General features: G+C 37.9%; 208 protein-coding genes, 1 tRNA gene and 1 riboswitch (2 of these 210 cut by a window edge). Of the genes, 99 read left to right on the top strand and 110 right to left on the bottom strand.

The window, feature by feature from the left end; translation table 11 throughout:
- The 9 genes from JM79_RS09670 to JM79_RS09630 all read left to right on the top strand — a co-directional run.
- On the top strand, nucleotides 1–1,309 hold the 3' portion of the coding sequence (locus JM79_RS09670) for a GMC family oxidoreductase (RefSeq protein ID WP_141877950.1). 392 nt of this gene lie to the left of the window's left edge; only the last 1,309 of its 1,701 coding nucleotides appear in the window; its start codon lies off the left edge, out of view; its stop codon occupies nucleotides 1,307–1,309.
- An 11-nt stretch (nucleotides 1,310–1,320) separates the two neighbouring features.
- Nucleotides 1,321–1,965, top strand: coding sequence for a gluconate 2-dehydrogenase subunit 3 family protein (locus JM79_RS09665; protein WP_141877949.1), 645 nt, complete (start codon nucleotides 1,321–1,323; stop codon nucleotides 1,963–1,965).
- Nucleotides 1,966–2,249: 284 nt separating this feature from the next.
- Nucleotides 2,250–5,348 (top strand): SusC/RagA family TonB-linked outer membrane protein, encoded by a 3,099-nt coding sequence (locus JM79_RS09660; RefSeq protein ID WP_141877948.1) that lies wholly within the window; start codon nucleotides 2,250–2,252, stop codon nucleotides 5,346–5,348.
- Between the two features lie 8 nt (nucleotides 5,349–5,356).
- Complete coding sequence (locus JM79_RS09655; RefSeq protein ID WP_347707209.1) at nucleotides 5,357–6,961, top strand: RagB/SusD family nutrient uptake outer membrane protein; 1,605 nt, start codon at nucleotides 5,357–5,359, stop codon at nucleotides 6,959–6,961.
- Between the two features lie 104 nt (nucleotides 6,962–7,065).
- Entirely contained in the window at nucleotides 7,066–10,350 is a 3,285-nt protein-coding gene (locus JM79_RS09650; RefSeq protein WP_141877946.1) for a VCBS repeat-containing protein, read from the top strand.
- The gene (locus JM79_RS09645; protein ID WP_141877945.1) at nucleotides 10,343–13,714 is read left to right on the top strand and encodes a VCBS repeat-containing protein; all 3,372 of its coding nucleotides are present in this window, start codon (nucleotides 10,343–10,345) and stop codon (nucleotides 13,712–13,714) included. The genes JM79_RS09650 and JM79_RS09645 overlap by 8 nt, the downstream gene beginning before the upstream one ends.
- Nucleotides 13,695–16,976: a VCBS repeat-containing protein gene (locus tag JM79_RS09640; protein WP_260443413.1), complete on the top strand. Its 3,282-nt coding sequence runs from the start codon at nucleotides 13,695–13,697 to the stop codon at nucleotides 16,974–16,976. Before JM79_RS09645 ends, JM79_RS09640 begins: the two co-directional genes overlap by 20 nt.
- Nucleotides 16,960–18,324: a vanadium-dependent haloperoxidase gene (locus JM79_RS09635; RefSeq protein WP_141877944.1), complete on the top strand. Its 1,365-nt coding sequence runs from the start codon at nucleotides 16,960–16,962 to the stop codon at nucleotides 18,322–18,324. Before JM79_RS09640 ends, JM79_RS09635 begins: the two co-directional genes overlap by 17 nt.
- Before the next feature lies 1 nt (nucleotide 18,325).
- The gene (locus JM79_RS09630; RefSeq protein WP_141877943.1) at nucleotides 18,326–19,249 is read left to right on the top strand and encodes a hypothetical protein; all 924 of its coding nucleotides are present in this window, start codon (nucleotides 18,326–18,328) and stop codon (nucleotides 19,247–19,249) included.
- Here the strand turns inward: JM79_RS09630 and JM79_RS09625 are convergent.
- Complete coding sequence (locus tag JM79_RS09625) at nucleotides 19,224–20,126, bottom strand: YegS/Rv2252/BmrU family lipid kinase (protein ID WP_141877942.1); 903 nt, start codon at nucleotides 20,124–20,126, stop codon at nucleotides 19,224–19,226. The two genes, JM79_RS09630 and JM79_RS09625, sit on opposite strands and share 26 nt — an antisense overlap.
- A gap of 71 nt (nucleotides 20,127–20,197) precedes the next feature.
- Between JM79_RS09625 and JM79_RS09620 the strand changes: the two genes are divergently transcribed.
- Nucleotides 20,198–21,163 (top strand): App1 family protein, encoded by a 966-nt coding sequence (locus tag JM79_RS09620; protein WP_141877941.1) that lies wholly within the window; start codon nucleotides 20,198–20,200, stop codon nucleotides 21,161–21,163.
- A gap of 48 nt (nucleotides 21,164–21,211) precedes the next feature.
- Here JM79_RS09620 and JM79_RS09615 read toward each other — a convergent pair whose 3' ends face one another.
- From JM79_RS09615 to JM79_RS09590, 6 genes are all read right to left on the bottom strand, one after another.
- Complete coding sequence (locus JM79_RS09615; protein ID WP_141877940.1) at nucleotides 21,212–24,433, bottom strand: hypothetical protein; 3,222 nt, start codon at nucleotides 24,431–24,433, stop codon at nucleotides 21,212–21,214.
- Nucleotides 24,434–24,535: 102 nt separating this feature from the next.
- A complete protein-coding gene (locus tag JM79_RS09610; protein ID WP_141877939.1) occupies nucleotides 24,536–25,459 on the bottom strand; it encodes a PRC-barrel domain-containing protein in 924 nt (307 codons plus the stop codon).
- A gap of 10 nt (nucleotides 25,460–25,469) precedes the next feature.
- On the bottom strand, nucleotides 25,470–25,661 hold the full coding sequence (locus tag JM79_RS09605) for a hypothetical protein (RefSeq protein WP_141877938.1): 192 nt from the start codon (nucleotides 25,659–25,661) through the stop codon (nucleotides 25,470–25,472).
- A 132-nt stretch (nucleotides 25,662–25,793) separates the two neighbouring features.
- Entirely contained in the window at nucleotides 25,794–27,116 is a 1,323-nt protein-coding gene (locus JM79_RS09600) for a M28 family metallopeptidase (RefSeq protein WP_260443484.1), read from the bottom strand.
- Between the two features lie 139 nt (nucleotides 27,117–27,255).
- Nucleotides 27,256–27,540 carry a YtxH domain-containing protein gene (locus tag JM79_RS09595; RefSeq protein ID WP_141877937.1) on the bottom strand — a complete coding sequence of 95 codons (285 nt, stop codon included), beginning with the start codon at nucleotides 27,538–27,540 and terminating at the stop codon, nucleotides 27,256–27,258.
- Between the two features lie 137 nt (nucleotides 27,541–27,677).
- Nucleotides 27,678–29,891, bottom strand: a complete 2,214-nt coding sequence (locus JM79_RS09590) for a bifunctional alpha,alpha-trehalose-phosphate synthase (UDP-forming)/trehalose-phosphatase (protein ID WP_141877936.1) — start codon at nucleotides 29,889–29,891, stop codon at nucleotides 27,678–27,680.
- A 95-nt stretch (nucleotides 29,892–29,986) separates the two neighbouring features.
- On the opposite strand from JM79_RS09590, the gene JM79_RS09585 reads away from it, so the two are divergent.
- Nucleotides 29,987–31,783, top strand: coding sequence for a glycoside hydrolase family 15 protein (locus tag JM79_RS09585; RefSeq protein WP_141877935.1), 1,797 nt, complete (start codon nucleotides 29,987–29,989; stop codon nucleotides 31,781–31,783).
- Here the strand turns inward: JM79_RS09585 and JM79_RS09580 are convergent.
- From JM79_RS09580 to purL, 9 genes are all read right to left on the bottom strand, one after another.
- On the bottom strand, nucleotides 31,780–32,829 hold the full coding sequence (locus tag JM79_RS09580; protein WP_141877934.1) for a mechanosensitive ion channel domain-containing protein: 1,050 nt from the start codon (nucleotides 32,827–32,829) through the stop codon (nucleotides 31,780–31,782). The two genes, JM79_RS09585 and JM79_RS09580, sit on opposite strands and share 4 nt — an antisense overlap.
- Before the next feature lie 104 nt (nucleotides 32,830–32,933).
- On the bottom strand, nucleotides 32,934–34,739 hold the full coding sequence (locus tag JM79_RS09575; protein WP_260443412.1) for a mechanosensitive ion channel family protein: 1,806 nt from the start codon (nucleotides 34,737–34,739) through the stop codon (nucleotides 32,934–32,936).
- A gap of 82 nt (nucleotides 34,740–34,821) precedes the next feature.
- The gene (locus JM79_RS09570; RefSeq protein WP_141877933.1) at nucleotides 34,822–35,877 is read right to left on the bottom strand and encodes a zinc metalloprotease; all 1,056 of its coding nucleotides are present in this window, start codon (nucleotides 35,875–35,877) and stop codon (nucleotides 34,822–34,824) included.
- A gap of 155 nt (nucleotides 35,878–36,032) precedes the next feature.
- On the bottom strand, nucleotides 36,033–37,841 hold the full coding sequence (locus tag JM79_RS09565) for an acyl-CoA dehydrogenase family protein (RefSeq protein ID WP_141877932.1): 1,809 nt from the start codon (nucleotides 37,839–37,841) through the stop codon (nucleotides 36,033–36,035).
- A 44-nt stretch (nucleotides 37,842–37,885) separates the two neighbouring features.
- Entirely contained in the window at nucleotides 37,886–39,073 is a 1,188-nt protein-coding gene (locus tag JM79_RS09560; protein WP_141877931.1) for an acetyl-CoA C-acyltransferase, read from the bottom strand.
- A gap of 36 nt (nucleotides 39,074–39,109) precedes the next feature.
- Nucleotides 39,110–41,515 carry a 3-hydroxyacyl-CoA dehydrogenase/enoyl-CoA hydratase family protein gene (locus tag JM79_RS09555; RefSeq protein WP_141877930.1) on the bottom strand — a complete coding sequence of 802 codons (2,406 nt, stop codon included), beginning with the start codon at nucleotides 41,513–41,515 and terminating at the stop codon, nucleotides 39,110–39,112.
- A gap of 49 nt (nucleotides 41,516–41,564) precedes the next feature.
- Complete coding sequence (locus JM79_RS09550; RefSeq protein ID WP_141877929.1) at nucleotides 41,565–42,020, bottom strand: MarR family transcriptional regulator; 456 nt, start codon at nucleotides 42,018–42,020, stop codon at nucleotides 41,565–41,567.
- A 163-nt stretch (nucleotides 42,021–42,183) separates the two neighbouring features.
- On the bottom strand, nucleotides 42,184–43,965 hold the full coding sequence (locus JM79_RS09545; protein ID WP_141877928.1) for an AMP-dependent synthetase/ligase: 1,782 nt from the start codon (nucleotides 43,963–43,965) through the stop codon (nucleotides 42,184–42,186).
- A gap of 450 nt (nucleotides 43,966–44,415) precedes the next feature.
- On the bottom strand, nucleotides 44,416–48,075 hold the full coding sequence (gene purL / locus JM79_RS09540; protein ID WP_141877927.1) for a phosphoribosylformylglycinamidine synthase: 3,660 nt from the start codon (nucleotides 48,073–48,075) through the stop codon (nucleotides 44,416–44,418).
- A gap of 133 nt (nucleotides 48,076–48,208) precedes the next feature.
- Between purL and JM79_RS09535 the strand changes: the two genes are divergently transcribed.
- Nucleotides 48,209–48,790 (top strand): DUF4377 domain-containing protein, encoded by a 582-nt coding sequence (locus JM79_RS09535; RefSeq protein WP_141877926.1) that lies wholly within the window; start codon nucleotides 48,209–48,211, stop codon nucleotides 48,788–48,790.
- A gap of 30 nt (nucleotides 48,791–48,820) precedes the next feature.
- Here JM79_RS09535 and JM79_RS09530 read toward each other — a convergent pair whose 3' ends face one another.
- Nucleotides 48,821–50,032, bottom strand: coding sequence for an RsmB/NOP family class I SAM-dependent RNA methyltransferase (locus tag JM79_RS09530; RefSeq protein ID WP_141877925.1), 1,212 nt, complete (start codon nucleotides 50,030–50,032; stop codon nucleotides 48,821–48,823).
- 72 nt (nucleotides 50,033–50,104) lie between these two features.
- Here JM79_RS09530 and JM79_RS09525 point away from each other — a divergent pair, with 72 nt between their 5' ends.
- Nucleotides 50,105–51,172 (top strand): oxidoreductase, encoded by a 1,068-nt coding sequence (locus tag JM79_RS09525; protein WP_141877924.1) that lies wholly within the window; start codon nucleotides 50,105–50,107, stop codon nucleotides 51,170–51,172.
- Nucleotides 51,173–51,231: 59 nt separating this feature from the next.
- On the opposite strand, the gene JM79_RS09520 is transcribed toward JM79_RS09525, so the two are convergent.
- The 7 genes from JM79_RS09520 to JM79_RS09490 all read right to left on the bottom strand — a co-directional run bounded on the left by JM79_RS09520 (nucleotide 51,232) and on the right by JM79_RS09490 (nucleotide 58,224).
- Nucleotides 51,232–51,690, bottom strand: coding sequence for a hypothetical protein (locus JM79_RS09520; RefSeq protein WP_141877923.1), 459 nt, complete (start codon nucleotides 51,688–51,690; stop codon nucleotides 51,232–51,234).
- A gap of 2 nt (nucleotides 51,691–51,692) precedes the next feature.
- A complete protein-coding gene (locus JM79_RS09515; protein ID WP_141877922.1) occupies nucleotides 51,693–52,214 on the bottom strand; it encodes a hypothetical protein in 522 nt (173 codons plus the stop codon).
- Between the two features lie 31 nt (nucleotides 52,215–52,245).
- Complete coding sequence (locus JM79_RS09510; RefSeq protein WP_141877921.1) at nucleotides 52,246–52,800, bottom strand: RNA polymerase sigma factor; 555 nt, start codon at nucleotides 52,798–52,800, stop codon at nucleotides 52,246–52,248.
- Nucleotides 52,801–53,116: 316 nt separating this feature from the next.
- Nucleotides 53,117–54,940, bottom strand: a complete 1,824-nt coding sequence (locus JM79_RS09505) for an ABC transporter ATP-binding protein (protein WP_141877920.1) — start codon at nucleotides 54,938–54,940, stop codon at nucleotides 53,117–53,119.
- A 10-nt stretch (nucleotides 54,941–54,950) separates the two neighbouring features.
- Complete coding sequence (locus tag JM79_RS09500; protein WP_141877919.1) at nucleotides 54,951–56,681, bottom strand: phospho-sugar mutase; 1,731 nt, start codon at nucleotides 56,679–56,681, stop codon at nucleotides 54,951–54,953.
- A gap of 49 nt (nucleotides 56,682–56,730) precedes the next feature.
- Entirely contained in the window at nucleotides 56,731–57,690 is a 960-nt protein-coding gene (locus JM79_RS09495; protein WP_141877918.1) for a glycosyltransferase family 2 protein, read from the bottom strand.
- A 3-nt stretch (nucleotides 57,691–57,693) separates the two neighbouring features.
- A complete protein-coding gene (locus JM79_RS09490; RefSeq protein WP_141877917.1) occupies nucleotides 57,694–58,224 on the bottom strand; it encodes a DUF4199 domain-containing protein in 531 nt (176 codons plus the stop codon).
- A 149-nt stretch (nucleotides 58,225–58,373) separates the two neighbouring features.
- On the opposite strand from JM79_RS09490, the gene JM79_RS09485 reads away from it, so the two are divergent.
- The 3 genes from JM79_RS09485 (at nucleotide 58,374) to mtaB (ending at nucleotide 61,346) form a co-directional block, all read left to right on the top strand.
- Nucleotides 58,374–58,628 carry a type B 50S ribosomal protein L31 gene (locus tag JM79_RS09485; protein WP_026916023.1) on the top strand — a complete coding sequence of 85 codons (255 nt, stop codon included), beginning with the start codon at nucleotides 58,374–58,376 and terminating at the stop codon, nucleotides 58,626–58,628.
- Nucleotides 58,629–58,733: 105 nt separating this feature from the next.
- Nucleotides 58,734–59,906, top strand: coding sequence for a GlmU family protein (locus tag JM79_RS09480; protein WP_141877916.1), 1,173 nt, complete (start codon nucleotides 58,734–58,736; stop codon nucleotides 59,904–59,906).
- Nucleotides 59,907–60,017: 111 nt separating this feature from the next.
- Nucleotides 60,018–61,346: a tRNA (N(6)-L-threonylcarbamoyladenosine(37)-C(2))-methylthiotransferase MtaB gene (mtaB, locus tag JM79_RS09475; RefSeq protein WP_141877915.1), complete on the top strand. Its 1,329-nt coding sequence runs from the start codon at nucleotides 60,018–60,020 to the stop codon at nucleotides 61,344–61,346.
- On the opposite strand, the gene JM79_RS09470 is transcribed toward mtaB, so the two are convergent.
- Together JM79_RS09470 and JM79_RS09465 are read right to left on the bottom strand one after the other, a co-directional pair.
- Nucleotides 61,343–61,639, bottom strand: a complete 297-nt coding sequence (locus JM79_RS09470; RefSeq protein ID WP_141877914.1) for an N-acetyltransferase — start codon at nucleotides 61,637–61,639, stop codon at nucleotides 61,343–61,345. The genes mtaB and JM79_RS09470 overlap by 4 nt on opposite strands.
- A 10-nt stretch (nucleotides 61,640–61,649) precedes the next feature.
- Entirely contained in the window at nucleotides 61,650–62,363 is a 714-nt protein-coding gene (locus tag JM79_RS09465; RefSeq protein ID WP_141877913.1) for a pirin-like bicupin family protein, read from the bottom strand.
- Nucleotides 62,364–62,473: 110 nt separating this feature from the next.
- Between JM79_RS09465 and JM79_RS09460 the strand changes: the two genes are divergently transcribed.
- Both JM79_RS09460 and JM79_RS09455 read left to right on the top strand, forming a co-directional pair.
- Nucleotides 62,474–63,154: an alpha/beta hydrolase gene (locus JM79_RS09460; RefSeq protein ID WP_347707208.1), complete on the top strand. Its 681-nt coding sequence runs from the start codon at nucleotides 62,474–62,476 to the stop codon at nucleotides 63,152–63,154.
- Nucleotides 63,155–63,164: 10 nt separating this feature from the next.
- The gene (locus JM79_RS09455) at nucleotides 63,165–64,127 is read left to right on the top strand and encodes a lytic transglycosylase domain-containing protein (RefSeq protein ID WP_141877912.1); all 963 of its coding nucleotides are present in this window, start codon (nucleotides 63,165–63,167) and stop codon (nucleotides 64,125–64,127) included.
- On the opposite strand, the gene JM79_RS09450 is transcribed toward JM79_RS09455, so the two are convergent.
- Both JM79_RS09450 and JM79_RS09445 read right to left on the bottom strand, forming a co-directional pair.
- Nucleotides 64,124–64,831 carry a redoxin domain-containing protein gene (locus tag JM79_RS09450; protein ID WP_141877911.1) on the bottom strand — a complete coding sequence of 236 codons (708 nt, stop codon included), beginning with the start codon at nucleotides 64,829–64,831 and terminating at the stop codon, nucleotides 64,124–64,126. The two genes, JM79_RS09455 and JM79_RS09450, sit on opposite strands and share 4 nt — an antisense overlap.
- A 116-nt stretch (nucleotides 64,832–64,947) precedes the next feature.
- Nucleotides 64,948–65,463 (bottom strand): DUF2892 domain-containing protein, encoded by a 516-nt coding sequence (locus JM79_RS09445; protein ID WP_141877910.1) that lies wholly within the window; start codon nucleotides 65,461–65,463, stop codon nucleotides 64,948–64,950.
- A 145-nt stretch (nucleotides 65,464–65,608) separates the two neighbouring features.
- Here JM79_RS09445 and rpmH point away from each other — a divergent pair, with 145 nt between their 5' ends.
- From rpmH to JM79_RS09430, 3 genes are all read left to right on the top strand, one after another.
- The gene (gene rpmH / locus JM79_RS09440) at nucleotides 65,609–65,767 is read left to right on the top strand and encodes a 50S ribosomal protein L34 (protein ID WP_011708966.1); all 159 of its coding nucleotides are present in this window, start codon (nucleotides 65,609–65,611) and stop codon (nucleotides 65,765–65,767) included.
- Between the two features lie 115 nt (nucleotides 65,768–65,882).
- On the top strand, nucleotides 65,883–68,735 hold the full coding sequence (gene carB, locus JM79_RS09435) for a carbamoyl-phosphate synthase large subunit (RefSeq protein ID WP_141877909.1): 2,853 nt from the start codon (nucleotides 65,883–65,885) through the stop codon (nucleotides 68,733–68,735).
- Nucleotides 68,736–68,803: 68 nt separating this feature from the next.
- Nucleotides 68,804–69,202, top strand: coding sequence for a DUF423 domain-containing protein (locus tag JM79_RS09430; protein ID WP_141877908.1), 399 nt, complete (start codon nucleotides 68,804–68,806; stop codon nucleotides 69,200–69,202).
- Here JM79_RS09430 and JM79_RS09425 read toward each other — a convergent pair whose 3' ends face one another.
- The 9 genes from JM79_RS09425 to JM79_RS09385 are packed head-to-tail and all read right to left on the bottom strand — an operon-like array spanning nucleotide 69,203 to nucleotide 77,141.
- Entirely contained in the window at nucleotides 69,203–69,682 is a 480-nt protein-coding gene (locus JM79_RS09425; protein ID WP_141877907.1) for a hypothetical protein, read from the bottom strand.
- A gap of 23 nt (nucleotides 69,683–69,705) precedes the next feature.
- Nucleotides 69,706–70,662 carry a bile acid:sodium symporter family protein gene (locus tag JM79_RS09420; RefSeq protein ID WP_141877906.1) on the bottom strand — a complete coding sequence of 319 codons (957 nt, stop codon included), beginning with the start codon at nucleotides 70,660–70,662 and terminating at the stop codon, nucleotides 69,706–69,708.
- Nucleotides 70,659–71,210 (bottom strand): acyl-CoA thioesterase, encoded by a 552-nt coding sequence (locus tag JM79_RS09415; RefSeq protein WP_141877905.1) that lies wholly within the window; start codon nucleotides 71,208–71,210, stop codon nucleotides 70,659–70,661. Before JM79_RS09415 ends, JM79_RS09420 begins: the two co-directional genes overlap by 4 nt.
- 1 nt (nucleotide 71,211) lies before the next feature.
- On the bottom strand, nucleotides 71,212–71,577 hold the full coding sequence (locus JM79_RS09410) for a 6-phosphogluconate dehydrogenase (protein WP_141877904.1): 366 nt from the start codon (nucleotides 71,575–71,577) through the stop codon (nucleotides 71,212–71,214).
- Nucleotide 71,578: 1 nt separating this feature from the next.
- Nucleotides 71,579–72,712 carry a serine hydrolase gene (locus JM79_RS09405; RefSeq protein WP_141877903.1) on the bottom strand — a complete coding sequence of 378 codons (1,134 nt, stop codon included), beginning with the start codon at nucleotides 72,710–72,712 and terminating at the stop codon, nucleotides 71,579–71,581.
- A 13-nt stretch (nucleotides 72,713–72,725) separates the two neighbouring features.
- Nucleotides 72,726–74,123: a DNA recombination protein RmuC gene (gene rmuC, locus JM79_RS09400; RefSeq protein ID WP_141877902.1), complete on the bottom strand. Its 1,398-nt coding sequence runs from the start codon at nucleotides 74,121–74,123 to the stop codon at nucleotides 72,726–72,728.
- 59 nt (nucleotides 74,124–74,182) lie between these two features.
- Complete coding sequence (locus JM79_RS09395) at nucleotides 74,183–74,977, bottom strand: ABC transporter ATP-binding protein (RefSeq protein ID WP_141877901.1); 795 nt, start codon at nucleotides 74,975–74,977, stop codon at nucleotides 74,183–74,185.
- A complete protein-coding gene (locus JM79_RS09390) occupies nucleotides 74,977–76,008 on the bottom strand; it encodes an iron ABC transporter permease (protein WP_141877900.1) in 1,032 nt (343 codons plus the stop codon). The genes JM79_RS09395 and JM79_RS09390 overlap by 1 nt, the downstream gene beginning before the upstream one ends.
- The gene (locus tag JM79_RS09385; protein WP_141877899.1) at nucleotides 76,008–77,141 is read right to left on the bottom strand and encodes an ABC transporter substrate-binding protein; all 1,134 of its coding nucleotides are present in this window, start codon (nucleotides 77,139–77,141) and stop codon (nucleotides 76,008–76,010) included. The genes JM79_RS09390 and JM79_RS09385 overlap by 1 nt, the downstream gene beginning before the upstream one ends.
- A gap of 69 nt (nucleotides 77,142–77,210) precedes the next feature.
- A riboswitch (cobalamin riboswitch) is annotated at nucleotides 77,211–77,423 on the top strand.
- A 31-nt stretch (nucleotides 77,424–77,454) separates the two neighbouring features.
- Between JM79_RS09385 and JM79_RS09380 the strand changes: the two genes are divergently transcribed.
- Both JM79_RS09380 and JM79_RS09375 read left to right on the top strand, forming a co-directional pair.
- Nucleotides 77,455–79,284 (top strand): TonB-dependent receptor, encoded by a 1,830-nt coding sequence (locus tag JM79_RS09380; RefSeq protein ID WP_141877898.1) that lies wholly within the window; start codon nucleotides 77,455–77,457, stop codon nucleotides 79,282–79,284.
- A 2-nt stretch (nucleotides 79,285–79,286) separates the two neighbouring features.
- Nucleotides 79,287–80,363, top strand: a complete 1,077-nt coding sequence (locus JM79_RS09375; protein WP_141877897.1) for a DUF5074 domain-containing protein — start codon at nucleotides 79,287–79,289, stop codon at nucleotides 80,361–80,363.
- A gap of 70 nt (nucleotides 80,364–80,433) precedes the next feature.
- Here JM79_RS09375 and JM79_RS09370 read toward each other — a convergent pair whose 3' ends face one another.
- Nucleotides 80,434–81,942, bottom strand: coding sequence for a S41 family peptidase (locus JM79_RS09370; RefSeq protein WP_141877896.1), 1,509 nt, complete (start codon nucleotides 81,940–81,942; stop codon nucleotides 80,434–80,436).
- A 137-nt stretch (nucleotides 81,943–82,079) separates the two neighbouring features.
- On the opposite strand from JM79_RS09370, the gene JM79_RS09365 reads away from it, so the two are divergent.
- The 4 genes from JM79_RS09365 to JM79_RS09350 are packed head-to-tail and all read left to right on the top strand — an operon-like array spanning nucleotide 82,080 to nucleotide 84,165.
- Complete coding sequence (locus JM79_RS09365; protein WP_141877895.1) at nucleotides 82,080–82,589, top strand: sigma-70 family RNA polymerase sigma factor; 510 nt, start codon at nucleotides 82,080–82,082, stop codon at nucleotides 82,587–82,589.
- Nucleotides 82,576–83,028 carry a hypothetical protein gene (locus tag JM79_RS09360; protein WP_141877894.1) on the top strand — a complete coding sequence of 151 codons (453 nt, stop codon included), beginning with the start codon at nucleotides 82,576–82,578 and terminating at the stop codon, nucleotides 83,026–83,028. The genes JM79_RS09365 and JM79_RS09360 overlap by 14 nt, the downstream gene beginning before the upstream one ends.
- A gap of 11 nt (nucleotides 83,029–83,039) precedes the next feature.
- Nucleotides 83,040–83,567: a DUF4252 domain-containing protein gene (locus tag JM79_RS09355; protein WP_141877893.1), complete on the top strand. Its 528-nt coding sequence runs from the start codon at nucleotides 83,040–83,042 to the stop codon at nucleotides 83,565–83,567.
- A 4-nt stretch (nucleotides 83,568–83,571) separates the two neighbouring features.
- Nucleotides 83,572–84,165, top strand: a complete 594-nt coding sequence (locus JM79_RS09350) for a DUF4252 domain-containing protein (protein ID WP_141877892.1) — start codon at nucleotides 83,572–83,574, stop codon at nucleotides 84,163–84,165.
- 86 nt (nucleotides 84,166–84,251) lie between these two features.
- Here JM79_RS09350 and purB read toward each other — a convergent pair whose 3' ends face one another.
- From purB to JM79_RS09335, 3 genes are all read right to left on the bottom strand, one after another.
- Nucleotides 84,252–85,589 carry an adenylosuccinate lyase gene (gene purB / locus JM79_RS09345; RefSeq protein WP_185739477.1) on the bottom strand — a complete coding sequence of 446 codons (1,338 nt, stop codon included), beginning with the start codon at nucleotides 85,587–85,589 and terminating at the stop codon, nucleotides 84,252–84,254.
- Between the two features lie 62 nt (nucleotides 85,590–85,651).
- Nucleotides 85,652–86,152, bottom strand: coding sequence for a hypothetical protein (locus tag JM79_RS09340; RefSeq protein ID WP_141877890.1), 501 nt, complete (start codon nucleotides 86,150–86,152; stop codon nucleotides 85,652–85,654).
- A 35-nt stretch (nucleotides 86,153–86,187) separates the two neighbouring features.
- Nucleotides 86,188–86,865, bottom strand: coding sequence for an NAD-dependent deacylase (locus JM79_RS09335; RefSeq protein WP_141877889.1), 678 nt, complete (start codon nucleotides 86,863–86,865; stop codon nucleotides 86,188–86,190).
- Nucleotides 86,866–87,085: 220 nt separating this feature from the next.
- On the opposite strand from JM79_RS09335, the gene JM79_RS09330 reads away from it, so the two are divergent.
- On the top strand, nucleotides 87,086–87,739 hold the full coding sequence (locus JM79_RS09330; protein ID WP_141877888.1) for an RNA methyltransferase: 654 nt from the start codon (nucleotides 87,086–87,088) through the stop codon (nucleotides 87,737–87,739).
- Nucleotides 87,740–87,772: 33 nt separating this feature from the next.
- The gene (locus tag JM79_RS09325; RefSeq protein WP_141877887.1) at nucleotides 87,773–88,303 is read left to right on the top strand and encodes an SRPBCC family protein; all 531 of its coding nucleotides are present in this window, start codon (nucleotides 87,773–87,775) and stop codon (nucleotides 88,301–88,303) included.
- Here JM79_RS09325 and JM79_RS09320 read toward each other — a convergent pair.
- The 4 genes from JM79_RS09320 to rlmH form a co-directional block, all read right to left on the bottom strand.
- Entirely contained in the window at nucleotides 88,300–89,058 is a 759-nt protein-coding gene (locus JM79_RS09320) for a carboxypeptidase-like regulatory domain-containing protein (RefSeq protein ID WP_141877886.1), read from the bottom strand. The two genes, JM79_RS09325 and JM79_RS09320, sit on opposite strands and share 4 nt — an antisense overlap.
- Before the next feature lie 75 nt (nucleotides 89,059–89,133).
- Nucleotides 89,134–90,927: a DEAD/DEAH box helicase gene (locus JM79_RS09315; protein WP_141877885.1), complete on the bottom strand. Its 1,794-nt coding sequence runs from the start codon at nucleotides 90,925–90,927 to the stop codon at nucleotides 89,134–89,136.
- A gap of 173 nt (nucleotides 90,928–91,100) precedes the next feature.
- Entirely contained in the window at nucleotides 91,101–91,673 is a 573-nt protein-coding gene (locus JM79_RS09310) for a non-canonical purine NTP diphosphatase (RefSeq protein ID WP_141879218.1), read from the bottom strand.
- 8 nt (nucleotides 91,674–91,681) lie between these two features.
- Nucleotides 91,682–92,155 (bottom strand): 23S rRNA (pseudouridine(1915)-N(3))-methyltransferase RlmH, encoded by a 474-nt coding sequence (rlmH, locus tag JM79_RS09305; RefSeq protein WP_141877884.1) that lies wholly within the window; start codon nucleotides 92,153–92,155, stop codon nucleotides 91,682–91,684.
- Between the two features lie 51 nt (nucleotides 92,156–92,206).
- On the opposite strand from rlmH, the gene nadC reads away from it, so the two are divergent.
- The 5 genes from nadC (at nucleotide 92,207) to priA (ending at nucleotide 97,584) form a co-directional block, all read left to right on the top strand.
- Complete coding sequence (gene nadC, locus JM79_RS09300; protein WP_141877883.1) at nucleotides 92,207–93,064, top strand: carboxylating nicotinate-nucleotide diphosphorylase; 858 nt, start codon at nucleotides 92,207–92,209, stop codon at nucleotides 93,062–93,064.
- Between the two features lie 2 nt (nucleotides 93,065–93,066).
- The gene (locus JM79_RS09295; RefSeq protein ID WP_141877882.1) at nucleotides 93,067–93,990 is read left to right on the top strand and encodes a YihY/virulence factor BrkB family protein; all 924 of its coding nucleotides are present in this window, start codon (nucleotides 93,067–93,069) and stop codon (nucleotides 93,988–93,990) included.
- A gap of 26 nt (nucleotides 93,991–94,016) precedes the next feature.
- Nucleotides 94,017–94,577, top strand: coding sequence for a chalcone isomerase family protein (locus JM79_RS09290; RefSeq protein ID WP_141877881.1), 561 nt, complete (start codon nucleotides 94,017–94,019; stop codon nucleotides 94,575–94,577).
- Between the two features lies 1 nt (nucleotide 94,578).
- A complete protein-coding gene (locus JM79_RS09285) occupies nucleotides 94,579–95,004 on the top strand; it encodes a DUF2147 domain-containing protein (RefSeq protein ID WP_141877880.1) in 426 nt (141 codons plus the stop codon).
- 126 nt (nucleotides 95,005–95,130) lie between these two features.
- Nucleotides 95,131–97,584, top strand: a complete 2,454-nt coding sequence (gene priA, locus JM79_RS09280) for a primosomal protein N' (RefSeq protein ID WP_141877879.1) — start codon at nucleotides 95,131–95,133, stop codon at nucleotides 97,582–97,584.
- A 53-nt stretch (nucleotides 97,585–97,637) separates the two neighbouring features.
- On the opposite strand, the gene JM79_RS09275 is transcribed toward priA, so the two are convergent.
- Nucleotides 97,638–98,348 (bottom strand): LytTR family DNA-binding domain-containing protein, encoded by a 711-nt coding sequence (locus tag JM79_RS09275; RefSeq protein WP_185739476.1) that lies wholly within the window; start codon nucleotides 98,346–98,348, stop codon nucleotides 97,638–97,640.
- A gap of 163 nt (nucleotides 98,349–98,511) precedes the next feature.
- On the opposite strand from JM79_RS09275, the gene rpsF reads away from it, so the two are divergent.
- The 4 genes from rpsF (at nucleotide 98,512) to JM79_RS09255 (ending at nucleotide 100,157) form a co-directional block, all read left to right on the top strand.
- Nucleotides 98,512–98,850: a 30S ribosomal protein S6 gene (rpsF, locus tag JM79_RS09270; protein ID WP_141877878.1), complete on the top strand. Its 339-nt coding sequence runs from the start codon at nucleotides 98,512–98,514 to the stop codon at nucleotides 98,848–98,850.
- A gap of 2 nt (nucleotides 98,851–98,852) precedes the next feature.
- Complete coding sequence (gene rpsR / locus JM79_RS09265) at nucleotides 98,853–99,152, top strand: 30S ribosomal protein S18 (RefSeq protein ID WP_026916063.1); 300 nt, start codon at nucleotides 98,853–98,855, stop codon at nucleotides 99,150–99,152.
- 12 nt (nucleotides 99,153–99,164) lie between these two features.
- Nucleotides 99,165–99,614: a 50S ribosomal protein L9 gene (gene rplI, locus JM79_RS09260; RefSeq protein ID WP_141877877.1), complete on the top strand. Its 450-nt coding sequence runs from the start codon at nucleotides 99,165–99,167 to the stop codon at nucleotides 99,612–99,614.
- A 63-nt stretch (nucleotides 99,615–99,677) separates the two neighbouring features.
- Nucleotides 99,678–100,157, top strand: coding sequence for a DUF6495 family protein (locus JM79_RS09255; protein WP_141877876.1), 480 nt, complete (start codon nucleotides 99,678–99,680; stop codon nucleotides 100,155–100,157).
- A gap of 2 nt (nucleotides 100,158–100,159) precedes the next feature.
- Here JM79_RS09255 and JM79_RS09250 read toward each other — a convergent pair whose 3' ends face one another.
- A complete protein-coding gene (locus JM79_RS09250) occupies nucleotides 100,160–101,395 on the bottom strand; it encodes an ABC transporter permease (RefSeq protein WP_141877875.1) in 1,236 nt (411 codons plus the stop codon).
- Between the two features lie 135 nt (nucleotides 101,396–101,530).
- On the opposite strand from JM79_RS09250, the gene hisS reads away from it, so the two are divergent.
- The gene (gene hisS, locus JM79_RS09245; RefSeq protein ID WP_141877874.1) at nucleotides 101,531–102,901 is read left to right on the top strand and encodes a histidine--tRNA ligase; all 1,371 of its coding nucleotides are present in this window, start codon (nucleotides 101,531–101,533) and stop codon (nucleotides 102,899–102,901) included.
- A gap of 1 nt (nucleotide 102,902) precedes the next feature.
- On the opposite strand, the gene JM79_RS09240 is transcribed toward hisS, so the two are convergent.
- Nucleotides 102,903–103,856, bottom strand: a complete 954-nt coding sequence (locus tag JM79_RS09240; RefSeq protein WP_141877873.1) for an aldo/keto reductase — start codon at nucleotides 103,854–103,856, stop codon at nucleotides 102,903–102,905.
- 4 nt (nucleotides 103,857–103,860) lie between these two features.
- Nucleotides 103,861–104,853 carry a TerC family protein gene (locus JM79_RS09235; protein WP_260443411.1) on the bottom strand — a complete coding sequence of 331 codons (993 nt, stop codon included), beginning with the start codon at nucleotides 104,851–104,853 and terminating at the stop codon, nucleotides 103,861–103,863.
- Between the two features lie 290 nt (nucleotides 104,854–105,143).
- On the opposite strand from JM79_RS09235, the gene JM79_RS09230 reads away from it, so the two are divergent.
- The 3 genes from JM79_RS09230 to JM79_RS09220 are packed head-to-tail and all read left to right on the top strand — an operon-like array spanning nucleotide 105,144 to nucleotide 108,861.
- On the top strand, nucleotides 105,144–105,656 hold the full coding sequence (locus tag JM79_RS09230; RefSeq protein WP_141877872.1) for a 2Fe-2S iron-sulfur cluster-binding protein: 513 nt from the start codon (nucleotides 105,144–105,146) through the stop codon (nucleotides 105,654–105,656).
- A gap of 3 nt (nucleotides 105,657–105,659) precedes the next feature.
- Entirely contained in the window at nucleotides 105,660–106,646 is a 987-nt protein-coding gene (locus JM79_RS09225) for a xanthine dehydrogenase family protein subunit M (RefSeq protein ID WP_141877871.1), read from the top strand.
- Between the two features lies 1 nt (nucleotide 106,647).
- Nucleotides 106,648–108,861: a xanthine dehydrogenase family protein molybdopterin-binding subunit gene (locus JM79_RS09220; protein ID WP_185739475.1), complete on the top strand. Its 2,214-nt coding sequence runs from the start codon at nucleotides 106,648–106,650 to the stop codon at nucleotides 108,859–108,861.
- 65 nt (nucleotides 108,862–108,926) lie between these two features.
- Here the strand turns inward: JM79_RS09220 and JM79_RS09215 are convergent.
- Nucleotides 108,927–109,000, bottom strand: a tRNA-Met gene (locus tag JM79_RS09215).
- Between the two features lie 190 nt (nucleotides 109,001–109,190).
- Between JM79_RS09215 and JM79_RS09210 the strand changes: the two genes are divergently transcribed.
- Together JM79_RS09210 and JM79_RS09205 are read left to right on the top strand one after the other, a co-directional pair.
- Complete coding sequence (locus JM79_RS09210; RefSeq protein WP_141877870.1) at nucleotides 109,191–109,577, top strand: START-like domain-containing protein; 387 nt, start codon at nucleotides 109,191–109,193, stop codon at nucleotides 109,575–109,577.
- 51 nt (nucleotides 109,578–109,628) lie between these two features.
- Nucleotides 109,629–110,474, top strand: a complete 846-nt coding sequence (locus JM79_RS09205; RefSeq protein WP_141877869.1) for an aminotransferase class IV — start codon at nucleotides 109,629–109,631, stop codon at nucleotides 110,472–110,474.
- On the opposite strand, the gene JM79_RS09200 is transcribed toward JM79_RS09205, so the two are convergent.
- The 5 genes from JM79_RS09200 to JM79_RS09180 all read right to left on the bottom strand — a co-directional run bounded on the left by JM79_RS09200 (nucleotide 110,475) and on the right by JM79_RS09180 (nucleotide 115,000).
- Nucleotides 110,475–111,035: a YqgE/AlgH family protein gene (locus tag JM79_RS09200; RefSeq protein WP_141877868.1), complete on the bottom strand. Its 561-nt coding sequence runs from the start codon at nucleotides 111,033–111,035 to the stop codon at nucleotides 110,475–110,477.
- Nucleotides 111,036–111,155: 120 nt separating this feature from the next.
- Complete coding sequence (locus JM79_RS09195; protein ID WP_006990442.1) at nucleotides 111,156–111,428, bottom strand: HU family DNA-binding protein; 273 nt, start codon at nucleotides 111,426–111,428, stop codon at nucleotides 111,156–111,158.
- 185 nt (nucleotides 111,429–111,613) lie between these two features.
- A complete protein-coding gene (gene fmt / locus JM79_RS09190) occupies nucleotides 111,614–112,564 on the bottom strand; it encodes a methionyl-tRNA formyltransferase (protein ID WP_141877867.1) in 951 nt (316 codons plus the stop codon).
- Complete coding sequence (locus JM79_RS09185) at nucleotides 112,557–114,461, bottom strand: ATP-dependent DNA helicase RecQ (protein ID WP_141877866.1); 1,905 nt, start codon at nucleotides 114,459–114,461, stop codon at nucleotides 112,557–112,559. Before JM79_RS09185 ends, fmt begins: the two co-directional genes overlap by 8 nt.
- A gap of 5 nt (nucleotides 114,462–114,466) precedes the next feature.
- Nucleotides 114,467–115,000: an ATP-binding protein gene (locus JM79_RS09180; RefSeq protein ID WP_141877865.1), complete on the bottom strand. Its 534-nt coding sequence runs from the start codon at nucleotides 114,998–115,000 to the stop codon at nucleotides 114,467–114,469.
- A gap of 80 nt (nucleotides 115,001–115,080) precedes the next feature.
- Between JM79_RS09180 and JM79_RS09175 the strand changes: the two genes are divergently transcribed.
- The 3 genes from JM79_RS09175 to murA all read left to right on the top strand — a co-directional run bounded on the left by JM79_RS09175 (nucleotide 115,081) and on the right by murA (nucleotide 117,449).
- On the top strand, nucleotides 115,081–115,374 hold the full coding sequence (locus tag JM79_RS09175; protein ID WP_141877864.1) for a DUF493 family protein: 294 nt from the start codon (nucleotides 115,081–115,083) through the stop codon (nucleotides 115,372–115,374).
- A 101-nt stretch (nucleotides 115,375–115,475) separates the two neighbouring features.
- Nucleotides 115,476–116,123 carry a DUF4290 domain-containing protein gene (locus tag JM79_RS09170; protein WP_141877863.1) on the top strand — a complete coding sequence of 216 codons (648 nt, stop codon included), beginning with the start codon at nucleotides 115,476–115,478 and terminating at the stop codon, nucleotides 116,121–116,123.
- Between the two features lie 12 nt (nucleotides 116,124–116,135).
- Nucleotides 116,136–117,449 (top strand): UDP-N-acetylglucosamine 1-carboxyvinyltransferase, encoded by a 1,314-nt coding sequence (gene murA, locus JM79_RS09165; RefSeq protein ID WP_141877862.1) that lies wholly within the window; start codon nucleotides 116,136–116,138, stop codon nucleotides 117,447–117,449.
- 76 nt (nucleotides 117,450–117,525) lie between these two features.
- On the opposite strand, the gene JM79_RS09160 is transcribed toward murA, so the two are convergent.
- Nucleotides 117,526–118,986, bottom strand: coding sequence for a TonB-dependent receptor (locus JM79_RS09160; RefSeq protein WP_141877861.1), 1,461 nt, complete (start codon nucleotides 118,984–118,986; stop codon nucleotides 117,526–117,528).
- Between the two features lie 104 nt (nucleotides 118,987–119,090).
- On the opposite strand from JM79_RS09160, the gene JM79_RS09155 reads away from it, so the two are divergent.
- Together JM79_RS09155 and JM79_RS09150 are read left to right on the top strand one after the other, a co-directional pair.
- Nucleotides 119,091–119,852, top strand: a complete 762-nt coding sequence (locus JM79_RS09155; RefSeq protein WP_141877860.1) for an MBL fold metallo-hydrolase — start codon at nucleotides 119,091–119,093, stop codon at nucleotides 119,850–119,852.
- Nucleotide 119,853: 1 nt separating this feature from the next.
- A complete protein-coding gene (locus JM79_RS09150; RefSeq protein ID WP_141877859.1) occupies nucleotides 119,854–120,348 on the top strand; it encodes a hypothetical protein in 495 nt (164 codons plus the stop codon).
- Here the strand turns inward: JM79_RS09150 and JM79_RS09145 are convergent.
- The 9 genes from JM79_RS09145 to JM79_RS09105 form a co-directional block, all read right to left on the bottom strand.
- Nucleotides 120,345–121,001, bottom strand: coding sequence for an alpha/beta fold hydrolase (locus JM79_RS09145; RefSeq protein WP_141877858.1), 657 nt, complete (start codon nucleotides 120,999–121,001; stop codon nucleotides 120,345–120,347). The two genes, JM79_RS09150 and JM79_RS09145, sit on opposite strands and share 4 nt — an antisense overlap.
- Nucleotides 121,001–121,324 (bottom strand): hypothetical protein, encoded by a 324-nt coding sequence (locus tag JM79_RS09140; RefSeq protein WP_141877857.1) that lies wholly within the window; start codon nucleotides 121,322–121,324, stop codon nucleotides 121,001–121,003. The genes JM79_RS09145 and JM79_RS09140 overlap by 1 nt, the downstream gene beginning before the upstream one ends.
- Before the next feature lie 2 nt (nucleotides 121,325–121,326).
- A complete protein-coding gene (locus JM79_RS09135; protein ID WP_141877856.1) occupies nucleotides 121,327–122,580 on the bottom strand; it encodes a dihydroorotase in 1,254 nt (417 codons plus the stop codon).
- Nucleotides 122,577–124,472: a BatA domain-containing protein gene (locus JM79_RS09130; protein WP_141877855.1), complete on the bottom strand. Its 1,896-nt coding sequence runs from the start codon at nucleotides 124,470–124,472 to the stop codon at nucleotides 122,577–122,579. Before JM79_RS09130 ends, JM79_RS09135 begins: the two co-directional genes overlap by 4 nt.
- Before the next feature lie 44 nt (nucleotides 124,473–124,516).
- A complete protein-coding gene (locus tag JM79_RS09125; RefSeq protein ID WP_141877854.1) occupies nucleotides 124,517–125,719 on the bottom strand; it encodes a HAMP domain-containing sensor histidine kinase in 1,203 nt (400 codons plus the stop codon).
- Between the two features lie 61 nt (nucleotides 125,720–125,780).
- Entirely contained in the window at nucleotides 125,781–126,998 is a 1,218-nt protein-coding gene (locus tag JM79_RS09120; protein WP_141877853.1) for a GAF domain-containing sensor histidine kinase, read from the bottom strand.
- 56 nt (nucleotides 126,999–127,054) lie between these two features.
- Entirely contained in the window at nucleotides 127,055–127,825 is a 771-nt protein-coding gene (locus JM79_RS09115; protein WP_141877852.1) for a TIGR02757 family protein, read from the bottom strand.
- Nucleotides 127,822–128,502 (bottom strand): ABC transporter ATP-binding protein, encoded by a 681-nt coding sequence (locus tag JM79_RS09110; protein WP_141877851.1) that lies wholly within the window; start codon nucleotides 128,500–128,502, stop codon nucleotides 127,822–127,824. The genes JM79_RS09115 and JM79_RS09110 overlap by 4 nt, the downstream gene beginning before the upstream one ends.
- Nucleotides 128,503–128,553: 51 nt before the next feature.
- Nucleotides 128,554–130,989 carry a DUF5916 domain-containing protein gene (locus JM79_RS09105; protein WP_141877850.1) on the bottom strand — a complete coding sequence of 812 codons (2,436 nt, stop codon included), beginning with the start codon at nucleotides 130,987–130,989 and terminating at the stop codon, nucleotides 128,554–128,556.
- Nucleotides 130,990–131,136: 147 nt separating this feature from the next.
- On the opposite strand from JM79_RS09105, the gene msrA reads away from it, so the two are divergent.
- From msrA to JM79_RS09090, 3 genes are read left to right on the top strand one after another with little or no spacing between them, the layout of a single operon-like run.
- Complete coding sequence (gene msrA, locus JM79_RS09100) at nucleotides 131,137–131,700, top strand: peptide-methionine (S)-S-oxide reductase MsrA (protein WP_141877849.1); 564 nt, start codon at nucleotides 131,137–131,139, stop codon at nucleotides 131,698–131,700.
- Complete coding sequence (folE, locus tag JM79_RS09095) at nucleotides 131,690–132,286, top strand: GTP cyclohydrolase I FolE (protein ID WP_141877848.1); 597 nt, start codon at nucleotides 131,690–131,692, stop codon at nucleotides 132,284–132,286. The genes msrA and folE overlap by 11 nt, the downstream gene beginning before the upstream one ends.
- A 43-nt stretch (nucleotides 132,287–132,329) precedes the next feature.
- Complete coding sequence (locus JM79_RS09090) at nucleotides 132,330–132,635, top strand: hypothetical protein (RefSeq protein ID WP_141877847.1); 306 nt, start codon at nucleotides 132,330–132,332, stop codon at nucleotides 132,633–132,635.
- A gap of 53 nt (nucleotides 132,636–132,688) precedes the next feature.
- On the opposite strand, the gene JM79_RS09085 is transcribed toward JM79_RS09090, so the two are convergent.
- The 8 genes from JM79_RS09085 to JM79_RS09050 form a co-directional block, all read right to left on the bottom strand.
- A complete protein-coding gene (locus JM79_RS09085) occupies nucleotides 132,689–134,989 on the bottom strand; it encodes a TonB-dependent receptor (protein ID WP_141877846.1) in 2,301 nt (766 codons plus the stop codon).
- A gap of 28 nt (nucleotides 134,990–135,017) precedes the next feature.
- Nucleotides 135,018–135,344, bottom strand: a complete 327-nt coding sequence (locus tag JM79_RS09080; protein WP_141877845.1) for a hypothetical protein — start codon at nucleotides 135,342–135,344, stop codon at nucleotides 135,018–135,020.
- 1 nt (nucleotide 135,345) lies between these two features.
- Nucleotides 135,346–135,651 carry a DUF6787 family protein gene (locus JM79_RS09075; RefSeq protein WP_141877844.1) on the bottom strand — a complete coding sequence of 102 codons (306 nt, stop codon included), beginning with the start codon at nucleotides 135,649–135,651 and terminating at the stop codon, nucleotides 135,346–135,348.
- A 29-nt stretch (nucleotides 135,652–135,680) separates the two neighbouring features.
- Nucleotides 135,681–136,100 (bottom strand): DUF6146 family protein, encoded by a 420-nt coding sequence (locus tag JM79_RS09070; protein ID WP_141877843.1) that lies wholly within the window; start codon nucleotides 136,098–136,100, stop codon nucleotides 135,681–135,683.
- Nucleotides 136,101–136,130: 30 nt separating this feature from the next.
- On the bottom strand, nucleotides 136,131–136,679 hold the full coding sequence (locus JM79_RS09065) for a hypothetical protein (RefSeq protein WP_141877842.1): 549 nt from the start codon (nucleotides 136,677–136,679) through the stop codon (nucleotides 136,131–136,133).
- Between the two features lie 6 nt (nucleotides 136,680–136,685).
- A complete protein-coding gene (locus JM79_RS09060; RefSeq protein ID WP_141877841.1) occupies nucleotides 136,686–137,639 on the bottom strand; it encodes a D-2-hydroxyacid dehydrogenase in 954 nt (317 codons plus the stop codon).
- 17 nt (nucleotides 137,640–137,656) lie between these two features.
- Nucleotides 137,657–138,724: a 3-phosphoserine/phosphohydroxythreonine transaminase gene (gene serC / locus JM79_RS09055; protein WP_141877840.1), complete on the bottom strand. Its 1,068-nt coding sequence runs from the start codon at nucleotides 138,722–138,724 to the stop codon at nucleotides 137,657–137,659.
- A 74-nt stretch (nucleotides 138,725–138,798) separates the two neighbouring features.
- Entirely contained in the window at nucleotides 138,799–139,857 is a 1,059-nt protein-coding gene (locus tag JM79_RS09050; RefSeq protein WP_141879214.1) for an acyl-CoA reductase, read from the bottom strand.
- A 140-nt stretch (nucleotides 139,858–139,997) separates the two neighbouring features.
- Here JM79_RS09050 and JM79_RS09045 point away from each other — a divergent pair, with 140 nt between their 5' ends.
- On the top strand, nucleotides 139,998–140,348 hold the full coding sequence (locus JM79_RS09045; RefSeq protein ID WP_141877839.1) for a 4Fe-4S dicluster domain-containing protein: 351 nt from the start codon (nucleotides 139,998–140,000) through the stop codon (nucleotides 140,346–140,348).
- A 43-nt stretch (nucleotides 140,349–140,391) separates the two neighbouring features.
- Here JM79_RS09045 and JM79_RS09040 read toward each other — a convergent pair whose 3' ends face one another.
- On the bottom strand, nucleotides 140,392–141,270 hold the full coding sequence (locus tag JM79_RS09040; protein ID WP_141877838.1) for an AraC family transcriptional regulator: 879 nt from the start codon (nucleotides 141,268–141,270) through the stop codon (nucleotides 140,392–140,394).
- Nucleotides 141,271–141,482: 212 nt separating this feature from the next.
- Between JM79_RS09040 and JM79_RS09035 the strand changes: the two genes are divergently transcribed.
- Nucleotides 141,483–142,067, top strand: a complete 585-nt coding sequence (locus JM79_RS09035) for a hypothetical protein (protein ID WP_141877837.1) — start codon at nucleotides 141,483–141,485, stop codon at nucleotides 142,065–142,067.
- Nucleotides 142,068–142,132: 65 nt separating this feature from the next.
- Here the strand turns inward: JM79_RS09035 and JM79_RS09030 are convergent, their stop codons facing one another.
- Nucleotides 142,133–143,407 carry a carboxypeptidase-like regulatory domain-containing protein gene (locus JM79_RS09030; RefSeq protein WP_141877836.1) on the bottom strand — a complete coding sequence of 425 codons (1,275 nt, stop codon included), beginning with the start codon at nucleotides 143,405–143,407 and terminating at the stop codon, nucleotides 142,133–142,135.
- A 282-nt stretch (nucleotides 143,408–143,689) separates the two neighbouring features.
- On the opposite strand from JM79_RS09030, the gene JM79_RS09025 reads away from it, so the two are divergent.
- The 6 genes from JM79_RS09025 (at nucleotide 143,690) to mscL (ending at nucleotide 151,729) form a co-directional block, all read left to right on the top strand.
- On the top strand, nucleotides 143,690–144,886 hold the full coding sequence (locus JM79_RS09025; protein ID WP_141877835.1) for a hypothetical protein: 1,197 nt from the start codon (nucleotides 143,690–143,692) through the stop codon (nucleotides 144,884–144,886).
- 148 nt (nucleotides 144,887–145,034) lie between these two features.
- Nucleotides 145,035–146,129 carry a redox-regulated ATPase YchF gene (gene ychF / locus JM79_RS09020; RefSeq protein WP_141877834.1) on the top strand — a complete coding sequence of 365 codons (1,095 nt, stop codon included), beginning with the start codon at nucleotides 145,035–145,037 and terminating at the stop codon, nucleotides 146,127–146,129.
- 155 nt (nucleotides 146,130–146,284) lie between these two features.
- A complete protein-coding gene (locus JM79_RS09015) occupies nucleotides 146,285–148,147 on the top strand; it encodes a DNA topoisomerase IV subunit B (RefSeq protein WP_141877833.1) in 1,863 nt (620 codons plus the stop codon).
- Nucleotides 148,144–148,635: a hypothetical protein gene (locus JM79_RS09010; RefSeq protein WP_141877832.1), complete on the top strand. Its 492-nt coding sequence runs from the start codon at nucleotides 148,144–148,146 to the stop codon at nucleotides 148,633–148,635. Before JM79_RS09015 ends, JM79_RS09010 begins: the two co-directional genes overlap by 4 nt.
- Nucleotides 148,635–151,283, top strand: a complete 2,649-nt coding sequence (locus JM79_RS09005) for a DNA gyrase/topoisomerase IV subunit A (RefSeq protein ID WP_141877831.1) — start codon at nucleotides 148,635–148,637, stop codon at nucleotides 151,281–151,283. The genes JM79_RS09010 and JM79_RS09005 overlap by 1 nt, the downstream gene beginning before the upstream one ends.
- On the top strand, nucleotides 151,283–151,729 hold the full coding sequence (gene mscL / locus JM79_RS09000; protein ID WP_141877830.1) for a large conductance mechanosensitive channel protein MscL: 447 nt from the start codon (nucleotides 151,283–151,285) through the stop codon (nucleotides 151,727–151,729). The genes JM79_RS09005 and mscL overlap by 1 nt, the downstream gene beginning before the upstream one ends.
- 2 nt (nucleotides 151,730–151,731) lie before the next feature.
- On the opposite strand, the gene JM79_RS08995 is transcribed toward mscL, so the two are convergent.
- On the bottom strand, nucleotides 151,732–152,112 hold the full coding sequence (locus JM79_RS08995) for a DNA topoisomerase IV (protein WP_141877829.1): 381 nt from the start codon (nucleotides 152,110–152,112) through the stop codon (nucleotides 151,732–151,734).
- Between the two features lie 30 nt (nucleotides 152,113–152,142).
- Nucleotides 152,143–152,562, bottom strand: coding sequence for a helix-turn-helix transcriptional regulator (locus JM79_RS08990; RefSeq protein ID WP_141877828.1), 420 nt, complete (start codon nucleotides 152,560–152,562; stop codon nucleotides 152,143–152,145).
- Between the two features lie 280 nt (nucleotides 152,563–152,842).
- On the opposite strand from JM79_RS08990, the gene JM79_RS08985 reads away from it, so the two are divergent.
- The 6 genes from JM79_RS08985 (at nucleotide 152,843) to JM79_RS08960 (ending at nucleotide 159,376) form a co-directional block, all read left to right on the top strand.
- Nucleotides 152,843–154,000: a DUF2817 domain-containing protein gene (locus JM79_RS08985; RefSeq protein ID WP_141877827.1), complete on the top strand. Its 1,158-nt coding sequence runs from the start codon at nucleotides 152,843–152,845 to the stop codon at nucleotides 153,998–154,000.
- Between the two features lie 72 nt (nucleotides 154,001–154,072).
- A complete protein-coding gene (locus JM79_RS08980) occupies nucleotides 154,073–154,552 on the top strand; it encodes a winged helix-turn-helix transcriptional regulator (protein ID WP_026916117.1) in 480 nt (159 codons plus the stop codon).
- An 89-nt stretch (nucleotides 154,553–154,641) separates the two neighbouring features.
- Nucleotides 154,642–157,215, top strand: a complete 2,574-nt coding sequence (locus JM79_RS08975; RefSeq protein ID WP_141877826.1) for a phosphoenolpyruvate carboxylase — start codon at nucleotides 154,642–154,644, stop codon at nucleotides 157,213–157,215.
- Nucleotides 157,215–157,733, top strand: a complete 519-nt coding sequence (locus tag JM79_RS08970) for a DinB family protein (protein WP_141877825.1) — start codon at nucleotides 157,215–157,217, stop codon at nucleotides 157,731–157,733. Before JM79_RS08975 ends, JM79_RS08970 begins: the two co-directional genes overlap by 1 nt.
- Nucleotides 157,733–158,719: a YihY/virulence factor BrkB family protein gene (locus tag JM79_RS08965; RefSeq protein ID WP_141877824.1), complete on the top strand. Its 987-nt coding sequence runs from the start codon at nucleotides 157,733–157,735 to the stop codon at nucleotides 158,717–158,719. Before JM79_RS08970 ends, JM79_RS08965 begins: the two co-directional genes overlap by 1 nt.
- 108 nt (nucleotides 158,720–158,827) lie before the next feature.
- A complete protein-coding gene (locus JM79_RS08960; protein WP_141877823.1) occupies nucleotides 158,828–159,376 on the top strand; it encodes a type 1 glutamine amidotransferase domain-containing protein in 549 nt (182 codons plus the stop codon).
- 47 nt (nucleotides 159,377–159,423) lie between these two features.
- Here the strand turns inward: JM79_RS08960 and JM79_RS08955 are convergent, their stop codons facing one another.
- The gene (locus JM79_RS08955) at nucleotides 159,424–159,723 is read right to left on the bottom strand and encodes a hypothetical protein (protein WP_141877822.1); all 300 of its coding nucleotides are present in this window, start codon (nucleotides 159,721–159,723) and stop codon (nucleotides 159,424–159,426) included.
- A gap of 74 nt (nucleotides 159,724–159,797) precedes the next feature.
- Entirely contained in the window at nucleotides 159,798–160,883 is a 1,086-nt protein-coding gene (gene aroB, locus JM79_RS08950; protein ID WP_141877821.1) for a 3-dehydroquinate synthase, read from the bottom strand.
- Nucleotides 160,884–160,971: 88 nt separating this feature from the next.
- Between aroB and JM79_RS08945 the strand changes: the two genes are divergently transcribed.
- Nucleotides 160,972–162,171, top strand: a complete 1,200-nt coding sequence (locus JM79_RS08945) for a proline dehydrogenase family protein (RefSeq protein ID WP_141877820.1) — start codon at nucleotides 160,972–160,974, stop codon at nucleotides 162,169–162,171.
- A gap of 3 nt (nucleotides 162,172–162,174) precedes the next feature.
- A complete protein-coding gene (locus JM79_RS08940; protein WP_141877819.1) occupies nucleotides 162,175–162,714 on the top strand; it encodes a 1-acyl-sn-glycerol-3-phosphate acyltransferase in 540 nt (179 codons plus the stop codon).
- On the opposite strand, the gene JM79_RS08935 is transcribed toward JM79_RS08940, so the two are convergent.
- The 4 genes from JM79_RS08935 to gcvT all read right to left on the bottom strand — a co-directional run bounded on the left by JM79_RS08935 (nucleotide 162,715) and on the right by gcvT (nucleotide 165,807).
- Nucleotides 162,715–163,437, bottom strand: a complete 723-nt coding sequence (locus JM79_RS08935) for a YebC/PmpR family DNA-binding transcriptional regulator (protein WP_141877818.1) — start codon at nucleotides 163,435–163,437, stop codon at nucleotides 162,715–162,717.
- Nucleotides 163,438–163,528: 91 nt separating this feature from the next.
- Complete coding sequence (locus JM79_RS08930) at nucleotides 163,529–163,819, bottom strand: 4a-hydroxytetrahydrobiopterin dehydratase (protein ID WP_141877817.1); 291 nt, start codon at nucleotides 163,817–163,819, stop codon at nucleotides 163,529–163,531.
- Nucleotides 163,820–163,903: 84 nt separating this feature from the next.
- The gene (locus JM79_RS08925) at nucleotides 163,904–164,719 is read right to left on the bottom strand and encodes a sugar nucleotide-binding protein (protein ID WP_141877816.1); all 816 of its coding nucleotides are present in this window, start codon (nucleotides 164,717–164,719) and stop codon (nucleotides 163,904–163,906) included.
- A 5-nt stretch (nucleotides 164,720–164,724) separates the two neighbouring features.
- Complete coding sequence (gene gcvT, locus JM79_RS08920) at nucleotides 164,725–165,807, bottom strand: glycine cleavage system aminomethyltransferase GcvT (RefSeq protein ID WP_141877815.1); 1,083 nt, start codon at nucleotides 165,805–165,807, stop codon at nucleotides 164,725–164,727.
- Nucleotides 165,808–165,924: 117 nt separating this feature from the next.
- On the opposite strand from gcvT, the gene JM79_RS08915 reads away from it, so the two are divergent.
- Nucleotides 165,925–167,457 carry an NAD(P)H-hydrate dehydratase gene (locus JM79_RS08915; protein ID WP_141877814.1) on the top strand — a complete coding sequence of 511 codons (1,533 nt, stop codon included), beginning with the start codon at nucleotides 165,925–165,927 and terminating at the stop codon, nucleotides 167,455–167,457.
- 11 nt (nucleotides 167,458–167,468) lie between these two features.
- On the opposite strand, the gene JM79_RS08910 is transcribed toward JM79_RS08915, so the two are convergent.
- Both JM79_RS08910 and JM79_RS08905 read right to left on the bottom strand, forming a co-directional pair.
- On the bottom strand, nucleotides 167,469–167,939 hold the full coding sequence (locus tag JM79_RS08910) for a hypothetical protein (protein ID WP_260443410.1): 471 nt from the start codon (nucleotides 167,937–167,939) through the stop codon (nucleotides 167,469–167,471).
- A gap of 31 nt (nucleotides 167,940–167,970) precedes the next feature.
- Nucleotides 167,971–170,523, bottom strand: a complete 2,553-nt coding sequence (locus JM79_RS08905) for an ATP-dependent Clp protease ATP-binding subunit (RefSeq protein WP_141877813.1) — start codon at nucleotides 170,521–170,523, stop codon at nucleotides 167,971–167,973.
- Between the two features lie 246 nt (nucleotides 170,524–170,769).
- Between JM79_RS08905 and gyrA the strand changes: the two genes are divergently transcribed.
- Both gyrA and JM79_RS08895 read left to right on the top strand, forming a co-directional pair.
- Nucleotides 170,770–173,301: a DNA gyrase subunit A gene (gene gyrA, locus JM79_RS08900; protein ID WP_141877812.1), complete on the top strand. Its 2,532-nt coding sequence runs from the start codon at nucleotides 170,770–170,772 to the stop codon at nucleotides 173,299–173,301.
- Nucleotides 173,302–173,322: 21 nt separating this feature from the next.
- Nucleotides 173,323–174,555: a tetratricopeptide repeat protein gene (locus JM79_RS08895; protein WP_141877811.1), complete on the top strand. Its 1,233-nt coding sequence runs from the start codon at nucleotides 173,323–173,325 to the stop codon at nucleotides 174,553–174,555.
- A gap of 78 nt (nucleotides 174,556–174,633) precedes the next feature.
- Here JM79_RS08895 and JM79_RS08890 read toward each other — a convergent pair whose 3' ends face one another.
- Both JM79_RS08890 and JM79_RS08885 read right to left on the bottom strand, forming a co-directional pair.
- A complete protein-coding gene (locus JM79_RS08890) occupies nucleotides 174,634–175,386 on the bottom strand; it encodes an NlpC/P60 family protein (protein ID WP_141877810.1) in 753 nt (250 codons plus the stop codon).
- A gap of 15 nt (nucleotides 175,387–175,401) precedes the next feature.
- Nucleotides 175,402–176,583 carry an acetyl-CoA C-acyltransferase gene (locus tag JM79_RS08885; protein ID WP_141877809.1) on the bottom strand — a complete coding sequence of 394 codons (1,182 nt, stop codon included), beginning with the start codon at nucleotides 176,581–176,583 and terminating at the stop codon, nucleotides 175,402–175,404.
- A 114-nt stretch (nucleotides 176,584–176,697) separates the two neighbouring features.
- On the opposite strand from JM79_RS08885, the gene JM79_RS08880 reads away from it, so the two are divergent.
- Nucleotides 176,698–178,743 (top strand): HDIG domain-containing metalloprotein, encoded by a 2,046-nt coding sequence (locus JM79_RS08880; protein WP_141877808.1) that lies wholly within the window; start codon nucleotides 176,698–176,700, stop codon nucleotides 178,741–178,743.
- A 7-nt stretch (nucleotides 178,744–178,750) separates the two neighbouring features.
- On the opposite strand, the gene JM79_RS08875 is transcribed toward JM79_RS08880, so the two are convergent.
- Nucleotides 178,751–179,203: a transcription elongation factor gene (locus JM79_RS08875; protein ID WP_141877807.1), complete on the bottom strand. Its 453-nt coding sequence runs from the start codon at nucleotides 179,201–179,203 to the stop codon at nucleotides 178,751–178,753.
- A 154-nt stretch (nucleotides 179,204–179,357) separates the two neighbouring features.
- Here JM79_RS08875 and JM79_RS08870 point away from each other — a divergent pair, with 154 nt between their 5' ends.
- Together JM79_RS08870 and JM79_RS08865 are read left to right on the top strand one after the other, a co-directional pair.
- A complete protein-coding gene (locus JM79_RS08870; protein ID WP_141877806.1) occupies nucleotides 179,358–180,023 on the top strand; it encodes a hypothetical protein in 666 nt (221 codons plus the stop codon).
- Nucleotides 180,013–180,747, top strand: coding sequence for a DUF3307 domain-containing protein (locus tag JM79_RS08865; protein WP_141877805.1), 735 nt, complete (start codon nucleotides 180,013–180,015; stop codon nucleotides 180,745–180,747). The genes JM79_RS08870 and JM79_RS08865 overlap by 11 nt, the downstream gene beginning before the upstream one ends.
- Here JM79_RS08865 and JM79_RS08860 read toward each other — a convergent pair.
- Nucleotides 180,721–181,131, bottom strand: coding sequence for a glyoxalase (locus JM79_RS08860; RefSeq protein ID WP_141877804.1), 411 nt, complete (start codon nucleotides 181,129–181,131; stop codon nucleotides 180,721–180,723). The two genes, JM79_RS08865 and JM79_RS08860, sit on opposite strands and share 27 nt — an antisense overlap.
- A gap of 163 nt (nucleotides 181,132–181,294) precedes the next feature.
- Here JM79_RS08860 and JM79_RS08855 point away from each other — a divergent pair, with 163 nt between their 5' ends.
- The 3 genes from JM79_RS08855 to JM79_RS08845 all read left to right on the top strand — a co-directional run bounded on the left by JM79_RS08855 (nucleotide 181,295) and on the right by JM79_RS08845 (nucleotide 183,581).
- A complete protein-coding gene (locus JM79_RS08855; protein ID WP_141877803.1) occupies nucleotides 181,295–182,647 on the top strand; it encodes an NAD-dependent succinate-semialdehyde dehydrogenase in 1,353 nt (450 codons plus the stop codon).
- A gap of 5 nt (nucleotides 182,648–182,652) precedes the next feature.
- Complete coding sequence (locus JM79_RS08850; protein WP_141877802.1) at nucleotides 182,653–183,072, top strand: NUDIX hydrolase; 420 nt, start codon at nucleotides 182,653–182,655, stop codon at nucleotides 183,070–183,072.
- Between the two features lie 122 nt (nucleotides 183,073–183,194).
- Nucleotides 183,195–183,581, top strand: a complete 387-nt coding sequence (locus JM79_RS08845) for a hotdog domain-containing protein (RefSeq protein WP_141877801.1) — start codon at nucleotides 183,195–183,197, stop codon at nucleotides 183,579–183,581.
- Here the strand turns inward: JM79_RS08845 and JM79_RS08840 are convergent, their stop codons facing one another.
- From JM79_RS08840 to JM79_RS08825, 4 genes are read right to left on the bottom strand one after another with little or no spacing between them, the layout of a single operon-like run.
- A complete protein-coding gene (locus JM79_RS08840; protein WP_141877800.1) occupies nucleotides 183,582–184,493 on the bottom strand; it encodes a mechanosensitive ion channel family protein in 912 nt (303 codons plus the stop codon).
- A 57-nt stretch (nucleotides 184,494–184,550) separates the two neighbouring features.
- Nucleotides 184,551–185,654, bottom strand: coding sequence for an endonuclease/exonuclease/phosphatase family protein (locus tag JM79_RS08835; protein WP_141877799.1), 1,104 nt, complete (start codon nucleotides 185,652–185,654; stop codon nucleotides 184,551–184,553).
- 14 nt (nucleotides 185,655–185,668) lie between these two features.
- Nucleotides 185,669–186,943, bottom strand: coding sequence for a mechanosensitive ion channel domain-containing protein (locus tag JM79_RS08830; protein ID WP_141877798.1), 1,275 nt, complete (start codon nucleotides 186,941–186,943; stop codon nucleotides 185,669–185,671).
- A gap of 9 nt (nucleotides 186,944–186,952) precedes the next feature.
- Nucleotides 186,953–187,237, bottom strand: coding sequence for a DUF3817 domain-containing protein (locus JM79_RS08825; RefSeq protein WP_141877797.1), 285 nt, complete (start codon nucleotides 187,235–187,237; stop codon nucleotides 186,953–186,955).
- A gap of 139 nt (nucleotides 187,238–187,376) precedes the next feature.
- On the opposite strand from JM79_RS08825, the gene galE reads away from it, so the two are divergent.
- A complete protein-coding gene (galE, locus tag JM79_RS08820; RefSeq protein WP_141877796.1) occupies nucleotides 187,377–188,420 on the top strand; it encodes a UDP-glucose 4-epimerase GalE in 1,044 nt (347 codons plus the stop codon).
- A gap of 53 nt (nucleotides 188,421–188,473) precedes the next feature.
- On the opposite strand, the gene JM79_RS08815 is transcribed toward galE, so the two are convergent.
- The 3 genes from JM79_RS08815 to JM79_RS08805 all read right to left on the bottom strand — a co-directional run bounded on the left by JM79_RS08815 (nucleotide 188,474) and on the right by JM79_RS08805 (nucleotide 189,866).
- Complete coding sequence (locus tag JM79_RS08815; protein ID WP_141877795.1) at nucleotides 188,474–188,632, bottom strand: YqaE/Pmp3 family membrane protein; 159 nt, start codon at nucleotides 188,630–188,632, stop codon at nucleotides 188,474–188,476.
- A 124-nt stretch (nucleotides 188,633–188,756) separates the two neighbouring features.
- On the bottom strand, nucleotides 188,757–189,374 hold the full coding sequence (locus JM79_RS08810; RefSeq protein ID WP_141877794.1) for a VTT domain-containing protein: 618 nt from the start codon (nucleotides 189,372–189,374) through the stop codon (nucleotides 188,757–188,759).
- Nucleotides 189,375–189,446: 72 nt separating this feature from the next.
- Entirely contained in the window at nucleotides 189,447–189,866 is a 420-nt protein-coding gene (locus JM79_RS08805; RefSeq protein WP_141877793.1) for a hypothetical protein, read from the bottom strand.
- Nucleotides 189,867–190,083: 217 nt separating this feature from the next.
- Between JM79_RS08805 and JM79_RS08800 the strand changes: the two genes are divergently transcribed.
- Together JM79_RS08800 and JM79_RS08795 are read left to right on the top strand one after the other, a co-directional pair.
- Nucleotides 190,084–190,794 carry an SDR family oxidoreductase gene (locus JM79_RS08800; protein ID WP_141877792.1) on the top strand — a complete coding sequence of 237 codons (711 nt, stop codon included), beginning with the start codon at nucleotides 190,084–190,086 and terminating at the stop codon, nucleotides 190,792–190,794.
- A gap of 157 nt (nucleotides 190,795–190,951) precedes the next feature.
- On the top strand, nucleotides 190,952–191,701 hold the full coding sequence (locus tag JM79_RS08795; RefSeq protein WP_141877791.1) for an SDR family oxidoreductase: 750 nt from the start codon (nucleotides 190,952–190,954) through the stop codon (nucleotides 191,699–191,701).
- A 66-nt stretch (nucleotides 191,702–191,767) separates the two neighbouring features.
- Here the strand turns inward: JM79_RS08795 and JM79_RS08790 are convergent, their stop codons facing one another.
- Complete coding sequence (locus JM79_RS08790) at nucleotides 191,768–192,757, bottom strand: NADP-dependent oxidoreductase (protein WP_141877790.1); 990 nt, start codon at nucleotides 192,755–192,757, stop codon at nucleotides 191,768–191,770.
- Between the two features lie 144 nt (nucleotides 192,758–192,901).
- On the opposite strand from JM79_RS08790, the gene JM79_RS08785 reads away from it, so the two are divergent.
- From JM79_RS08785 to cysM, 4 genes are all read left to right on the top strand, one after another.
- The gene (locus tag JM79_RS08785; protein ID WP_260443409.1) at nucleotides 192,902–195,163 is read left to right on the top strand and encodes an FUSC family membrane protein; all 2,262 of its coding nucleotides are present in this window, start codon (nucleotides 192,902–192,904) and stop codon (nucleotides 195,161–195,163) included.
- Nucleotides 195,144–195,656, top strand: a complete 513-nt coding sequence (locus JM79_RS08780) for a DUF6155 family protein (RefSeq protein WP_141877789.1) — start codon at nucleotides 195,144–195,146, stop codon at nucleotides 195,654–195,656. Before JM79_RS08785 ends, JM79_RS08780 begins: the two co-directional genes overlap by 20 nt.
- Before the next feature lie 108 nt (nucleotides 195,657–195,764).
- On the top strand, nucleotides 195,765–196,556 hold the full coding sequence (epsC, locus tag JM79_RS08775; protein ID WP_141877788.1) for a serine O-acetyltransferase EpsC: 792 nt from the start codon (nucleotides 195,765–195,767) through the stop codon (nucleotides 196,554–196,556).
- Nucleotides 196,556–197,443, top strand: coding sequence for a cysteine synthase CysM (gene cysM / locus JM79_RS08770; RefSeq protein WP_141877787.1), 888 nt, complete (start codon nucleotides 196,556–196,558; stop codon nucleotides 197,441–197,443). Before epsC ends, cysM begins: the two co-directional genes overlap by 1 nt.
- 119 nt (nucleotides 197,444–197,562) lie before the next feature.
- Here the strand turns inward: cysM and JM79_RS08765 are convergent, their stop codons facing one another.
- Both JM79_RS08765 and JM79_RS08760 read right to left on the bottom strand, forming a co-directional pair.
- Nucleotides 197,563–198,120 (bottom strand): hypothetical protein, encoded by a 558-nt coding sequence (locus tag JM79_RS08765; RefSeq protein WP_141877786.1) that lies wholly within the window; start codon nucleotides 198,118–198,120, stop codon nucleotides 197,563–197,565.
- 95 nt (nucleotides 198,121–198,215) lie between these two features.
- Nucleotides 198,216–198,932 (bottom strand): Crp/Fnr family transcriptional regulator, encoded by a 717-nt coding sequence (locus tag JM79_RS08760; RefSeq protein WP_141877785.1) that lies wholly within the window; start codon nucleotides 198,930–198,932, stop codon nucleotides 198,216–198,218.
- A 210-nt stretch (nucleotides 198,933–199,142) separates the two neighbouring features.
- Here JM79_RS08760 and JM79_RS08755 point away from each other — a divergent pair, with 210 nt between their 5' ends.
- On the top strand, nucleotides 199,143–200,657 hold the full coding sequence (locus JM79_RS08755) for a DEAD/DEAH box helicase (protein WP_141877784.1): 1,515 nt from the start codon (nucleotides 199,143–199,145) through the stop codon (nucleotides 200,655–200,657).
- Here JM79_RS08755 and JM79_RS08750 read toward each other — a convergent pair.
- Nucleotides 200,654–202,966: a transglycosylase domain-containing protein gene (locus tag JM79_RS08750; RefSeq protein WP_141877783.1), complete on the bottom strand. Its 2,313-nt coding sequence runs from the start codon at nucleotides 202,964–202,966 to the stop codon at nucleotides 200,654–200,656. The genes JM79_RS08755 and JM79_RS08750 overlap by 4 nt on opposite strands.
- Before the next feature lie 157 nt (nucleotides 202,967–203,123).
- Complete coding sequence (locus tag JM79_RS16230) at nucleotides 203,124–203,255, bottom strand: hypothetical protein (protein ID WP_260443408.1); 132 nt, start codon at nucleotides 203,253–203,255, stop codon at nucleotides 203,124–203,126.
- A gap of 474 nt (nucleotides 203,256–203,729) precedes the next feature.
- On the opposite strand from JM79_RS16230, the gene JM79_RS08745 reads away from it, so the two are divergent.
- Nucleotides 203,730–204,581, top strand: a complete 852-nt coding sequence (locus tag JM79_RS08745) for an SdiA-regulated domain-containing protein (RefSeq protein ID WP_141877782.1) — start codon at nucleotides 203,730–203,732, stop codon at nucleotides 204,579–204,581.
- A 1-nt stretch (nucleotide 204,582) separates the two neighbouring features.
- Here the strand turns inward: JM79_RS08745 and JM79_RS08740 are convergent, their stop codons facing one another.
- The gene (locus tag JM79_RS08740) at nucleotides 204,583–205,866 is read right to left on the bottom strand and encodes a dipeptidase (RefSeq protein WP_141877781.1); all 1,284 of its coding nucleotides are present in this window, start codon (nucleotides 205,864–205,866) and stop codon (nucleotides 204,583–204,585) included.
- A gap of 108 nt (nucleotides 205,867–205,974) precedes the next feature.
- Here JM79_RS08740 and JM79_RS08735 point away from each other — a divergent pair, with 108 nt between their 5' ends.
- Genes JM79_RS08735 through JM79_RS08725 form a run of 3 tightly spaced genes read left to right on the top strand, consistent with a single transcriptional unit; the run spans nucleotide 205,975 to nucleotide 209,335 of the window.
- A complete protein-coding gene (locus JM79_RS08735) occupies nucleotides 205,975–207,426 on the top strand; it encodes a RimK family protein (protein WP_141877780.1) in 1,452 nt (483 codons plus the stop codon).
- Nucleotides 207,427–207,428: 2 nt separating this feature from the next.
- Nucleotides 207,429–208,649 carry a glutamate-cysteine ligase family protein gene (locus tag JM79_RS08730; RefSeq protein ID WP_141877779.1) on the top strand — a complete coding sequence of 407 codons (1,221 nt, stop codon included), beginning with the start codon at nucleotides 207,429–207,431 and terminating at the stop codon, nucleotides 208,647–208,649.
- Nucleotides 208,646–209,335 (top strand): N-formylglutamate amidohydrolase, encoded by a 690-nt coding sequence (locus JM79_RS08725; protein ID WP_141877778.1) that lies wholly within the window; start codon nucleotides 208,646–208,648, stop codon nucleotides 209,333–209,335. The genes JM79_RS08730 and JM79_RS08725 overlap by 4 nt, the downstream gene beginning before the upstream one ends.
- 32 nt (nucleotides 209,336–209,367) lie before the next feature.
- Here the strand turns inward: JM79_RS08725 and JM79_RS08720 are convergent, their stop codons facing one another.
- Nucleotides 209,368–209,778: an OsmC family protein gene (locus JM79_RS08720; protein WP_141877777.1), complete on the bottom strand. Its 411-nt coding sequence runs from the start codon at nucleotides 209,776–209,778 to the stop codon at nucleotides 209,368–209,370.
- A gap of 142 nt (nucleotides 209,779–209,920) precedes the next feature.
- Entirely contained in the window at nucleotides 209,921–210,352 is a 432-nt protein-coding gene (locus tag JM79_RS08715) for a peptidylprolyl isomerase (RefSeq protein ID WP_141877776.1), read from the bottom strand.
- A 199-nt stretch (nucleotides 210,353–210,551) separates the two neighbouring features.
- Here JM79_RS08715 and JM79_RS08710 point away from each other — a divergent pair, with 199 nt between their 5' ends.
- The 4 genes from JM79_RS08710 (at nucleotide 210,552) to JM79_RS16130 (ending at nucleotide 213,903) form a co-directional block, all read left to right on the top strand.
- Nucleotides 210,552–212,018 (top strand): Gfo/Idh/MocA family oxidoreductase, encoded by a 1,467-nt coding sequence (locus JM79_RS08710; protein ID WP_141877775.1) that lies wholly within the window; start codon nucleotides 210,552–210,554, stop codon nucleotides 212,016–212,018.
- A gap of 3 nt (nucleotides 212,019–212,021) precedes the next feature.
- Nucleotides 212,022–212,474 carry a 3D domain-containing protein gene (locus tag JM79_RS08705; RefSeq protein WP_260443407.1) on the top strand — a complete coding sequence of 151 codons (453 nt, stop codon included), beginning with the start codon at nucleotides 212,022–212,024 and terminating at the stop codon, nucleotides 212,472–212,474.
- Between the two features lie 34 nt (nucleotides 212,475–212,508).
- Nucleotides 212,509–213,585, top strand: coding sequence for a transporter substrate-binding domain-containing protein (locus tag JM79_RS08700; protein WP_260443406.1), 1,077 nt, complete (start codon nucleotides 212,509–212,511; stop codon nucleotides 213,583–213,585).
- A gap of 153 nt (nucleotides 213,586–213,738) precedes the next feature.
- The gene (locus JM79_RS16130) at nucleotides 213,739–213,903 is read left to right on the top strand and encodes a hypothetical protein (RefSeq protein WP_185739474.1); all 165 of its coding nucleotides are present in this window, start codon (nucleotides 213,739–213,741) and stop codon (nucleotides 213,901–213,903) included.
- Between the two features lie 3 nt (nucleotides 213,904–213,906).
- Here the strand turns inward: JM79_RS16130 and JM79_RS08695 are convergent, their stop codons facing one another.
- The gene (locus JM79_RS08695) at nucleotides 213,907–214,551 is read right to left on the bottom strand and encodes a hypothetical protein (protein WP_141877774.1); all 645 of its coding nucleotides are present in this window, start codon (nucleotides 214,549–214,551) and stop codon (nucleotides 213,907–213,909) included.
- Nucleotides 214,552–214,652: 101 nt separating this feature from the next.
- On the opposite strand from JM79_RS08695, the gene JM79_RS08690 reads away from it, so the two are divergent.
- Nucleotides 214,653–215,987, top strand: coding sequence for an aspartate kinase (locus JM79_RS08690; protein ID WP_141877773.1), 1,335 nt, complete (start codon nucleotides 214,653–214,655; stop codon nucleotides 215,985–215,987).
- Nucleotides 215,988–216,063: 76 nt separating this feature from the next.
- Here the strand turns inward: JM79_RS08690 and JM79_RS08685 are convergent, their stop codons facing one another.
- Nucleotides 216,064–217,287 carry a glycosyltransferase family 4 protein gene (locus JM79_RS08685; protein WP_141877772.1) on the bottom strand — a complete coding sequence of 408 codons (1,224 nt, stop codon included), beginning with the start codon at nucleotides 217,285–217,287 and terminating at the stop codon, nucleotides 216,064–216,066.
- Nucleotides 217,288–217,311: 24 nt separating this feature from the next.
- Nucleotides 217,312–219,123, bottom strand: coding sequence for an SLC13 family permease (locus JM79_RS08680; RefSeq protein WP_141877771.1), 1,812 nt, complete (start codon nucleotides 219,121–219,123; stop codon nucleotides 217,312–217,314).
- A gap of 132 nt (nucleotides 219,124–219,255) precedes the next feature.
- Here JM79_RS08680 and JM79_RS08675 point away from each other — a divergent pair, with 132 nt between their 5' ends.
- Nucleotides 219,256–219,756 (top strand): GreA/GreB family elongation factor, encoded by a 501-nt coding sequence (locus JM79_RS08675; RefSeq protein WP_141877770.1) that lies wholly within the window; start codon nucleotides 219,256–219,258, stop codon nucleotides 219,754–219,756.
- Nucleotides 219,757–220,001: 245 nt separating this feature from the next.
- Here the strand turns inward: JM79_RS08675 and JM79_RS08670 are convergent, their stop codons facing one another.
- Nucleotides 220,002–220,325, bottom strand: a complete 324-nt coding sequence (locus JM79_RS08670; protein ID WP_141877769.1) for a hypothetical protein — start codon at nucleotides 220,323–220,325, stop codon at nucleotides 220,002–220,004.
- 130 nt (nucleotides 220,326–220,455) lie between these two features.
- Complete coding sequence (locus JM79_RS08665) at nucleotides 220,456–221,304, bottom strand: OmpA family protein (RefSeq protein ID WP_141877768.1); 849 nt, start codon at nucleotides 221,302–221,304, stop codon at nucleotides 220,456–220,458.
- Between the two features lie 419 nt (nucleotides 221,305–221,723).
- Here JM79_RS08665 and JM79_RS08660 point away from each other — a divergent pair, with 419 nt between their 5' ends.
- Nucleotides 221,724–226,763, top strand: coding sequence for a translocation/assembly module TamB (locus JM79_RS08660; RefSeq protein WP_141877767.1), 5,040 nt, complete (start codon nucleotides 221,724–221,726; stop codon nucleotides 226,761–226,763).
- Nucleotides 226,753–229,026: a BamA/TamA family outer membrane protein gene (locus JM79_RS08655; RefSeq protein WP_141877766.1), complete on the top strand. Its 2,274-nt coding sequence runs from the start codon at nucleotides 226,753–226,755 to the stop codon at nucleotides 229,024–229,026. The genes JM79_RS08660 and JM79_RS08655 overlap by 11 nt, the downstream gene beginning before the upstream one ends.
- Here the strand turns inward: JM79_RS08655 and upp are convergent.
- Entirely contained in the window at nucleotides 229,023–229,682 is a 660-nt protein-coding gene (gene upp, locus JM79_RS08650; protein ID WP_141877765.1) for a uracil phosphoribosyltransferase, read from the bottom strand. The genes JM79_RS08655 and upp overlap by 4 nt on opposite strands.
- Before the next feature lie 144 nt (nucleotides 229,683–229,826).
- Between upp and JM79_RS08645 the strand changes: the two genes are divergently transcribed.
- Both JM79_RS08645 and JM79_RS08640 read left to right on the top strand, forming a co-directional pair.
- A complete protein-coding gene (locus JM79_RS08645; RefSeq protein ID WP_141877764.1) occupies nucleotides 229,827–230,444 on the top strand; it encodes a hypothetical protein in 618 nt (205 codons plus the stop codon).
- A 159-nt stretch (nucleotides 230,445–230,603) separates the two neighbouring features.
- Nucleotides 230,604–230,686, top strand: the 5' end (the start) of a protein-coding gene (locus JM79_RS08640; RefSeq protein WP_141877763.1) for a dodecin family protein. The gene runs 121 nt beyond the window's last position; the window shows 83 of its 204 coding nt (coding positions 1–83); its start codon is at nucleotides 230,604–230,606; its stop codon lies off the right edge, out of view.

Below are 230,686 nucleotides of genomic sequence, written 5' to 3'. Positions count from 1 at the left end.
TGATTTTGAAGCGAATAAAAAGGATGGAACAGGAGTGGACTGGCCTATTCGATATAAGGATATTTCTCCCTGGTATGATTACGTAGAATCCTATATAGGAGTTTGCGGTGAGAAATTAGGTTTGAGTCAATTGCCAGATGGTCAATTCTTACCACCAATGGATTTAAATTGTGTGGAAGATCATCTTAGACAAAGTATTTCTGAAAATTTCGACGGTCGGGTAATGACTTCCGGTCGGGTTGCTCATATAACCGGTGATAAAAAGTTCGAGGGCCGTTCTAAATGTCAGTTTAGAAATAGATGTATTCGTGGTTGTCCTTATGGAGGATATTTCAGTAGTAACTCTTCTACTTTACCTGCTGCGGAAAAAACCGGAAACATGACCTTGAGACCAAACTCTATTGTGAGTGAAGTTCTATATGATGCAGATACTAAACTTGCTACCGGAGTAAAAGTTGTAGACACTGAAAGTGGAGAGACTATGGAATTCAAAGCCAATGTGGTCTTTCTATGTGCTTCAGCCGTGGCTTCTGCAAGTATTTTAATGCAATCAAAATCTGATCGTTTCCCTGATGGTATGGGGAATGATTCAGGAGAACTAGGACATAATGTGATGGATCACCATTTTAAAGCTGGGGCATCTGGTAATTATGATGGTTTTCAGGATATGTATTATAAAGGAAGAAAGCCAAATGGTATATACCTGCCAAGATTCAGAAACCTTAACGGGAATAATGAAGTTGATTTCTTGAGAGGTTATGGTTACCAGGGAGGTGCCAGTCGTACGAACTGGGCAGATAGCGTTGCGGAAGCAGGTTATGGTGAAGATCTTAAGAAAGCGGTGACAGAACCAGGAGGCTGGAATATGGGATTGATGGGCTTTGGTGAAACTCTGCCATATCACGAAAATAAAATGAGTCTTGATTATAATAAACTGGATGAATGGGGACTACCAACCGTAACTTTTGATGCCGAATTTAAAGAGAATGAGCTGAAGATGCGTAAGGATATGGTAGATCAGGCTGTACAAATGCTTGAAAAAGCTGGATTTAAAGATGTTAGTGGTTACGATGATATTGGTGCGCCAGGTCTTGGAATACACGAAATGGGGATGGCCAGAATGGGTAGAGATCCTAAAACATCTGTACTTAACGGAAATAACCAGGTTCACGAGGCTAAAAACGTATACGTAACCGATGGAGCATTTATGACTTCTGCCGGTTGCCAGAACCCGTCGTTAACTTATATGGCCATGACCGCAAGAGCGGCAGATCATGCCTCGAAAAACTTTAAGAAGTCTAATGCATAAAAGATTTTATCATGAATAGAAGACAATTAATAAAAAATCTCGGACTGGGTGCAGGAGTTTTTGTAGTAGGGCCTTCGGCATTAAGTCTTTTGCAAAGCTGCAAGAATGAACCTGATTATGACTGGCAACCGGTATACCTAAGTGCTTCAAACGGACTCGCATTAAAACAGGTACTCGATACTATTTTACCCGCGACAGATACACCCGGAGCTTCAGATCTTAATATTGCACAGTTCATTGATTCTTACATGGATACCGTGGCTGAACCGGAAAGAGCTAAAGAATTTAAACGATCTGCAGATGCTTTTGCACAAGCCTTTGAAAAAGAATTCGAAAAATCACAGGACGATGGAGCGAAAGAAGATTATGATCAGATACTTAAGAAGTATCTAAAAGCGACTCCGGCAGATCAGGAGAAATATATGAAACGTAATACCGAGACTCAGGATGCACAAAATCAGGAGCCTGATGTTGAAATGGATTCAGATGCCGGAGCTTATGCTTATCTGAATAACGTTCGGGATATGGCGATATGGGCATGGAAGAACAGCGAAGAAGTGGGTGAGAATGTTATGTGGTATGATCCAATTCCTGGAGAATATATTCCTTGCGGCCCGGTAAGTGAACTTGGTGGCGGAAAAGCGATGTCTTTATAGATTCTTAGTCATAATCCTAAAAATTTGAGATTTATCAACAGTTGTTGGTAAAAAAAATCAAATTGTGAAATTTTTAATAATATGGCGATAATGCTGATTTCATTGCATTATCGCCATCTTTTTGAGGATTCTTTAAAAATTGCTGCAAGAAATTGACGTTTAAAAATTTCAAACGTTTGCGAAATCCTATAAATTCAGAATGTCGATTGTTTTGTTAACAATAAATTATATAAATTTATCGTGCTCAACGTGTATTTGAGCGATTCCAACTAAAACTTTAACTTATGAGAAAATTGATTTTCAGGAGCCTTTTGTTAATCGGAGCACTTATTACCTTCGGTATGGCAAAAGCGCAAACTGTAACCGGAACAGTGACAGATGAGAGTGGTCCGCTGCCCGGTGCAACCGTTTCCATTAAGGGAACATCGACGGGTACCACTACAGATTTTGATGGTAATTATACCATCAACAATGTTCCGGCAGATGCTACGCTTATGTACAGCTTCGTTGGATATGTAACGCAGGAAGTCAAGGTGAGCGGTCGTGAGACTATCGATGTAAACCTTGAAACGGATGCTTCTGAACTGGAGGAGATAGTTTTAATTGGTTATGGAACCACAACTGTAAGGGATGCAACCGGTGCAGTTGCTTCAGTAACTTCTGAAGAATTTAATAAGGGTAACATTTCTTCCCCGGAAGAATTGATTCAGGGTAAAACAGCTGGTGTACAGATAACACAGGCAAGTGGTGAGCCTGGAGCTGGAATTGCACTTCGTATTCGAGGGACAACTTCAGTAAGATCTAATAACAATCCATTATTCGTTGTAGATGGTGTGCCATTAGCTGGTGATGCTACTGCTGCAGGTGGTGGTGACCTTGGAATTGGATCTAGCTCTTCAAGAAATCCATTAAACTTCCTTAATCCTAGCGATATTGAAAGTATAAGTGTTTTAAAAGATGCTTCTGCAACAGCAATTTATGGTTCCAGAGGTGCCAATGGTGTTGTGATCATTCAGACCAAGTCTGGTAGAGGAGCCCAGGGAGGTTCTTTTACTTATGATGGTTCTGTAAGTATAGCAAATGCCGCCAATGAATTTGATCTTTTAAATGCTGAACAATTTTTAGATGCTGTAGATCAATACGGCGGAGACAGAGATGCTCAGGATTTTGGTGCAGACACAGACTGGCAGGATCAGATCCTTAGAACTGCGATCTCTCAAAACCATGCATTATCTTATATGAACAGTTATAGTTCTGGTAACCTTCGTGTATCCTTAGGATATAATGGAATTGAAGGTGTAGTTGAGAATTCAAAAATGGAACGTCTTACAGGTCGTTTAAATGCTAATCAAAGATTCTTTGATGATAAGTTAAATCTTGGTTTACAATTGACACTTTCTAATGTACAGGATGAAGCGGCGCCAATTGGTAATGACGGTCCATCTACAGGTGACTTGCTGGGTGCAGCGTATTACGCAAATCCAACATGGCCTGCTGAAGTAAGTTTTGACCCGGTTGGAAACAGTAGAAACCCATTGGAGATTCTTGAGTATGTTCGTAATGAAACAGAAACTGACAGAATTCTTTTAAACCTTTCTGCAGATTATGATATTCTTGAAAATCTGAATGCAAAAGTAACATTAGGTTATGATAGAGCTGAATCTGAGCAAAATGCTTCAGTTTCAGGAAACGTTATCAACTTCGATAATGGATCACCAGGAAATGGTCGTGCTCAGTTAAACGATCTTGAAGCTACGAACAGATTAATGGAGTTTGTAGTAAACTATGATAAGCAGTTCGATAACTCTACTTTTTCAGCTTTAGTTGGTTATTCTTTCCAGGATTTCCAGAGAGAAGGAAGATATGCTAATGGTTTCGGATTTGCATCTACAGACAATGGAGCAATGTCTTCAGAATTAAGAGGCGATATTGATGCTTTATATGGAGCGGTAAATGGTGGTTTTAACCAGTTACGTTACAATGCTGATGGACTACTTGTAGACAGATTATTTACAGATAATGGTCCTGTATTAGGAGAAGCTGTAAATGGGCCAGGTGGAATCAATACCAGAGTTCTTACAAGTGGTACTTACGATAATACAGATGAAATTCAGTCATTCTTTACTAGGTTGAACTACTCTTTGATGGACAAATACTTATTTACGTTCACCATGAGAGCAGATGGATCTTCAAGATTTGGTCCTGATGACAGATATGGTTATTTCCCTTCAGGTGCATTCGCATGGAAGATCGACCAGGAGGATTTTTCTCCAGACGCTTTATCTACCTTGAAACTTAGACTTGGTTATGGTATCACAGGTAACCAGGAAGGTCTTGGATATGGAAACTTTACGATTCGTCGTGTGCTTAATGGCTACGGAATTGATAATGGTGGAAACATAAATGGTGGTGGACTTGGAACTGCAGGATTTGCTAACCCAGGATTGAAATGGGAAGAAACTGCTCAGGCTAACGTCGGGATCGATTATGGTTTCATGAATGATAGATTATCTGGTAGTATCGATTTTTACTACAAGGACACCCAGGATCTTCTTCTTGTAGCAGAACAGGCTCAGCCTTCACCGGTACCTTTCACTTTCCAGAATTTAGATGCAAGTGTAATTAACAAAGGTGTTGAATTCGCGATTGACTATGATCTAATCGACAACGACAACTTCTTCTGGAACTTTGGTTTCAACGTAGCTTACAATGATAACGAACTTCAGGATTTTGATGGTTTGATCCAGACGGCTCAAATTTCAGGTCAGGGATTAACAGGAGCTTTCGCTCAGTTATTAGCTGAAGGTCGTCCATTGTTTTCTTATTACTTAAGAGAGTTTGGTGGATTTGACGAAAATGGTCTTTCTATCTATCCTAATGGAGATGCTCAACAATTTGTCGATAAGAGTGCACTGCCAACTACAAACCTTGGTATTAATACCAGAGCTGAATTTGGAAACTTTGATGCCTCTATCTTCTTTGCAGGACAGTTTGGTCACTATATCTATAACAACACTGCAAATGCATTTTTTACTGCAGGTAGTATAAACAGTGGTAGAAACGTAACTACAGATGTACTTACTAACGGAGAGCTTCCAGCGAATGCTCCAGATGTATCTACAAGATTCCTTGAAAAAGGTGATTTCTTAAGATTACAGAATGCAAGTCTTGGTTATACCATTCCTCTTGCTGAAGATTCTTTTGTAGAAAACCTTAGAGTTTACGTAAATGGACAAAACCTTTTCGTGATCACAGACTATTCAGGTCTTGACCCAGAAGTTAGTGTAGATAAATCACTAAATGGTTTACCAACAGCTGGTATCGATTATACAGCATTCCCTAGACCTAGAACGGTAACCTTTGGATTAAATGCTAAATTTTAAAAAAATTAATGATGAAAAATAGAAAGTATTTTACTTTAATTCCAGCCTGTGCACTGCTTGTCTTTAGTGCATGTACAGACCTGGAAATTGAGGAAACAGATTCGATCATCGTGAACCAGACCGGAGAGTTTACCGGAGTTGGTGACGTAGATGCGACCTTAAGCGGTATCTATGATGCTGTACGGGGACAATTAGAAAACCAGGCTAACCTGTATGCTCTTAACGAGGTAAGTACAGATGAATTTCTGGTACCAACCAGAGGAACAGACTGGGGAGATAATGGTGTATGGAGAACATTACATCAACACAGCTGGTCTCCAATTCACCAGCATGTAAGAGATACCTGGAATGAGCAGAACTCTATCATTTTCAGAACTACTGAAATTATTGACGATAGGAGTAATGCCACTCCACAACAGGAAGCAGAAGCTAGGTTTTTAAGAGCTTTCGCTACATTCTGGGTAATGGATCTTTATGGCCAGGTACCATTTAGAGGACCAGATGAAGGAATCGAAGTAGATCCTATAGTAATGTCCAGAGCTGAAGCTTTTGACTTTATTATGGAAGATCTTAATACCGCGGCATCAAATATTGCTACGGCCTCTCCTGAGACTGAAGCTACGAATCGTGCTACTAAAGCAGCTGTTCACTTCATGCTTGCTAAAATGTACCTTAACAAGCACGTTTATACAGGAACAGGTTCTCCAGACGCTGGTGACATGCAACAGGTAATTAGCAATGTTGATGCGATTAGCGCTATGGGATTTGGTCTTGAGGAAGGATACTTTGGTATTTTCTCTCCAAAACTTGATAGCGAAACTATCTGGTATACAACATCCGGAGTAGGAAATATTATGTGGCACACTTTACATTACAACCAGAATACACCTGCCAATGGTGGTGGTGGTTGGAATGGTTTTACCACATTAGCTGAATTTTATGACCTTTTCGAAGGTGATCCAAATTCAAATTTTATGGGCGATGGTCAGGAAGAACGTAGAGGATATGTTCCAACTGAAGGTTCTCCTGTGGGAGTTGACTTTGATGGCGATGGTGTAGCAGATGAAATCGATGAAGATGGTGATGGTATGCTTGACGGATCTCAAATTGGATTTGGGATGCTAGTTGGTCAGCAGTATGGTATCGACGGTTCTAAATTACAGGCTGAAGCCGGTAAAGATCTTAGCTTTACTAAGGAACTTCCTGGACTTTTAGGTAACGGTCAGTCAACTGGAGTTCGTGTGATCAAGTATCACCCAACTAACGGTTCGTTTGCTGGACACAAGATCGTCTTTAGATATGCAGATGCACATCTTATGAAAGCTGAAGCTGCACTTAACGGTGGTGGTGGAGATGCTACAGAACTGGTAAATGAACTTAGAACGATTCGTAAGGCTTCGCCGCTTAGTTCAGTTACTTCTGAAGATCTTATCGATGAACGAGGTAGAGAACTTTATTCAGAAATGTGGAGAAGAAATGACCTGATCCGTTTTGGTAAATTTACTGAAGCATGGGGTTATAAAGATGCTTCTGAAGATTACAGAACATTATATCCAATCCCGGCATCGGCGATTATTTCCAACCCGAATCTAACTCAGAACGAGGGTTACTAAATTTTTAAAAATTGAATGAGAAGAGGGCTATTTTAGCCCTCTTTTTTTGTTATACATTTGTTAATATTATTTACCTTTCAACCTGCTCCTCAACGCAATTTATTATGGAAAAAGCCATCCGGCTTACATATTTCATTTTTATATTTATCCTGTTCTCTGCCTGTGAGAAAAAGAAAACACTTTTCGTAAAAAAAAGCAGTGAAGCTACCGGAATTCATTTCAGCAATCAGCTTGATACGGACTCTAAACTGAACATTCTTAATTATCTATATTATTATAATGGAGCTGGAGTCGCTACTGCAGATTATAATAATGATGGACGTACAGATCTATATTTCACCTCCAATCAAGCATCAGATAAACTATATCTCAATCTGGGGAATTTTAAATTTCAGGATGTAACCACTCAAAGTAATATTGATAATGCGGAAGGATGGACCACAGGAGTTTCCAATATCGATATTAATAACGATGGGCTTATGGATCTTTATATTTCGAAAGTCGCCGGAATCGAAGGTCTGGAAGGTCATAATTTGTTATATATCAATGAGGGAGTTGATACAGAAGGAAATTTAAAATTTAAGGAAAGCTCTAAGGAATACGGTCTGGATTTCAGCGGATTCTCTACGCAATCAGTTTTCCTGGATTATGATCTTGATGGTGATCTGGATCTGTTCTTGCTCAATCATTCCATTCATCCCAATAGAAATTATGGTCGCGGTAGTAAACGAAATTCATTCGATGCCAGGGCAGGCGATCGAATCTTTAGAAATGAAGGGACAACATTTGTGGACGTTTCCGAAGAAACAGGAATATTTCAGGGTCCTACGGGTTATGGTCTAGGTGTCGCCGTTGGTGATCTTAATAATGACAATTATCCTGATATCTACGTTGGAAATGATTTCTTCGAGAACGATTATGTGTATATCAATCAGCAAGATGGTAATTTTCAAGATTTAATTACCAGCAGCCCACAGAGTCTAGGTCATACTTCGCATTATTCCATGGGAAATGATATTGCCGATATGAATAACGACGGACTTGCAGATATTGTATCGCTTGATATGCTTCCTGAAAACCTGCAAACCTATAAGACTTCCGGACTGGAATTTCCTTTTCAGACATATTCCAATTACCTAAGAAATGGATTTGCACCGCAGTATATGCAAAACACACTGCACATCAATCGCGGTGATCTGAAGTTTTCTGAAGTGGCTTACCTGAGTGGTGTTGCTACAACCGAGTGGTCCTGGAGTGCTTTGTTTGCCGATTTTGATAATGATTCGCATCAGGATCTATTCATCACCAATGGCATCAAAGGTGCCACCAATAATATGGATTATATAAAATTCATTTCTACGGAAGAGATTCAGCAACAAATTAGTACCGGTGAAAAGATAGACCTCGAAAATCTTACTAAACGACTTCCGGAGAAAAAGGTTGATAATTACATTTTCAAGAATAATGGTGATCAAAAGTTTACTGATGCTTCTGAAGAGTGGTTACCTGTACAGAAAAGCTTTAGTCATGGTAGCGTTTATGTAGATCTTGACGATGATGGCGATCTGGATCTGGTTACCAATAATACTGAAGATGCCGCCTTTATTTATGAAAACACCACGAATGAAAGCAATTTTTTAAAGATCGATCTGCAAGGTACTGATAGAAATAGATTCGGGATTGGAGCGAAGGTTACGGTTCATACTAAGAAAATAACGCAAACGAAAGAACATTACCTGAGCAGAGGATATTTGTCTTCACTCGCTCCAGGTTTACATTTCGGCTTAGGATCGAATACAGTAGTAGATTCGGTTATTGCTAAATGGTACGATGGTAGCAAAACGGTATTGAGAAAGGTGAAATCTAATCAAAAAGTAATTATTAAGTATTCAGATTCAGAAGAGAGTAAAAAAGAAAGCGCTAAACTACCAGCATATGAAATTGCTAACGATTCTATTTTGAATTACAGACATATTGAACAAGCAAGTCTTGATTTCAATAGGCAACCGTTAAGCTTGTTTGCATATTCAAATCCAGGACCAACCTTGGCGACTGGTGATTTAAATGGAGACGGAAATATAGATTTGGTTCTGGGAGGTGGCAAGTCACAGGCGCTGCAGGTCTTCTTCCAGAACGATGAAGCTTTCAAAAAATTAGAGACTTCAGCTTTTGAGGCAGATGCTATTTCAGAAAACACCGGCATCGCTTTGCTGGATCACGATAATGATGGTGATCTGGACATACTGGTGGTTAGTGGTGGAAATGAATTTAGATCTGGGGAAGCACTTCAGCCAAAACTATATGTGAATGAAAATGGGCAGTTTCGAAGGGATCATAATAGTTTTAACGGACTTTCCCTAAATGCTTCAGGAGTTATTGTGGCAGACGTCAATAATGACGGATTTCAGGATGTATTTTTTTCATCCAATATCAAACCACATGAATTTGGTTCCAGCTCAGAACAGTTTCTTTTTATCAACGATAAAGGTGAATTTAAAGATGCCACCTGGGAATATTTCAAGGAACTTCCCGGGAGCGTTCAAACATCAAAATGGGTTGATTTCAACAGAGATGGTTTTTTGGACCTAATAATGGCAGGACATTGGAATGCACCGGTGATTTATTTGAATAATAGCGGCAAGTCTTTTTCGAGAATGGATAGTAATTTATCAGATTTTCAAGGTTGGTGGAATGATCTGGAGCTTGCCGACTTTGATAACGACGGCGACCTTGATCTTGTGGCTGCGAATTGGGGTCTTAATTCCAGGCTTACTGCATCAAGGGAAGAGCCCGTAAATCTTTACCTGAATGACTTTGATGGGAATGCTACTTCAGATCCTATTCTAACATATTTCTATAAAGATGAAGAAACCGTATTTGCTTCAAAAGATGAACTGGATCAACAACTGCCATATTTGAAGAAGAGATTTAACACCTATGAACAGTTTGCAAATGCAGAGCTTTCAGAAATATTTCCGAAGGAAAAATTAGAAGAAGCACAGGTGCAAAACGTCACAGAACTAGCGTCCTGTTATTTCGAAAATCTAGGAAATGGGACGTTCAAAAAACATGAATTAGCTTTTGAAGCTCAGGTTTCAGCAATGATGTCTATAGAAGTTTCAGATTATAATGCTGATGGTTATCCAGATGTTCTTTTGGCAGGAAATAACTATGAAATAAGCACTCAATTAGGTAGATTAGATGCTTCACATGGGGTTTTATTATTAAATGATGGCAGCGCAAATTTCGCAGTTTCAAAACAGTTTCCAGCGATCTCCGGGGCGGCACGTGATATCGGGAAAATATGTGTGGGAAATCAGGAATATGTGATCATTACCAGGAATAATGATTCCCCTGTAATTTTAAAATCAACGAATAAAAATGAATAGAACCAGTTACTTTCAGGTTTTAGCAATTTGCTTTTCAATATTTATAGTCTCTTGCGATTCAGATAAAAAAAAGGAGGAGGATAATTCCGTAGAAAATATTCCCTCTCAGAATACTCTTTTTACTGAAATGCTTCCAGAAGAAACAGGGATCGATTTTATCAACGAAGTTAAGAATCAGCCAGACTTCAATATTTTCAAATACCGGAACTTTTATAATGGTGGCGGTGTTGCCATTGGCGATATCAATAATGACGGACTGCCAGACATCTATCTAACCGCCAATATGAAACCGAACAAATTATATCTGAATAAGGGTAATTTCGAGTTTGAAGATATTAGTGAATCTGCAGGCGTGGAAGGTAATAAACCATGGTCGACCGGAGTCAATATGGTGGATATCAACAATGACGGTCTCCTCGATATCTACGTGAGTAACGCTGGAAATATGGAAGGCGATAATCATGATAACGACCTGTATATAAATAATGGAGATCTAACTTTTACTCAAAAAGCTAAGGAATTTAACCTTGCAGAAACTGGATTTAGCACTCATGCATCCTTCTTTGATTATGACAAGGATGGTGATCTGGATGCCTATATTTTGAATAATTCCAATATTCCTGTAAGTACTCTTGGCTTTGCCGAGCAAAGGAATATTCGAGCACAGGATTGGGAAGGAGTGCCTAAAATTTTCAGAGGAGTAGGTGATATGCTACTTAGAAATGATGATGGCGTATTTACCGATGTGAGTGAGGACGCTGGTATCTTTGGTAGCTTGATAGGTTTTGGACTTGGAGTAATGGTTAGTGACTTTAATAACGACCTGTATCCAGATATCTATGTGTCCAATGATTTCTACGAGCGTGATTATTTATACATCAATAATCAAGATGGTACTTTTACTGAAGAAATTGAAAACTGGACGCAGCATTTATCGCTTTCTGCAATGGGAGTGGATATGGCAGATATCAATAATGATGGTTTTGCTGATATTTTTATCACCGATATGCTTCCCGATTCTGAAGAAAGAGTAAAATCTGTGATGGAATTTGAAGGTTATAACGTCTTTAAACTGAAGCAAAGCAAAGATTTTTTTCAGCAATACATTCATAATACCCTGCAATTAAACAATGGGAATGAGTCATTTTCAGAGATCGCTCATTTTAGCGGTGTTGAAAGTACAGACTGGAGTTGGGCAGGACTTATCTTTGATATGGATAATGATGGAAACCGTGATATATATGTCACAAACGGAATTAATCATGATCTAACCGATCTCGATTTTGTTGAATTTTTTGCCAATGAGATCATTCAGAAAATGGCATTAACGGGTAAAAAGGAAGCAATTGATTCCATTATCAATAAGATGCCGGTAACCAAACTGCCTAATTATGCTTTTCAAAATCAGGGTGATCTGAAATTCAAAAATAAAGCTGAAGAATGGGGATTAGGTTTGCCAGGTCTTAGTAACGGTAGCGCTTACGGTGATCTTGATAATGATGGAGATCTTGATCTGGTCGTAAATAACGTAAATATGAATTCCTTTATTTATAGAAATAATTCTGAAAAAATTGCAGATCACAATTACCTTAGAATTAAGCTGAAGGGTGCCGATAAGAACAGGTTTGCGATTGGAGCAGTTGTCAAGATATATACCGGAGAAGAGATTATTTTGCAGGATCAAAATCCTTCTCGCGGCTTTCAGTCCTCCATGGATTATGTGATGAATATTGGCTTAGGCAAGAAACAGAATCTTGATTCCTTGAGAGTGATCTGGCCAGACAACGCGACTCAATTACTTGAAAATGTAAAAGCCAATCAAACTTTGGTGCTGGATCATTCCGAAGCTAAAGATCAGTTTGAGATCAAGAAACAAATAAAATCAAAAACCCTGCTTACCGAAGTTTCCAACGATAAACTGGAAAGTCATTCCGAAAATCAATATACCGATTTTGATTTTGAAGGAATGATCTATAAGAAATTGAGTCAGGAAGGTCCGGCGATGGCAGTTGGTGATATCAATAATGATGGAAATGAGGATGTATTTATTGGAGGTGCTAAAAAACAAGCTGGAACTATTTATCTGAATCGTGGAAATGGAAATCTGCAGAAGATGAATCAACCCGCTTTAACGGCCGATGCGATGTTCGAAGATACTGCAGCTGCATTTTTTGATGCTAATGGCGATGGTAAAATAGATCTAATGATAGGCTCTGGAGGTAACGAGATTGGTGAATCGAAGAACTACCGTCCAAGACTTTACCTGAACGATGGTCGAGGGAATTTTAAACCAACTCAGGCGAAGATCCCTTCTGTAGAACAAAACGTGGCGACGATCGCTCCCCATGATTTCGACAACGATGGCGACGTGGATATTTTTATAGGATCCAGAAGCGTTGCTGTAAATTATGGAATTGACCCACAGCATTTATTTCTCGAAAATCAAGGGAATGGTGAATTTGTGAACGCTACAGAAAGGGTCGCTTATGATGTTAAATATGCCGGGATGATTACCGATGCCACCTGGGAAGATATAGATGGCGACGGTAAAAAAGATTTGGTAACAGTTTCAGATTGGGGTGCGCCTCATGTGTATACAAATTCCGGAAAAAGATTAAGCCTGCTTAAGAATGAACTGGAAAAGTATACTGGATGGTGGAATACTGTGGAAGCTGCAGATCTGGATAATGATGGGGATATGGACCTGGTTCTGGGCAATAAAGGAGCCAACCTGGCGTATGAGACCAGTTTTGAAAATCCAATGAAGTTATGGGTTAACGATTACGATGATAACGGAACTATCGAGCAGATCGTAACCCTGCATAGTGAAGGCAAGGACTATCCATTGCACATGAAGAAAGAGATGATCTCCCAGCTGGTTTTTCTGAAAAAGGAAAATATAAAAGCTTCAGAATATGCTAAGAAAACCGTGCAGGAATTAATTCCCGATCAAAAAATTCAGAATTCCATCGTAAAGCATGCAAATATTTCAGAAACTATTATTGCTATCAATGATGGGACAGGTCAGTTTAAGATTCAGAAACTTCCGGGAAGAGTTCAGTTTTCATGCGTTTGCGGAATTTCCTGCGTAGATGTGAATAATGACGGAAATCTTGACTTGGTCATGGCCGGAAATGATTTTGAATTCAAACCACAATTTAGCCGACTTGATGCTGGCTACGGAAACGTTTTACTTGGTGACGGAAATATGAATTTTGAATGGAAAGATTTTAAAGAAACTGGTTTCCATATTCGGGACGAAGTCAAGTTCCTGAAACGTATTCGCGATAAGAATGGTAAGACTTTTATAATCGCTGCTATTAACGACCAAAAACCTCGAATTTTTGAAATTAGCAATCCGTAGATACTTTCTTTATTCCCTGCTATTTTTTGTTTTCTCCTGTGCTAAGGACAAAGAAAAGGAGAAGGAATCCCTGTTTTTTAGTAATCCCAATGCTAAGGTAACCGGGATCGATTTTGTCAATGAGCTTACAGAAACCCGGGATCAGAACATTCTGGATTATCTCTATTTCTACAATGGAGGAGGCGTAAGTATTGGCGACATTAATAATGACGGTCTTACAGATATCTATTTCACTGGTAATCAGGTTCAAAATCGATTGTACCTAAATAAAGGATCCTTAAAATTTGAAGATATTACAGCAACGGCTGGGGTTGGTGGTCAAAGTACGTGGAATACGGGTACCACTATGGCCGATATTAACGGCGACGGATTATTGGATATCTACGTTTCTGCAGTAGTAGGTGTTAATGGATTTCGTGGCCACAATGAATTATTTATCAACAACGGTGATCTTACTTTTACCGAAAGTGCGGCTGAATATGGTCTCGACCTCGACACCTACAGTTCCCAGACTGCATTTTTCGACCTTGATAATGATGGTGATCTCGACGCATATATTCTCAATCATGCCGTTCATACCAATGAGTCATTTGGCCCGGCAAATATCAGGAACAATCGGGTTTACGAAAGTGGTGACAAACTGATGCTAAATGAGAATGGTAAATTTCGGGACATTAGTGAAAAAGCCGGAATCTATGGTGGAGCAAATTCTTACGGACTTGGGATTACCACTGCCGATTTCAATAATGATGGATCTACAGATGTTTATATAGGAAACGATTTTCATGAAGATGATTACTACTACCTTAATAACGGGGACGGTACTTTCAGCGAGGAATTAAAAAACAGGTTTGGTCATACTTCCAGGTTTTCTATGGGAAATGATGCGGCAGATATCAATAATGACGGATTCGTAGACTTGATCACACTGGACATGCTTCCAGAAGATGAGACCGTTTTAAAATCTTCCGCAGGAGATGATAATGTAAACCTTGACCGCTTTCGTATAGAGAAATTAGGATATCACCCGCAATACACCCGTAATATGTTACAGATCAATAAAGGGGGTGAATATTTTTCTGAAACAGCCTTGATGAGCGGAGTAGCAGCTACAGACTGGAGCTGGGGTCCACTCTTTGCAGATTTTGATCAGGATGGATCTCAGGATCTTTTTATAAGTAATGGGATTCCCAGACGTCCTAATGATCTGGATTACGTGAAATACACTTCCAACGAGCAAATTCAGAAGAAGCTTGATAAAACCACGATCGTAGATAATGAAGTGCTCGATAAAATGCCTTCGGGAGCAGTGACAAATTTTGTCTTTAAGGGTTCCGGGAGTGGACAGTTTGAAAATGTCACCCACAAATGGATCGCAAATGATTCCATTATTTCAACGGGAGTGGCCTATGGCGATCTGGATAATGATGGCGATCTCGATATTGTAACCAATAACATTAATGCACCTGCCAGTATCTATATCAATGATTTTGCTGAAGGAAATTATTTAAAACTGAAACTTCAGGGATCAGATTTGAATTCCTTCGGAATAGGTGCAAAAGCGGTCGTTTATACTTCTGAAGGTGTTCAAATTCGACAATTATATACCACTAAAGCTTTTCAGTCTTCATCAGAACCTTTGATGCATTTCGGTTTAAAACAAGGGGAGACTGTGGATAGTTTAAGAATTATCTGGCCTGGAAATCGTTCTCAACTCATTATTTCACCAGCGCTGAATTCTACTCTTTCGCTAAAGTTTTCCAATGCGAATGATATCATCAATACTGGTGAAATATTTAAAACCCGAAGCAAATTTCAATTCCAAAGAAGTGAAAACTTTGGGATCGATTATGAGCATAAGGAGAATACTTATAATGATTTTGATGTGCAAAAGTTAATACCACATCAAACTTCAGATCTTGGACCTGCTGTTAAGGTAGCAGATCTAAATAACGACGGGGAAGATGACATCATTTTTGGTGCTTCCAGGTTTCAGCCTTCAGATGTCTACTATCAGGAAAAAGGCAATTTCAGAAAAAAGAATTTTAAAGCATTAACCAGTGATTCATTGGCTGAAGACGCATCGATTACTATTGCTGATCTGAATAGTGACGGACTCCAGGATATCCTGATCGCCTCTGGTGGAGGAGAATCTGTTGGCAAAAATCGGTGGCTGAAGGACAGAATCTATTATAATTCTAAAGAAGGAGATTTCCAGGAGTCAGAGTTGTTTCCTGAGCTATTTCTTAATTCCTCTGTAATCAAAACTGCCGATTATGATAATGACGGTGATCTGGATATTTTTATAGGCAGTAACGCACAGAATTACCAGTATGGAGCGATCCCAAAGTCGGTACTATTGCGAAATGATAAGGGCGAATTTACTGAAGTGCAGTCAGAGATCTTTGAGAAAATTGGAATGGTGAACGATATGATCTGGACAGATATCGATGGTGACAATGATCTGGATATGATGATGGTAGGCGAGTGGATGTCACCGAAAATCCTGGAAAATAACAACGGAACATTTAAGAAATCGGCTGCTTTGGAAAATATGCCACTCAATGGATTATGGCAAACCTTGATAGCATCAGATATTGATCACGATGGAGATATGGATTACCTTCTGGGTAACTGGGGTCTTAATACTAAATTAAAAGCTTCTGCAGAACATCCTATGAAATTATATTACAAAGATTTTGATCAAAATGGCCTCACGGAAACCATCCTGGCAATGGAAAAAGATGGGAAGTATTATATGCCGTATGGTCTCGACGAATTGAGCGCACAGTTAAACCAGATGCGCAAGAAGTTCACTCAATATAAAGACTATGCTGGAAAAAGCATTGACGAGATCTTTTCTAAAGAAGAACTGAACTCTGCCAGCTTGCTGGAAGTACATACATTATCTTCTGGCTACCTGGAGAATAATAATGGGAACTTCAGTTTTAGACCATTTAAAAATGAGCTGCAAACAGCTCCAATACGTGCGATGCTCAGTTATGATTTTAATAAAGATGGCAGGACTGAAGTGCTGGTAGGTGGTAATTATTTCGGGATAACGCCTTATCATGGCAGATTTGATGCGATGGGTGGAATGCTGATGTTAAATCAGGATAAAATTCGTGATTCTTATGAAATTGGTTTAAATTTATCACAAAAATCTGTTAAAGATTTTTCGATTATTGAAATTGCTAACAAGTCCTATTTAATAGTGACCATACATAATTCAGAAATTGAAATCTATGAATTCAGTTTTTAAACATATAGCCAGCTTATCATGTTGCCTTCTTCTTTTTATTTCCTGTTCACAGGAAGAGAAAGAGATCGTCGTAACTCCAGATGATTTTCATGCTGCTAATGAGCACATCAGTAAAACGATGGTGCACGATATTTTTTCACCTCCGGTGGCAAGTAGAGTATATGCATACTCTAATATCGCTGCTTACGAAGTCATGGCGCAATTTGATGAGAATTACCAGAGTCTTTCAGGTCAGTTGACCAATCTCGAGGAAGTTCCTGCTCCAGAATCTGATCTTACAAACCCTGAAGTTGCCGCAATTGTGGCATTTTACGACATCGCAACCAGCCTGGTATTTTCAGAAGATAAAGTGACGGTTAAAAGTGATAGTTTATTCTCAAAATGGAAAAACACGAATGAGAGATCCTTTAAAGTTTCTGAAGCTTATGGGAAAAGGGTGGCCGCTCATATAAAAGATTGGTTGAAACAGGATAACTATTCTGAAACCCGAACCATGCCTAAATTTTCTATTCTTACAGATGATGAAAGCAGATGGCAGCCAACCCCGCCTTCTTACATGGATGGGATCGAACCGCACTGGATGAAAATAAGACCTTTCGTGATCGAGGATGCAAACCAGTTTAAACCAGCGCCACCACCAGAATTTTCTATGGAAGAAGGTTCAAGATTTCATACAGAACTCATGGAGGTTTATAATATTAGAGAGAAAATCGCAAAAGACGAGGAGAACAGCGAAGAAATGGCAATCGCCAAGTTCTGGGACTGTAATCCTTATGTTTCCATATTAAGAGGGCACTTGATGTTCGCTACAAAAAAGATCACTCCGGGAGGTCACTGGATGGGAATTGTGAAAATTGCCTGCCAGAAGGATGAAGCCGACTTCAGTAAATCTGTTTACGCCTATTCTAAGACCGCCATAGCTATTGCAGATGGTTTTATTAGTTGCTGGGATGAAAAGTATCGTAGCAACCTTGTGAGACCTGAAACTGTTATCAATAAATATATAGACGAGAACTGGACATCTGTGCTACAAACTCCGCCATTTCCAGAATATACAAGTGGACATTCTGTAATTTCTGCGGCTGCTGCCACGGCCTTGACAGATATATTTGGTGACAACTTCGCCTTTGATGATGATACTGAAGTAGATTATGGACTACCGGTTAGAAGCTTTGAATCATTCAGTAAAGCTTCAGAAGAGGCAGCAAACAGTAGATTGTATGGAGGGATTCATTACCGGGCTGCCATTGAAGTTGGGATGACCCAGGGCCAGAATCTGGGAAAATATATCATCGAAAATCTTCAAATGACAAAATCTACGAAAAATTCCGAATTAGCTTCCAAATAATATGATCAAGAAGTTTATTACTATCCTGCTGGGTGTTTTACTCCTTAGCCTGGCGTGGTTTTTATTTATAAAAGAATATGATTACCAGTTTAGATTTCAGGCAAATCATTTGCCTGCCATGGTTCAGCAAGAACTTAAAAAAATAGAAAGCTATAGCATATTTGATAGCGAACCGACAGTCTCTTATCAGCAAACTGAGGGATATGAGGAAATAAAGCAAACTCTGCAATTTGGTGACCAGAAACTTGAGCTTCTTTGGGAGTTGGAAAATCAAGCAGATTCTGCTACCAGTGTATCTGTTAATGTAGCATCTGGTAAGAAAATCCAAAACAGACTGGCTATATTAAATCCATTTTCTGAAAGTGTATATATTGATAGCCTCGAAAATTCGTTTCTCAAATTTGGTAAGGAGCTACTAAAGAAACAAGCGAATTATAAAGTGCAGGTAGTAGACAGTATTGTTTATTCCCCGGCACTGGATTGTATTTGCAAACCTGCTGAAGATATCAAGGTTGAGAATAAGGCAATGCAAATGGTCAGAGATATTGGTTATCTTGAAGACTTTCAGATTTCACATAAATTAAAACTGACCGGATATCCATTCGTAAAGATCCAGGCCTGGGATCAGGAGGCCGGAACTATTGATTATGATTTTTGTTTCCCGTTAAATCTCGCTCAGGATATAAGACCCAATACATTTATAGAGTTTCAGCAATTTCCAGCTACTACATCTTTGAAAGCGATCTTTAATGGCAATTACAGAAGTTCAGACCTTGCCTGGCATCAATTGCTTTCTGAAGCTAAAAAGAGGGATCTTAAAACTAGTAACTTACCATTGGAGATCTTCTGGAACAACCCTAAAACTGGTGGAGAAGCATTAAGCTGGAAAGCCGAGATCTTTATGCCTGTGGAGCCTGGGAATTAAATTCTGCCGGTACCACAACCTTTAGCTTTTCCTCCATAATACCTATTTTTACTTCGGAATTTTCTCCTTTGAATTCTCCGTCAATCTGAAATGCTACGGGCGTTTTACAGGTGATCTTCGCTTCACTAGCCTGAAAAATTTCAACAACATCTGAATTAACATCGGTTTCATTGCGTACGGTCTTGATGATCTCTGCCAGATCTAGTTTTCTGTAAATAATGATCTCAAACTTGCCGTCGTCCAACTTCCCGTTGGGATTAATATTGGCCCCAGTACCATACTTGTTAGCATTCGCAATGGCGAGAAGCGCACCACTGGTTTGTCGTTTTTTAAAATTGGTTTCTACTTCAAATTCAAAAGGATATTCACTTTTTAGCAATGTTGGAAGTGATTGCAATAAATACCCGAATTTTCCCCGAAATCTGGAGTCTTCATAATTCTGAATGAGTTCAGCATTTATACCAAGATCACTGAGATGAAGACAGATATCATCATTAATGTTTAGCAGATCCATTTCGAAAATAGTGTCACCAAAGGCAATTTTCACCTGTTCCTCAATAGATTCGGGAATGCCGAAATTTGTAGCTAATCCATTTGCAGATCCTGCGGGAATAATCCCTAAGGGAATGCCATAGCTTTTGATCGCTTTAGCTACCAGGTTAATGGTTCCATCACCACCTATCGCAATGATCCTTTCAATCTTGAGCGAATCCAAACGATCCTGAATTTTTTCAACGTCCTCCTCTCCAGTAGTAGCGAAAAGATGTATAGTAATTTGATGAGTATTTGCGTATTCACGTGCCTGCTGGATAATCTGCTTTTTGTCCAGATCACCAGAAATAGGGTTCACTATCAATAAAACTTGGTTAAAATTCATGTGCCATTGGTTGAATTACTTTTAAAATTAAGTATTTTGGAACGGAAGTGATTTTAAAAAAAGGCCAAATTTTGAAGCTTGATCTTAAACTTTATCGGGGTTACGTTAATGAAGAAGAACTAGTAGTTTTTGGACATCTGTTCCAGTCCTGGGCTCCAGATAAGTATAGTATTGACAAAAAGGGAATTAAGCATGCTTATGCTTTACTTCACAAATTTCGCATTGAACCACTCCCTAATTATGAAGTTCATTTAAAATTCCAGGATTTGGAGGTTAAAACTAAAACTCAGGATGATGGATATTTTAGATTTACCGTACCCTATGACTCTAACATAGAGCCAGGATGGCACGAGTATGAAGTTACCTGCAATACAGGTGAGTTTGGAATGATCGAAAAAGGAGAGCTATTAAAACCACATCCAGGTAAACTTGCGATCATTTCAGATATTGATGATACTTTCCTTGTTTCACACAGCAGTAAGTTCTTTAAAAAGATTTACGTAATGCTATCTAAGAACATTAATAATCGTAAGATATTTGAAGAGGTAAAGGATCATTATCATAAACTAAGCAGGGCGGGTAGAGAAGAAGATAATTCGTTTAATTCATTTTTCTATGTGTCTTCCAGCGAATGGAATCTGTACGACTTTATTGATGAATTCGCACGGCTGCATGATCTTCCTAAAGCTGTGATCAAATTAAAGCAGATCAAGACCGGGTTGATGGATTTCATTAAAACGGGCAGGGGAGATCACGATCATAAATTTGTAAAGATCAAAGATATTATATCATTCTATCCACATCTGGAATATGTTCTTTTAGGGGATGATTCTCAACATGATCCATATTTATACGAACGTATCTGCAAAACATTTCCAAGAAATATTAGAGCGATCTATATTCGGCAGACTTCTAAATCTCCAAAAAAAGCGGTTCAGGAAGTGTTAGCTAATATTGAAAGTATGGATGTAAATACCTGCTATTTCCAGGACAGTAAGACGGCGATCGATCATTCTGACAAGATAGGAATCATTTAGAATACCTTGATAAAAAAAAGCCCTTCCGGAGAAGAGCTTTTAATTAGTTTATTCTATCTCAAATATTCGGGTTTCTTTGAAAACCGACATTTCTATTTGTTTCATTTCTGCTTTAAAATCTTGCCATTCTTCCTGATTGAACTTATTTGTTTTGTTTAAAGCTGCCTGAAGTTCTTCCCGCGCCTGGTCCATAAGTATTTCTTCAGTTTTTGTAATACCATTCTGCCTGGATCGTACATAACTGGATGCCGTACCAAGCCTGGTCATCACTGTATTTTCTCTGTTTCTTGTGATTCCCTGCCTGTCATCAACTTTCCCCAGAAACAGCGCGATATGTGCCTCCAGGCTTTTTGTGATGGAATCGACACTCTTTAATGCCGACTTCCTTTCTGAAGTATCTTCCAGATTCTGTTTAAGATCTTTCGCGAAATTTTCTGCTGTGCTCTTACTCTGCACTAATTGCTCTACCGCATCTGCGGCAGTTTGTTGCCATTTTTCAATCTTCTGACCAGCTTCATAAACTTCAGTAATACTTTCTTCTGAAACCTCCAGCCGAGGATCTGTTTTGACCTTAATCACTTCTTCGGAGGTTTCTCCCTCGAAACTCATTACTAGTCGATAATCTCCCGGTTTTACAGCGACACCTCCTGGTTCTCTCTTAGATTCTCTAATAGATCTTGAAGGCCGGTCTGCTCCTTTTTCATCGAGATACCATTTCATCGTGTAAATTCCAGTGCTATCCGGAGCCTTTTGCCCTAAAGTTCTTATTAAACGTTCTTCATCGTAGATCTTCAGATTAATACTGTCAGAATCATTTTTTTTATCTTGTTCCTCATCTTCAGTTTTATATTCTGACTCATTTTCATTCTCAACTTTAGTATCCACTTCCGAAGAATCGATTATAATAAAGTAAGAGATTGGTGCTCCCTGCTTGCGATTTTCCCCCTGATATACCGCATCACCACCAAATCTGCTCCCAGTTGGTTGCTGAGTAGCATTTTGATAGGCAATAGGTGGTTCGAACATAGTTAGTTTATTCTCTATAATCGTATTTGCTCCTGCAAGTTTTCTAAAAGGTCTAATATCATCAAGGACCCATGCTGCACGACCAAATGTTCCGATTACCAGATCATGCTCACGTGGATGTATCACCAAATCCTTCACTGAAACTGTAGGAAAACCATGGGTGTATTTCTCCCAGTTCTTACCTGCATCAAGTGAAATATATAGTCCGTCATCTGTTCCAAGAAATAACAGATTTTCTTCTTCCGGATCTTCTATAATGCTAAGGGCATAGCTCTCGGTATCATCGTCGCCAACAATTCGTTCCCAGCTTTTTCCATAATTTCTGGTTCTATACGCATAAGGCTCATAATTGAATCTTCGATAATCATTTGCGACCAGCAGTGCCTCGCCTTTTCGCTTGTTGCTGGCTTTGATCTGTACGATCCAGCTACCTTCCGGTAGTTTTGGTAAGTTATTGGATACATCTGTCCAGTTCTCACCACCATCACGGGTATATTGAACTTTCCCGTCATCTGTTCCAACCCACAACATATCTTCTTCTAAGGATGAAGGTTCGATTACCAAAATGGTAGTAAAATTTTCAGCTCCGGTGGCGTCCATGGTAAGTCCACCACTTTCAGTTTGTTTCTGCTTTTCAGGATCATTGGTGGTTAAGTCTGGTGATATGATCTCCCAGGTTAAACCTTTATCTGTGCTTTTGTGGACAAATTGACTTCCGAAGTAAATAGTATTGCTATCGAACGGATCAATATTTATAGCAGAATTCCAGTTAAATCGAAGTTCTACATCAGGATCTGGATGCGTAGGTCTAACCGAATAGTTATTTCCAGTTTCATGATCGTACCTGCTAACATATCCCTGCTGACTCATACTCCAGCCATACCTGCTGTCGTCCGGGTCTGGAACGACATCAAAACCATCACCAAAACTAATTTCCTGCCAGTAAGAATTTCGGATTCCCTGTGCTTTCCAGACATAAGCGGGTCCTCTCCAGCTTCCATTATCCTGCATTCCACCATAAACGTTGTAAGGAAATTCATTATCCACAGCAATATGATAGAATTGAGCCACAGGAAGATTGGCTACGAATCTCCAGCTCTTACCTCGATCTTTAGAAATATTGAGTCCGCCATCATTCCCGTCCATCAGGAAGCTTCCATCTTCCGGATGAATCCAGAAGGCGTGATGATCTGGATGTATACCATTGTCTACACCATAGGCAGGCATCAATTCTTTAAAACTGTTTCCTCCATCTTCAGATACATTCACATAGGTAAAAACGGAATACAACCGATTCTCATTCTGAGGATCTACAAATAGATCTGAATAATAAAATGGTCGGTTACCAATTTCATCCTTATCATTGATCATTTTCCAGCTAAACCCTCCATCTTCAGATTTATAAAGGGCATTCTTTTTCGATTCAACCAGAGCATACATAATATTGGAATCTGAAGCTGCAATTGCAAGTCCGATTCTTCCCAGATCTCCTTTGGGAAGTCCGTCTTTTTCTGTTTTCTTTTTCCAGGTCTTCCCACCATCGTAGGTTATGTAAAGTCCGGAGCCTTCACCACCCGATTTAAAAAACCAGGGATCTCTCTTATGTTCCCACATGGCCGCGACCAGCTTATTGGGATTATTTGGATCCATCACCAGGTCTGCAGCACCTGAAAGATTATTGGTATACAGAATTTTGTTCCAGGATTCTCCACCATCGGTAGTTTTATAAACTCCTCTCTCTTCGTGAGCACCCCAGGGAGAACCAATTGCTGCTGCATAAACTATATCAGGATTATCGGGATGTATGATAACACGGTGAATATGACGGGTCTTTTCCAGGCCCATACTATTCCAGGTTCTTCCACCGTCAAGACTTTTATAAATTCCGTAGCCGCCATTCAGACTATTTCTGGGATTACCTTCACCAGTTCCAACCCAGATAACCGAAGGATTTGATTGTTGCACTGCAACAGCCCCTATAGAAGCAGTAACTTCATTATCAAATATAGGTTCCCATTTGATACCTGCACTGGTAGATTTCCATAATCCGCCAGATGCTGTCCCGGCGTACATAATATCTGGATCACTGGTAACCACATCTATGGAAGTTACACGTCCACTCATTCCAGCAGGGCCTATATTTCGTGGAGTTTTATTTTTAAAAAGTTCAAGATCGAAGTTCTGTGCAGTAAGATTGGTAGTAATTATTAAAGCAAAAAGCTTTAACAGGTAGGAATATCTCATGAAAATGTTCAAATTTTTGAATATGATCTCAAGTTAGCAATTTTCTCTCAATCAAAATTTAAACACAAATCAAAAAAAAGGGACTTTTTAAAGTCCCTTGTATTATTTTCTTCTGTTGAATTCCCTCCGATTATAAAAATCTTCAGAATCATCTAAATTCCTGTCATCATGCTGCCAGTGCTGATCTTCGTCGATTGATTTTTCAGGTTTGAATCCTGTATGTTTATCGTGAAAATCCTGGGAACGATGGTGATCATCTATAGGTTTTCTAGAATCGTTTGAAGATCGCCCGGAATAGGAATCTTCCTGCGATGTTCTGTTTTCTGAAGTGTTTACCTCTTCACCAACCTTACGATCTAAAAATTGGCGATCATCCCGGCCGGTATCAATCCTTGCATCTACCGCAGCCTTCCGGTCTTTCGAAGAATATTGCATATTCTCCCGTTCTCTTTCTACTCTTCTCTCCTCTTCGGAAAGCTTATCATATCCATGATCGCGATTTTCATTTATTATGGACTCATCTAAACTAGATCTGTTAAGATCAGTGTTTTCGGTCGTTTGCAACTCATCATGATTGTTATGATCTCTGTCTCTGTTGTAGGATCCCAATACATGATGCTCATAGTTTCTACTGATATCTGTACCTGATCGATAACGCTTGGTCTCGGCGAAAGTTTGGTAGTCTATACCATCTGTAAATACGTATTTATCTTTAGCGTTGATGTCAATTAGTCCAATAGGAATAATGATATGATTTTCACCCTCTTTGTTGATGAACTCCTTAAACTCACTTTGATGTTGCGTGGAGTAGGGGTCATGGTTCCGGTCAATAATGTCCTGTTCTACCTGAACATCTACATAGACAACTTTTCCCAATTCTTTATTTACTAAGAGGTTGTCTACTTTTCCTATTGTCTTTTTATCTCGATCCAGTAGTTTCCATCCACGAATATCGTGATCATGATTATCTACTTTGTATCCTTTTAACTGGCTTAAATGTACCAGGTGTTTTTCTGTTGTACTCATAACTAAAATTTTAACTCAGGAGGTTAGTGTTTACATTAGAGCTCTCAAGTATCAATGCGATATCATCAGTCTCATCAATTTCATTATTATCGTTTTCAGCCATACTTCCGTAGAAATATAAGAACGCAAGAATTGTGAGGATTATCACTAAGAGAATCCACGGCCAAACTGGTTTTTTCTTCCTAATTTTTATTTCTGCCATACTGTTGATTTTTTGGTTATTCTAAAGTACTACAGAGTAGTGCCAAAAAGATTTAAGTATTGTGTAAAGTATTGTTAATTAGAAAGCCAGGACTATTGCCCTGGCTTTCTAATTATAGTTTTAGATTATAACTTATCTAAAAGTTCCACTTGGGAAAACAACCAAACTTTCATGGCCATTCTTACCAACTGCAGCAACTCCAAACAGGTAATTATCTATTACAATTCCCTCCAAAGTAAACGCTGTGATATCGCCTACGAACCTGGAGTATTGCCATTGAGGTGAAGTAGTGTCTCTCCAATAGATCTTGTAGCCAGCAATCTCACCATCAACTGCTTCCCATCTTAACTTTGTGTCAGGTTCAACAATTCCGCCAATTTCAACTTTTCCAGGTGCTGGTGGAGCCCAGGCTAGTGCAGCAAGGTTGATAGCATTTACCGCTGTTAATTTCTCAGCATAGTCAAAATTCACCCCGGATACTACGTCACCGTACTCTATACCATTCTCGGTTCGAATATCCTGGTGTTGCCTGTTATAGTTCTCATGAGCTTCCATTATACGAACGCCAGCAAATCCAAGATCATTGAAAGGTCTGTGATGACCACCACGGCCAAATCTATCCAGTCTGTAGATCATCATCGGGTTCATTTCCGGCATATAGGTCTCAACATTTGAATGTATATATCTTGCCAGTTGTCTTGAGATTCCATCAACTTCACCACCATAAAATCTTCTCATTCGTCTTTCGTTTTCAGTTTCCGTAGGTGGAACTGGTTCAGAAAAGATTCGGAAACTTCGATTGTCAATTACTCCATCTACGCCTTCAATATTTCCGATCATATCATTGTTAAGAATACCAATAATATCCCAGCCTTCTTTTTCCGCATATTCTGCCAGACCTTTACCACCAAACAGACCTTGTTCTTCTCCAGATAAACCTACATAGATGATACTGGTTTCAAAATCATATTTGGATAAGACTCTTGCGGCTTCCATGGTTCCAGCCATTCCGCTGGCATTGTCGTTTGCTCCGGGAGCATCTGTAGTGAAATCCATGGTGTCGCCATTCCTTGAATCAATATCACCACTCATGATGACATAACGATTAGGATACTTGCTTCCTTTCTGGATCGCAACTACATTTACTACCCATGCTTCCTTTGGAATTCTTTGTCCGTCTTCCGGAGTTACATGATCTTTTTGATAAAAAACTTCGAGGCAATTGTTGCAATCTCCAGATATCTTGTCGAATTCAGATTTTATCCAGCGTCTGGCGGCGCCAATCCCTCTAGTATCAGATACTGTATCGCTAAACGTATTTCGTGTACCAAAACCCGCGAGTTTTCGAATATCGTTTTCGATACGATCTGCACTAACATTCTGAATGATCTCGTAGATCTTCTCATCTGTGTCCTGAGCTTCAGAAGTATAAGATATGGTGCATAGACCTAGCATTAGGATGGCAGTCTTAAAGGTAGTTTTCATCATAAATGGAAATTTCTTTTAAAAATAGGGAAGTTATTTAACTCTATAAAATAAGAAAGCCCCGGTATCACCGGAGCTTTGACTTATTGATCTTTATGATCCAAAAAAATTAGGCTTGCATTTCGTGCATTTCTGCTTTAGCCTGGTTGATCTTTTCTTCAGACTTGTTGCTAGCAAAACCAGCTTTAGTCTTAGATTTAAGAGCTTCCATTTTGTGGTTCAGAGAATCTGTAAAATCGTTGATTCCTCTGTTAGCGTCTTTGATATAACTGTTGCTTGTATCAGCAATAGTTTTTCTCGTTTCTGTTCCTTTTTTCGGTGCGTATAGTAATCCAAGTACTGCTCCTGCAGCTGCTCCTGATACTAGTCCTAATAATAATTTTCCTGCTTTCATAATATTTGGTTTTAAATTGGTTCGATTTAAATTCAGCGGCTAAATTAAATAGAAATTGAACCTATGCCATCTTCTGCTAGTTAATGTATAATTAAACTTTTGATAGTATTCATAAATAATTTAACAACATAAAATGATCAGCTATTATCACGGAATTTCTCCAGCAAGGTGCGGACCTTTGGAGTGCCTTCCACATAGTACCTGGCACTTGTTTTTTTAATGCCCACTTTAACGGTAACGCTATCTTCCGGAAGATCTTCAAACATATATTCATCTGTCCAGTCGTCGCCAATGGCGAAGACAAAATCGTAATCTTTTCCTACCAATTTCTTTGTAGAAGCTTTTCCTTTATTCACGCCGCTGCTTTTAATCTCCAACACTTTATTTCCTTCCAGCACACTTAGTCCACGATTGGAAATAAGCTCCTTTAAAGTTGTACTCAATTCATTGGCACGAATCTCTCCTAGTTCAGGATCTGCTTTTCTGTAATGCCAAGCTAGAGAATAATTCTTTTCTTCTATGAATGTACCTGGAGTTCTATCCACGAAATTTTCGATTACTGGACGAACTGCATCCATCCACTCGCTTTTCACATTTTCTGAAAGTTCCCATTCTCCATCAATCTGTCTCATCCAGACTCCATGTTCAGAGATTAGTTCTACCGGCACATCTTTCCACCAGGTTCCTAAAGTATCCTTATCTCTTCCGCTTATTAATATGACATCTGTTTTATCATCGGCATTAAGATCACGTATAAGTTCCTTAAGGTCGGCATCAGGGCGGGCATTCTCTGGTTTGTCTGTAAAGTTTACTAGTGTTCCGTCATAATCAATGAATAAAATTCTTCTATCGGCCTGCTGAAATTTAGTCATGATTTCCTGTGAAATTTCAGAATTAATCTTAATAGACTGGAAAGAATCTCTATTTTCTTTTGTAGATCTAAGAGACTTCATAAAATCACCTGCCCATTTTTCTACACTATATCGTCTTAATCGTTTCTGAAGCATTTTATTTCTTTCGATCTGTTCTTCCTTTGGCATTTCGAAAGCGGTTTTCAGTGCTTCGGCCACCTGCTCGAAATTATTAGGATTAATGATCAGCGCTTCATTCATCTCATGGGCAGCTCCGGCCATTTCACTAAGGATCAGAACTCCTGTATGATCTGTTCGCGTGGCGATATATTCCTTAGCTACCAAATTCATTCCATCACGTATTGGTGTTAGTAAGGCGATCTCACAGGTCGTATAAAGGTCGATCAGGTTTTCGAACGGCATGGAACGATAGAAATACCAGATAGGTGTCCAGCTCACGGTAGAGAATTTCCCATTGATACGTCCAACCAATTCATCAATTTCCCGTTTCAGTCTTCTATATTGAGGCACATTCGATCTTGAAGGCACAGCCAGCATGACCAGCCGCACTTTTTCTATATATTCAGGGTTCTTGTCCAGGAAGTATTCGTAAGCTCTTATACGGTGTGCAATACCTTTTGTGTAATCCAGTCTGTCTATACTAAGGATCAACTTAGCATCTGGTGTAGATTCTAAATGATGATCCAGTCTTTTCTGTAATTCAGACTGGTCTGCGGAAGTACTTTCGTAATGATCAAGTGCAGCCTGCTCGAACTTTTTATAATCGATACCCATAGGGAAAGAATCTACTTTAATGATCCTGTCTGGAAGGGTGATCTGGTTAAAATCTACCTGGTGTCGCAGAATACGGCTAACAGAACTTAAAAAATGTCTTTCATAATCATAAGTGTGAAAACCAATAAGATCAGCCCCAAGCATTCCCTGTAAAACTTCATCTCTCCACGGAAGCGTTCTAAAAACTTCATAAGATGGGAAAGGGATATGATTGAAGAATCCAATGATAGCATCTGGTGCCTGTTCTCTTACCATATTAGGAACCAGTAAAAGTTGATAATCATGAACCCAGATTACATCACCTTCTTTATAATGTTTCAGTATTTCATCTGCATACTTTTGATTTACTTCCTTATAAGTATGCCAGTAATCATCGTCAGATTCGGTGTACTCCATAAAATAATGGAATAGAGGCCAGATGGTACGATTACTAAAGCCATAATAAAAGCCGTCGATCTCATTGGCATTTAGATGGACGGCTACACAATTCTCTTCACGGGCCTTTTGCTGAACTTCATCCTTCAGATTTTCTGGAATTTCTTCTTCGGTCATTCCTGGCCATCCTATCCAGATACTATCGCCATCTTTATGAAATGATTTTAAGCCGGTTGCGAGTCCTCCCACACTAGGTGTCACTTCGAGATGATCTTCAGAAATAGAAATTTGCAGTGGTAAGCGGTTGGAAATAATGATTGTTTTGCTCATAATTAATTATAAATGCCGTGGTCGCGAAATTGATTTTTATTAAATTTCCGAAAATCATTTAAGACAGCCATTGATTTATAAGATTTTTAAGATATATGGATAATCTCGACTACGGAATAATAAGTAATTGTAAAAGTGCAGCTTTAATCTCCAAAACAGGCTCCCTGGATTGGTGCTGTATGCCAAATTTTAACTCCTCGGCAGTTTTCGCAAAAATACTTGATAATGAAATTGGAGGAAGTTTTGAAATACTGATCGGCGACGACTATAATGTGAAGCAAGAATATCTTTGGGAAACTAATATCTTAAGTACGGTGTTCGATAATGGAACTGATGCCTTTCAGCTAATAGATTTTATGCCCAGGTATCCTCGTGAAGATGGATCTTATTATGCGCCACCAGATGTTATTAGATTCTTCAGATTAATGAAAGGAGAACCAAAATTCAGGATCAAATATGATCCGAAACTGGATTTTGCAAGAGAGAAAACCTATAACGAGAATAAAGGTGACTATATAAAGAGTTTTACCAAAGTAGGTAAATATGATTCTGCTTATCTATATTCAAGTTTGAACCTGAATGATATCCTGGAACAAAAGCAGATCACATTAACTGGAAATGCATATTGCCTTGTAGGTTACCATGAAAAGCTCGTAGAACAGACCCTGGACAGATCTTATTTGAAATTCCAGAGAACAAAGGTTTACTGGATGAACTGGGCAGATAATACAACCAGATATACCCATTACGGACAGGAGATCATGAGAAGTGCGCTTGTGCTTAAAGCATTGAGCTATAAAAAATCTGGTGCCGTACTAGCCGCTGCGACTACAAGTTTGCCTGAAACAATAGGTGAGGAGCGAAACTGGGATTACCGTTTTTGCTGGATTCGTGATGCATCGATGGTGATCAAAGTGATGGCAGGTCTGGGGCATATTAAATCTGCCAAGGATTTCCTTCAGTTCATCATAGATATTATTCCGCATAAAGATGAGAAGATCCAGATCATGTATGGGATCAACGGTGAAAAGGAATTAACAGAACATATTTTAAGTCATTTAAAGGGCTATGAAGGATCGAGTCCGGTTCGTACTGGGAATGCAGCGTATATCCAAAAGCAGAACGATATCTACGGAATTTTAATGGAAGTGATCTACCAGCAATTCCTCATGTTCGAAACTTCGCTTGAAAATTCTGAAGCTTTGTGGACCGTGGTTCGTGGTATTGTCATGATCGTGGAAGAAAACTGGAAGAAACCAGATAAAGGTATCTGGGAGCTTCGTACAGAAGACAGACACTTTGTATTTTCAAAATTACTTTGCTGGGTAGCCGTAGACAGAGCTATAAAGATTGGTGAGGTTCTAAGAATGGGAATCAACGATACCAAATGGATCGCACTAAGAGAAGAAATTTACCAGGATATCTATGAGAATGGCTGGAACGAAGAAAAACAGGCTTATACTCAATCCTATGGTTCGGCGGATCTTGATGCATCAACACTATTAATGCAACCTTACGGTTTTATTGAAGCAGATGATCCAAGATTCGTAAGCACAGTTCAGGCTACAGAAAGCGAGCTTTGCGAAGATGGCCTCATGTATAGATATAAGAATAATGATGATTTTGGAAAACCAACATCTTCATTCACGATCTGTACCTTCTGGCTAATTGATAGTCTTTATAAAATTGGAGAGAAGAAGAAAGCAAAGGAAATGTTTGATCAGTTATTATCCTATAGTAACCATTTAGGTTTATTTAGTGAGGATATCGATTTTAAAACCAAACGCCTACTCGGGAACTTTCCACAGGCTTATTCTCATTTAGCACTTATTGAAACAGCTGCGAATTTCTCAAAAGGAATTTCTGCGGAAAATGCCTTATTTCAGGATTAATTTAATTCCTGATCTTTTTCTATACTTACCCGGGCCTTCGGAAGATGTCCCGGGTAGTTTTTTTGTATGAAATCAAGTAATTTCTCTCTTAAGTGGACACGAAGATCCCAGGCTGTAGGAGAATTTCTCGCACTTACCAGTATTCTTAACTCCACGGTCTTTTCCGAAGCATTTGTAACCTGAAGTACATTCACATTACCATCCCAGAGAGAAGTGTTGTTCAATAACCTTGTAAGCTCTTCCCGAAGCGGTTCTAAAGGCAAACCATAATCTGCATAAATAAAAACTGTTCCCAGTATATCTGCCGAACTTCTTGTCCAGTTCTGGAAGGTTTTTTCAATAAAATATGTGGTGGGAACAACGAGTCGTCTTTTATCCCAAACCCGAACCACGACATAAGTAAGATTGATCTCTTCGATCCAGCCCCATTCACCTTCAACGATCACGACATCATCCAGGCGGATTGGCTGAGTTATGGCGATCTGTATACCAGCAAGCAAAGTAGCAATTGCTTTTTGCGCAGCAAGACCAATAATGATTCCGGCAATACCAGCTGAGGTCAATACACTAATTCCAACAGAACGTATACTTTCAAAGCTCATTAATGCTATACCAACGGCAAGTATTACGATAATGAAAATGACAATATTTTCAAGGATCATGTACTGGGTGTAAACCTTCCTGGCTTTGAGATTATCATCACTAGCCATATCGTACTTCTTGAGCATTCTTTTTTTAACTACTCTAAACAATAAGATTAGAAACCAGGCTATACTTAGAATAATACCTATTGTACTTAGGTGACCAACAATTTCATAGGTGGCTTCAAACCTGAAAATTTTACTGATGATCGCTATTCTGGCAATAATTGAGGCCAGAAAGATCAATAATGGCAACCTTATTTTATGGGCGAAATTAACCGGAAGTATATTCGTTGGGTTTTTACCAAGCTTCCTGATGATATAGAATGCCAGACCGAAACTTATCATTAAAATGACAAGCGCTGAAACGAGGTATAGAAGTCCGCTTTTTTCCAATTCGAGCATAATTCAGGTTTAGATATTCTAAAATTAAAATTTTGAAAGCTAAGTCGCTACAGGTTTACAGAAGATTAACCTATAACGTTTTAGCCCTTTTCATCCTCCATATCTTACTGTTTACCTAATTCTGAATTTTTACTGTCGAGTGCTACGCGCTCCCGTTTCAAATAGATTCCGTTTTCCAGTTCACTGATGTATCGCACAATGTTTTCTCGGAGCTCGCAGTGTAGTGCCCATGCCGTTGGAAAATCTTTAGCACTTACCAGACATCTCAACTTTAGATAATTGTGATCCATTCCAGAAGCTTCTACCAAGGGCGATTTTTCCTCATCACCATCCCAGTTATCTGATGATTTCAGTAATTCTGTAAACTTCTCACGTACTTTTTGAACGTCTACCCGATGATCTACAAATAACTCAATCTCCATAATGTTCTGTGGGTTAGACATGGAAAGGTTCTCGAAACTTTCAGTAATCACATCAGATAACGGAATGACCAATCTCCTTAATTTAAAGGTGTTAACGACCATATAAGTAAATGTGATGTCTTCCACAAACCCATATTCACCTTCAATAATCACTGCATCACCAATTTTAGCGGGACGGGTTAATGCAATTTGAACTCCTGCGATAATATTACCTAACGTACTCTGGGCTGCAATACCAACTACTACTGTAGCGATTCCTGCGGAAGCCATTAAAGATATTCCCAGTTTCTCAAGAGATGGAAATTGTGAGAATATGATTGAAGCTCCAATAATTACTACAATAAAAATAAATATTCTTCTACCAACCGAGATATAGGTCATCAAGCTTTTCGCTTTGCTATCTTCCTCGGTTCTCACATCGCCAACTTTCTGCACAGCAAAAAAGTCCATGATGTAATCTATAATACGCATGATCAACCAGGTGAAAATTGATATAAGTACAATTAGGATAAAAGTGTAAATACCTTTAGCAAGCGATCCGGTAAACGAAATCAGGTTGTTGAGCAATAAGTAAAAAGCAAGAATTCCGATAGCAGCGCCTGCAGGCGATGCTAATCTATAGGCAATATTCCGGATCCAATATCGATCCACACCAGAGAATGCTTTTCTTATGATAGAGCTGACTCCTTTTGCGATTAGGTAGCAGATGAGAATGAGTAACAGGGTTCCTACAACTTTCCAGATAGGTATTCCCAATACTTCAAAACTAATCCATTCAGGAATCATTCTATCCAGCTTTCTTGGACCATAGGCCGTATAAAGAGGTTCCGTATTTTCTACAGTTTGTGAAGAAATTAGCCAGATTGGATGTTCATCTTTGTACTTCACCCGTTGAACCCTGAAAGTGATATCACGATTGTCCAACGTTGTAGTACCAAATAATAAGCTTCTTCTGGGTTTTCCAGCTACAGCCTTATTAGTTGAGGTACTTACATCAATTTGTCCATCGGGACGATCAGGCAGACCATCCCACCCAATAGAAATTCGTTGTTCAAGAACGAAATGTAGTTTTTCCGCAAGTATCGCTGCATCTGCTTTTGAAATATTATCTGGCAACAAATTAAAATTCATTGCATACAAAGCTTCTTCGTAATTGTTGTTTCTGGCCTGTATTATAAAATGTTCCAAGGCTGCCTGCGGAGATTGCAGATTTATCGTGTTCGGAGGGAAACCAATACCATCATTCCATTGTTTTGTCTGGTAGTAGGCATCTGCATATTCACCAATATCATTCGTAGCAACCGCGGCTGAGTCGCTTAGGACGGTCGCCTTACTGGGCAGTTTCTGATCTTTAGATTTTTTGTCTTCTGGTTCCTGCTGGAATGCAAAAGCCGTTTGCTGTAAAAATACAATGGAAAGACATAGCCACAAGTGGCGTAAGGAGCGGTTCATGAGTAATTTCTTTGGTCGGTCAACTAAGATACTCAATTTTGGAATTAAAAAGGAAAGGCTGGCCGGTAAACGAAAAAAGCCACCTTAAAGGTGGCTTTTGTGGTTATATTTTGGTTGATTAGTTTACGAAACCAGTTCTTGGTCCTCCACTAGCGAAAACTGTTCTCATACGAGCTTTCTGACCTTCAGAGAACATATACATACAAGCATCATTAGTGTAATCCATGTAGTTCATAGTCATATCTGTAGATCTACAGTTAACAGTAGGGTAAGAAGGACAGCTGTAGTTTGGTCCATCAGAAGAAGGAGTATCTGCAACGAAATCATCTTGTCTACATCTTCCATCACCCCAGATATGACGAAGGTTTAGGTAATGTCCCACTTCGTGAGTCGCTGTTCTACCTTTGTTAAATGGAGCTGCAACATATCCAGTAGTTCCGAAATACTGAGGAGAGATTACTACACCATCAGTTGAAGCCGGTCCACCAGGAAATTGTGCATATCCAAGGATACCACCACCAATGTTACAAATCCAGATGTTTAAAGTATTAGAAGGAGAGGTTGGAGGGTATGCATATTTCATAGCATCACTTGTTCCCCATTCAGATCTTGAGTCACTATATCTGTTTACTCCAGCTAGGCTAAAAGTTATTTCTGAATCGGCAACCAATCCAGCAAATTCACTAGGTACATTCCCGGCATCATTGTTTGAAGCTCTGAAGTCCTCATTCAAAACAGAAATCTGGGAGTTAATTTGAGCATCAGAAATATTTTCCTGAGAGTTGCTGTAAATTACGTTAACCACAACTGGAATATCTACAATTCCAAGATTATCACCTACTGGCGGCTCGGTTGTTCCACCACCACCAGATCCAGGTTTCCCTTTAGCGTTGGTACTTTTTGCTAAAATAGAACGCGTATTCTGTTCTACGTCGTACATTTTTTTGTGTAAACCTGGATTCTCGTTCAATAAACGATTAAGGTTTCTCATTGAGTAACACTTCGTTTTGTCATCTTCAGTCTTTTTGCCGTCTGCCTCAGCATCTGTGTAAAGATAAAAATCACTCATGTCTACCTGAGCTACTTCCTGGTCAACACTGTTTTCTGTAGGATCTTGCTCACAAGAAGCAAATAGGAAGGCCATAGCTGCCATTCCAAGAAAAACTTTTTTCATAATGTTAAGTTATTGTTTGATTTAGAGCCAATATATCTAAATATTTAGAAACAATTAACGATAACTAAAGGAATTTGTAACATTATTGAAACAATTAGTATAAAAATAAAAAAACCACCCTTTTGGGTGGTTTTTCTCAGTTTAAAAGAATGTTTCTAAAAACAGTATTTGTTTTCAGAAGTTAATTTCTCTGCAATCGTATTCCGAAGTGCCACAATATTAGGCAGATTCGTATATTTAGTATATCTCTTAAGACCCATAAGCATCATACGTTGCTCGTCTCCTTCAGCAAAAGAAGCAATTCCCTCTTTCGCCTTTGTATTCACAGTATCAACTGCATGATAAAGATAAAGTTTAGCCATGGCGATCTGTTCCTTCTGGGTATCTACTCCAAATCTCTTGGCATTTTTCTCTGCTCTAAGAATTCCAGATTCAGCCATATAGACTTCTATTAGAATATCTGATGCAGCTAATAATAATTGCTGATGCTCTTCTAGTTGCGGACCGAATTTCTGTACTGCACTACCTGCAACCATCAAGAAAACCTTTTTCAGTTTACCGATCATTTCCTTCTCTTCAGCGAACAATTCAGAATAATCTGGTTTGTCCATGGAAGGAATTCCAGTAAGCTCATCTGCTACTTTCGTTGCTGGCCCTAGTAGGTCAACATGTCCTTTCATTGCTTTCTTAACCAACATTCCTACAGATAACATTCTGTTGATCTCGTTGGTTCCTTCGTAGATTCGAGCAATTCTGGCATCTCTCCAGGCAGATTCCATTGGAGTATCTGCAGAGAATCCCATTCCTCCGAACACCTGGATACCTTCATCAGCACAATTCTGAACATCTTCTGAACATGCAACTTTCAGAATAGAACATTCGATCGCGTATTCCTCAACACCTTTAAGTTCAGCATCTGCATGTGAACTACCTTCTTCCAGTCTAATATTTATACGATCTTCGATATTCTTAGCCGCACGGTAAGACGCTGCTTCTCCAACGTATGCTGAAGTAGCCATTTCTGCAAGCTTAGATTTAATAGCTCCGAATTTTGCAATAGGCGTATTGAACTGAACTCTGTCATTTGCGTATTTAACTGAAAGATCTGTTACACGACGTTGCGCATCTAAAGAAGCTGCAGCAAGTTTTATACGACCTACATTTAAGGCGTTCATTGCGATCTTAAAACCATTTCCACGGTCTGAAAGCATATTCTCTACTGGCACCTTGGTTTCATTAAAGAAAACCTGGCGGGTAGAGGAGGAGTGAATTCCTAATTTCTTTTCTTCCTCTCCAAAGCTAATCCCATTACCTTCTTCGTTCTCTACGATAAAACCGGTAATGTTCTTATCATCTTCAATTCGTGTGAATACTATGAAAACATCTGCAAAACCAGCATTAGATATCCACATTTTCTGTCCGCTTATAGAATAAGACTTTCCATCTTCTGAAAGGACAGCTTTGGTTTTTCCTGAATTTGCATCAGATCCAGCACCCGGTTCTGTAAGACAGTAAGCTCCAAACCACTCACCAGTAGCTAATTTTGGTACGTATTTTTTCTTCTGCTCTTCGTTACCATATAGGGTGATTGGCATTGTTCCAATTCCTGTATGTGCTCCGAAAGCAGTAGCTACAGATCCTGTAGCACCAGATATATAGTCACAAACAAGCATCGTAGATACGAAGCCCATCCCTAAACCGTCATACTCTTCAGGCACAGCAACACCTAGAAAACCAAGTTCTCCAGCTTTACGCATTACCTCTTCAGTTAGAGCATAATTTTTCTTTTCAAATTCTTCTTTATGAGGCCAGATCTCGCGCTCTACAAATTCCTGAACGGAATCACGCATCATTTTCTGTTCCTCATTAAAATCTTCCGGCGTGAAAACGTCTTCACTTTTAGTTTCCTTCACAAGAAACTGTCCACCGCGAAGAAGATCTTTTTTAGTTGTATCTGTACTCATTATAATTTTAATATTGACAGTAAACCTGCCTGTTAGTTAATTTACTAGTTTAAAAATTCGAAAACTCCAGCAGCGCCCTGTCCAGTTCCAACACACATTGTTACCATACAATGCTTGTTCTTAAGGTCACGCTTACGCATTTCATCAAATATCTGGACTGATAGTTTTGCTCCTGTACATCCCAGTGGGTGTCCCATTGAGATCGCTCCACCGTTTACATTTAGTTTGTCTTTATCCAGACCAAGTTCCCGAATTACAGCCAACGATTGCGAAGCAAATGCTTCGTTCAATTCGATAAGCTCCAGATCATCCTGTTTCAAGCCAGCTTGTTTTAAAGCCTTCGGAATAGCATGAACCGGTCCAATACCCATAATTCGAGGTTCAACACCCACTGCGGAATAACTTACCATTCTAGCAATTGGCTCAAGATTCAGTTCCTTAACCATGTCTTCGCTCATTACCATTACGAAGGCAGCACCATCACTCATTTGTGATGAATTACCTGCAGTAACACTTCCGCCTTCAGCAAAAACAGGTCGTAATTTATTGAGAACTTCTACTGAAGTATCCTTTCTAGGGCCTTCATCCTTATTTACGGTATAAGACCTTGTCTTCTTTTTACCATCTTCAACATAAGTCTCATCAATGGTAATTGGAACTATCTGATCCTGAAAACGATCTTCCTGCTGAGCTTTGATAGCTTTCTGGTGAGAATCGTATGCAAACTGATCCTGATCTTCCCGGGAAACATTGTATTTATTAGCTACCGCTTCCGCAGTAAGTCCCATTCCCCAGTAATAATCTTCATTACCTGCTTTCGCAACCTCATAATCTGGCACCGGCTTATAACCTCCCATTGGGATGTAACTCATACTTTCTGCACCACCTGCGATCACGCAATCTGCCATTCCCATCTGGATTTTAGCAGTTGCAATCGAAATCGTTTCCAGTCCTGAAGCACAATATCTATTTACGGTCATCCCTGGAACGTCTTCGATCTTTAATCCCATCAAAGAGATCAATCTACCTACGTTCAATCCCTGTTCTGCTTCTGGCATAGCATTACCAACCATGACATCATCGATACGAGTCTTGTCAAAATCTGGTAACTTATCCATCATATACTGGATGGTTTCTGCAGCAAGTTCATCAGGTCTTTTAAATCTAAAAACACCTCTGGGAGCTTTCCCAACTGCTGTTCTGTATGCTTTAACTATATATGCTGTTTTCATTTTATACATTTTAATTGTTAGAACTTGACTTCCTGCTTAGTTTCTTAAAGGTTTTCCTTTTTTCAACATATGCTGAAGGCGTTCCAGCGTTTTTCTCTCCCCGGTTAAGGATAGGAATGCTTCTCTTTCAAGATCAAGTAAATATTGTTCACTAACCATCTGGCTGGATGATAGATCTCCACCGGCCATCACATATGCTAGTTTATTTGCGATCTTGTGATCATGCTCGCTAATATATTTACCTGCAGCCATCTGGTCTGTTCCAACCATAAATGCTCCAAGCGCCTGCTTACCTAGCACCTTGATATCTGTACGTTTGATAGGCATGGTATATCCATTTTCTGCCATTAACAACGCATGTTTCTTCGCGATCGCCAATTGTCTGTCTGGATTGATCACTACAATATCTTTTCCTTTCTGAAGAATATTGAGATCGTATGCTTCGTATGCTGAAGTAGATACTTTTGCCATTCCAATGGCCAGGAAATTTTCTCTTAGTCGGTTTAACTCCACATCATCCTTCTCAAAAGTATCAGAAGCACGGAGTGTCATTTCCTTAGTTCCACCACCACCTGGTATTACTCCAACACCAAATTCTACGAGTCCGGTATAGGTTTCTGCTGCAGCAACAACTTTATCAGCATGAAGTGAAAGTTCACAACCACCACCCAGTGTCATCCCATGTGGTGCAGCTACTGTTGGAATAGAGGAGTAGCGCATTCTCATCATGGTATCCTGGAAATACTTGATCGCCATGTTCAATTCTTCATATTCCTGCTCTACGGCCATCATGAAGATCATTCCAATATTTGCTCCTACAGAAAAGTTCTTTCCATCGTTCGCCACTACAAGACCCTGATAATCTTTTTCAGCAATATCTATGGCTTTATTTATTCCATCCAGAACATCACCTCCAATAGAATTCATTTTACTTCTGAATTCAACATTAAGGATTCCGTCACCAAGATCTTCCACTACAACTCCGCTGTTCTTGAATACTTCTTTAGATTCACGAATATTATCAAGAATTATAAATGAATCCTGACCAGGAACTTTAGTTTGCTTCTTGTCATCGATATTATAATAGTAAGTATTACCATCTTTTACACTGTAGAAGCTTTTGCTTCCATTATCCACCATTTCACTTACCCAGGCTGCAGGTTCATAACCTTCAGCTTTCATCATTTCAATACCTTTTTCAACACCAATAGCGTCCCAGATCTGGAATGGTCCATGTTCCCATCCAAAACCAGCTTTCATGGCATCATCGATCTTGTATAACTCGTCTGAAATTTCAGGAATACGATTCGACACATAAGCGAATAGTGCTGAGAAATTCTTTCTGTAAAAATCACCGGCTTTGTCTTTTCCTTTGATCAATACTTCGAAACGATCTGCTACATTATCGATAGACTTGGTCATTTCAAGAGTTGCAAAAGACGCGCTTTTACGATCTCTGTAATCCATGGTATCAAGATCAAGAGATTTGATCTCACTTGAACCATCTTTATTTTTTATCTTTTTATAGAATCCCTGGCCAGTTTTACTTCCCAGCCACTTGTTCTCCATCATGGTGTCGATAAAACCTGGTAAAGCAAATAAATCATGCTGCTCATCATTTGGAACATTCTCATGAAGTCCGTTTGCAACGTGCACTAGAGTATCCAAACCTACAACGTCTACCGTTCTAAAGGTAGCCGACTTCTGGCGTCCTATAACGGGACCAGTAAGCTTATCAACTTCTTCAATGGTCATTCCCATATCCTTCACGGTGTGGAATAAGCTCATAATAGAGAAGATACCAATTCTATTACCAATAAATGCAGGAGTATCTTTTGCTAATACAGCATTTTTCCCAAGGAATTTTTCACCATACATTTTCAGGAATTCCAAAACTTCAGAAGAAGTTTCTTTTCCTGGAATGATCTCGAATAATCTTAAATATCTTGGTGGATTAAAGAAGTGAGTTCCGCAGAAATGCTTTTTAAAATCATCAGATCTTCCATCGGTCATGAAATTGATAGGAATACCTGAAGTATTTGAAGTTATAAGAGTTCCTGGTTTTCTGTGCTTTTCAAGGTTTTCAAACACCTGTTTTTTAATGTCCAGACGTTCTACAACAACCTCAATGATCCAGTCTACTTCTGAAACTTTTGAAATATCATCTTCCAGGTTACCAGTAGTGATACGGTTTACGAAGTCCTTATGATAAATTGGAGATGGTTTGGATTTTACTGAAGCCGTTAAAGCATCATTCACGATCCTGTTTCTAACCACTTTGTCATCAAGACTAAGACCTTTTTTCTGTTCTTTTTCATTGAGCTCACGGGGAACGATATCAAGTAGAAGTACTTCTACTCCGATATTTGCAAAGTGACATGCGATACCACTTCCCATAATACCGGACCCAATAACTGCAACTTTATTAATCCTTCTTTTCATTATTTGATTTTTATGGTTCAAAAAAACCAAACCTATTAGGCCTGGTTTATTATTGTTTTACACTAATTTCTTCAGTATATATTTTCTTCTCACTAATAAGACCAGTGATCGTATTTGCCACCTGTATAAAAGTTTTAAGATCCCTATCGCTCACATTTTCTTTTACAGACTCATCGAATCTCAAAACTACTCTCTTAGAATAATCGCGCATTTCTTTTCCGAAATCTGTTAAATAGATAAGCACGCTACGTCCATCATGTGGATTGCGTTTTCTTTCTATTAAACCTTTTTCTTCCATAGTTTTCAAAATTCGCGAAAGGCTGGTAGCTTCCATTCCCATTTTTGGACCCAATGAGGTAGATGGGGTTCCTTCTTCCGGATCTATACTCAATAAGGCAAAACCTGTAGCCATCGTACTTCCAGCCTTACCTGCTTCTTCATTATACATTTTAGAAACAGCCATCCAGGTGGCACGTAAAACATAATCTATGGTTTTCTCCTTCATGGGGGATTTTGGATTGATTCCAAAGTTAGGAAAAAATATTATGCATGCATAATAAAATGTCTTTAAAAATACTAATATGTTGTTTTAATGCTATTTAAATTCCTAAAACCAAAAAACTCCCCGGTAGATGGGGAGTTTTCATTAGCATATTCTTAATGGTAGATTAGAATCTACCGTATAATTTTTCGTAAAGATCCTGATATCGGTCACGAATATTACGTCGCTTTAGCTTCATAGTAGGAGTAAGGTGTTCATCTTCTACAGTCCATGGTTCCGGAGTTAATTCAAATGTCTTGACTCTTTCCCATTTCCCGAATTTCTGGTTGTAGAAATCTACTTCTTCCTGAATACGTTCACGTACCATATTGTTTCGTGATATATCTGCAGGATCACCTGAGCCAAGATCGATATTCTTTCTCTGCGCCCATTCAGTAATAAATTCGTAATTCGGCTGGATCAAAGCTGCCGGCATTTTCTCACCATCTCCAACAACCATGATTTGCTCAATGAATCTTGATTGCTTCATGGTATTTTCAATAAGCTGCGGAGCAACATATTTTCCTCCAGATGTTTTGAACATCTCTTTTTTACGATCTGTGATCTTAAGGAAACCATCTTTATCGATCTCTCCAATATCACCTGTATGGAAAAATCCTTCAGAATTAATTACTTCTCTGGTCTTTTCTTCATCCTTATAGTAACCTTTCATTACGTTAGGCCCTTTTGTCAGAATTTCTCCGTCTTCAGCAATTTTAACTTCTACATTATCAAGAACTTTTCCAACAGTACCAATTCTGAAACCTCCATTGCGTTCATCATTCACTGCGATTACTGGAGATGTTTCTGTTAGACCGTAACCTTCCATTACCGGAATTTCAGCAGCAGCGAAAACTCTGGCGAGTCTTGGTTGCAATGCTGCACTTCCAGATACGATAAGGTCTATATTTCCACCCAAACCTTCTTTCCATTTGGAAAATATAAGTTTACGGGCAAGTTTTAGTTTTGTTTCGTACCACCAGCCGTTCTGTCCGTATGGTTCATATTCAAGTCCAAGCTCTACAGCCCAGTAAAATAATTTTTGTTTCACGCCACCTAGTGCAGTTCCTTTAGCGATGATCTTGTCATATACTTTTTCCAGCAATCTTGGTACCGCGGTAATTACGTGTGGCTTAACCTCTTTCAGGTTATCGCTTATCTTTTCGATAGATTCAGCAAAATAAACCGATACCGAATAATACTGGTATAGATAAAGGATCATTCGCTCAAAAATATGGCAAATAGGGAGGAAGCTTAAACCTACGTACGTTCCAGTATCAAAGGGAACACGAGGTGCACTTCCAAGTACGTCACTAACAATGTTCTTATGAGTTAGCATGACACCTTTTGGTCTTCCTGTAGTTCCGGAAGTATAAATTAAAGTAGCCAGGTCATCTTCTGTAACTGCTTTCTTAAGTTTTTCAACTTCATCCTGGTTAGCCTTATCTTCTCCAGATGTTAGTATTTCTTTCCAGTTCTTACAGCCAGCGATCTCATCAAAACTATATACTTCCAATAGGCTGGTCGTAGCTTTAATGCTATTTAGCTTTCCAAGGATCTCTTCATCTGAAACGAAGCAGTAAGTGGCTCCACTATGATTCAAGACATATTCATAATCTTCCTCGGAAATAGTTGGGTAGATTGGTACATTTTGAGCTCCAATCTGAAGAATTCCAATGTCCATTATATTCCACTCAGTTCTATTATTAGTGGAGATAACTGCAATTTTATCATTCGGTTTCACACCAAGTCGAAGAAGTCCCCGACTAATTGCATTCGCCTTATCAATATATTGCTGAGTCGAAACAGTTTCCCATTTTCCATCATATTTAGTAGCAAAAGCAACATCCAGTGGATGATTTTCTAATTGATAGTAAGGAAAGTCAAAAAGACGTTTAATGTCGTTCATGAAAAGGAAAGATTTTAGATATACCTTGCAAAATAGCAATTTTCAAAGCTCATTCAAATCAAATATGATAAAAAAAAATCTTATTGTTTGCGTATTTACTAAAATGTGACCTATAATTACTATCTGTAAAAACTGTTAATTATTCCTTAAACTCTTCAGTATCAATCTAAATTCAGCTTTATCAAATGATTTTTTCCGCTGAAATTTAAATACTTTTCCAATCAAAAAAAATTTGAACATTTCAGTTCAATTAAATTTATTCATCTCTTCTTTGAATATATCAGCGCACTTGTGGATTCGATCTCTACCAGGATAATGCATTTTTCGCTTTTGAATTTATAATCTCAAGGAAGATTATGGATCTTATAGTTTGGGAAAACTGACAGCTACACAGAAGTGTGCTACCGGATTGAAAACAAAAAAGGAACCGAATGGTTCCTCTTTCATATTTTATTTCTCCAGCCATTTTCTGGCATTTACAAAGCCTTCCAGCCACGGTGACACTTCATCCTTGCGTCCATCTGGATAATTTGCCCAGTTCCATTGGAAAGTAGATCGCTCCATATGTGGCATCATTACCAGGTGCCTACCACTTGCATCTGTAAGTGCGGCAGTATTATAATGTGACCCATTAGGATTTGCCGGGTAGCCTTCATAAGCGTACTTTCCAACAATGTTATAACGGTTTTCCTCATACGGGAAACTAAATTTACCCTCACCATGTGCTGCCCATATTCCTAGCGTACTTCCCGATAATGTGGAAAGCATAACAGAATTGTTTTGTGGAATCTCTACGGAAGTAAAATTACATTCAAATTTCTGCGATTCATTGTGCAGCATCTTTGGTTTTTGCTCATGTTCAGCATTGATAAGGCCTAGCTCAATAAACAGCTGACATCCGTTACAAACTCCCAGGCTCAGCGTATCTTCTCTACGGAAGAAATTTTCCAGCGCAGCTTTTGCCTTTTCATTATATAAGAATGCTCCAGCCCATCCTTTTGCACTACCAAGAACATCTGAATTTGAGAATCCTCCAACAGCTGCAATAAAATGTATGTCTTCAAGGTTTTCTCTACCGGAGATCAGGTCGGTCATGTGCACATCTTTCACATCAAAACCTGCGAGGTACATAGCTCTGGCCATTTCCCTTTCAGAATTGGAACCTTTTTCACGAATGATCGCGGCCTTTATACGCGGTTTCTTAGCATCCAGTTCAGGTAATTTTCCGGTAAAATGTTCTGGAAATTTAAATTCTAATGGTTGCTTTTTATAGTTATTGAATCGTTCGGTTGCTTTGTCGATCCCGCTTTGACGCTCATCCAGTAGAAAACTGGTTTTGTACCAGGTATCTCTCAGTTCAGCAATATGAAAATGGAAGTCATCTTCACCAACCTTTATATTTAGCGCTGCACCTTCAGTCGCAACTCCAATTTTATGATATTCTATTCCAAGCTCCTTCATAAAAGCTTCCGCAGTATCATCTTTAGCCTGGAATACGATTCCGCAGTTTTCATTAAAGAACAACTTGATGATATCCTGTTCGCCTAACGAACTTAAATCAAGATCTGCACCCAGATTAATATCTGCAAAGCACATTTCAAGTAAAGTTGTGATCAATCCACCCGAACCCACATCATGACCCGCAGCGATCATATCGCTTTTGATCATGGATTGCATGGCATTAAAGATCTTACTGAAACGCTCGTCGTTCTTTACAGTAGGAGCTTCATCCCCAACTTTATTCAGGATCTGAGCGAAAGTAGAGCCTCCCAGTTTATAATCATCTCCGGAAAGATTGATATAATAAATACTTCCTGAGTTCTTTTTAAGTACCGGTTCTACAACCGATTTAATATTATCACAATGTCCGGCAGCAGAAATTATCACCGTTCCTGGCGACAGAACATCGCCATCTTTGTATTTCTGTTTCATGGAAAGAGAATCCTTTCCGGTTGGCACATTAATCCCAAGAGAAATTGCAAAATCTGAAATTCCTTTTACTGCTTCATAAAGTCTTGCGTCTTCACCTTCGTTATTACAGGGCCACATCCAGTTCGCAGAAAGTGAAATAGATTTAAGTCCTTTTTCTAAAGGAGCCCAGATAATATTCGACAAGGCTTCTGCGATAGAATTACGTGAGCCAGCTACCGGATCGATCAATGCAGAAATAGGGGAGTGTCCAATTGAGGTGGCAACTCCTTCTTTACCATTGTAATCTAACGCCATCACTCCGCAATTGTTTAAAGGCAATTGTAAAGGTCCTGCAGTTTGCTGTTTAGCAACGCGTCCCGATACACAGCGATCCACTTTATTGGTAAGCCAGTCTTTACAAGCAACAGCTTCTAGTTGCAAAACCTGTTGTAAATACTTGTGAATTTTCTCCTGTTGATAATCGATTTTTTTATAATTGCGAGTAATCGTCCTATCTTCCATGATCGTCTTGGGAGAGCTCCCAAACATATCTGCCAGAGCAAGGTCCATTGGTTTATCACCAGATTTCATGCCTTCAAAGGTGAATCTATAATCACCGGTTACGTTTCCAACTTCATACATTGGAGAACGTTCACGATCTGCTACTCTTCTTAAGGTATCGAGATCTTTCTCGCCAATGACCAGTCCCATTCTTTCCTGAGATTCATTTCCAATGATCTCCTTAGCAGAAAGAGTTGGATCACCAACAGGTAAACTATCCAGATCTATCTTTCCACCTTTTTCTTCTACCAATTCACTCAAACAGTTCAGGTGACCACCGGCGCCATGATCATGAATGGAAACAATCGGGTTGTGTTTGCTTTCTACCATTCCGCGAACAGCATTTGCAGCTCTCTTTTGCATTTCCGGATTGGAACGCTGTATGGCATTTAATTCTATACCACTGCTAAATGCACCAGTATCTGCTGAGGAAACGGCAGCGCCACCCATTCCAATTCTATAATTTTCTCCACCAAGAACAACGATCTTGTCATTTTCTTCAGGAATATCCTTTAATGCCTGATCCTTTTTTCCGTAGCCAATACCACCGGCAAGCATGATTACTTTGTCGTAACCTAGAGAGCGATCGTGTTCGCTATGTTCGAAGGTAAGTACAGATCCTGAAATTAGTGGCTGACCAAATTTGTTACCAAAATCTGAAGCTCCATTAGATGCTTTTATTAAAATGTCCATTGGAGTCTGGTACAACCATTCTCGTTTTTTCATTCCATTTTCCCATGGTCGATCTTCTTCAAGTCTTGAATAGGAGGTCATATAAACTGAAGTTCCTGCTAAAGGAAGCGAACCTTTACCACCAGCAAGCCTGTCCCTGATTTCTCCACCACTACCAGTCGCTGCTCCGTTAAATGGTTCCACGGTTGTAGGGAAATTATGAGTTTCAGCTTTTATGGAAATAACGGATTCAAAGTCCTTTATTTCATAATATTCCGGAACATCAGGAGCTTTGGGAGCAAATTGTTCAACTATAGGTCCGTTTATAAACGCGACGTTATCCTTGTATGCTGAAACAATTTCGTTCGGATTCTCTTCGGAAGTTTTTCTAATTAATTTGAAAAGAGATACTGGTTTCTCCTCGCCATCAATAACAAAAGTTCCATTAAAGATCTTGTGTCTGCAATGTTCTGAGTTCACCTGGGAAAAACCAAAAACTTCAGAATCTGTAAGCTTTCGATCCAGTTTTACTGAAAGATCTTCCAGGTATTTAACTTCTTCAGCATTCAATGCTAAACCCTCCTGTTTATTATAGGCTGCGATATCATCGATCTCTATAATTGGCTTAGGCTCAACATGAATATCAAAAATTTCTTGATCGAGTTGCTTATATTTCTGAGATAACATTGGATCAAAATCAGAGAAATGTTCATCAACCTTTAGAAATTCCTCGATTCTAATGATTCCGGTAATCCCCATATTTTGAGTGATCTCTACAGCATTCGTACTCCAGGGAGTGATCATTGCGGCACGTGGACCAACAAAAAAATCTGCCAGAGCAGATTTATTTATTTGAAGAGTATTTCCAAAAAGCCAGTTTAGTTTTGAAATAGACTGAGCAGAAAGGTTGGAATGCGTTTCAACCGCAAAAACCTTGGTAGTTTGATTTCCGAAGAAAAGGATCATGTAAGTTGTGTTTGTGTTGTTTTGAACAGGACACAAATTTAAGATTTTTTCTGCTCTAGTTTGAAAGTTTAGAAAAGGAATATTTCTTTTAACGCCTCTAATTTCTTATCTTTTTTTGATAAAAATCATCATCATGAATTTCAATCGATCAATCTTAATTATTTGCGCCTTTATATTAAGTTTTAGCGCAATATCCTGTTCCTTAAAAGGGGATGCTTCGGGTTCTGAAGTAGTAAACCGCTCTGAGGTAGTAAACCTTAGAATTGATCATCATAGAGCTACTGCATTCGGTTTTGCTCCAACGCTGGTAATGCTTTCTCAGGAAGACGAGGAAATAGGTAGTGAGAATTGGTTGTATTTTTATGATTGGATAGAGGGATTTGAATATGAACCAGGTTTCATTTACGACCTGAGGGTTAGAAAATATAATATAGAAAACCCTCAACAAGATGGTTCCTCCATACGCTATGTTTTAGATCAACTAATATCTAAGACTGAAGTGCCGGCAGATGAGGTTTTTGAGATAAAATTGAAGTGGGGGCAACATAATTTTGTAGAGAAGGATAACGAAAGATTGCTTATAAATGAGAAAATTGAAATCAATTGCGAGACATTATGTGAGGAACTGATATCCAGACTTGAGCAAGATGAACAAGTTGTTGGAAACTTTGTTCGAGAGAGTCCAGACAAAATTAAATTAGTGTTGATTCAATAAAAAAAGCGACATTGTTGGTCGCTTTTCTCTTTATTCTTTTTCCAGTAGGGCCATATAGAATCCATCATAGCCACTTTCGCTGGATAGAATCTTCTTTTCTCTTAGCAAACGGAACTCTTTACCTTCATCTGTTTTTAGAAACTTCTGAACCTGTTTATCATTTTCTGAAGGTAGAATGGAACATGTAGCATAAACCATTTTTCCACCTTTTTTTAAAATTTTTGAATACTGCTGAAGGATCTCAGCCTGCGTATTATTGATCTTTTCCAGAAACTCTGGTTGTAGTTTCCATTTCGCATCTGGATTTCTACTAAGAACTCCAAGTCCGCTACACGGAGCATCGATTAAAACCCTGTCTGCCGAATTATATAATTTTTTGATCACTTTCGTGGTCTCAATACTTCTGGTTTCCACGTTATGAGCGCCGGCACGTTTAGCACGTCGTTTTAATTCCTTCAATTTATTTCCATAAATATCCAGCGCAATGATCTGGCCTTTATTCTCCATAAGTGCAGCCAGGTGAAGGGTTTTCCCACCTGCGCCTGCGCAAGTATCTACAACTCTCATTCCTGGTTGTACGTCAAGAAATTCTGCCACTCGCTGAGAATTTGCATCCTGAACTTCGAAAAGACCATCCTGGAAAGCTTTTGTTCTAAAAACGTTAGAGCGTTCTTTTAGCTCCAGTGCCTCAGGGTAATTTCTAACTTTAATAGTTTCTATTCCTTCTTCCAGTAAAATACCAGCCAGTTTATCAGGATCAGTTTTTAAGCTATTGGCTCTTAGAACTACCAGAGCCTGTGTATTTAACGCGCTCAATTCCTGCGTCCAGATCTTTTCACCTAACTCTTCCACACCAAGTTCATCCAGCCAGTCTGGCACAGATTCTCTAAATTTTCGAGTTCTGCTTAGCTCGTCAAATTTCCCTTTGATTCGTCTCACCGGAGTTCCATCAAATTGTGGCCATTCCGGAATCTTAACGCCTCTAAGTACACACCAGACAGCGAAAATCCTAAACAGGTCTTCTCTGGAAAACGGTTCTTTTACTTCAGCAATTTCAGCATATAATCTTTTCCAACGAACTATATCGTACGTTGTTTCAGCAATAAAACTGCGATCTCTTGATCCCCATCTCTTATCACGCTTAAGCGTCTTTTCAATTACCTTGTCGGCATATTTTCCATCGTTGAAAATTTCAGCAAGAGCATCTATAGTTGCAAAAACGAGATTTCTGTGTAGGCGCATAATTCTTCTTTAAGCCGGCAAAGTTACGTTTTTTTGATTCGGAAAAATCTATATTTGGATCAAATCTATTTTATGAAAAAACTGGTGCTACTTCTATTAGTCCTTACTGCAGGTTGCAAAAATAATAATGAGTCTAAAGCTGATGATTCGGCTTCTACAAGTAAGCATAAAACCTTTAGAGAAGTTCATGTCGAAAATATACTTGAAGATGATTCATTGAGCATCAGGGCGATCCAGGTGATTGGTGAGAACCTGGCCATTGCAGCTAATAATGGAACTTATGGGTTGTATAATGCAGCGACCAGAACATGGAAGACGAATACTCAGGCTTACGACAGTATTTATCCCGAGTTTCGAGCTATCGCCAGCACATCTAACGACTTTTTTATGCTAGGTGTGGGAAGCCCGGCGCTCTTATATAAAACTGGTAATAATGGCCAGTTAGAACTGGTGTATAAAGAAGATCATGAGAAAGCGTTTTATGATTCCATGACTTTCTGGAATGATACAGAAGGAATTGCGATGGGCGATCCTACTGATGGCTGTATTTCTATTTTAATCACAAGAGATGCGGGGAAAAGTTGGGAAAAGCTTGATTGTGGACAGCTACCCAAAGCTGCCAAGGGTGAAGCAGCTTTTGCAGCTAGTAATTCAAATATTGCAACTTACGAGGATGAAACCTGGATTCTGACAGGCGGAATGAAATCGAGAATTTTATACTCTTCAGACAAAGGAAATAACTGGGAGATCTTTGATACCCCGCTTATTCAGGGAACGGCCACTTCTGGAGGATATAGTGTAGATTTTTTTAATTCTGAAATTGGATTCATTATTGGTGGAGATTATACCAAGTCTAAAGAGAACAAAGGAAACAAAGCAATCACGACAGACGGAGGTAAAACCTGGAATTTAGTTGCAGAAGGGCAGGAGCCCGGCTATAGAAGTTCGGTTAGATTCGTTCCTGGTGATGATGGCAAGGAATTAATTGCCGTAGGTTTTGAAGGCATCAATTATAGCAAGGATAGTGGAGAAACCTGGACAGAATTGAGTGATGAAGGATTTTTCACTATAAGATTCATCAATGATTCTACTGCATATGCCGCCGGAAGTGGAAGAGTAGCGAAGCTTAGATTTAAATAAAAAACAAGCCCGACTTTTAAAGCCGGGCCGTTTCATTCTAACCAAATACTTAACCAATATTATTCGTCACTCGATTTATTATTTCCCTTTTTCGCTCTGTATTCTCTAATGAGCTTTTTATGAAATTCGTCCTCGAGTTTATGTAATTTTATAATGTCTTTCGCTGTAATGATCTGCTTTAAATCCTTGAAGAGTTGTTTTTTTATCTTGTATTCCTCGTTTTCAACAGAAAGGAATTCATTTAGAAGATCTTCTGCCTGGTCCTCATTATAGCAATTTACATCTTCCAGTTCGATATGCTCACGTTCATGAAGTTTTCGCTTCTTTCGTTCATATTCATTGTAAATTGGCCAGAATTCCTGGGCCAGTTTATCGGTAAGCTCGAGTTCCTGAGTAATAAAAGCCACTTTTAAAGCTTTGATCCTCTTGTGTTGTGCTTCCCGATCTTCGTTTTTTTCCTGGGCCAGTAAAATATTCGCTGGCAAAAGAAATAGAATTATTAGTAGGTATTTTTTCATAATTAGTCCATTATATAAGATGGATCTTCAACGTTCTCATCAATATATTCGAAAGCTGCTTCAGTATCAATTTCAGTAAAGTCAGCTTCCAGATCACCTTGAGTTATCAAATCTGAATATTCAACACTATTAAGATCGATACTTCCCATTTCGTAACTATCGTAAATGTAATTTTCTAATGCTGTAACCTCAATATCATCCCATCCAAGATCATTAGTTTGGTTAGATGGAAAGAAGTTACCAAGCATAATGACCATGATTGCAGCGACGGCTGAGGCATATAGCCAGTATTCTTTTTTGAATAACGGTACAACTTTGGTTTCAGGAGCAACAGATTTTGACAGGATACTATCTTCAAGCTCATCGAAATAATTATCTGGAGTAGTAAAGCCTGAACCTTCGATTGCAGGTAGTTCATTTTCAACCGAAATCTTATTCATAAGACTGTTCTCAAGATCCTGGAAATAAGTTTCCGGGACTTTGAATCCAGAGTTGTTCTTATGTTTAAAATTATCGGTTTTCATCGTACTTATGACTTAGTTTTTTAGTAATGGTTTAATTCGACTTTAAAAATTCTTCGATCTTCTTGGTCGCAATGTGATACGAAGCTTTCAAAGCTCCTTCACTAGTACTCAAAATCTCTGCCATTTCTCTATATTTCAGTTCTTCGAAATATTTCATATTGAATACCTGTTGTTGTTTCTGCGGAAGGGTGGCGATGGCTTTTTGTAATTTCAATTGTATTTCACTTCCTTCAAAATATACGTCACTTTCAAGATTATCGATGATTTGATCCTGAAGTTCTTCTGAAGTGATCTTTAAGCGTCGCGCTTTTTTATTGATGAATGTGATCGCTTCGTTAGTCGCGATACGGTACATCCAGCTGTACAGTTTGCTATCTCCTTTAAATTTATCAATATTTCTGAAGATCTTTATGAAGGTATTCTGCAAAATATCGTCTGTATCATCATGACTTTTTGCAATATTTCGGATATGCCAGTACAAACGCTCTTTATAAAGCGTGATCAATTCCCTGAAAGCTTCCTGGGAAGTTGATTGCTTCTGCAATCTTAAGATAAGATCCTGTTCAGCTTCTAGTGTGTTGGACATAATGGACGTTCAATGCAAAGATATTCAATTCGATCATCGGTCAAAATAGAGATGGAAATAAAAGTTTGTAAATATTAACTTACAAAACAACTACATATTCGGACGAAAGGAAGTATTTGAGGGTTAAATGCAAAATAAATTTGGTTGATATGCATTTTAACGTATATTTACAACAGTTAAAAGATTTAATCCTTTTTTTGCCCCTTAAAAATTGAATTATATCGCATTATTCTTGCTGCCCCAAGTGAGAATAATAATTAAAAAAAGGATGATACCTATGTAGTCATCCTTTTTTTTATGTTGTTACTTCATAAAATCATTCGAAAGACTGCATGGCAACCAATTTTTTATAGTTTCCATTGGCGTCGATCAATTCCTGATGTTTTCCCTGTTCCACAATTTCACCTTTTTGCATCACGACAATCTTGTCTGCATTCTGTATCGTAGATAATCTGTGCGCGATCACGATAGAGGTTCGGTTCTTCATCATATTCTCCAAAGCTTTCTGAACCAGTTTCTCACTTTCAGTATCTAGGGCAGAAGTGGCTTCATCCAGTATCATGACTGGTGGGTTCTTAAGTACAGCTCTTGCAATGGATAAACGTTGCTTCTGGCCACCACTCAATTTATTTCCGCTATCTCCAATATTTGTATCCAGCTGTTTAGGAAGTTCTTTTACGAATTCCCATGCATTGGCAATTTTTAAAGCATCAATAATTTCAGCATCTGTAGCATCATCTTTACCTAGTGCGATATTATTCCGGATACTATCATTAAATAATATTGAATCCTGAGTAACCAGACCAAGTAGATCCCGGAGATCAGATTTCTTCATCTTCCTGATATCGATTCCGTCGATCTTAATAGTTCCAGCATTTACATCGTAGAATCTGGTGATCAAATTTGCAATAGTAGATTTTCCAGATCCTGATTGTCCTACCAAAGCGACGGTTTCACCTTTGTTCACGTTAATAGAGAATTGTTTTAATACCTTATCATCTTCATAAGCGAAATCCACATTTGAGATCTCTATGCCTGTTTCGAAATCTTTCTTATCAATGGCATCTGGATGGTCTGTAATGGTCGAAGGTGTTTCGAGAACCTGCAGGATCCTTTCTGCTGCCGCATCACCTTTCTTTACGCTGTAAGTTGCTTTAGAAATTTGTTTAGCCGGCGTCAGGATGTTATAAGCCAATCCCAGAAAAGCTATAAAAGTTGCTGCATCCAGGGATTCTTCGACAAGAACCATATTACCTCCAAACCATAGAATTACTACAATGACAAAGATCCCCAGGAATTCACTGGTAGGTGATGCGAGGTTTTGCCTGTTAATCAGGCTATTCAGGATTTCCTTGAGACGGTTTGTGCTTTGCTGAAACCTATCGTAAAATTTACTTTCTGCATTAAAGCCCTTTACAATTTTTAAACTGGAAAGTGTCTCCTCAACAATACTAAGAAAATGACCGTTTTCTTCCTGAGCAAGATTCGACTTTCGCTTCAATTGCTTCCCAATCAAACTAATGATAAAACCAGCGATTGGTAGAAATATAAAAACGAAGAGCGTTAATTGTGCACTCATCACTAACATTGCCAGGATTGTAAACAATATAGTGAGTGGTTCTCGTACAATGAGTTCCAGAATGGAAAGAAACGAAGTTTGAACCTCGTTTACATCGGCAGTGATTCTTGATATCGTATCACCTTTTCTTTTTTCTGAAAAATAGGATACTGGCAAGGCAAGTATCTTCTTATACATCGCATCACGAAGGTCGCGTAATACGCCATTCCGAAGAAATGTTAGAAAGAACGAACTAAGATAGCCGAACAGGTTTTTGAGAAAGAAGAGGAGAACCACAATTCCGCAGATAAATATAAGTGCGGCAACTTCATCCTCGTTCACTCTCTGCGTGACCTCATAATTAAAATAATCTGAAAAATAATCCTTAGCGTTAGAAATTCCGGTATAAACTGGTTTCTCAGCAACCCTTTTTGTTTTATCAAAAAGTACCTGGATAACAGGTATTAGCGCGATAAACGATAAAGTACTGAATATCGCATAAAAGATATTACATATAATATTGAGGATCGCAAACTTCCTGTACGGCATTGCGAACATCATGATCTTTCTAAAATAGGTCATTTAAAGAAATTTAGCCCAGTTTTAATTCATCTTTGATTCGGGCAATCTTATCACTTAATTTCTGATTTTCAACATCGTAATTCTGAATATCATCCAGCTGAGAATTTACGCTGATGTAGAATTTGATCTTTGGCTCTGTACCACTTGGCCTTGCAGCGATTTTCGTTCCATTTTCAGTATAATAAATTAGAACATTGGATTTTGGAATATCGATAACAGACTCATTTCGTTCTAATACATTTCTAGCAGTAGAGGCGTGATAATCTTCAACTAAGACCACTTTTTCTCCATCGATCTCTTCCCATGGATTTTCTCTAAGATCTACCAGCATTTGCTTTATCTCCTGCTCTCCTTTAATTCCTTTCTTTACAAGGGATATAAGTTCTTCGCGAAAAAGACCGTGTTCAGTATAAAGCTCAAGAAGTTTTTGATAGAAAGATTTTCCTTCTGCTTTCATCTTTGCTGCGATCTCACAGGCGAGTAGGGTAGCGGTTACCGCATCTTTGTCTCTAACAAAATCACCAACCATATAACCAAAACTCTCTTCACCGCCACCGATGAAATTCATTTCCGGGTGGTCCTTGATTAGTTTTGCGATCCATTTAAATCCTGTAAGAACTTCTTTATATTCTACTCCGTAAGATTCGGTTAAATTCTTCATCATTGGAGTGGAAACTATGGTAGAAGCAACAAACTCTGAACCTTTGATCTTATCCTGTTTTTTCCATTCCTCCAGCAGAAACCAAGTCATCACCAACATGGTTTGATTTCCATTAAGAAGTACCATTTTACCATCTAAATCACGAACGGCAACTCCAAGTCTGTCACAATCCGGATCGGTTCCAATAACTATATCTGCATGGATTTCTTCAGCTTTTTCCAAAGCCATTTTTAATGCTTCAGGTTCTTCCGGGTTTGGTGATTTCACCGTTGGGAAATTACCATCTGGTTTACGCTGCTCTTCAACAATATGAACATTATTAAATCCTGCCATTTCCAGAACTTCAGGAACCATAGTAATAGAAGTTCCGTGGAGAGAAGTAAATACTACTTTAAGATCGCTCTTTGATGTAGCTGAAGTATCAAAACTTCCATTTTCTACGGAAGCTTTTGCGAATGAATCGTCAACCTTCTTGTCGATCTTTTCAATAAGTGATTCGTTCGCTTCAAATTTAACTTCAGTATAGTCAAGATTATTGATAGTTTCGATCACTTCTTTATCCTGTGGTGGAACCAACTGGCCACCATCCTGCCAGTAAACTTTATAACCGTTATATTCTGGTGGATTATGGCTAGCGGTAAGCACGATCCCACAGTGGCAGTCTAATTCTTTAACTGCAAAAGATAACTCAGGAGTCGGTCGTAGTTCAGAAAAAAGGTAAACTTTGATATCGTTCGCTGAAAAGACATCTGCGACAACTTTGGCAAGCGTATCACTATTATCTCTGCAATCGTAAGCAATCGCCACTTTAACCTGCTCTCCAGGAAAAGATTTTTTCAAATAATCTGAAAGTCCCTGGGTGTTTTTACCCAAAGTGTACCTGTTGATTCGGTTTGTACCAACGCCCATAACACCGCGCATTCCACCTGTACCAAATTCAGCATTTTTATAAAAGCTTTCTTCCAGTTCACCCGGATCATCATTTATAAGACGATTGATCTCGGTTTTAGTGTCTGCATCAAAGATATCAGTAAGCCACGCCTGTGCCTTCTGAAGAATTTCAGGTTTATTTGTTGCCATAATTAGTTGGTTTTGCTAAACAAAAATAATGATTAATACGAGAAAGGTACTAAATATTACTGGTGGTTTTTCGGATGAGGTAGCGCTCTTTCTCACGTTTTGAACGAAGAATAAGCTCTCCCAGAAAACCAGCAAGAAAAAACTGTGTTCCTATGATCATCACTGCGAGTGAAATATAGAACCATGGATTCTGAGTTACCAGTACGTTGGGTAAGCCATGATAGAGTTTATAGAGCTTGGAGACACCAATAATAAAGGCAGAAACAAAACCGATGATGAACATTAGAACGCCCATTGCTCCAAAAAGATGCATAGGTCTGCGACCGAATTTGGAAAGAAACCAAATGCTGATTAGGTCAAGGAAGCCATTTAAAAATCTACTGGCGCCAAATTTTGTGTTACCATATTTCCTGGCCTGGTGTTTAACTTCTTTTTCGGTGATTTTACTGTAACCGGCATTTTTGGCAAGTACAGGAATGTATCGATGCATTTCACCATAGACATCGATGTTCTTGATCACCTCTTTTCTGTAAGCCTTTAGTCCGCAATTGAAATCATTTAATTTTACTCCGGAAGTTTTTCTTGCAGCGGCATTAAATAGTTTGGAAGGAAGATTTTTGGTGATCACATTATCATAACGCTTCTTCTTCCATCCTGAAACAAGATCATATTTCTGCTCCTTAATTAAGGCGTATAATTCTGGAATTTCATCAGGATTATCCTGAAGATCGGCATCCATGGTGATGATCACATCACCCTGAGCTTCAATAAAACCAGCATGAAGGGCCTGGGATTTCCCGTAATTTCTATTAAAACGTATTCCTTTTACACGATCATCGGCTTCAGAAAGTGATTCGATCGTCTTCCAGGAACCATCTGTGCTGCCATCATCGATAAAGATGATCTCATAAGAAAAGGAATTGGATCGCAATACTTTTGCGATCCAATTATATAATTCAACCAAAGATTGCTCTTCGTTGAGTAATGGTATAACTACCGATATCTGCATCAATTATGCGTTTGTCTTATCTTTCTCTCTAAAGATCAAAGCTACGATTAATCCTATAATTGAAAAGAAAATCAATTGACCACCGAAGCTAATAGCAATATTTTTAAGCGAAAAAGTGTCCTGTTTTGCAGCTTCAGCCATACCGGCATTAATCTGCTCTTCAGTCATTCCAAAGCCTTCCAGCATTTCAGCTTGTTTCTCTAAAGTCAATTCTTTTACGGTTTCTGCAGCTTCTGGGTCTATGACATTGAACAGAAGTAAAGTAAATATGGTAGCCAGGAGCATACCAATAAAAACGGTTAGAAAATAAGGTGTAAACGCCTCTTTAAAGCTGAAAAGTGAGGTGCTGGCAGCTTTTGATTTTTTGACAGCCATGGTCGCAAGTGTGACGACTAATACTAAATTAACGAAAAACATATACCATTCGGTCATAATTGAGACGTCAAAGGCATAAATAAGTACAGTGATTAGAATTAAAGCGATCCCAAGGTAAATTCCATGACTGGTGCCTAACTTTTTAGTTGATTGTTCCATTGTAAGTTGTAGATTGATTAGTTTAGCAGTTAGTTAACAAATATAAGGAAACGTTACACTCAATAATAAATAAAAACTTTTTTCAATTTTATTTGTTCGTAAGTAGTAATTAGTTAAATTTGCACCTCGAAAATTAAAAGATCAAAGCGATGAAGCAGGGAATCCATCCGGAAAATTATAGATTAGTAGCATTTAAAGATATGTCTAACGAAGACGTGTTTTTAACTAAATCTACAGCAAAAACAAAAGAAACTATTGAAGTTGACGGAACTGAATACCCGTTGGTAAAACTGGAAATTTCCAGAACTTCTCATCCATACTATACTGGACAGACCAAATTACTGGATACTGCAGGTAGAATTGACAAGTTTAAGAACAAATACTCAAAATTCAAGAAGAAGTAATTCTTCCGAATTTTCGACATATAAAGCCGCTTTTAGCGGCTTTTTTCATTTTAGCAGCAGTCGTTTCGCTGGAAACTTTATTTTTGCTGAATCAAAGCATACGATATGAACTATATTCTATTTGACGGTACTTTCCGAAATAATCTATTACCATTTACATTCACCAGGCCAGTAGCCGATCTACGAATTGGGATACTAACTATCCGTGAAAAATGGGAGCAACGATTAAATGCTACTACGTCGACTAAAACTGAAGAATATCTTTCAGAAAAGTGGCCATTGAAATTAGAGAGTTCAAACATCTTTATCAATGCTTCCGTATTACCGGAGGATAGTTTGTTGGAGGAAATTTCAGCACTTCAGCATGGTGAAAAATTAGTTTTTGAAGACATCCTTATAGCATATAAGTTTGAAGGGAATTCTGAACCATCTCCTGAAGATCTTCAGCTTAAAAAATCATTTAGAAAGCCTTTTATAGTTGCTCATACCTGGGATATCTTCTCTAAAAATGCTGAAGCTATTCAGTTAGATTATGATCATTTAACCAAAGGAAAAACTTCTCAGAATATAGATTCTTCAAATTACACCAAAGTTTCAGAAAACATTTTTATTGAGGAAGGTGCAAGCGTAGAAAACTGTTCGTTGAACGCCAGCGATGGCCCTATTTATATTGGTAAGAATGCTACAGTTATGGAAGGATCGCTGATTAAAGGCCCTTTCGCTTTAGGGGAATCTGCAACGATCAAGATGGGTGCTAAAATTTATGGTGCGACTACCATCGGGCCTTCATGCAAAGCGGGAGGTGAGATCAGTAACTCTGTGTTGTTTCAGAATTCTAACAAAGGGCATGATGGCTTTTTAGGAAATTCTGTACTTGGTGAGTGGTGCAATATAGGTGCTGATTCCAATAACAGCAATCTTAAAAATAATTATGCCGCCGTTAGATTATGGGATTACGAGACAGAAAGATTTGCAGATACCGGGTTGCAGTTCTGCGGACTTATAATGGGAGATCACAGTAAATGCGGGATTAATACTATGTTTAATACCGGGACTGTTGTTGGAGTGAGTGCTAATATTTTTGGAAGTGGTTTCCCTAGAAATTTTATTCCTTCCTATAGCTGGGGTGGAAGTGCAGGAACGACAACATACAAACTTACCAAGGTTTTTGAGACCGCCAGACTGGTAATGCAACGCCGGGGAGTAGAGCTCACAGCAGCCGATGAAAAGATAATGGAGCATATTTTCGATTATTCCGCGAAATGGCGACGGGATTAAACTCTATAAACCCTAGTTGATCATTTGATTTTCAGTTTGATAAATGATTTTTTAGAAACACTTTAAGTTGGTATCTTTGCAGCTCGAAATACAGGATTAGACGAATTGATCATGAGCGCAAAAAAAGTAGCATTTTATACCCTTGGCTGTAAGCTGAATTTTTCTGAAACTTCCACGATCGCTAGATCTTTTGAGAATGAAGGATTCCAGAGGGTGGAGTTTGATGAAGCGGCAGATATATACGTGGTCAACACCTGTTCTGTTACTGAAAATGCAGATAAAAGATTCAAAACTATTGTTAAGCACGCGCAGAAAGCAAATGAAGATGCTTTTGTTATTGCAGTAGGCTGCTATGCTCAATTAAAACCAGAAGAACTAGCCGCGGTAGATGGTGTGGATCTGGTCCTGGGCGCTACTGAAAAATTCAAAATTACAGACTACCTGAATGATCTCACCAAGAATGATCATGGTGAAGTTCATAGCTGCGAGATCGATGAAGCCGATTTCTACGTAGGTTCTTATTCTATAGGTGATCGTACCCGCGCTTTTTTGAAAGTTCAGGATGGATGTGATTATAAGTGTACGTACTGTACTATTCCTTTGGCCAGAGGAATTTCCAGAAGCGACCGTCTTGAAAATGTTCTTCAGAATGCTTCGGAAATTTCAGAACAGGGAATAAAAGAGATCGTTCTCACAGGAGTAAATATTGGGGACTACGGGAAAGGTGAATTCGGAAATAAAAAGCATAAGCATACGTTTCTTGAGCTCGTAAAGGCCTTGGATGATGTTGAAGGGATCGAAAGACTGCGAATCTCGTCTATAGAACCAAACCTACTAAAAAATGAAACGATCGATTTTGTAGCGTCAAGTAATACTTTTGTACCTCATTTTCATATTCCACTTCAAAGTGGAAGTGACGATATGCTAAAGCTCATGCGTAGGCGCTATCTTAGTGATCTATATGTAGATCGCGTAAATAAGATCAAATCAGTCATGCCAGATGCCTGTGTTGGAGTTGATGTCATTGTTGGTTTTCCAGGTGAAACTGATGAGCACTTTCTGGAGACTTATAATTTTCTTCAAAAATTGGATATATCATACCTTCACGTTTTTACTTATTCAGAAAGGGATAATACTCCAGCAGCAGAGATGGATGGAGTAGTGCCATTAAAAGTGCGAAAGAAAAGAAGTAAAATGTTGAGAGGCTTGTCTGCTAAAAAACGCAGAGCTTTTTATGAGAGCCAGCTTGGGAATACATCAACGGTTCTATTCGAAGGAGAGAACAAATCAGGTTATATCCATGGATTTACAGAAAACTACGTGAAGGTAAAGGCACCGTGGAATCCAGAGATGGTAAATACACTTAAAAAAGTGAATCTTACCGAGATCGATGAAGATGGCTTGGTAAGATTCGAAATGCTTCAGGAAGAATTGGTTTAAATATTAATCCCTACAGGAAGTAGATCTTTATATTTTCTTCTATTTTTCCGCATGAAACCGGCAATGGTTGGGTTCGTAGGAACCACTCTCATATTGGTTTCGCTAATCCTGGATAGAACCGCTTCTATAAAATCATTTTGCTTGTCCAGAACTTTCTCAGATACTTTGATCTTTGTTAAGAAGATCTTTCTATCCTGTTGAGAATATTCTATAATGCAGAGTTCTCCATCAATCTCAGTTTCAAACTGTCTCAAGAATTCATTGTCTGTAATCTTCATTTCTTCTACATTCATATTTCAAGAATTAATTCATAGGTACCTCAATAAAAAGTACCGTTGATTTATTTTTAACGTCAACATTTATCTTAGGAGTATTCCAGACACCAACAGCATCGCGCTTTGAAAGCTTCAAGTCATCAATTTCTGAATCTCCCTCTATCATAAAGATATAAACACCATTGGCGGTATCATTTAGCTTATACTCAATATTCCTGCCAGCTTCGGTCTTTCGGATTGATAGGAAGGCGTTTTGATGAATTTTCAAGGCATTTTCATCATCATGATCTATTGGAGCTACTACTGTAACCAACTCACCAGTATCTAACTGTTTGCTATAATTCTTTTGATCATACCGGGGTTCATGTCCGTTTTTATCAGGGAAGATCCAGATTTGAAGCATGTTTAATTCTTCAGTCGAGGAATTAAATTCGCTATGTTCCACACCTGTGCCGGCGCTCATTACCTGCACTTCGCCTTTCTCAATGACTGCCGTATGGTCCATGGAATCTTTATGTCTTATTGCACCATGAAGAGGAATCGAAATGATCTCCATATCCTTATGTGGATGGGTGCCAAATCCCATTCCAGATTTAACGTAATCGTCATTAAGTACACGAAGCAGTCCGAAATTGGTTCTATTAGGATCGAAATAGTTAGCAAAGCTAAAGGAGAAGTTAGCGTTCAACCAGCCATGATTAGCGGTACCACGAGATCCTGCAGCGTGAAATATTTTATCCATTATTTATGAGTTATAAGATTTGAAAGTCTAAGATTAAAGGCTAATTTTGATTGTTCAATTTACGATTTTGTGAGTGCATTTCATGTAACTCGCATGTTAAAAAGATTAGTTTGCAGAAGCGTACACATGTTTACTTCATGCCGGGTATGGCAGCAGCTCCAACAATTTTTGAAAACCTGATTTTATCTGCGGAAAAGTATGAAACACATTTGCTTGAGTGGGTAATTCCTGAGACAGATGAATCACTTGAAGATTATTCGAAAAGAATGCTTCAGTTTATCAAACATGAGAACATTGTATTGATTGGTGTTTCTTTTGGAGGGGTTATTGTACAGGAGATGGCAAAGTTTCTGGACTTACAGAGGCTTATTATAATATCCAGCGTAAAATGTACGAACGAGTTACCTCCACGTATGAAATTCGCTGCCAGAACAGGTTTATTTCGAATAGTACCCACAAGTCTTGCGAATTACGTAGACCAGTTTGAGAAGTATGCCATTGGACCATTTCTTAAGAAGCGTGCGAAATTATATAAACAGTATATTTCAATTACAGACAAGCAGTACCTGGACTGGTCTATAAAACAAATGGTTAACTGGAAGTGTGAAAAGCCTGATGAAAAGGTAATTCATATTCACGGTGATCAGGATGAAGTTTTTCCAGTAAAAAATATTGACAATGCGATCATCGTTAAAGGCGGAACGCATATTATGGTTGTAAATAGATTCAGGTGGTTCAACGACCATCTACCTGAAATTATTGAAACCGGTGAATTGATTAAAAGAACTTAAATAAAAACATATGAATTTATTGAAAAGCGCATTGATCTTTGTAGGGATTCTAACAATCCTTGGAGTAAGTATTAATGCATATGTTCAGGATGGGGAATTAAATTCAAGTGAATCTGGTAGTACATTGGCTGATACGATCAAGGATCGTAGTGTTGCAACTAACTACCGAATAAAGGCGTTGCCTGTGCCAACAAACCTGGATTTTGCAGGAGAGCCAGTTCCCCTGGAAGATCCTGATGTTTATGAAAGAATGGATAGAGAACTTCTGGTAAATACTTACTGGCAGTCGAATGCTTTACTACTTATAAAAAGAGCTAATAAGTTCTTCCCGATCATAGAGCCGGTTTTAGAAGAAGAAGGGATCCCTGAAGACTTCAAGTATCTTGCGGTTATAGAAAGTGGTTTGACTCAGGCCGTATCACCTGCAAAGGCAGTCGGTTTCTGGCAAATCCTTGAAGGTACAGGGAAGGAATACGGATTGGAGATCAATTCGAATGTTGATGAGCGCTATAACATTGAGAAATCTACACGTGTAGCTGCAGATTATCTGAAGAAAGCAAAGGCACGTTTTGGTTCCTGGACATTGGCTGCGGCTTCATACAATGCCGGGCAGTATGGTGTAGATAAGCAATTGGATAGACAGAAGGTCGATGAGTACTACGAATTATTACTAGGAGAAGAAACGGGTAGGTATGTTTTTAGAATTCTTGCCTTGAAAGAGATCATGAACAATCCAGAGAAATATGGGTTCGATTACCAAGAAGAAGATCTTTATGCGCCAATTCAGCTGAATAAAGTGAAAGTAGACACTGCAGTAGCGAATTTCCCGAATTTTGCGAGAGAATTCGGAATCAATTATAAAACTCTGAAGATTCATAACCCCTGGTTAAGGGATGATCATCTTAATAATTCTTCAAGAAAGACTTATTTTATTGAGATCCCTGAAAATGGTCAGTATCCAAAACTAGATTAGTCTACACTAACATTATCAGCATAAACTTCATCGTACTCGGGCACCAGGTTTTTTGAAATAGAAGTTTCCAGTGCGATGTAGTTTTTTTGATAGGCCGTTTCGAGATCGGTTGCTGGTCCTGAGAATACGCTTCTTCGAATGGAAGTGATTCTTTTATCTTCGGAAAGTAAGAAGCAAGTTGGAAGTCCTAAGGAGTGCTTCAGTTGTTTTACAACGTAACCACCATTATTTTCAGATTCATCCACATAAACTACTGAAATTTCTGAATCAAATTGATCTGAAAGTTTCTTTACAGTTTTTCGCTTATCCCAGAACAACACCACGAAATCTACTTTATCAGAATATTCTTTCGCTAGTTTGTTAATTGCAGGAATTTCTCCCTTTGCAGGAATACACCAGCTGGCATAAGTAATAAGGAAGGTTGGTTTATTAAAATCGTAAAGCTCGACTTCACGATTTCGAAGGTTCCTGAATTTAAAATTATTCATGTAAGAACCTGCAAGTTGCTCCGAAGTGAATTCTTCGAAGAGCTCCTTGGCTCTTTCATATTTATTAGCTCGAAATGCAGCATCTGCCTTTTTATTATAATCAGATAAATGCTCGAAAAGTGCTTCGGTGAAATAATATTTGTCGTCCAGATCTTGCTGGGCGAATAAATGGGGTGTAATAAAAAGAAGCGTTAACAAAAGTAACAGTCTCTTCATAATCTATTTTTGGGGCTTACCCCTTAAAAGTATTATGAATAAAGACAGTTCAGAAAAATACTCGTTTAAATGCCAATTTATTTGTTGAAAGAAAAGATCCTAAAAAAAACTCTTAATTAGATCTTTTTCATTTGTTCTTTCATCATTCGAATCTGGTCGTTTAGCATTCCATGTTTGTCCAGTTTCTTAGCTTCACTTAGTAGTGTAGTCGCTTCTCTCTTTCTTCTTTTGGTCATGGCGATTCCAGCAAGGTTTAATTTTGCCATTGCAAGATCATGATCCATTGAAAGTCCTAGCTTGATCGCACGCTTAAAGAATTTTTCAGCCTGGGTCATATTGGTTTGAGAAACCATGAGACCATGCAGGTACCAGTAATATCCCTGTTGTTTAGGTACTAGTGCCTTTTCGGGATCTTTGATCTTATCAAGCCATCTTTTTGCGCCTGGAAAATCTTGCTTTCTAAGTCTAAGAAAAGCCAGAAGTATCATTTCATTCTTAAAATACAGGAAGATAAAGATCCCGGAGAGTAGAATTAGTGCAATTCCATTTCCAATTTCCCCTTCAATAAATTGCCAGACAGCAACGGCGATAAGTAATCCTGCGATAATTAGTTTGATATTCTTATTGAACATAGATAAATTTGTTTTCCGGCGGCAAAGGTAGTAAAAACTATTAAAATTTTTTATGTTTAGTATTTGCAGTACATAAAAAGCTTTGTATATTTGCACGCAGTTTTTAAGACAGATAAACGAATTTAGAAGATAAAAGATATTCACAATGAAAAGAACGTTTCAACCATCCAAAAGAAAAAGAAAGAATAAGCACGGCTTTAGGGAGCGTATGGCAAGTGCCAACGGTAGAAAAGTCCTTGCTAGAAGAAGAGCAAAAGGAAGAAAGAAACTATCTGTATCTTCTGAAAACAGACATAAGCATTAATGATTATCATTAATTGAAATATTAAAGGTGTTACTTTTTGAGTAACGCCTTTTTTTATACCCAGACGCTTCTTAATTTTATAGTACACAACTAACAACACGATCAAATCTTAATCATGCCTAAAAACAACAACATCAAGTGCGTTTTAATCATTGGATCTGGTCCAATTATCATTGGCCAGGCCTGTGAGTTCGATTACTCAGGTACTCAATCTCTTAGATCTCTGCGAGAGGACGGGATTAAAACCATACTTATTAATTCCAATCCTGCAACGATCATGACGGACCCTTCCATGGCCGATCATGTTTATCTTAAACCACTTACGACAAAATCCATTATTGAAATTCTGAAAGATCATCCTGAGATCGATGCTGTTCTACCAACTATGGGTGGCCAGACTGCACTGAATTTATGTATTGAAGCAGACGAAAAAGGTATTTGGAATGATTTTAATGTAAAGCTTATTGGGGTTGATATCGATGCGATCAATATTTGTGAAGATCGTGAGCAGTTCAAGCAGCTAATGGGAAGACTAGGAGTGCCAGTTGCTCCAGCCAAAACAGTGACCTCTTATTTACAAGGTAAAGAAGTTGCCCAGGAATTTGGATTTCCACTAGTCATTAGAGCGTCATTTACCCTTGGTGGTGGTGGAGCCAGCTTTGTGCACCGTGCTGAAGATTTTGACGAGATGCTTTCCAGGGGTCTCGAAGCTTCTCCTATTCATGAGGTATTGATTGATAAAGCTTTGTTAGGCTGGAAAGAATATGAACTGGAACTACTGCGCGATAGAAACGATAACGTAGTAATTATTTGTGCTATTGAAAATATGGATCCAATGGGAATCCATACCGGAGACTCGATTACAGTTGCTCCTGCGATGACACTTAGCGATAAGACGTATCAAAGAATGCGTGATCTCGCGATTAAAATGATGCGTAGTATTGGAGATTTTGCCGGAGGTTGTAATGTCCAATTTGCGGTAAGTCCTGATGAAAAAGAGGATATCGTAGCAATTGAGATCAATCCTCGGGTATCTAGATCTTCAGCTTTAGCTTCTAAAGCGACTGGATATCCTATTGCAAAGGTCGCTACAAAACTGGCTTTAGGTTATAATCTTGATGAACTTGAGAACCAGATTACCAAATCAACTTCAGCATTATTCGAACCTTCTCTTGATTATGTGATCGTGAAGATCCCTCGATGGAACTTTGATAAGTTCGAAGGATCAGATCGCACCTTAGGTCTTCAGATGAAATCTGTAGGGGAAGTGATGGGAATTGGACGTTCGTTTCAGGAAGCTCTTCATAAAGCTACACAATCGCTTGAGATCAAGCGAAATGGTTTGGGTGCTGATGGGAAAGGTTATAAGGATTATGATCAGATCATAGATAAATTAACTAACCCGAGCTGGGATCGTGTCTTTGTGATCTACGATGCCATACAAATGGGAATTCCTCTTAGTAGAATACACGAGATCACTAAGATCGATATGTGGTTCCTGAAACAATATGAAGATCTTCATGCTCTTGAAGTGGAGATCACTAAGTATGATAAAGAAAATCTGCCTAAAGATCTTCTGCTAGAAGCCAAACAAAAAGGTTTTGCTGATAGACAAATTGCACATATGCTTGACTGTCTGGAAAGTGAAGTTTACAAAAAGAGAGAAGAATTACAGATTAACCGGGTTTATAAACTTGTAGATACCTGTGCTGCAGAATTTGAAGCTTTGACTCCGTATTATTATTCCACATTCGAGGAAGGAATTCGTTCCAAAGATGGAAAGCATTATACAGATAACGAAAGCAAAGTTTCAGATAAGAAAAAGATCATAGTGCTTGGTTCCGGTCCCAATAGAATAGGACAGGGGATAGAGTTTGATTACAGCTGTGTTCACGGGGTACTTGCTGCTGCAGAATGTGGTTACGAGACGATCATGATCAATTGTAATCCTGAGACTGTATCTACAGATTTTGATACTGCTGATAAGTTGTATTTCGAACCTGTATTCTGGGAGCATATTTATGACATTATTCAACATGAAAAACCTGAAGGAGTTATAGTACAACTTGGAGGTCAAACTGCTCTTAAACTGGCTGAAAAACTTGATCGCTACGGAATCAAGATCATGGGAACCAGTTATGAAGCCCTGGATTTAGCTGAAGACAGAGGTAGTTTTTCAACTTTACTACAAAAGAACGATATTCCTTATCCAGACTTTGGAACTGCAGAAAATGCAGACGAAGCCCTAAAACTTGCTGAAGAACTTGATTTCCCTATCCTGGTAAGACCATCTTATGTACTTGGAGGTCAGGGAATGAAGATCGTGATCAATAAGGATGAACTGGAAGCTCATGTGGTAGACCTTCTTAGAAAAATTCCTAATAATAAATTATTACTGGACCATTACCTTGATGGAGCAATCGAGGCTGAAGCAGATGCTATCTGTGATGGTGAAGATGTCTACATTATCGGGATCATGGAGCATATCGAGCCTTGTGGAATACATTCTGGTGATTCTCACGCCTTGTTGCCGCCTTTCAACCTGGGAGACCTGGTAATGCAGCAAATCAAGGATCACACTCGCAAGATCGCTCTGGCGCTTAATACAGTTGGTCTAATCAATATTCAATTTGCGATCAAGGATGATAAGGTATTTATTATCGAAGCGAATCCAAGAGCTTCGAGAACAGTGCCGTTCATAGCGAAAGCTTATAAAGAGCCTTACGTGAATTACGCGACCAAAGTGATGCTTGGTGAAAAGAAGGTAAAGGATTTCAACTTTAATCCTCAGCTGGAAGGTTACGCCATTAAACAACCTGTTTTCTCATTCAATAAATTCTACAATGTGAATAAGCAGCTAGGACCTGAAATGAAGAGCACCGGAGAAAGTATCCTGTTCATTGATAGTTTGAAGGACGATGAGTTCTACGATCTATATTCCAGAAGAAAAATGTACTTAAGTAAGTAATTAAAAGAATAGAAATTAAAGGTCATTTTGAATTATATGTTCAGAATGGCCTTTTTTAATAGTTGAAAATGAAAGAATTCGTTTTAATCTTTGGCGGAATTATGGGTGCCCTCTCTGTAATCTTAGGAGCCTTTGGAGCTCACGCTCTTAAAAAAACCTTTAATGATGATCAATTAAAGAGTTTTGAAACCGGTGTAAAATATCAAATGTATCATGCCATCATATTGATCATTACCGGTATTGTATTTCCTTTTACTCAAACTGGACAGCAGCTCACCGCCTGGTTTTTTATGATCGGGATCTTGTTATTTTCCTTCAGTATTTATGGTCTTACCTATGGTAGTTCCATTAATAAAAAGCTAAAAATACTCGGTCCGGTTACACCTCTGGGTGGTTTGTTCCTAATCCTGGGATGGATTTTTTTTACGATAAATATTACTGAAATAGCTGTCTATCTAAATAACTGATTATCGGCAATCTGTGCGCTGTAATATGTAGCGATCATTTAACTTAAAATCTTTATTTCTGAAGCTGGTTTTTCCATCAGATTCTTCAGTTTCTGTAAAGCCTTCAACGAAGCCATCAGGGCTTTTCAAAAAGAATACTTCTCTTTCTGAATCCTTTCCTTCTGAAGAAAATTGATAGCTGGCAAATAGAGAATCATTAGAAATTCTTCCTCTAATACTACCTTTGTTCTGGTCTTTTTCGAACAGTGAATAAGAAAGATCGCCTTCTACAATAGAATCATCTTTGATTCTTAAGGCCATAAAGATCGTATCCTTATTCTCAAGGTAAGTGTAGCATTCGATCTTCTGAATACTTTCGGTCTTTGGAGCCGCAATTTCCTGTTTTTCTACTGAAGCTTCTTCAGGTTTTTCGGGTACTTCAGATTTACAGGCAAATAAAAAGATGCTGATAAAAAGGAAAATGTAGGTAGTGCTTTTCATAATTCAGCATAAAAATAGGACAATTATTGAATATCTGATTTTCTGCTTCTATATTTTTCAGCAAACCATGCGATCAAAATAAGTTGTGTGGAATGATATAGCATTATGGGAAGTAGTATCAAACCGGAATTTGCGGTGCTTCCGAAGATCACCCGAACCATTACTGAGCCATGAACTAATGATTTTTTTGTTCCGCAGAATTGAGCAGTAATGGTATCGCTAGTGTTCAATTTTAACGCCTTACTCGCGAACAACGTGCCGTAATAAACCAGGAAGAAGAGAACGATAACGATTCCTGCCATTTTCAAGATCTCGTTCCAGCTAATGTCAGCAAAGATGTTTGAGGAAAATGAATTGCTGAAGCTTGTATATATGATCAATATGATCGTAGCCTTGTCAAAATTACTAAGTTTCTTGCCATGTTTTCTGGCCCAGTTTCCCAGAAACTTTTGAAGAACTAATCCAATTAGCAAAGGTGCTACGATTTGCAACATCAATTTTTGCAATACGCTTAAAAAGTCAAAATCTGTTGAGCTTTCCAGTACCAGTCCCAACCATAAAGGCGTTGCAAATATCCCGATAAGCCCGGATAAACTAGCATTGAATATAGCTGCAGGAAGATTTCCTTTCGCTAGTGCGACCATTACTACAGATGATGAGACCGTTGAGGGTAAGGTTCCCAGAAAGAACAGCGCAATCCAGGATTCAGATTGTAGACCCTCTTCGAATAGCGGTAGACAAGCGATGCATAATAGAGGGAAAACGACAAAAGTTGTTAAATGGATAATGATATGAATCTTATAATTCATCAAACCCTGTTTAAACTCTGCCGGCGATAATTTGAGTCCGTAGAAAAAGAATATAAGTCCAATTCCTATGTCGGTAATGGTTTTTAAAGGTAGAATTTCTGGACCTTGCGGAAGAAAGTATGCTATCGCGATCGCTACAAATATCGCTATGATAAACCAGTTCGATCTCACGAATCCATCTCAATTTTAGCCTTGTGATCTTCCAGGATATGCAAATATTTTTCAGAAGCAAAATCGGTTTCATGAAATTCTTTAACCCTGAAATCCTTCATTTTCTTACGTTTGATACTTTTAGCAAAACGCCGAATTTCATCATCAGATTTCAGGACTAAACCTGGAACTTCAATGGAATTGCCATCTTTATCCTTTGCAACCATTGTAAAATACGAACTGTTGCAATGTTTAATATCACCTGTTTGAATATTTTCAGATTCCACCCGAATCCCTATGACCATAGAGCTTCTACCTACATAATTCACCGAAGCTTTCATCGTTACCAGTTCGCCGATCTCTATGGGCTTTAGAAAATCAACAGTATCCACACTTGCAGTCACGCAATAGGCCCTAGAATGTTTGGAAGCGCATGCGAAGGCGATTTGATCAAGGAGGGATAATATATAGCCACCATGTATCTTACCGTTAAAATTGGAGTGGGAGGGCAGCATCAATTCAGAGATCACTACCTGGCTTGCTTCAACGCTTTTGTAATTTTGCTGCATATTATCTTCTAAAATGTGGACTTTGAGATTGTTCTACTTCCGTAATAAAATATTTGCTGTCTCCCCAGAAAAAGAAGGTTGAATAGCGTTCTACATAGGTAAGTTTCACGTAATTCCCTTCATACTCCTGAAGGCCTTTGATCACTTCGTCATTTTTATCGAGAACAGAAAAACTAAATATCTGAGCACCGCTTATTCCCTGGCTTATTTCACCTTCCCAGGTTTTTGTGATCACTCCTTTACGGCTGAATTTAATGAGCTCACCGCTTCTGGTTCCTTCACTATAAGGCACAAAATAGACAAATGCATAATAAAGCAGCCAGAGTAAGAATATACCACCTAGTATATATATTAATGTTTTTTTCATGTTATCGATTTTTATAGATCAGGTTGAGAAATTCTTCCAGTTTAGAAGGTTCAAGCCATCGGGTCACGATTACTAATTTTTGTTTTTGATCGATGATGATAAAATTACCGCCAAATCCCGCTGCGTAAAAAAGATCTTTATCTAAACCTTCCATATGTCGGTCTCCTTCAGCATTCAGCCACCACATATAACCATAATTGTTGTTGGGAATAGAAGGTATTATAGCCTCCTCAATTAGATCTTTTTCAAGAAGCTCCTTATCGTTCCACACACCATTATTCATGAATAGTAACCCAAACCTGGCCATATCTTCAGTATTGATAAACATGCCGCCACCGGAATGACCACCGCCGCTTACAGATTGCATTTTGTAGCCATCGATGGTTGTCCAGGAATTGTCATAACCAAACCAGCGCCAGGAATGCGATGCCCCAATGGGATCCATAATATTTTCTTTTAAAACAGAAGGTAAAGGCTTTCTGAAGACCTGCAATAGGCTATAGGCGAGTACATTTACTCGCACATCATTATATTTAAAAAATGTTCCCGGTTCATTTAATTTACGGGATCTCCAGCTATCGAGATTTCCATTTGCCGAAGGTCTGTCTGCCCAGTCATGACTATTCCATAACTCACCATTCCAATCAGAATTTTGCTGAAGTAGATGTTTCCATGTGATTTTAGAGTTGTGTGGGCCATCAAATGTACCATCCCAAATATATCCTGATACGGTATCATTAAAGTTATGGATGATATTTTCCTGTAAAGCAATTAATGCAGTAGTAGAAAGAAAGCTTTTGGTAACACTAAAGGTCATATCCACTCTTTGAACATCACCCCATTCGGCTATTTTATAGCCGTTCTTCAGTATCATCCCTGCCGGACCTCCACGGCGCTTTACGGGTCCCATGATCTTGTGAAAAGGTTCTCGTTCAAAACCTTTCAAAATGGCCTGTTCAAGGTCTCTGGATTCGGAATATTCATTTTTTTTAGCAAAGTCGATTGCTGCATCCAGGTTGAGATCAAAAGTTTCAGGTGACTTTGATTCCCAGAGTGTATCTGCAGGGAAATAGATCTCCTGCGCCTGGGTGGTGCATATAAAGATGAATAAAATTGAACTGATCCAGAGTTTCATGGATGCAAGATATTTAATTCTCGTTCAAAGTTTCTGAATTTGAGCCTCGAATTAGTTTAGGGTCGATCTGTTTTGAGGCTTTGGCACCAAGTTTTTTCAAACGCTCCACTTTTCTAATAAGATTTCCTTTTCCTGTAAGTTTTTTCATGGCACCGTCATACGAATTCTGAACTGTCCCAATCTGTCTGCCAACTTTTTCCAGTTCTATGGTAAGATTCGTAAAAGAATCATACAAAGCACCGGCCTGGTTTGCGATCTCTATCGCATTTTGCTTTTGCTTTTCATTCTGCCACATACTTTCAATCGTTCTTAGTACCGCGAGCAGGGTGGTAGGAGTTACCAATATGATGTTTTGCTCAAAGGCTTCATTATAAAGATTAGGATTTTCGTTACTGGCAACCGCAAATGCCGCTTCAATTGGGATGAATAATAGTACAAAATCCGGGCTTGCTTCCTGGTGAAGCATCTGGTAATTTTTCTTACTTAATTCCTGAACACGCTGTTTTAAGGCCAACAAATGATCTTTAAGATGAGCAGACTGCTCAGTGAGATCTTCGGCATTTACATATCTTTCATAGGCATTAAGTGAAACTTTAGAATCCACGATCATCTTTTTATCGCCCGGCAAATTGATTACTACATCTGGGATTACCCGTTTTCCTTCCTGTGTGGTTAAACTTTGCTGCACGTCATACTCATTGCCTTTGGTAAGTCCGCTTTTTTCCAGAACACGTTCCAGGATCATTTCACCCCAGTTTCCCTGCATTTTGGTGTTCCCTTTTAAAGCCTTGGTGAGATTGTTCGCTTCTTCGCTTATTTTGATATTTTGCTCATTCAGAAATCGCAATTTTTCTCCCAGTTCTGCATGTCTTTTAACTGAAGCCAGGTTACTATCATTAATTTTATCTTCAAATTCCTTTAATTTTTTATCAAGCGGATTCAATATTGCAGAAATATTCTTCTGATTCAGATCCGTGAATTTTTCAGATTTTTGTTCGAAGATGCGATTAGCGAGGTTTTCAAATTGCTCGTTAAATTTTGCGTGCAGTTTCTCAATTTCCAGGTTCAGGGTCTTACTTCTCTCTAATAAATGCTCATTTTCGGCTTCTTTCTGTGTCAGCAGAATCTGAATTTTTCCACGTTCATTTCTAAGAGTTTCCAACTGCTCTTCTTTTTTCTGAAGCACTTCTATGTTTTCATTTTTAAGCTGTAATATATTTATTTTATTATCTTCTAACTGACTGGTATATAATTTTTTATCACTCTCTATCTGAAGTTTAAGTTTATCAATTTGATAGTCGGCATTTTTTAAAACCTCTTTTGATTTTGTGCCTTTTAAGAAGTAAGCAAGTGCGAAACCTAGAGCGAAAATGAATAAAAAAAGAAATATCAGGTAGACCGGTTCAGTCATAAATCGTGGTTTTGCTCAATATAATTAATTCGGAAATTTTTCAGGGCGTTTTATCAGATTTAGCTGCTTATTCTGAAGCTGGCAGATTGCCTGTCGAAGGTAATAAGTTCAGAAGGAAATAACGAATCAAATACACCAGAAGCCATCAATTCCTTCGGTGTACCAGTAAACGATTTGCCATCCTTCAAGATGATTAGCTTATCACAAAGTTGTATAGCCAGGTTGATCTCGTGAGTGGCAAAGATGATCGCTTTACCGGTCTTTTCTGTAAGTTGTTTGAGTAATTTCAGCATAAACGCTTTATGGTAAATGTCAAGATGAGTGGTTGGTTCATCCAGGATGATCAAAGAAGTGTCCTGTGCAATTGCTCTGGCTATTAATACCTTCTGAAACTGTCCGTCACTAAGTTCGTAGCATTTCGTGTTTGCGAGTTCTTTAATGTTAACAAGCTCTATTGCATTTTGTACGGCTTCTTTATCTTCCCGATCCAGTTTTCCGATCCAGTTTGTGTATGGTTGCCGACCCAGAGCGATCAATTCACGGGCGCTTAAATTTCTTGAAACATGTTGTTCAGTAAGTACAAGGCTAAGCTGTTTTGAAAGTTCTTCTGAACTAATGTTACTTATATTTTTATCATTTATAATAACCTGACCCTTAATAGGTTCAATTGATCTACTTAATGTTTTTAGTAAAGTAGATTTTCCTGCGCCATTTACTCCAATAACTGCAGTAAGTTCATTCCTATCGATCTCAAAATCAATATTCTCAGCAATGATCTTAGCTGTAGATCTTTCAGAATAACCTATGGAGAGTCCAAAAGTTTTTAAAACGCTATTTGAGCATTTGTTCTCCATTAGAAATTAAATCTACGTTTTCTTATAAGCAACCAGATAACTACGGGTGCTCCAATAAGTGATGTGATGGCATTTATAGGCAAACTAAATTCACTGCCGGGCAGCTGAGAGACAATATCACATAATAACATTAAGATAGCTCCGCCAAAAATTATCGCCGGGAATAGTATAATATGGTTCGCAGATGGGATGATCTGTCTTATCAAATGCGGTACCGCAAGCCCTATAAATGCTATGGGACCAGCGAAAGCGGTAATACTACCCGCCAGAAGACTGGTTGCTAATATCACCAGGAATCTATTTCTTCTAATGTTAGTTCCCATACTTTTTGCATACTGTTCGCCAAGAAGCAAGGAATTGAGATTTTTAATGGAAGTGAGAGTGATCAGGATGCCTGCGGTCCAGAATATGGCCAGGATACCTACTTCTTCCCAACTCAGGTTTCCCAGGCTTCCGTATGACCAGAATATATACTGCTGTAGATCTGCAGCGGGACTAAAGTAGGCCAGAACACTCACAATGGCAGCGGTAAAACTGGCAAACATAAGTCCGATGATCAATATCGCCATGGTATCTCTTAATCTTAGTGATGCGACGATAACGGCTAGCAGCACCAGTAAACTACCTAAACTCGATGCTATGACGAGACTCCATTTTGATAATAATATTGCGGCAAAACCGGCACCAAATAGTGCAGATCCCATAAAAACGATGGCAACTCCCAGGCTGGCACCACTGCTTAAACCCAGGACATAGGGTCCGGCGAGCGGATTTCTAAATAGTGTTTGCATAAGCAAACCACTAACCGCCAGGCCAGACCCTGTGATAATCGCTGTTATCGCCTTCGGTAATCTGAATTCCAGAATTATATATCTCCAGGTTTCTTTTTCTACTGCAAAACCAGTAAGAGAGGAAATTACTTCAGAAAAAGGTATGCTAACAGATCCAAGGCTAATATTGAGCAGCAGGCAGAATAGAAGCGCAACTCCCAGGAAGACGATGGTTAAACTATACTTTTTCCTGCTCCACATTAGTTGAGGGGTTTGAAAAATACATTCTCGTGATCCTGAAGAAGATCAGGATGAAAAATTGTGATAAGGTCTTTTAGAATGAGATCTGGACGTTGTGGACCAAGTTCATAAAAAAGAACTCCTCCAGTAGCGCCTTTTGATAAGCTTACAGAATAAACCTCTTTTTCCTGTACTGCCTTGAATTTATCGTAGTGAAGCGAGTTCTCAGCAAGTTGAGCATAGCTCTCAAACTGCCCCGAACTTATCCAGGTATCGGCATTACCAGCTTTGTCCAGTACACTTTCGAATGAAAGTGCCAGACTGCCTTCTCCTTCAGTATCAGCATACAGATAACTGGCATTAGCATCTTTAATAAATTGCGCCTGCCAGCTATTTCCATAGGGAACGTACCACTTGTCGTTATACATGGAACCGGCTATGACCACTGGTTTCTCTTGAGAAAGAGAAGCCAATTCTTTTGCCTCAAGGTAGGAAGTTTCTATATCATCAAATATCTCTTCAGCTTCCTCATTTTTGTCGAACAGCACGCCAAAAAATTTGATCCATTCAGCTTTACCTAAGGGTGTTTTTTCTGTCCAGTCTCCGTTATAAAGTACTGGAATTCCGGTTTTTTTAATTGTTTCAAGACTTTTATTAGAAGCATCAATCGAGAATCCAACAACCACATCTGGTGAAAGATCGATAAGAATTTCTGTATTAATGTTCTCATTTTGACCAAGTTCATGCACTTCGCCTGAATCGATTAGTTTTCTAGTTTTTTCTGAAGAAATATAACGAGTTCCGGGAAACCCGCTTAATTTATCTTCCAGACCTAGCGCTTCGAGGGCAGGAATATGGGTCGTAGAGGTTACCACGATATTTTTTACTGGAATCTCCAGTTTTTCATCAAAGTCGATACTATCAGGAATAGTGGAATTAGCAGAGTGGAGTAGATATTTAAAGGGTTCTTTAGCTCCGGGCCATGGAGTTGCAACTTCCAGAATTTTATAACCTTCATAGGATTTAATGCTAAATCCCTGAGCATATTTCATGGAGATAGTTTCAGCTTGCTGGTATTCAGGTTCATGCCGGGATGAATTATCCTTACAGGAAATGAATGCTATAAAAATGATAATGAATGTTAATTGCTTCACGAATGTAATTTGGTCACCAAAAGTAAGATTATTTAAATTTTTGAAAGACTTACCAAACTTAATTGTTTATTTTCGCCTCGAAATTTTGGTTTGACGTCGATTTATTTCTGCGTTAATTAAAAGGGAATCAGGAGAGATTTTATCAATAGCCTGAGCTGTTCCCGCAACTGTAAGCTTAGCCCGATTGGGTGGCTGCAATTATTCTTCAAACCACTGCCAACAGGCGGGAAGGTAAATTGTAGTACGTAAGCCAGGAGACCTGCCCGAATTTCGACTAGTATCGAGTGACTTTCGGGATAAAGGTCGGCAGATTATGAACAGAACTAATTACATTTTTTTAATCCTTATTGGCATTTGCTGTATTTCAGTTCATGCTCAAACTGATTCTATTCGCTGGTTACAGGAGGTAGAGCTTAGCGATAGCAAACTTAAGAGTAACTCTTCTGGTCAGCATTTGCATTCGATCGCCGATTCTATCGTACAATACAGCGATCCAGCTTTAACCAATGTGCTTAAATTTAATTCTTCCTTTTTTTTTAGAGAAAATGGTTTTGGGATGGTTTCTTCGGCATCTGTGAGAGGTACCGGTGCTTCTCAAACTGCGGTGATATGGAATGGGATCAATATAAACTCTCAGTTCACCGGGCAAACCGACTTTAATACTATTAATTCCAAAGCTTTCGATGATATTAGTCTAAGGCCTGGCGGTGGCAGTGTTTTATACGGGAGTGGTGCAATAGGTGGAACCATTCATCTAAATAATTCTTTGAGATTTAAGAATACGAGTTCAGTTTTTGTTTATGCCGGCGCAGGTAGATTTGATACTTATCAGGCTAGCGCAAACGCTCAGGTTTCCAGCGACAAAACAGCTCTGAATATATCTTTATCCTGTATACGTTCAGCGAATGATTATGATTATCCAGTGGATGATTTTAAAAATGAAAATGGAGACTTTGATAATATAGCTTTGAATGCTTCAGTAGGGCACTGGCTTGCTGAAGACCACCTGGTGAAATTTTATTCCAATCTATACCAGGGAAATCGCGGGTTTTCTGGTACTGTATTTATAGATTCAAATAGTAAATATGAAGATAGAAACTTTCGGAATTTACTGGAGTACAAGGCTTTCTTCGGAAAATTTACGAGTAGCCTGAAGTTCGCGTTGCTAAGTGAGGAATTCAAATATTATGAGAACAGAAATTCCTTAGATCATTCCTTTGGTTCAGCTGAAACAGGAATTATAAAGTATGACCTGAAGTATGAGGTATTTGAAGATGCTTTTCTTAATTTGATTGCAGACTATACTGAAATCGATGCTGAAGGCTCAGGGATTGTAAACCAGAAACGAGAAACTTCAGGAGTTGCTATACTTTATAATCAATCCTTGAATGATTTTCAATACGATATTAGTCTTCGTATTGAAGAAACTTCAGATTTTGAATCGCCGCTACTATTCTCTGTAGGATCCAAATATCAACTAACCGAGAATTACCTGCTAAGATTTAACTTTTCAAAGAATTATCGCATCCCGACTTTTAATGATCTATTCTGGTTACAAGGTGGAAACGAGGATCTACAACCAGAAAACTCTTTGCAATCTGAAATTGGAGTGGATTTCAGAAAGAAAGAGCTGGAACTCAATGCGACCGTATTCTATATAGATCTTGAAAATCTTATACGCTGGATACCTAATGAAACTGGAGTCTGGCAACCTGTTAATACAAAATCGGCATATAATTACGGTCTGGAACTTTTTGCAACCTGGCAGAAAGATTTTAAATCCTCAAACTTAAAGCTTACTGGGAATTACGCCTATACTAGATCTATAGATAGATCTAATGGAAATCAATTGATCTATACTCCTTATAATAAAGCGACTGCGCAAGCTTCGTACGCATTCAGTAATTGGAATCTATTCACTCGGGGATTATACAATGGGAAGATTTTCACTTCAGCCGATAATAATTATGAGCTTGATTCTTATACCATAGCCGATCTTGGAATTTCCCGGCAATTGAAAACAAAACCTGCAATTCGAATAGGTGCTGAAGTCAATAATCTTTTCAATAAAGACTATCAAAGCCTTCCAGGCAGATATATGCCAGGTAGATCATTTAAAACTTTTCTAACTATTAAATTTTAACCATGAATTTTAAACACTATTTCAGCCTGCTGGCACTAATTTTTTTACTGAACTCCTGTAGCGACGATGAGGATTGCTGTGTAATTCCTCCAGGTGAGGATAAAGAAGCATTTGAAGAAGGCATTTTTGTACTGAATGAAGGTAACTTTGGTTCGGGAAATTCTTCTGTATCATTTATTAATGAAGAGACCGGAGAAGTTCAGTCTCAAATATTCAATTCAGTAAACGGAACTTCACTAGGGGATACCGCGCAAAGTATATACCTTTCTGAAGAGTTGGCATTCGTAATTTTGAATGTATCCAATACAATTGAGATCGTAAATCGAAATACTTTCGAAACTGTTGGGCAGATTTCAGAAAACTTGCAAAATCCGCGATTTGCAACGGTTTCAGGAAATTCACTATATGTGAGTAATTGGGGAGATGCCAGCAATCCTGATGATGATTATGTTGCTGTTTATAATTTATCTGACTATTCTTTCGACTCTTCTATTGCTGTTGCAGAAGGACCGGAGAAGATACTAGCTAATAATGGTTCGATCTATACTGCGCATAAAGGTGGATATAACTTTAATAATATCATTTCAGTAATCAATACTTCTACAAATGAGGTGTCTACTGAAATTGAAGTAGGAGACGTGCCAACTTCAATGATTAGTGATGGTTCGAACTTAATTGTATTATCTGCAGGGAAACCATCATATGCAGATATAGAGACTGCGGGAAGTATTAGTGTAGTCGATATGAATGTGAATACATTATTGAATTCTGCAGAATTCCCAACATCTAGCATTCATCCAGCTAACCTTGTACAAAGTGATGACAGGTATTACTTTACTGTAGGTAAGGCTGTTTACGAATACTTAAGTGGAGGAGACCTTCCTTCCGGACCAAAGTTCAGGTTGGAAGATGTGGAGTCTTTATATGGTTTTAACGCCAGAAATGGAATGCTATATGCTGCTTCAGCGAATGCGAGTTTTACTGGTAATGGGCAGGTCTTTGTCTATGATGCTTCTAATGGAAGTCTTTTAAATTCTTATGAAGCTGGAATAAACCCCAACGGTGTCTATTTTAATTAATGCTGTAATTTTTATTATAACAAAAAAACCCAGCTCAATGAGCTGGGTTTTTTATACTTTAAAATTAGAATTATTTAGAGAATTCAAATCTTTTATTCTGACCAGGAATTTCAGGTAATTCGTCAATATACATTTTCTGATATGTAGCCTTTTGAACTCCAGACTCACTAAATTCATTATACCAGTATTCTTTTTGACTTGAGATCATACTTCTGTTTCCAGCGATTACATTTAAAGCAGCATTCAATAATGGATCTGAAGCTTCTCCAAGAACACCAAGATCTGATATGCTTTCAACTATTTCAGTATCTGGTGTAATTCCGTCAAATGGTACACCTACATCATTAGAGTTTACAGACTCATAAACCAATGGTTGAATTGCATAGGTGTGATCTGGATTAGCACCAGTTCTTCCAAAGTTGCTTGAATCATATAAGGTTACTGATGCCTGTGATTTACCTACGGTTTGATCTCCTACAGTCACTACATCAATATATGGTGCAAGTCCATTTACTACAAGTTCACTAGCCGATGCTGTAGAACTAGATACAATAGCATATAATCTCGTAAGATTCAGACTGTTGATCGCCTCTCCACCTTCAAGAGTTGTGGTAAATCTATTCAATAACCTATCTGGATCCTCATTGAGGAAATAATTCTGATAATCTTCATTCCATTGTTGTTTTGCGAATATCTCACCGGTAAACTGTCCTGTGATCATACTGGCCAATCTGGTAGCTGAGCTAACACGTCCACCACCATTGTAACGTAGGTCAAGAATTAGTTCTGTAATTCCTTCAGCTTTAAAATCTGCAAATGCAGCGTTCATCTCATCGTCAAAGTCGGCCACGAAGCTATTGTAAAGCATGTATCCAACCTTAGTTCCATTTACATCAAGTACGTTGGTGACAAGAATCGGATTTTCTGTTAATACTTGAGTATCAATAGTTACTTCTTCTCCAGTTGAAGTTACGGTATTATCTTCAATAGTAGCTAGGCCAAAGGTAAGTGTAGTTTCCTCTAGTAATCCGCGATAATTAGCGATGGTCAGCGCTTGTCCATTTAATGTGGTAAACAAATCTCCTCTTTCAATATCGGCATTTTCAGCATTAGATCCAGGAATAATATAACGAACCACCCCAAAAAGGTCATCACTTCCTGAAAATCTATAAAGTCGGAAATCAACTCCAGTTGTTTCAGAAATACCGGCAAAGCTATTTTCGAGAGCTATGTAATCATCAGTAATAAAACTAAAACGATCCTGTTCGATCACTAGACCATCATAAAAAAGATCTTCTGGAGAATCGAAAGTCATTAGATAGTCGTTAAGTTCGCTTTGAGTGTCAAAAAAGCTATTTCCAAGTTCAGGAACCTGGCTTTTATAAACATAAATCTCGTTCATTCCTCTCCAAACGAAATCTTTTATCTCTAATTCAAGATTGTCTTCCGGATTTTCACCAGTTATCGGTGGCTCGACCACAGGCTTTTCTGTAACTCCAGAGCCGTCGTCATCACTGGAACATCCGGTAAGTAAACTTCCTGCAACAGCAAAAAGCATTAAGTATTTACTTATTTTCATAATATAATAAAGGGTTAAATTTTTCTAAATTTTTTTTAAAAATACTTACATAAAGGCAAATAAAAAATTTATTGTAACATTTCTAGTTCCTATTCGTCGTAAGTATAACAAGGCAGTATCAAACTAACCAACATTTAATGCAAGAGCGAATCTTTCTTAATCATATAAATCCTGTAAAGGATAAAATATATCGATTGGCGTTGAGACTCCTCACATCAAGAGATGCGGCAGAAGATGCTACTCAGGAAGTGATATTAAAACTATGGAGCCGAAAGGATAAGATCAAGCATTATGCCAATGTAGAAGCTTTTGCGATGACTGTCACCAAGAATTACTGTCTGGATCAATTAAAACTAAAGCAGAATAATAATCTGAGAATTGTACATCAGAATTATGAAAGCAAACAAATTCCTTTACAGACAGAAATAGAAGTAAATGATGAAATGCAGTGGTTGGGCAGGATTGTTGACAGTTTGCCTGAACAACAAAAATTGATCTTTCAGCTAAGAGATGTGGAGCAATATGACTATGATGAGATCGCTGAAATCACTAATATGAATCATACAGCTATACGCGTGGCGCTTTCCAGAGCCAGGAAAGAGATAAGAGAAAAGCTGATAAAAAAACACAACTATGGAATTAAATAGAATAGAAGGGTTACTCAGTCGGTACGAGGAAGGTGAGACAACTCTTGCTGAAGAAAAGGAGTTAAGAGAATATTTTAGTCAGGAAGAAATTCCTGAGCATTTAGAAACGTATGCATTGCTCTTCAATTTTCAATCACAACAAATTAAAACAACCTTTAAGGAGAGTGAACCTTTAGAATTACAAGGGAAAAATTACAGGTTTGCATGGACTTCAATAGCTGCGGTGATCATCGTTGCCTTAGGTCTTTTTTACTTCAACCAGCCACAACCTTCATTAACAACCTCGAAAATGAGTTCTGTTACCGAACAGGAGCAAGCTCTTGAAAAGACGAAGCAAACCTTGAAAATGGTTTCAGCAATGATGAATGAAGGCACCGCAGACCTTGTTTACTTGCAGGAATTTAATAAAACTAAGAATCAAATAATTGAATTAAACTAAATCTATAAACCATGAATAAGTTAGTAATTGCCCTGCTGTTAGCTGCAGCTCCAATGTTTACTCAAGCTCAAAACTTCGAGAAGTATGAAAATATGAAAGAAGTTGATGCGATGGTAATGACCAGTAAAATGTTTAAAATGCTGGCAAAAGTAGATCTCAGTGAAAATGATCCTGAATCACAACAGTATATGAAGCTTATAGAGAATCTGGAAAGAATCCAGATCTATAAGTCATCAAATCCTAAAGTGATGTCTCAAATGTCAAGTGACGTAAAATCTTATCTGGCTAAAGGCAGTCTTGAAGAGTTAATGCGAGTGAATGACGATGGTAAGAATATTAAATTTTATTCTCTGCCTGGGAAGAACGATAATTACGTAAGCGAACTTTTTATGTTTCTTGAGGGAACAGAAGGATCGGAGCCTATGAACATTATTCTTAGCATCACGGGCCAGATCGATCTTTCACAATTGTCGAAATTAACGTCAGACCTTAAAGTTCCGGGAGCCGAAGAATTAAAGAAAGCCAACAAAAAATCTTAATCTTATGAAATCAATCAAATTATTAGTCTTAAGCTCCATTACTTTAATTGCAGTATCCTGTAGTAACGAAAAATCTTTACAGAAATATTATGTAGAGAATCAGCAGGATACCGATTTTCTCGCTGTAGATGTTCCTACCAGCCTATTCACCAATGCAGATGCACTTGATGAAGAGCAAAAGTCTACCATGGAAACTATCAAGAAAATAAATGTACTGGCTCTTGAGAAAGATGAGAATCCTCAGAAATTTGAGGAAGAAAAACTTAAACTGGATGAGATCTTCCAGGATGAGAAATACCAGTTATTAATGCGATATGGCGGTAGCGACCGTAAGGCGGCTTTGTACTTTATTGGTGAGGAAGATGCTATCGATGAGCTTATCGTATATGGATATGATAATGAAAAAGGGCTGGGAGTTGCTCGAGTATTAGGAGAAAATATGGATCCTGAGAAGATCATGGCAATGATGCAATCATTAAAATCTGAAGATATCAATACAGGTGGAATAAAAGGAGTGATCGATATCTTTGGAAATTCTAAACAGAAGCAAAAAGATACTACTGAAGTTGAAATGAAAACAACGGCAGATACATTATAGATTACTAAACAGTATATTTTTAGTTAGTTGAAAGAAAAAGCCTCCGGAACGTCCGGAGGCTTTTTTAATGAGGTGAAATGAGTTATTTAGATTCCAGTATAATTTTGTGGCGTTATCTTATGAAGCTCAGTTCGAATTTCTTCAGTCACGTCCAACTCGTCAATAAACCTGGAAATACTTTCCTTTGTAATTCTTTCATTGGTCCTTGTAAGACCTTTTAAAGCTTCATAAGGATTTTTATAACCTTCTCTTCTTAGAATCGTCTGAATCGCTTCAGCAGCAACAGCCCAGTTATTCTCAAGGTCAGCATGTAGTTTATCTTCATTTAAAAGCAACTTGTTAAGTCCTTTTAAAGTCGATTTAAAAGCGATGATCGTGTGACCCATTGGAACACCAATGTTTCTTAAAACCGTACTATCGGTTAGATCACGTTGCAGCCTGCTTACCGGTAATTTCGCTGAAAGATGTTCGAATATCGCATTGGCAATCCCAAGATTCCCTTCGGAATTTTCAAAATCTATAGGATTTACTTTATGTGGCATCGCTGAAGAACCGATCTCACCTTTTTTAATTTTCTGTTTAAAGTAATCCATCGAAATATAAGTCCATATATCGCGATCCAGATCCAGCAGGATATTGTTGATGCGTTTGAAAGCATCGAATAATGACGCAGCATGATCATAATGTTCTATTTGTGTAGTAGGGAAGGAGTGGTGAAGCTTCAGTTTCGATTCGACAAAATTCTGTCCAAAAGCTTTCCAGTCGGTATCTGGGTACGCTACTTTGTGAGCGTTGAAGTTTCCAGTTGCTCCTCCAAATTTTGCTGCGTGAGGAATATCTTTCAAAAACCGTAGCTGCTCTTTGATTCGAACCACAAAAACCTGAATTTCTTTTCCAAGTCGGGTAGGTGAGGCCGGTTGACCGTGGGTACGGGCCAGGAGTGGAATATCTTTCCATTCTTCAGCCAGGGATTCCAGTTTTTTTACAATTTCATCCAGTTCTGGAAGATACACTTCTTCCGTAGCCTCCTTTAAACTTAGCGGAATCGCCGTGTTATTAATATCCTGAGAGGTAAGACCAAAATGGATAAATTCTTTTGAATTCTGCATTCCAAATTTTTCGAATTCTTCTTTCAGAAAATATTCAACAGCTTTCACATCGTGATTGGTCACTTTTTCGATCTTCTTGATAGCCTGAGCATCGATCGAAGTGAAATTTTGATACAGCTCTCTTAGCTTCGGGAAGTTTGCAGAATTTACATCCTGTAGTTGAGGTAAGCCCTGTTCGTAAAGTGCAATAAAATATTCTACTTCTACCTGGATACGATAGCGTATCAATGCTTCTTCACTAAAATATGCTGAAAGTTGCTTGGTTTTGGATCTATACCTTCCGTCTATTGGAGATACTGCAGAGAGCGATGTCATTTCTTGTATTTAAAAAATTAAAGCATAAAGATACTTCTTCCAGATTGACTAAAAAACAGATGTTACAATTTCCTCAGGATCTTCAAAGCCCGTGCTCTATATCCTGAAGTTGAAGCGGAAATATCTTTTTCCAGCAGCGCTTTCAGTTCAGATTCAATCCATTTTTCTTCTGTTCTGAGATCATAAATATTCTGCATGGCAAAAACCTTTACTGCAGTTTTCTCATCATTCATTAAAAATTTAAATGAAAGTCTGATAATTTCTTCTATTTCAGCAGGATTAAGATTAATTGGAGAATTTTTATAAAAATGTGATTCAACTAGAAAACCGAATATTTTCATCATACACCTTTTGGAAGAGCTATCAGAATACAATTTTCCACTATTAATTATAGTAGACATAAATTCGCCGAGTATTGCACAGTTATCACGTCCAAGCATTTCAATTATCATCCATGCCTTTATCGATAATTCCTGAGGGAACTTGATGAGTTCTATGGTCTGTGGCAGAAGATTGTTAGATAGGATAAATTCTGTAGCATATTTTCTGGAAGCAAGTCGCAAGCTGGTATTTTCCAGAATTTATTGAACTTGCTGCATCAAGCTAATAATTGTGCTACAAGCTTTGGAATACCCTCCACAGCCTTTTTACTTATTATTTCAAGCGATGCATTTTCACTAATATTTGGTTTAGGATCGATAAAATATACCGGACATTTCTTCGGAATAAAATCTACCAGTCCGGCAGCTGGGTAAACCTGCATTGAAGTACCTACAATAATAAGAATATCTGCCATTGCACAATGATCTGCCGCCTTCTGAAACATAGGAACGGCTTCGCCAAACCAAACAATATGAGGTCTAAGTTGTTTATTATGTTCACAGAAATCTCCACTTCGAATATCTTTTCTCCAGTCCATCACCAGGTTTTCATCGAAGGTACTTCTGGCTTTCAATAATTCTCCATGAAGATGTAAAACATTTGAGCTACCAGCTCGTTCATGCAAATCATCAACATTCTGATTAACGATCTGTACGTCATATTGTTTTTCAAGTTCTACTAAAGCATGGTGGGCTGCATTTGGTTCTACCTCCAGAAGTTGTCTTCTCCGTTGATTGTAAAAATCCAGTACTAATTCGCGGTTGTTATTCCACGCCATTGGTGAGGCAACTTCCATAACATCATGTCCTTCCCATAAACCGTTTTCATCCCTGAAAGTTTTTAAGCCACTTTCAGCACTTATTCCAGCTCCGCTTAGTACAACTATTTTCTTCATTTATTATTGATTTCTGATTTGTAACGCCAGCTTTAAGTTTTAAAATACAAAGAAATTTTGATTAAGCTTCCAGATAAGGGCTCTGTCACTTCATCTACCTTATAATTTTTCAACTATTAATTATTGAAAATCAGGTGTTATCAAATATAATATTGGTATCGAAGATAAATACTAGCGAATCGCTTCTAAAAGAGCACAGTTTTTATATTTTAGTACAGCCATGACCGACCAGAAATTACTTGAACATCTACAGGGATTGTTGACCCAGCGCAGGATCAATCTCTTCGAAAAAGTTCTGACTCAAAGAACAGATCATTTTACCGTAGTAGCCCAGGATGTGTATCAATTACATAACACCAGTGCGGTGGTTCGTAGTTGTGATGTATTCGGGATACAGAACTTACATATCATCGAAGAAAACCTGCCCAGGCGAATCGACAAGGAAATTGCGATGGGTGCCCAGAAATGGGTAGATGTGCATCGATACAATACTTCCCGGGAATGTTTGCATGAATTACGGCAACATGGCTACCAGATCGTTGCCACCACTCCTCATAATGATTCAACGATGCTGGCAGATTTTGATATTACAAAACCTTCCGCCATATTTTTCGGGACGGAGCAAAACGGACTTTCAGAAGAAATTCTTAGAGAGGCCGATGCAAGTATCAAGATTCCTATGTATGGGTTTACTGAAAGTCTTAATATCTCAGTTTCTGCAGCGATCATACTTCAGTCTTTAAGAGAAAAACTTGATACTTCTAATATAGACTGGCAGTTTTCTGAAGATCGAATGCAAGAAGTAAGACTGGCATGGACAAAGAAAACTATTAAAAATTCAGAGGAGATTATTGAACGTTTCCGTAATCAGTAAATATTCGTAACTTTTAAATCCTAAAGCCGAGCAATGACCCTGTTTTTCTACTTAATTATTGCCTTAATTACTTTTTTTGCATTTCTGCACGCATGGGCAAAAAAAGACTTCGATGTTAGCAGGACCGTGGTGATCAATAAGTCCAGAGAAGAAGTCTATGGCTTTGTTCGTCAGCTAAAAAATCAACCTTTATGGAACCCGTTGTTTCAGCGTGATCCTAATGCGGTTTTAAAATACAAGGGACCAGACGGTAAAGAGGGAGCTTCTTTTTACTGGAAAGGAAATAATAAAGTAGGTGAAGGGATACAGAAAATAGTAAAGACCAAGCAGGGTAGGGTTTTTGAAACCAAGATTCTTTTTATAAAACCGGTAAAGGTAAATGCCCTTACATATATAGGTGTTAAGGAATTGGATAGCGAGAAAACTAAGATGGTCTGGGGAACAAGAGGAAACTTAGCGTTTCCACTTACTATCATTAGTATTTTTTATTCTCCTGAAAAAGCTATGGGAAATAATCTTGATCAAGGTTTAAAGGAATTAAAACAGATTCTTGAAAATCGTTAATTCTTCTGAAGAACTTTGTATTCTTCGTAACAGCCGTTGATGGCATTCAGTATTTGGAGATCATTTGCTGTTCGCATAAAATCTTCAGAATAGTTACAATTATTCAGGATTTCATCAATTTCAGCCCGGTTTACCTGTAATAACGCCATTAAGGTTTCCCGATCAAACTTATTCCGAAGGAGATCTTTAATATCTTCATCCTTCTTCATCTCCCTGAGTTTCCGCATCTGTTTTGGTCTCGCGCCAAATATATTATATACGAGATCTGCAGGATTGGAAAGGGAGCGTAATGCCTTTGTTACAGCATTAGGAGATTTGTCACCACCTTCATAACCAGAGTTTAAACCAGAAATACTATAGCGGTAATTATCATAAATTGGAATGTTTTTAGCGTCGATTTCGAGGTAACCTGTTAGATTATTGGAAGTAACCGTTACTTCTTCAAGATCAAAACCTAGTTCGGTCATCTTTACCTTTACGTTACCGTACTTAAGCCAGTCATTAGTGACTCGAACTCTAATCGATCTAAATCCCAGGTAAGAGAAATATAAAGTGTCATTAACGGTTGCCTGAAGTTTGAATTCCCCTTCTTCACCAGTAGTAGAACCTTTAACCTGGTTGAGGTTCACTATATGTACGTTTTCAATAGGCTTGTCATTAGCCGCGTTCATTACCGTACCGGCAACGATATCTACTTCCTGTGCAGATAAGATACCTGTGAGTAGAAAAAATAATAGGGGTAAATATGTCTTCATAGCAATCGAGCCTAAAAATAGAAAATCTTCATAAAAAACAGTGCCAAACTTAAACTAAGTTTGGCACCTTTTATTTTATGCTTTCGATCTTCTTCTTTTTATAGAACTCTCGACATTTTTGTTTCGGCTTCCTTTCCGGTTGCCCTTTTTGTCTCCTCGATCTGAACTGCTACGTCTTTTTCCGAAGCTTCCTTTATCGTTAAAGCTTTTTCCGCCGCCTTTACGACCGCCGCCGCCGCCGCCACGTTCTCTTTTACGACCACCGCCGCCATCAGACTTCTGGTCTTTAGTGATCTCCACATTCACATATCTACCATTTTGCTGGTATTCTGTAAATGTTTTAAGAATTAGATCAGCGTGCTTCTCATCTGTATTAAAGAAAGAAAAACTTGCTTTACAGTCTACTTTAAAGATATCATCCCTGTCAAGGTTTAGTTCGCCTGTTAGGAAATCTTTAAGACTCTTCCAGTCATAACCATCTTTAGAACCAACATTAATGAAATATCTTGTATTTCCTTCTGAAACTTCTGGTCTACCTCCTGCAGATTCTGCAGTAAGATCTGGAGCCTTCTCATAATAGTTAAAGAAACGAGTAAACTCAACCGAAAAGAATTTTTTGATCAATTCTTCTTTAGTGAAATCTTCCAGAGCTTCATTAATATTTGGGAGATAAGGATCAATATCATGATTGATCTCAGTCTTCTTGATATCATTCGCTAAATGGAATAACTGGATCTTACAGATCTCTTTTCCATCAGGAATTTGCTTTTCTTCGAATTTCTGCTGAATGATCTTTTCAATCGTACGGATCTTACGAACCTCACTTTTGGAAATGATAACCATCGATACACCGCTCTTACCAGCTCTACCTGTTCTACCACTACGGTGAGTATAGGTTTCTATTTCATCTGGCAACTGGTAGTTAATTACGTGAGTAATATCATCTACATCAATTCCACGGGCAGCAACATCTGTAGCTACCAGCATTTGGATTTGTCTGCTTCTGAAACTCTTCATTACCAGGTCACGTTGATTCTGGCTAAGATCACCGTGCAATGCAGCAGCGTTATAACCATCTTCGATCAGCTTTTCAGCAACCTTTTGAGTATCTCTTTTTGTTCTACAGAAAATTACAGAGAAGATATCAGGATTAGCATCTGCCAGCCTTTTTAAAGCATCATATCTGTTTCTGTGATTTACCAGGTAGTATTCATGAGTAACGTTAGACGTACCCATGTTCTTTGATCCTACCGTGATCTCAACAGGATCTGTCATGAACTTCTTAGCGATCTTAGCAACTTCCTTAGGCATGGTAGCTGAAAACAACCATGTTTTTTTGTGTTTTGGAGTGTGCGAAAGTATGCTTTTGATGTCTTCATAGAATCCCATGTTCAGCATCTCATCTGCCTCATCAAGAACACAATAGTTAATTGAAGAGATGTCTGCAAGGTTTCTTCTAATCATATCCTGCATTCTCCCTGGAGTTGCAACTATGATCTGAGCTCCTCTTTCAATCGCTCTTGCTTGATCTGTAATACTAGCGCCACCGTAAACGGCAACTACATTTAGAGATCTTTTATATTTACTGTAGTTCTTTAACTCATTGGTGATTTGTAAACACAGTTCACGAGTTGGCGATAAGATTAAAGCCTGAGTTTTTTTAGAATTGGAATCTATTTTCTGGATAAGTGGAAAACCGAAAGCTGCGGTTTTTCCCGTTCCTGTTTGTGCCAGAGAAACCAAGTCGGTTTCCTGGGATAGAAGAATTGGAATTGATTTTTCCTGTACTTCACTTGGGGTTTCGAAACCCATGTCGTTTATGGCCTGTAGCAGATCTGCGTCCAGTCCAAGTGCTTGGAATGCGTTCATTCTTTTTTGTAAGTATTCGATTATCGTATGTAAGTGTTACATAAGAAGCGAATCGACATACTTAAACCTAAACTTCCAGTAACACATCCTCACCCTGAGGAATTTCAAGCCGCAAAGATACGTTTAAATCTGAAGCAAACTAATTTATAGTGATTTATTTAAATGGCTGACTATTAAATAGATAGGTAGTCTATGAGTTCTTTGAAAGCTTTTGCACGATGACTAATACCCGATTTTTCTTCCAGATTCATCTCGGCAAAGGTTTTATCAAATCCCTTGGGTTGAAAAATTGGATCATATCCAAAACCGTTTACTCCACGTTCTTCCCTGGTGATCGAACCCTCGCAAATCCCTGTAAACAGATTTTCGTTTTCTTTTAAATTCAATGCAATGACAGTCTTAAACCGTGCCGTACGATCATTACGCTCCTCAAGCTGATTCAAGAGCTTTCTGCGATTTGCGCTATCATCTTTAATTTCGCCAGCATATCTGGCTGAGTAAACGCCTGGAGCTCCAGCCAACGATTCGACTTCCAGTCCAGTATCATCCGCAAAGCAATCATAACCATACCGACTCCGCACATATTCTGCCTTTATAATGGCATTTGCGTCGATTGTGTCGCCGGTTTCTTCGATATCTTCCTCACAGCCAATCTCCTCCAGGCTTAGCAATTCAATATGATCTGGCACTAAAGCCTGAATTTCTTTGAATTTGTTCTTATTATGTGTTGCAAAAACTAATTTGATAGTATTCATTATCTATGATGGTAAGGTTCGTTCTTAAGTATAGTAAAAGCGCGGTATAATTGCTCAGTTGCAAAAAGTCGCACCATTTGATGAGAAAAGGTCATCTTGGAAAGAGATATTTTTCCATCAGATCTTGCATAAACGGCGTCTGAAAAACCGTATGGGCCGCCTATTACAAAGATCAATCGCTTCAATCCGGTGTTCATTCTTTTCTGAATATATTCTGAAAATGCTACGGAATCATACTGCTTACCATTCTCGTCCAGCAGAACCACGAAATCTGAATTCTGAGTTCCGCTTAGTATAAGATCACCTTCTTTGGTTTTCTGCTGGTTCTCGTCGAGACTCTTGGTTTTCTTAAGGTCCGGGATCAATTCAAGTTCATATTTGATATAATGCTGAAGTCTTTCAGAATAGATGTTTATTAGATCTTCTAGCTCCCTTTTATCGGTTTTCCCGACGCACACTAATTTTATGGTCATCCCGTGATTTTAGTACAGACTTTACTACATTTACAAAAATAAGCAGAGAAAATGATCTCACCGGAACAATTCGAAAAAGAAATAGATTTAATTATAGGAAATGCCATTCGTGAGGATGTTGGAGATGGAGACCATAGTTCTCTGGCTTGTATTCCGAAGGCTGCAAAAGGCAAAGCAAAATTGCTTGTAAAGGATCAGGGTCTTATCGCAGGAGTCAGATTTGCCGAAAAGGTATTTCATCACGTAGATCCAGAATTATCTATCGATCTTAAAATTCAAGACGGACAGAAGATATCGAAGGGAGACATTGCGTTTTACGTAGAAGGTTCTTCGCAATCTATCCTCAAAGCAGAGAGACTCGTTTTGAATGCTATGCAGCGAATGAGTGCTATTGCAACTAAAACCGCAACTTTTGTCGAAAAGTTAGAAGGCACGGGAACTAAGATTTTGGATACCCGTAAAACTACACCGGGAATTCGCGCTCTGGAAAAATGGGCAGTTAAGATTGGTGGTGGCGAGAATCATAGATTTGCGCTCTACGATATGATCATGTTAAAGGATAATCATATAGATTTCGCCGGAGGTATTACCAAGGCGATAGATAAAACGAAAGAGTATCTTACAAGAAACGATCTCGACCTCAAGATTATTGTCGAGGCAAGAGACATGAATGAGATCAGGGAAATATTAAAGTCAGATGGGATCTATCGTATTCTTATAGATAATTTCAATTATGAGGACACGAGTAAAGCTGTGCATTTAATTAATGCAAAATGTTTGACGGAGAGTAGTGGAGGGATCACTCTGGAAACTGCCCGTTCTTATGCAGAATGTGGAGTGGATTATATAAGTAGTGGTGCGTTGACGCATTCTGTGTACAATTTAGATCTGAGTTTAAAAGCCGTTTAATAATGGCACCAAAAAAAGCGTTCAATTCCAAATTAAAGGATCTTTCGGCCTGGTGGAAACGCTGGTCGAAAGGGGTTGTTTTACCCGGCCTTGATGGATTAACGCTTTATAATTTATGGGTCATTTATTGGGGAGGGATCGTAAAAGGAACTTTTTCTACCCGGGCAAGTAGCATTGCTTTTAGCTTTTTTATGGCAATCTTTCCATTCCTGCTATTTGTGCTGAATTTGATCCCGTACATTACTTTCATTGATGATTTCCAGATAGAATTTCTGGTTTTTATGGATTCTCTATTGCCTCCTGAGACTTCAGATTTCTTCGGAACTATTTTCGAGGATATTGCAAGTACACCCAGGGGAGGATTGTTATCTGTGGCGTTTATACTTTCTGTATTTTTAATGACCAACGGTGTAAACGCCATTTTCACTGGCTTCGAATTTAGTTATCATACCAAGAAAAACAGGTCAATTCCCCGGCAGTATGCTGTTGCACTGGGTGTTGCACTTATATTGGCATTGTTGTTGCTTATATCAGTTATAGGTGCTGTATATACGACTTATGCTATAGCCGATCTAACAGATCTGGGATTGGTTAGCGAAGAAGGAACTGGAGCACATCTAATAAAATATATTGGATTTGTTATTCTAATTTATACATCGGTGGCGATACTCTATTATTTTGGAACAAAGGAAGCAAGAAAGGCAAGATTCTTTTCTGTAGGCGCAACCTTTACTACCATTCTTATTATTATTGCTACCTTTTTATTCAGTTTATACATTACAAATTTTTCAAATTACAATGAATTATATGGTTCTATTGGAGCTTTATTGATCCTTATGTTTTATATATGGCTCAATTCCAACCTTTTATTACTCGGTTTCGAACTAAATGCTTCATTGATCAAATTGAAAAGGAATTTTAAATAACTTTAAACCAAACTAAACTTACAATCATGAAAAAACTAGCAGTTTTATTTATTGCAATGATGAGCTTCGGCTTAACTTCAGCTCAAACAGAAGTTGGTGGCGTAAAACTTCCAAATTCTGAAACGTATCAAGGGAAAACCCTTCAGCTCAATGGAGCAGGAGTTAGAGAGAAATTATGGATCGACCTTTATGCAGGTGGACTCTATCTTTCTGAAAAATCTTCCAGTGCAGATGCTATTATGTCTTCAGATAAACCAATGAGCATTAAATTACATATCGTAAGCAAGCTAATTAGCAGTGATAAGATGGTGGATGCTGTGAATGATGGTTTTGAAAGCTCTATGAATGGTAACACCAAACCACTAGCTGCAGAGATTAAAAAGTTCAAAGGTTTCTTTATGGAAGAAATCACTAAAAATGATGTTTTTGACATCGTTTATCTTCCAGGATCTGGTGTGACAGCTTACAAAAACGATAAAGAACTAGGTACTATTAAAGGAATGGAATTTAAGAAAGCTTTATTTGGAATCTGGTTGTCAAAAAACCCGGCAGATGATGATCTTAAAGATGCCATGTTAGGTAAATAATATGAAGAAGTTTTTATTAGTTCTCTTAATTCTTCCGCTATTCACTCATGATCTTAGCGCACAGGATGTTCTGGGTAAATGGGAGAATAGAAACGAAGAAGGTGTGGTAAATAGCATTATTGAGGTCTACAAGAAGGACGGTAAGATTTACGGGAAAGTAGATCGAATCATGCGGGAAGAAGACAGGGATAGACTTTGTACGAAATGCGAGGGTGATCTTCGAAATAAACCGGTTGAAGGCATGGAAATTATGCAGGGCCTGGTTAAGGACGGAGAAGAATATAGTGATGGAACTATCGTTGATCCTAAAACTGGTAAGGAATACCGTTGTAAGATCTGGATCGATGAAGAGAAACCGGATGTGTTGAATATTCGTGGATATATCGCTCTATTCTATCAAACCAGAACCTGGCAAAGAGCCGAATAATAAACTACAAGCATAAAGCTGCCTGGAAAGTCAGACTTATTTTATAGAACTAAAGTTTCTTAATACTTTTGAGTTCTTAGAAAAAGTCGCTGTCCAGGCAGTTTTGTTTTATCAATCTGAGCTAGTATGTCACAATTTGTAGATCTTATTTTACCGTTGCCACTGGATAACAGGTTTACGTATGCTGTCACAAATGAAGAGGCAGAATTCATTCAGGAGGGAATGCGATTGGCTGTTCCTTTTGGTAAGAACAGGATTTATACAGGTATCGTTGCTAAAATTCATAGTACTCCGCCAGAAGTATACGAGGCCAAACCAATTCACCAGATCATAGATGAAACTCCGCTGCTTACGCATAACCAGTTGAAATTCTGGAACTGGATCGCTTCTTATTATTTATGTACCGAAGGCGATGTTATTAGAGCGGCATTACCCGGAGCATTTTTGCTCGCGAGCGAAAGCATCGTAAAGCTTTCTTCGGAAGTGAAAATTGAGGACGAAATGCTTACTGATGATGAGTATTTGGTAACTGAAGCTTTGCAAAGGCAATCTTCGATGAAGATCCAGGAGATCGAGCAATTACTTGACAGGAAAAAAGTATTACCTATTATAAACAAACTGGTAGCAAAGAATCTGATAGAACTCAACCAGGAAATTTATGAGCAGTTCAAACCTAAGGAAGTTCGTTATGTAAGTCTCAATCCTATGTACGAAGCTGAAGCTGAAATGCATGGTTTGCTGGATGAACTATCCAAGGCACCGAAACAACGTGAGGCTTTGCTAAGCTACTTCAGTTTAACCGCAAAATCTCGAAAAGCTCTTAAATTAAAGGAACTTTCGAATGAATCCGGAGTTTCTGCTGCCGTGATAAAAGGATTAATTCAGAAGAAAATATTAATTGAAGAATACCGGTCTACAGACAGGATTCAATTCAATTCAGAAATTAGTAACCACGAAATAAATTTCAGCAGCGAGCAACAAAGAGCATTTACAGAGATTACAGAAAATTTTGCTGAAGATCATGTGTGTTTGTTGCATGGTGTAACTTCTTCCGGGAAAACGGAAATCTATATTAAACTTATTGAAGCAGCTCTTGAAAAAGGTAAACAATCATTATATCTATTACCAGAAATAGCACTAACCACTCAGCTGATCAAAAGGTTACAGAATTACTTTGGTGATAAAGTACTGGTGTATCACAGTAAGTATTCGGTAAATGAACGGGTAGAGATATACAAACATGTAAAAGAAAATAAGGATAAAGGTAAAATCGTAATAGGAGCAAGGTCATGTATTTTCCTGCCATTTCAGGATCTTGGACTTATTGTAGTAGATGAGGAACATGAAGCTACTTTCAAGCAATTTGATCCTGCGCCAAGATATCACGCTCGTGATGCGGCGGTGGTTCTAGCCAATATTTTTCAGGCTAATATCATACTTGGATCGGCCACGCCTTCTGTAGAATCCTATTTTAATGCCGTACATAATAAGTATGCTCTCGTCGAACTTCATAGCAGGTTTGGAGATGTATTGATGCCGGAAGTAGAGGTGGTCGACATTAAAACTGCGCATAAGAAAAAGAAGATGACCGGCCATTTTTCTGAGAGAATGATTGAAGAGATTAAGTCCAGTCTGAAGGAAAACGAACAAGTGATACTTTTCCAGAATCGTAGAGGTTTTTCACCTATTCTGGAATGTAATACTTGCGGACATTCACCACAATGTCCAAATTGCGATGTTAGTTTAACCTATCACTCGCATAATAACCAGTTGCGATGTCATTACTGCGGTTATCATATTGCAATGCAACACCATTGTATGGCTTGTGGTAGTAACGAAATTACTACGAAAGGATTTGGAACGGAGCAAGTGGAAACTGAACTAAAAGCGCTTTTTCCAGAACATAGTATAGGTAGAATGGATCAGGATACTACCCGTGGAAAATATGCTTACGAAAAGATTATTGAAGCGTTCGAAAATCACGAAACCGATATTCTTATTGGGACTCAAATGCTTAGTAAAGGACTGGATTTTAGAAAGGTGAGCCTGGTTGGGATTATGAATGCAGACAATCTTCTTAATTTTCCGGATTTCAGGGCACATGAACGAAGTTTCCAGTTGATGTTACAGGTAGCAGGAAGATCGGGCAGAACTAAAAAAAGAGGAAAGGTTTTGATCCAGAGCTACAACCCACACCACCAGATCATTCAACAGGTGTCTACTGGCGCATATAAGGAGATGTATGAGGAACAATTGGAGGATCGCTACCAATATCAATATCCGCCATTCTATCGTCTCGTACGGTTGACACTAAAAAGCAGGGATTTTTCGAAAACAAATGAAGCAGCAGAGTGGTTGGCAAGAGCATTGGAGAATGTTTTCGATAGATACGTTCTGGGACCAGAATTCCCACCGGTAGCCCGAATTCGTAATGAATACTATAAGAATATACTTATTAAGATTCCGCAGAAACAAAATCTGGGAAAAACTAAAGCGATGATCACCAGAATCTTAAAATCTTACCAGGCGATCGGCGTATTCAGGTCGGTTAGAGTTATAACAAATGTAGATCCCCAATAAAAAAAGCCACCGGTTAGGATGGCTATATATTATTGGAGTGTTGATCGTTCTTCTTATTGTATCGCACTGAGTGCTTCTACCAAATTCGCTTTCTTATGTCGGCTTAACGGTAGTAATTCTTTATCGATCTCTATATTTTTACTGTTATATCTTTCGATCTTATCCAGATTCACAATATAGGATTTGTGAGTACGCAGGAATCTTTCACTGGGAAGTTCTTTTTCAAAAGATTTCATCGTTGCGAGAACTACAAAATTATCTTTCTCGGTCACGAACTTCACGTAATCTCCAAGAGCCTGAATATACTTCAGCTTGTTTAGAAATACTTTGCGATTCTTGAGATTACTTTTTACGAAGATAAAATCATCGTCTTCCTGTATTGGAGCCTGGTGTTTAAGTTTATACAGATTCACCGCTTTATTCACGGCGTTGTTAAAACGGTCTTTAGTTACGGGTTTGTGAATATAGTCTACGGCATCATAGTCAAAAGCCTTGAAAGCATACTTGGTCTTGCCAGTAACAAATATTATCTGCGGTTTATTTGGAAGATTATCGAGTAATTCAAAACCTGAAAGAATTGGCATTTCGATATCTAAGAAGATAAGATCTGTCTCGGTATCCAGCAGGCCATTCTTAGTTTCTATAGCATTGTTATATTCGGCAACCAGGTTAAGATTAGGATGGTCTTTTATCAATTTAACGATCGATAACCTTTGCAGGCTCGAATCATCAACAACAGCACATTTAAGTAAAACTTCTTCCACGATAATTAGGTTAGACTTTAACAATATTACTCATTATATATAACAAATGCAAGGTGCATATAATTTAGCTGGTTAAAAATAGTATTTTTACCTGGGTAATAAGCTTTGAAATATGAATAATAAATTCTATTTTTGCAGCCGATTAAATTTAAAGTAGAATTTTATGAACAACTATGAAACTGTTTTCATCTTGAATCCCGTTTTATCTGATGAGCAGATAAAGGAGACAGTTAAGAAATACGAAGATTTTCTTGTTTCTAAAGGGGCTAAGATGGTAGCTAAAGAAGATTGGGGCCTAAGAAAACTGGCTTATGCAATCCAACACAAGAAGAGTGGTTTTTATCACTTATTTGAATACGAAGCTCCAGGTGAGGTTATCGAACCTTTAGAGTTGGAATTCAGAAGAGAAGAGCGTATGATGCGTTATTTAACTGTAAAGTTAGATAAACATGCAATTGCTTGGGCTGAGAAGAGAAGAAAACGTAACAAGGAAAAAGCGTAATCATGGCAACATCTATTGAACAACAAGCAAAAGGAAAAAAAGATGGAGAGATCAGGTATCTAACTCCTCTTAATATAGAAACTACCAAAGCGAAAAAATACTGTAGATTCAAAAGATCTGGTATTAAGTACGTTGATTACAAAGATCCAGATTTTCTTATGGGGTTTGTAAACGAGCAGGGTAAATTGTTACCTCGTCGTTTAACAGGTACTTCTTTGAAGTTTCAGAGAAAAGTGGCTACTGCTGTAAAGCGTGCTCGTCACTTAGCACTAATGCCTTACGTAGGTGATTTATTAAAATAAAAAGAGGCAGTTATGGATGTAATACTTAAAAAAGACGTAGACAATCTAGGTTTTAAAGATGATGTTGTGGCTGTTAAAAACGGTTACGGTAGAAATTATCTTATACCTCATGGATACGCTGAACTGGCAACTCCTTCTGCAAGAAAAGTTTTATCTGAAACTTTAAAGCAGCGTGCCTATAAGGAACAAAAGCACATTGACGAAGCTAAGAAACAAGCTGAGAAACTTAATAACATTGAGATCAAGATGACTGCTAAGGCAGGAGCTGGTGACAAGTTGTTTGGTTCTATCACTAACGGTGATTTAGCTGATGCTCTTGCTAAGGTAGGTGTAGAAATTGAGAAAAAATTTATTAACATCGCCGGTGGAAACATCAAGCGTTTAGGACAGTATGATGCAACTTTGCGTTTTCATCGTGAAGTAGTTTCAAACCTAAGTTTTGACGTTGTAGGGGAAGCTTAATATTATAATTTTATAGCAAAAAGCCCGCTCATTTATGAGTGGGCTTTTCTTATTTTTAAAAAAATGAAATACGCTCGATTAACTAAAGAACAATTTGAAGAGATGCACCAGGAGTTCATAAACTTTCTGGCAACTCAGTCCATCACCGGTGAGGAATGGGATAAGATCAAAAAAGAACAGCCTAAGGTTGCTGAAGATGAAATGGATCTGTTCAGCGATCTTGTATGGGAAGGAGTCCTGAATAAAGTCGAATACCTGGAGCATTTTTCTCCAAACCAGGTCTTCCTTTTTTATATTTCTGAAGTGACTATCAATCTCATCGCGATTAAGGTAGATAATGAATCTGTAGATATTACAACCCGGGAAGGTTACCAATGGTTACAAACCAATCTTATGAATGAGATGGTGAATATTTATACCTCTTCAAAAGCTCTTAGTGAGGACAGAAACAAGGATATTTTTGCTTTGATCAAACAGGGAGCAAATATCACAAAAGGTGAATTATATGCTTACTTTAAGGATATCGTAGACAAAGATGCTTAGAACTATTCGTATCTAAGTGATTCTATTGGATCCTGTTTTGCAGCTTTAGCAGCAGGATAACTCCCTGCAAGTATGGCTACGAATATGGTAATCCCGGTAGCCCATAACATGGCTTTCCATGGTGTGGTGAAATCGAAATCCAGGGAAGACGATACGGCCCAGCCAATAAGAATTCCTAGCAATATACCGAGTAGACCACCAAGCTGACCAATCACCAAAGTTTCCAGGAAGAACTGCATTGCAATAGTATTTTTCTTAGCACCTAGTGCTTTTCTAACTCCAATTTCACGTGTTCTCTCGGTGACACTTACCAGCATGATGTTCATCAAGGCGATAGATGAACCAAATATGGTAATGATTGAAATGATCCAGGCGGCGATATTCAAAGCGCCAGTTATTTGAAGAATTCGATTAATAAGATCATCGCTTCTTTCAATCCCAAAGTTGTTATCTTCTTTTGGGTTTAACCCACGAATATTTCTGAAGGTAATAATAGCTTCATCCATTGCCGATTCCAGCACTTCCTTGTCGTCCACCTTTACGCTTAAGCTATAATTGATATTTGGCTGAGAAAAGATCGAGCGAGCATGTTGAATAGGGATAAAAACTCTTAGATCCTGGTTGTTTCCGAAGGTACTTCCTTTACTTTCCAGAATTCCAATAACTCTGAATTTCGCCCCACGAATACTAATAGTTTTATTAACGGGATCCATTCCATTGAAAATTCCGTCTTTATAGTCGGCACCAATCACCGCAACATTATTATTATTGTTAATATCGAAGATGTTGAACTCTCTTCCTTCTTCAACTTCAAGTCCGGAGTTCTCTAAATAATATTCGTTTACCCCGAGAACTGAGATATCCGGATCTGTTTTTTCATTCTGATATTTGATTTCTGCAGATCCTGTCCCCGTAAATGATATAGCGGTTTCAGTAAATGGAAACTGAAATTTCTCCTTAAACTCGGTCACTTCCCTATAGCTAATTGTAGGATTTACCTTCCGGTCCTCGTTGCTTATTCGCTCTCTGAATTCGTAACGTTGCAGGTTAAAAGTATTTGCGCCCATTGAAGCAAAATCCTGACTTATAGTGTTTTCCAGTGCGGCTACAGCACTAAGGATCCCAACCAATGCTGTGATACCTATAGCGATGATGAGAACGGTTAATACAGTTCTTAGTGACTGATTTCTTATGGAACTTAGAGCAATTCTAATATTTTCCCGCAGGAGTGAAAACATGGGCTAACTTTTCGATCTTAACGATTAGACTATAAAATGATAGGATTGTTACTTAAAATATCAAATTTGTTTGGGTTCACTCAAAAATTAAGATATTTGCAGTCCTTTAAAAATCATATTTCAGCTTAGAACTTTATGGCACAAAAACCGTCAATTCCAAAAGGTACCAGAGATTTTTCTCCGGAAGAAGTAGCAAAAAGAAACTACATTTTCGATATCATCAAAACTCAATTTAAAAGTTTTGGTTTTCAACCTATCGAAACTCCTAGTTTTGAGAACTCTTCGACTCTAATGGGGAAATATGGTGAAGAAGGAGATCGCCTGATATTCAAAATTCTTAATTCAGGTGATTATCTTAAAAAAGCTGATGCGAAAGCTCTGGAATTGAAGGATAGTACAGCATTAACTTCCTCTATAAGTGAGAAAGCACTAAGGTATGATCTTACGGTTCCTTTTGCCAGGTACGTGGTACAACATCAAAATGAGATCGAGTTCCCTTTTAAACGTTACCAGATACAACCCGTTTGGAGAGCAGATCGTCCTCAAAAAGGAAGGTTCAGAGAGTTTTTCCAATGTGATGCAGATGTGGTGGGAAGTGATAGTCTATGGCAGGAAGTGGAATTCATACAATTGTATGATTCGGTATTTACACAATTAGGTCTGGAAGATGTAACGATCAAGATCAATAATAGAAAAATCTTATCTGGTTTTGCTGAAGTTATTGGAGAACAGGATCGACTTATAGATTTTACTGTAGCGCTGGATAAACTTGATAAGATTGGTGAAGCTGGAGTACGAAAAGAAATGCTGGAAAAAGGTATTTCTGAAAAGGCTATAGAAAAAATTTCTCCAATTTTTGATCTTAAAGGTTCTTTTGCTGAAAAGATCTCAGGATTACAATCTATTCTGGAAAGTTCAGAAAACGGGATGAAAGGTATCGAAGAATTACAATTCATTCAGAATGCTGTAGCTGAAATGCCTTTGAAAACCGCTACTCTCGACCTTGATGTGACTCTGGCACGCGGACTCAACTACTACACCGGAGCTATTTTTGAGGTTGCTGCTCCCGAAAAAGTGAAGATGGGAAGCATTGGTGGAGGAGGAAGGTATGACGATCTTACCGGAATTTTTGGTTTGAAGAATATGAGCGGAATGGGAATTTCCTTTGGTCTGGATAGAATATATCTTGTACTTGAAGAATTGGATCTGTTTCCTGAAACTGTACGGGAGAATACCAAAGTGCTTTTTATAAATTTTGGAGATAAGGAATCCCTATATGCCATGAAGTCCATCCGTTCTTTAAGAAACTCCGGAATTACTGCTGAACTTTATCCGGACAGTTCCAAAATGGGTAAACAAATGAAATATGCCGATAAACGAGATATTCCATTTGTAATACTTGCTGGAGAAGAGGAAATTGAGAAGCAGACCTTTACACTAAAGCATATGAAATCTGGTGAGCAGGATACACTTCGTCTGGAAGATCTTATCTCTAAACTTTCATAAATTAATGGTTGCTTGCCGCATTTAAATTTGCCATTTCTTCTTTGGTAAGTTCCATGTTGACAGCTTCTTCGAAACTCTTTAGATGCTCAGCTTTGGTTGCACTTGCAATTGGAGCAGTAATGCCTGGGCGTTGCATGATCCACCTCAAAGCAATTCCTGCCTGGGAAATATTATGATGGTCTGATATATCTTTAAGTGCGTTGAGCACTTTTTTACCACGATCGTCGAAATAATCTCCAAGGAACTGTTCGCGATCACTGCCTTTTATATCTTCGATACTTTGGTATTTTCCAGAAAGAAATCCGCTGGCTAAGCTAAAGTAGGAGGTAACTCCAAGATCGTTTTCCTGGCAGATTTCCTGAATTTTCCCTTCGAACTTGTTTCGTTGCATCAAGCTATATTCCGGCTGGAAAACCTGATACTTTGGTAAATCGTCATTTTTTGAAGCATCTATAGACTCCTGTAATCTTTCAGGACTTAAATTTGAAGCTCCAATATATCTCACCTTTCCCTGCTCAATTAATTTCTGATAGGCACCAAGGGTTTCTTCAACGGGAGTTGTATTGTCATCCCAATGGGTGAAATAAAGGTCTATATGATCTGTTTGCAATCTTCTTAAGCTATCTTCTACTGCATTAAGAATATGTGTTTTAGAAATATCCTTGTCGCCACCTTGTTGCATACTGGAGCCTACTTTGGTGGTAATGGTCATTTTATGACGGTTACCTCTGGACTTCATGTATTTTCCCATAATACTTTCAGATTCACCACCAGAATTTCCTCTAGCCCATCTGGAATAAACATCTGCAGAATCAATAAAGTCAAATCCCATATCTAGCAGTTGATCCATCATTCTGAAAGATTCTTTTTCATCGATCGTCCACCCGAATACATTTCCGCCGAAAACAATAGGAGGAGTATATAATTCTGTATTTCCTAATTTTAGTCTTTTCATAATGCTAAGTTTTTTCTAATTCGGTCTTAGAAGTTTGTCGTAGAGATAATAATATCGAACCTATTAAAATTAAAGCTATAAAACAAAGAGAAATCCAGATTGGTATTTCGTAAAGATCACTTACCAGGAATTTTATTCCCACGAAAGCCAGTATAATTCCCAGACCTTCATTTAAGTAAATAAACCTGTCTTTCATATCTGCCAGTAAAAAATACAAAGCACGAAGACCCAGAATGGCAAATGCATTTGAGCTTATGATTATAAATTCATTCCTGCTTACCGCTAATATTGCCGGGATAGAATCCACCGCAAAGATTATATCGGTTAGTTCTATGATGATCAAAACGGTTAATAGAGGAGTGGCAATCTTCTTACCATTTTCTCTTACAAAAAAGTTGTCTTCCCTGTAACCTTCAGTTTGAGGTATCACTTTTCGTACCCATTTGAAAATCCTATTGTTATCAGGATTGGCTTCAGAAATATCGCTTTTAAAGATCTTATAAGCGGTATACAGTAAAAATGCGCCGAATACATATATGATCCAATGTACATTTTCGATCAGGGCAATTCCGCCGAAAATAAAAATGACTCTTAGAACAAGGGCGCCGAATATTCCCCAGAACAAAACTTTATGCTGAAATTCCTTCGGTACTTTAAAATAGCTAAAGAGTACAGCCCATAAGAACACATTATCCATAGACAGAGATTTCTCGATCAAATACCCAGCGAGATATTCTCCTGCGGCGAGAGAACCCTGCCACCAATAGATCACAGCTGTAAATAGAAGCCCCAGGCTTATCCAGCCGGCACTATACCACGCAGCTTCCTTAGTATTTATCTTATGAGGTTTTCTCATCACCAGTTTTAAGTCTACGATGAGAAGAAGGATGATAAAGGCAGAAAAGGCTATCCATACCCATGGATCTACCATGAAATCTTCGGAAGCTGCTGCCACAGGCTCGATGTATCCGGCAAAATTAGATGCTTTTATTATCACAATTTTTTGAGCAAATAAAACTCAAAATTGGATATGAGATTTGATTTTACAACAACTATAACAATTAAAATTTGAGCAATATATTTCTAATTTGAATGAAATGAGAATAACTTAAAAGGTAGACGTAAAATGCATAAAACTAATAACTTATGATCAACTTAATGATTAAACAAAAATCATAAAAAAATATTAAGATGAGTGATATAAATAATTCTGATCAAATTATTATCTAGCTTTAAGAGGTGTTCTAATAAATAATAGAATCCAATCACCAACCAAAACCATACAAAATGGAAATTAAACAACATCCTGATACCGAAGATTTGGTATTAAATATTAATGGACGAGATGTTAGTATGAAAGTTTCTGCATGGACAACTCTTGTTGATGCCTTGCGGGAACATTTACAGCTTACAGGAACTAAGAAAGGCTGTGATCATGGTCAATGTGGAGCCTGCACAGTGCTTGTAGACGGAAAACATATTAATTCCTGCCTGACCCTCGCCGCAATGCAAACAGGTAAAGAAATTGTCACTGTAGAAGGATTAGCGAATGGCGATGAATTGCATCCAGTGCAGGAAGCTTTTATCAAACATGATGCATTCCAGTGCGGCTATTGCACACCCGGGCAGATATGCTCTACCATTGGACTGCTGAATATGAATAAAGGAAGCGATCCTGCGGAATTACGAGATCTCATGAGTGGAAATATTTGTCGCTGTGGAGCTTATGCCAACATTTATAAAGTAGTGGAAGAGTTAAAAGACAGAAATACCGAAGCTTCATCTAAAAACAGCAATTAGACTATGAATAATATTTCCTACAAAAGAGCACAAAGCGTGGAAAACGCGATCGAACAAATTGGTTCTGAAAAAGAGAGTAGCAGATTTATTGGTGGAGGAACTAATTTGCTGGATCTTATGAAATATCGGGTTGAGAATCCTGAGCATTTAATTGATATAAATCATCTGGATCTTTCGAAAATCGAAAACTCAGATTCTGGAGGTTTAATATTAGGCGCTACCAAGACCAATGCCGATACAGCTTATCACGAACAAGTAGAAAAGCGATATCCGCTACTTTCTGAGGCTATGCTTTCTGCTGCTTCAGCACAGTTACGGAATATGGCGACCAATGGCGGGAATTTATTACAGCGTACCAGATGCTTCTATTTTTATGATACTTCAACGCCCTGTAACAAGAGAGAGCCTGGAAGTGGATGTTCCGCATTAGAAGGTTTTAACCGTTTGCATGCGATTCTTGGAGAAAGCGAGCATTGTATCGCAACGCATCCTTCAGATATGGCGGTAGCGCTCGCGGCATTAGATGCGACAGTTCATATTAGTGGAGCTGAAGGTGATAGAACAATTGCCGCGACTGACTTCCATAAACTTCCTGGTGACACCCCGCATATAGAAACCAATTTAGAACCGGGAGAGATCATTACCGGAATTGAGCTTCCTGAAAAAGGTTTTGCTAAAAACTATCATTATTTAAAAGTGAGGGACAGGCCGTCTTATGCTTTCGCTTTAGTTTCAATAGCTGCCGCAATTGAACTGGAAAACAACACTATCAAGGACATTAGAGTTGCTTTGGGAGGGGTTGCCCACAAGCCCTGGAGAGAATCTTCCGTAGAAAAAGAGTTTATTGGAAAAGAGGCAAATACGGAGAATTTCGAGCAATTAGCGGATAAACTTACCGAAGGAGCTAAAGGATACGGTGATAACGATTTTAAAATACCACTGGTTAGAAAATCCATTTTAAGAGCATTAACAGAAGCAATGAACAAATAGCATGATAACAGATACAAAATATATAGGGAAACCTACCAGAAGGGTAGATGGTATAAAAAAAGTAACAGGGAATGCTACCTACAGCGCTGAATTCAATCCTGAGCATTTAGTACATGGATATATTATTAATAGTACGATTTCCAGAGGTAAAATTGTTGCTATTAATGATAAAGAAGCTTTGAAAGTACCAGGAGTTCGACAGGTATTTACCCATGAAAATATCCCGGAAGAAGTTAAGATAAATTCAGATTATACAGATCCTCTGGCTCCTCCTGGTAATCCATTCAGACCATTCTATAATGAAGACATTCTGTATAACGGGCAACCGGTCGCGCTAATCGTTGCAGATACTTTTGAGACTGCCGCATATGCCGCCGGACTGGTTAAAATTGATTATGAAAAAGAAGAGGGTTGTGAGGTGGACCTCAAAACAAATCTTCAGAATGCAACCAGAGAGGATGTTCCTGAACCACCAGAGCCTAGAGGTGATGCTGCCGAAGCTTACGATTCTTCGAAACATAAGGTAGATGTTGAATATTATTTGCCACGCCATTATCAAAATCCTATGGAAACTTTTGCGACCGTAGCGATCTGGAATGAAGAGGAGCAGGGCTTTACCATTTATGATAAAATACAGGGAGTTGGAAGCAGTCAGCAATATATTTCTGGGATCTTCAATCTGGAAAAAGAAAAGGTCAGGGTTTTATCTCCTTTTGTAGGTGGCGGATTCGGGTCTGGTTTAAGACCACAATATCAACTATTCTGTGCGGCGATGGCCTCAAAAGTCCTCAATTTGCCAGTGAAGGTTGTAATGACCAGAACTCAGATGTTCAGTTTTGGACACAGGCCTGCCTGTTTACAGCGATTAAAATTATCATCTGATGAATCGGGTAAACTGAAATCAATAAATCATGAGGCATTTGGAGAAACTTCAAGGTTTGAAATGTTCAACGAGACAGTTGTCGATTGGTCTGGAATGATGTACCAGTGTGATAATGTGAAACTTGATTATCAATTGGTGCCTTTGGATGTCTATACGCCTATGGATATGCGAGCACCCGGAGGAGCTACTGGAATGTATGCGCTGGAATGCGCTATTGATGAACTTGCAATTGAAGCTGGGGTAGATCCACTGGAGTTCCGTTTAATAAATTATGCTGATATTGATCAAAATGAAGATAAGCCTTATTCAAGTAAGGAATTAAGAGCTGCTTTTCTCAAAGCATCTGAAAGTTTTGGCTGGGATAAAAGAAATGCAAAGCCTGGAAGCATGCAGGATGGTAATAATCTTGTTGGTTATGGAATGGCCACCGGAGTTTGGGAAGCTTTACAGCAGGAATCTTCAGCAAAAGCAATATTAACTTCGGAAGGGAAACTAACAGTTAGTAGTGGAACTGCAGATATTGGTACGGGAACGTATACGATCATGTCCCAGATAGCTGCAGAAATTGTTGGCATTCCATTGGAAGATGTAGAATTCCAGCTTGGAGATTCTAGTTTGCCGAAGGCTCCAATTGAAGGGGGATCCTGGACTGCATCTTCAGTAGGTTCAGCAGTAAAACTTGTGTGTCATGCGCTTCAGAAGAAAATATTTGGATACGCTCAACAGAGTTTTCCAGAAGAGTTGAAGGGTGCGATGTTCGAAGAGGCAGAGTTCAGTAATAGACATCTGAGCGTAAAATCTACCAGACTTAGTTATTCTGAAATTTTAGCTGCTTCCGGTCAGAATTCTGTAGAAACAAGCGTTAATTCTCAACCCGCAGATGATCGCAGTAAGTATTCCTGCTACTCACACTCCTGTGTGATGGTAGAAGTACATGTCGATAAGGATACTAAAATGATCACGGTTCCAAGGGTTGTGAGTGCGATAGCAGGAGGTAAAATACTCAATCCTAAGACCGCTGAAAGTCAGATTCTGGGTGGTATCACCTGGGGAATTAGTATGGCTCTTGAGGAAGAAGGAATGATGGATAGCCGTAATGGCCGCATTATGAATGCCAACCTTGCGGAATACCATGTGGCAGTACAGGCAGATATTCAGGATCTTGAAGTGATCTTTGTACCGGAACATGATGAAATTGTGAATCCACTGGGAGCTAAAGGTCTGGGTGAAATTGGTATTGTAGGAGTTGCTTCTGCAATTTGCAATGCAATCTACAATGCTACCGGTAAACGTGTGAGAGAATTGCCGATCACACTGGATAAGTTGGTGTAGATCAGGAAATAAAAAAATGATAAAAAGTAAAAAGGGATTTCGTATTTACGAAATCCCTTTTTTTGTAGCGAGACCGAGATTTGAACTCGGGACCTCCGGGTTATGAATCCGACGCTCTAACCAACTGAGCTACCTCGCCTTAACATTTTTACATTTAGTGGAACCTTTCAGAAGCCTTGCTATTTAAGGCTTCGCATGATTTCCTTAATGCGGGTGCAAATATAAAAACAATTTGTATTGTCACAAACTTTATTTTCTAAAATATTTATTTTGATTTCTTTTAATCCTTCCAATTAATATCTATATTGCCCAAAACTAACTAATTTAGAATGGAAGAAAAGACAAAATACGAAATGGAGTTTCCAATTCAGGCTTCTCCTTCGCTATTGTATCAATATATTTCAACTCCCTCAGGTTTAAGCGAGTGGTATGCAGATAACGTAAATTCCCGTGGGGAATTTTTTACTTTTATCTGGGAAGGTAGTGAGGAGAAGGCCAAACTAATGAGTAAGAAAAGCGATGAACGAATTAAGTTCAAGTGGGTTGAAGATGAAGATTCTCCATATTTTTTTGAATTAAGAATACAAGTGGATGATATCACCAAAGATGTTTCCTTAATGATTACAGATTTTGCCGAAGAGGATGAGATCGATGAAGGAAAAATGCTATGGGAAAATATGGTTTCAGATCTAAAACAGATATTAGGTTCTGCCTAGAAAAGTCTTAAGATAATAGTACCTTTGCCCCGTTTTAAACGGGGTTTTTTTATGATCAATTTAAATGGAAATATAGTTCAGGATTCAGAAGCTAATCTTTCAGTCCTTAACAGGGGATTCGCTTATGGAGATTCAGTTTTCGAAACTATTAGAGTCATTAATGGAAAAATAATGTTCTGGGAAGATCATTATTTCAGAATGATGGCGTCCATGCGAATTATGAGAATGGAGATCCCATCCAGCTTCTCACCAGAGTTTTTAGAGAAAGAAATTCTCAGTATCGTTGAGGAAAATGATCTAAAAGAAAATGCTGCAAGAGTACGATTTGCTGTTTATCGCGAAGAAGGTGGTTTTTATACGCCTGCGACCAGAGAGATCGCTTACGTGATGACGGTAGTGGAAATGGAGAACTCGTTTTACCTATTAAATACTGAGGATTACGAGATCGAATTATTTAAAGATCATTATGTGGGTAGCGGACTGTTGTCTACGATTAAGTCGAATAACCGCGCGGTAAACGTTTTAGGAAGCATCTATGCTAAAGAGAATGAATATCACAACTGTTTGCTTCTGAATGAGAAAAAGAGCGTAGTCGAAGCTCTGAACGGTAATTTATTTCTAGTATCAGGTTCCAAAATTAAAACGCCACCACTTACAGATGGTGTTTTAAACGGAATTATTCGGAAGCAATTACTGGAGATCATCAAGAAAACTGAAGAATACGAATTAGAAGAAGCTTCAATTTCGCCTTTTGAATTGCAAAAAGCTGATGAACTCTTCGTTACTAATATTGCGGTTGGTATTCAGCCAGTGTCAAAATATCGTAAGAAACAATACGACTCAGTTGTAGCTAAAAACCTGCTTAGTAAGTTAAATGTGAAAGCGAGATTAGGCTAATTAGTTGTAAGAAGGGTTCTCTGGAGAGTTTGACCATAACATGTATTCTCCGCCTAATTCGAGCATCTTATCCTTCCAGAATGAAGAGTAGGGCTTTTCAAGCAGGTCCTTGTTGTCCTCGTTCGCGGTGACCACCCAGGAATGAGAATTTAACTCGTCATCCAGTTGTTGCGCATCCCATCCAGAATATCCTAGGAAGAACTTTATCTGCTTATCTGAAATCAGATCTTTAGAGATAAGTTCCATCACAGCCTCAAAATTACCACCCCAGTAGATTCCATGAGCAATCTCAATACTATCAGGGATGAGATCTGGAATTTTATGTATAAAATACAGATTATCCTGTTCTACGGGACCTCCATTATAGACATCAAAATTCCCTTTGATTTCAGGAATAAGATCTTTAAGTGTAAAATCAAGGATTTTGTTCAGGATGAATCCTACCGATCCATTTTCGGAATGGTCGGCAAGTAGAACCACCGAGCGATTAAAAGAAACATCTCCAATTATGGATGGTTCTGCAACGAGAAGATGGCCTTTGGTTGGTTTCAACGCAATCATTTGTAGCAGTCTTTAGAACTAAACTATATTTTTTCTGTTAAAAATGCAATACATATCTAAATTTTTTAGATAAAAAAAGCCTTCCCTTGGGAAGGCTTATGATATTTACAATGCAAATTATTAGTTCACAGCTTTTTGTAAATCAGCTCCGGCTTTAAATTTCACTACGTTTTTAGCAGCGATCTTGATAGTTTTTCCGGTTTGTGGGTTTCTTCCTTCACGAGCAGCTCTTTTAGATACAGACCAAGATCCAAATCCTACTAATGATACTCTATCTCCTTTTTTAAGAGATTTTTCAACGTTTTCTAGAAAAGATTCTAGTGCTTTTTTAGCTGCTGCTTTAGAAATTCCAGCATTCTCAGCCATTGCGTCGATTAAATCTGTTTTGTTCATAATTCGAATTTTAAATTAATTGTTGGTTAAACATTCTGTTAAACTGGTTTACAAATTTATACGGATTTCCCGTCCACGCAAGTAATGACAAGGGAAAAGCCCGTATTTGTTGATAACTCGGTTGATTTGTTAATAAAGATAATTGTTTTTTATTAAAATCCAACCAATTCAGCATTAATAAGGGTTCAGCGCATTTTTGCTTTTTCTGAAAATTTGAAGCCATTCAGTAGGGAATGAGTTTCCATTTTACGTTTTCCAGGCAATTGAATCTGTTTAATTTCAATGAATCCACCATTCGCAGCAACTAGCAATTGCTTTTCTTTAATTAGGACTTTTCCGTAGAAGTGATCATGTTCTTCTTTATGTCTAATCACATCGTAGATTTTTACAGTCTGTTCCTGCGCATCACCATTATCTAAATGACACCAGGCAGAAGGGTAGGGATTGAGTCCGCGTATATGATTGTATATTTCATTTAAAGGTTTATCCCAATTAATCTTGGTGTTCTCGCGATCCAATTTGGGCGCTTCTCTAAGCGTTGCGGAATCTTTCTGGGCTATTGGCTTGGTAGTTCCTTCAGAGATAGCTTTTAATGTTTTTACAACCAGCCCTGATCCTTTGTTCATCAATCTATCGTGAATGGTCTCCAGGTTTTCATGTTCACCTATCACAACAGATTCCTGCATGATCATAGCGCCGGTATCAATTTTCTCATCCAGGAAGAAAGTGGATATTCCAGTTTCTTTTTCGCCATTCATGATCGCCCAATTGATTGGAGCAGCTCCGCGATACTGAGGCAGTAAGCTCGCATGTAAATTGAAAGTGCCAAGGTCAGGGTAGTTCCATACAGATTCAGGCAGCATTCTAAATGCTACGACTACCTGCACATTTGGATCGATTTGCTTCAACTCTTGTTGAAATTCGTCAGATTTTAGATTAGTAGGTTGTAGAACTTTAAGATCTTTAGAAACCGCGAAAGTCTTAACGGCACTTTCTCGTAATTTCCTTCCTCTGCCAGCCGGTCGATCTGGAGCAGTAATCACTCCTACAACATTATAGCCGGCTTCAAGAATTGCTTCAAGGCTTTTCACGGCAAATTCCGGAGTGCCCATAAATACTATTCTGAGATCAGTCATCTATTGATATTTTATACTTGTTAGTTATCGTTTTTTCCAAAATGCCTCGCTCTACCAGTAACCGTATTACCTTCAGAATAGAGGATTCTTTATAGTTTAATAGAGATGAAATTTCTTTAGTGTCTAGTGCTCTGGATTTTAATAATTTTTGAAGCGCCAGAAATATCTCATTCATTTCATCTCGACTTAAGATATCAGTTTCAGCATTGCAAACAGAGCACCTACCACATTTTTCAGGCTTGGTTTCTCCAAAATACTTCAGCAACTGTATCTGCTTGCAAACCTGGTCATTCTGAACAAAATCGAGCACAGCCGATATCTTTTCCCTTTTTGTTTTATTGTATTTAGTGATGAATCCAGAAACAGGATTTATGGTGGATTCGTCTTCCCTGGGGACCAGAAAGGTAATGGAAGCATCATGTTTGGCAATCGAGAACTCTATGATTTCCTGTTGCTGTAAGTCTTCAAAAAGGCTTAAACATTCATTTTCCTGAAGATCTGCTTTCTCGGCTACAGAGGACATATTAAAGTTCACCAGGTTATCAAATACACCACCGTAGTTTCTTAACAGGGTTCTTAGGAGGTGCGCATATTTTGGATTGTCATCAAGATAAATTTCCAGTTGATCCCCGCTTACTTTTATCATTATTTCAGTTTTCTTCTGAAACTGTTGTGACAGTCTAAGGACACTGCAACGATCTAATAATTGTAATGCATTATAGGTTTTACCTGAAATTAAATGATATTGATTACAGAAGCTGGCAAAATTAAAATCATATACCTGATTTTCACCTTCACCATATGCTATACTGAAATAGGCATTCAGTTTTCTATAGATAAATTTGACATCTTCAACAGACGCGAGATTGTTTATAAATTGGTTCTTTAGTACTGGAATGTCGCCGGCATTGGTCAGTATAACGGCTTTAGAAATCTCTCCATCTCTTCCCGCTCTTCCTGCTTCCTGAAAATAGCTTTCCAGACTTTCCGGTAGATCAATATGCACAACGGTACGAACATCTGGTTTGTCAATACCCATTCCGAATGCAGTCGTAGCAACCATTACACTGGTATCGTTGTTCATCCACGATCGAAACTTTGCAGTTTTATCCTCCTTTTTCATTCCGCCGTGATATGCAGCGGCCGTAATCCCATTCTTATTTAGAAAGTCGGTGATCTCCCTGGTGGCATTCCGGCTTCTTACATAAACAATGGCAGAATCATTTCCCAGTAGCCTCGTTAATCGAAAGTATTTATCTTCAGTTTTGACAACCTCGTAAAACAGATTGGTTCTTTCAAATGATTTCTTAAATATTGCCCTGTTCTTCAACTGAAGCTGCTCGCAGATATCTTCCACTACGATTTTTGTTGCTGTAGCCGTAAATGCTGCCACAGGTACTTCAGGTATAATTTCGCGAACTTCTGAAATATTACGATAAGCTGGTCTGAAATCATGTCCCCATTGAGAGATACAATGCGCTTCATCTACAGCGATCAGGTTCACGTTCATTTGCTTCAGTCGTTCTTTTACTATATCCTGCTGAAGCCTTTCCGGAGAGAGGTATAAAAATTTGAAATTTCCGAAGATGCAATTGTCAAGGTTTCTATCCAGATCGGCATAAGAGATTCCACCGGTAATAGCCATCGCTTTGATATTCCTTTTTTGAAGAGCCTGTACCTGGTCCTCCATTAAAGAAATTAGTGGTGATACCACCACGCAAATTCCTTCTTTTATCATCGCCGGTACCTGAAAGCAGATAGACTTCCCACCACCGGTAGGAAATAAGGTCAGCGTATCCTGACGATCCAGGATCGCTTCGATCACTTCCAGCTGCGAAGGCCGGAATTTCTGGAAGCCCCAATATTTTTCTAGAATTTTTAAAGCTTCCGTTTGCAAAAGATCTATAGTTGGTTCAGTATAAATTTAGTTCTTTCTGCCACACTTGCTTTAGGAATTTCGATAGGTGTGTAACCAAAGCGGCTGTAAGTGTCATATAAATGTTCTGAAATTCTTACCGCTTCTTCATAGGTTTCGTAGCGCTCATTATCACTTTTGTAGATCTCCTTCCATGGTGGTAAGATAAAAACTTTATCATAGGCATGCTCCTCACAGGTCGAACTGAATATCTCGGGGTAAACAGTGTCAAAAAAATCCATATAGGCAACAACATCGGGCAATCCACGATCTAGAAAGATGCGATTCGCTGTTGAATTGGAAGCTTCTTTAAACTGATTTAATCTCCCTTCAAGTAATTTTTCACTGAATAGTAAGGGTTCCTCAAGAAAGAGCTGATCTATACCATCTCTTTGTGCTTCAAGGGTTACCTGCCTGGAGATCTCATGGATACAGTTTTCTCCTTTAGCTTCCAGTTCGTGTATGATGGAAGACTTTCCAGTACCGGGTCCACCGGTAATAACAATTTTCATAGTTTTCACCCGGCAAATTTCGGTAAATGAATTTGATTATAAAAATGTTGTCTTTCCTTGTATCTTTGTGATAAAAGAAGGAGAAAACTATGAGTGATTCGACAAATCCGGATGAATTTTACGCAAAACTTAAAAAACAGCTTCAGGATACGGCAATGTGGCCTGCTGAATACCTATACAAATTTATTGTTCCTACAAAAGGGGAGAAGGTAACACAGGTTGAAGATATCTTTGATAATATGGGAGCTGTGATCAATACCAAACAATCTAAAAAAGGAACCTATACCAGTGTTTCCATTAATGTTAGGATGAAAGATCCTGATCATGTGATTGAAAAATATAAAGAGGTGGCTGATAAAGTTGAAGGAGTTATTTCTCTCTAATGATCGCACAATTGCGCTATTTTCTTGTCATTCTTACTGAATATTTAGTATTTTGCACGCAGGAGAAAACTTCTATTAAATTACCTAATTAAATCTCAATTTTGACAAACGCTTTAGAATATAACTCTGAAAGGAGTAAACTGATCATTCCTGAATATGGCAGACATTTGCAAAAAATGGTGGAACATGCTGTAGAAATCGAAGATGATAAAGAACGTAACAAAGTTGCTAATTCAATTATTGCTGTAATGGGTAATATGAATCCGCATCTTCGTGATGTGCCAGATTTTCAGCATAAATTATGGGATCAGCTTTTTATGATCAGTGATTTTAAATTAGATGTTGAGTCTCCTTTTCCAAAACCGACCAGGGAAATGCTTACAGAACGTCCCGAAATGCTAGATTATCCTGAGAATAATCCTAAGTATAGGTTCTACGGAAACAATATCAAGCGCATGATCGATGCGGCAAAGGATAAGGAAGAAGGTGATTTTAAGGATGCCCTGGTGATGACTATCGCCAATCATATGAAAAAATCTTACCTGAACTGGAATCGTGATTCTGTGGATGATGAAGTGATCATTAATCATTTGAAAGAATTGAGTGGTGGAAAGATCAATCTGAAAAATGCAGATGAGGATCTAACCCAGGCTTCAGAACTTATTCGTGGAAGCGGATCGAACAAGAAGAAATACTCGAAAAACAAAAAACATACCGGCGGCCGCAAGCCTGGTCGTAAACGCCACTAATATTTTTCTTTAATGGGAACATTTCAAATAGAAGGCGGTCATCGTTTGAGCGGGGAAATACAACCTCAAGGAGCAAAAAACGAGGCGCTGCAAATTTTATGTGCAGTATTGTTAACCGATGAAAAGGTGGTTATCAATAACATTCCAGATATCCTGGACGTTAACAAACTAATCAACTTACTAAAAAATCTTGGTGTTAAGATCGAAAAACTGGGTAAAGGAAGTTATTCCTTTCAAAGTGATGATCTAGACATGGAATACCTGAATAGTGAACAGTTCAAGATCGATGGAGGAGGACTTCGTGGTTCCATAATGATCGTTGGACCTATGCTTGGAAGATTTGGGAAAGGTTTTATTCCTAAACCTGGTGGAGACAAAATTGGTCGACGCAGACTCGATACTCACTTCGAAGGATTTATGAAGCTGGGTGCCGATTTCAGATACAATAAGGAAGAACGTTTTTATGGAGTAGAAGCTCCTGAAGGTCTAACCGGAAGTTATATGTTACTGGAAGAAGCATCAGTAACCGGAACTGCCAACATTGTGATGGCTGCAGTTCTTGCTAAAGGAAAAACGACTATTTACAATGCAGCCTGCGAACCATATTTACAGCAGTTATGCCTGATGATGAACCGTATGGGTGCTAACATTAGCGGTATAGGTTCCAATATGCTTATCATAGACGGTGTAAAGAAGCTAGGAGGTTGTGATCATACAATTCTTCCGGATATGATCGAAATTGGTTCATGGATTGGTCTTGCCGCTATGACAAAAAGTGAGATCACTATAAAGAATGTGAACTGGGACATGTTGGGTATCATCCCTACAACCTTCAGGAAACTGGGAATTACTGTTGAAAGAAAAGGCGATGATATTTTTATACCTGCACATTCTGAAGGTTATGAGGTACAGAGCTTTATTGATGGCTCGATCATGAACATCAGTGATGCTCCATGGCCAGGGTTTACCCCAGATCTTTTGAGTATCATCCTTGTGATTGCAACTCAGGCAAGAGGAAGTGTATTGATACATCAAAAAATGTTTGAAAGCAGGTTGTTCTTTGTAGATAAGCTTATAGATATGGGAGCGAAGATCATTCTTTGTGATCCACATAGAGCCACGGTAATAGGCCATGACTTCCAGTCTCAGTTAAAAGCTACTACGATGACCTCTCCAGATATTAGAGCCGGAATCTCGTTATTGATCGCTGCACTTTCAGCAAAAGGAACTTCAACGATACATAATATCGAGCAAATAGACAGAGGTTACGAAAATATTGAAGAAAGATTAAAAGCGATAGGAGCGAAGATCACCAGAATCGCCTAATGGATTTTTCTTCGGAATTCAAAGCAAAAAAAAGCTGTTCGTATGAACAGCTTTTTTTATACAATATATAATCAGGTTAGACTTCTGACTTCGCCTGTTCCTTGTGCTCTTTGTAATGAAAGAGATTTTGCTCCTTGATCATATTTGTGGTTCGTTCAGGAAGCATATCTTCCCATCCACTTTTCCCTTCGCTGATCATTTTTAGTACTTCTCGAGAATAAACATTCAGCGTTTCTGGATTATAGTTCTTGATATCCTCAACACGCCCATTATATTTAAAGAACTTGAATAATTCTTTCATTCTTGGGTGTACTTTCAGATTTTCACTGGTAGTAAGCTCACCGGTTTCTTCATCTTTCAGTGGATATAAATACACCTTCAGATCTTTAAAGAATAATTTTCCGAAGGCTTCAAGAATACCGCCACTAAGATGTCTATAATATTTTTCATCAAATACATCTACAAGATTTTGAACACCCATGGTAAGACCCATACGTTGTTTAGAGTATCTGGAGAAGTATTCTACCACCTTGAAGTATTCCTGGAAGTTAGAGATCATAACTGTTTGACCTAGTGAACATAAGAGTTCAGCTCGATCCATGAAATCACGCTCATCGATCTCCCCTTCAGCTCTTAAGTTGGATAATGTAATCTCGAAAATGATCTCAGTATTTTCTTCAGAAACTTTACTCTCGTTAAAGAATAATTCTTTAGACCTTTCATACATATCCATGTTTACCTTGGTAACAGGTCTGAAGCTACCACGCAGCGCAAGGATATTCTTTTTGTAAAGTATTTTTGCAGGAAGGACATTGTTTCCATCAGGACCGAACATCACTGCATCGGTCATTCCATTCTTGACCAACTGAAGGCTCATTAGCCTGTTATCTACATTCTCGAAACGAGGACCTGAGAAATTGATCGTATCGATCTCGATCTGATCCTTATCTATATGATCATACAGGTAACGAAGTAGTTTTTTAGGATTATCATACTTGTAATAAGCGCCGTAAATTAGGTTAACACCTAGTATTCCTAAGGTGTTTTGCTGGTGACGGGCATCATTTTCGTGAAATCTTACATGTAGCAGTATCTCATTATATTCTTCTTTGGGATCAACCTGATATCTGATTCCTACCCAACCATGACCTTTATATTTCTTCGCGAAATCTATTGTAGCTACAGTATTGGCGTAAGTAAAGAATAATTTATTCGGATGTTTTTCCCTGGAAATACGCTCTTCAATAAGATGCGTTTCGTGAGATAACATTTTCTTCAGCCTCGCTTCAGTAACATATCGCCTGTCATCTTCAACTCCGTAGATCGCGTCACTAAAATCCTTATCGTAGGCACTCATTGCCTTAGCGATGGTTCCAGATGCACCTCCAGCACGAAAGAAGTTTCGCACTGTTTCCTGCCCGGCACCAATTTCAGAAAAAGTTCCGTAGATATTTTCGTTAAGATTGATACGCAGGGCCTTACTATTAATAGAAGGAACATTTTCAAATTCCTTATCGCCCATTATGGTAATTGGCATATTTTATTGTTTAGGTAAGCATTGTTAATTGCGTACTTCAAAAGTACTAAAAGCGGTAGGCATACAAAAAAATATATTTACTTTTGTGTCAAAAATAACAGCATTTGGAAGTTACATTCTTAGGTACTGGAACATCACAAGGCATACCAATAATCGGGGTGGATCACCCGGTATGTTACAGCGATGACCCTCGTGATAAAAGACTTCGGGTCTCTGTACTGGTAAACTGGAAAGGCAAGAATATTTTAATTGATTGTGGGCCAGATTTCAGACAACAGATGCTTGCTAATAATGTAAAAAAACTGGATGCTATTTTTTATACACATGAACACAATGACCATACTGCCGGTCTGGATGATATAAGACCATATTTTTTCCGGCAGGGCGACATTCCTATTTTCGCTCATCAAAGAGTTTTAAATTCTTTGAGAAGGAAGTTCGATTATATTTTTACTTCGGAAGATCGATATCCCGGAGCTCCCGCAGTTATTGAGAATGTAGTACATAATGAGGAGTTTCAATTCGAGGGCTTAAGTATTATGCCTGTAGATTTTAAACATAATAAATTACAGGTCTTTGGATACAGATTAGGTGATTTTGCATATCTCACAGATATTAAAACAATTACCGAAGAAGAGATCGCAAAACTGAAGGATTTAAAAGTTCTGGTAGTTAGCGCTTTAAGAAGAGAACCACATCATTCACATTTTAATCTGGAAGAAGCTCTGGAGTTTTTAGAAATCGTGAAGCCTGAAAGAACATATTTTACACATATTAGCCATATGCTTGGATTTCACGCAGAAGTAGAGGAGGAGCTACCTGAAAATGTCCATCTTGCATATGATAACTTAAAAATTGAAATTTAGCATGCGTAGTAAGATTCTAATGTATCTATTCATATTCGCTTTACTATTCTGCATATTTATTTATGTAAATGATAAGAGAATTCTGGATTCAAAACAGGAAAAGATCGAGCAACTCGAGGATAAGCTTTCAGAAGCAGAATTTAATCAGGATAAGCAGTCCGTAGCAACTTCTGAAGATTACTTCAATTTGCAGGATAATGAAGATGCGATCACTTACTTTCAGAATAACGGAGTAGAGACCGAAGGACTTATCACAAAAATCGAAGATGCGATCATTTCGAAGAACAGCGCTTCAAATGATAATCCTCTGGTTCCACATGCTGGTATGGAAGGTTCAATGAGAATCAACAAGATAAAAGTGCTTAACCACAAATGGATCATTGCCGACTTTACCGATGGATCTTACTGGGGTGAAGTGTTCTTAACCTACACTATTCAGGAAGACGGAACTCCGGTCTTTAATACCGAGAAATCATTCCTATATCCTAAATATTAGAGTCTTTTTTGAAGCCATTCTCTGAGTTCAAAGAAATTCTGTGGAGCAACCCCGTGACCTACTGGAAATTCAGAATAAGTAAAATCTACACCGAGATTTTCGAAGAACGGTTTTGTTCTGCGCGCCCAGTCTACAGGGATCACCTGGTCTGCAGATCCATGTGAGCAGTAGAAAGATAGCTGACTAAGATCATTTTTAAGGTAATCCTTCCCGAATATTTCTTTATTGATATAACCGCTAAGAGCAATCACATTATCGATCTTTTCCGGGTAAGTCAACGCCACGGCATAACTCAAGATACTTCCCTGGCTAAAACCTAAAAGATTGATCTTTGAAGCATCTACAGGGTAGTTTTCGATCACCTGATCAATAAAAGTAGTGATCGTATCTCTTGACTTAATAGCCTGAATATCATCACTAAACTTTCCGTTTTCGTTATCAAAGTGAATAGCATACCAAGCATTACCATATGGTTGCATTGGATAAGGCGCTTTAGCAGAAATGATAAATAACTCCTCTGGCATTTCCTCTGCGAAAGAAAAAAGGTCGTTTTCATCGCTTCCGTAGCCATGTAGAAGAATGAGTGCAGGCGCATTTTCAACGCTTACTTTAGGTTTTCTTATAATATGATCTAAAACAAAATTGTCTTGCATTACTTAACTGTACTTAAAAATTTTTGAAATAAAGCGCCTAGAATAGGCACTTCCTTGGTTTGACCCTGTATTGCAGTAATAATTCCGTAGCCCCAAAGCACTATAAAAAACAGGTAGAAAGCTCCTATAATAAACACCTGGTCGAACAATCCCATTAAAGCTCCAATAAGGTAAAAGGTGATGTTGATCCCAAATGCCTGTCTTATATGAAAACTAGCAAATTCATTCTTCTCTTCCATATTCATGAAATAGGCAATAATGGTCCCTACAATAGTGATATAAGAGATAATTGCACTGGTCTTTGCGTTACCTTCTGTATTCATGGTTATGATCTTAAAATTAATCCGGCATTGTTCACTACTCCAACAGCTTTTCCCTTTAATTCGCTATCCAGAAAGATGCTATTCTTAGAAGTAGATAGAATATCGTTTTTTCCAAAAGTATACTTTACATCTGGAAGGAATAAGCTAAGATTGGCAGGACTACCTTCTTCGAGTTTCGTGGTTTCCAACTTAAAACGTTCTAATCCCGAAGTTAGAAACTTGATGGTCTCTTCCGTAGTAAATATAGTTTGCAGGGCGCCGAAAGCCGATTCAAGACCAATACTACCATACAAAGCATTATCAAATTCAACTTTTTTATTTTCCACGTCAATTGGATTATGGTCTGATGTAACCATATCTATAGTACCGTCTTTTAATCCCTGAACAAGTGCCTCATTATCGGCCTGAGTTCGCAAAGGAGGTAAAACTTTTGTATTAGCATCGTAGTTCGATAGCATTTTGTCTGTTAGAAGCAGATTGTGAATCGCCACACTACAGGATACATCCAGACCTTTTTTCTTGGCCTCTCTTATAAGTGTAACCGACTTTGCCGTTGAAATTGTAGGAATATGTAATTTTCCACCTGTATATTCCAGAATATAAAGATCGCGGGTTATCTGAAGTTCTTCAGCTAGATTAGGGATCCCTTTAAGGCCCAGGGCAGTACTATTCTCATGCTCGTTAACCATACCGTTAGTCGCAATTCGATTTTCCTGCGGATAACTTTGTATTAGAGCGTCAAAATTCTGCGCATACTGCAAGGCAATTTTCAGAAGATTGGGATTTTTTAAAGGTGATTTATAATCTCCAAAACTAATCGCACCGGATTGTTGCATATCCAGTAATTCTGCCAGATCTACACCTTCACTTTTAATGGTAAGTGCACCAATGGGATAAAGATTTACTGGGTGTCCCGAACTTTTAGATTTTACGGCAGAAATAGAACCGCTATGGTCAAGTACAGGATTGGTATAGGGATTTAGTGCAACGCCTGTAAATCCTGAGCTTCCAGCAACTTCGAGTCCGTTTTCTATGGTTTCCCTTTCTTCATAGCCGGGTTCTCCAAAACAAACACTACTATCAAACCAACCTCTGGAAACATGTAAACCTTCGATCTCTACATGTTTGACATCTTCTTTTAGTATATCTTTCTTAATTTCAGCAATTACTCCATTCTCGATATAAATATCGGTCGTTTGCCTGTTTAAAGGCGAAGACTCATCAATAATTGTAACCGCTTTTAGAAGTAATTTCATTTCAGAAGTTTTAATAATAGCATTTCTATTACCAGAAATATGATCGCAAAAATAATAAACCATTTCCAAAGCGAGCTGCTTTCGTTTCCTGCTTTTACTTCGGAAAAGTATTCTGCTATAGATTCATGATTCTGGATTGAAAATATTTCCAGATCTAAGTATTGGAGTTCACTCTCGTTTCTAGGTTCGTTAAAACTCAAATTTGCTAAAGTCTTGTCCTGGCTCTTAATTTCATAATTTCCGGCATCCAATTCTTCTGAATCCACACTCATGGAAACCCGGTCTGCAAATCTTTGCTGCTGTGGAATAAAATCCAGGTTATCCATGGTAAGATGAAGCACATGATCCTGTTCAATATTTGCCTGTATAGATATTTCTTCTAATTCTGAAGTCTGGTAATAAAGTTGAGCAGGAGGGAGACTTTGCAGTCCAATCTGATATAAAACAGGTACGATTAACGGCGAATTCTGAAAATTTGATATTTGCTCATTTAATGGAGCTGTGAAAATGTAGATATTGGACTTAGATATAAGAAAAGGATCATTGTTCTGGAAACTTAGAATACTGTTACCGGAGATGTTACTGAAATAACCATTGACACGGGGATACTCGAAATTTTGAATCTTCTTTTGAAAAACGTTTTCTAAGAGTGGATGGCCAAAATTAATAGTTGTAATGAGTTTTTCGCCCTCGATCCATTCAGGTTTAAATCCCAATTGAAATTTACCGGAAAACCGAATGAATTCATTCCTGTTTTTTGAATTTGGAATGAATAGAACACTGGATCCTTCGTTTGAACGTTGTTTTATATTGTTCAGATTCGCAGCATTTAACTCACTTAATTCATTTAAAACTATCAAACTGGCTTGTTGAATATCGGTATATTCAACTTCATTCGCTTCGCTTACTTTTAAATTAAATTCTGGTTCTGTATATAATCCTTGAAGATAATTTGAATCACCTTCAGAAATTGCCAGAACACTGATTGGGGTTTGTTCAGAAATACTGAAGTAGATAATATTATCATATTTCAAGCCCTCATCATCTATAACAACTCTTCCGTTAGAAATGTTTTGTGATGGGATGGAAAAAGTGGTTTTTATGTCGCTGTTATCAGCATCGATGGTTTTCCTGCTTAAGAGTTGAGCACCATCATACATGGAAATAACTAATCCATCCTTTTGTGAATTACCTGATAGTTGAACTTCGATATCAAGAATTCCAGCCTTTGAATTGGTTAAATAAAGAGTATCGATCTGTAAATTCTGAATGTTTTCTGGTTTAAGCTTTATACTGATAATATTGTTTTCAGGAATTTCTATTTGGCTAAGAAATGCTTCCTGGAAATCTGAAATAAGGACAAGATTTGAAGAATCAATTTTTCGCAACTGCTGGGTTTTTAGTAAAACACTATTCAGATCCAGTTGTCTGGAGGTATAGTTGATTTTCTGAAGTATAACTTTTAATTCCTCACCAGACTTTTTAGTATACAAACCATCATTGGTGATCAGGCTGTAAACTGAAGAGGCAGCGAGATTTTCAAGAACTTCGTTTCTGGCTATTTCCAGGAGTTCGTCACCTTGATTCTTAAGTTGCATACTATAAGAATTATCCAGGTAAATGATCAAATTTTTAGTGGAGATTTCAGATTCTGCGGGAAAATAGGGTTTGGCAAATGCGAGTATTAGAAAGCCTAAAACAGATAATCTTGAGAAAAGAACCAGAAACTTCTTTAGTTGAGAACTTTTGCGTGTTTGCTGAACGACACGTTTTAAAAATTTAACGTTGGTAAAGTCTTCTTTCTGAAATCTGCGTAGTTTGAAAAGATGAACCAGAATAGGAATTATAAGCAAAGACAATGCATACAGTAATTCCGGATGTTCAAATTGCATAGAAACAAAGCTGTTTCTCAAATATAGCTAAACACGCAGAAGTTTTAGTGTCGGGGAACGCTAAATTTAAAATTACTTCCCTCACCTTCGGTAGAAGAAATACTTACTTTCCCATGCATGGATTCCACTAACTTTTTCACAGTCGCGAGTCCAATCCCACTTCCAACGTTACCATCACGGTCGGCAGTATCCAGTGTAGCAAATAATTCAAAGATCTTTTCAAATCTTTCCGCAGGAATTCCGTTACCATTATCTACAACTTCAAAGTAGTAAAATTCTTCTTCCGGAGTGAATTCGATCCTGACTTTTCTTATATCCTTATCGTTATACTTAAGCGCATTACTTATAAGGTTCATAAAGACTTGCGTGAGTGCTGCTTTGTTGACAGCGGTCAACTCAATATCTTCAGGATAACTGATCTCAATATTGTTGGAAACCGTATAAAGATCTACGATAGGCTTTAATAGCTTACCTAAGTTTATATTAGAAGCTTCTTTTTTAATGACATGATCACTACGATAAAAGCTTAAAATACCATCAATATAATTCCGAAGAGAATAAGAGGCTTCTACCAGAAACTGCAGGTATTGGTTCGTTTCTTCATCAAATTTCTCCTTGTTTTCATCTTTAAGCAATTCACTTAGTGAAATGATATTCGCTAGGGGAGACTTTAGATCATGCGATACCAGGCTTGCGAATTTCTCTAACTCCTTATACTTTTCTTCCAGTTTATTCTGAACAGTAAAAAGTTTCTGTTTCTGCTTTCTGGATTCAAATAACTTTAAGGCTTGTTTTGATATGGCCAACAGCGCTTTTTCCTGCATGGAACTAAGCTCTTTTTCGAAGGTATCGAAAATACAGAATACCGCTATAGCATGACCATCAGGATTATATAGTGGGACACCGGCATAGAAACTGTATTCAGTAGCATACATCCCAGTTGCCGATTCAAATATTTCTGGATCTTCTGAGCGCTTAAGACAGAGAATAGGAGTTTTACTTTTGATCGTGAGATCACAGAAAGAGTGTTCTCGCTCGATCTCACTAATTTCGGTTCCATGAACAGATTTGTTCCAGATACGATCCCGATCAACGATATTTATTTTGGCAACCGAAACCTCGCAGGCGACTGTGGCCAGGAAAGTAAGATTGTCATAATCTTCGTCTGGTCCTGAATTTACAATTTGATATTCCTTTAAAGCGGCCCGCCTTAATTTCTCATTAAAAGTGCCTGAATTTTTCTGCATTTCCCCTTACATTCTTGATTTAAAGTTATTTAAATTTAAATAACTTTTTCAGAATAAAAACTTAAACCGGGATATTATGTCGTAAAACGCTGAACTCGAATACAGTACCTTTATTTTCTTCAGAATTAAGCGTGATAGTACCTCCAAGACTGTTTACCAGCTTTTTAACTGTGGAAAGTCCGATACCATGACCTTTCTTACCTCTGCGATCCTGTTTCGCGACCGTAGTAAAAAGATCAAAGATCTTAGACTGCTGCTCCTGAGCGATACCTATCCCGTTGTCACTAATTTTGAAATTGAAAAAGTGCTCATTTTCTGTACAATCAATATCGATCACTATTTTCTCGCGATCATTGTACTTAAGACTATTATTGATCAAATTCATAAAGATCTGCCCTATAGCTGAGGCATTGCCATCAATCAATAGATTATTATCGGGAAGATTGATCTCACAGTTATCTGCAATTTGGAGAAGATCTATAATGTCCTCCAGCATATCATTCAGAAAGAATTCTTTTACACTATTGTCACCTTGGTGTTCGTTGGAATAATGGTCAAGCAAACCGTTTATATATTCACTCAATGTTAGCCCGGAATCTTTAAGATAAGAGATATATTTCGCTCCTTCATCACCTAATTTTACAGCATACTTTGCCTTTAGGACGTCTGCAGTGATGATCATATTTGCAAGAGGCATCTTTAGGTCATGAGATACAGTACTCGCAAACTGTTGCAATACCTTATAGCTTTCATCAAGCTCTTCTTTCATCTTTTCAAGTACACTGTTGGCCCTGCGAGTTTCCAGTAAAAGCTCTACCTGTTTCCCCAACGATTTTAAAGCCATTTTCTGTTCTTCGTCCAGATGATGCTCTTTGGAGTCATAAACACAAAGTGTTCCCATAGGATAGCCTTTTGGATCCAGAAGTGATATACCTGCGTAATAATTAATAGGAGTATCTGCAGTAACGAACGGGTTATCAAAAAAACGATTATCCTTGGACGCGTTTGGAACTTCCAGTAGATTCTCAGGATCTGTAATGGTATGACCGCAGAATGAAACATCTCGAGAGGAACCTTTTAAATCTGTTCCATAACTGGATTTGAAAAAATTACGATCGGCATCGATCATATTAACTACTGCGATTGGTGTCTTACAAATATAACTGGCCAGCCTGGTGATATTATCATAGGCTTCTTCCGGAAGAGTATCCATGATATTGAGTTCTCTCAGAGACTCAAGTCTTTGAAGTTCATTAATTGGCTTTTCCGGAGTTATCATAAAAGCATCCTGTTTTTAAGGTTCAAATAAAGATAAAAATACTGAAGTTAAAAATACTAAAACTGATCTTTTTCATAAACACCCAGACCAAAGAGTGCAAAATCATATTTAACAGGATCCAAAGGATCCATTTTTCTCAATTCCAAGTCGAGCTCTGTTACTGCTTTAGCATCATTCGCTTTCCTGTGTAAAATTCCGAGTTTCCTTGCAATGTTACCAGAATGAACGTCTAAAGGACAGCTAAGTTTAGCGGCAGGAATCGTTTCCCATATACCAAAATCCACGCCATGCTCATCTTTCCTGATCATCCAGCGCAAATACATATTGATTCTTTTTGCTGCTGAATTTTTCAGCGGATCACTTACATGCTTCTCGGTTCTTACCTGGTGAGCTAATTCGAAAAAGATCTTTTTTAGTTCATGGATGGCATTCTGAAGATGGGTTTCAGTCTGATATTTGACAAAAATATGCTCTAATCCGCCGTGCTGAAGATAAATATTCCGAAGTGCTTTTAGAAAATACTTTAGATCATTCTCATTAAAAGTGCGATGAACAAAACCTTCAAATTTATCAAGGTCTTTATCTGAATGATTTAAAATAAAATCATAGGGAGCATGATCCATTAACTCCATCATCTGATTGGCATTTTTTAAAATGCTTTTGCGGTTTCCCCAGGCAATGGTTGCTGCCAGAAAACCCGATATCTCAATATCTTCCTTCTTCTGAAATAAATGCGGAATACTTACCGGATCCTCAGCAATAAATGCAGGTGTGTTGTACTGAGCCGTTTTAAAATCAAGAAATTCTTTTAACTCTGCCTTCTTCAAATACTGTTTTTTATTTCAGGAGCAATTTTACCATCTACCATCGTAAGTTTTCTATCTGCCATATTCGCCAGTTCTTCATTATGTGTAACGATCACAAAAGTTTGATCAAATTCATCTCTGAGTCTGAAAAATAACTGGTGAAGATTTTCCGCAGATTCTGAATCCAGGTTTCCTGATGGTTCATCAGCAAAAATGACTGCAGGGTTATTAATAAGACTTCTGGCTACCGCGATTCTCTGCTGTTCTCCACCACTCAATTCTCCAGGTTTATGTGAAGCCCTATTTTTAAGACCAAGAAATTCAAGTAATTCCATAGCGCGATCTTCAGCCTCTTTTTTCGGAGTTTTATGAATAAATGCTGGGATACATATATTTTCTAATGCCGTAAATTCTGGAAGTAACTGGTGAAACTGAAAGATAAATCCTATATATTTGTTTCGGAATTTAGAAAGTTCTCTGGATTTGAGTCCGTAGATATCAGTTCCATTAATAAGAAGTTCTGAATTTTTATCCTTTCCCGGTTTGTCCAGAGTACCCAGGATTTGCAACAATGTGGTTTTTCCCGCACCTGAAGCTCCAACGATCGAAACGATTTCTTTCTTCTTGATATGCAGGTCTACCGACTTCAATACGTGCAGATCCCCGTAATATTTATGTATGTTCTTTGCGATTATCATGAATGCGAAATAGACATTCCGAAATTAGCCAAATTGCAGGCATTCCCCAAGTTAACTGCGGAATATGTTTCGGAGGTTATTATAATCTATAAAATAAACGACCCTGAGGCTTAAATTGTGCCGGGCAGGTTTTGAAAATAAATTGTCCAGGCTATCTGAATAATTGAGTTCACTCAGTTTATCTTCATTAAAGATCGAATTTCGATACAGGAGCACGGCTTCACTACCGGGCGCAAACTGCCAGCGGTAGCTTAGATCTAGATTCCAGATATTAAAGTTAGCGTCTGGATCTCTTAAAGTATTGGTGTCATAATTTGTAGCTTCAAGTTCACCATCTGCGATCAATTTAAGATAAGAGTTATCACCAAAACTTGCCGTGGACCAGAATTGTCTCGCGCTTAAACTCAAACCTTGTTTTGTATTAAAATTGTAATTCGCTCTTACTGAATTTTCCAAGGTTTTCTGATCTCTTATTCCGAAGATGATATTGTCATTTACTTTGTTTACGAAACTAGGTCGCTCTTTTTGCAATCCATAATCAAACTCATAAACCATATTAAACCTGTCACTAAATCTGAATCTTGGTTCAATGCTTAAACCGTAATAAGCATAATCTGTATCAAAATATTCTTCCACATAGATCCTGGAGTCAATTGCAAATTTCTTCCGGTAATCTGAGGATATAAAAAATCTGGAACTTGCAAAAGGTTTGTAGGTAACATATGTATCAACTGCCCTGGTTTCAAAATAATCTCTAAACTTAGAATTAAAATCCAGGGCCCCTCCAAACGCAAAACGTTCGCGGGTCATCGCAAAAAAATCTCCGCCCATCCCTGTATTAATGGTCTTGTCTGGTTTATATCTTCTACGGTGCTGGCCGTACAGACTAATTTGAAAATTATTGAAATTACCCTGTGGTTCAAAGATCTGGTAGGAGGTGCCCCAGAAGATGTTGTTATAATTGTTCGTAAAGTTGATGCCAAGGTCGTTAATGTCGAAAGTCTCGTTCGCGAACTCGTGAGCAATTCTATACCTGAAGTTTCCTTTCGTACGACGTGCTGCGAAATAGGAGGCAAAACCAGTAAGATTCTGGCCAGGAAGATTAACGTTACTCATCTTTGCCTGGCCTTCAACATTAAAACTGTTCGCCTTGTTGTAAATATCAAACAGAAAGCCTGTTACATTTCCATCTCTGAAGTTGCCATCTCGTGTAACATTTGTATTAATTAGTGTTATTGAAGAGTTTTTATTAAACCTTTGATCCAAAACTACAATATTATAATTGGCAAGAGGCTCGGTGATCTTAGATCTAGTATTTCCAGTTATAGTGTCACGATAAACTGCTTTTGCTTCGCTGGTAATAGCATTAAAGACTCCGATTCCTAAACCGCGGTCTGTTCTTCCGGAAACCTTCAGTGCATTAATAAGATCTGTTCTGCTTGGGTTTTCAAGAATTTCCTCACTATCAAGTCTGTTGGTTTGAGCAGCGTTAAAACCAATAGGAGTACTCCCAACTCTTCTGGAATAAAATAAATTTCCTTTATTAAAAAGCTCAGTTCCTTCAGTAAAGAAAGCACGGTTCTCACCAAAGATCTGTTCAAAAGGACCCAGATTCAATTCTACTTCGTCATAAGCTGTCTGTCCGAAGTCTGGTACTAAGGTCATATCTAAAGTAAAGGAATCATTAATACCATATTTTAGATCCATCCCAGCATTGAAACTAAAATCATCACTGCCGTCAAAAGAATCAAAAGCAGATTGTATATAAGGGTATAAACTCAGGCGAACAGGTGGCTCAATGTTATTGATTCCAGTAAGCAAACCTGTGTACTGTGCCATTTGTCCTACCGACTTATTTATATAGTTCCAGACATAGGTCTCATTTCTATGCGTGATCTCACGTGAAAATTGCAGGCCCCATCTTTGTTTTTCAGTTTCCGGAAATCTCAATGCTGAATAGGGGATCTTCATCTCCAAATACCAACCATTTTCATCCTGAGAAACTGCTGACTCCCATACCACATTGTAACCATAATCTTCCTGAGATCCAGTGATTCGGGCATCAGCCTGTGTTCCGGCGGAAGTAACGATGAACCTGGTCTGGTTTTCACCGTCATCATAAGTGTTGATGTCCATCAAAAAATATTCAGATTGCTGAAGATTATCCCGCTGAGTAAATTGCCTGATTGTTTTATCAGGATCTTTTTCCTTCATGGTCGCAGCGATATAGATCGCAAGATCATCATATAGGATCTTGACTTCTGTAGCGTGAGATTCGGGAATTGGAGTACCATCTCCAGGTTCAACCATTACAAAATTTTCAGCAAGAGTTGCTTTCTTCCATACATCTTCTGAAGCTAGTCCATCGATCTTTGGAGCTTCCTGTATACGAGTCGCTTCGTAATTTTTCCTGGTTTCTAAATTTTGTGAGGATAAAATGCTGCAATTGATGATAATAATGAAAAGCAGCCAGTAATTTTTCGACATTTATTGATGAATGTTCAATATTGATATTTACGTAAAAGTATATGCTAAATCTTTATCGGCAAAGTTTTTCATTAAATTCCCGTTAAACGAGGCATTTCTTGTTTAATTAGACCTTAAATTTGATAAACAAAAATTATATTGCAGGTTATGAATGAAGATAATTTGAAGAAAGCGACCCTTGCCGGTGGATGTTTCTGGTGTACAGAGGCTGTTTTTCAGAGATTGAATGGAGTAGAAAAAGTGGTATCAGGTTTTACAGGTGGTGTGATCAAGAATCCCGCCTATAGAGAGATCATTACAGGTCGCACTGGTCATGCTGAAGCAATACAGATTACATACGATCCAGATAAGATTGCATACAACGAATTACTATTGGTGTTTTTTGCAACTCATGATCCAACTACGCTCAACAGGCAACAGAATGATGTGGGAACCCAATATAGAAGTGCGATTTTCTTTCATGATGAAGAGCAGGAGAAGATAGCGAGAAAAACCATAGAGGTAATTGAAGAAGAAAACGCGTTTGATGATCCTATCGTTACCGAAGTAACTGAAGCTTCCGCTTTTTATGTTGCAGAACAGGAACATCAGGATTTTTACAATCAACACAGGCAACAACCATATTGCCAGTTTATAATTGACCCGAAAATAACAAAACTGAAAAAGTATTTTTCAGATAAGCTGAAGCAAACTAACGATCATGGCATATAAATTTTTTGAAGAATACAACCAGGAGGTTACTGGTAAAATGAAACAGAGTTTCGAGGATATCATAGTGGGCGTAGGGGAAAACCCTGAACGTGAAGGAATCGTAAAAACTCCTGAAAGAGCTGCAAAAGCAATGCAATTTTTAACTCAGGGATATGAAATGGATGCGGAAAGGATCCTGAAAAAAGCGATGTTCTCAGAAGATTATGATGAAATGGTCGTGGTGAAGGATATAGAGCTGTATTCTCTTTGTGAACATCATATGCTGCCATTCTTCGGAAAAGCTCATATAGCATATATTCCTAATGGAAAAATAGTAGGATTGAGTAAGCTTCCTAGAGTCGTGGATGTTTTTGCTAGAAGATTACAGGTACAGGAAAGACTAACCCATGATATTCTGGAATGTTTGAACAAGACATTGCAACCTCAGGGAGTAGCTGTGGTGATCGAAGCCGTCCATATGTGCATGATGATGCGCGGAGTGCAGAAGCAGAATAGTGCAACAACCACCTCGGGTTTCCGTGGACAGTTCAAAGAAATTGAAACCAGGAATGAGTTCCTTAAGCTTATAAGCTCAGACCTTAAATAGATTTGGCACTTTATTTGCTTCTATGTAGTCAAAACCAAAAAACATGAAGCTATTTAAAAATAAATTATTTGCAAAGGGTCTGGTATATGACCTTGTAGGAATGGCAACTGTTGCAATTCCATTTGTAGGTCCATTTCTTGATTTACTCTGGGCGCCATATGCTGCTAAAAAGATGAGAGATATGTATCCGGGGAGAAAAGGTAAATTAGCCTCCGTACTCGTGTTCATTGAAGAGATTCTTCCGGGAACTGATATAATTCCGACGTTTACACTAATGTATCTTTATACTTATGTCTGGAAGAAGGAACCTATGATGCAACCACAGGTGATCGAAGTAGAGAGCTACTAGATTTTACCAGATAAAAATTAAAAAGGGCTACTGATTTCAGTAGCCCTTTTTAATTAGATATGAATATTAGCTGAAAGCATTATGTTTCTCCCAACATTCGAAATGCCATCATTCTTTAAACGGGACAGGTGTGAGAAATAATCCTTATCAAATAGATTGTTTACACTAAGTCGCAATTCGAATAATGCGCTGTTCGTTCTAAGCTCAGTTCCAGCACCAAGATTCACCAGGCTATAACCACCAGTTCGGGTTTCAAAACTGCCAGGATTTTCCTGATCAAACACATTCTTTAGTGTTATAAAGCTATACGAACCCGATAATAACTTACCTTTTTCAAACTCAACTCTAAAGGTGTTAGTGAGTGAATTAGCTGGAATTAATGGAAGGTAATCATCATTATCCAGTTTCCCAGTAACTGTTTCAAAGCTACTTTCCAGGTGAAGCCAGTCTAGTGGATGCGGGTGAAGGTGGATACCTATTTCACCACCATACAATTTGGCATCATCTTGCTGATAACGAAATACGTTCTCATCATCTATAATTTCTCCCGACGGACTTATAAATATATAGTCACTTACATTATTCGAAAACCCATTAACAAAAGCTTCGAAATGTTGATTTCTCCACTCAAGGGCGAGGTCGATCTGGAAGTTCTGTTCATTATCAAGATCAGGATTACCAATCTCATATCTGTTAGCACCATTATGAGAACCATTAGAGGTTAGTTCAGATAAATTAGGCGCCCTGAATCCACTGGCAAGATTTAACCTGGTGGTAAGATTATCGGTAATATCAAATTTTGCTCCTAGAGCTCCATTAAAGCTATTGAACTGTCGATCTACTTCATCTAATATATCTCCGTCCTCTGCGATATAGGATTCTGTTTCAATAGACCTATTATCATATCGAATTCCTCCTTGAAAGTCAATTCGTGGTAAGTGATAATGAGCAGTGGCGAATACACCAAAGTCAGTAGTTGTCGCATCAGGTATTAGAATTTCCTCACCAAAATTCTCGTTGCTTTGCCACATTCCCTGTACTCCAGCAATAACGTCAAGGTTATCGAACTTAGGGAAATTGTATTTTAGATTATAGTTCAAAGTTTCCAAATGCATTTCTAAAGCTGGTTCATCACCTTCATGTTCCTCATGTTCATGCTCTTCGCCTTCATGTTCCTCATGTTCATGCTCTTCGCCTTCATGCTCTTCACCTTCATGATCGTCATGATGATGATGGTCTTCAAATTCCTGGCGATCGTTGTACTGGTAACCAATTTTAAGGTCAATACTGGAATTATTCAGATAGAACTTGTTATCAAGACTCAGAATATGGTTGTCAATATTCTGGTAGGGTAGAAGTGGTTCTTTGTTAGTAGATTGAACACCCAATTCTTCCGGAATACCAATTTTAGAATTATTAAAGTTATAACGTAGATCTCCTTTATAAACACTGTTCTGGAAACCAATTCCAGCTTTAATATCCTTCTCATTGAAACGAGTATTGGTAACTCTTTCTCCATCTCCTGTTTCATAATCACTATTAGCCGCATAACTTCCGCGGGCAATAAACTTTAATCGATCACCAGCAGTAGAAGCCATTAAACTGGTTTGATACCCTAGAGTATTTGTAAAATAATCTGACTCTAGGCTGGCTTTGGTGCTGTTTTCATTTGCATATCTTTCAGGATTCAAATATAAAACTCCACCAATCGCATCACTTCCGTAGAGTAAAGAGGCAGGGCCTTTTATCACTTCCACGCTAGCAATTCCTTTTGAACTAATTCCCAGGCCATGCTCATCGCCATATTGCTGATTCTCTAAACGAACTCCCTGAGTATAAACAAGCACACGATTGGAACTAAGTCCTCTAATTACTGGTTTTCCAATACCCAATCCAGTCGTTAGATTTTCAACTCCTGATATTTGAGTAATTCCTTCGGATAGGTTTACAGCTCCATTTTTAGAAAGTTCAGAAACACTTTCGCGTTCCACCTTCATTACATTATCGCTTTGTAATTGGTGAAAAGGAGTAGATACTATAACCTCCTCCATCTCTATGGCTGAAGGTTTTAATGTAATGGTAATATCCTGAGAAGGTAGAACCACATCTTGTGTATAACTGGCGTATCCTATTGAGGATATCACCATTTTAAAATTACCGCTTGGCAGATCTGATATTTTAAAATTACCATCAAGATCTGTCATCGTCCCTCTTTCAAGAGCAGGGAAATAGATGTTTGCACTAAGAACTGGTTCTTGAGTATCCTGATCGGTGATTTTTCCGCTCAGGGAATTTTGTCCATATATAATAGACTGCACTGCCAATAGCAGCGTCAATAACATTGTGTTACGCATTGAAATATTTTAAATGATTATTATTGAATTATCCTGTAATAGATAAAGCAGGCGGACCACGTAGCTCATAGCACAATGGTTCGTAATCATTTAAAAATCGATAATAATCGTAGGTGAGAGTAGAGGTATAGAAAACCTCAGCAAATTGAAAACTCTGGAAGTCCAGTGATATTATTGGATTTTTTTGAAACTTATGAAGTTCACAATCCAAAGATTTATCATGATAATGCTCATCTGCATAATTATCACATAATTTATGTCCATGATCTGCAAAAATATGGGAAAAACTCACTCCAGTAGGAAGCAGTATGAGTACCGCCGTAAAAAGTAAGAGTATGTTCTTCAGTAAAGTCATATTAAGCATTGAAAATTTTAGCAAGACCCAGCCTGCTCAACATTTTCTTTTCGAAAGCCCAGAAAAATTGAAACTGACCAAATATCCAACCAAAACTTACCAGTAAAACCTGGTATATTGGAAAGATCAACAAAATTCGAAGTGTCCAGTAAATGCTCCAGTGTGTAGTTTCAGAAGTGATTCCAAGAAATTCACAGAGCGGACCGGCAATTTTCGCAGAGGAAGAGCCCGTAATGGCAAATACCAGCAATATAACGAAGAGCTGCCAGTTATCATCAATTCCCCATCTAGCCTTCAGTTTTTTCATACGGCAAATATACGATTTTGCTTAAAAAATCAAATTCGTGTAGGAACACTAAATCGTTGGTTGTAATGCCTGCTGAAAAAAACAAAATAATTGTACAGCAAATAATTTACCTCATACCCATAATCTGTATTGGAATCGTAGTTTATTTGATTGATATATAAATTGGGATCGTAGGTTTGTGGCTGCATAACCCTCGTATTGTATTCAGTTACCAGGAACTGGTTTTTATTTTCCAGATAAGACTGCGTATGATATCCTCTAGGTCGAGCATATGAATTGATGAACAGATTGAATCCGGGTTCAATGATAATAATTTCATATTCGAGACTATCATTAGCTATACGAACAGTATCATTAGTTGCATCCTTACCCTTGAGATCTCTGGATCTCCCGGAGCCACAACTGTAAACAAATAAGGCCAGTAGGCAAATGTAAATTAGATTCTTCATAACAATTTAATTAGCAGCAATAAGTGTTCCCTATTTCCCTCCTGTAAATCCTCCTAAAATGCTATCTTCGGAAGAGTCTTTATCCTCCAGAGCAATTCTTCCTGCAGGTTTGATAAGATCTGCGGAATCATTTGCTCCGCTCGTAATTACTTTTACAAATTCTTCTGAAGCTTTTTTAGAAGCACCTAATAAAGTTCTTTTAATTTCAGTTAGCTCCAATTTGCCGTTTATGGATTGGATTTCAGAAATGATTGAAACTGTAATGTTTTCAGCAATGATTGTGAATTTTACTGAATTATTAGCCTCTATCTTAAATGCATTTTCCAGGAATGAGTTGATTAGCTTTTTATCTTCCGCAGAGATAATAGAACTTTCCGACAATAAATCTGCAAACTTCAAATCACTAAATTTTGCATCCGATTTGCTGGAAGTAGAATGATCGACTTTTGAAATACTCCATGGCAATAGGGATGCAAAAATTTGCAGAACCAAGTCTTCGTCCAGGTTAAGTTCCTTACGAGTGTTTTGGATGAGCTCCTTACCCGATGAAATTTTGAAAAGGTCCAGAATGTTTGCCATTGACTTTTATTTTTTAAAGATATTGATAATTTGATGTGCCAATTCTTCTCCAATTCTTTCCTGAGCTTCACTAGTAGCAGCACCAATATGCGGACTTAGAGAAATACTTTCGTTCATCAATAATTTTATGGCTGGTGAAGGTTCGTTCTCAAAAGTATCTAAAGCAGCAAAAGAAACTTTTTCTTCTTCGATCGCTACCAGGAGCGCTTCTTCATCTAGAATCCCACCACGAGCGGTGTTAATAATTCCCACACCATTTTTCATCTTATCAAATTCAGCTTTACCAATAATTGGCTTAGACTGTGCGGGAACATGTAAACTTATAAAATCTGCATGCTCTATTAGTTGCTCTACGGGTTCAGTCTTGATAGGAATTGTAACCTTCTGGTCATTGTAGAACTCCAGTGTGATCTCGGTTTCTCCCACTTCCTTATCGCTGGCAACCACACGCATTCCAACTCCCAAAGCAATTTTAGCTACTTCACGACCAATTCTTCCCAGACCTATAATTCCAAGTGTTTTGCCACGCAATTCAGATCCACCAGCATAAGATTTTTTAAGATCCTTAAATCTTGAATCTCCTTCCAAAGGCATATTTCTATTGGAATCATGCAATTTTCTGGCACCTCCAAAAAGGTGAGCAAAAACAAGCTCTGCCACAGAAGCTGAAGAAGCTTCCGGTGTATTTATCACAGAGATACCTTTACTAAGCGCGTATTCCACATCGATATTATCCATGCCAACACCACCGCGTCCAATAACCTTTAGATGTATACAATTATCTATAATATTCTTGCGAACCTCTGTTGCACTGCGTACAAGAAGAACGCTAATTCCATTACTTTTTAAGTAATCCTCCAGTTGATCCTGGGCAACTTTTTTAATGATAACTTCAAAGCCGGCATCCTTTAATAGTTGTACACCACTTTGAGATAATCCGTCATTTGCTAATACTTTCATTCTAATTTATGTCTGGATTAGTTTATTTCTTTCACTAATTTCTGCATGAGATCTACTACTACCTGCACACTTTCTATTGATAATGCATTGTACATGGATGCTCTGTATCCGCCAACACTTCTATGTCCGCTAAGACCATTCACACCAGCATCTTTCCACATTTTATCGAATTGATCTTTATGAGCCTCATCTTTAAGGTTAAAGGTAGGGTTCATAGGTGACCTGTCTTCTTTAGCGGCGAAACCTTCGAATAAAGAATTACGATCAATTTCGTTATATAAAAGAGCTGCTTTCTCTGCATTTCTTTTCTCCATAGCAGCGATACCACCGTTCTTTTTGATCCATCGCATGGTAAGCATAGAAACATATACTGCATAAACAGGAGGTGTATTGAACATACTATCCTTGGAGATATGTACCTGATAATCCAACATGCTTGGGATCTTACGGTCAACTTTGCCTAAAATGCTTTCTTTTACAACGACAAGAACAGTTCCGGCTGGTCCCATATTTTTCTGGGCTCCGGCATAAATAAGGTCAAAATCTTCAAAATTAAGTTGTCTTGAAAATATATCACTACTCATATCACAGACGCTGGGAACATCAGTTTTTGGAAATTCCTTCATCTGTGTTCCAAAAATCGTATTGTTACTGGTGCAGTGAAAATAATTTGCATCTTCTGGAATTGAATAATTCTTCGGAATATAATTAAAGTTCTTGTCCTTTGAGGATGCTACTTCGATCACCTCACCAAATAATTTAGCTTCCTTGATCGCTTTAGATGACCATGTACCTGTGTTTAGATAGGCCGCCTTGTTATTCAGTAAATTATAAGCGGTCATTAAAAATTGCATACTCGCGCCTCCCTGGAGAAATAGTGCTTTATAACCTTTATCCTGTAAACCCAGAAGTTCAAGAGCCAGATTCTGGGCTTCTTCCATTACCGATACAAAATCTGCACTACGATGAGAAATTTCTAATATCGAAAGACCTGAGTTATTAAAATCCAGAATCGCCTGAGAAGCTTCCTGGAATACTTCCTGTGGTAATATGCATGGACCTGCGCTGAAATTATGCTTTTTCATGGATGTGTATTATTAGTGTGTATTCACAAAGATGCCAAATTTCGAAGGTCTTTGCTGTTATCGAAATGATAAGATTAAAGTTTACTTAGGAATTCTATAGTATCAATATTATCTGCATAATCCCAAAGTTCTGGTTGTTGTGTTTTACCAAATGGAACTTCATTAGACTTAGGATCTTTCCTGACTACACACTGCAATTTTTCGGAATTGGATTCTAGAACTTCTTTCAGGTTATCCTCATCCTTGTAGGTTTGGTAAAAGACTGTTGCAATAGGAGAACCAAAACTTTCATCCTCTTTCAGCATTAGAAAACCATTATCAAGGATCTTATATTCACTCATTAAATATACTGCCTTGTTGTAATCATAGTTATTGGCATATTTATTTTCGTTGATAATAGGATTCCAGGAATACATTGCCTTGAAGAACTGGTCAAAATCATATCCTTCAGGAACATATAATTTAGATACGTTACGACATCCCAAACCATAATAAAGAAAGATGTCTTTACTTAAAGCCTCGAGTTCCTCTTTAGACTCATTACCAGTAAGGATAGCTATAGAATTTCTGTTTTTGCGAACAATGCTTGGTTTTCCTTTGAAATAATATTCAAAATATCTTGCAGTATTATCGCTCCCGGTGGCGATCACTGCATCAAAGTTCTCTAGTTTCCCTTTGGTGAATTCTATACGGTTCTTATATTCTGAATTCTGCTCGATAAGGAATCGAGCGATAAGAGGTAGTAACAGCTCATCACTGGAGGATTGCTTTATTTGAATATTATGATCACAGATGATCGTGGAAATAAAATCATGGAAACCAACCAGAGGAATATTTCCAGCCATGACAATCCCAATTTTTTTTCCACCAGAATTGGAAAGATCATAGCGACCTATCCATTTTTTAATATTATCGAATTTTAAGGCTTCACTCCACTGCTGAAGTGAGAATACAATATTTTCCCGGGTAAACCATCCGTTACGATGAATGGAAGCATCGATCTTCTCATGCATTTCGTTAGTAAGCTCATCTAATTCTGGAAAATCCGGATGTTTTCGAATTCCATCGATCTGAAACTGACCTAAAAATTTTCCTAATGCAACAAGGTTTGAAGTATGCTCTTCGATTGTCATGTTCATATTTGGTTATGAGGGTGGCCTATCTTAAATTTGTGAAGCGAAATTAAAGTTTCCGAAGCTATTAACCATAATTTTCTCTAAAAGCTCAGGTCTTTTTTCGCTCAGTACTTAAATTTACCAATAAAAACAGAGCTATGGCAATTGTAATAACCGATGAATGTATAAACTGCGGTGCATGTGAACCAGAGTGTCCTAACACGGCAATTTACGAAGGTGCAGATGACTGGAGATATGCAGATGGAACCGATCTAGAAGGTGATGTGGTACTTCCCGGAGGGAAAGAGGCCAACGCTAATGAAGCTCAGGAACCAATAAGCGACGAGATTTACTATATAGTACCAGATAAATGTACCGAATGTAAAGGTTTTCACGAAGAACCACAATGTGCGGCAGTTTGTCCAGTAGATTGTTGTGTTCCAGATGATGAGCATGTTGAATCTGAAGAAATATTACTTCAGAAACAAAGTTTTATGCATCACGATTAAAGATCAATTTATAAAATACAAACCCGCCGAATGGCGGGTTTTTTTATGTTACGCTAAATTTTAATTCACTTCTATAGACTGAAGGTGACCTCCCTGTAAATGCCTTGAATTGTTTGTTGAAATGACTAAAATTATTAAAACCACTTTCAAAGCAAACATCGGTTATGCTAATCTGTCTTTCGTGTAATAGTTTAGCTGAATGTGCAAGTCTGTACTCGTTCACAAACTGAGTAAAAGTTTTTCCGGTAATTCTTTTAAAATATCTGCAGAATGCCGGGTTGGTCATACTAACCTTATCGCTGATCTCCTTTAAGCTAATTGGTCTCTGGAAGTGCTCTTTTACAAAATTAAAAATGATATTGATCCTGTCATTATCCTGTAAGTTAGTTTCCAGCAAAAAACCTTCAGCATTTAAAATCGTATAATCATCAGTTTTTTCAAGAGAATTTAAAACTTCCAGTAGTCCGAGTAATTTCTGGAAAGGATTGAGCTCTCGTAAGGATTCAATAGTAGCTCCTATATGACGCTTAGTGTCACCATGAAAAACAATTCCTTTTTTTGCTCTCTCGAGCAGGTTCTGGATTCGTGACATTTCAGGCGCTTCCAAAAATTCATTGCCAAGAAAATCATTTCTAAACTGTATCACTGTTTCACAATGATGATTGGTGAGTCCATCGGTAAACGCACAATGGGGGAGAAGCGATCCAATTAATATAAGATCTCCATTCCTGTAATAAGATATATGACTTCCTATCTGCCGCTTTCCGCAGCCGCCATTCACGTAAACCAGTTCGACCTCCGGATGATAGTGCCAAAAGGTATTTTTCGAACCAACCTGGAATTTATTATGTGTTCTATATGAAAATGAACTCCCAAATCCAGGTTCTATTCTTTCCAGCCTTGGTTTCGATGTTGTATTCATAATATCGAGATTTCATCTAAAATTACACCTGAATAGTAATTGCTTGTATTACAAAATTAGCAATTATATGTGCTGGATTAAGCGATAACGTTTGAAATGGATTTTGTCAAGGTAATTGAGTACAGAAACTGGATCATCTAACGCTACTTTACGAGGTAGATCTAGGGTAAGTTTACATCAGTTAATCCAAGTATAACTTAAAACCTTAGATTATGAAAAACACAATCAACAAGTTCGTAGTAGCATTCATGTTACTGGTATCATTCAGTAGTTCTGCCACAGATGGTGTGAATCTAAAAGTAGAGAATCAATGTGATCTCATCGTAGATATACAGAAAACTGAATATGGGTCTGAACTTAGTCTTTTAAGCCAAAATGCTGAGGTTATTTTTAGAGATCAGCTGGATGAGAACGCCAGGTTTTCGAAGAAGTTTAATTTCGATTCGCTTGAAGATGGGGAATATTTACTGGTTCTGAATAAAAAGTACTGTAAGTCTACCACGGTGATTACCAAATTAAATGATCAAATTGTAATTGACAAGGATGATTACAAATTCGCTTTCAAACCTTGTTTCAAAATTGAAGAAGATCAGGTAGTAGTATATATGCCTAATTTAAACGAATCAAAACTTAGTATTGAAGTCTTCGATAATAAAGGAATCAAGGTTGGGAATTTTGAAACCAGAGAACCAGAACTTAGAAAAGCGTTTGATTTCTCTGAAGTGGATTCTGGCAAATACACCTTTATAATTGAGACTTCTGAAGATAGTTTTGAGCAAATTATTGAAATAGGATAGCCATTTCGATTTCAAGTATAAAAAAACCCGCCGACTGGCGGGTTTCTGATTTTTAGATTTTAAGTTTAATCCATTTTACGTTTGATCTTATCAATTGCATTCTGAATAGATTTTTCAGGTTCGATAATATTGTTATTACCCCAGAATTGTGAGTCATAGAATCCAGAAACATCATCTACCATCACGATATTAGGTCTTATTAACTCCTGGTTCATTTTAAATTCTTCTTCAGAATATGGCTGCCAGTCGGTCACAACCATTTCGCTATTGATCTTGTATTTAGAATTGAATATCTTTCGTTTCCAGTTAACTACATAATCCATCTGCGCTTTTCCATAGGCAAAATGCCATTTCCCATTATTCTGAGCGTAATCAACCTGATAGTTTAATTCAGTAGGATAAACTTTCGCTCCATTTGGTTTTTTCTTTACGAACATTTCCTGAGCTGCATTTCTATTATCTACGTTCAGGTTATAATCGGCTTTAACCAGAGTTGAAGTTTCAGCATCGATAAAAAGTTTCCCGTAATACCATGGATCTGACTCATCACGTTCTCTGAAATTTACAACATAGGTATAACGATCATTAATCTTGGCAGGCTCATCAAAACTAAAATCATAGCTATCCATCATACCTTGTCTAAGTACATACTCTGTGTATTTCATCATATCCAGGTATAATGTATTAAAGGGGCCACCGCGTAGCTTTAACGCCAGGGTGTCCAGTTTATCGTAATCTGTGCTCTTTCTGGCTTTATACAGAGATACAAGATCTTTTTTGCTATCCTTATAAGATGTTTTGTGGATCTTTACAACTGCTTCAGATAAGCTGACATTATTCCAACCTTTCTTGATCGTCTCCCGGTAAAAGGAAGTCATGATACTTTGATCTGAAAGATAATTTTCATCCTTTTTGTCCAGCATATCCTGAACCAGTAAACGTGGATTCGTTGCCTTATATAAGCTAACTTCCGTAAGTTCTTCCATAGTTTCTGAAAGTTCTATACGGGTATCTTCCGGTTTGAAATAATCCAGGGGAAGGGTTTTACTTTGAAATCCAAGAACAGATATGGTCACGGTAGCTTCAGTCATATCCTCTGGAACTTTGAGGGAAAATACACCATCTGCATTCGTGATGGTTGAAATGTTACTATTATTCAGGGAAAGGTATGCTGAAGAAATAGGCCTTCCGGTCCTCTCATTCACCACTTCACCTTTATATTCATTAAACGCTTTAGCCGAAGGCTGAAAAGCATATATCTGTAATGAACCTAGAATAAAACTTAGAAAAAATAGCAGGCTACTTTTTCCTGAAATAGGGTTTAAAAGTTTTGCATTCATAGTCATATTATTAAAGTTTACTTAAACTTATACAATATAACCATTTAAAAGCTTATAAAGATGTGAATCAGCTAATTATTGAACTGAACGATTGTTAATCTTTCAATGAGACGAATATCAAATAATAGTTGTAGTCCTGAAAAATGCCAAACCACACATGTACATTGTTTCAGTTATCCACACATTATATTTTAATTAGGTCTGCAAACAACCATTTTTTCGTATGGCATGAAATATGACCATCAATTCTTCGTTATCAAAGGATTTCAAAACTAAACAACTATGCATAAAATATATTTTGCTGCTCTCTTTATTATCTTCGGAAGTATTTCAGCTTCAGCACAACTATATAGTGAAGATCAGAGTGCATCTGTTACTGAGCAGGTATTAAAAGAACTTAATCGGGAACGTTCGTTACTAAGTCAGAATCTGGAATTCAGAATTAAAGAGATCGATTCCAAGATCACTAATCTGGATGAAAGCATTCGCACTTCTAATTCGGCTTCAGAAAAAGTTGAGAAACTACTGGAGCGAGTTAAGTTTTTAGAGCAGCGGCAGGAAGAGATTGATAAGAATACGGTAAGTGTTTATAAATACAATTATAGCTCAGCTGTCCTTAACCTTGCTTCTATGGAGCGCGAAATAAAACCTCTAAGTCTTTTTAATAGTTCACGTGAATTCTACTCTACACTCGATAAAGTAAGTAATCCTATGAACTATGAAGGATACCAGCAATGGTTTGGTAAATTCAAAGGATACATTGAAGAAGAGAAAGAGGACGATGCAAAACTGGAAGCGCTTAATCATATGTTGCAGGTGACAGGCGATCTGGCAAAAGGAACGCCCTTTACGGGAATGTTTGCGGGTAGTCTGATCGATGGGATCAGTCAGTTTGTTGGTTCACTAAATAGGAGGGATAAAGAGTTAAGAGAAAAAAGTATTAAAATGCTCAAGCTTACCACTAGTATTTCCCAATTTACTCATGATAAGGACCTGATCGAAACTGAATGGGAGGGAATTAATAAGAACCTGAATGAGCTTAAAGAATTGCAACAGGAAGCTATTGAAGATAACCTGGTAGAGATCCTCGGAATCTCCCGTAATGGTTTTACTGAAAAATTCACCAACGAAACTGATGCTAAAAAGCGAACTCAGTATATTCTGGATATTTCCAAAATTGCTGAAAATAAGATCGTAGAAGAGCGAAAGTCTAATCCGGAAAACTGGAAGCAGGAATACCATGACCAGATGTTAACGGTACAGAATCTGAAGATTCGTTTCGGGATGCTGACCTTTAGAATTCTAGAGAATCTGGAAAAATATGAAAAATTGATCGCAAAATATGAAAATGACCCATTCCTGAAGGATGAAATGAAGAATTTGAGATTGAAACTAGACCTGGTTAGAAACAGTTTCGAGAGCACATTTAATCCGCAGGAATATATAAGAGCTTCCAACGAAATGTATATTGTGGAGTAATTAAATTGTTTCAATGTTTATTAAAGCCCTGTAAGATATAATCGCAGGGCTTTTTTTATTCGGTCAAGCTGCTAAGAGGATGTATGTTATTCTCGAATCTAATACCTATCTTTGCAGCCGCAAAAACAAAGCATCTAAATTATAGTATATGAAAGCCGGAATTGTAGGACTGCCAAACGTAGGAAAATCGACACTTTTTAATTGCCTTAGTAATGCTAAAGCACAAAGTGCAAACTTTCCGTTTTGTACGATAGAACCTAACGTGGGAGTTGTAAACGTTCCAGACCAGAGACTGCTGAAGCTTGAAGAACTTGTAGATCCTGAAAAAGTGATTCCTGCAACGGTTGAGATCGTTGATATTGCAGGATTAGTAAAAGGAGCTAGTAAAGGAGAAGGTCTTGGAAACCAGTTTCTTGGGAATATTCGCGAAACCGATGCTATTCTTCACGTGCTTAGATGTTTTGAGGACGATAATATCGTACATGTAGATGGTTCCATAGATCCTATTAGAGATAAGGAAACTATAGACATGGAGCTGCAGTTGAAAGATCTTGAAACTGCAGATAAGAAACTTGAGAAAGTTAAACGGGCAGCCAGAACAGGTAATAAAGAAGCTCAGAAAGAGGAAGCTGCTTTGCTTAAAGTGAAGTCTGGCCTTGAAGCTGGAAAATCTGTTCGAGCAATTGATCTTACTGAAGACGAACGTAAGGAATTTATCGCGCCTCTACAATTTATCACAGATAAGCCGGTAATGTATGTTTGTAATGTAGATGAAGGTGCTGCTGTTGATGGTAACGAACATGTCGAGAGAGTTAAAAAGGCCGTAGCAGAAGAAAATGCAGAAGTTCTTGTTCTTGCTGTTGGAACCGAAGCTGATATCACTGAACTTGATGATTTTGAGGAGAGACAGATGTTTCTTCAGGATATTGGGCTTGAAGAGCCTGGTTCAGCAAAACTAATTAGAGGAGCTTATAAATTGCTTGATCTTCAAACTTACTTTACAGCCGGAGTCAAAGAAGTTAGGGCATGGACCATTCCAGTTGGATCTTCAGCCCCACAGGCTGCAGGTGTAATTCATACCGACTTCGAAAAAGGATTTATTCGTGCTGAGGTTATAGCTTACGACGAATATGTGAGTTTTGGAAGTGAAGCAAAAGTGAAGGAAGCTGGTAAAATGCGTGTAGAAGGAAAAGATTATATCGTTAAGGATGGCGATGTAATGCATTTTAGATTCAACGTCTAGTTGCCAGTTTTGAATAAATAACGAACAACACTTCAATTTGAGTTCATTTATTTAATTAACAGCGTATCTAAAATCTTTGTTAATTACTTTCCTTTGGAACTGTTTCAGTTTTTCGGCTATTACCTTATATTTAGACCGAAACTCCATGAATCTATATGAGCGACAATACTAAATATACCGAAGATAATATTCGGTCTTTAGACTGGAAGGAGCATATCCGTATGCGACCTGGTATGTACATCGGGAAACTTGGAGATGGATCCAGTCAGGACGACGGTATTTATATTTTATTGAAAGAGGTTATCGATAACAGTATCGATGAATTCGTGATGGGTGCTGGAAAGACCATCGAAATCTCTGTGCAAAATCAGCGGGTGATCGTTCGTGATTTTGGTAGAGGGATTCCTTTGGGGAAAGTTGTGGATGTAGTGTCCAAAATGAATACCGGTGGTAAATATGATAGCAGAGCTTTCAAAAAGTCTGTAGGACTAAATGGTGTAGGAACGAAAGCTGTAAATGCTTTATCTTCTTATTTTAGAGTTGAATCTTCTCGTGATGGCAAAAGCCATGCTGCTGAGTTTGCAAAGGGAGAACTTCAGGATGAAGAGCATCTTGACGAAACTTCAAGAAGGCGAGGTACAAAGATCACCTTCATTCCAGACGAGCTAATATTTAAAAACTATAAATTCAGAAATGAGTATATAGAGAAAATGCTTAAGAACTACGTGTACCTGAATCCAGGTTTAACCATAGTTTTTAATGGAGAGAAATTTTATTCTGAAAATGGTTTAAAAGATCTCTTAGGAGACAGCATTAGCGAAGAAGACATGTTGTATCCTATTATTCACTTGCGGGGGAATGATATTGAAGCAGCGATCACACACAGTAGAACGCAATATAGCGAGGAATACCACAGTTTTGTTAACGGACAGAATACTTCACAGGGAGGAACGCATCTTGCCGCATATAGGGAAGCGATCGTTAAAACTGTTCGTGAATTTTACGGCAAGAATTATGAAGCCAGCGATATTCGTAAATCTATCGTAACGGCTATCAGCATAAAAGTGATGGAACCGGTTTTCGAGAGTCAGACGAAAACAAAGTTAGGTTCTACAGATATGGGAGGAGAACTTCCCACGGTAAGAACTTATATCAACGATTTTATCAAAAGAAATCTTGATAATTATCTTCATAAAAACCCGGAAACTGCAGAGAATCTTCAACGAAAAATTCTTCAGGCTGAACGTGAGCGTAAGGATCTTTCCGGAATTAGGAAGCTAGCAAAAGACAGAGCTAAAAAAGCCAGTCTGCATAATAAGAAATTAAGGGATTGCCGCGTACATCTTGGAGATAGTAAACATCAAAGATGTCTCGAAACAACCTTGTTTATCACAGAGGGAGATTCGGCATCCGGTTCAATCACTAAGAGCAGGGACGTGGTAACCCAGGCAGTATTTAGTTTGAAGGGTAAACCTCTGAATAGCTACGGACTTACAAAAAAGATCGTCTACGAAAATGAAGAATTCAATCTGCTACAGGCAGCACTGAATATCGAAGATTCTCTGGAAGACCTGCGTTATAATAATATTGTAATTGCAACAGATGCCGATGTTGATGGAATGCACATCAGATTATTACTTATCACATTTTTCCTTCAGTTTTTCCCGGAACTAATTAAGGAAAATCATCTATATATTTTACAGACTCCGTTATTTCGAGTAAGAAATAAAAAGGAGACTATTTATTGTTATAGTGAGATGGAGCGAAAGCAGGCAATGGAGAAATTGAAAGGTAAGCCTGAAATTACGCGATTTAAAGGGTTGGGGGAGATCTCGCCAGATGAATTTGTGCATTTTATAGGAGAAGATATTCGTTTAGACCCGGTAATGCTGGATAAAGACAAATCTATAGAGGAAATGCTTAGTTTCTATATGGGCAAGAACACACCAGACAGACAGGAATTTATTATTGATAATCTCAAATTTGAACTTGACCTGGTCAATGAACTTGGCGTATGAGATTTACCAATAAAAGTGAGGTTAAGATAATCCCATCGATCTATATCGTGCTTGTTGCGGTATTCGTTACGAATCTATTCGTAAATATAGAGATCATGGCTTCAGATTCTGAACAGGAAATAACCTTCAGTCATTTTCTGCCCAATATCGTCACCTTGCTTTTAGGTCTATACATTCACCGGATTGGACAGGCGTTCGATTTCGACAGCGACGGAGAAACTTTGAACTTTAAAAACAACGGAGTCTTTCTTTCAAAATTCATGGAATATCGTGTGAAGAAGGCTGAATTTCCGAAGAGAAAATTAGGGAAGTTCAAGTTTTACGACGTCGGAATTTATTCTGCCCTTACAATCTATATTAACTCAAGAAGAAAAAAAGGATACCGGAAATATACTTTCAATACCACATTTTTAAACCGAAAAAAGAAAAGGGGTTTAGTGGATTCACTGAATAAAGTTCTTGAAAACACCCCCAAAGTGACTGCCTAATGGAAGAAAACCTTGATGGAGCTCAGGAAGAGCAATTTGAAAATAAGGAAGAATTAATAAAGGTTACCGGAATGTACAAAGACTGGTTTCTGGATTATGCATCATATGTAATCCTGGAACGAGCTGTACCAGCAATTGAAGATGGCTTTAAGCCAGTTCAACGTCGTATTATGCATTCTATGAAAGACCTGGACGATGGCCGTTACAATAAAGTGGCGAACATTGTTGGTCACACCATGCAATATCATCCCCACGGTGATGCCAGTATTGGAGATGCCATGGTACAAATTGGGCAAAAGGATATTCTAATTGACACTCAGGGAAACTGGGGTAACATATTAACTGGAGACCGAGCTGCCGCCCCAAGATATATTGAGGCGCGACTTTCAAAATTCGCTCTGGAAGTACTTTTCAGTCCGAAATTAACTGAATGGCAATTGTCTTACGATGGTAGAAAGCAGGAGCCGGTAAATCTTCCAGTTAAATTCCCCATGTTGCTTGCACAGGGTGCTGAAGGTATTGCCGTTGGTTTAAGTACAAGATTTCTACCACATAATTTTAATGAACTTATTGATGCCTCGATCAAACATCTTCGTGGTAAAACCTTTAAAATATTTCCTGATTTCCCAACCGGAGGTATCGCAGATATTTCAAATTACAATGATGGAAAACGTGGTGGACGCGTAAGAATTCGTGCACGTATCAATCAGTTAGATAAAAATACACTGGTGATTAATGAGGTTCCCTACGGAACCAATACCGGAAGTTTGATCGATTCTATTCTGAAGGCAAATGACAAAGGTAAGATCAAGATCAAAAAGATCGAAGATAATACTGCCGCTCAGGTAGAGATCCTCATACATTTACCTAATAACATATCACCGGACAGAACTATAGATGCATTATATGCATTTACTCAGTGTGAAAACTCATTATCGCCATTAGGTTGTGTAATTATTGATCACAAACCAATATTCCTGGGAGTTTCAGAAGTATTAAGAAGATCAACAGATCATACGCTCCATCTTCTTAAACGAGAATTGGAGATAAAACTGAATGAGCTTCAAGAGCAATGGCATTTTGCTTCACTGGAACGAATATTCATTGAAAACAGGGTATATCGGGATATTGAAGAAGAAGAAACCTGGGACGGGGTTATTCAGGCTATAGATCGAGGATTAAAACCTTTTACCACGCATTTAAAACGTGAGGTTACTGAAGAAGATATTATAAGGCTTACGGAGATTAGAATTAAAAGAATCTCAAAATTCGACATTGATAAGGCTCAGCAAAAAATAGATGCGCTTGAAGATGAGATCGCCCAGATAAAACATCATCTTGATAACCTTATAGACTTTGCGGTAGATTATTTCCAGAAATTAAAGAAGGATTACGGAACCGGCAAAGAACGAAAAACTGAACTCAGGCTATTTGAAGATATTGAAGCAACAAAAGTTGTTATTCGTAATACCAAGCTATATGTGAATAGAGCAGAAGGTTTTGTGGGAACGAGTCTCAAAAAAGATGAGTATGTAACCGAATGTTCAGATATTGATGATGTCATTTGTTTTACTGCCGATGGTAAAATGATGGTCACCAAGGTTGATACTAAAACCTTTATTGGTAAGGATATTATACACGTGGCGATCTTTAAGAAAAAAGACAAGCGAACGATCTATAATATGATTTACCGGGACGGGAAGGCCGGCAATACTCATGTAAAAAGATTTGCCGTTACTTCAGTTACCAGGGATCGGGAATATGATCTTACTCAGGGTAAAAAAGATAGTAAAGTCCTGTATTTCACACCAAACCCAAATGGAGAAGCTGAAGTAATTACAGTTTTACTTAGACAGGTGGGAAGCATCAGGAAAGTGAAATTCGATGTGGATTTTGCAGATATTTCTATCAAAGGCCGAAATGTCAAAGGTAATATCGTTACTAAATACTCTGTAAAGCGTATTGAACTTAAAGAAGAAGGGGTTTCCACTTTAAAACCTAGAAGAATCTGGTTCGACGAAACCGTTAAACGCCTAAACGTTGACGAAAGAGGAGAATTGTTAGGAGAATTTAGAGGAGAAGATAGATTGCTGATCATCACACAAGATGGTGTTGTAAAAACAATAAGACCGGAGTTAACAACCAGATTTGATGAAGAAATGGTCATTCTGGAGAAATGGGTGAAGGACAAGCCAGTTTCTGCAATTTACTGGGAACCTGAAAAGGAACGTTTCTATGTCAAGCGATTTATAATCGAACATCCTGATAAAGAAGAGAAATTTATCAGTGAACACGAAGAATCCTTCCTGGAAATGGTTTCAACAGATTATTTCCCAATGGCAGAGATTGTTTATACCAAACCTAAAGGAAAGGAGCGTCGCGAAAATGAAGAGATCAATATCGAGGAATTCATTTCGGTAAAAGGAATAAAGGCTTTAGGGAATCAACTCACTTCTGAAAAAGTAAATCAGATCAACCTTTTGGATCCAATACCTTATGAAGGACAAAATGAGAATGAAACTGACGAGGATAAAAGTTCGAGAGATTCCGAAGAAAATATAACAGCAGAGGATATTAAAAATGGGAAGATCAAGGCACCAGATAAAAAATCTGGCGGCGATGGTCAACCTTCACTATTTGACGAATAATGGGATTATTTAAAGAATTCAAAGAATTTGCCGTAAAAGGCAATATGATCGATATGGCCGTAGGTATCATTATAGGTACGGCTTTTAATAAAGTGGTAGATGTTCTGGTAAAGCAGATTATAATGCCACCATTAAGCATGATTACCGATGGCGTAAATTATGCTGACAGGAAGATCGTTTTACGAGATGGTGTTGGAACTGAAGGTGCAGCAGATTACGTAAATGAAGTTTCAATTGGTTACGGACTGCTTATTGAAACCATGGTAGATTTTATCGTGATTGGTTTCGTTGTATTTATAGTTGTGAAATTCATGAATCGCTTCAGGAACAAAGCTCAGGACCCAAAAAATCCAGAGGTTGTTACTCCTAAGGATATCGAATTACTCTCCAGTTTAAATGATCTAATGGAAGAGCAGAATAAATTATTGCGAGAAAAGCGGGCTTAATTCTATTCTGAAACTTTTTTTACTTCCCCGCGGGCCTTTTGGGTTTCGCCAACCTGACCGTATTCAAAAGTATAGCTATTCTTAGAAGTAGTTAGGATCTTCATGTGGATTGGTTTCTGTTCAACCATATTCTTAGGATTGGTATTCTTGATAATGTATTCACAGGGATTGATCCATCGTACTGAACTCGTATCTGTATTTCCCTGAAAAAATTCAATTTCTATCGAATCATTTCTAACGAATGTAGATTTTTGTAATTCTCCATTGATATATGTTTCGAACTCGAAAGTACCAGTCCTAAAATCAGCACAGTTCCTGTTTGCTTCAAAACAAGAGCTCAACGTGAGTAACAGGATCAAACAGAGTAATATCATTTTGTTCATACTGCAAGGTAAGTTTTAATCAAATGAGAGTCAATTTTCAAAGGCTTCAAAAGTTCCGTCCTCATAGAAAAATACTATTCGTTTCACTTTCTTGTTAATCGACGATTCCTGGTTGATCTGAACATCCTTCGTAGTATTTTCTTCAGAATTTCTTTTTAGCGGTTCTTGCGCTGATTGATCAACTTTTGCTTGCTGTACACTTTTTTCATTACCTGAATCGGTTCTGGGAGGGAAGGAACCTTTTCCATTTAACAACCAATATAGTTCTACCTCAGGAAAATTCTTCACGACTTTCATTACAAAATCCAGACTTGGTTTGTTTCTACCTGATAGAATATGTGAAATGGAAGACCTACCAACCTCTATTTTATCTGCAAAAGAAGCAGCCGATAGATCGTAATATTCAAGGATGCGTTGCAGCCTGGTTCCAAATTGCTCTGTGTTTACCATTGTAAATTACTTCTGATTCTCCCTTTGATTACAAATGTAAATATAGCATATTTCAGTGTAAATACACATCTGTAAACGACAAGATTTATATTAAATAAATACTTTATAAGAAACAACCTATTATATTGACTAATAATAATATAAACCTAGTTTATCTACGGTTTGGATAAATTCCTAACCATACTACTATTGCAAAAATCAACTTATTTACAACTGTAAACTATGGAGTGATTTTTACTTGTATACAATTGTAAATATTTGATTGTTTAGTTTTGTAAACATGAAAGAAGAAGCAAAATTACAGCTTAGTAATCGCGATTATGATAAAGCCAAATTCAAGAAAGTGGCCGGCCGCTATCTTCATAATAATCATCTGGAAGATTTCATATCTACCCATTCAGATAAACTGGAATTTGAAACAATAGGAACTTCCGTAGAGAATAAAAATATCTACGGGCTGCAAATTGGATCTGGTTCAAAGAAGGTTTTGATGTGGTCGCAAATGCATGGGAATGAATCTACAACAACAAAAGCTGTACTGGATTTTTTAAATTCTATAGTGGTAGATGCAGATAACCCTTATAATAAGTCTTTGCTTGAACGTACTACCTTATACATTATTCCAGTCCTTAATCCAGATGGCGCAGCGTATTATACGCGAGTCAATGCCAATGCTATAGACCTTAATCGGGACATGCAGGATCTTAGTCAGCCAGAAAGCAGGTTGCTCATGAAGGTTTACCGGGAATTCCAACCTGATTTTTGCTTAAACCTACATGATCAACGCAGCATTTTTAGTGCAGGAGAAACAAAACTACCGGCAATTCTTTCTTTTCTTACGCCTTCGAGCGATATAAATCGCAGTATCACCGAGGAACGTATGGAAAGCATGTCTTTAATCGCTGGAATGGTAAAAGATTTGCAAAATGAAATAGGGGAGCGCATAGGAAGGTATGATGATGGTTTCAATCTTAATTGTGCTGGGGATACCTTTCAGCATCATGGTACTCCAACTATTCTATTTGAGGCTGGTCATTATCCTGGAGACTATCACAGGGAAGTATCAAGAAAATATGTTTTTAAAGCTTTGAGAAGTTGCCTTGATCGAATAATGAATGATCAAAGTGTCGATTACAATCAATATTTTAAAATTCCTGAGAATGCTAAATATTTTCGGGACGTGATATTAAGAAATGTAAACATCGAAGGAGGAAAAAAGGATGTTTTGATACAGTTCAAAGAAACATTAGATCACGATCGAATACGATTCGTCCCGGTTATCGAAGATATTCATAATGAAACAATTTTATTTGGCCATCGCGAAATTGATGCAGCTGGCAAAAAGATAAGATTGATGGAGGAGGGGTCAATTTCCGAAAACGTTGTAGTTAATAAAATATTCTTAAATGATGAGATTTTCGAGCTAAATCCCCAATAAAGGTGTTTTTATTTAGCAATAATTCAATGATTTTGTATTAATTTTGAATTTCATTAAAAATAGAACTTCAAGATGGCTAAGTTTAAATTAGACGACACCGACCACCAGATTCTTGACATGCTTATCGAGAATACAAGAACTCCATTCACCGATATAGCGAAGAAACTACTAATATCAGCTGGAACTGTCCACGTTCGTGTAAAGAAAATGGAAGAAGCTGGAATTATTATAGGATCATCGTTGACTCTGGATTACAAGAAGCTTGGATATGCGTTTATCGCTTATGTAGGGGTTTTTCTGAAGAATACTTCACAAACCAAATTTGTACTTGAAAGAATTAACGAAATTCCATTCGTTACGGTTGCTCATGTAACTACAGGCAAGTTTAACGTGTTCTGTAAAATACGAGCTAAAAACACTCAACATGCTAAGGAAATTATTTTCCAACTTGATGATATTGAGGGTGTTTATAGAACAGAAACTATGATTTCTCTTGAGGAAAGTATTAATGATAAAAAACGTTTGATGCATTCCATATTTAAAGAGATGTAATTTATACTAAACTTTTAATAAAGACCCTCTAAACCTAGCTGTTTAGAGGGTTTTTTTATACTTTTAAGTCAGTTGAAAATATGGAAATTATGAATAGAGAACCTCGTTTAGATAGATTTAATGATAATGTGCTGGCAAAATACCAGGTTTATAATAGTATCTTCTTAACCTTACCCTATGATGAGATACAAAAAACCGGAGCGCTGTTACCACTTTTTCAGGAACTTTGCGAACGTGGTTTTTCTGATAATAAGAATCCGTCGGAGATCGTTGAACATTTTTTTGAACGTTATGGAGAAACCCCTACAGAGGATGAGCGCAACGCTTTGCTTTTTCGTTTCATACAATATATAGAACGCCAGGTAGTGTTGTTTGATGCCATTGAAGATGCCTCATTCCCTATCGTTAATAATATGGATGGTCGTGGTACACTGCGAAGTGTGAAGGAAGAAGCGGAAGCAAAACAAAAAACAGAGCAGTTAAAGGAGTACTTGAAGCGATTCAACGTAAGACCCACTTTGACAGCTCATCCCACCCAATTTTATCCTGGAGCCGTGTTGGGAATTATAACAGATCTGGATAAAGCTATTCAGAAAAATGATCTTGTTCGTATAAAGCAGTTATTAGCACAGCTTGGTAAAACTCCATTTTTTAACAAAGAGAAACCAACTCCATATGACGAGGCTGTTAGTCTCATATGGTATTTTGAAAATGTTTTCTATCAGAGCGCAAGTAAGATCCACAACTATATTCAGCAAAATATATTTGATGGAGAGAATGTGGGTAACCAGGTGATCAACCTCGGATTCTGGCCAGGAGGTGATAGAGATGGAAACCCATTTGTAACGACAGAAATTACTTTGAGAGTTGCACGCCGACTTCGCCGTACAATTCTCCTTAATTATTACCGGGACATTCGTAAACTAAAGAGAAGACTGACATTTAGAGAGATCAATGAAATCATGGCAGAGATAGAGAAAGCTTTGTATGATTCAGCCGTTACAAATTCAGACACTCCAAAAATATCCTTAGAGAAGTTGGTTTCAAAATTGCAAACAGCGCGAGAGATTCTTGTAGATAAACATCAGTCATTATTCCTTGAGGAACTTGATGACATGATAAATAAGATCAAACTCTTCGGTTTCCATTTTGCAACATTAGATATCAGGCAGGATAGCTCGAAACACGAAGAAGTATTTGCAGATCTCAAAAAATACAAATCAAAGTTGATTCCGGAAAATTTCGAAACTCTTTCAGAAGAGGAGAAAATTGCCGTAATGACAACTACAGATGCACAGTTGGATCCTGAAGAATTTGAAGAGGGTATGACCCGATCTACGCTTTCATCAATTTACGCGATGAAAGAAATTCAGGAAAAGAATGGGGAGCAGGGAGCTAACCGCTATATTATTAGTAACTGCGGAAGTGTGGAAGGTATTTTACAGCCTTATTTATACATGAAATTATGTGGTTGGAAAAATCCAACTGTAGATGTTATTCCATTGTTTGAAACAGTGCCGGATCTAAGAGAGGCACATCATGTGATGGAGAAGTTGTACAAAAATCCTGTATATAAAGAACACCTCGAAAAACGCGGTAATAAGCAAACGATCATGCTTGGTTTTAGTGATGGAACTAAAGATGGTGGTTACTTAATGGCAAACTGGAGTATTTACAAGGCGAAGGAAGAACTTACTCGAATTTCCCGTGAGTATGGAATTAAGGTTGTCTTTTTTGATGGTCGTGGTGGACCGCCGGCTAGAGGTGGTGGAAAAACGCACCAATTCTATGCATCACTAGGGCCAACTATCGAGAATGAGGAAATTCAATTAACAGTCCAGGGACAAACGATCAGCTCTAATTTTGGCACGAAGGACAGTTGTACATACAATTTGGAGCAATTATTAAGTTCGGGTGTTTCTAATGAAATCTTCAGCGAAGGTAAAAATGAACTGAACGATCAGGATCGTAATACCATGAGCGAGCTTGCTGAAATTAGTTACAAGACATACACAGACTTTAAAAAACATCCTCGTTTTATTCCTTACCTGGAAAAAATGAGTACTCTGAAATACTACGCTAAAACTAATATTGGAAGTAGACCAAGTAAACGAAATAAATCTGCAGAACTCAATTTATCAGATCTAAGAGCAATACCATTTGTTGGAAGCTGGAGTCAGCTTAAACAAAATGTTCCTGGATTTTTTGGCGTGGGAACTGCTATGGAAGAAATGGATAAACAAGGTAGGTTTGATGAAGTACAGGATCTTTACAACAATTCTGAATTCTTTAAAACCTTGCTCGAAAACAGTATGATGAGTTTGACTAAATCATTTTTCCCGTTGACGGCATATATGAAAAATGATGAGGAGTTTGGAGAATTCTGGACGGTGATTCATGATGAGTTCGAACGTTCTAAAAAAATGCTATTGAAAGTTACCGGCTATAATAGTCTGATGCAGAACCAGCCGGCAGGAAAGGCCTCAATACAGGCGCGTGAAAGAATTGTGCTACCATTATTGACCATTCAGCAACATGCGCTTAGAATGGTGCAGGAGCTGAGTAAAAATCCTGAAGCCAACCAGCAAGCCCTTGAAGTATATGAAAAAATGGTTACAAGGTCATTGTATGGTAATATTAATGCCAGTAGAAATTCTGCTTAATGAGGAAATCTGAACTTACTAAAGGAGAAATAGGCGAATTTTACAGAGGTTATATCGATAGATTAGAACCCGAAGCTGAATTAGTTCCCAGTCTTAAATCAAATACAACTGATTTCATTCAGTTTTTGGAGAATATCCCGGAAGAAAAATGGGATTACCGTTACGAAGAAGGTAAATGGACTCTGAAAGAGATGATTCAGCATATAATTGATACTGAAAGGATATTTCAATTCAGAGCATTGGCAATTGCCAGAAATGAACCACAGCCATTGCCCGGTTTCGATCATGATATATATGTTTTGAATAGTCGGTCAGAACACAGAGCGATACCTGATCTTATTAAAGAATATAAAATTGTGCGAGAAGCGGGAATCATTCTTTTCGAAAGTATGACTGTAGATATGCTAAAACTAGGTGGTGTTATGAATGATATTAATGCTTCACCCAGAGCGCTTGGCTTTATGATGGTTGGTCACGCTATGCATCATATTGAGGTGATCAAAGAGAAATATCATTAATGTTTAGCAAGATCAAGGTTTTCGGTAAGCTTCTTAAAAAGACTTACGTGAGCTGGGACAAGAATGAACCCTATGCCAGAAGTGCTACCATCGCTTATTATGCATTATTTTCCCTACCATCATTATTGATCATTGTGGTAAGTATTGCTGGTTATTTCTTCGGAAGGGAGGCCGTACAAGGCAGGCTTACAGGTGAAATAGGAGAGTTTATTGGAACTGAAGCTTCCAAGGCAATTGAAGGTATGATCGAAAATGCTGCATTGTCGCAAGATTCTACACTAGCAATTATCTTTGGTTTAGCAATGCTAATCTTTGGTGCAACCGGAGTCTTTTTTCAGCTAAAAATTGCCATGAATAACATATGGAACGTTGCGGCCAGAAAAACTAATTTTCTTCGTATGGTTCTTGATCGTGTGATTTCCCTGGGAATGGTGGTTGTCATTGGTTTACTGTTATTAATAGCTTTGGTTGTTTCTACTATTCTAAAGTTAATTACAGAAACAATGCAGCAGCTTATTCCTGATATCACACAGGTTGCAATGTATATTCTGAATTACGCACTTACGTTTTTCTTTATAACGACCTTATTTGCGATGATCTTTAAGCTTCTACCAGATATTAAGATAAGATTGAAGACCACCTATACAGGTGCAGCATTAACAACAGCACTTTTCATAATAGGCGAGACGCTTATCAGTATATATTTTGGACAAAGCGACCCTGCTTCAGTTTATGGTGGTGCTTCTTCAGTAGTATTAATTCTCCTTTGGGTTTACTATACCTGCTTAATTTTATTCTTTGGAGCAGAGTTCACAGTTCAATATGCTCTTCTGAAGAAAGAGAAAGTGGAGCCTAATCGTTTTGGTGAACCAGCAATCTACCAGGAGATGAAGAAACTCGAGCAAAGGAAAGTTCAGCTTGAAGAAGAAAAGTATATCGTAGACCGCTTGAAGTCTTACCTGGATGAAGATGAAACTTCGAAGTAAAAATAGTTTTAAAAAACCTTTAACTCTTAAACGTCCAGTTTTAATAGGCTCTTAATACAGATTCGCTCTTCCTAATCTTATCTTTGAGTAACTAAAAAAAGAAGAATTATGAATAAGAGAATTGCAATTTTAGCAACAGATGGATTTGAAGAAGTAGAACTAACCTCCCCAAAAGAGGCAATGGAGAAAGAAGGTTTTAAAGTAGAGATCGTTAGCCTTAAGTCAGGTAATATTAAATCATGGGACGGCGATAATTGGGGAAAAGACTTTAAAGTAGATAAAACTCTTGACGAGGTTTCAGCAAAGGATTACCACGCATTGGTGCTTCCGGGAGGAGTGATCAATCCAGATAACTTAAGAATAGAAGAGAGTGCATTAATCTTTGTTCGAGACTTTTTCAAACAAAGTAAACCAGTATGTGCTATTTGCCATGCACCATGGACTTTAATTAGTGCAGATGTTGTGGAAGGTAGAACGATGACATCTTTTAGTAGTATTCGTAAAGACCTTGAAAATGCAGGTGCTCTATGGGTAGACCAGGAAGTTGTAGTTGATGAAGCTTTAGTTACAAGTAGAAATCCTGATGACCTTCCAGCTTTTAATGCAAAGGTGATTGAAGAAATTAAAGAAGGTAAGCATGATTTACAACATGCATAATTACCAATAATTATAAAATGAAAAGGGACGCAATCGCGTCCCTTTTTTTATTTGTCCTCGTCTTCTTCAGTATCATCCTTTTCAGGAATATCTACAATAGGATCTGTATATTCTGAATCTTCATAATCATCTTCGTCAAAATTCGCCATAGTACTTTCAAGCCTGGTACTTACCTTAACCAGGTAAATGGTATCTTCAGTCTTTACTTCCACAGCTTCAACAGTCTCATTTTTAGCATTCTTAAAGGCGATAACCTGGTCATCATCATATCCATCAGGATATTTCTCTACAAGAAGTCCAAGAATTTCAGGAGTAAGCTTTTTATAGTCTACAATTATCCTTTTCATAGTGTGATTGGTTTATGCAAGTATAAATAAAATATCAAACGCCACACAAGGGAGTTGCCAGATATTCGATTAAATTAATGATTAGTTAAATTCAGAGAGCTATAAAATTCGAAAGATTTGATAATCAGCTCTTCAGAAACTACAACATCCAATTTCGGAACAGCAATATCTTTCAGTAAAACAAAATTTACCTGTCCGTTCGAGTTCTTTTTATCATGTTTGAGTAACGAAATAATCTGATTAATATCTTCCGTAGGGATGTTTACGAAACCGAATAGATCAATTATAATATTTGCAATATCCTGTAATTTTTTCTGCGGAAAATTTAGAATTTCAGAAGATAAATAAGACTCTAAGATCATCCCGATCGCAATTGCTTCTCCGTGAAGTAATTTATCTTTTTCAGGGTTAGTTAAATAGAAGGATTCAATAGCATGGCCGAGCGTATGCCCGAAATTTAGATTTTTCCGGATGGACCGTTCATATGGATCCTGCGAAACAATCTCTGATTTTATATTTATTGAATGTTCTATGATGGCATCAAGCTCTGAGAGATCAAGAGAGCTCAAGTTGCTCATACGATTCCAGTAAGATTCGTCCGCTATAAGTCCATGTTTCAGGATTTCAGCGAGACCACTGCGCATTTCACGAGAGGATAATGTTTGCAGGTAATTGCTATCTACCACAACCATCTCTGCCTGCACTATGACTCCCACCTGGTTTTTTAGATTTCCAAGATCAACGCCAGTTTTACCTCCAACCGATGCATCTACCATAGCAAGTAAGCTGGTTGGAACATTAATGAAGGGGATACCACGCTTAAACGTTGAAGCTACAAAACCACCAAGATCAGTGACAACACCACCACCAAGATTAATCATTAAACTCTTTCGATCTGCACCAAGCTCTGAAAGTGCACTCCAAACACCCGTACAGGTTTCAATATGCTTATTTTCTTCTCCCGGTTCAATTTCAATAACTTCAATATGAAGCTCCGTAGTTATATCCTTCAGGAATAAGCCTAAGCAGTTCTTCTGAGTGTTTGTATCAACGAGAATAAATACTGAAGATGGCTTTTTATCTTCTATATACTGGTTGATTTTCGAGTAAGATTCGCTACCGTAAAATACAGGATTGACCAGGTGTTTAACTTCATTCATGGTATTGGCATTTGGACTTCCGAAATTAAAGAGAATTTATGAAAATAGTCATCTTCAATAATTATATTTGCCCGATTAACAGCACGAAATGATTAGAAAGAAGATATTCAACAATACTAAATCTGCATTCAAACTCAAATCAAATTCAGACCTTGACAGGGCGATTTTTTTGTTTAGCATGATGAATTATTCTGCTTTGGTAAAAGCAGGTAGCGCATTGACTAAAATGGCGTTAAAGTTACACTTGCCCGTAGAAACCCTGATAAAGAAAACAATTTTCGAGCAATTTTGTGGAGGTGTTACTGAAGAGGATTGTAAACCGGTGACCAAGGAGATGTATGGAGAGAACTTACATAGTATTCTTGATTACTCGGTTGAAGGAAAGGAAAGCGAAGAGGAATTTGATTCTGCAATGCGCAAGAAGTTAAGTCTTATTGAGTATGCTGATAAAAGTGATGAAGTCACTTTTGCAATGTTTAAACCTACTGGTATTGGAAGATTTGCGATTTGGGAAAAGGTAAGTGAAAAGCTTAGTCTTACAGATGATGAAAAGGAAGAGTGGGATCGTGTAAAAAACAGAGTTGAAACTTTATGCAAGCGCGCATTTGAATTGAAGGTTCGTTTGTATGCTGATGGTGAAGAAACTTGGATGCAAACTGCTGCCGATGATCTCATGGTTGAAATGATGAAAAAGTATAACCAGGATGAAGTGCTTATTTTCAACACTCTACAATGTTACCGATGGGACAGGTTAGACTACCTGAAGGATCTACACGAGCAAGGCCAGAAGGAAGGTTTTAAAATAGGGGCAAAGATCGTGAGGGGTGCTTATATGGAAAAAGAAAATTCCAGAGCTAAGAAATTAGGTTATGCATCGCCTATATGCGAAAGCAAGGAGGCAACAGATGTTAACTTTAACTCTGTAATGTCTTACTGTCTAAATCATCTGGAAGATATTTCAGTATTTATAGGTACTCATAACGAGGTAAGTAGTTACCTGGCTCTGCAGATAATGGAGGACAAGGGTATTTCTATCGACGATAAAAGAATATGGTTCAGTCAGCTTTATGGAATGAGTGATCATATTAGTTTTAATATGGCGAAGAAGGGATATAATGCTGTAAAATTGGTTCCATTTGGACCGGTTAGAGACGTTGTCCCTTATTTATTGAGACGTGCTCAGGAAAACACTTCAGTTAAAGGACAGACGGGTAGAGAATTAGCTTTACTTAGCGAAGAAAAGAAACGTCGTCGTGGAGATGAGTCCACGAAACATCACCGGGAATAACATATGCGCTGGCTGGCAAAATTTATTTTTTACAAAATTTTAGGCTGGCGTCTGGAGGATAATTTTACTTCCAGAACTGAGAAGTGTGTAGTTATTGTTGCTCCACATACAAGTTCTTTTGATTTTCTCTTAGGAATTCTGGTTCGTAAAATTATGAATGTGGAATTTAACTTTGTAGGGAAGCAGGAACTATTCAAACCTCCATTTGGCTGGTATTTCAAGTGGGTAGGCGGAGCACCTCTTGATAGATCAGGACAAAAGAATAAAGTGGATGCGATCGCGAAGGTCTTTGAAGACAAGACTATTTTTCGATTAGCCTTATCTCCAGAAGGTACCAGAGAGAAAACCGAGAAATGGAGAACAGGTTTTTACTATATAGCTTTAAAAGCAGAAGTTCCTATCGTAATGGTTTCCTTCGACTATAAGCCTAAAAAAGTAAAAATCTCCGAGGCTTTCCAGCCAACCGGAGATTTTGAGTTAGATTTTAAAGTTATCACCCAGTTCTATGAGGGTGTAGAGGGAAGGATCAAAGAAAATTTCTAATTAATCCTCATCTCTTGTTTCCATTGTGTGATAGACGTTTTGAACATCATCATCTTCTTCCAGTTTTTCAAGTAATTTCTCTACATCTGCTGCCTGTTCACCTTCTAAAGATTTTGTAACCTGAGGAATTCTTTCAAATCCTGAAGAAAGAATTTCCATTTCCCTGTTCTCTAATTCCTTTTGAATTGCACCAAAGAATTCAAAAGGCGCATATATATGAATTCCGTCTTCATCTTCAAAAACTTCTTCAGCTCCAAAATCTATCAATTCTAATTCAAGTTCTTCCGGATCCAGATTTTCAGCATTGATTCTGAAGTTACAGGTATGGTCAAACATAAATTCTACAGAACCTGAAGTTCCAAGATTTCCATCAGATTTGTTGAAATGAGAGCGAATGTTTGCAACTGTTCTATTGTTATTATCGGTTGCAGTTTCTACCAGAACAGCAATACCATGAGGAGCATAGCCTTCAAAAAGAACTACTTTGTAATCACCCTGGTTTTTATCTGATGCACGTTTGATCGCGCGCTCGATATTATCCTTAGGCATATTGACACTTTTCGCATTCTGGATCACTGCACGAAGTTTGGCATTCGTGTCAGGATCTGGACCACCTTCTTTCACCGCCATGACAATATCTTTACCAATCCTGGTAAATGCTTTAGCCATTGCAGACCAACGTTTCATTTTCCGTGCTTTGCGAAATTCAAAAGCTCTTCCCATTTCAAATTATAATTAGGTTCGCGCAAAAATATAAAAAAGCTCCTAAATACGGTATGTATAAGGAGCTGGTTTTCTAGTATTCACGAGATATTCAATTCGTTGACTCTATGATCTCTTCAATTGTTCTGGCAAGCTTGAAATCTTTTTCAGTAACACCATTTGCATCATGAGTAGAAAGAGAAATTTCTAATTGATTATATACATTTCCCCAATTTGGATGATGTTCTTGTGCTTCGGCCTCAAATGCTATTCTTGTCATTACGGTAAAGGCCTCTTTAAAATTCTCAAATTCAAAAGAAGTATGAATGGCACCTTTAGCATATGTCCATCCATCAAGGTTTTTCAATTGATCATCTATCTCAGTATCACTTAATTTTTTCATGACTTAATTATTTGGTTTTCTTCAAGTTACTAAGAATGAAGCATACCATTGTTATGGTAATTCAGTTTAATATCAAATTAACAGCTATAATTTAGCCGATGCCTTGACTACTTCCTGAATACTTATCTGTAGGTTCTTTGGAAGCTTATTATCCTTAGGAAGTACCGCCAGGAATCTGTCGAAGTTGGAGTCATAAACATTTTTGAAAAGTGGATTTTCATAACCAAGTTCCCTGGTAAGGTCCTCTACGAGATCTCTTTGATGCACCAGATCATCACTGCCTAAGTGAAACACTCCCTGTCTGTTCCTATTTATAATATAGTGAATTTGCTGAGTTACCTTTCCAATTTCAGTAGCATTAACGACCACATTTGGAAAAACTTCTAGCGGTTCGTTTAGATCCAGAATTGCTCTTATTTGCTTAACCCGCGGGGAACCTTTTCCGAAGACCATAGGAAGTCTCAGGATATTATATTGTTTATTCGGAAGTCTAAGCAATGCATTTTCTATCTTGATCTTGAATCTGCCGTACACACTCTGACTAAGTGTTTTGTCATATTCGTAGGAGGGATAATTGGTAAAAGCATCAAAAACATTGGCCGATGACAGAAATATCAGCTTTTTACGATAATTGAGAAGGTAATTGATGATCTCGAAATGAGTATGAATCTGAGCTTCAAATCCTCCACGCAGGCAGGATACGATGACATCTGGCTTTAAATTTTCAAGAAGAATACTGATGTTTTCCGTTTCTATATCGAAATGGTGGAATTGATGATTTTTTTCAAAAAAATCATTTTCAGTATAATAGGTACCGTGTGTATCAAAATAGGAGCAGAGCTCTTTATACAGGGAATTCCCAATAAAGCCGCTCGCTCCTAATATCAAAATTCGTTTCAAATAAATTATCCTTTATAAAAGGGCAATTTCACCTGAGTTGCTTGTACAGCTTTTTTTCTTATCTGAATGGAAATTTTATTTCCAACACCTGCAACTTCTACCGGTACATATCCTAAACCAATTCCTTTTTCAAGGGATGGTGACATGGTGCCCGAAGTGACTTCTCCAATTTTCTTGCCGTTTTCATCTACAATATCATATCCCTGTCTAGGAATAGCTCTTTCGTCCATTTCAAAAGCGACTAGCTTTCGCTTTGGACCTTCTTCTTTTTGTTTTTTAAGCGCTTCACTATTGATAAAATCTTTACTGAATTTTGTGATCCAGCCAAGACCAGCTTCAATAGGGGAAGTAGTATCGTCGATATCATTCCCGTATAAGGAATATCCCATTTCCAATCTTAAAGTATCTCTTGCTGCCAGTCCAATTGGTTTTATACCAAATTCTTCTCCCGCTTCCATTACTGCCGCCCAGATTTGAGGAGCATCTTCGTTTCTGAAGTAAATTTCGAAACCGCCACTACCAGTATAACCTGTAGCTGAAACGATCACTTTTTCCACACCGGCAAAAGTTCCCACCTCGAAAGTGTAGAATTTCATATTCTGAAGGTCGATCGAAGTAAGGGATTGCATAGCTTCAGCTGCTTTAGGTCCCTGTATCGCCAATAAAGACAATTCATCGCTCATATCACGCATAGTGGCATCTACGTCATTATGCTGAGAGATCCAGTTCCAGTCCTTATCGATATTTGAAGCGTTTACAACTAACAAATATTTCTCTGCTTCCAGCCTGTAAATAATAAGATCATCCACAATACCACCATCCTCGTTAGGCATCGTAGAATACTGAGCTTTCCCATCTGTAAGCTTTGAAGCATCGTTAGAACTGATCTTCTGAATAAGGTTCAATGCATTTTCTCCGGAAATCAGGAATTCTCCCATGTGACTAACATCAAAAACACCGAGTTTTTCTCGTACAGTTTGATGTTCAATGTTAACACCTTCATAAGAAACTGGCATATTGTATCCAGCAAAAGGTACCATTTTGGCATTTAATTCATTGTGAATTGCAGACAGGGCTACTTCTTTCATTATTGTCAAAAATTTGCCCAAATTTATTGAATTCAGTTAGAATACAATATTAATTAAGCGTTTTTATATGAGTATCTTTAAGCTTCAAAAAACGAAAGATTAAGAAAGATTTACCCAATGAAAATACTTACGGCAGAACAATTGGCAGAAGCAGACAAGGTTACTCTGGAAAAGCAGGAAATCACTTCAGAAGAACTTATGGAGCGGGCAGGAACGCTTGTTTTTAATGAAATTCATAAGAGATTGCAGGGAGCCCCAATTCCCATAAAGATTTTCTGCGGAATTGGTAATAATGGAGGAGATGGGTTAGTAGTCGCGAGGCATCTCATTCAACATGGATATGAGGTTCGCACATTTGTAGTTAATTATAGTGATAGAAGAGCTGATGATTTCTTGAGCAATTATGAGAAGTTGAAGGAAATTACGAATGACTGGCCAGAACTTATTAAGAGTCAAAAGGGTTTCCCTGAAATTCATACCGGTGATTTTGTTATAGACGCGTTGTTTGGAATTGGCTTGAACCGACCAGTAGAAGGATGGCCTGCTAGTTTAATTAATTTGATAAATACTTCACAAGCCTTCGTTCTTTCTATCGATATGCCAAGCGGTTTAGCGCCAGATAAGATCTTTAAGGATGGAGCAGTAGTTCAGGCAGGATATACCCTGAGCTTCCAGTCTCCCAAACTCAGTTTTTACCTACCAGATACCATGGATTATGTTGGTGATCTACAGGTCATCGATCTAGCACTAGATCGAGAATATCTTGGGAAAGTGGATTCAAACATATTCTTGATAGGAAAAGAGGAGGCTCAAAGTCTATATAGGTCAAGAAAAATTAATTCTCATAAAGGTGACTATGGAAAGGTTCTGATCATTGGAGGAAGCTACGGTAAGATAGGTAGCGTAATTCTGGCATCCAGGGCAGCAATGCGATCGGGTACGGGGCTATGTACGGTTTATATCCCTGAATGTGGATATGATGCCCTCCAAATATCTATTCCGGAAGTAATGGTGCTCACAGATGAAAACTCTAAAATGATCACCAAATTCCCTTCAGATTTTGATGCTGATGTATTTTGCTTCGGAATGGGAGCAGGAAATAATGATGCTACGGCTAAAGCTTTTGAAGAATTTTTAAAAATACAGAAAAAACCAATTGTGGTTGATGCTGATGGAATCAATATTTTATCAAAGAACATGTCCCTTCTGAATGAATTACCTGAAAACTCTGTAATCACTCCGCATCCTGGGGAATTGCGAAGACTAATAGGAGATTGGAAGGATGACTTTGATAAACTTGAAAAGGTTAAAGCTTTAAGCAAAAAGTTTAAAATCATCATAGTAGTAAAGGGCGCTCATACATTTATAATAAATAATGAGGAGATCTACATAAATTCCTCAGGAAATCCCGGAATGGCGACTGCTGGTAGCGGTGATGTGCTCTCGGGAGTTATCACAAGTTTTATAGGTCAGAAATATAGCAGCCTTGCGGCGACAATTCTGGCAGTCTACTTACACGGTTCAAGCGGTACGATAGCAAGTGATCAATTAGGATATGAAAGTTTGCTTGCTGGCGATATTGCAGATAATATTGGTCGTGCAGTTCAGGAATTATTCAATAGAAATCCGGAACCAGCTCAAAAGAATTAATTTGATGAATTCTATTTGGTGATTTGGAGCGATAATTTTCCCTGTACCCAATTTGTAGCATTCTTAAGTTCGGTGAAAACCTGAAAGCAGTTAGAATCAGTATAAAATTCTCTTTCAACTGTAGAGGCCAGGCTTCGTGTCATTTCGTTATCACTAACAACCGCGATAACTTTCAAATTTGGAAATTTTGCAGATTGTTTGTAAACCATTGGATCTACCGCGTAGCTATTAACTCTGTGTGATATATAAGCATAGGGTTTACCCTGAAAGACTTCAGTTCCGATTTCGAGGAGTGTTTCATTTTTGCTAATATCAAACAGAATACCTTCGTTCATTTTAGCGATCATAAAATTCTCAAGAATTGTAACACTGCCAAATTCAAGTTCAATAGTAGGGTAGTTCATATGATAATTAGGGCAATTTTCGGCTAAATTAATGAAGTTTAAGTGATACACAAGAATAAAAAAACCTGTCATTTTCATGACAGGTTTTTTTATTCTATGAACTTAAATATTATTCAGTTTCAACAGATTTCTGGATATCTATAGTCAGTTCACTTTTTTCTTCATCCAGATCCATGGTGATCTTGTCACCTTCTTTCAAATTAGATGTGATGATCTCTTCAGCTAAAGCATCCTCAATATATTTCTGAATAGCTCGATTTAATGGTCTGGCACCATATTGCCTGTCAAAACCTTTATCCGCAATAAAATCTTTAGCCTTATCTGTAAGAGTAAGATCATATCCAAGTCCCTGAATTCTACCAAACAGTTTCGCAAGTTCGATATCGATGATCTTATGAATATCTTCTCTTTCAAGACCGTTAAAGATTACTACATCATCAATCCTATTTAAAAACTCGGGAGCGAATGCTTTCTTCAATGCATTTTCGATCACACTTCTGGCATTATCATCCACCTGAGATTTCTGAGCGGTAGTTCCAAAACCAACACCCTGACCAAAATCTTTTAATTTTCTAGCTCCAATATTAGAAGTCATGATGATGATCGTATTTCTGAAATCGATCTTTCTTCCAAGACTATCGGTGAGATACCCATCGTCCAATACCTGTAGAAGCATATTGAATACATCTGGATGTGCCTTTTCAACCTCATCCAGGAGGATCACAGCGTATGGCTTTCTACGAACTTTCTCAGTAAGTTGTCCACCTTCCTCGTAACCAACATATCCTGGAGGTGCTCCAATTAGTCTGGAAACAGCGAATTTCTCCATGTACTCACTCATATCAATTCTGATAAGAGCATCATCATTGTCAAATAATTCTCTTGCTAATACTTTAGCTAACTGAGTTTTACCAACACCAGTTTGTCCTAAGAATATAAATGAACCAATTGGTTTATTTGGATCTTTAAGTCCGGCGCGATTCCTCTGTATGGCTTTTACAACTTTGCCTACAGCTTCGTCCTGACCAATAACTTTCCCTTTGATCAACTGCGGAAGTTCCACAAGCTTATTACTTTCGGTTTGAGCGATACGATTCACCGGAATTCCAGTCATCATCGAAACTACATCAGCTACGCTATCTTCAGAAACGATTTCCTTATGTTTCTTAGACTCTTCTTCCCATTTTTCCTGAGCTACAGCAAGTTCTTTTTCAAGATTTTTTTCATCATCTCTAAGTTTCGCAGCTTCTTCATATTTCTGCTTTTTCACAACAGAATTCTTATTTTCACGAACCTCTTCAAGTCTTCGCTCAAGATCCAGCACCTGTTTTGGCACATCGATATTAGTAATATGAACTCTTGATCCTGCTTCATCTAATGCGTCAATAGCCTTATCCGGTAAAAACCTATCGGTCATATAACGATTCGTCAACTTTACACAAGCTTCAATCGCTTCATTTGTATACTGTACATTATGGTGGTCCTCATATTTATCCTTGATATTATTAAGGATTTCTATCGTTTCATCTACAGTAGTAGGTTCTACTATTACCTTCTGAAATCTTCTTTCTAAAGCACCGTCTTTTTCAATATATTGTCTGTACTCATCAAGGGTAGTAGCACCAATACATTGGATTTCGCCTCTTGCAAGTGCAGGTTTGAACATGTTGCTAGCATCCAGGCTACCTGTTGCTCCACCTGCGCCAACGATCGTATGTATCTCATCTATAAAAAGGATGATGTCATCATTCTTTTCAAGCTCGTTCATCACAGCTTTCATTCGTTCCTCGAACTGGCCACGATACTTTGTACCAGCCACCAGGCTAGCGAGGTCAAGAGTAACAACCCTTTTATCGAACAAGATCCTGGACACCTTTCTTTTTACAATTCTTAGTGCTAAACCTTCAGCAATAGCAGATTTACCAACTCCCGGTTCTCCTATCAATAATGGATTATTTTTCTTTCTACGACTAAGAATCTGAGAAACTCTTTCGATCTCCTTTTCTCTACCAACTACAGGATCCAGCTTATCAGCTTCAGCCATTGCAGTAAGGTCTCTTCCGAAGTTATCAAGAACAGGAGTTTTTGATTTCTTGTTGGTTTTACCTGTACTGGCTCCGCCACCTCCGCTAAACGGATTTTCCCTGGTAGCTTCATCTCCTTCATCATCTGAAAACGACTCCGCCGTTGGACTATCTGAAAAGTCAGTTTCATCGCTAGCAATCATGTATTTAAACTGATCTTTAACGCCATCGTAGTCTATTCTCAATTTGTTCAGCAGTTTGGTAGTTGGGTCATTCTCATTTCTAAGAATACACAATAATAAATGTGCGGTATTAATCGAAGCACTCTGGAATAATTTGGCTTCCAGAAATGTGGTTTTCAATGCTCGCTCTGCCTGCCTGGTAAGATGCAGGTTTTTCTTTTCATTACTAATAGTAACAGTATTGGGATTTGCAGGACTTAGTATTTCGACTTTACGTCTCAAATGGCTAAGGTCAATTTCCAATGCGGTAAGAATATCTATAGCTTTCCCGTCTCCATCTCTCAACAACCCCAGCATTAGATGCTCTGTTCCAATGAAATCATGACCAAGCCTTAGTGCTTCCTCTTTACTGTAAGCAATAACGTCTTTTACTCTTGGTGAAAAATTATCATCCATTTTTATCTTCCTTTCTCAATTTTATTTTCACTCCAAATAGGACAAAAACTGTACCTAATAAGGTGACCATAGCTAAGTGACAAAATAACCATCACTTTTCAAAAGGGAAAATAATGAACTTATTAACCAAAACACAATAAAAATTTGTTAATAAAAAATACTTAAGCTCAGAGATTACGGGACGTTAAAGAGGTATAAAATATGTAAATTGCCCCTTACAATTTTAAGATAATTAAATTTTTTAATATGGCTGAAGGAGAAAAGCTAATTCCTATCAATATTGAAGATGAAATGAAATCTGCCTACATCGATTATTCGATGTCGGTCATTGTGTCACGTGCACTACCAGATGTTCGTGATGGATTGAAACCTGTACATAGACGTGTGCTTTACGGTATGTATGAGCTTGGAGTACTTTCAAATAGAGCCTATAAGAAATCTGCGAGAATCGTAGGAGAAGTATTAGGTAAGTATCACCCACACGGCGATTCTTCTGTATACGATACTATGGTACGTATGGCTCAGGAATGGAGCATGCGCTATATGCTTGTAGACGGCCAGGGTAACTTTGGATCTGTAGATGGGGATAGTCCTGCAGCGATGCGTTATACTGAAGCGCGTATGCGTAAGATCAGTGAGGATATGCTTGCAGATATTGACAAGGAAACGGTAGATACTCAGCTGAATTTTGATGACTCATTAAGTGAGCCTGTAGTAATGCCAACACGGGTACCAAACTTATTGGTAAACGGAGCTAGCGGTATTGCTGTTGGTATGGCGACTAACATGCCACCTCATAATTTAAATGAGGTTATAGATGGTACCATCGCTTATATCGAAAACCATGATATTGAGATCGATGAACTTATACAATACATAAAAGCTCCAGATTTCCCGACGGGAGGAATTATTTATGGTTATGACGGCGTAAAGGAGGCTTTCAAAACCGGAAGAGGTAGAGTTGTAATGCGTGCTAAATCGCACATGGAAGAGATTGCTGGTCGTGAATACCTGGTTGTTACAGAAATACCATATCAGGTGAACAAAGCTGATATGATCAAGAAAACAGCTGACCTAGTAAATGACAAGAAGATCGAGGGGATTAGTCTAATTAGAGATGAATCTGATAGAAATGGTATGCGTATCGTATACCAAATGAAAAGGGATGCTATTCCTAACATCGTTCTTAATACCTTATTTAAACATACAGCATTACAATCTTCTTTCAGTGTAAATAATATTGCACTGGTGAATGGAAGACCTCAAATGCTGAATTTAAAAGATCTTATTCACCATTTCGTAGAACACAGACATGATGTGGTTGTGAGAAGGACTGAATTCGAACTTCGGAAGGCAAAAGAGCGAGCACATATCCTGGAAGGATTAATTATTGCTTCAGATAATATTGATGAAGTTATTGCCTTAATACGTTCTTCTTCTAATGCTGAAGAAGCTCGTAATAAATTAATTGATCGTTTTGAACTTTCAGAAATTCAGGCTAAAGCGATCGTAGAAATGCGATTGAGACAGCTTACCGGTCTTGAACAGGATAAGCTAAGAGCTGAATATGATGACATCATCAAGACAATCGAAGATCTGGAAGATATCCTGGCTCGAAAAGAGCGTAGAATGGAAGTGATCAAGAATGAACTTCTGGAAGTACAGGAAAAGTACGGGGATGAAAGAAGATCTCAAATCGAATATGCTGGCGGTGATCTTAGTATCGAAGATATGATCCCAGATGAGAAGGTAGTGATTACTATTTCTCATGCTGGGTATATCAAAAGAACTTCACTGAACGAATACAAGACTCAGAATAGAGGAGGAGTTGGACAAAAAGGATCGAATACCAGAAATGAAGATTTCCTTGAATACCTTTTCGTAGGCACCAACCATCAGTATATGCTATTCTTTACTCAAAATGGTAAATGTTACTGGATGAGAGTTTATGAAATTCCGGAAGGAAGTAAGGCTTCAAAAGGTAGAGCGATTCAGAATCTTATCAATATCGAACCTGAGGATAAGGTGAATGCCTTTATCTGTACTCAGGATCTGAAGGATGAAGAATACGTAAATAGTCATTTCGTGATCATGGCCACCAAAAAAGGACAGGTCAAGAAAACAAGTCTTGAGAAATATAGCCGTCCAAGAACAAATGGTATTAATGCCATTACTATTAAGGATGGTGATGAATTACTTGAAGCAAAACTAACTACTGGGAATAGCCAGGTCATGTTAGGACTTAAAAGTGGTAAAGCTATTAGATTTGAGGAAAGCAAAACCCGACCTATGGGTAGAAATGCCTCAGGTGTTCGTGGAATTACCTTAGCCGATGATAACGATGAAGTTGTTGGAATGGTTTCGGTAAATGAATTTGATTCAGATATTCTAGTAGTTTCTGAGAATGGTTATGGTAAAAGATCAAGCCTGGAGGATTACCGAATCACCAATAGAGGTGGTAAGGGAGTTAAAACAATTTCGGTTACTGATAAAACAGGACAACTTGTCGCAATCAAGAACGTATCAGACGATGATGATCTTATGATCATTAATAAATCGGGGATCGTTATTAGAATGGCTGTTGAGAATCTAAGAGTTATGGGTCGTGCTACACAGGGTGTAAGACTTATAAACCTAAAAGGTAATGATTCTATTGCCGCAGTGGCAAAAGTCTTGCATGATGAAGATGATGTTGAGCTAATGGAAGACGCGGAAAAGCCTGTAGGCGGGGAGAGTCAGACTGATGGCACGACTATTGCAGATGATAGTGAAGAATAAAAATAAAAAACCAAAACAACAATGAAAACGAATATCTTAACGGCTGCGGCTGTGTCATTTCTAACCATGACGACGTTCGCACAGAAGGACCAGGTTAAAAATGCGGAAGACGCTATTGAAGACAAAAACTTTACTGAAGCTAAGGCTCAGTTAAAAGTTGCTGAAGCAAATCTTTCCGAATTAAATGATAAATGGCAAGAGAAGTTTTATCTATATAAAGGTAAAGCTTATTCTTCCGGGAATCCTTCCAATGAAGATGTGCAGACAGCAGCTATGGCTTATGCAAAGGCAGTAGAACTTGGAAACGAGGATGCTTCCGCAGCACTGACTAAAATGAAGAATGATCTTATTAACTCTGCAATTGAAGACCAGGGGAAAGAAGATTATCAGTCTGCAGCAGATAAATTATACACAAGCTACCAAATGAGTAAGCAGGATACTGTATATCTGTATTATGCGGCTAACAATTTAGTAAATGCTCAGGAATACGGTAAGGCTGTTGAATACTTAGAGGAGTTAAGTGATCTTGGATATGATGGTTCTGGTAAATCTTTTACAGCTGTAAATATCGAAACCGGAGAAAAAGAGAACATGGGTTCTAAAGAACAAATGGATCTTATGGTTAAGACTGGACAATATAAGGATCCTAAAGTTGAACCAATTCCTTCTAAAAAGGGAGAGATAGCTTCTTTAGTTGCTAGAATTTATATCAACCAGGAGCAATACGATAAAGCTATCGAATCCATTGACGCTGCAAAAGCTGCAAACCCGAATGATGTAGATCTTTTGCTTTCTGAAGCGAATATGTACTACCAGATGGGTGAAAAAGAGAAAGCAATTTCTATCCTGGAAGAAGCTGGAAACATGGATAAATCTAACCCTGGTGTATACAACAATATTGGGTTGATGTACGCTGAGATTGAGAATACTGAAAAAGCTGTAGAAAGTTATAAGACGGCATTAGAGATCGATTCAGAATATAATGAAGCAAGAATCAATATGGTTGCTGCTATGTTAGGTAAAGAGAGAGCTCTTATCGATGAGATGAACAATCTTGGAATGAGCAAAAAAGACAATGCTCGTTATGATGAACTTGACGCTCAAAGAAAAGACCTTTACAAAAAGGTTTTACCATACCTTGAGAAAGCGATGGAAGTAGATCCAGAGAATAAGGAAATCGTAAAAACAGCGATGAATCTTTACACCAATCTAGATCAACAAGAGAAAGCAGATGCTCTAAAGGATAGGTTATAATCAGTATAACTAATTATAAAAAAACCCGCTGAAATTCAGCGGGTTTTTTTATTTCCTAAAATTTAAAAGTATATGTAACTAAATGATCTTTTTGATCACACGTAGTTTGTGAGTATGCTTTTGAAGTTCAGTATTAAAAATTCCTGAATGATCTATCCTATCTATACGAACTTTTCCATCTACATGAATGATATAGTTGTCCTGCATCATCATTCCCACATGGTTAATAACACCATCCTGATCATCAAAAAATGCCAGGTCTCCGGGTTCACTTTCTTCAATAAAACTAAGAGCTTCACCTTGTTTAGCCTGTGAAGCAGCTTCCCTGTCCAGTTTATATCCATTAATTCTATAAACAGCCTGCGTAAAACCTGCTGCATCTATACCGAATGGAGTTCTACCACCAGAAGTTTGGGGAGTGTTAATATATAAGCTGGCTGTTATTATAAGGTCGGACTTTGTGCGTCCGGAAGCATTGTCGTACTCACCTTCAAATTTATGATTCAGCTGCTCTGAAAATCTAACCGAACTACCCAAAACTACAGGCATAAGCAAACCTTTTTCATCTGTAACAAATTCGATAAGGTCTGAAGATAATTGAAGAGTCTGAGCATCTAAATTTTGATAGTCAGATTCTTCGATCATTCTATATTGCTTATTATCAATCCAGGCTTCGAAGCTGTCATGAGAATTTCTAATCTTGCTGAAGTAAGCCCTTCTTTCCAATACCTTGAAGTGCTCTCCATACAAAACTTGAGAAACCATTCCACCCTCTGCCGATGATGAATTTCTAAGCGGAACAATACTTAAATGGCAAATACCATATTGCATTTACTAAAACTTGACTTATGAATGACGTTCTATAACTATTGCTGATGCTCCACCGCCACCATTACAGATCGCTGCAGCACCAATTTTTCCATTATTTTGTTCCAGTACGTTTAGTAACGTGATCAAAATTCGAACACCACTACATCCAAGTGGATGTCCAAGAGATACTGCACCACCGTTAACGTTAGTATTCTTGTCTGATAAACCAAGGATTTTCATATTAGCAAGTCCAACAACGGCAAATGCTTCATTAAATTCAAAGAAATCAACATCATCAAGGCTAATTCCAGCTTTCTCTATAGCTTTAGGTAAAGCTTTAGATGGAGCAGTAGTAAACCATTTTGGTTCTGTAGCAGCATCAGCGAAACTTTTAATCGTTGCTAGAGGTTTTAGACCAAGTTCGTCAGCTTTTTCGCGGCTCATTAAAACTACAGCGCCAGCACCATCATTAATGGTAGATGCATTTGCAGCGGTTACTGTTCCGTCTTTGGAAAAAGCAGGTCTTAGAGAAGAAATCTTGTCCATTCGAACATTCTTAAATTCTTCATCTTCATTTACGATCACAGGATCACCTTTTCTTTGAGGAACTTCTACAGGTACTACTTCATTATCAAATTTCCCATCTTTCCAGGCTTGTGCAGATCTTTCGTAAGATTTTCTAGCAAAATCATCCTGATCTTCACGCGAAAAATTATGTTCAGAAGCACATAGGTCGGCACAAACACCCATAGCATTATGCTCGTAAGCATCTACTAAACCATCTTTTTGCATTCCGTCTTCAAGAGTAGCGGGTCCAAATTTCTTCCCATTTCTCATGTGAACGTAATGAGGGATCAAGCTCATGTTTTCCATTCCACCGGCTACAACAATATCGTTATCACCAAGCATAATAGACTGAGCTGCCTGCATTACAGTTTTCATACCGCTTGCACATACTTTATTCACTGTGGTACATGGAACAGAATCAGGAATTCCAGCACCAAGTGATGCCTGTCTTGCAGGAGCCTGACCATTCCCCGCCTGTACAACGTTCCCCATTAATACTTCCTGAACCATTTCTGGTTTAAGATTGATCTTTTCAAGAGCACCTTTAATGGCTATAGAGCCTAATTTAGTTGCGGGAATGCTGGATAAGCTACCAAGAAAACTACCTATTGGAGTCCTCGCAGCGCTTACTATAACTACTTCTTTATTCATATGTATAAATCTTATTATTTCGAGTGTTGCGAAGTTAGTGATTTTATAAGGAATTTAATAACCTAAGCTCAATGAGCCCTATTTTTACTACATTTGAGCATTACCTCAATATATATGAGCGATTTCGTAAACAGGCTTTACAAGAATCAGGCACTTTTTTACAAAGTTTTCCTATTCATACTTACTTCAGTTTTGATCGTTTACCTACTGCCAAAAGGAGGTAAATTCAAATATGATATTCCGAAGGGTAAACCGTGGCAGTATGAGAATTTATACGCGCCGTTCGATTTTGCGATTTTAAAGACTGATGAGGAGATTTCCGCAGAACAGCAGGATATACAGAAGGCCCATATCCCTTACTATAATTTTGATGCCGAGAAAGAGGAGCGAATAAAAAATGACGCTCTTCAGGAGGTTAATAATGTCTTTGCAGATACTACTTTAAGGGTCTACGAAACCATTGTCGATAATTTTGTTCAGAAAACGGTTGGGAAGATCTACCAGTTCGGACTTCTTCAGGAAAGTGAAAGATTAGAGCCTGATCAGCTGGTATATTTATTAAAAGGTAATGAAGCTTCAGAAGTAGAATATAGCCGAATTCTGAAGCAGGGCCAGATTCGTAGTTTTCTGAGCGAGGAGATTAGCAGTGCAGGATTTAGTTCTTTTAAAACCGAATTGCTTGAGGTCTTCTTTAATTCCGTAGAGCCCAACGTAACTTTTAATAATGAGTTAACCCAGAAAGAGCTTCAGAGTAAGCTGAACAATATAAGTTATACTCGCGGAATCATTGAGCAGGGAAGCAGAATTATTGCAAAAGGAGAAGTGGTTGAAGGAAATAAATACCACATCCTTAGATCCCTGAAAGCTGAGTATGAATCACAGGTATGGAGTCAAACGAATTACAACTGGATCATCGTTGGTTATAGTACGCTGGTAGCCCTCGCTTTGCTCATGTTGCTATTGTTCATGCGAAAGTATCGTACCAGTATTTTTGAAAATAATGTGAAGGTAACATTCATATTTTTCAACATCATTTTTATGGTGATGCTTACCACTCTGGTTATAAATTTTGATATTAACTACGTCTATGTAGTGCCATTATGTATCCTTCCGCTTACCTTAAAAGCCTTCTTTGATGCAAGACTTGGATTGTTCACGCACGTAATAACAGTGCTGCTCATAGGATTTATAGTTCCAAACAGCTATGAATATATGTTTTTACAAATCATAGCGGGTATTGTAACGATCTTAACTATTAGTGAACTTTATAAAAGAGCGAACCTATTTATTTCGGTAGGACAGATTACGCTGGTATATATTATTGCCTACTTCGCATTTACAATCATACAGGAAGGAACAGTCGATGATATTAGTGCTGAAGTCTTTCTTACTTTTCTACTTGGTGGACTAGCAACCTTGTTCGTTCAGCCCCTTATCTATGTGTATGAAAAGATCTTCGGAATGGTTTCAGATATGTCACTTCTGGAACTTTCAGATACTAATTCCAAATTACTGAAGCAACTGGCTGAAAAAGCACCAGGAACATTTCATCATAGTCTAAATGTTGCGAACCTTGCCGAAGCTGCCGCCAATGAAATTCAGGCAAATGCAATGCTGGTAAGGGTAGGAGCACTATACCATGATATTGGTAAAATGCATAATCCAACGTACTTCACAGAGAATCAAACTACATCGGTCAATTCCCACGACGAGCTTTCACCTAGAGAAAGTGCACAAATTATCATTGAGCATGTGATTAAAGGAATTGAAATCGCGAAAAAGAACAATTTACCAGATAGAGTGATCGATTTTATTCGAACTCATCATGGAACCAGTACCGTTTACTATTTCTACAAAAAAGAGATGGAAAGTAATGATAATGCCGCTCCAGATGATTTTAAATATCCTGGTCCTATTCCTTTTAGTAAGGAAACTGCCATCCTGATGATGTGCGATAGTGTAGAAGCTGCCAGTAAAAGTTTAAAGGAACCAACCGCTGTTCTTATCGATAGTTTTGTAGAGAAGATCATCGATAAGCAAATGGATGAAGGTCAGTTCTTAAATTCCAATATTACATTCAAGGAAATCCAGACCATAAAAAAGATCCTGAAACGGAAGTTGAAAAACATCTACCATCTCAGGATCGAATACCCGGAATAAAACAATTCTAGTGAACTTCTTTTATTTCCTGTTCTTTATTGTTGAATGAAAATTTATCACCGGCTTTTTTACCTTTCATTTCACTAAATATTGGAGCATCTGTACTAATTGCATAAACAGAAGTTCCATCCTCCATATCAATTTTTCCTAAAGCGGCAGATATAAAGTAATAATTCTCATTGGTCTCTATAACACTCCCAAAATCAACAGCTTCCGTATAATGATTTCTATCTATTTTGCTTAGTTTTTCTTTCATTTTCCTTGAGTTGTCAAGGTATTCCGCATACTTTTCAAAGTCCCCAAGTAATTGCCCTTTGCTATCGTCCTCATCATAGTCTGTATGAGCATCATTGTTCTCCATGGACTGTTTGATCTGGTCCATTTCATTTTGATATTTATCGATCTGTCTATTTACAGTATCGAGACATTTGTTGAATAATTCTGCTTTATTAGCTACCATTGTATTTAATTTCTAGATTGGAATTAAAATTAATTAAGCTAAAAGTCATAGCCGAGCAATTAGCAAATATTTAATACGCGCTCTGAGTTAAATAAGTCTATTTGCTTATAAAATTACTATATTAGCCTTTAAGCTTATTTTTATATTTTAGTATATGATTGCAGTAATCACCGCCGACTTGCTTAATTCCACCAGATATTCAGGTGAATTACTAACTGAGGTCCTGGACATTCTTAATGCAGAGATCGAGGGAATTGAAAGGAAGTATAAAAATTCTAAATTCGAATTGTATAGAGGTGACAGCCTACAAGGTATAATAGAACCTGTATTTTCATTCCGAAGTGCTTTAAGAATTAAGTCAGCTGTTAATAAATTACGATCCCAGAAAGCTATTGATTCTAATTCCTATCGTATTGAAGCCGATCTTAGAATTTCAATAGGTATAGGAACGATCGAATTTGAAAGAGAATCGATCATGGAATCAAATGGGGAAGCTTTTCAATACTCTGGACGTACTCTTGACGAAATGAAGAAGACCGGTAGGAAAATGACACTAAAAACCGGAATTGAGGAGGTTAACCATGAATTCGATAATGCATTTTTGCTATTTGATACAATCACCGATAAATGGAGTAGTGCTTCAGCAGAAGTTATCTATTATCTGCTAAAGGAAATGAAAGAGACTGAAATTGCAGAAACATTGGGCATTAGTCAGTCAGCTGTTAATCAACGTAAAAAAGCTGCCGGATGGGATGCTATCTTAAGTTTGATGGAGCGATACGAACAAGTAATGAAACAACATTTTATAGATGGAGAATAGTATTTTGATTCTTTTACAATTGTTACTGGCACATGTAGTAACCGATTTTGTACTGCAGCCTACTAAATGGGTGGAGCATAAAAGAAGGAAAAAAGGCAGATCACGATTCCTTTACCTGCATTCGATCGTAGCGGGAATTCTAACATTTATATTCCTGGCAGATCCTGAACTCTGGTATATTGCCATTTTTATAGGTGTTACTCACTTTATTGTAGACCTTTGGAAACTACAGTCTGGAAAGGATACTTTAAAAATGTTTGTGCTGGATCAGCTACTTCACTTAATTGCCATAATCTTTGCGTGGCTTTATCTCACAGATAATTTTAAAAATGTGATCTTGTTCTTACAGGAAATGATCAATTCCACTTCAATTCTTGCGGTCATTATGGGGTATATGCTAGTGATCTTCCCTTCAGGATTTTTAATTGGAAAGGCAACAAGTCGCTGGCAAACAGAAGTCAAAGATGATTTGCAGAAAAATAGTCTTGATGCTGCTGGCCGCTATATTGGGATTTTTGAAAGAATTCTTGTGCTCACTTTTATTCTTACCGATAATTTTTCAGCAATAGGATTTCTGATAGCCGCAAAATCGATTCTCAGGTTCAGTGATAAAGCTGAAACCGGAGCCAGAAAGCAGACTGAATACGTTCTGGTAGGAACTCTTATGAGTTTTACCATCACGGTAATTGTAGGCTTCCTAGTACGCTACATCATGTTTTTCTAGTAATTGAATATTACTTTGTAATCTTTCACGAACAATATTCATCATTCGCTTGTTCAATGCAGAACTATTGAGGATATATGTATCATACTCTTCAATAGTAAACTGCCCGATGATCGCACCCTTTAAACTGTTTCGGAATTTTATATCCTTCTGAATTGCAGTTTCAACGTAGATCAATCTACGATCCAGTTTCAATTCGTAAAATTTGTTTTTGTGCTTTTTGATGTAATTTCTAAACATAGCCAGAATTAGATCATTCTGAAGTTTAGCAATAGGACGGAGCGTTTTATTTTGAAAACGTTCTTCATCGCTCATATTATCTGTAATTCTAGCAGAAGGAATCTCAGGCCTGAGTTCCAGTAATTTGATGTCTCTAGGATTCATGGCAAGTAAGTTTTATTAAATATATGCAATAGAGATGTCTCAACCTCTATGCCATCACCTTAGTTGTAAACCGTTTATAAACAACTGCGAGTTAAATCCTTCTTAATCGAACTTGGGAGACACTTTCAAGTTCTTATATTTAAAATAAAAGCTAAGGAAAATCATGATTGCATCTAAGAATCCATATACCGGTGAGACCATTGAGAAATTTGAAGAGCTCTCTAAAGAACAGATCGATGAAGTTTTAGAGAATGCCCAGCAGCGATATAAACTCTGGAGAAAAACCAGCATGGGTGAACGTGCAGAATTCATGAAAAATGCTGCGGAAGAGCTCAAAGCCAATAAGGAGGAATACGCCCGGGATATAACACTGGAAATGGGGAAGCCAATTTCTCAAAGCATTTCTGAAATTGAAAAATGTGCGTGGGTTTGTGAATACTATGCCAAGCATGCTGAAGAACACCTTGCTGACAGGCTAGTTGATACAGATGCTCAAAAGAGTTATGTAAGTTATGAGCCTATTGGAGTAGTTCTGGCTGTTATGCCCTGGAACTATCCATTCTGGCAGGTGTTTAGATTTGCTGCTCCCGCATTGATGGCCGGTAATATAGGTGTTCTCAAACATGCTAGCAACGTAATGCGTTCTGCAAATAATATTCAGAAAGTATTTGAGAGAGCTGGTTTTCCAAAATATTGTTTTCAGAATATGACGGTAGGAAGCGACAAGATCGATGATGTCATAAAAGATAAAAGAATAAAGGCTGTTACTCTTACAGGTTCTAAGCCTGCAGGAGCTGCAGTGGCTTCCACCGCTGGTAGTGAGATAAAAAAATCTGTACTGGAATTAGGAGGTAGTAATGCATTGGTAGTTTTCGACAACGCAAATATGGATGCTGCGATTGACACCTGCATTCAAGCAAGGTTTCAGAATACAGGACAAAGCTGCATTGCAGGAAAAAGACTTATTATCCATGAAAATATCGCTGAAGAGTTCACAAAGAATTATGTTGAAAAAGTAAAGGAACTCAAAAGTGGAGATCCTATGAACGAGGATACTTTTATTGGTACTATGGCCAGAGTAGATCTCGCTGAAGATCTGGAGAAGCAAATAAAATCTTCTGTAGACGCTGGAGCAAAGATTCTCATTGGCGGTGAAAGAGATGGTGCATATATGCAACCAACGGTGCTGGGTGGTGTAACTAAAGAGATGTCCATGTTCAAAGAGGAAACTTTTGGGCCTGCAATTGGTATCACTAGATTTAAAACTGCGGAAGAAGCTATCGAACTTGTAAATAGCTCAGATTTTGGCTTGGGGGTTTCAATATTTACTGAAGATATGGATTTTGCGAAAGATATAATTCCGGAATTTGAAGATGGTGCAGTATTCGTAAATGAGCTTGTAAAAAGTGATCCTCGTCTTCCATTTGGAGGCACCAAAATCTCAGGTTATGGTCGAGAACTTTCATTAGATGGTATTCAGGAATTTGTAAATAAGAAAACAGTCTATATAAAATAAACTCTATGGCAGATAATAAGATAGCGGTAACAGTTGACAGCGTCGTATTCTGTAAAACAAATAATTTATTTAAGGTTTTACTGATTCAGCGTAAGAATGAGCCATTTAAAGATCAATGGGCTCTGCCTGGCGGATTTGTAGATGAAGGGGAGGACCTTGAAACTGCAGCAAAAAGAGAACTGAAAGAGGAGACCGGTGTGGTTGTTAAAAGTATGGAACAGGTACAAGCCTTCGGAAATCCAGGGCGGGATCCTCGAGGGCATACCATCTCAATTGCATTCTTAAGTAGAATTTTTTGCGAAGAAGATCTTTCTCCCTCAGATGATGCCCGGGATGCAAGATGGGTTGCTGTGGAAGATTTGCCTAAAATGGAACTGGCATTTGATCATGACGAGATCATTAATGTAGCACAGCAATTCTTATAATCTAATTTTATAAATCATTTTCTGAAGAATTTTTAAATTGATTTTATTTTTTTCAGAATATGCTAATTCTATCTTAGACCCGTGATTTAGCGGGTCTTTTAAATTATCTTCAAAATAAAAACATGAGATTTCATACCAGAAAATGGATTAAACCTGAAGACTTAAATCCTAACGGAACTTTATTTGGTGGCCGTTTGTTAGAGTGGATAGACGAAGAATGTGCTTTATATAGTATAGTTCAATTAGAAAACCCCAAAACCGTCACTAAATATATGAGTGAGATAGACTTTAGAAGTTCTGCTCATCAGGGTGATATCGTGGAGATTGGGATTGAGGTAATAAAATTTGGAACTGCTTCCCTTACGCTTCAATGTGAAGTTAGAAATAAAATGACCAGAGAAACCATTATTACCGTAGATCGCATAGTTATGGTAGCTTTAGGAGACGATGGCAAACCTAAACCACATGGAAAGAATAAAATAGAATTTGTAAAAGACCGACTTAAATAACTAGTCGGTTTTTTCCTTTTTATTAGAAACCCCAACAGGAAAATCTGTCTCTCCACCATATAATTTTATTTCCTGAATATCTGCTGGTAGATAATAGCCATTGTCTTCCAGTGCCTCTTTTACAGCTCTTACCACATTCCCTTTGGTGATCATCGCCTGCATCCTGAAATCGGTGGTATCCACCCAGAAAAACACTTTTAGATTTACCGTACTGGTGGCAAGTTCATCTTCGATAACGAAATTTTGATGTTCTGCATCTTCGATGACAGTAGGCTCCTTTCGTAAGGCTTCCATCACAGTCTTTTTAGCACCGTCAATATTATCTTCATAGGCAATTCCAATAATAAAGCTCCATCGAAAAAATCCGTCTTCAGTATAATTGGTAGCCGGCTTCGTTAATACATCACTATTTGGGATATACACATCCTTCCCATCAAAAGTTTTGAGCTTAGTATATCTGAATTCAAGGGCTTTCACTTTTCCAAAGTTATTACCAATTTCTACAGTATCGTTTACATCAAATGGACGGTTAAATGCCAGAATTATTCCTGCGATAAAATTCTCACCAATATCTTTAAACGCAAAACCTAAAACAACCGCACTTGCTCCGGCTGCGGTAAGGATACCGGTAGCGACACCTCCAAGACCCGCAGCTTTCAAGGCAAGCATAATGGATGTGATAATGATCAGGAATCTGATAGCCTTACCAAGAAACTTACTCATTAAAGGATCTGAAGTCCTGGCAGATATTCGTTTGGTGAAAAATCTTCCCAGCCAGATTCCAATAAGTACACCTAGAACAATGATCACTAAACCGAGTCCAATACCAGGTAATTGATCAATTAAATTTTGATAAAATTGATTAAATGATCCTTCAATAGTTTCCAATTCCTGTTCAGCCCGACTTTGCATGAATTTTTGTTTCACTAAAAATAATTAAATCGTGTAGTTTAATATATACCTTTAGTATTATTGATTACTAGATCCGTTAGGACCTTTCTCTGTATTTTCTTTCTCTTCTTCAGCAATTTGTTCTTTCGCCTTCTTGATCTCATCTTCAGGAGCGTCATCAGGTTTTTGCTCTTCAGCTAATTCTGGTTGTAAGAATAGTTGGGCGTAAAAAGGAAAGTGATCAGATTTTACATCATCTCCCAAAGCAATCTTTTCTACTCTAAATTCTTCAGAAACAAATATATGATCCAATGACCAGCGCATGATAAAACTTTTGGCATTGAATGTATTATAGAAACTTCGTCCTTTTCTAACATCCAGCAATTCACCAACAGTTTGAAACATACTTGTAGTCTGAGACCAGGCAACATCATTAAAATCTCCTATCACTACAACTGGAATATCAGAATCCATAGATTCAAGAGCAATTTTCATCATTTCAGCATCACGATCTGAAGATGATGGGTTATGTTGTGGCATAGGAGGAGTAGGATGAATTGCGTGTAGTTGAATCCTATCCCCGGAACGTAGTTCAATTTCAGTGTGAATAGAAGGAATACTATCATCCACGATATATTTCACCTGAGAATTGTTCAACTTAAATTTTGAATACAAAAGCATCCCATACGTATTGTCAAGAGGTACTTCAACTTTATACGGATAATTGCTCCCGATACCTGCTTTGATGGCATCTGACCATTTAATATCAGTTTCAGTAAAAACAGCAACATCGGGATTCAGTTTTTTCATCTCTTCGATCAGGATCGCTTTCTCTTTATTTTTCTGAAGTACATTAGAGGTTAGCAACATCATACCCGTTTGATTGTCAACCGTTTCTGTTGGTTTTCCAACATCGTAAGGAACAAATGGAGTATAAGGTAAAATCTTTACAAACTGGTAGATAAAGCAACCTACTAGTATGATCATAAAAGCATAATCTCTCCAATTTGAGATCTTAAACCTTAAAAAGTAAGCGAATATTGCCATAAGCGTTAGCAACGTTAGCTGAATATGTGGATAATCGAACATTCTCACCCACCAGAAGTCTACAGCGACGATCGGAATTAAGGTGATTAGTACAGCAAGTATTCCGAAGCCCTGTAGAAAAGGTTTTAATTTCATTTTTGGTTTGTTAGTTAGTTTGATCTCTCTGATAGAAAATTACGGATGTCATCGCCAGATGGAGCTTCAAATAACTGAAGATCAAAGTAAGGGATGGCAGCAATAAGATGGTCAAAAATATCTGCGGAAATATACTCAAAATTTTCCCAGCGTTTATCTCTACTGAAACACAGTATTTCCAGAGGAATTCCATTAGGTGTAGGAGCGAGATGTCTTACAATCAAATACATCTCTTTATGGATGGCTGAATGATCCTGCAAATAAGAGTCTGCATACTTCCTGAAAATACCTAGGTTCGTTTGATTCCTTCCGTTTATAAGGACACTTTTGTCTATGTTATTTGTCTCGTTATACTTATCAATTTCAGACTGCCTGTTTTCCAAATAAGGAGCTATTAGTTGAATCTTTTTCAGCTTTGCTATGTCTTCGGGTCCAAGAAACTTTACAGAATTCTGCTTGATAAAAACCGAACGTTTGATTCTTCTTCCTGGTGACTCCTGCATACCTCTCCAATTCTGAAAAGAATCTGAAATAAGACTATAGGTTGGAATCGTGGTATAAGTATTATCCCAGTTTTGCACACGAACCGTTGCAAGATTAATTTCGGTAACCGTTCCATCTGCTCCAAATTTCTGAAATGTGATCCAGTCTCCAATTCTAACTATATCATTTACAGATACTTGTATGGAGGCAACTAAACCTAAGATTGTATCTTTAAAAATTAGTAAAATTACTGCGGAAGCGGCACCTAAAGATATTGCGAATCCAATTACAGATTTACCTGTAATGACAGAAAACATAAACATTAGGCCAATGATCCAGAGAAAGATCATGATGATCTGGCTGAAGCTTTCCAGTGGCTTGTCATTAAACTCCGATCTGGTTTTTAGATAATTTCTTGTAGAGCGAAGCACACTTCGACAGATCCAGACCACCAGGATGATGATATAGATCTTCATCGTATAAAAGAAGAATTCTAGAATCCTCGGAAAGTCTATAAAAATTAATGGGAATAACTCGTAAACTATATATATAGGCAGAAACCTCCCTATGTATCTCGGGAAGTTACTTTTAATAAGAAAGTCGTCTATAGTGGTTTTTGTGCGATTGGTAAAGGCACTAATGGCTTCTATCACAAAATGCTTAACCACATAATTAGCTGCAAACACGATAAACGTAAGTGCAACAATGTTGATTAGCAAATTGAGATACTGTGCCAGAACAGCATTCATTCCATAATCCAGAAATAGATCTTCGAAAAAACAAATAATATCGATCATGTTATCCATTTCCTGAAATTAGAGATATTTTTTCTCTACGTAAAATGGTCCGAATGGAATAAAAGAGCAACCAAAAATGATTGCGATCTGCTTAAGCCCCCAGTTCATTGGCTTTATAAGTAATAAAGCTCCTACAACATAAGCTACGAAAAGTACTCCGTGTGCCATACCTACATGTTTAACCATTGCCGGCATATCCAGAATGTATTTTAAAGGCATTGCAATGAGTAATAATACCAGAAATGAAATACCTTCCAGAATGCTAACCCACTTAAATAGAGTAATCTTATGTTTCAAAGCCATAAAGCCAAATTTGAGCAACAAAGATAATTGATATTATATAGATGACCTCAAATTAAGTATAGGCTTTGTGAGCAATTTAATAAAGTAGTAATAAGTGTTATGTGGCAATTTTAGTATTTTGCGATCGTAAAATGAAATTATGAATAATAAGAAAGTACTGGTTACCGGCGGTCTTGGTTTTATTGGATCACACACCGTAGTAGCCTTACAACAGGAAGGATTTGAAGTTGTAGTCATAGATAATCTTTCAAACTCATCTATAGAGGTTCTTGGAGGAATAACTCAAATTAGCGGTAAAACACCAGAATTTGAAAATATAGATCTAAGGGAGAAATCTGCAGTGAAGGATTTCTTTGAGAAATACCCGGATATCGAAAACGTGATTCACTTTGCTGCTTCTAAAGCAGTGGGAGAAAGTGTCATTAATCCTTTATTATACTACGAAAATAATCTATCAACCTTAGTGTATTTATTACATGAACTTAATAATAAGGAGAAGGCGAACTTTATTTTTAGTTCTTCATGTACGGTTTATGGACAGGCTGATGAATTACCTATAACTGAAAATGCACCGGTAAAGCAAGCTGAGTCACCTTATGGTAATACCAAACAAATAGGTGAGGAGATCATCAGGGATACTTGTAAGGTCAACCAGGAATTGAAGGCAATTTCATTGCGTTATTTTAATCCAATTGGAGCACATCATTCTGGAGAAATTGGGGAGCTTCCAATAGGTACTCCGCAAAACCTGGTACCATACATTACTCAAACTGCCATTGGTAAAAGATCTGAACTTTCAGTATATGGTGATGATTATCCTACCAGAGACGGAACCGCTATACGTGATTATATTCATGTAATGGATCTTGCAGAAGCTCATGTTTCAGCATTGAAACGTTTACTATCGCAGAATGAGAATGAGAATTACGAAGTTTTTAACCTGGGAACAGGAAATGGAAATACTGTTCTGGAAGTAATCAAGTCTTTTGAAAAGGTATCTGAAAAGGATCTAGCCTATAAAATAGTGGGTAGAAGAGAAGGAGATATCACCGCAGCCTATACAGATACTAATAAGGCAAATGATCATTTAAACTGGAAAGCGAAAAGATCTCTGGATGAAGCTTTGGATAGTGCCTGGAAATGGCAAAAGCTAGTAGAGAAAAAGGAAGAAGATCAGGATTAATTATTGGAAACTAATCAAAGAAAAAAGACCGGCAATTGCCGGTCTTTTTTTTTCTATTTCGTTCCGTTTACAAGAAACGCGTGAATTACACCTGGAATCCAACCTAAGGCCGTTAGCAATAAACTAATTAAGAATGTTACGCCAAGTCCATGTTTCATGAATACGGCTAATGGTGGTAGTAAAATGTTTAAAACAATTGTAAGAATTGACATAGCTTTTGATTTATTTGGTTAATAGTTCTGCTGAACATTCGCTCAACAAGCTCGCAAGGTAGAGGGATACTCACTCAGCGCCATAAACCTTGGGAAAAGTTTATAAGCAACCTCTAACAAAGCGTTAAACCATTTCAAATATAACAAGGGCGTATAAATAGAACCTAGCAAATCTAAGTAAGCCGAAGATAAGGTAACTTGGAAAAGGGAATCTAATAATACCTGCGGCGATACTGGTCATCGCAAAAGGAATAGGAAGTAAAGCTCCAACGATAATTAGAAAACCTCCCCATTTACGGGTGTTCTTAATATGTTTGGCAAGTTTAAGTTCCAATGCATTGTGTACAGCTGGAATCTTAGTGATAGAAACACCGATCCAGTAAGAAACAATTCCACCAAGATATGAGCCTAAAGCGAGTAAAGATAAGTACAGGAATGGAATTGCGGACTTTCCAGCCCAAGCGATAAATAGCTCTGGAGGAACCAGACCTAATAATGATTCAGATAGAAAAAAGATAGATAATACCTGCCACGGACTGTAGGTTTCGGTCACCGTCACTAGCATGTCTTCTATATCCAGAAGAAAGTGATCGATCGCCCATAACGAAGCAACAAATAGAACAATTGGTAAAACGGCTTTTCTTAAACTCCCAAGAACGAAAGAATAAAAACCGGTATAACTGTAATATTGGTGCAATAAGCGGATTCGCGACTTCTTTTTAGATTTCGCTTTTTCTTTCATCAATTCTCCTTCTTTCTTTATAGTAGCAATTTCTAATTCTAAAGTTGTGATCCGTTTATAGGTGCAAAACCCTTAGTAATCTTCTCCAGCATCAGCTTTCAAAGCCTTCACATATTCTCTAAGTTCTTCTTCATTCAACTTATTAGAATGTTCAGCCATTAAGGATAACATATATTCAAGACTTTCCTGTCCTGTGATTTCTTCTGAATTCTCAACTTCAGTTTCTTCTTCTTCAGTTTCAACTTCAATAGGATCTCCATTTTCGTCCAGTTCAACTGGTACATCATCTGGGATAGCAATCAGGAAGTCCTGATTTTCACTAATATGTTCATGAGCCAATCTTGTAACTTTTGCCAAAAGTGGAATATTCTCCTCAACTACCAGTTTTCTCAACTCTTTAAGGTCTTCTACGATTGTGTTGATAATGATTCCATTGCGCATAAGGTCACGCTGAATCTTATTAAGTAACTTTTGTGCTTTAATGTTTTCCAAGGTTATCTCTATTAAATTGGTCAGTACTAATTAGGTAAATATAGGTGTAATCCTACTCTTTATCTGAGCAGACAAAGTTAGTTTTTTTACATTTCTATAAAAGTGTTTTGATAGGTTTTATTAAGTATTTAACCTTTAAAATTAACAATATCTTACCGCTAGAAATTTCTATGTACTTCAAGCCTTTCTTAGCTTTAAACTTCAAAAAAAATACATTATGAGTACAAATAATAAAACTGCACTAATCACTGGTGGTAGTAAAGGTATAGGATACGGAGTTGCCGAAACGCTTCTTAAAATGGGATATAAAGTTGCTATTACTAGTAGGTCATTATCTTCTGCGGAAGAAGCTGCGAAGAAATTATCTGCTAATGGAGAAGCTCTTGGCTTAGAAGCAGATGTACGTAGTTATGAAAGTCAGCAGAAAGCTGTAAAGCAATTACTGGACAAATGGGGACAGCTTGATGTTCTTGTAGCTAATGCCGGGGTTGGTAATTTTGGATCAGTAGATGAGTTGAGCGTAGATGACTGGAAAGATACCATTGATACAAATTTAAACGGACTGTTTTATTCAGTAAAAGCTAGTGTTGAAGCATTGAAGCAGACTGAAGGTTATATTATAACGATCTCGAGTCTTGCCGGAACGAACTATTTTGCCGGAGGAGCAGCATACAATGCCAGTAAGTTCGCTGTAACAGGTTTTTCTCAGGCGATCATGCTGGATCTTCGTGATAAGGGAGTTAAGGTAAGTACTATAATGCCTGGATCTGTTGCTACACATTTCAACGGCAACGAACCTTCAGAAGAAGATGCCTGGAAAATTCAAATTGAAGATATTGGAGAATTGGTTGGTGATCTTCTTAAAATGAATCCAAGGACGCTTCCAAGTAAAATTGAAGTTAGACCAGCTCGTCCACCGAAAAAATAATTTTTAAATTAACTGTTATTAAAGCCACTCGAATCGAGTGGCTTTTTTCATTAACAAGCTTTAGGAGTTAAGGTTAAATTGAAGACAAAGCCTGTATTCTCTAAGGTTTCAAGCTATTCATCTATTAAATTTGTAAAAAACCAAAAAGAAAAAGATTATGAGTATTAAAGGAAAGACGATTATTATTACTGGAGCATCTAGCGGAATTGGTGAAGCAACAGCAATGAAACTAGCAAAGGAAGGCGCTAATGTAGTTTTGACTGCCAGAAGAGAAGAACGTCTGAATGAATTGAAAAAGAAGGTAGATGGATTAAATGCTGGAAAAGCGCTGGTAGTAACTGGTGATGTTACCAACAAAGATAATTTCAAGACATTGGTCGAGAAAACGAAAAAAGAATTTGATAGCATAGATGGTTTAATTAATAATGCTGGTCTAATGCCATTATCTTATGTAAAAAATCTACATACCGATGAATGGGATAAGATGATTGATGTTAATATTAAAGGTGTTATGAATGGAGTAGCAGCCGTATTACCAACGATGATGGAACAGAAGTCGGGTAATATCATTAATATTTCATCAAGTGCTGCTAATAAGATCTATCCTGGTGGAGCCATTTATTGTGCTACAAAATCTGCAGTAAAAATGTTTTCTGAAGGATTAAGAATGGAGCTAGCACCTAAATTCGGAATTAATGTGACATCTATAGAACCTGGTTTTGTAGATACAGAGCTTACAGATTCTATTACCGATGATGAGATTAAAGAAGGACTTCTCTCTAATTTTAAAGAAATGACTCCGCTGGAGGCTCAGGATATTGCAGATGCGATCTATTATTCGCTAACGCAACCAAAACGCGCAAATGTTAATGATGTATTCATCATGCCAACAGATCAGGAACAATAGGATCTCAAAACATAAATTAAAAAGCCCGGATTTGATCCGGGCTTTTTTTATGCATTGAAATGATCATTAGATCTTAACGACCATTTTACCGGTATTCTTACCATCAAATAGATCGATAAATGCCTGAGGAGTATTTTCAAATCCTTCTACGACAGTTTCATCATACTTTAGTTTTCCAGATTTCAACCAACCAGCAAGTTCCTTTATAGCTCTCTGGAACTCTTCCTGATGATCTCTTACCAGAAATCCTTGCATCAATGCAGATTTCTTGATAAGAATACCTTCAGGTCTAGGTCCTGTTGGAGTACCCGTCTCATTATAAATAGAAATAGCGCCGCAATTAATAACGCGCGCGGCTTTGTTTATATTCTGAAGAGTGGCATCCAGAATTTCACCACCAACATTATCAAAATAAACATCAACTCCATCTGGACAATGTTCAGCAATCGCTTCTTTCATATTGGAGGTAGTCTTGTAATTGATACCACCATCGAACCCAAATTTACTTTGAATATGATCGATCTTTTCATCAGATCCTGCGATGCCGACTACACGACATCCCTTAATCTTTCCAATTTGACCCACAACACTTCCAACAGCTCCGGCAGCACCAGATACCAATAATGTTTCCCCTTCCTTCAGTTTTCCAATAGTGTCGAGTGCAAGATGCGCGGTCAATCCTGTAAGCCCAAGAACTCCAAGGTATGCAGATAGTGGAGCCATCTCTTTATCAATCTTTCTCAAACCCTTTCCATCATGCGACTGCTCATGTTTCCAGTCCAACATTCCTATTACATGCTCACCCTCTTTAAAATCTTCAGAACTTGAAGAAATAACTTCGGAAACTACCATAGATTCTAAAGGTTTTCCAACCTGAAATGGTTCGATATAAGATTCCTCATCGCGCATTCTTCCGCGTAAATAAGGATCTACGGAGATATATTTTGTTTTAAGCTTAAGTGCTTTATCCTCTGAAATTTCAAAATCCTTAATCTCAAAATCTGAAGTTTCAGGTTTGCCTTTTGGACGTTGCTTTAATAATATTTGCTTATTCATAACTTTTATTTTTAAGCAAATTAATATGCTTCTGTCCGTTTGGCAAACATGCATTCATAATTAAAACTTAAAACCTAAAAAGAGTGTAGATAGCGATGATTATTAAGCTCAACTTCGTAATTTCATTGTTCCAAACCCGCAAATTTGAAGATAAATTTTCAGCATTATTATAATGAACTCATTAAATTTCTAAGAAGTACCGACTTCTCGAAAGCTATTGTTCTAACCATTGCGATCGTAATTCCAATTGCAGTTTTTTCCAATTTAGGTTTACTTGAAATAGGAGTAAGCATGGCGATGGGAAGTTTACTTTCATCTCCAAGTGATGTGGCCGGGAGTTTTAAGCACAAGGTCATGGGTATCATGGCTGCGGCATTTCTAGGGGCAATATCCTTCTGTATCGCAGGTTATGCTTCGCAATTTAGTTGGGCAGTGGCACCAATGCTATTAGTGATGATGTTCGGGATAGCATATCTCTCTGTCTATGGTTTCAGAGCCTCGCTGGTTACTTTTGCCGGATTACTTGCGGTAGTACTTAGTTTCGCCAATATTTCTTCGGAAATTGATATCTGGCAAAAATCTATTCTCATCTTCGGCGGTGGAGTTTTCTACATGCTTATAAGTATTGCCTGGTATCTATTGAAGCCTGAAAGAGCTTCCGAACAGCAGATCGCTGAAACCATGGAATTAACCGCAGATTATCTCCGACTCAGAATAAGAATGCTTGATCCTGAATCTGATCTGGAAACCATTCAGAAAGAGCTTTTCCAGAAGCAAACGGAACTTAATGAGCATCACGAAAGTCTGAGGGAACTTCTTATAACCTTCAGAATGTCCTCAGGAAGTTCTGGTTATACTCGAAAAAGGCTGCTCATATTTATAGATCTCGTAGATATGCTTGAACTGGCGATGGCGAATCCTATTGATTATCCACAGATGAGAAAGGTGCTGGATTCCGATTTTATAGAATTGAAGGTGTTTAAGGAGTTTTCTTTGAAGATGGCAGAACAGCTGGACCGCATTGCGCTTTCTGTACATAAAAATTCCACCATGCCTGTGAATCAGCTTTCCGAAGAATTAAAGAAGGTTGAGAACAGTTTACTAAAGTACCGGGACACTATCAACATTTCTGAAAAGAGGGAGAGTATGCTGGTTCTGAGAAACTTCTATGATTACCAGACTAAGCAATCTCAAAAGATCAATAATATTGACCGGGTTCTCAGAAATCTGGAAGGAAAGAAAAGGATTTTTAAGGACAAAGATGTTCAGCAATTTCTAACTCAGCAGGAATACAGCTTTAAAACCCTTCGCACCAATTTTCAGTTCAATAGTTCCATATTTCGTCATGCGCTAAGACTTGCTATAGTGATACTGGTAGGATATTTACTGGGCTCCTATTTCTCAGTTCAGAATGCCTACTGGATCCTACTTACGATTGTGGTGATCATGCGACCTAATTACGGACTTACTAAACAGAGAACCAGGAAACGGATCATAGGAACGCTAATAGGCGGCGCCATGGCAATTGGTATAGTTTTTATTACTCAAAATACGACGGTCTATGCCATTTTAGGAATTCTGAGTCTAACGCTGGCATTTTCTTTAATTCAGCGTAATTATACCACTGCAGCCATGTTCATCACGCTAAGTATCATTTTTATTTATGCACTGCTCCAGCCTGAAGTTCTAAATGTAATTCAGTTTAGAATCCTTGATACAGTAATTGGCGCAGGTCTCGCAGGTCTTGGAAATTTTATTTTATGGCCTAAATGGGAACTTAAGGAGCTGAATAATGTCATTGCCAATTCGATCAATTCCAATATTGGTTATTTAGAGGAGATTGATGATTACTACCATAAAAAGGAAAATTTACCCATTAGCTACAGACTTGCCAGAAAAAAAGCATTTCTGGATATGGGAGAGTTAAGTGGCGCATTTCAAAGAATGACCCAGGAGCCAAAGTCGCAGCAAAAGCAGCTGAGTCTCATTTACGAAATTGTAGGCTTAAATCACACTTTTCTCTCTGCACTGGCGTCGATGGGATCTTATATCAGGAACCACCCAACTAGTAAAGCATCTTCAGATTTTGAAATGTATACCAAGACAATTGTTTTCAATTTGAAAAATTCTGTACGCTTACTTGATAATAAAAGTAGGGAACAGAAGGAACATGAAGGAATTTCTAAAGCTGGCAAGGCACTTCATCGCAGGTTTGACGAGATGGCTACGGAAAGGGATAGAGAAATAAGCGAGGGAAAAGCCCAGATAGATGAGGATACGAGGTTGAACCTTCAGGAAGCACACTTAATCACGGGTCAGCTGGAGTGGCTTTTAGATATTTCAGAAAAACTGGAGATCAATACCGAAAAATTAACAGCGAAATTAGATGAGCAAAAGAGCCTTTAAAAAATACATTAAGGAACTTTCAAAAGAAGATCTAGAAGAGCAGATTATGGATCTATATAACAGGTTTGAGGATGTGAAAACATACTACAACTTCGTTTTCAATCCTAATGAGGAAAAACTGGTGCAGGATGCGAAATTTAAAATAGGTAAGGAGTATTTTCCGCCGAATAACAGGAGACCAAAGAAAAGACGTTCCGTAGCACATAAGATCATAAAACATTACCTGAAATTAGGAATGGAGCCACATGCGCTGGCCGACGTTATGTTCTATAATGTGGAAATCGCCCAGACCTTTTCAGAAGAACAGGAATATATTACTGAAGCTTTTGAGAAAAGCATATTTAAATCTTTTGAGCAAGCGGTGCAGTTTGTCGCTGAGTATGGAGTGATCTCGGAGTTCGAAAAGCGAATCCAAAAGATCGCCAGGTTTAGTCACGACCACAAATGGACTAATAGCTATCAATTTGTAACTGCAGCAGATAGAGTACTTTAATTGTAGATCTGAATTCTATAGCGTTTGCTGAAGTAAAAAAGTTACAATTGACTTAAATCAACAGTGCTCTCCGGGCATTTAATTATTTTTGAATTTAGAATAAAAGCTATGAAACTGGAAGAAATAATTAAGCAAATAGAATCTCAGAAAAATCTTCCTAATCTGAATTTCAGTATAAAGGAAAAGACCGAGGCATTTACAAAAAAGCTTTTTTACACTTTATTTGATAAGCAAACTCCCGTTGCAGACAATTTGATGGAATTGGGAAAGGACTTTGAGGTGCTGGCAAAACTAGTTTGCTGGGAACCCGGTGCGCCCTGCCAGGATATCTGGAGCGATTATCTCACAAAGCTACCCGGAATCCTTGAGGATCTAAATCTTGATGCTGAAGCGATTTCCAAGAATGATCCTGCAGCAAATTCAGTTGAAGAAGTTTATTTAAGTTATCCTGGGTTTTTCGCAATAGCAATTTACAGGCTTAGTCATGAATTTTACAAATTTGGATTGCCATTGGTTCCAAGGTTAATGACCGAATGTGCTCATAGTCTTACAGGAACCGATATTAATCCTGGTGCAGTGATTGGAAAATCTTTCTTTATAGACCATGCCACGGGTGTTGTTATTGGAGAAACTGCAACTATCGAAGACAATGTTAAAATTTATCAGGGTGTTACATTGGGTGCACTTACAGTTAGTAAATCAATGCAGAATTTAAAACGACATCCAACTATCAAAAATAATGTGACCATCTATGCTAACGCGACCATTCTAGGTGGGAAAACAGAAATTGGTGAGAATTCAGTAATAGGAGGGAATGTTTGGCTAACCAAATCTGTTCCAGCTAATTCCATGGTTTCTCATACACCACAGATTAATATTAAAAATACAGCAGACAAATAATGAACAATTCAGTTATAGATTTAGTTGGGAATACACCCTTGGTAAAAGCTTCAAGAGTTTTTTCAAAACCCGGAGTAGAACTATACTTCAAACTTGAAGGCCAGAATCCAGGAGGAAGTGTCAAGGATCGTGCAGCTTATAATATGATTAAAAGCGCATTGGATCGTGGGACTATTGATAAAAAAACAAAATTGATCGAAGCAACCAGCGGGAATACTGGAATTGCACTGGCGATGATCGCTGGTATATTTGGCCTTGATATCGAATTAGTAATGCCCGAAAATTCAACTATTGAAAGAGTTCAGACGATGCGCGCTTATGGTGCCAAGGTAACCTTAACCAGTTCAGACACCGGGATAGAAGGTTCGAGAGATTATGCTGAAGATAAGATGAAGTCCGGCAATTATTTTATGCTGAACCAGTTTGGAAATGATGATAACTGGCAGGCGCATTATAAAACTACAGGGCCTGAAATCTGGAGAGATACGGAACACAAGGTCACACACTTCGTATCTTCTATGGGAACTACAGGTACAATTATGGGGACAAGTACATTTCTAAAGGAGAACAATCCTGACATACAGATTGTAGGAGTTCAACCTGAAGATAATGCCAGAATTCCGGGCATTCGAAAATGGCCGGAAGCTTATTTACCGAAGATATTTGATGCTAAAAAAGTAGACGAGGTACTGGAAGTAAATGAGGAAGACGCAAGAATTATGAGTCGAAGACTTGCTGAAGAAGAAGGTATTTTTGCCGGAATGAGTAGTGGTGGAGCTACCGCGGCTGCAGTTAGATTATGTGAATCTTTAGAAAGTGGATTGGTGGTTTCCATTATATGCGATCGTGGTGACCGTTATCTTTCTTCAGACCTATTTGAAAAATAAGTGAAGTTGTATAAGATCAAGGTTAACCTGTGATGAAGATCATAAAGATCTATAGTCAACAATATTCCCTTTTTTCCGATGGTTCGATCGGCACCTGATCTTATACAACTTTGTAATACTTAGAACTTCTCAATGGAAGCTACGCCATAATCATACTTAGACGGAGTAATTTTTAGTCTCTGGCGATCGTTACCTTTCCGAAGAACCACGATATATTTCTCATTGTCAAGTTGATCGCTAATTCCCCGAGCCTGATATTTATTTCTGGTAATGGTCCAACCCATGTATTCTCCAAAAACTTCGTTTCTAACCAGGGCTGGTAAAGCGATGTCTTTGAACATCTGGCTGGTTTTTAGAAGATTTCCTTTTTCGTCATAGGTAGCTTCTAAATAACCTTTCTTGCTCCGTAGAGTTACGATCACGTCTCCAGATTTAATATCGGCTTCATCCAGAAAACGATGAATATCGAAATTGGCTTTAGTAAAACCAATGGCGTCTGACTGAAATTGAGCTGCAAATTTCTCTTTGACCTTAACAAGTCCATTGGGATAATCTTCAAATACAAGGTCGGCAGTTGGACTGAAATTAATTCTGGTCTCATCCAGCTGAATTACATCCTGTGCCTGAGCACCGATGCTTAAAACAAAAACGAAAATAATAATGATGAACTTTTTCATGATGTAAAAATTTAATGATGAATAATTGATTATTGATATTTCAAAACTACATCATATACATCGTACTGAAAATCACTTAAGTAGCATATACAGGATTAATTCTTATTTATTCTATTATTTTCCAGTTGTTGCACTAATAGAGATACGTTTTTAACCTGTAGTTTGTTTCTGGATATTTTTATAAGTCCCATTTTCTTCATTTTCTGAAGATGTCTGTTCACAACTGCACGACTGGAACCTATTAAAAAAGCGAGCTCTTTATCTGGAAGATCATTGATATTCGTCAATTTATTAGATGTTCTATCTATGTTCTTCAAAAGTAAATGCAGTAAACGCGTTGTGATATCGCTAAAAACCAGTTGGGAAACATTCTCCTCCAACATTCGCATGGATCTACCTGCATAACTCAGAAAATTCTTATAGTATTCCGGATAAGACTGTAACCAGTTCCTCAATTTATCCATGGGAATAGCGAGTACTTCTGTATGATCAAGACATTCATAGTACGCTTTATGTTTAATCCCGTCCAGTAAGCAGAAAAGATCAAATACGTCGCCATTTTTTAGTAGGAAAATGGTGTGTTCCTTAGCGCTTTCAAAGTCTGTATGATACATTTTAACCCTTCCATTCTTTATGATGTAAAAATGAAAAAGAAATTTTTCGCAATGCACAAGACAGGTTTGTCTAGGCCATTTTTCTATATAGAAATTTCCATGAAGTTCCTCTAAATGTTCTTCTGAAACATCATTGAATAAAACGCATTCCTGTAATACTGTATAATTATTCTGTTGATTGAATTCTTTATCCTGCAAGTCCTCGAAATTTAGTTAATTAATTTCCAGGGGGATAATTTAGCTGATTCATTGTTTTGGAGACAATAAATTCATGTTGGTAGGGAATTACTAATTTACGATAATTATAAGTAGCATACCGGTTAAAATAGATTCTATAATGTCCAATTTATTTTTGACCAAAGCTTAAAATGGTTTATTTTTGCAAAATTGCTTACTATAAAGGACTATATGGCGTCAGAAACATTTGGAATTGAGAAAAAGAAGGTCGACAAACAATTATATGATTACCAGCAGAAGGATATAGATAAAATTTTCGGGGTTATTGAAGAACATCCTGAAAACTATAATCTTCTATACCAGTTACCTACAGGAGGAGGGAAGACAGTTATTTTCTCTCAAATGACCAGGGAATATATTCAAAGAACCAATAAAAAGGTTCTTATACTAACACACCGTATTGAATTATGTAAGCAAACTTCTAAAATGCTTTCTGGATTTGGTGTGCGTAACAAGATCATTAACAGTAAAGTAAAGGAGTTACCAGATCAAAATGACTACATGTGTTTTGTAGCCATGGTGGAAACTTTGAACAACAGGCTTAATGATGAAAAGCTTAAGATCGAGGATATTGGACTGGTAATTATCGATGAAGCTCACTATAATAGTTTCAGAAAGCTCTTCAAGTTTTTTGAAAAGTGTTTTATTCTGGGAGTTACCGCCACACCGCTTAGTTCCAATATTAAGCTACCTATGAAAGATAATTACCGCGAACTTATCGTTGGTGATTCTATTACATCGTTGATCGAGAAAGGCTTCCTGGCGAGTTCTAATATTTATAGTTATAATGTTGGTCTTACCAATCTTAAAGTGGGGATGAATGGTGACTATACTGTGAAATCTTCAGAAGAACTGTATTCCAACTATAGTATGCAGGAGAAACTTCTCAATGCATATTATGAACGTTCTCGCGGTAAGAAAACCTTAATTTTCAATAATGGTATTAATACTTCGGTAGAAGTTTACCATACATTTAAAAGCGCTGGCTTGCCTATTCGTCATTTAGACAATACCACCAGCAAGCAGGATAGAAAAGATATTTTAAAGTGGTTTAAGCATACTCCAGATGCGATCGTTACTTCAGTAAGTATTCTTACGACTGGGTTTGATGAACCCACTGTAGAGACTATTGTCTTAAATCGTGCTACTAAGTCACTTACCTTGTATTTCCAGATGATTGGTCGTGGATCTCGTGTTCTTAAAGATAAGAGCGAATTTACCGTGATCGATCTTGGTAATAACATGGCCAGGTTTGGAAACTGGAGCAGTCCGGTTGATTGGAAACAGATCTTTAGATCACCAGATTTCTATTTTGAAAATCTATTGAGCGACGAGGATATCGAAAGAGATTTCCAATACCAGATGCCAGAGGAAATACGGGAACAGTTTTCTAAAACTGAAGATGTATCCTTTGATATTGAAGCTGCTTACGACACAGTTATTAAGAAAGGGCTAAAATCCAAAGCGGTTCTTGAATGGTCTATGGAGCAGCATGTTAAGATGTGCGTGGAGAATAGCGAAGATGTATTCGATGCCAGAATCCTTGCTAAAGAACTAAAGGATGACATTAGTTCACGAATTAAACAATACTCTTACTGTATAAGTAAAAGCACTAAAAATTATCGGGACTGGCTGGAAGAAGATTACTCCAGAAAACTAAGAATGCAGATCAATAAAGAATTCTAATTATCGTCTTTTTTACCGAAGAGTTTCTTGAAGAAACCTTTTTTCTTCTTCCCATCTTCTTCATCCTTATCGTCTAATCTGTCTTTCCGATCTTTATTTTTACCGGAAAACAGTCTTTCGAAAAAGTTATCACGTTCTTCTGGCGGGCATTCCATCAGGTTTGCCAGCTCTGAAGACAAAGGTTGAAATCTCGCATTGGTAATAGCATTAAAACTTGAACTTGCATTCATTTTCTGCATTAGCTTCGCAAAGATCGGTAGTGCCGAATTTGCTCCTTGGCCAATTCCAGTATTCCTGAAACCTATACGGTGATCATCAGATCCTACCCAGGTTACACAAACCAGTTCTGGCGTTATTCCCACGAACCAACCATCCTTATTATCCTGAGTCGTTCCGGTTTTACCTGCGATGTCATTTCTTAAACCATAGCTGTATCTAAGTCGGCTTGCGGTACCTTCATCCACAGTAGCCTGCATCATATTGACCATTATTTTGCGGGTATCTTCGGAAAAAGCTTTTTTTTCTGAAACCTTGGGTTTAAAAGTAGCTAGCACATTACCTTCAGCATCTTCGATTCTACTGATGTAGAATGGCTTGGCAGCATATCCATCATTTGCATAAGCTGAATAAGCACCTGTCATTTCCTCTAAATTAAGCGAAGCGGTTCCTAGTGCAATGGAAGGAACAGCCGGGAGATCAGATTCTATTCCAAGATCTCTGGCCTGCCTGATCACATTTGGAATTCCTGTCTCCATTAAAACTTTTACGGCGATGGTATTCATGGACTTACTAAGTGCCGTCTTTAGATTGTAATTCATATTTGGATCATCTCCTTCCGAAGAAGAATTGGAAGGAGTCCAGCCTTTATCATACGTAACTTCTCGAACCGAAAAATAGGTACATGGATCCATTCCATTTTCAAGGGCAGCGGTATAAACAAAAGGTTTGAAGGTAGATCCAACCTGTCTCTTGCTCTGGCTCACATGATCATATTTAAAGAAACGGAAGTCAACTCCTCCAACCCAGGCCTGGACAGCACCATCCTTAGGACTAACTGCCAGAAGTCCGGAATTCAGAAATTTCAAGTAATGTGCAATACTATCTATGCTGCTCACATTTTTAGTTTCCATTCCGTCGTAAGTAAACAACTCAGTAGAATGCTTCTGTTCCATTTTTTCCAGGATCTGTTCTTCTGAAAGACCTTCTTTTGAAAGCTTCTGGTACCTTGAACTGCGCTTTACAGCGTCCATCAATACCTTCTTATTCCTTTCCCATGGACCATAATTCCCGTAGGATTTCTCGTGATCGTTTTGCAATTGAGACATATGCTCTCGCATAGCCTCTTCAGCAAGCTGTTGCATTTCGTAATTTAGCGTGGTATGAACTATTAGACCATCTCTATATATATTGTACTTTTCTCCATCCTTATTCTTTAAAGTATCCAGGATTCCTGAAACATCTTTGCGTACCTGTTCTCTAAAATAGGGTGCAATACCTTTATCATGACTATAACTTCGATAATCCAGAATAAGTGGCAACATCTTGGCTTCTTCAGCTTGTGGCACACTCAGGTAGTTATATTTCGCCATTTGCATAAGCACAACATCACGACGAAGTCTGCTTCTTTCTGGAAAGATTCGCGGATTGTAATAATGACTTGCCTTTAGCATTCCGACAAGTACTGCAGCTTCTTCGAGCTTAAGATCCACAGTATGTTTATCGAAAAATTTCATGGAAGCACTTTCAATTCCGTAGGTATTATCACTAAATGGTACCGTGTTAAAATATAGCTGGACGAGTTCATTTTTACTATAAACATTTTCCAGACGTTTCGCAATTACAGCTTCCTGCATTTTGTTGATCACAATGCCTAGGATTCCGTAATCTTTTCTACCATAAATATTTTTGGCCAGCTGAAGAGTAATCGTACTTCCACCTCCGGCAGAATCATCCTGAAGTAAAATCGATTTAAAGAAAACCCTTCCTAAACTACGATTATCAATACCATCATGCTCATAGAAACGTGCATCTTCAGTAGCAATTAAGGCTTCAATGAGATGGGAGGGAAGCTGATCGAAATCGATGGGTTGGCGATCATAAACGTAGAACTTACCTATTAACTCGCCGTTAGAAGCGAGGACCTGGGTGGCCTTATTTTGTTGTAATGATGAAAGTTCAGATTCTGTAGGTATTTTTCCGAAGAGGCCAAAATAGATACTGGCAAAAAAAAGCAGGAAAAACCCTGTAAGGCTGGATATAATAATAAGTGCCCATCGAATAATGGGATTGTTCTTTAGTTTCGCTAACATTCTTGAGTAGTAAGGTTTGCAAATAAACGAATGTTTGCACTAGTGAATTATATTTTAAGCTTAATTTATAAATTTTGTTAAATAAAAAGAGGCTAATAAAACTATTAACCTCTTTCTTAACTGTAGTTGTGATGATTTGATTGATAAAATGGTCCTTTCATGCAGTGTATTTTTGATCGCTAAATTTAGACCTGTGTGATGATTTGATGTTTAGAAATGGCCTCCGGTGTGTGATGCCACCGGTTCTGGCATTTCCAAAAACCTGTATATTACTTTCCAGACTTGTCATGATTGATAAATTTTTGATGATTGATTAATACTTTCTACGATTGGAGAATAATGATCTTTCTGCGTTGGCCTCAGTATTCATGAAGTAGGACCTTGATTTGGTTTGATTGATTGAATGTCTCATAATGATTGTATTGATGATTGATGAATAAGTTTGATTAAGCTCTTTTGCGCTTCGGAAATACCTGTCTCTGTAGGTTCGCCTCGGTGTTCATAAAGCATTGTCTTCTTTTTGTGTGATTGATTGAATGTCTCATAATTAAAGTTTTAGATGATTATTAAACCATTTTTGATGTTGTTGATGATGGTTTCTATTTAATAGACGCGGCAAAACTTGTTATGTTACAGTACTATGCAATAAAAGGTACTGAATTAACAAGTTTTAACATTATAAGGTGCGTGCACTGTTCAAAGTATTGTTAAACTTTTTCAATGAGATAGGCTTAATTGTACATTAGAACTTAAATGTGTCTATATGAATAAGTGGGTTATTGGAATCGTAACTATGGTCATTGTTTTGGCCGGAATCATTTACGCGATCTACCAATTAAATGATTATGATTTTAATGATGTTGAGAAATCTTATGAAATAGTCGAGTCATGGGAATTACCTTCAGAATTAAATGAAGTTTCCGGAATGGTATATAATGAAGACGGACTTATGATCTGTGTGCAGGATGAGGACGGTATCCTGTTTACTTTTGATATGGAAACGAAAGAGATCATTAAAACACACAAGTTTTCATATTCCGGAGATTATGAGGCTTTAACTTATCTGGATGGTGTCTACTGGGTTGCTGAAAGTAATGGGCGAATTATAGATGTTTCAGATCTTGATGTTGCAGATCAGGAACTGGAGGGCATACAGTTGGATTTTGAATACAGGAACAACATAGAAGGTATGACTGCAACTCCAGACGGAAAGTTGTGGATCACAGTCAAGGATCGTAATCTGGACAATAGTAGTGGTTATAAAGGTGTTTATGAATATGATCCGGAAACCAGAAAACTGCAGAAAGAACCAATCTTAAGAGTTGACTACGAAGATCCAAAGTTTGAACGTTTAAAAACTCATAATCCCAGAAAACTATTAAGACCATCAGATCTTGCGATTCATCCGTTAACCGGCGATCTATATATTCTTGATGCTGAATTTCAGAAGGTGATAATTACCGATCAACAAGGCGGTATAAAATCCATACACTTGCTCGACCCGGCAGAATTCGAGCAACCAGAAGGAATTGCATTTTCTAAAGATGGCAGGATTTTTATTTCTAATGAAAGAGTAGGAGTACCCGCAAATATCAGGGAAATAAAATTTAATTAATTTATCCCTGCATATTTCTACTTACATCCTGAACTTCGTCGAGTACTCTTAGTAGGTTTTCACCCCAGAGTTTCGCTATTTCCTGTTCAGAATATCCTCTTCGAACTAGTTCGATAGTTACATTAAGCGTTTCACTGGCATCATCCCAACCATAAATTCCACCGCCTCCATCAAAGTCGGAGCTAATTCCAACATGATCAATACCAATTTTTTTCACGAGGTAGTCGATATGATCCACGAAATCTAGTACGGCCACCGGAGTTGAAGTTTCATTTAAATTATCCAGGGCAGGCTTAGCGGCGGTTCTTATCTTTTTTAGATCTGTGTAATAGTTCTCTTTCGCTGTTTCATCAAGTTTTCGAACGCTGTCTCTTTCTAAATAACTCAAGCCCAATTGATCTGCAGTATTTTTGTAAACTTTAGTTTCTGCCTTCGAAAAAGTATTATGTTTCTCAGTATTCAAATAAGAACTAAACGCCACCGTTTGAACGACACCGCCATTCTCACGAAACAGTTCAAGTAGTTCGTCATCCAGGTTTCTACTATGATCGCAAAGAGCTCTGGCAGAAGAATGAGAAGCTATAAGTGGTGCTTTTGATATGCTGAACATATCTTTGATCGCTTCTTTACTGGGATGTGAAACATCGATCATAATTCCAAACTTATTCATTTCCAGAACTGCCTTCTCTCCCAATTCGCTCAATCCATTGTGCAGCCATTCATCATTTTCCTCTCCCGTATTGGAGTCTGAAAACTGACTATGACCATTATGTGAAAGTGACATATATCTGGCTCCTCTATCGTGAAACTCTTTGATTCTGCTTAGATCGGTCCCAACAGGATACGCATTTTCCACACCTATCATGGCGACTTTTTTTCCTTCTGAAACCAACTTTCTTACTTCCGCAGAAGTCGTAGCCAGTCCTATAGTTTCAGAAGCATAAGTTTCTGTAAGCCTGTGAATTGCATCAAATTTGCTAATTGCATTCTCATAAGCTTCAGCATAACCTTGCTCATTCAATTCGCCCTGCCCGGTATAAACGATCAACCAGCTAACATCAAGCCCACCAGCCATCATTTTCGGCAAATTTACCTGGGTGTCCAGGTCTTGTGTATAGTTTTTATCAGTAGTGAAATTATTAATATTAATATCGTTGTGCGTATCTATAGTAATCACACGCTCATGTATTCTGGTCGCTTTCTCGATCAATTCTGAATCCTGAGTTTGTGCATTGCTATTAAATACTAGAGAGAAAAGGAGTAATCCTGATATTGATAATTTCATAAACTTAGATTTTCAGGCTGAATTTAATAATTATAATTAAGGATAACTTAAAATCTTATTTACGATTGAATTTTAATATACATTTGATTTGAGTTACCAATAAATTGAATGAATAAATACATCGTTGTAAACCAGCCTGAAAACTGGACCATTTCTCCGGAGAATACAAAAATTATCTCTTCGCGGGATTACCTTACCAATCCTGAATTCGCAAAGCTCAAGAATGTTCGAATATTTAATCTCTGTAAAGACTATTCATACCAGTCCAAGGGATACTATGTCTCTTTACTGGCAGAAGCCCGTGGACATTCAGCTATCCCAACCATTAGGAATCTGGTGGATCTTGGAGAACCAAAGTTGGTCAGGATAGTTTCTGATGAATTTGACGATCTTATTCAGCGTAGTTTTAAAAGTCTGAAATCCAAAGAGTTTACGCTCAGCATCTATTTTGGGCAGAATGTCGCCGCGAAATACAAGGAATTGAGCGCTACATTTTTCAGGCATTTCCAGATTCCATTATTGCGGGTACGATTCATTTATACGACTAAGTGGAATATTAAAAATATCAAAGCGATTTCTGAAGCTGAAATTCCTGAAGAACATAAAGAGAGTATGTATGCATTTGCTGAGCAATATTTTAGCAAAAAGCGTTATGATACTCCGAAGCTTTCCAATTATGAATATGACTTAGCAATCTTGGTGAAAGATGGGGATCCCGCACCTCCAAGTAATAGCAAAGCTTTGAAAAAATTCGTGGAGATCGCGGAAAAAATGGGTTTTTATACTGAAATTGTTTCACCTAAAGACCTCTCCAGGCTTTCATCTTTCGATGCTCTGTTTATCCGCCAGAGTACGGAAGTAAATAATGAAGCTTACGCATTTGCTCGCAAAGCACAGCAGGAAGGCATTGCGCTTGTAGATATGCCAGATGCAATATTAAAATGTTGCAACAAGGTATTTATGGCTGAAGCTTTGCAAAATGCCGGAATACCAACGCCGCAAACCATGATCGTACACAAAGAAAATGTTAGTCAGGTTCTGGAAACGATCGGATTGCCAGTAGTATTAAAATCACCGGATTCTACTTTCTCTTTTGGTGTTAAAAAAGCAAAAACCGAATCTGAATATCATGAGCTCGCATCTGCGATGCTTAAAGAGTCTGAACTGGTTATCGCTCAGGAATTTTCCTATTCTGAATATGACTGGAGAATTGGAATTCTAGATGGAAAACCATTTTACGCCAGTAAATACTATATGGCAAAAGGTCACTGGCAGATCTACAACTGGAATGCTGAAGACAAATATGATCAGGATGGAAATGCAGACTCTCTGCCTATAGAAAAAGTTCCTGCTGAAATAATTAAAATTGCGGTAAAGTCGGCAAAACTAATGGGTGCAGGCTTATACGGAATCGATATTAAAGAAACTGAAAAAGGCCCGGTGGTTATTGAAATAAATGACAATCCCAATATTGATGCGGGAGTAGAGGATGAGTATTATGGTGATAAGATCTATACTGATATCATTACTGCTCTTAAAAACCGACTAGAAAAAAATTAAGAATGGCATATCACTTATTTGAAGTTTATGGAATAGAGCTGGAATACATGCTCGTGCATAATAAAACCATGAAGGTTAATCCTTCAGTTGATGAATTGTTTACCCTCAAGAATGGTACTCTAACTTCAGATGTTTCAAACGGTAAGATTGAATGGAGCAATGAGCTCGTAGCCCATGTAGTAGAATTAAAAACCAATGGTCCCGTATCCAGCCTGGAAGATCTGGAAAATGACTTTCTTCAGAATATAAAGGAGATTAACAAGCTTCTTGAAAATATAGATTCAAAATTACTGGCCGGCGCATGCCATCCTTTAATGGATACTTTGGTAGAAACAAAATTATGGCCACACGATCATAACGAAATTTACAACCTCTACAATAGGATATTTGACTGCAGGGGACATGGGTGGAGCAATGTTCAGAGTATGCATATCAATTTGCCCTTTGCAAATGATCAGGAATTTGAGAAGTTGCATGCAGCAGTGCGTATCTTACTTCCAATTATTCCTGGTCTGGCAGCAAGCTCCCCGGTATTAGATGGTCATTTCACTGGATATAAGGATTCCAGAATGCACTATTATAAAACCAACCAGAAGGAAATACCTCATATGACAGGGAAGGTCATACCTGAACAGGTCTTCAGTAAGAAAGAATATCACGAAAAGATCTTTGATCCTATAAATAAAGCGATTAAGAAGTATGATACCGAACAAATTCTCGATCATCATTTTTTAAATTCAAGAGGAGCTATTTCCCGGTTCGACAGGAATGCAATTGAGATCAGGGTTATCGATACTCAGGAAACACCTTCCGCAGATATTGCTATTGCCGCCTTTATAGTAGAAGCTTTAAGATTATTGGTTTCTGAAGAACTGGTATCTCTGGAAGATCAAAAGACCTGGCACGAAGATGATTTATATGACATCTTTAATGATGTGATCAGGGATGCTGAAAATACGCTGATTACAAACAAGCGATATCTTGCAATTTTTGATATTGAAAAAGACGCTGAAGTTAGAAATATCTGGAAAAACATTTATAAACGCGTAGGTAATAAATTGTCTGTGAATCATCAGAATCATATTGAATTCTTATTACAGAATGGCAGTCTTGCATCACGTATTTTAAAATCCTTGAGAGGAGATTTTTCAGAAACGAACATAAAACGTACTTACTTGAAGATCGCTGAAAGTCTGCAGTCGGATCGTATGTTCCGGCCATGAAAATAGTAATTACCTGCGAACATGCTACGAATGCAATTCCGCCTGAATACGTTTATTTATTTGTAGAGCAGAAGGATGTTCTAAATACTCATGAAGGTTATGATCCCGGCGCTTACGATCTTTACAATTATTTAGAACCTTTATCAAATGCCAGCTATGCGCAGGATATTGGAAGATTACTAATTGAAACTAATAGATCTTTACACCATCCTAAGCTATTTTCCAGGTTCTCAAAAATTCTTGAGCATTCTAAGAAGAGTGAAATAATCGAAAAACACTATTCACCTTACCGTCGTCATGTTGAGAATATAATTCTGGATTTTCATAAATTGAATCTCACGGTATTACATCTTTCGATTCATTCGTTTACTCCCGTTTTTAATGATCTTGAAAGAAATTGCGATATAGGGATATTATATGATCCTAAGGTTTGGTTAGAAAAGCAATGGAGTGAGCAATTCAAAAGTTCTCTCACAGAAGAATCTAAATACAGAGTTCGCAAAAATTATCCATATCATGGAAAAGCTGATGGTTTTACTACTTACCTGAGAAAAAGATTTACAGAAAATTATATCGGAATCGAGATTGAGGTCAATCAAAAATTCGTATCCAGGAATATCATGCAAGAGAGTATGAAGGAAACCATTTATAAATCTATAGAACTGTGCATAAAAAAAGCCCCTTAATTAAGGAGCTTTAATTCGGGGGATCTAATCTCTTATTTTAGATCGTATTCCAATGTGATTTCTGCTTTAAGCAATTTTGAAAGCGGACAGCTTTCTTTGGCTTTATTAGCGATCTTGTCAAATGTATCTTTATCAATTCCTGGTACATCTGCGGTCAAGATCAAATGAGATTTTGTGATCTCTCCATCCTCGAATGTGATTTCACTTGTCGTAGCTACCTGGTTTGGTTCATATCCATCTTCAGAAAGAAAAGCGGATAGTTGCATACTGAAACAACCTGCGTGTGCTGCACCAACCAATTCTTCTGGATTTGTTCCATTCCCGTTTTCAAAACGTGTCTTATATGAGTATTGTTCATCTTTAAGAACTCCGCTCTCAAGACTAACTGTTCCTTTTCCTTCTTTTAAAGAGCCTTTCCACTCCGCTGATCCTTTTCTTATCATAACTTAGATTTTGATTTTAATCTAATGTAAGGAGCATAACTATCAATGGAAAAGAATTATCATAACCTTAACCAGAATATCAAATACAATCAAAAAAAAGCCCGGATAGACCGGGCTTTTTTCAAATATGTGCGATGATCAATTACTTGATCTCAACTACTTCCAGATCAAAAATAAGATCCTTTCCAGCTAGAGGGTGATTTGCATCTACTACGATGGTCTCATCCTTTACATCTGTAATTACCAGATTGATCTCACGACCATCAGGTCCTTTAGATACCAATGGCATTCCAACTTCTGGCTTAAGTTCTTCTGGAAGTTGATTTTTTTGAACTTCCTGGATCAATTCTTCTTTTGGATCTCCGTAAGCTTCATCTTTAGATATGTTGATAGTCTTCTTCTCGTTAACTTCCATACCGATAAGGCCTTCTTCAAATCCAGGAATTAATTGTCCTTCACCTAGAGTGAATTCGATAGGTTCTCCACGTTCTATTGAACTGTCAAAAACCTGTCCGTCTTCTAGTTTTCCTGTGTAGTGTACCTTTACGGCATCATTCTGCTTAACTTGACTCATAAAATATTATTTTCCATTACAAATTGAGGCTTCGATATTCTCTCCACCATTTTCAAGTACAAATGTGCAAGGACCTTGCCGAAGGTCTAATCACCCGACACAATAACTGATTCTACCGGCAATATGTCAGTCAAGGTTTAATTGTTTTATTATCTGAAAAAAGATAACTTTAAGCAATTCCTAATCAACACCTTACAAAATGAGCAAATTTTCCTTTCAGAATAATTCAAATACCAGAAGAGATTTCATTAAAAAATCTGCAGTTGCAGCTTCAGGATTCATGATCGTTCCCAGGCATGTACTGGGTGGACCTGGTTTTACTGCACCAAGTGATAAATTGTTGATTGCCGGGATTGGAGTAGGAGGTAAAGGGGAATCAGATATCATGAGTTTCTACAAAAGCGGCAAAGCTGAAATAGCATTTTTGTGTGATGTAGATGACAGGCGAGCGGCAGCTTCCCGAAAAGCTTTTCCAAAGGCGAAGTATTATAAGGATTACCGTGAAATGTTTGATAAAGAATCTAAAAATTTCGATGCAGTAAGTGTTTCAACTCCAGACCATAATCATGCTGTACAAACTATGGCTGCTATGGAACGCGGAAAACACGTATTTGTTCAGAAACCACTTACACATGATATTTATGAAGCCAGAAAGCTAACAGAAGCAGCTAAAGAATATAAGGTAGTTACTCAAATGGGTAACCAGGGTGCTTCAGGAGATGGGGTGCGCAAAATGAAAGAATGGTATGACGCAGGTCTTATTGGAGAAGTACAGGAAGTAAATGTATGGACGAATAGACCAGTATGGCCACAAGGAATCCCATGGCCGAAAACTAGCAGTGCAATTCCTTCTGAACTGGACTGGAAATTATGGCTTGGTACTGCACCACATAAAGAATATGTGGATGGATTGGTTCCTTTTAACTGGCGTGGCTGGTGGGATTATGGAACTGGTGCTCTTGGGGATATGGGTTGTCATCTTATCGAACCGCCTTTTAGCGTACTGGATCTTAAATATCCAAAAGAAGTTGAATGTAGTGTTGGAAGTGTATATGTAGATGAATTTCAGAGAGGTTATTTCCCGGATAGCTGTCCTCCTTCAAGTCATGTAATTATGAGCTTTGATGGAAAGACTCCGGGTGCTGATGATATCAAACTTCATTGGATGGATGGCGGTATCAAACCTATGCGACCTGAAGAATTAGGTCCTGAAGAAACATTTGGAGATGGAGGCAATGGTGCCTTGATCATTGGAACTAAAGGTAAAATGATGTGTGGTACCTACGGACTTAATCCTCGATTACTACCTACCTCAAAAACAGACGAGGTAAATGTAGCTGAGACCTACGAACGTGTACCTAATGGCATGGATGGTCATTACGCTCAATGGGTGGAAGCGGCTATTGCAGGGTATGGCAATAAAAAACTGAGTTCGCCGTTCGATATCGCAGGTCCTTTGACTGAATCTTTATTGATAGCAAATCTCGCCATTCGAGGTTATGATATTCAGAATAGGAAAAAGGACGCGAACGGTAAGGACCAGATCATCTATCCAGGCAGAGACCTTAAGATGATCTGGGATTCAGAAAATATGAAAGTCACCAATTTTGATGAAGCAAATCAATTTGTTAAACGAGAATATCCTGAAGGATTCACTTTATCTTAAAGGATGCTGTACTCTAAATATACGTACAGGCTTAAAAAATCTGCGATTTTGATTTCCGGGTTTATTTTAATGATCTATCTAACTGCCTGTACGGCATTTGATGGTAACAAGAATGTTGAAGACTGGGATACCATTTGTGTGACGGCAACCGCTTATAACTCGGTAGAATATCAAACTCAGAATAACCCTAGAATTACTGCTTGGGGAGATACATTAAAACCAGGTATGAATGCGATCGCAGTTTCGCGCGATCTTTTAAAGATGGGACTAGACTATAATTCACCCATCAAAATAGAAGGTTTTGACAGTGTTTTCTATATCAAAGACAAGATGCACTACCGTTGGAAAAAAAGGATTGATATCTATATGGGACAGGATGTTTCAAAGGCAAAAGATTTTGGGAAGAAGCAGCTAAATATTGCTTACTTATTTCAGAAGGATTCGTTGAAAAAATAGGAATGTTTATCTTCGAGCTCATTTAAAGTTTAAAATGATGTCTTATTCCAGGTTTACTATCCTGTTTCTATGTTTTATCTCCTTTTGCAGCAATTCGCTTATCGCTCAGGATAGCCTTTCTTCGGAAACGAATAAAGTGGTCATAGGTATTTCTGAAACCGCTCCTTTTGTTGAGAAACATAATGGTAAATTTAGAGGTCTTAGTATAGCTTCCTGGAAAATGGTCAACGAGGAATTACAATTAGATTACGAATTCAAAGAGTATAAGGACCTTGGAAGTTTACTCGATGGTATAGAAGCAGGTGAGGTGGACTTCAGTATCAATCCGGTCACAGTGACAGATAATCGTATGCATCGTATGGAATTCTCTCAACCATACTTTATCTCTCATACCAGCGTTGCCAAAAGATCTGAATCTCAAACTCTAAGACATCTTAAAAATCTATTTAGCTGGGAGTTTTTCTCTATTATAGGATTGCTTTTACTTGTCATATTCATTTTCGGTTTTCTAGTATGGGTATTTGAAAGAAAACAGAATAAGGAAGAATTTGGAGGCAATTTAAGGGGTATTTTACAGGGATTCTGGTGGAGTGCAGTGACAATGACTACAGTGGGATATGGAGATAAATCACCTCGAACACTTGGTGGAAGAATCATTGGTCTTATCTGGATGTTTATGGCTGTTATTATCATATCGAGTTTTACGGCCGGGATCGCCTCTTCATTAACTGTAAAAGGTATCAACGAAGATATTAGCAATATTCAGGATCTCGATCGATTTGAAGTAACAACTATAAGAAGCTCCAGTTCCCAGGAATTATTGGACTTATATAATATTGAAACAGATCTTGTGAATAACGGAATGGAAGCTTTAGACAAACTTACCAATCAAGAAACCGCTCTCGTAGTCTATGATGAACCTATACTTAGATACCATATAGAACAAATGAGCCTGGAGAGCGAACTGGAAATCATTGAGCAAAGTTTAAAAAAGGATTATTACAGTTATGCTTTTCCCAAGAATTCTGAATATCGTGATTTAATCGATCCTGTACTGGTTCGTATTCTGAAATCAATGGAATGGGCTAGCATTGTGAAGGATTACAATTGATATTTCGAACGACAACACCTTAATTCTTGCTGCTTCAGGGGTAATCAATACCCATTTAAATGATATTTTAATTTAAGATTGTAATATCAATTATTTAAAAATACTGTAATTAAATTATTGATAATTAGTATATTGGGGTCGATTTCTAACCAAATGACCAAAAATATGCCCACCGGGAACAAATCTGAAACCACTTCAGACCCAGACATCTTCAATGAAAATAATAGCAATTCAAATAAGCTTATCTATTTAGCGATTGCATTTATAATTATTTTTACAGTTGTTGCGATGACTGGTGTTTATTACGAATACTGGTAGTCTTTAAGCCTTTATCTCATTGAGTAGCAAAAATGCTTTATTCACATACTCTTTTTCCAGGAAAAGCGCGAAGTAATTTGAAGTGGAAATCATTTCAAAAACCGGAATTCCCTCATAGGCAAGTAATTTGAACATGTAGAAATACAATCCAACTGTTTGGGAGCTATTCTTAGGCAGAGCAATAGTGATTGAAGACAATTCCTTTTTTACTGTTACTCTGACTTCATTTCTAAAGCAATCTTCTACCAGATCTGTAAGAGTTGAGGATACCAGAATATTACTCTCCTGATAGTTACTGGAGTAATTAAGGTAAATACCAGTTTGATCCTTTACAGATTCCAGCAGTTTAGCTTTGTTGGCAATAATAGTCTTGCTATTCAGGAAGGTATACTCAGTGATGCCAGATCGTACAATAATATCACCTAATTCTCTCAGGCTTTTCATATTGATCTTAGTTCTATGTGGTGCGTAACGACGAAGTGCCATAATGATACTTCCCTGTTTAACAGTTTTACGCATTTCTTGTTCGACTTGCGGTTGAATGTCGGAAGCTAAACCACTAAAGTTTACAATATCTCTGGCGATCGCATCATCCAGAAATGGTTGATGCCTTATAATGTCGTGTACTACGGTAGTAATTGTCTTCATTGTTAATTATTGTACATAATGTGCAAATGTATATAAATCGATCAATTTTCTTTAGTGCAGTTAAAACTATATGTACTTATGCACAGAGAAATCAGAGAGATATGAAAGTTTTAAAATTTGGAGGTACTTCAGTAGGTTCCGCAGAGAATATCCGGAATGTATCAAGTATGATTCGAAAAATTGAAGGGGACAAGTTATTGGTACTGTCTGCTATGTCTGGTGTGACAAATCTTCTGGTAGAACTTGCTAGTAGTGTAGAACAGAGAGATCAGGTTAAGATCGACGAAAGTCTGGAAGCTCTGTTTCTTAGGCATGAGCACGAAATTGAAATACTGTTCAATTCCGTAGATGATAGAAATGAAGTTTTCGATATTCTTCAAGCCGAACTTTCAGAGCTGCGATATATCGCTTCTCAGGAATTCAGTAAAGAAAATGAGTGTAGGATATTGACAACTGGAGAAACAATTCTTACCAGGATCTTCAGTTTTTATTTGACAAAAAATGCTATATACAACAAATGGTTGAATGCCAGGGATTTCATGCAGGTTGCTAATCCTGAAAATCCAGATACGGAACTCGTTGGAAATTTGCTTCAGTCTCAACTGAATTCGCAGACTGACGAATCCATTTATATAACTCAGGGATTCGTAAGAATAAATGATCGCGGAGAAATTTCGACCCTTAACAGGGGAGGTAGTGATTTTACTGCAACGATCATTGGAGCCGCTGTAAATGCTTCTGAAATACAGATCTGGACCGATATTAATGGTTTGCATAATAATGATCCCAGGGTAGTGGAAAACACATTTCCGGTAGCTCAGCTAAGTTTCGAGGAAGCAGCAGAGCTAGCCTATTTTGGTGCAAAGATCCTTCATCCCCAAACCATATCGCCGGTTATCGATAAAAATATCCCTGTATTTCTAAAAAACACTTTTAAACCATCAGATCCTGGTACCTGCATTTCTTCGATTTCCGAAACGAAAGGTTTGAAGGCTATTTCAGCGAAAGATAATATTACAGCTATCAAAATTAAATCCAACAGGATGTTGATGGCTCATGGTTTTCTAAGGAAGATATTTGAAGTTTTCGATAAATATGAAACGGCAATTGATATGATCACCACCTCAGAAATAGCCATTTCACTCACTATCGACAATGTTTTGAACCTTGAACCTATTCTGAGCGAACTCAATGCTTATGGAGAGATTAGTGTGGATCGTGATCACAGTATCATTTGTGTGGTTGGTGAGGGACTAATTGACGATCGTGGAACTCCAAGATTGTTCGAAATTCTGGATGACGTGCCGGTTAGAATGATCTCTTATGGAGGAAGCAACAATAATATCTCACTCTTAGTAGATACAAAATATAAGACTGCCGCTTTGCAGAATCTAAATAAAAAATTGTTCAGAAGGGCTTTTGAAGCCATTGTTTGATACTTCTGATGATGTTTGGTTAAACTGTTTTTTGTGTAGTGAAAACCGTTGGGTAGCCCATGCTTCCAGCGGTTTTCTAATTTATAGAGTTTTTCATTTGAATGAATCTGGACATAAAATAAGTGCTTCGTTGGAGATGATGTTTCATCATTAGACCCGTAAAGTTCTCTTTTCTATGCTGCGGAAGCTGCTTGAGAGTCATGGTTAATATTCTATCGAATCTTGCCTGGTGAATGTCCTGGTCGAATCGTTCTTTCAGGATCTTTGAACCCTGTTCACTTTTTTTCTTCCATAGTTGCTCATCGATATATAGCATTTTAGCTGATTCAACAAATTGAGCAGGATCGTCCTCAATGAATCCATTCCACTCTAAGTCTCCAGCCATTCCTTCACTACCAATTTTTGTGGTTACTGAAGGAGTTCCGCAGGCCATTGCTTCCGCTAATTTACCTTTCAATCCAGCACCAAATTGAATAGGAGCAAGGCAAACCCTGGCATCACTCATTACTTTCAGAGCATTTTCTGCCCGGCCATGAACTAGAAATCTTTCGGCTTTATTATGCAAATTCCATACTTTCTGGGAAGGATAGGCTCCATAAATATGTAACTGGGCATCTGGCACTAGTTTGCTGAGTAAAGGCCAGATATTTTCCTTTAAATTTAGAACTGCTCTCCAGTTTGGTTCATGAAGAAAATTACCAATACTTATAAAATCTTTCCTTTCAGTGTAGCTATTAATTTCAGAAGAAACAGTCTCCATCATAAATGGCAGGTAGAAGAGTATATGCTCAGGGATCTTCAGCTTTTCAATTAACAGCTTCATTTCGAATTCAGAAATAATTAAAGAAATATCACACCTGTAGATGGCCGCAGCTTCCCGTTTTGTAATATCAGCGTCTAAATAAACATCATCAAACTCTTGACCGGACTTCAGAATAGTTTCTCTGACTTTTCTCAGGGAATGTACATCTTCGGTATCCAGAATCTTTAAAGCATCGGTGCAAAATTTATCAATTCTCCATCCAAATTGTTCTTCCATCATAAAACGATCAAAAAGAACAATTTGAGGATCCAGCTCTTGTACAAAAACGTCAAACTCATCATTATTTGGCTGAATCTCTTGGCTGGTAACGCCTAAGGCTTCAAGATCTGCCATATTTTCTGATCTTCTTGCTGAAGTTGCATAGGTAATATGAAAGTTACGCTCTCTGAAAAATTGGATTAATTGCATCATTCTGGCTCCTGCAGCTGAGGAATTGGGTTCTGGCCATACGTAACCAATGATGAGTAACCTGGACATAATTTTTTCAGCAAAAATACATTTTTATAACTGCCTGCTGAGTAAGAAGGTTGCCGCAATCCAAAGCACGATCGATAAAGCACCGCCTATAATCAGGAAATGCTTGAACTTGTAAATTCCCATTCCATAGATGATCGTATTGGTCTGGTAACCCACCGGAGTGAAGAAGCTGAAATTCGAGGCAAAAAGCACTGCCAGAATAAATGGTTTTGGGTCCAGTTGTAACTTCGTTGCGATGGTGATTGCTATGGGCGCTATGATGATCGCCGTAGCATTGTTAGAGATGAATCCGCTAAGGAACATGGTTACTAAAAATAGTAATCCTATAATGCTGTAATTAGGTTTGCCATCGAATAGTAGTAAGAGATTGGTGGAGATCCAGTCATCTGCCCCGGTATTGCTCATGGCCACACCTAGCGGGATCATTCCTGCCAGTAGAAAAATGATCTGCCAGTTTACCTGCGTATAGATTTTTCCGAGATCGATACACTTCAGCAAAATCATTAAAAAACAGCCAATCACGGCACTTTTCAGAATTGGGAATATAGAAAAAGCGGATAATGCAATTACAAGAATTAAAATTCCGAGGCTAAGGGAACGTTTCTTTTTAGATACAAGACTAATTTCCTCATGATTTTGCAGAATGCTAATATTGTCCATTTTCTGAAGTTCATGAAGGTCGTTTTGCGTTACTTCCACCAGAAGACGATCCCCAACCCGAAGGTCAATATCGTCAGACTTTTTATTGAATATTCTTCTTTTTGGATTTCTGAAGCTTCTTCTTTTCCTGATCGCCAATGGAACGGCTCCATGAAGATCATACCAACCCACGGTTTTAATACTCTTACCAATTAAAGGCGAGTTAGGCAACATTAGTATTTCTACCAGCTGAATGTTTTCTTCAATTTCTGAAGCCTCGTTCACGATTGGTTTCACAGCTTCAGCTTCAGAATTTCTGATAATCGTAAGATCACCTTCTTCTTTCAGTTGTATAAGCTGTTCTATACTGCATCTAAGTAGCAATTGATCACCAAGTTTTAAAGTAGTATATCTACCTGGATGGTCATTAATAACTCCTTTACGTTTGAGCCTGATCACTTCAATAGAATCCTTTTCATCGCCGAAGATATCCCGAAGATTTTTGCCAATCAGTTTTGAGGTTTCACTAACGATTCCTTTCGTAATAAACTCGTCTAATTTATAAACCGAATTAAGATCGCTGGGTTTTTTCTTCGGAAGAAATCCCGCCATCAAACTTACCAGAGCAATAGTTATGAGCATAAAAATGACTCCGTACCAACTAAATTCGAAGAATCCGAAGCGCTCGACACCTCTTTTAACGGCCACCGCATTAACAATCAGGTTCGTAGAAGTTCCCATAAGTGTACAGCTGCCACCTATAATCCCTGCAAAAGAAACCGGTAGTAATAATTTTGAACTGGGAATGTCATATTTCTCTGCCAGTTCATCGATGATCTTCATAAAGACTAAAACTACAGCTGTCGTATTTATAAAAGCAGAAATACTTCCTGCGATAAACATAAAAACCGGGATCATAATAAGCAGGGGCAGACCTTTTAATTTTCTCATTCCCTGGGCGAGGAGATCTATAACACCATTATCCTCGAGTCCTATCGCTATGATCATTAGACTAAGTACCGTGATCGTAGCGGGACTGGAAAAACCTGAAATGGCTTCTTCCGGAGAAACCAGATCTGTTAATAATAAAAGGCCCAGAATAATAAATGCGATCTTATCTACCGGAAATACTTCCAGAGCAAACAGAACGATCACACCAAGGATGATCACGAAAAGAACAATGATTTCCAGACTCATTTCTATAATTAAAATTTGCTAAATGTAGTACCATCCCAAACCTGTTGTTAGGTTTTGAGAAATATTTATGATTGTTGTTTAATACATATCCTCCGGGTTTCGCTATAATTAGGAGAACATAAGATACGAATTATGAGTAGAGGATTTGTAAAGGAAGAAGATCAGGAAGAACCAGTGATCATTCCACCAAGGGCAGCGATACCAGATGGAGTTACAAATTATGTGACACCAAATGGGCTACAGGAACTACACGTGGAATTAAAGGAGCTTGAAAAGGAGCGATCGAATATAAGTATCCAAGACGATACAGAAAAAAGAAGAGCGCAAGGTTTGATTGATGGAAAGATCAAATTACTGGCTGAAAGAATTCAATCTTCACGTATTTTAAAACCCGAAGAACAGGCACAGGATGAAATTCGGTTTGGAGCGCACATCAAATTGAAGAACCTCGATAGTTCACAAATTCAGAAATTCCAGATCGTTGGAGTGGATGAGGCAAATATTAAAAAACTAAAAATTGCATTTGTAGCACCAATTGCCCGGGCAGTTACAGGTAAGAAACTTGGTGAAACTGTAGATTTTAAACTCGGTGATGAAACACGAAAGCTTGAAGTTCTTGAAATAAAGTACTAGTTCTGTAATTCTGTTTGTTTCTCAAGATTAAATTCAACAGCATCTTCTATATCTCCGTATTCTGATACTTCGATTTCAAATTCATAAGTAGCAGTAGATTTGAGCTCGAGTTTTTGCTACTGCAAGGGGGTAATTACAACGTTGTTTGCAATTAGAGTCCTAAACTTAAAATCTTTCTTTTTACTGCTCATAAAACAAAAAAAACCGCTGACAAGCAGCGGTTTTTTTATGTAACTAGATAAATATTAATTAGAAGAACTTAAGTTTTCACCTGATTTCTCATTTTCCCCTTTAGCGCCCTTCTTATTGAATTGCATATTTTCCTCATCTACCAATTCTGTTTTGTCTTCTAGTTTCGTATCGTTACTCGCTGGAATGTCAAGTTCATCGGGCGTAAAATCTACGTGCTCTTTTTTATCAAGATCCTTATCCTGTCCTTTATTCATACTTCTACCTTTCTCATTCAGGGCTTCTTTATCCTCTTTTGTGATCTCAGGATTGTATGGTAAATCTTTTTTATCTGACTGTACTAATTTCGAACTACTGGATTCTGTCTTTACTTTTTTCATAATTTCAGTTTTATGAAATATACGAAGCGATATGCGGAGATACCGTGAACAGGAAGTTAATCTACAGTTAACGGAAATAAAAAAAGAGAGCCGAAGCTCTCTTTCTATAACATGCATTTATATAGAAGATCTATTCAGTATCAGCCATAGTCCCATCAGATTCCAGCATTGCAAAGAATTTATCCAGATTAGGGATAATTACGATTCGGGTTCTTCTGTTTTTAGCCATATTGTCCTTATTAGTATTATCAACTAATGGCTGGTAACTACTTCTTCCGGCAGCAATTAATTTTGAAGGCTCTACATTATATTTATCCTGCAAAATTCTCACGATAGAAGTTGCTCTTCGAACACTTAGATCCCAGTTATCCTGAAGGTAGGATTCTTTTACCATAGTTCTATCATCGGTATGACCTTCGATCATAACTTCCATAGCTGGTTCGCTGTTAATTACTTCAGCTAATTTCTTCAGGAGTGGCTGAGCTTCTTTTGTAACCCTGTAACTTCCGCTACCAAATAATAATTTATCTGATACATTGATCATCACAACTGTTTCATCTACATTGATATCAATATCATCTGCATCAGCACCTTCAGAAATATTCTGCTTAAGATTATAAGAAACCGCAAGGTTTATACTATCCTCTAAAGTTTCTGCTCCTTTAACTTTTTCAGGATCGATCTTAGCAATAGTGGATTTCATTTTCTCTTTTGTCTTTTTAGACATTACGGTGAGATCATTCATTTCCATCATTCCTTCATTCTCCGTTCTAAGAGAATTGATCTTGGAATTATAATCAGCAACACGTTCTTCTATACGTGCGTACTTTTCTTCAATTTCTTCTTTCTCAACCTGCGTTTTTTGAAGTGTACTTCTTGTATCATTAAGTTGTCCTTCTAATTCAACATATTTCTTTTTAGAAACACATGAGGTCAAAAGACCTGCGGTTAATACGGTAGCTGTGATTACTTTTCTCATAATTTAGTTTAGTTCTTAGTATTCTTATTTAGTTAATACTTTTCACCTCTTGCTACAATAATGCCATAAGAAATTTTGGTGCTGCTTTCTGCTCCTGATATTTCATTCTCAAAATTAGTGACTACAATAGCTTAGTCGCTGAAAAACAAGAGGTTTGAAGTTTTTCGGTTTCGAATATCAAATGAATTTGAATACCAGGATCTCCTGAATTTGGGTAATAGATTCATAGTTTAATTGTGTAGATAATCACTCCAAATTGTTGACAATTTCTACAACTTAAGGTTATTCAGCTCCAGATTGAGTAGCTGCCTATGCACTTTCCTTAGACATTTAACAGAAGTTTATTAGTAAACTTACCACAATACCTTCGCGGTAATACATCTAAACGATAACTTTGGAAACTTCTAAAATTCAGTTTTTTGAGCACAGCCAAAGCACGCTTTATCAAGATTTTAAAAATAATTGGAAAGATCTTTCTGGGGATTCTCATTTTGTTGATTCTTATCCTTCTATTCGTAAGAAGTCCCTGGGGACAGAATATTATTAAAGACAAGTTTATATCCTCCATAGAAGAGAAGAGTGGCGCAAAGATCAATCTGGAAAGGATCTATATTCAATTTAATGGTAATATTGAAGTTGATGATCTTTATATCGAACATCCAGATGGCGATACCATTATATATAGTGAACATATAACTGCGAATATCCCTTTTATGCCATTAATAAAAGGAAATGGATTCAGTCTGGACGCTTTGGAAGCTCGTCGTGTTCGTGCTAATATTATTCGGGAAGATTCTATTACAGGATTTAACTATGAAGTTCTAATGAAGGCATTTGCTTCAGATACCACACAAACTGCAAGCACGCCGGCAGATACGACTAGTTCAAGTATGCAGATATCTCTTGGGGAATTTGATCTGAAAGATTTTGATGTCGATTACATAGATAAGGTGAGTGGTATAGATACCAAGGCAAAATTCAGTGAACTTCAACTTTCTTTTGCTGAAACAGACCTTACCAACATGGCTTTTGTAGTCGAAGAAGCTATTTTAAATAACGCGCAGGTCACCTATAATCAAACGAAGCCTTTTCCTCCTTCTGAAGGTGAAACAAGTCCCGCACCTGTTTTTGAAGTGAGAAAATTAAACTTTAGTGACGTTCGAGCCAGTTACAATTCTAGTCCCGATTCTATTTCAGCAGAAATGAAAATTAAATTGCTGGAAACAAGTCAGTCGAATTTCAATTTAAAGGATAGCATTATCTCTTCTGAATTGCTGAAACTTCATAATTCAGATATTATACTTGAACTACAGCAAAATACTACTTCAGCAACAATAGATGAGCAGGGGAGTACTACTGAAGCTTTTGCGTGGCCCGTATGGAAGATTAATATTGATGAGATAGACCTTGCAAATAATAACATTCTTTACCGCATGAACGATTCTCAGGTCAAGAAAGGAACTTTCAATCCTGATATCCTGGATATTAAAGACCTTGACTTACAAGCCTCTAATATTTCTTACGCACCTGAAAATGCAAGTTTAAATATTTCTGAATTTAATTTTACTGAAGCTTCAGGGATTGAGATAGATCAATTCAATCTTAAAGCAGAACTTACCAAAGATCAGATAAAAATCACAGACATTACTTTCGACGGAATTGGTAACAGTTTCAACGGAGATTTACAGCTTAAGTACAATGACCTGGATGCATTGATGAAAGATCCAGGAAATGCCACTTTACAGGCTGATCTTTCAAACATAAATCTAGAGCTGGGCGAATTTTTCAGATTTCAACCAGATCTTAGAGAGAACGAATATTTGAAAAACCTCGCAAAATCACCTGTAAAAGGAAATCTTTCTATAAATGGGAAAGTTGATAATCTAAACCTGGCTAATTTAAATTTACGCTGGAGAAATACAAATATTAAGGGTAGCGGAAGTATCGTAAATGCGCAGGACCCAGAAAGCTTAAGTTTTAACCTTCCAAATGTTCGACTTTCTTCCACTCGAAAAGATCTTCAAAATTTTGTAAGCGAAGCTGATCTTGGGATGCAGATTCCAGAAAAGATCAGTATCAATGGAAGTTTTAAAGGTAATATGGAAAAGGTTAGCACGAATGCTAAGATCGCTACTACCGATGGTAATATCAACGTGGATGGGAACTTTGAATTTGGAGACCAGATCGCTTTTGATGCAGAAGTTCAGGGTGATGGAATATCTCTAGGAAGATTACTTCAAAATGATGCCCTTGGCGATTTGCAAATAGATATCAAACTTACCGGAAGTGGAAATTCTGTAGCAGATCTTAATGCGAGTCTTGATTCAACGATAGAAAGTTTTACATATAACGGATACGAATTCAGACAGATTGATATAACCGGGGAACTCGAAAACGGAAAGGGACCTATCAACCTAATGTATCAGGACTCAAATCTGGACATGGAAGCGCAATTAGATGTTGCACTTGATTCTGTTTCTCCAAGAGTAGATTTTAGTTTATACCTGGATGGTGCAGATCTGGAAGCTCTGGGAATCACTCAAAAGACAATTAAAGCCGCATTCGAATTACAGGGCTGGTTTGAAGGAAATTCTTCGGAATATGAACTCGAAGCAGAGATCATTGATGGCGTAGCGGTATATAATAACAAAGCTTATTTATTAGGTAGCTTTAAAGCAGATGCGTTTGTAAGACAGGATACTACTTCCGTAGACATAAAAAACAGAATCCTGAACCTTGACCTTAAATCTAATGCAACACCTGCAGCCTTTTCAGCAGCCATAGACCGACATTTCAAAAGATATATTACAGAAAATTATCAGGAGGACTCTATTTTCAACCCTGTTAATATGAAGATCAATGCGAAGATCAGTGAAGCACCAATACTAACAGAAGTCTTCCTTCTCAATCTTCAGAAGCTGGATACGGTTAATATAGATGTGGACTTTGCAGAATCTGAAAGAAGGTTGGATGCCAATGTGGATATTCCATTTGTGAATTACTTCAATAGTGAAATAGATAGTTTAAAACTAGATCTAAGGTCAAATCCTAAGGATCTAAATTTTGAGTTCGCATTTAAAGAATTAAATACCGGTCCGCTAGCTATAAAGCGTACCATCATTGGAGGTGATGTTCAAAATAGAAAATTGAATCTTGAATTCACTTCAGTTTATGATACTACCCAGGTTGTTCACGCTACTTCACAGTTAAATTTCCAGGGTGATACCTTACAATTTCATATTGATAACAAGGACCTGATTTTAAATGGTAATCCCTGGCAAATAGAGGATTCGAATATGTTGAGTTTTGATACGGGTTACCTGAATTTCCAGAATTTTAGATTGTTTAGAGAAGATCAGGAAATGCGCATAAGCAACGATAAACCCGGTGTTGAAAAAGAACACCTGAGCCTTGACTTTAAAAACTTTAAGTTAGCTGCACTGTTAAGTTATCTTAATCCAGAAGAGAAGCTCGCACAGGGTCAGGTGAACGGGAACATCGTATATGAAGAACCTTTTGGAGAGACCGGTATCCTGGCAGATATGCAAATTAACAAACTATCTATGCTGGGTGTAGATATGGGAACTCTAAGTTTACAGGGGAACTCTTCTGGATTTAGTCAGTATGATTTCGAAATGGCGATGAAAGGTGGGGAGATCGACCTGGATCTTGTTGGATCTTATATCGCTGCTGAACCTTCAGCAAAACTGGATCTAAATCTTGATTTAAATGAAATCCGTATGACTGCCCTGGAAGGTTTCTCTCAGGGAGAGATCAAAAATGCCGATGGAAGCTTCAGTGGAAATTTCAAACTTAACGGAACTCTATTAGAGCCCGTTTATGAAGGAAATCTGCAGTTTGACGCTGCTTCCTTTAACATTGCGATGCTCGATTCTCAATTTACCTTGCCAGATGAGCAGCTTGAAATGGATAATCAGGGTGTTTATTTTAATAATTTTGAGATCGTTGACTCTGAAAGTAATTCGATCGTGGTCAATGGAGAAGTCACTACTCCAACCTTTTTAAACCCAGGATTTGATCTCGATGTACAGGCAACAAACTTTAAACTTATTAATTCTACTGAAGAGGATAATGACCTTTTCTACGGAACAGCGGTTGTTGATGTAGATGCACAAATAAAGGGTGATCTTACTTTACCGAAAGTCACGATGAATGTTGATGTACGAAAAAGTACAAATCTTACTTATGTAGTACCGGAAACCGAACTTCAAATGAAGGAAAGGGATGGGATCGTTATTTTTGTGAATAAGGAAAATCCTAACGATATTCTAACTGAAACTGAAGAAGAAAGCTATGTAGTTTCTGGTTATGATATTTTTACCAGGCTGACCGTAAATGAAGGAGCAAAATTTAATGTCATTATCAACCAGGAAACTGGTGATATTTTCCAGGTTCAGGGAGAAGGAGATCTAATCTTTAATATGTATCCAAACGGTAGAACAGCCCTTACCGGAATATACAATATCAACGATGGTTACTATGAAATGAGTCTCTATAACCTTGTTAAAAGGAGATTCGATATCGCTGATGGAAGTCGTGTTTCCTGGGCTGGTGATCCTTTTGATGCCCAACTGGATGTAAGAGCTATATACAATGTTGAAACATCGGCTTCCTCATTAATGTCATCTACACTTACAGCTGTTGATGAAGGATCAGCAGACAAGTACCGGCAAGAATTACCATTTCTAGTATATCTTAATGTAGATGGAGATCTTATGGCGCCAAAAATTTCCTTTGGATTAGATATGCCAGAAGATGAACGTGGTGCAATTGGCGGAAATATATATAACAGAGTTCAGCAGTTGAACAGCCAGGAACAGGAATTGAACAAGCAGGTATTTTCATTACTGGTTTTAAACAGGTTCTTTCCGGAAGGCGGAAGTACAGGTGCCGGTGGTGGTACCATGGATGTTGCCAGAGATAACCTGAATAGTGCTTTATCAGACCAGTTAAACATGTTATCAAGTAAAGTACTTGGAAACAGCGGACTACAATTGAATTTTAATCTTGATAGTTATACAGATTACCAGGGTGATAATGGTCCTCAGGATCGTACGCAATTAGATATTAGTGCTCAGAAAGCATTCCTTAAGGATAGGTTGATCGTAGAAGTGGGAAGTGCCGTAGACATTCAGGGAGGAAACCAGGCAGGGCAGGAGGCAAGCCCGGTTATTGGAAATGTAAGTATATCATATCTTCTTGATGAGAATGGTATCTGGAGATTGAAAGGTTTCAGTAGAAGTCAGTATGAAAATGTGATCGACGGGCAGTTGGTAGTGAGTGGTATTTCCTTAATTTTCACCAAAGAATTCAACAAGTTCAAGAACATGTTTGAAAAGGCGGTGATGGAAGAAGTAAAGAAGGAAAAGAAAGAACCTGAAGAAACAGAAAGTTCAGAAGGTACAGAAGGTACAGAAAGCACAGAAGATGAAAATTAGAATTTCAGTAATCATATTAATAGCTGTAGCACTGTTTCAGTCCTGCAGCGTGGAAAAATTCATCCCTGAAGAGGAATTACTTTATACCGGTGCTGAGATCAGTATAGAATCTGATTCCGTAATTAAGGAGGAACCACAATTAAAAACTGAATTGCAAAGTGTTCTTAGACCAGAGCCGAACGCGCAAATCCTGGGAATGAGACCGGGACTTTACTTTCACTATAAAGCACAACGCGAAAAGCCGGGAATCATCAATAAATTTTTAAATAAAAAATTAGGAGAGGAACCGGTGTATCTTTCCGATGTTGATCTTGAAAACACGGAAGAATTACTTCTGAATAGATTGGAAAACAGAGGTTTCTTTTATTCGAATGTAACTTCAGAAGAAATAAAAGATGAAGATGCTAAAACAGCTTCTGTAAATTATGATCTTAATGTGCCAGAGCCTTATACTATGGCCACATATCAACTAGATAATGATACATTATTAGTGTATCGCGAGATCAAAAGCAACCTGGAAAAGACGCTGCTGGAAGATGGGATGAGATTTGATCTTCCGAAGTTAAAATTGGAGAGAGAACGTATAGATCTTTTTCTTAAAGGTGAAGGATATTACAACTTCAATCCCGGCTTTTTAATTTTTGAAGCCGATACCAATCAATACGATAAGAAAAAATTTGATCTATTTCTTAGACTTAAGAAGGATGTTCCCGCAAAATCTGTTATTCCTTACAGGATCTCAAACGTAAATGTGTATGCTAACTACAATGTAGATGAAGATAGCGTTACCAATAATTATAAACGCTTCAAGGATAAGAACTACTTACAGGATGAACTGTTCTTTAAACCAAAGTATCTAGATCCATACCTGCTTATTGAAACAGGAGATAATTTTAGTCCGGAAGCTTCAAGAGCTACTAGTAGAAGATTAGGAACTATAGGCTCTTATAAATTCGTAAATATAAGGTATGATGAAGTAGATACTCTGGCCGTGGATAGTATTGGTCTGCTTGAAGCAAATATATTTCTTTCACCCTTAAAAAAGCGTGCAATCAAAGCAGAGCTTCAGGCTTTGACAAAATCCAACAATTTTGCAGGGCCACATCTTGGAGTGACCTTTTCTAATAGAAACCTGTTTAAAGGTGGTGAGCGACTGGATATCTCAGCTAATTTTGGATATGAAGTTCAGCTTGGTGATGGAGGAATCCCAGGAAGAAATTCTTTAAATTTTGCCCTTAGTAACGATCTAATTGTACCACGACTTCTTTTCCCTATAGAGTTTAATAATAACTTTTTTAGATATGATATTCCGAAAACCAGGATAAGTCTGGGTGGAGATTATCTAAAGAGAGCTCAGCTATTTACACTTACGAGTCTAAACGCTGCCTTTGGTTATTTCTGGAATGCAAACAGATATGTCACTCATGAATTAAATCCTATTGATCTCAACTTTATTAGACTCGGTAATGAAAGTGAGGAATTTTTAAAAATACTGGATGAGAACCCACTTCTGGAAAGTAGTTTTGATCAGGAATTTATAGCAGGTCTCACATATTCCTTTACCTATAATGGAATGATAGATGCCACGAAAAAGCACGTATTTTACCTCAATTCGAACTTTGATATCGCGGGTAATAGTATGAGCCTTATAGGTTCTGAAAATGAGGAAGGCAAAGATGAAGTTTTTGGACTGGACTATGCCCAATACGCTAAACTGGACATGGACTTTCGTTATCACTATAGATTTGAAAATCAAAGTTTAATTGCCACAAGATTATTTGGTGGTTATGGGATTCCTTATGGAAATTCAGATGTAATGCCTTTTAGTAAGCAATATTTTTCTGGTGGTCCATATAGTGTTAGAGCTTTTCGAACCAGATCTCTAGGGCCAGGTACTTTTCAGGGTGCAGAGGACAGTGAGCAATATCGTGACCAATCCGGTAACATTAGAATTGAAGCCAACGCGGAATACAGATTTCCAATAGTTACTTATTTAAACGGTGCATTTTTTGTGGATGCTGGAAATGTTTGGAACAGCAAATCTCAGGATGAAACTGGTTTAGAACAAGGTCAATTTCAATCAGATTTCATCAATGAACTTGGAATCGGGGCAGGAGCTGGATTAAGAATCGATATCCAGAGTTTCGTGATAAGATTCGACCTTGCTTTTCCAATGCACGATCCAAATGAGCCTCAAGGTGAAAGATGGGTAAATGATTTTGGTAGCCCGGTGTTTAATTTCGCTATTGGATATCCTTTTTAATGCTGAAGTTTTTGACCATAACAAAGATCTCCAGCGTCACCTAAACCAGGAACTATGTAACCATTTTTATCCAGTTCATTATCTATCGTAGCAATCCAGAGTTTAGAATTTTCAGGAAACTCTGACTTTAAAAATTCAATCCCTTCCGAAGAGCCAATAACAGATACCAGATGGATTTTGGCGGGTTTTCCCATCGGGGCAATTGCTTTTAAAACATTAGCGAAAGATTTTCCCGTTGCAAGCATGGGATCTGCAAGAATTAGAGTTTTACCTTCCAGAGAAGGCGAAGCCATATATTCCACTAGAACTTCAAAATTCTCATCATTGTTGGGATGATGTCTATAAGCCGAAATAAATGAATTTTCAGCATCATCAAAATAATTAAGGATTCCCTGGTGTAATGGCAAACCTGCTCGTAATATAGAACAGATCACAACCTCATTGTCTGGCTGGGCAATTTCAGAAGTTCCAAGCGGCGTTTCAATCGCTTGCTTATTGTAATTGAGTTCCTGGCTAAGTTCATAAGACATGATCTCTCCCAGTCGCTCAATATTTCTACGGAAGCGCATGCGGTCCTTTTGCACATGTACGTCTCTCAATTGACTTATGAATTTATTAGCGATAGAATTATTCTGGGATAGTTCGTGAACCTGCATGTAAATCTGACTTTTATAATACTCAAAATTACTTTTTTTATTTTACTATAGAGAACACACTTAAACTTGAATTTGCTCGTTTTCTTACTAATGTTCAAAAATGGCTGTATTTTTGATATAGCTATGCTGCACAAACCACTTACTATGAATAGATTGATTCTCATACTACTAATATTTAGCTCTGCTTCTCTCTATTCTCAAATTGAGATCCCAAGAAGCACGAATACCGGACGGGTTATTAAAGCTGAAGAATCAAATTCAACGGGATTTCCTATTCTGAAAAGAGATAATACTGAAAAAGAAAGTCGGTTTTTAAAAGAGAAGCCCAAAGCAATAGACCTTAGAGAAAACCCTAATAATCTTCTTACTGAAGCAGATGCCATGAAAGAGAAGTGGGCGAAAGACGCTGAAGTCAAAGAGGAATATAGATTTGATCAGAGTCTAGGGAATGTAGTTACACAAGGTAGATTTGTAGAAGTGTACTGTAGAGATCATCAATTTATAGATGGCGACAAGGTGCAGATCATCGTTAATGGAGAATTAGTGGAAGCGAGTGTTTTGCTTACTGCTGGATTCAAACCGGTATTGGTAAACTTGCAGGAAGGCTTTAATAGTATTCAATTTGTTGCGCTCAACCAGGGAAGTTCTGGTCCCAATACGGCCGAGTTGCGAGTACTAAGTGAAAAAGGGGAGATGCTTGCTAAAAAAGAATGGAACTTGCTTACTGGCGCAAAAGCCGAATTGATTGTTGTCAAAAATTAAAAATTCTGTGGTTTAATTGGAACCAAATTAATCCCAGCTATTGATCCTATCAATAATTTCACAATAAGTTAAGGTTCCCTGACAATCTTCTGTTAATCATTCTTCCTAAGCTTATTTAAGTTGGTAAATTGAAATCAGTTAACCAATAAATTTAAAATTATGGGAATTGTAAAAGTGATTGAAGTGATTGCCGCTTCAGAAAAAAGTTTTGATGATGCAGTACAAAAAGCAGTTACAGAAGC

The sequence above is a fragment of the Gramella sp. Hel_I_59 genome, from assembly GCF_006714895.1.
In the GTDB taxonomy this organism is placed as follows: domain Bacteria; phylum Bacteroidota; class Bacteroidia; order Flavobacteriales; family Flavobacteriaceae; genus Christiangramia.
Note: the sequence above shows the minus strand (reverse complement) of the source record. Positions and strands in the feature narration are given on the sequence as shown.

Coding starts and splice junctions, on each gene's coding strand:
- JM79_RS09665 (WP_141877949.1), top strand. CDS start 1,321: ATGAATAGAAGACAATTAATAAAAAATCTCGGACTGGGTGCAGGAGTT.
- JM79_RS09660 (WP_141877948.1), top strand. CDS start 2,250: ATGAGAAAATTGATTTTCAGGAGCCTTTTGTTAATCGGAGCACTTATT.
- JM79_RS09655 (WP_347707209.1), top strand. CDS start 5,357: ATGATGAAAAATAGAAAGTATTTTACTTTAATTCCAGCCTGTGCACTG.
- JM79_RS09650 (WP_141877946.1), top strand. CDS start 7,066: ATGGAAAAAGCCATCCGGCTTACATATTTCATTTTTATATTTATCCTG.
- JM79_RS09645 (WP_141877945.1), top strand. CDS start 10,343: ATGAATAGAACCAGTTACTTTCAGGTTTTAGCAATTTGCTTTTCAATA.
- JM79_RS09635 (WP_141877944.1), top strand. CDS start 16,960: ATGAATTCAGTTTTTAAACATATAGCCAGCTTATCATGTTGCCTTCTT.
- JM79_RS09630 (WP_141877943.1), top strand. CDS start 18,326: ATGATCAAGAAGTTTATTACTATCCTGCTGGGTGTTTTACTCCTTAGC.
- JM79_RS09625 (WP_141877942.1), bottom strand. CDS start 20,126: ATGAATTTTAACCAAGTTTTATTGATAGTGAACCCTATTTCTGGTGAT.
- JM79_RS09615 (WP_141877940.1), bottom strand. CDS start 24,433: ATGAGATATTCCTACCTGTTAAAGCTTTTTGCTTTAATAATTACTACC.
- JM79_RS09610 (WP_141877939.1), bottom strand. CDS start 25,459: ATGAGTACAACAGAAAAACACCTGGTACATTTAAGCCAGTTAAAAGGA.
- JM79_RS09605 (WP_141877938.1), bottom strand. CDS start 25,661: ATGGCAGAAATAAAAATTAGGAAGAAAAAACCAGTTTGGCCGTGGATT.
- JM79_RS09600 (WP_260443484.1), bottom strand. CDS start 27,116: ATGCTAGGTCTATGCACCATATCTTATACTTCTGAAGCTCAGGACACA.
- JM79_RS09595 (WP_141877937.1), bottom strand. CDS start 27,540: ATGAAAGCAGGAAAATTATTATTAGGACTAGTATCAGGAGCAGCTGCA.
- JM79_RS09590 (WP_141877936.1), bottom strand. CDS start 29,891: ATGAGCAAAACAATCATTATTTCCAACCGCTTACCACTGCAAATTTCT.
- JM79_RS09585 (WP_141877935.1), top strand. CDS start 29,987: ATGGATAATCTCGACTACGGAATAATAAGTAATTGTAAAAGTGCAGCT.
- JM79_RS09580 (WP_141877934.1), bottom strand. CDS start 32,829: ATGCTCGAATTGGAAAAAAGCGGACTTCTATACCTCGTTTCAGCGCTT.
- JM79_RS09570 (WP_141877933.1), bottom strand. CDS start 35,877: ATGAAAAAAGTTTTTCTTGGAATGGCAGCTATGGCCTTCCTATTTGCT.
- JM79_RS09565 (WP_141877932.1), bottom strand. CDS start 37,841: ATGAGTACAGATACAACTAAAAAAGATCTTCTTCGCGGTGGACAGTTT.
- JM79_RS09560 (WP_141877931.1), bottom strand. CDS start 39,073: ATGAAAACAGCATATATAGTTAAAGCATACAGAACAGCAGTTGGGAAA.
- JM79_RS09555 (WP_141877930.1), bottom strand. CDS start 41,515: ATGAAAAGAAGGATTAATAAAGTTGCAGTTATTGGGTCCGGTATTATG.
- JM79_RS09550 (WP_141877929.1), bottom strand. CDS start 42,020: ATGAAGGAGAAAACCATAGATTATGTTTTACGTGCCACCTGGATGGCT.
- JM79_RS09545 (WP_141877928.1), bottom strand. CDS start 43,965: ATGAACGACATTAAACGTCTTTTTGACTTTCCTTACTATCAATTAGAA.
- purL (WP_141877927.1), bottom strand. CDS start 48,075: ATGATCCTTTTCTTCGGAAATCAAACTACCAAGGTTTTTGCGGTTGAA.
- JM79_RS09535 (WP_141877926.1), top strand. CDS start 48,209: ATGAATTTCAATCGATCAATCTTAATTATTTGCGCCTTTATATTAAGT.
- JM79_RS09530 (WP_141877925.1), bottom strand. CDS start 50,032: ATGCGCCTACACAGAAATCTCGTTTTTGCAACTATAGATGCTCTTGCT.
- JM79_RS09525 (WP_141877924.1), top strand. CDS start 50,105: ATGAAAAAACTGGTGCTACTTCTATTAGTCCTTACTGCAGGTTGCAAA.
- JM79_RS09520 (WP_141877923.1), bottom strand. CDS start 51,690: ATGAAAAAATACCTACTAATAATTCTATTTCTTTTGCCAGCGAATATT.
- JM79_RS09515 (WP_141877922.1), bottom strand. CDS start 52,214: ATGAAAACCGATAATTTTAAACATAAGAACAACTCTGGATTCAAAGTC.
- JM79_RS09510 (WP_141877921.1), bottom strand. CDS start 52,800: ATGTCCAACACACTAGAAGCTGAACAGGATCTTATCTTAAGATTGCAG.
- JM79_RS09505 (WP_141877920.1), bottom strand. CDS start 54,940: ATGACCTATTTTAGAAAGATCATGATGTTCGCAATGCCGTACAGGAAG.
- JM79_RS09500 (WP_141877919.1), bottom strand. CDS start 56,681: ATGGCAACAAATAAACCTGAAATTCTTCAGAAGGCACAGGCGTGGCTT.
- JM79_RS09495 (WP_141877918.1), bottom strand. CDS start 57,690: ATGCAGATATCGGTAGTTATACCATTACTCAACGAAGAGCAATCTTTG.
- JM79_RS09490 (WP_141877917.1), bottom strand. CDS start 58,224: ATGGAACAATCAACTAAAAAGTTAGGCACCAGTCATGGAATTTACCTT.
- JM79_RS09485 (WP_026916023.1), top strand. CDS start 58,374: ATGAAGCAGGGAATCCATCCGGAAAATTATAGATTAGTAGCATTTAAA.
- JM79_RS09480 (WP_141877916.1), top strand. CDS start 58,734: ATGAACTATATTCTATTTGACGGTACTTTCCGAAATAATCTATTACCA.
- mtaB (WP_141877915.1), top strand. CDS start 60,018: ATGAGCGCAAAAAAAGTAGCATTTTATACCCTTGGCTGTAAGCTGAAT.
- JM79_RS09470 (WP_141877914.1), bottom strand. CDS start 61,639: ATGAATGTAGAAGAAATGAAGATTACAGACAATGAATTCTTGAGACAG.
- JM79_RS09465 (WP_141877913.1), bottom strand. CDS start 62,363: ATGGATAAAATATTTCACGCTGCAGGATCTCGTGGTACCGCTAATCAT.
- JM79_RS09455 (WP_141877912.1), top strand. CDS start 63,165: ATGAATTTATTGAAAAGCGCATTGATCTTTGTAGGGATTCTAACAATC.
- JM79_RS09450 (WP_141877911.1), bottom strand. CDS start 64,831: ATGAAGAGACTGTTACTTTTGTTAACGCTTCTTTTTATTACACCCCAT.
- JM79_RS09445 (WP_141877910.1), bottom strand. CDS start 65,463: ATGTTCAATAAGAATATCAAACTAATTATCGCAGGATTACTTATCGCC.
- rpmH (WP_011708966.1), top strand. CDS start 65,609: ATGAAAAGAACGTTTCAACCATCCAAAAGAAAAAGAAAGAATAAGCAC.
- carB (WP_141877909.1), top strand. CDS start 65,883: ATGCCTAAAAACAACAACATCAAGTGCGTTTTAATCATTGGATCTGGT.
- JM79_RS09430 (WP_141877908.1), top strand. CDS start 68,804: ATGAAAGAATTCGTTTTAATCTTTGGCGGAATTATGGGTGCCCTCTCT.
- JM79_RS09425 (WP_141877907.1), bottom strand. CDS start 69,682: ATGAAAAGCACTACCTACATTTTCCTTTTTATCAGCATCTTTTTATTT.
- JM79_RS09415 (WP_141877905.1), bottom strand. CDS start 71,210: ATGCAGCAAAATTACAAAAGCGTTGAAGCAAGCCAGGTAGTGATCTCT.
- JM79_RS09410 (WP_141877904.1), bottom strand. CDS start 71,577: ATGAAAAAAACATTAATATATATACTAGGTGGTATATTCTTACTCTGG.
- JM79_RS09405 (WP_141877903.1), bottom strand. CDS start 72,712: ATGAAACTCTGGATCAGTTCAATTTTATTCATCTTTATATGCACCACC.
- rmuC (WP_141877902.1), bottom strand. CDS start 74,123: ATGACTGAACCGGTCTACCTGATATTTCTTTTTTTATTCATTTTCGCT.
- JM79_RS09395 (WP_141877901.1), bottom strand. CDS start 74,977: ATGGAGAACAAATGCTCAAATAGCGTTTTAAAAACTTTTGGACTCTCC.
- JM79_RS09390 (WP_141877900.1), bottom strand. CDS start 76,008: ATGTGGAGCAGGAAAAAGTATAGTTTAACCATCGTCTTCCTGGGAGTT.
- JM79_RS09380 (WP_141877898.1), top strand. CDS start 77,455: ATGAACAGAACTAATTACATTTTTTTAATCCTTATTGGCATTTGCTGT.
- JM79_RS09375 (WP_141877897.1), top strand. CDS start 79,287: ATGAATTTTAAACACTATTTCAGCCTGCTGGCACTAATTTTTTTACTG.
- JM79_RS09370 (WP_141877896.1), bottom strand. CDS start 81,942: ATGAAAATAAGTAAATACTTAATGCTTTTTGCTGTTGCAGGAAGTTTA.
- JM79_RS09365 (WP_141877895.1), top strand. CDS start 82,080: ATGCAAGAGCGAATCTTTCTTAATCATATAAATCCTGTAAAGGATAAA.
- JM79_RS09360 (WP_141877894.1), top strand. CDS start 82,576: ATGGAATTAAATAGAATAGAAGGGTTACTCAGTCGGTACGAGGAAGGT.
- JM79_RS09355 (WP_141877893.1), top strand. CDS start 83,040: ATGAATAAGTTAGTAATTGCCCTGCTGTTAGCTGCAGCTCCAATGTTT.
- JM79_RS09350 (WP_141877892.1), top strand. CDS start 83,572: ATGAAATCAATCAAATTATTAGTCTTAAGCTCCATTACTTTAATTGCA.
- purB (WP_185739477.1), bottom strand. CDS start 85,589: ATGACATCGCTCTCTGCAGTATCTCCAATAGACGGAAGGTATAGATCC.
- JM79_RS09335 (WP_141877889.1), bottom strand. CDS start 86,865: ATGAAGAAAATAGTTGTACTAAGCGGAGCTGGAATAAGTGCTGAAAGT.
- JM79_RS09330 (WP_141877888.1), top strand. CDS start 87,086: ATGACCGACCAGAAATTACTTGAACATCTACAGGGATTGTTGACCCAG.
- JM79_RS09325 (WP_141877887.1), top strand. CDS start 87,773: ATGACCCTGTTTTTCTACTTAATTATTGCCTTAATTACTTTTTTTGCA.
- JM79_RS09320 (WP_141877886.1), bottom strand. CDS start 89,058: ATGAAGACATATTTACCCCTATTATTTTTTCTACTCACAGGTATCTTA.
- JM79_RS09315 (WP_141877885.1), bottom strand. CDS start 90,927: ATGAACGCATTCCAAGCACTTGGACTGGACGCAGATCTGCTACAGGCC.
- rlmH (WP_141877884.1), bottom strand. CDS start 92,155: ATGACCATAAAATTAGTGTGCGTCGGGAAAACCGATAAAAGGGAGCTA.
- nadC (WP_141877883.1), top strand. CDS start 92,207: ATGATCTCACCGGAACAATTCGAAAAAGAAATAGATTTAATTATAGGA.
- JM79_RS09295 (WP_141877882.1), top strand. CDS start 93,067: ATGGCACCAAAAAAAGCGTTCAATTCCAAATTAAAGGATCTTTCGGCC.
- JM79_RS09290 (WP_141877881.1), top strand. CDS start 94,017: ATGAAAAAACTAGCAGTTTTATTTATTGCAATGATGAGCTTCGGCTTA.
- JM79_RS09285 (WP_141877880.1), top strand. CDS start 94,579: ATGAAGAAGTTTTTATTAGTTCTCTTAATTCTTCCGCTATTCACTCAT.
- priA (WP_141877879.1), top strand. CDS start 95,131: ATGTCACAATTTGTAGATCTTATTTTACCGTTGCCACTGGATAACAGG.
- rpsF (WP_141877878.1), top strand. CDS start 98,512: ATGAACAACTATGAAACTGTTTTCATCTTGAATCCCGTTTTATCTGAT.
- rpsR (WP_026916063.1), top strand. CDS start 98,853: ATGGCAACATCTATTGAACAACAAGCAAAAGGAAAAAAAGATGGAGAG.
- rplI (WP_141877877.1), top strand. CDS start 99,165: ATGGATGTAATACTTAAAAAAGACGTAGACAATCTAGGTTTTAAAGAT.
- JM79_RS09255 (WP_141877876.1), top strand. CDS start 99,678: ATGAAATACGCTCGATTAACTAAAGAACAATTTGAAGAGATGCACCAG.
- JM79_RS09250 (WP_141877875.1), bottom strand. CDS start 101,395: ATGTTTTCACTCCTGCGGGAAAATATTAGAATTGCTCTAAGTTCCATA.
- hisS (WP_141877874.1), top strand. CDS start 101,531: ATGGCACAAAAACCGTCAATTCCAAAAGGTACCAGAGATTTTTCTCCG.
- JM79_RS09240 (WP_141877873.1), bottom strand. CDS start 103,856: ATGAAAAGACTAAAATTAGGAAATACAGAATTATATACTCCTCCTATT.
- JM79_RS09230 (WP_141877872.1), top strand. CDS start 105,144: ATGGAAATTAAACAACATCCTGATACCGAAGATTTGGTATTAAATATT.
- JM79_RS09225 (WP_141877871.1), top strand. CDS start 105,660: ATGAATAATATTTCCTACAAAAGAGCACAAAGCGTGGAAAACGCGATC.
- JM79_RS09220 (WP_185739475.1), top strand. CDS start 106,648: ATGATAACAGATACAAAATATATAGGGAAACCTACCAGAAGGGTAGAT.
- JM79_RS09210 (WP_141877870.1), top strand. CDS start 109,191: ATGGAAGAAAAGACAAAATACGAAATGGAGTTTCCAATTCAGGCTTCT.
- JM79_RS09205 (WP_141877869.1), top strand. CDS start 109,629: ATGATCAATTTAAATGGAAATATAGTTCAGGATTCAGAAGCTAATCTT.
- JM79_RS09200 (WP_141877868.1), bottom strand. CDS start 111,035: ATGATTGCGTTGAAACCAACCAAAGGCCATCTTCTCGTTGCAGAACCA.
- JM79_RS09195 (WP_006990442.1), bottom strand. CDS start 111,428: ATGAACAAAACAGATTTAATCGACGCAATGGCTGAGAATGCTGGAATT.
- fmt (WP_141877867.1), bottom strand. CDS start 112,564: ATGACTGATCTCAGAATAGTATTTATGGGCACTCCGGAATTTGCCGTG.
- JM79_RS09175 (WP_141877864.1), top strand. CDS start 115,081: ATGAGTGATTCGACAAATCCGGATGAATTTTACGCAAAACTTAAAAAA.
- murA (WP_141877862.1), top strand. CDS start 116,136: ATGGGAACATTTCAAATAGAAGGCGGTCATCGTTTGAGCGGGGAAATA.
- JM79_RS09160 (WP_141877861.1), bottom strand. CDS start 118,986: ATGCCAATTACCATAATGGGCGATAAGGAATTTGAAAATGTTCCTTCT.
- JM79_RS09150 (WP_141877859.1), top strand. CDS start 119,854: ATGCGTAGTAAGATTCTAATGTATCTATTCATATTCGCTTTACTATTC.
- JM79_RS09145 (WP_141877858.1), bottom strand. CDS start 121,001: ATGCAAGACAATTTTGTTTTAGATCATATTATAAGAAAACCTAAAGTA.
- JM79_RS09140 (WP_141877857.1), bottom strand. CDS start 121,324: ATGAATACAGAAGGTAACGCAAAGACCAGTGCAATTATCTCTTATATC.
- JM79_RS09135 (WP_141877856.1), bottom strand. CDS start 122,580: ATGAAATTACTTCTAAAAGCGGTTACAATTATTGATGAGTCTTCGCCT.
- JM79_RS09130 (WP_141877855.1), bottom strand. CDS start 124,472: ATGCAATTTGAACATCCGGAATTACTGTATGCATTGTCTTTGCTTATA.
- JM79_RS09125 (WP_141877854.1), bottom strand. CDS start 125,719: ATGCAGAAAAATTCAGGCACTTTTAATGAGAAATTAAGGCGGGCCGCT.
- JM79_RS09120 (WP_141877853.1), bottom strand. CDS start 126,998: ATGATAACTCCGGAAAAGCCAATTAATGAACTTCAAAGACTTGAGTCT.
- JM79_RS09110 (WP_141877851.1), bottom strand. CDS start 128,502: ATGATAATCGCAAAGAACATACATAAATATTACGGGGATCTGCACGTA.
- JM79_RS09105 (WP_141877850.1), bottom strand. CDS start 130,989: ATGTCGAAAAATTACTGGCTGCTTTTCATTATTATCATCAATTGCAGC.
- msrA (WP_141877849.1), top strand. CDS start 131,137: ATGAATGAAGATAATTTGAAGAAAGCGACCCTTGCCGGTGGATGTTTC.
- folE (WP_141877848.1), top strand. CDS start 131,690: ATGGCATATAAATTTTTTGAAGAATACAACCAGGAGGTTACTGGTAAA.
- JM79_RS09090 (WP_141877847.1), top strand. CDS start 132,330: ATGAAGCTATTTAAAAATAAATTATTTGCAAAGGGTCTGGTATATGAC.
- JM79_RS09085 (WP_141877846.1), bottom strand. CDS start 134,989: ATGCGTAACACAATGTTATTGACGCTGCTATTGGCAGTGCAGTCTATT.
- JM79_RS09080 (WP_141877845.1), bottom strand. CDS start 135,344: ATGACTTTACTGAAGAACATACTCTTACTTTTTACGGCGGTACTCATA.
- JM79_RS09075 (WP_141877844.1), bottom strand. CDS start 135,651: ATGAAAAAACTGAAGGCTAGATGGGGAATTGATGATAACTGGCAGCTC.
- JM79_RS09070 (WP_141877843.1), bottom strand. CDS start 136,100: ATGAAGAATCTAATTTACATTTGCCTACTGGCCTTATTTGTTTACAGT.
- JM79_RS09065 (WP_141877842.1), bottom strand. CDS start 136,679: ATGGCAAACATTCTGGACCTTTTCAAAATTTCATCGGGTAAGGAGCTC.
- JM79_RS09060 (WP_141877841.1), bottom strand. CDS start 137,639: ATGAAAGTATTAGCAAATGACGGATTATCTCAAAGTGGTGTACAACTA.
- serC (WP_141877840.1), bottom strand. CDS start 138,724: ATGAAAAAGCATAATTTCAGCGCAGGTCCATGCATATTACCACAGGAA.
- JM79_RS09050 (WP_141879214.1), bottom strand. CDS start 139,857: ATGACAATCGAAGAGCATACTTCAAACCTTGTTGCATTAGGAAAATTT.
- JM79_RS09045 (WP_141877839.1), top strand. CDS start 139,998: ATGGCAATTGTAATAACCGATGAATGTATAAACTGCGGTGCATGTGAA.
- JM79_RS09040 (WP_141877838.1), bottom strand. CDS start 141,270: ATGAATACAACATCGAAACCAAGGCTGGAAAGAATAGAACCTGGATTT.
- JM79_RS09035 (WP_141877837.1), top strand. CDS start 141,483: ATGAAAAACACAATCAACAAGTTCGTAGTAGCATTCATGTTACTGGTA.
- JM79_RS09030 (WP_141877836.1), bottom strand. CDS start 143,407: ATGAATGCAAAACTTTTAAACCCTATTTCAGGAAAAAGTAGCCTGCTA.
- JM79_RS09025 (WP_141877835.1), top strand. CDS start 143,690: ATGCATAAAATATATTTTGCTGCTCTCTTTATTATCTTCGGAAGTATT.
- ychF (WP_141877834.1), top strand. CDS start 145,035: ATGAAAGCCGGAATTGTAGGACTGCCAAACGTAGGAAAATCGACACTT.
- JM79_RS09015 (WP_141877833.1), top strand. CDS start 146,285: ATGAGCGACAATACTAAATATACCGAAGATAATATTCGGTCTTTAGAC.
- JM79_RS09010 (WP_141877832.1), top strand. CDS start 148,144: ATGAGATTTACCAATAAAAGTGAGGTTAAGATAATCCCATCGATCTAT.
- JM79_RS09005 (WP_141877831.1), top strand. CDS start 148,635: ATGGAAGAAAACCTTGATGGAGCTCAGGAAGAGCAATTTGAAAATAAG.
- mscL (WP_141877830.1), top strand. CDS start 151,283: ATGGGATTATTTAAAGAATTCAAAGAATTTGCCGTAAAAGGCAATATG.
- JM79_RS08995 (WP_141877829.1), bottom strand. CDS start 152,112: ATGAACAAAATGATATTACTCTGTTTGATCCTGTTACTCACGTTGAGC.
- JM79_RS08990 (WP_141877828.1), bottom strand. CDS start 152,562: ATGGTAAACACAGAGCAATTTGGAACCAGGCTGCAACGCATCCTTGAA.
- JM79_RS08985 (WP_141877827.1), top strand. CDS start 152,843: ATGAAAGAAGAAGCAAAATTACAGCTTAGTAATCGCGATTATGATAAA.
- JM79_RS08980 (WP_026916117.1), top strand. CDS start 154,073: ATGGCTAAGTTTAAATTAGACGACACCGACCACCAGATTCTTGACATG.
- JM79_RS08975 (WP_141877826.1), top strand. CDS start 154,642: ATGAATAGAGAACCTCGTTTAGATAGATTTAATGATAATGTGCTGGCA.
- JM79_RS08970 (WP_141877825.1), top strand. CDS start 157,215: ATGAGGAAATCTGAACTTACTAAAGGAGAAATAGGCGAATTTTACAGA.
- JM79_RS08965 (WP_141877824.1), top strand. CDS start 157,733: ATGTTTAGCAAGATCAAGGTTTTCGGTAAGCTTCTTAAAAAGACTTAC.
- JM79_RS08960 (WP_141877823.1), top strand. CDS start 158,828: ATGAATAAGAGAATTGCAATTTTAGCAACAGATGGATTTGAAGAAGTA.
- JM79_RS08955 (WP_141877822.1), bottom strand. CDS start 159,723: ATGAAAAGGATAATTGTAGACTATAAAAAGCTTACTCCTGAAATTCTT.
- aroB (WP_141877821.1), bottom strand. CDS start 160,883: ATGAATGAAGTTAAACACCTGGTCAATCCTGTATTTTACGGTAGCGAA.
- JM79_RS08945 (WP_141877820.1), top strand. CDS start 160,972: ATGATTAGAAAGAAGATATTCAACAATACTAAATCTGCATTCAAACTC.
- JM79_RS08940 (WP_141877819.1), top strand. CDS start 162,175: ATGCGCTGGCTGGCAAAATTTATTTTTTACAAAATTTTAGGCTGGCGT.
- JM79_RS08935 (WP_141877818.1), bottom strand. CDS start 163,437: ATGGGAAGAGCTTTTGAATTTCGCAAAGCACGGAAAATGAAACGTTGG.
- JM79_RS08930 (WP_141877817.1), bottom strand. CDS start 163,819: ATGAAAAAATTAAGTGATACTGAGATAGATGATCAATTGAAAAACCTT.
- gcvT (WP_141877815.1), bottom strand. CDS start 165,807: ATGAAAGAAGTAGCCCTGTCTGCAATTCACAATGAATTAAATGCCAAA.
- JM79_RS08915 (WP_141877814.1), top strand. CDS start 165,925: ATGAAAATACTTACGGCAGAACAATTGGCAGAAGCAGACAAGGTTACT.
- JM79_RS08910 (WP_260443410.1), bottom strand. CDS start 167,939: ATGAAAATGACAGGTTTTTTTATTCTTGTGTATCACTTAAACTTCATT.
- JM79_RS08905 (WP_141877813.1), bottom strand. CDS start 170,523: ATGGATGATAATTTTTCACCAAGAGTAAAAGACGTTATTGCTTACAGT.
- gyrA (WP_141877812.1), top strand. CDS start 170,770: ATGGCTGAAGGAGAAAAGCTAATTCCTATCAATATTGAAGATGAAATG.
- JM79_RS08895 (WP_141877811.1), top strand. CDS start 173,323: ATGAAAACGAATATCTTAACGGCTGCGGCTGTGTCATTTCTAACCATG.
- JM79_RS08890 (WP_141877810.1), bottom strand. CDS start 175,386: ATGCAATATGGTATTTGCCATTTAAGTATTGTTCCGCTTAGAAATTCA.
- JM79_RS08885 (WP_141877809.1), bottom strand. CDS start 176,583: ATGAATAAAGAAGTAGTTATAGTAAGCGCTGCGAGGACTCCAATAGGT.
- JM79_RS08880 (WP_141877808.1), top strand. CDS start 176,698: ATGAGCGATTTCGTAAACAGGCTTTACAAGAATCAGGCACTTTTTTAC.
- JM79_RS08875 (WP_141877807.1), bottom strand. CDS start 179,203: ATGGTAGCTAATAAAGCAGAATTATTCAACAAATGTCTCGATACTGTA.
- JM79_RS08870 (WP_141877806.1), top strand. CDS start 179,358: ATGATTGCAGTAATCACCGCCGACTTGCTTAATTCCACCAGATATTCA.
- JM79_RS08865 (WP_141877805.1), top strand. CDS start 180,013: ATGGAGAATAGTATTTTGATTCTTTTACAATTGTTACTGGCACATGTA.
- JM79_RS08860 (WP_141877804.1), bottom strand. CDS start 181,131: ATGAATCCTAGAGACATCAAATTACTGGAACTCAGGCCTGAGATTCCT.
- JM79_RS08855 (WP_141877803.1), top strand. CDS start 181,295: ATGATTGCATCTAAGAATCCATATACCGGTGAGACCATTGAGAAATTT.
- JM79_RS08850 (WP_141877802.1), top strand. CDS start 182,653: ATGGCAGATAATAAGATAGCGGTAACAGTTGACAGCGTCGTATTCTGT.
- JM79_RS08845 (WP_141877801.1), top strand. CDS start 183,195: ATGAGATTTCATACCAGAAAATGGATTAAACCTGAAGACTTAAATCCT.
- JM79_RS08840 (WP_141877800.1), bottom strand. CDS start 184,493: ATGCAAAGTCGGGCTGAACAGGAATTGGAAACTATTGAAGGATCATTT.
- JM79_RS08835 (WP_141877799.1), bottom strand. CDS start 185,654: ATGAAATTAAAACCTTTTCTACAGGGCTTCGGAATACTTGCTGTACTA.
- JM79_RS08830 (WP_141877798.1), bottom strand. CDS start 186,943: ATGGATAACATGATCGATATTATTTGTTTTTTCGAAGATCTATTTCTG.
- JM79_RS08825 (WP_141877797.1), bottom strand. CDS start 187,237: ATGGCTTTGAAACATAAGATTACTCTATTTAAGTGGGTTAGCATTCTG.
- galE (WP_141877796.1), top strand. CDS start 187,377: ATGAATAATAAGAAAGTACTGGTTACCGGCGGTCTTGGTTTTATTGGA.
- JM79_RS08815 (WP_141877795.1), bottom strand. CDS start 188,632: ATGTCAATTCTTACAATTGTTTTAAACATTTTACTACCACCATTAGCC.
- JM79_RS08810 (WP_141877794.1), bottom strand. CDS start 189,374: ATGAAAGAAAAAGCGAAATCTAAAAAGAAGTCGCGAATCCGCTTATTG.
- JM79_RS08800 (WP_141877792.1), top strand. CDS start 190,084: ATGAGTACAAATAATAAAACTGCACTAATCACTGGTGGTAGTAAAGGT.
- JM79_RS08795 (WP_141877791.1), top strand. CDS start 190,952: ATGAGTATTAAAGGAAAGACGATTATTATTACTGGAGCATCTAGCGGA.
- JM79_RS08790 (WP_141877790.1), bottom strand. CDS start 192,757: ATGAATAAGCAAATATTATTAAAGCAACGTCCAAAAGGCAAACCTGAA.
- JM79_RS08780 (WP_141877789.1), top strand. CDS start 195,144: ATGAGCAAAAGAGCCTTTAAAAAATACATTAAGGAACTTTCAAAAGAA.
- epsC (WP_141877788.1), top strand. CDS start 195,765: ATGAAACTGGAAGAAATAATTAAGCAAATAGAATCTCAGAAAAATCTT.
- cysM (WP_141877787.1), top strand. CDS start 196,556: ATGAACAATTCAGTTATAGATTTAGTTGGGAATACACCCTTGGTAAAA.
- JM79_RS08765 (WP_141877786.1), bottom strand. CDS start 198,120: ATGAAAAAGTTCATCATTATTATTTTCGTTTTTGTTTTAAGCATCGGT.
- JM79_RS08755 (WP_141877784.1), top strand. CDS start 199,143: ATGGCGTCAGAAACATTTGGAATTGAGAAAAAGAAGGTCGACAAACAA.
- JM79_RS08750 (WP_141877783.1), bottom strand. CDS start 202,966: ATGTTAGCGAAACTAAAGAACAATCCCATTATTCGATGGGCACTTATT.
- JM79_RS16230 (WP_260443408.1), bottom strand. CDS start 203,255: ATGACAAGTCTGGAAAGTAATATACAGGTTTTTGGAAATGCCAGAACC.
- JM79_RS08745 (WP_141877782.1), top strand. CDS start 203,730: ATGAATAAGTGGGTTATTGGAATCGTAACTATGGTCATTGTTTTGGCC.
- JM79_RS08740 (WP_141877781.1), bottom strand. CDS start 205,866: ATGAAATTATCAATATCAGGATTACTCCTTTTCTCTCTAGTATTTAAT.
- JM79_RS08735 (WP_141877780.1), top strand. CDS start 205,975: ATGAATAAATACATCGTTGTAAACCAGCCTGAAAACTGGACCATTTCT.
- JM79_RS08730 (WP_141877779.1), top strand. CDS start 207,429: ATGGCATATCACTTATTTGAAGTTTATGGAATAGAGCTGGAATACATG.
- JM79_RS08725 (WP_141877778.1), top strand. CDS start 208,646: ATGAAAATAGTAATTACCTGCGAACATGCTACGAATGCAATTCCGCCT.
- JM79_RS08720 (WP_141877777.1), bottom strand. CDS start 209,778: ATGATAAGAAAAGGATCAGCGGAGTGGAAAGGCTCTTTAAAAGAAGGA.
- JM79_RS08715 (WP_141877776.1), bottom strand. CDS start 210,352: ATGAGTCAAGTTAAGCAGAATGATGCCGTAAAGGTACACTACACAGGA.
- JM79_RS08710 (WP_141877775.1), top strand. CDS start 210,552: ATGAGCAAATTTTCCTTTCAGAATAATTCAAATACCAGAAGAGATTTC.
- JM79_RS08705 (WP_260443407.1), top strand. CDS start 212,022: ATGCTGTACTCTAAATATACGTACAGGCTTAAAAAATCTGCGATTTTG.
- JM79_RS08700 (WP_260443406.1), top strand. CDS start 212,509: ATGATGTCTTATTCCAGGTTTACTATCCTGTTTCTATGTTTTATCTCC.
- JM79_RS16130 (WP_185739474.1), top strand. CDS start 213,739: ATGACCAAAAATATGCCCACCGGGAACAAATCTGAAACCACTTCAGAC.
- JM79_RS08695 (WP_141877774.1), bottom strand. CDS start 214,551: ATGAAGACAATTACTACCGTAGTACACGACATTATAAGGCATCAACCA.
- JM79_RS08690 (WP_141877773.1), top strand. CDS start 214,653: ATGAAAGTTTTAAAATTTGGAGGTACTTCAGTAGGTTCCGCAGAGAAT.
- JM79_RS08685 (WP_141877772.1), bottom strand. CDS start 217,287: ATGTCCAGGTTACTCATCATTGGTTACGTATGGCCAGAACCCAATTCC.
- JM79_RS08680 (WP_141877771.1), bottom strand. CDS start 219,123: ATGAGTCTGGAAATCATTGTTCTTTTCGTGATCATCCTTGGTGTGATC.
- JM79_RS08675 (WP_141877770.1), top strand. CDS start 219,256: ATGAGTAGAGGATTTGTAAAGGAAGAAGATCAGGAAGAACCAGTGATC.
- JM79_RS08670 (WP_141877769.1), bottom strand. CDS start 220,325: ATGAAAAAAGTAAAGACAGAATCCAGTAGTTCGAAATTAGTACAGTCA.
- JM79_RS08665 (WP_141877768.1), bottom strand. CDS start 221,304: ATGAGAAAAGTAATCACAGCTACCGTATTAACCGCAGGTCTTTTGACC.
- JM79_RS08655 (WP_141877766.1), top strand. CDS start 226,753: ATGAAAATTAGAATTTCAGTAATCATATTAATAGCTGTAGCACTGTTT.
- upp (WP_141877765.1), bottom strand. CDS start 229,682: ATGCAGGTTCACGAACTATCCCAGAATAATTCTATCGCTAATAAATTC.
- JM79_RS08645 (WP_141877764.1), top strand. CDS start 229,827: ATGAATAGATTGATTCTCATACTACTAATATTTAGCTCTGCTTCTCTC.